Raw genomic sequence first — 230,686 nt, 5'->3', positions numbered from 1 at the left:
CGCCCAGCAACGCTCCGGCGATGCCGAAGCCGAGGCCGAGCAGGGCGAACATGCTGGTCGGAGAGTACTCGTCATTTTGCAGCGAGACGTCCGGGCCCAGGCCGACGACGAGCAGCGCAGCGACCACGCCGAGCAGCACACCTGCTCCGACGAATACCCCGTACTTGGGTGCGCGCCGGACGCGAACCTCGATGTTGTCTTTCATAGTCCTAAGCGTCTCTTTGCATTACAGCTTCATTACCACGGTCTTGGTCTGGGTGTAAGCGTCAAGCGCCTCGAATCCCTTCTCACGACCGTAACCCGACTTCCTGAAGCCGCCGAACGGAAGCTCGACACCACCGCCGGCGCCATAAGTGTTGACGTATACCTGTCCGGCCTGCAGCTGCTGCGCCATCCGGTGCCCACGGCTCAGATTCTGGGTCCAGGCAGCGGCGAGCAGGGCGTAGTCCGTGCCGTTCGCGATCGCGACCGCCTCGTCATCGTCGCTGAACTGGGTTGCGACCACGACCGGCCCGAAGACTTCCTGCTGAGCAATCTCGTCGGACGGGTCGACGCCATCGATCAGCGTCGGAGCGAAGAATGATCCATCGCCGAGTCCCTCAGGAATCGTTCCCCCGGTTACCACTGTGCCTCGGCTGATGCCAGCGACCAGGTCCCGCACCCGGCCCTGCTGCTTCTTCGAAATCAGTGGACCCAGGTCCGGATCGTCCACTCCGACGCCGATCGTGGTCTTCCGGAAAGCTGCCGCCATCTTCGAAATAACCTCGTCGTGCACATCCCGATGTACGATCAGCCGGGAACCGGCCGAGCAGGTCTGCCCGGCGTTCTGCAGAATCGACTTCACCAGGAACGGCACCGCTGCGTCGACGTCGGCATCCGCAAATACGACATTGGCCGACTTGCCGCCAAGCTCAAGCACGGTCGGCACAACCCGGTCGGCGGCGGCGTGCGCGATCAGCGAGCCGACCTCGGTCGATCCGACAAAACCGAGGTGGTCGACGCCCGGATGCGCGGTCAACGCCGCGCCCGCTTCGGCGCCGAGCCCCGTGACTACGTTGAACACCCCTGCCGGGAAACCAACCTCGACGATCAGTTCGGCCAGCCGGACGGCGGTCCGCGGGGTCTCATCCGCCGGCTTCACCACCGCCGCGTTGCCGGCGGCCAGCGAGGTTGCCGCGGCACGCGAAATGAGCTGTAGCGGGTAGTTCCACGCGACGATGTGCCCAGTGACGCCGAAGGGTTCGCGCCGGGTGTAGACGTGCATGTCATCGCGCATCGGAATCGTGATGCCGTAGTACGTCTCGATGCAGTGCCCGTAATAGCGGAAGTACCGCGCGCAAACGTCGACGTCGGCATAGGCCTGGGTCAGCGGCTTGCCGGTGTCCTCGCACTCCAGGCGGGCCAGCTCGTCGCGGTGAGCCGTGACGGCGTCCGCCATCTTCGTCAGCAGGATCGATCGCTGTTCGGGCGATGTCTTCGCCCATTCGGGCTGGATTGTGCGGGCCGCAGCCACGGCAAGATCGACCTCATCGGCGCCGGACCGCGCGACATCGCCGATGCTCTTGCCGGTGGCGGGATCAATGTTGGGAAAAGTCTCCGTCGAGGGGATCGAACGGCCGCCGATAAAGGACTGAGTGACTGGCATGGCTACAGTATCTCTCGTTGGTGCCGACGTTGCGAACGCGCGGCGGTTTGACAGGTTTCATGACGGTTTCAATGGCAGCTTCGTTGGCAGCGAGACGCGGTTGGGCGGATCCAGCCCGATACGGATCGACCGACGTCAGAACGTGATGATCTGCCGGACAGCGTGGCCGTCGGCGAGTTCATCCATCGCCGTGTTGATCTCGGCGAGCGGGACCCGGGACGACACCAGCTTTTCGACCGGCAGACGGCCGCTTCGCCACAGCTCGGCGAAGCGCGGGATATCCCGGGATGGGACAGCCGAGCCGAGATATGAACCAACGATCGTCCGAGCTTCTGCCACGATACCAAGCGGGGAGATCGTGGATGTTGCCTTCGGGGAGGGTAGGCCCACCGATACCGTGCGCCCGCCCGGCGCCGTTGCGGCAACAGCGGATTCGAAGGCCCGGGCATTGCCGGCAGCCTCGATCACGATCGGTGCCTTGACCGGGTCCCCGGCCTCGGCTCGCTCCGCCAACTGTTGTGGGCTGTAGACCTGGGTTGCGCCCAGGTCGCGAGCCTGCCGAAGTTTGTCGGCGACGCCGTCGACTGCGATCACCTCGCGGCGAGGCTCGGCGTCCTCCCCATCAAGCGAGAGCGCGGTCAGCAGCGCCGCCATGCCTACGCCACCCAGGCCGACAACCATGATGGCCTCGCCTGGCTCCGGCTTCGCCGCATTAATAATCGCCCCTCCCCCGGTGAGCACAGCGCAGCCGAGCACTGCGGCGACCTCTGGCGGCACGTCATTGTCGACCGGAACCACGGAGCGGCGGTCCACAACGGCGTGCGTCGCGAACCCTGAGACGCCGACATGGTGTTCGATCGGATCGCCGTCACGGGAGAGCCTGCGTTCGCCGTCGAGCAAGGTTCCGGCACCGTTGGTGGCCGAGCCCGGCGTGCACGGCATCCTGCCGTTGGTGGCGCAGGCGTCACACTCGCCGCAGCGCGGCAGGAACGTCATAACCACCCGTTGCCCGACCTCGATGTCCGAAACGTCGCTGCCAACCTGCTCCACGATCCCGGCTGCTTCGTGGCCGAGTAGCATCGGCAGCGGCCGTGGCCGGTTGCCATCCACGACGGACAAATCAGAGTGGCATACCCCTGCGGCTTCGATCCGGACCAGGATCTCGTGCGGGCCTGGTTCGGCGAGCTCAAGCTCGGAGATGCTGATCGGCTTCGACTCGGCGTACGGCCTCGGCCGGGACATTTCTTCTAGTACAGCGCCGGTAATCTTCATCGATTTCTCCTCCAGGCTTCAGCTGTTACCGCGACTACGCTCGGCAATGCGAGGCGGTCGGTCAGTCGGTTGTGATTTCAATATCTCAGGTCCGGTCTGGAATCGACAGCGGGGACCACATCACGGACGGCATCGGGGAGAGTTCCCAGGCCAGCGGGGCGCCGGACGGTAGCGGGGAGAGTTCCCAGACCAGCGGGGCGCCGGACGGTAGCGGGGAGAGTTCCCAGACCAAGCGGGGTGCCGGACGCACACGCCGCCTAGCGCGTGCCCGCATCTTCTGGCGGGTGCCCGCATCTTCTAGCGCGTGCCCGCAGCGAAGAGCGGCAGCCAGTCGCCGACATCCGCGCGCAGGCCGGACGCGATCAGCCGTGCCTCGGATTTCGCCTGGTCCCAGTCGAGCATCCCGGTCACCAGGGACAGCCAGGTCTCGGCGTCGGTCTCAATTACGTTCGGCGGGGTGCCGCGGGTGTGCCGCGGGCCTTCGACGCACTGCGTCACGCCGAACGGCGGCACCCGGACCTCGACGCTGTTCCCCGGCGCCCGCTCGGCTATTTCCTCCAGCGTGAACCGGACCGCCGTGGCAATGATTCTGCGATCCGGCACGGAGCCTGCATCGGCATCCGGCTCTCGATGCCTGCACCAGGCGTCGAGCGCGGCCCGGCCGGCGACTTCATCGATACGACGTCGAGCCATCGTCGCTACCGTCCTGCGAGCGCCAAGGCGCTGATTCCCTCGCCTACTCGCACGCGACCGACCTTCTCGCCGCCGCCGAGAACGGGGATCTCCAGCTTCTCCAGCACGGCCGCAGCTTTGTCCCGATCGATGCCGCCCGCCTCCGCAAGCAGGGTAAGTCCGGCGAGAGTCGTGGCCCGGTGGGCGCCATCCAGGCATTTCACCGCGACCGCAATGCCCGCGGGCGTGGCCAGTACGAGCATGCCTTCGGCGCCGAGTTTTGCCAGGATGCCGAGATCTTCGATCACGATGGTGTTGGGCTCACCATCGCCGGCTATCGCCCACGGGTAGTCGTCGATGGCCTGGGCAATGGTCGCCGCACGTGCATCGGCCGCCATGTTCTTGGTTTCCCGCGACCGCAGAAAAAGCGGGGCGGCGGCGATCTTCGAGATTCCGCGTGCCAAAGCGGTCAGCGACGTGGCGAACACTGGGGCGCCACAGCCATCGACACCGATCGCCGCCGGTGGTTCACCGGTGTACTCCTCGACCACTTCGGCGACCAGACGCTGCATAGGGTGCTCGGGCTCAAGGTAGGTCTCGATGTCCCAGCCGTTGAGGCGGCACGCCCACAGGAAGCCGGCATGCTTGCCCGAACAGTTGAAGTAGAGCTTGCGCGGACCGCCTCCGGCAGCGAGGACTTCGCGGCGGGCCGCCTTGTTTCCTGGCAGGTCCGCAGGGCAGCGCAGGTCGTCTTCGCTCAGCCCTGCTCCGTCCAGCATGCTGCGCACAACGTCGGTGTGCTGCTGCTGGCCGCTGTGTGAGGCCGAAGCCAGCACAACCTGCGCACCCGCGAGCGGCACTCCGGCCCGGAGTATTGCCAGCGCCTGGAGCGGCTTCAGGCAGGACCTGGTGAAAACGGGGGCAGCGGGGTCACCGACGCTCAGGAGTGGTTCGCCGTCCGAAGCCACGACGACAGCAGAGCCGAGGTGACGGGATTCGATGAAACCGGACCGCTCGACGACGGCTATTTCGACGGCGTCGCCTGCCAGAAATGTAGAACTCACCACACCAGCCTAAGCGCCGTGCGGATACCCCGGTGAGCGACTGGTCGCTGACGGGCCGCCCGGCTGCGGCCCGGCGGTGTGGGCAGGTATGCATACTGCGGGGTCGCCTCTTCGTCCGCGCTCCTCCCGGTTTCCAGCTTCGCTGGGGTCGATGCCCCACTCTGGACTAAGGTTTCCAGCTTCGCTGGGGTCGATGCCCCACTCTGGACTAGGCTGAGCAGTTGTGAAGGTATTGGTTCTAGGTTCCGGCGCACGTGAGCACGCCCTGGTCAAAGCACTCTCCGCTGACCCTGCCGTTTCGGCGGTGATCGCGGCGCCCGGCAACCCCGGGATCGAGCAGATCGCCGCGGTACGGTCGATCGACCCGAATGATGGGCCGGCCGTCGTCGCCCTGGCCGAGGAACTCGACATCGACCTCGTCGTTATCGGGCCCGAGGCGCCGCTCGTCACGGGGGAGGCGGACGACCTGCGCGAGGCAAGCTTCGCCGTCTTCGGACCCGGGGCGGATGCCGCCCAGCTCGAGGGCAGCAAGGCCTTCGCCAAGGAGGTCATGTCTGCCGCCGAAATCCCGACCGCGATGGCCCATGTCGCAACCACGATCGACGAGGCAGCCGACGCGCTCGATGCGTTCGGCGCGCCACACGTGGTCAAGGCCGACGGCCTGGCCGCCGGCAAGGGTGTCGTCGTCACCGACGACCGGGCCGCCGCGTTGGCGCATGCCAAGGCCTGCCTCGAGGTAAGCGATCGGGTGGTGATCGAGGATTACCTCGACGGCCCCGAGGTATCCCTGTTCGTGATTTGTGACGGCTCCACTGCCGTTCCGCTGGCACCCGCACAGGACTTCAAACGGATTTTCAATGACGACGAGGGTCCGAATACCGGGGGCATGGGAGCCTACTCGCCGCTGCCGTGGGCACCAGAAGGGCTCGTCGAGGAGATCGTCGAACGCGTTGCCCAGCCGGCACTGAATGAAATGCATCGCCGTGGCATCCCATTCGTCGGGGTGCTCTACTGCGGGTTGGCGCTGGCCTCACGCGGGCTCCGCGTTGTCGAGTTCAATGTTCGCTTCGGTGATCCGGAGACCCAGGCGGTCCTGGCCCGGCTCGAAACGCCGCTGGCCCAGCTGCTGCTCGCCGCCGCCGAGGGCAGGCTGGACCAGCAGGAGCCGCTGCGCTGGCACGACGACACCGCGGTGAGCGTCGTCCTGGCCGCCGAGAACTATCCGGACTCACCGCGCTCCGGCGACCCGATCAGCGGTCTGGAAGAGGCCGCCGACCTGCCCGACGCCTACGTGCTGCATGCTGGCACCCGCTTCGATGGGAACCGGGAAGTTGTGACCTCCGGCGGCCGGGTGCTCTCCGTTGTCGGCTGCGGAGCCGACCTGGCGGCCGCCCGGGACGCCGCGTACGGCGCTGCAGGACTGATCGACTGGCCAGGCGTTCAGCTCAGGACCGATATTGCGCTCAAGGCAGCCAACGATGAGATCGTGGTGCCGGAAGGAAGCCGGCTCTTCAGTGTCAACGCAGGCGCAGCATCCGCCTCGGACCGCTCCGCAGGCGGTAACGGCCGCGTCCTGGACGTTGACGCGGACCGCACCCCGGATGTCGATCCGGCGACGGAGGAAATTCTGTGAGCGGTTTGGAATCAGCCGCCTTCATCGAGGTACCCGGCTGGAAACATATCTATTCCGGCAAGGTGCGGGACCTGTACGTGCCGATCGATGCTGGGCAGGGTGGCCCGGCGTCGGCGTCCGGCGGTTCGGCTGCGGCGCCCGGCGGCTCGGCTGGCTCAGCGTCCGACCAGGTGCTGGTCGTCGCCAGCGACCGGATCTCCGCCTACGACTTCGTGCTCGAGTCCACGATTCCGGATAAGGGCGCTGTGCTGACCCGGCTGAGCCAGTGGTGGTTCGAGCAGCTGGCCGATGTGGTGCCGAATCACGTGGTCAGCGCCCGGGTGCCTGATGCCGTCGCCGGCAGGGCGATGATCTGCCGGAAGCTCGACATGTTTCCGGTGGAGTGCGTCGCCCGCGGTTACCTCACCGGGTCCGGGCTGGCCGACTACCAGAAGACCGGGGCAATTTGCGGCGTCGAGCTGCCGGAAGACCTCGGCGAGGCCGACCGGTTGCCGCAGCCGATCTTCACTCCGGCGACCAAGGCCGATGTCGGCGAGCACGATCAAAACGTTTCCTTCGATGCCGTCGCCGAGCAGATCGGGCCGGAGGACGCCGCCGAGCTTCGCCAGCTGACGCTAGCCGTCTATGCCCGGGCCGAGCAGATCGCCCGCGAACGCGGCATCATCCTGGCCGACACCAAATTCGAGTTCGGCCGCACGCCGGAAGGCCGCGACATCATCCTCGGCGACGAAGTCCTGACCCCGGACTCCTCACGGTTCTGGGACGCTGCGTCCTGGTCGCCCGGAACCGTGCAGCCGAGTTTCGACAAGCAGTTCGTCCGCGACTGGCTCACCGGCCAGGATTCCGGTTGGGACCGCGGATCAGATGCCCCACCGCCAGCGCTGCCTGAAGACGTCGTCGAGAAGACGCGTTCCCGTTACATTGAGGCCTATGAGCTCCTCACCGGCACGAAGTTCTAAGGAGTACGCGCCGAAATGAAGTACGCCAATTCGGTAGTCGACCTGATCGGCAATACCCCGTTGATCAAGCTCAACACGGTCGCCGCGGATGTCGCACCGACCATCTTCGTCAAGGTCGAGTACTTCAACCCGGGTGGGTCCGTGAAGGACCGCATCGCGGCCAGGATCGTCGATGCCGCCGAGCAGTCCGGGCAGTTGTTGCCCGGCGGCACCATCGTCGAGCCGACCTCCGGTAACACCGGCGTCGGCCTGGCGCTCGTCGCCCAGCAGCGCGGTTACAAGTGCATCTTCGTGGTGCCCGACAAGGTCGGCGTGGACAAGCGCAACGTGCTCGAGGCATACGGAGCCGAAGTGGTCGTCACGCCGACGGCCGTCGCACCGGACAGCCCGCAGTCCTACTACGGCGTCTCTGACCGGCTGACCAGGGAGATTCCCGGCGCGTTCAAGCCCGATCAGTTCTCAAATCCGAACGGGCCCTTGAGCCACTATGAAAGCACCGGACCCGAGATCTGGTCCGATACCGACCAGCGGGTAACGCATTTCGTGGCCGGCATCGGCACCGGCGGGACCATCAGCGGCACCGGCCGATACCTGAAGGATATTTCGGCAGGCCGCGCGTCCGGGCCGGTACGGGTTATCGGCGCAGATCCGGAAGGGTCGGTGTACTCCGGCGGCACGGGCCGGCCCTACTTCGTCGAAGGTGTCGGCGAAGACATGTGGCCGGAAGCCTACGACCCGACGGTCCCGGACGAGGTTATCGCCATAACGGATGCCGAATCCTTCGAATTGACCCGTAGGCTCGCCCGCGAAGAGGGACTGCTTGTCGGCGGTTCGTCCGGTATGGCGGTGGCCGCGGCGCTGAAGGCGGCCAAGTCGCTGGGCTCCGACGACATCATGGTGGTTCTGCTGCCGGACAGCGGCCGGGGCTACCTCGGCAAGATCTTCAACGACGAGTGGATGAAGTCCTATGGCTTCCTCAGCAGCGGCGATGAGACCACGGCGGGCGAGGTGCTGAAGTCGAAGACCGGGTCGTTGCCCGACCTGGTGCACACGCATCCGAACGAAACAGTCCGCGACGTCATCGGCATCATGAACGAATACGGCGTGTCACACCTTCCGGTGCTGTCGCAGGAGCCGCCGGTCGTAATGGGCGAGGTGCTTGGCGCTGTCGACGAACGGTCGCTGACCGGAAAGCTATTCCGCGGCGAGGCCAGTCTCACCGACAAGATCTCCGAGCATATGGGCGATTTGCTGCCCGTGATCGGATCGCTTGAGTCGCTCACAGATGTGCGGGCGAAGCTCACCGATAGCGACGCCGTGATGGTGACGTTCACCGGGGCGCCGGTCGGCATCCTTACCCGGCACGACCTGCTGTCGTATTTCAGCATCTGATCTTGGAACCAGCCAGCAATTCGCTCGACAATGCGGCTTATCTGCCGCGGCCATCCGTACCGAGGGGACACGATGATTGATCAGCAGAATTCCGGATTCAGCACCCGCGCCATCCACGCCGGGCAGGCGCCGGACCCAACGACGGGCGCCGTCGTCCCGCCGATGTATCTGACCTCGACTTTCGCCCAGGACGGCATCGGGCAGCTGCGTGGCGGTTATGAGTACGGACGCGGCGGCAATCCGACGCGCACTGCGTTGCAGCAGCAACTCGCCGCTCTCGAAGGCGGAAGCCACGCGCTGAGCTTTTCATCCGGGTTGGCAGCCGAGGACGCGTTGATCCGTGGCCTGCTGCAGCCCGGCGATCACATTGTGCTGGGCAATGACGTCTACGGCGGCACTTACCGGCTGATCAGCCGGGTGCTCGGCAGCTGGGGAATCGGACACTCGGTCGTGGACATGTCCGATGCCGAAGCCGTTGTCGCCGAGGTGGGGGCCAACAAGACCAGGTTTGTCTGGGTGGAAACGCCGTCGAACCCGATGATGAAGATCACCGATATCGCGGCCCTGGCGCAGGTCGCGCACGATGCCGGTGCGTTGTTGGTGGTGGACAATACCTTCGCCTCGCCGTACCTGCAGACTCCGCTCGGTCTCGGCGCCGATATCGTCGTGCACTCCACAACCAAGTACATCGGCGGCCACTCCGACGTGATCGGTGGAGCGGTTGTGCTCAATGATTCCGACTTGGCGGAGAAGGTCGAATTCGTCCAGTTCGCCGTCGGCGCGATCTCGGGGCCGATGGACGCTTTCCTGACCACGCGTGGGCTGAAAACGCTCGCCGTGCGGATGGATCGGCACAGTGTCAACGCCTCGGCAGTTGCGCTGTGGCTGCAGGAGCAGCCTGCGGTTGAGCGGGTCTTCTACCCTGGCCTCCCTGACCACCCCGGGCACGATCTGGCAGCCAGGCAGATGAAGAACTTCGGCGGCATGGTCTCGGTCTCGTTCAAGGGCGGAGCCGCGGCGGCGCGCAAGGTCGCGGAATCCACCCAGGTTTTCACCCTGGCAGAATCGCTTGGCGGCATCGAGTCGCTGATGAACTACCCGTCAGAGATGACCCACGCATCGGTTAAGGGCACCGAACTGGCCGTGCCGGATAATCTGTTGCGGCTTTCAGTCGGGATCGAGGACTCCGAGGACCAGATCGCCGACCTGGACCAGGCGCTGCGGCAGGTTTAGGCGTCTCGGCCCGGTCTCGGCCCGATTCACTCGTGGCTTTGTCATCGATTCGTGCGTTCTAACCGACTTCTTGGCGACAAACCCACGAGCGACGCTCAGCGAGGGCCTGCCGGAGCTAATCGAGCACGAAGCTCGCGGACTCGGTCTGGCCGAGTTTCCGCGCATCGATGCTGGCGCCATTCCGGCCCGGTCGGGTTGAAGCACGATCCCAGTACATTCCGTATGCGACATCGGCGATCGTCCGGTCATGGATCGGGATCAGCGAGCGAGGCGCAATCGCGGCCACGAAGTCCATAGTTTCGCCGACCTTTGCCCACGGCGCACCGAGCGGGCAGGCAAGGATGTCGACGCCCGCAGGACAGAACTCATAACTGTCTCCCGGATGGAAGAGCGTCGGTTCGCCATCCGCCGTGAGCAGCACGCCAACGTTGCCGACTCGCGGGATATCGGGGTGAATCACGGCGTGAGTGCCGCCGACCCCGGTCAGGGTCAGATTGTGCAGCGTGACGGCATCCCCCGGCTTCAGCACTTCCCAATCGCCCGCCGTCTCCAGCTCCCCCGAACCACGCAACTGCTCGGCTATCTGCGGTTCGGCGAGCAGGCGTGCCCGTGGATTTGCCTCGAGCAGGCGAGGCAGCCGCTCGGTATCGATATGGTCGGGATGCTGATGGGTGACCGCGATGGCGTCGAGCCGATCGAGATCGAAGGTTTCGTCCGCACTGAAGTTGCCCGGGTCGATCAGGACACGGACGCCGGCAGCTTCGACGAGCAATGCGGCATGCCCGAATCGCGTAAGTTCCATATTTTTACTATGCACCCAGATTTGTCGCACCGGCTAGGGCAGCGCGGGTTCCAGCGGCTTCACAATCGGTTCGACTGGCGGCCGTCGCTGGGTGTAGTTACCTCCGGATGACGATGGCAGCCTTGCCGCGCCCCGCTCCGGTCTGATGCCGACCGCGCAACACCCGCGCTGGCTACCTTTCGTCCGGGTTTGAGCGTTTCTCTGTGTCCGCTCGCGCCGATTCCAGTTCGTCGACCAGATCGGCTACCGGGCGCTGCAGAAAGCCCGAGATGGCCACCAGCGTGGTGTAGGTCGGATTCTCATATCGGTCACGGGCAACGCTGCCGCCGGAGCGCTCCAGGCGCTGCAGATGCGTGCGGGTAATTCCAATGATCTCGGCGGCCTGTTCCTGGGTGTAGCGCTTCCCGGATGGGCCACCCTGATCCCGAAAGCCCCGCAGTATCTCCGCCAGTCGTACGGCAACTGCTGCTTCACCTGCCGACACGTCGCTCACTGTTACAACTTCAAGCGGCAATCACGATAGAGTCAGCCACATATATGTGGCATTAACGAGACTTGACCTCCTCCCCTCGGATCGACGCGGCTTTTCCCATCGGATATCCAGCCGAGCGCTCCAACGATCTACCACGGGGCCGGACAGTTCAGCCATGCCACACGGGTGAACAGCTAGGAGCAATGGCGTGGCAAAAACTCTCATCGAAGAGCTTCCGGAGATTGTGGCGTGGTCGAGAACCCTGTTCCTCGAGATTGGCACTCCGGGTTCCCCGATCGATGCGACGAGTGCCATGCGGGCTAGCGCCGCACACAGTTCGGGGAAAAGCTAGATGCCCAACATCTTCGACAACATCGCCGACGACACCCGACTCCGCCCTGCCCTACGCGAATCCCTCAAAGACTTCGACACGGTCGACATCGCGACTGGCTACCTCGATCTGCGCGGTTGGTCCGCTCTGGCGGACATCATCGACACTAAACCAGCGCCGACCGCACTGTCCGGACGACCAATCGCACGAGTGCTCGTGGGGATGGTCGCACCATCCGACTCACAGCAGATTCTCGATTCTCTTCAACACGACGTCCAACCGGCCGCCTATGGTTCGGACATCCATGACCTCGAAAAGGCTCGTACCCGACGCGACCAGCTCGTCAAGCATCTACGCAATCAGCTGATGCGGGGTCTGGCCACAGCCGATGGACAAGCCACACTGCAAACGCTCAAACGCCAGCTCGAAGACGGCAGCGTGCAGATGAAGGTGTTCACGGAGAAGCCGCTGCATGGCAAGACCTACCTATTCCACGCCCCCGACAAGAAGCACGGGTCACGGTGGGCGTACGTGGGCTCATCCAACCTCACACGGGCTGGAATGACGTCCAACCTCGAGCTCAACATTGACGTGCAGGATTCCGACGCAAACGCGAAGGTTGCCGATTGGTTCGAGGCCCGCTGGACCGATCGTTTCTCCCTGACGATCACTGCCGAGATAATCGAGCTGATTGCCGAATCCTGGGCGTCCGGCGAGCAGCCGACGCCGTTCGAGGTTTACCTAAAGGTCTGTCACGCGCTGTCGCAGGACGCACGCGATGGCTTGGGCTATGTACTGCCGGCCTCCATGCACACCCTGCTGCTCGACTATCAGGAAAGCGCCGTGCGCACTCTCGCCAGGCGCATCGTTCGGCGAGGCGGCACGATGCTCGGCGATGTCGTCGGCCTCGGCAAGACGCTGACGGCCATCGCCACCGCCCTGATGCTCCAAGCCGCCGAGGACTACTCCACGCTGGTGTTGTGTCCGAAGAACCTTGAGCAGATGTGGACGAAGCACCTCGATGAATACGACATCAACGGCCGCGTTGTTCCGTACTCGATGGCCGACAAGGTGCTGCCGGAACTCAAGCGATTCAACCTGGTGATTTGCGATGAGTCCCACAATCTTCGCAATAACGGGACCGTTGCTTACCAAGCCATTCACGAATACATCCGCCGTAACAGCTCGAAGGTTCTGCTGCTGACCGCTACCCCGTACAACCTCGCTTTCCTGGATGTGGCCAACCAGATTGCGCTATACATCGACGAGGACGAGGACCTCGGCATCGTTCCGATCGCCGCGCTGACCAGCGACCCCGGCTTGCGCGACAAGGTCGACGGCAAGATCAACACCCTCGCAGCGTTCCGACGATCCGAACATACCGAGGACTGGCGACGCCTGATGAGCGATCATCTGGTCCGGCGCACCCGCAGCTTCGTCAAACGCACAGCCAGGACAGAGCAAGTCACGCTGCCTGACGGGACGACTGATGAGCGACAGTTCCTGCAATTTGCCAACGGGCAGAAATTCTTTTTCCCGACCCGGATCGCCCGCCCGCTCAGCCACGACTTTGCGGACGACGATCCGGCACGCCTGATGGAAGACGACACCACCCTCAACGCGGTGCATGCATTGATCTTGCCGAGGTACCGCCTCGCAGACTACGACGACCCCCGCGCTGCCCATACCAATGCGGACAGCAAGATCATCGACGACATTCGCTCGGGTCGTGGGAACGTCAGCGGATTCGTTCGAACCGGCCTATTCAAGCGTCTGTCGTCGTCGGGTCACTCGTTCATCCTGTCCCTGCAACGCCAGCGCGCCCGTAACGAGCTATTCCTCCATGCCATCGCCAATAGGCTCCCGATCCCTCTAGGGAGCTTCAGCGATAAGCAGATCAACATCAACGACGAGGACGTCGAAGACGGTGCCACAACCCATGGTTCACTGGCGAGCCGCTATGCCGAGCTACAGAAGACGCTGCCTGGCAAGACGAAATGGATCAACTCAACCGTATTTAAGACTGCCCTCCGCAAAGACCTGCAGAAAGACAACGAACAGCTGACAGCTTTACTTGAGCGGTTTGGGAGCTGGGACCCGACTCGCGACTCGAAGGTCAATGCTCTTGTCGACCTGCTACGAAATGAACATCCCGGCGAAAAGGTAATTGTCTTCACCGAGTACGTCGACACCGCCGAGTACGTCGCCCAAGCCCTCCAAGATGCTGGCATCGCAGGTGTCGGCCTGGTCTCCGGCAACACCGAAAACCCCGCCGAGGTCGCCCGGCGGTTTTCTCCTCACTCGAACACGATCCCTGGGCAAAACGAACCCGAGATCCACGTGGCCGATCCGATCAACGTGCTCATCGCAACGGATGTGCTCTCGGAAGGCCAGAACCTGCAGGACGCACACATCGTCGTTAACTACGACCTACCGTGGGCAATCATCCGTATCATTCAACGCGCCGGGCGCGTCGACAGAATCGGCCAAAAGTCTGACACTGTCTTTGTCTACTTGATCAGCCATGACAAGGTCGAAGAGCAGATCAACCTCCGCCAGCGAATCCGAGCCCGTCTGGGCACCTCGGCTGAAGCGTTCGGCTCTGACGAGCAGTTCTTTGGCGGTGATCAAGAGGTCAAGATTCTCGACGACTTCTACAAGGGCAGGGTCGGCGACGACGCCGAAGACGCCGACGGCGAGGCCGACGCGGTCAGCGAAGCTTGGCTCGTCTGGTCCAACGCGCAAACGAAATACCCGCAGATCGTCAATCGCGTGCTCGGGATGCAGGACATGATCCACAGCAGCCGCGAGCCATATGTTGCCGAAAGCCATGGTGGCGTCACTTGCTACGTCTCTACCGACTCGGGGGTCGACGCCTTCGCCACCTCGGCGGCCGCCGACGACGCCGATGGAATCGCCAAGGAAAAGTTGCTCACCCCACTCGAAGCCATGCGCGTCTTCGAAGCACAGGTCGACACTCCAACCGCCGAGCAGCGACATGATCACTTCGAACGACAACGTTCACTGATTCACGGTCCCCTGACGGTCGAGGCTCTCGCCGACGGCAACCTTAAGGGCGTACGCAAGTGGGCGTGGGAGCGGCTAGGCGGCGACACGCTTTTCTCGGACAAGGCACCGGACGCCATCAACGCTCTGCATGAGCGCCCGCTTACTGAGCACGCCACAATGCGTTTGAGCCAGGCCCGACGCAACCGCTACAGCCCCGATGATCTTGCCGTCTTACTTAACCAGCTTCACGAGGAAGACCGGCTTGTCATCAAATTTTCAGAATCCGACAACATCAAGATCGTTTGCTCGATTGGAGTCCGTGACGCATGACTGACAGTCAAATGTCCCTCGTCGAGCAGCACCTATACCAGCAGCTCTTCCTGCATGACTTGAACTGGAGTGCACCCGATCATCCTCCGATCACGTACACCGACGATGACGGGAGCACCTTCATCGCCACCAATGTCTCCTCCTACAAGGGCCTCCGGGTGTGGGTATGTGACGACAAGCCCGGCTCGAAGATCGAAGCGGCACTGGATCGGCTGATTTCCAAGACCTCCACCGACCGGCTGGTCATTTTCCACAACGGCGACGACCAGGTATGGCGCTGGCCAGCTCGCCACACCAGGAACAACTCAACGGCCACACGGCTGACCAGTCACCGCCATCGTCGTGGCACGACGAACCCGAAGTTCGCCGCGCGACTCGACGCAATCGCGCTGCCGACCGATGTAACGCTTGACGCTAACTCCGTTCTGACGAAAGTTCGGACTGCGTTCGATGTCGAAGCCCAAAACGAAACCCGGCATGCCTCGAAACTGATGGCACGCATGTATGCCGCCATTGAGAAGGCCTATCCGAAGAGTTTTGACCTTAAGATCCGTGATCACCAGATCTCGGTGACCCTCGCCCGGATCTTGTTCCTAATGTTTGGTGACGACACCGGGATGTGGGAGCGGGATACGTTCCGCGACTTCGTTGACGAGTACACAGCGCCCGATGGTTCTGACCTCGGCGAACACTTGTCCGATCTATTTGTCTATCTCGATACACCGCCGGACGAGCGTGAGGCGAAGCAGTCGGCGTTCAACGGCTTCCGCTACGTTAATGGCGGCATCTTTCGCGAGCGAATCTCCCTGCCGGCCATCAACGCTGAGTTTCGAACCGTCATCCTCGAAGCATGCGCGGGGGACTGGAGCACCATCAGCCCCGCCGTCTTCGGATCGATGTTTCAGTCTGTCCGTGATGCCAAGACCCGGCGCGAGCTAGGCGAGCACTACACATCCGAAGAAAATATCCTCAAGACTCTGAACCCGCTCTTCCTGGACGAGTTGCGGGCAGAGTTCGAACACATCAAGACCCTCGGCAAGCACGAGGCAGACCGGCTTCGCAAACTGCGAGACAAGCTAGGCGAGATTCGTTTTATGGATCCTGCCTGCGGCTGCGGCAACTTCATCATCGTGGCCTACCGAGAACTTCGTGATATCGAACTGGCAATCATGGAGCGTCTGCAGGAGATCACCCGGGACAGCCCAATGCTGTTGGCAAATGTCGGCCTCAAAGTTACTCTCGACCACTTCTACGGCATCGAAATCGACGAATGGCCTGCTCGTATCGCCGAGACCGCCATGTTCCTGATCGACCGGCAGTGCGATCTCAAGCTCACCGAGCGGCTCGGCTGGGCTCCAGACCGGTTACCGATCCAGCAGCAAGCAACCATTGTGGTAGGAAATGCAACCAGGTTGGATTGGAGTCGCATCGTTCCGGCGTCCGACGGCCTAGTGATCGCGGGCAACCCGCCGTTCATCGGCCAGTACACCAAGACGGACGAGCAGGCCGCCGACGCCAGGCAGGCGTGGGGAGCCGACTACGACGGTTACCTGGACTACGTGACCTCGTGGCACGCGAAGACGTTAGACCTCTTAAGGGACACGGACGCACGGTGGGCCTTCGTGACAACCAACTCGATCACGCAGGGACAAGCAGTACCGGCGCTCTTCCGGCCGATTTTTCGCGATGGCTGGCGTATCAAGTTTGCACATCGGACCTTTGCCTGGACCTCGGAGGCCTCAGGCAAGGCAGCTGTGCACTGCGTGATCGTGGGCTTTTCACGGGACACTGGTGGCAAACGGCGGCTGTTTAACTATGACTCGCCTGGGCTCCCACCTCGGGAAGAGCTCGTCACCAATATCAACGCCTACTTGCTCGACGGCTCGAACCAGCTCGTGGGGAAACGAATGAAGCCCCTTCCCGGGCTGCCTACTGTTGTCTACGGAAGTAAGCCGACCGACGGCGGCAACTTGCTGTTTGGGCGCAACGAGGCTCGGGATTTGAGTTCGGATGCGACAGTTGCACCGTATGTCAGGCCATACGTTGGGGCCACTGAACTCATCGAAGGGTCGGAGAGGTGGTGTCTTTGGCTCCCAGACGCCCCGGAAACCGTTCTAGATCAGTTCAAAGTGCGGGAACGAGTACTTCGCGTGCAAGCAATGCGGGAGGCAAGTTCAGATGTGGCCACGAACAAGGCAGCAAAATGGTCTCACCGTTTCCAGTATGATCGACAGCCACGCGTCGCTTACCTCGCGATCCCTCGGCATGTCTCGGAAAACCGTTTGTACTTCACCGCCAGCAGGTTTGCCGAATCGGTGATCTGTGGGGACGCCAATTTCACGGCTGAAGACCCCGACGGCTACCTATTCGCGATCATCTCCTCGACAATGTTCATCACCTGGCAACGAATGATCGGCGGTCGGATCAAGTCTGATCTACGGTTCTCCAACACAATCGTGTGGAACAACTTCCCGATGCCCGCAGTTGACGCTGCCCTTCGCGAGAAGATCATCGACGCGGGCCTCGGCGTGATCAATGCCCGGGAAATGCAGCCCGAAAAGTCGCTTGCGGAGCACTACCGGCCGGACGCGATGGCTCCTGAGCTCATAGAGGCGCACGACGCGCTTGATCAGCTAGTGGACCAGGCATTCGCCGGAGACCGGAGACTCTCCACAGAGCTAGATCGTCAGGAAGTCCTCTTCACCCGATATGAGGAGCTGACCAGTCCGCTGACAACGGCTATCGCAAAAGGACAGCGTCGTCGACGGGGGTGAAGATCCCGCCGGGTCCACCGCGTCGCAGACTCTCCTGCTCAATCGGCTGCGCTCCGCCCAGGAGGAAGAGGACGAACAGCAGTTCTGGTGAGCCCGTTTCAGTTTGGAAGGGACACAGGCAGTCAGGCATGCCGCTCGTTGGACAGCGGTGCGGCTCAACACGGCCGTCGCTGCTCACCTTCGGGATTCGATAGGCTTAGGGTAGGGCGGACTCCGCCACGCAGTTTCCAACACCACGTTTACTCACTCATCAGGGAGCGCCTCATATGGGACGTGTCGTCGTCGACGTCATGCCGAAGCCTGAAATCCTCGATCCGCAGGGCAAGGCAATCGCCGGCGCACTGCCTCGTCTTGGCTTCAAGAACTTCATCAACGTTCGACAGGGCAAGCGGTTCGAGCTCGAAGTCGATGGCGATGTCACCGAAGCAGTGATTGCCGAAGTGCGAGACGCCGCCATCAAGCTGCTCTCGAACCCGGTGATCGAGGACGTGGTCAGCGTTCGCAACGCCACCGTCGAAGAGGCCACTAATGTCTGACGCCCCCCGGGTCGGAGTCGTCACCTTTCCGGGCTCGCTTGACGATGTCGACGCACAGCGCGCCGTCCGGCTTTCAGACGCGACCCCGGTTCGGCTCTGGCACGCCGACGACGACCTGCAGAATGTCGACGCGGTTATCCTGCCCGGTGGCTTCTCGTACGGCGACTACCTGCGTTGCGGCGCAATCGCACGTTTCACCACGATCATGGACGCAGTCGTCGACGCGGCCAAGGGTGGGCTTCCGGTGCTCGGCATCTGCAACGGCTTCCAGGTGCTCTGCGAGGCCCATCTGCTGCCTGGCGCGCTCGTGCGCAATGACCACCAGCAGTTCATCTGCCGGGATCAGAAGCTTCGGATCGAGAATGCCGAAACCGCGTGGACCCGCCAGTTCAGCCAGGGCGAGGAAATCATCATCCCGTTGAAGAACGGCGAAGGCGGCTACATTGCCGACGAGGCGACGCTGGACCGACTCGAAGCCGAACAGCGCGTCGTGTTCCGCTACCTGGATGGCAACCCCAACGGCTCGCGACGCGACATCGCTGGCATCGCCAACGAAGCCGGAAATGTCGTCGGCCTGATGCCGCACCCGGAGCACGCGGTGGAAATGGGCTACGGACCAGACACTGCTGGCGGCACCCGGACCGGAATCGACGGCCAACGGATCTTCACCTCGGCGCTGCAAGCACTCGTCGGAGTTTAATGCCGATAGCAGTGTGTGGTTTGGCCGAAGCGGGCTGCGCGCCGCCGTACCCGTCTGCCCGCCACCACGCGAACCATTAGCGTGGGCCGCCGTACCACCGCCTGCCCGCCACCACGCCAACAGCCAGCGCGTCATTGCCGATTTTCGCGCGTAGCCTGAACGCCCGTAACCTTGATGCATGGCCGTGCCCAAAATCGTACTGTTCTACGCCTTCACACCGCTGCCCGATCCCGAGGCGATCAGGCTGTGGCAAAAGGCGCTGGCAGAGAGTAACAATCTCACCGGCCGCGTGCTGATTTCCGAACACGGCATCAACGCGACACTCGGCGGCGAAATCGACGATGTGAAGCGGTACGTCAAGGGCACTCGGAGCTACCCGGCCTTCAAACGAGCAGATATCAAGTGGTCCGACGGCCTGGGCAACGACTTCCCGAAGCTCAGCGTCAAGGTACGCAATGAGCTGGTCGCCTTCGGCGCACCCAATGAATTCAAAGTCGATGAGTCGGGCGTTGTCGGCGGCGGCGAGCACCTCAAACCGGAGCAACTGCACGATTTGGTGGACGAGCGCGGAGACGATGTCGTCTTCTTCGACGGCCGCAACCGGTTCGAAGCGGAAATCGGCCGGTTCAAGAACGCCGTCGTTCCGGATGTGGCGACCACGCGGGACTTCGTCGCCGAGCTCGACAGCGGTAAGTACGATCACCTCAAACAGAAACCTGTAGTCACCTACTGCACCGGCGGTATCCGGTGCGAAGTGCTCTCCTCGCTGATGAAATCTCGTGGCTTCGAAGAGGTGTACCAGCTGGATGGTGGCATCGTGCGCTACGGCGAGCAGTACGGCGATGACGGACTCTGGGAAGGCTCGCTGTACGTTTTCGACAAGCGCATGCACCTTGAGTTCACTGAGAACGCGGTTCCGCTGGGCAAGTGCTGCCAGTGTCAGGCGGCAACGGCGAAGTTCGAGAATTGTGCGGAGCCATCGTGTCGTAAGCTGCGCCTATTCTGCGCCGACTGTTCCGCCCTTGCCTCGACAATGATCTGCCCGGACTGTGCGTCCGCCACCTCATCTGACGCCGATTCAATGGAATCTGGCGCAGCTCCGCTGGCGTCGGCAGCCGCGAGTCGGACTGGCCTGACGCCTGCCGCCGCGAGTCCGGCGGCTCCGCTGGACACAGCCGTGAGTCCGGCGGCTCCGCTGGTCACAGCCGTGAGTCCGGCGTCTGCCAGCTCCGCAGCCGCGAATCGAGAAATCTCTGCTCTTTCCGGAGTCAGCGGTACTGGGCAATAACCGCGGCTGGTCGTAGCTCTTTCGCACGAGTGGACGGAGGGTGAGAGCGCAATGAACGCGAAGAAGCGCAACGGAGATCACCCCGTCCTGTTCCTCGTCATCTGCCTCGTTTTCGTCGTCACCGGTGCCGTCATCATGATTGTCGACCCCGCCAGCTGGCTACTCGGGCTCACCGCGGTGCTGTTCTTCGGCGTCGGGCTGGCAGTTGCCGTGCTGAACCTGATTGCGCAACGGCGGATGACGTCGGGCCCGCCTGGGTCGGCCATCGCTGGCAGCTCGCGAGGGTCAGGCATCGCTGGGAGCTCGCGAGGGTCAGGCACCGCGGGCGGCACCGGACGCCGCACGGCCGACTCTCGACGCCGCACGGCCGGAGGCGCACGGACCTCATTCCTCACCAGCGCAGAACCATCCGCGTGGTTCGTGGTGCCCTGCTGCTTTGGTCTGGCAGCCGCGTGCGGCGTGCTGCTGTACGCGATTGGCTCCGGCCAGATCGTCCCGGTTTCTCGCTACGCACTGGTCGCCGCACCCGCGGCCGCCGTCGGCGTTGTCTTCTTCGCCGGCGGCGGCATCGTCTTCCTGATCAAAAGAATCGGGAAACGGTCGCGCCGAAACCGGTAAAGGCAGCGCATCCCCGACCAAAGCGAAGACGAACCGACTGCCCACTTTCTACGACCACCGAGCGTCAGCGACGCCAAATCGCTAACTCGCAGGCTGCCTCCCCGACATTCGCTGTGGCTGACTCACCAGTAACCCTTGAGCTCTCACGATGTGAGCGGAAACGAGGGCTCTCAGGTAGCCAGCTCCTGCATTTGTCGGTCGGCGAGCGCGAGGTGCCCAGTCACCAGCCAAGGTTGTCACTGCGGCCGGAGAGCCCGAGAGCCCATCGACAACCGTCATCAGCTGACAGCCGACAGCCATCAGCTGAGGCAAAAGTGCAAGTACCCGCCGTCAGCCGAGGTCGACGAGCTGGCCCATCCCCCGCTCCTCGGCGACCTGGACAATGCGTTCCGCGGCCGCCGAGTCCTGAAAGCCCAACCCGACGCTGTTATAGAAGATGATCTGCTCGTCATTGCTGCGTCCCGGCGCCGTTCCATTGAGCACGTTGCCGAGCGCGTACAACGTCGGGACGCCGTCACCGGATGCCCCTGTCTGCGCGTGAGCGATGGCGGCGGCTATCGGCCCAGCTTGCTGGCTTGCGGTCTCGACGTCATCGACGACGACAAGATCGGCCAAATCCAGCAGTGCCTGGTCGACCTCACGGTGATCGGGCGCGAAGGATCCCACGCTGATCACAGTGGTTCCCGGCCGCACCCAGGCGCCTTCACACACAGGCTGTGCGCTGGTCGTCGCGGTGACGACCAGGCTCGATGTGGATACAACGTCCTGCGCGGACTCGCCTTCGAGGACGTCGAAATCGAAGGCCTGCGCCGCCTGCTTGCAGAACGCGGCCCGCCGCTCCGCCGACGGCGAGAACACCCTAACGCTTGCGACCAGGTCCAGCGCCGCAAGCGCTTCCAGGTGGGCATGCGCCTGCACGCCGGAACCGATTATGCCCAGTTCGTGCCTGCCGGGAGTCGCGAGCGCGGATGCCGCCACCGCGCTCGCCCCAGCCGTGCGCGCCGTGGTGATTGGTTCTCCATTGAGGATGGCGCGCAGATACCCGGTCTCGGCGTGCTGGACCAGCACCGTGGCAGAGATCGCCGGCAGCTGGCGCGTCGAGTTCGCGGGGTTCACGCTGCCGAACTTGCACACCGCGCCATCATTGACGGTGTTCCGCGCAGCGTAGGCGAACGCGACGCTTCCCTCCGGTCCGTTCAACAGACCGCGTGGCGCGAGCAACACATTGCCGCGGGCGTAATCCTCAAACACCGCCCGCTGGGTATCGATGATCGCGCGCATATCGATAAGCGATTCGACGTCGTGCGCGGACAGGATGCGGACCTGGTGAGCCAATGAGTTTCCCATTCTGAAATCCTCACACGAGGAGCGCGTCGTGCTGCCATGGCGTCCGGCATCCGTTCTCGAAGTGCGCCGATAGCCGCCCAGCGACAAGCCGGTCCAGTCGGTTGATGGCGGCCCGCGAGGTCTCAGTTTGTCGCAGATGGCCCACGAAGAACCCAGGCCGACTGCAACGAACCGAGACGTAACGCCGACGCGGCCGAAACCCAGGCGCGATCAGTTGTCCGTCATCTTGTTGACGTCCTCGATGTTTATCGAGCCGCCGGGCATCACTTTCCGGGTGTTCCGGTACCCATACACCGCGTAGACAATCATGCCGAGCACCATCCAGCCGAAGAACCGCAAGAAGGTCTCCGATGGCAGCAGGCTGATCAGGTACAGCGAGAAGAGCACGCCGAGCGCCGGGACGACCGGCATTCCCGGCACCTTGAAGCCGCGCTTCAGGTTCGGCTTGCGATAGCGCAGCACGATTACCGAGATACTGATCACCACGAACGCGGACAGCACGCCGATGTTGATCAGCTCGGCGACGTACTGGATCGGCAGCAGCCCGCCGAGCACTGCGGCCAGAATGCCGATCAGCCAGGTGGGCCGGTGTGGAATCCGGCTCTTGTGATGGATCGCGCCAAACCACTTCGGCATCAGACCGTCGCGGCTCAGTGAGTACCAGAGCCTGGCTCCGGCCATCATGAACGAGAAACAAACCGTGACGATGCCGACGATCGCGCCCAGCGCAATCACGTTAGCCAGCCAGCCCATGCCGTGCACTTCGAATGCCGAGGAGATACCGCTCTGCTCGTCGATCTCTGCGTAGGGAACCATGCCTGCGAGCACGAGCGAGACGCCGACATAGAGCACCATCGAAATGCCGAGCGACCACATCATCGCCTTCGGCAGCATCTTGCGCGCGTTCTTCGACTCTTCAGCCGCAGTGCTCAGTGCGTCGTACCCGAACACGGCGAAGAAGACGACGGCCGCGCCCGACATGATCCCCGCGACGCCGAACGGCGCGAACGGCGATAGGTTTCCGAGGTCGACAAAGAACACGCCGACAATAATGACGACCAGCACGATCGCGATCTTGATCATGGTCAGCACTGTCTCGAATCTGGCCGAGGTCTTGGTGCCGCGGGAGAGCATGAACGCCACCAGAAGGCAGACGATAATCGCGCCGACGTCGAGGACATGGCCTTCGCCGGATCCCGGTGCGCCGAGCGCCCAGGTCGGCAGGCTCAGGCCCATCGCATTCAGAAAGTAGCCAACGTAACCGGAAACGCTGATCGCCACGGCAGCCACAATTGCGGTGTACTCCAGCAGCAGGTCCCAACCGATCGCCCAGCCGACGACCTCGCCGAGCGTTGCCGCGCCATACGTATATGACGATCCCGCCCGCGGCACCATACTGGCGAATTCCGCATAGGCGAACGCCGCCGCGAGCGAAGCCAGCCCGGCCAGCACGAACGATATGACAACGGCCGGGCCGGCGGTGCCCTTCGCCACGACGCCCGCCAGGGTGAAGATTCCGGCCCCGATGATCGCACCGACACCGATCATCGTCAGATTGACCAGACTGAGAGACCTCAGCATCTTCTCTTCCCCGGTCTGCTCATTGGGGAGAGTTCTTCGGAATATCCCGCGCTCAGACGTGCTGAACAGTCCGCCGCCTTTTGCCGCACTCTTGTTGACGCTCATGGAATCCTCGATCTCTGGAGGCTAAAACTTCATCGTTGGAGTTTCTTCCTGACGCTGCGCTACACGAACTTTACTCCCTGGGCCAGCGGAAGCTCCCCGGAATAGTTCACCGTATTCGTCGCCGGCCGCATGTATGCCCGCCATGAGTCCGAGCCGGATTCACGCCCGCCGCCGGTCTCCTTTTCGCCGCCGAACCCGCCGCCGATTTCCGCGCCCGACGTGCCGATGTTGACGTTCGCGATCCCGCAATCGGAGCCGCCGGAAGACAGGAACCGTTCCGCCTCGGCCTGATCGTTGGTGAAAACAGCGGATGACAATCCCTGCGGGACTCCGTTGTGCAGCTCGATTGCCTCGTCGAAGTCCGAATACGTCATGACATAAAGGATTGGTGCGAACGTTTCAGCCCGGACCACCTCTGTTTGCGCCGGCATCCGCACCACGGCCGGCTCGACGTAGTACGCCTCTTCCGCGGCGTCCGCGAGCACCCGGCTTCCGCCGACAAGCACGTCCCCGCCATCCGCGCGCGCCTGCTCCAGCGCCTTCTGCATTCCCTCGAAGGACGCTTGATTGATCAGCGGTCCGACGAGCGTGCCATCGTCCAGCGGATTACCGATGCTCAGGGTCCGGTACGCCGCGACGATCCGGTCGACCAGCTGGTCGGCAATGCTCTCGTGCACTATCAACCGGCGCAGGGAGGTGCAGCGCTGCCCCGCCGTGCCGGCAGCGGCGAAGACGACGCCGCGAACCGTGAGGTCGAGATCGGCAGATGGCGCGACAATTGCCCCGTTGTTACCGCCCAGTTCCAGCAGCAGCCGCCCGAACCGCCCGGCTACGCGCGGCGCCACCTCCTTGCCCATCCGGACCGACCCGGTGGCCGAAAGCAGTGCGACACGCTCATCGTCGACAAGTTGTTCCCCGCCAGCCCGCTCCGCACAGACCACGTGATGCAGCCCGGCGGGCGCTCCGACATCCCGCACAGCGCGGGCCAGCAGGGCATCGGCGGCAAGCGCCGTCAGCTGGGCGTTCTCAGAAGGTTTCCACACCACGGTATTGCCGCAGACCAGCGCAAGCGCGGTGTTCCAGGACCAGACCGCCGCCGGGAAGTTGAATGCGGAGATAACACCGACGACTCCCAGCGGGTGCCAGGTCTCCATCAACCGATGACCGGGGCGTTCCGACGGCATCGTCTTACCGAACAGCTGCCGGGACTGGCCGACCGCCAGGTCACAGATGTCGATCATCTCCTGCACCTCGCCGAGCGCCTCCGAGGTGATTTTCCCGGCCTGCGCGGTGATCACGTTGGCGAGGTCAGCCTTGTGCTCGGTGAGCAGTTCGGCCCAACGCTTGACCAGAGCGCCGCGGGCAGGCGCCGGAACATCACGCCAGGTCAGAAAGGCCTGCTGCGCTTCGGAGATCATCGCGTCGATTTGGCTGTGGTCGTCGGATCGGACGGAGAGCAACGGCGAGCCGGTTAACGGGCTGCGCGTCGGATAGTCACCCCGGACTGCGTCGAGGTCGACGCCGCAGGCGAGCAGGCTCTTCTCCAGCAGCGAGTTGATGTCTTCGCCGGTCGGCAAGTTCTGTGCGGTCATGATTTTCCTCTTCGTTTCTGGCGGGTTATGGCTGGTGGGTGGCGGTGACGGCGGCTGACTTCGACAGACCTCTGCCGCGGGCAAGGGTTGAGTTCAAATGATGTGCGTCTCGTGGACCAGCTGTTGCAGCTGGAACCGGTCGGCGCGGAAAGCAGAAGCGTCCATAAATGACTCGCGGCCCAGGTAGAGGTCCCGGACCAGCTCGCCGACGCCCGGCGCCTGCAGGAAGCCGTGACCGGAAAAACCGGTGGCGTAGATAAAGCCCTCGACCGTGTCACTCCTGCCGATCAGCGCGTTGTGGTCCGGGGTGACTTCGTACAGCCCGGCCCAGCCCGAAACGACCTCAAGGTCCGCCAATTCCGGCGCGCATTTCGCTGCGACCGCACGGAAGGGCTCAAGCCATTCAGTGCTGTATTCGAGATCGAACCCCGCCGGCTGCCGATTGTCGGACATCCCGAACAGCATTCCGTTGCGGTTGTTGTGAAAGTACAGCGTGCTGGCCAGATCAAGGGTGAAGGGTACGCGTGGAAATGGGGTGGAGCGCTGCGGGGTGAAGCCGATCTGACGCTTAACCGGAGTGACCGGCAGGGCCACCCCGGCCATCGCGCCGATCTTTTCCGACCAGGCTCCCGCCGCGCACACCACGACCGGAGTCTTTATCTCACCGCCGGCGGTATGGACTGCGGTCACCTGACCTGCCGTGGTATCGATCGCCTCGACCGCGCAGTGCGGATGAATGCGTACTCCTAGCGCGCGTGCGGCGTCGGCGTAGGCATTGACCACGCGGCCGGGGACGGCGTAGCCATCCTCTGGCGAGTATGAGGCGGCGCAGATCGACGCCGGGTCAATGAAAGGGCAAATCTGGGCGGCTTCGGCAGTAGTCACCATTCGGCTGGCGGCGCCGAGATCATTCTGAAGTTTCACCCCGTTCTCGCAGGCCTGCAGGTCGCTTTCATTGCGCACCAGGAACAAATAGCCGACCTGATCCACCCCGACATCGACGCCGAAGTCCTGTTCGAATCGCAGATACTCGTCGAGGCTGTGCTTGCCCAGCTCGATATTCGCGCTGTCGGAGAAAGTAGCCCTGATGCCGCCAAGCGGCTTCGCCGAGGACCCTTGCCCCACGGCACCGCTGTCGACGACGACGATGTTCCGGATGCCGGCGCTAGCCAGGAAGTAGGCGGCGCTGGTACCCATGACGCCCGCGCCGATGATCACGACATCGGCATGTGTCGGCAGGGCGCCTGCGCTCCCTTGGGCGGCAGCACGCTCTGGGGCGGCCGCGCTCCCTTGGGCGCCTGCACTCCCTTGGGCGGCCGCACGCTCGTCATCGGATGGTGCGAGATCAGGAACCATGAACACCTCGATTGAGTAAGAGACCAGCGCCATTGCTTTCTCCCCGGCCGCCATGTGGCCGCGCCGTGACACTCATGCTGCTAGAGATTAGTATTCAGGTCAATCGAAATTACTTATACGACTTCGTTTAGGAATTCTAAAGTGAGCTGGACTCTGAACCAGATGAGGACCTTTCAGGCGTTGAGCCAGCGCGGCACGATGGCCGCCGCAGCCGAGGCGCTTGGCTACAGCATTGGCGCAGTTTCGCAGCAGATGGCGGCGCTGGAAGCCAGCGTTCCGCGGCAGCTGTTCCTGCGCGACGGAAGGAACTTGTTGCTCACGGACGCTGGGCACGTACTGGTCCGGCACGTAGAGGCCATTCTTAATGCCGAGGCCGAGGCACGCGCGGCCATGTCCGAGGACGAGCAACAGCAGTCCACGGAGCTTCGGCTCGGCGTGTTCGGATCGGCGGCCGTCACCTTAGTGCCCCGGGGGCTGTTACTGCTGCAGGAATCCGCACCGAACATCCGGGTGCACACCCAAGAGATCGGCGTCGATCAGATGACGATGGCCGTGGTGCGTGGCGCCGTCGACCTCGCGCTTGGCGTCGACTACCCGGATGCGCCCGAGACTCCGCAGCGCGGCACGACGATCATCCCGCTGGAGGAAGAGGAGATGCTGATGGCGCTCCCCTATGCCGCCGACACCTTCGAGGTTCCAAGCTCGCCAGCCCGGCGACGCAAACTTGCCAGGGAAAGTGATTGGATTCTGGCGCCGCCGGATTCATACCTGGGCCGGGCGATGCGGGTTGCCTGCGTCCGTTCCGGCTTTGAGCCGCGGGTTGTCCATCAGGTCACGGATAGCGCCGTGGCGATAGCCCTCGCCGAGGCCGGGGTCGGCATCACACCGGTAGCCCGGCGAATGCTGCAGCTCCGCAGCACGAAGTCCGCCCTGATGCCGTTCCCGAAGTCGACCAGGCGGCGAATAGTGTTGGTGGTCCGGACGGCAAGCCTGGAACGGCACAGCGTGACGGCCGTGGCCGAGGCGTTCAAACGGGCGGCGGTCGACGAGCCGTAGCGGTTAGCTCCCGTCGGTCGTCGGCCACAGTCGTGAAGTGGCTGAATCGTGGCTAAGTGGCCGAATCGTGGGAAATAACCGACGACTCAGCCACGAAGCCACGAGTCAGGGGCCCGGCCGGAATTCCCGTCAGGGCGCCGCTAGCCCAAAGCCGCGCGATCTAAAGCGTGTGGGCGAACCAGCGAAGGTAACCGCCGTGTGGTTCGGTCAGGCCGATCGGTTCGCCATTAACGGCTAACAGGAACCGGGAACGATCTTTGCCGGAGTCATACGCCGTCGGTCCGCCGGGCAACGGCATCACGGACTGTCCCTCCTGGCTGATCCACACCGCCTTCTGACTCATCCGCTCGTCGACGAATTTCTGTCGTTCCTCGTCCGGAACATACGCCAGAACTGCGGTATGAAACACAACCGGCAGGACGCCGTCCGGAACCTCGGCCAATAGCGCATTGAGATCGCGGGTGAGGTCCCCACGTCGAAGGTCCGGTGGTTCGGCGCGGGCGACCTCGATCGCTGCCTTCAGTCGTTCGGCCCGCTCTGTCTGCTCGGGCCACACCAGAGCCTGCAGCCAAGCGACATCGTCCGGATCGGTGACGTCGAGCGGATTCAGGTCGAGGCCCGCCCGCCAGACGACGTTCGGCATCCGTTTGGGCAAAGGCGGTCGTCCCTCAACGGTGCAGTCCAGCCGGACCGGCGACCCCTCCGGGCCGACGGACTGCAGCGCGGCACCCTCGACATCGCGGTACGTCATCCGGTACTTGTCCGGATTCAGGCACAGCCCTGCCGAGGCGCCTACTTCGATCAGCGCAATCGGACCGTCCAGCTCGCCGAGCACGGGCAGGATGGCCGCGGTGCGGGCGCACTCATTGGTCTGGGTCGCCCGACGCCTCATAATGTCGAGCACCTGATCAGTCCGGGAAAAGAAGCGCTGGCGGAAATCGTCGTACGACGCCGCCAGGCCTGTCACCGCACGAACGGCTGCGAACAGGAGATTCGGCTGTCGCTTCACGATCGGCAGCTGGTCGATCCTGGTGAGCAGGTCCTCGTCCCGAGCCACCCCCGCCGCAAACTCACCGTAGAGCTCCGAGCGGCCTGGGGCCTCATCGCGGGCAAATTGCTCATATCGGCGTGCGGTCTCAGTATCGGCGACTTCTGATTCCATAGTTCAGAGTAAACCTGTGGCTGCGTTCGCTGACTGGCTCGTGGCTGTGGCCTGGCTGACTCGTGCGTTTGTCGCTGACTCGTAGGTTTGATCCCACGATTCGGCGACAAACCTACGAGTCACGCCGGTCAGGACTGGCGCGATAGGATCTAGGGGACTTGTCCCGGCCACCAGAATTGCAGGCATGACCGCCGATAACGAAAAGCGCGTGCGCGAAACCGTCGAGTTCGCGACAGCCAATCCCGACGTTGAACAGCCCTACGCCGAGCTAGGCCTGAAGGCAGACGAGTACCAGGCAATCAAGAAGGTCCTCGGCCGCCGTCCGACTTCAGCCGAACTGGCAATGTACTCAGTCATGTGGTCCGAGCACTGCTCCTACAAGTCGTCCAAGGTGCACCTGAAACAGTTCGGCGACAAGGTCACCGACGAGATGAAGAAGCACCTGCTGGTCGGCATCGGCGAAAACGCGGGTGTAGTCGACATCGGCGGCGGCTGGGCCGTCACCTTCAAGGTCGAAAGCCACAACCATCCAAGCTTCGTCGAGCCGTATCAGGGTGCCGCGACCGGCGTTGGCGGCATCGTGCGTGACATCATCTCGATGGGCGCCCGGCCAGTGGCCGTTATGGATCAGCTCCGATTCGGCGCCATCGACCATCCCGATACCGCTCGCGTCGTTCATGGCGTGGTTGCAGGCGTCGGCGGTTATGGCAATTGCCTCGGCCTGCCGAACATCGGCGGCGAGGTCGTGTTCGATTCCGTCTACCAGGGCAACCCGCTGGTCAACGCGCTGGCCGTTGGCGTAATGCGCCACGAGGATATCCGGCTGGCCAACGCCACCGGCAAGGGCAACAAGGTCGTGCTCTTCGGCGCGCGCACCGGCGGCGACGGCATCGGTGGCGCTTCGATCCTTGCATCCGAGTCGTTCGATGACGCTAAGCCAAGCAAGCGCCCGGCCGTTCAGGTTGGCGATCCGTTCGCCGAGAAGGTACTTATCGAGTGCTGCCTCGAGCTCTTCCATGCCGAGGTCGTCGAAGGGATCCAGGATCTCGGCGCCGCCGGCATTTCCTGCGCGACATCCGAGCTGGCCAGCAACGGCGATGGCGGCATGCACGTGGCACTCGACGATGTGCTGTTGCGAGACCCGACGCTGACGCCCGAAGAGATTCTGATGTCGGAGTCGCAGGAGCGGATGATGGCCGTGGTGCGGCCGGACAAGCTCGACGAGTTCCTCGCCATCACTGACAAGTGGGATGTCGAATCCTCCGTCCTTGGCGAGGTCACGGACACCGGCCGGCTGGTGATCGAGTGGCACGGCGACGTGATCGTCGACGTCCCGCCGCGCTCGGTGGCCCACGACGGCCCGGTGTACGAGCGCCCCTACCACCGGCCCGAGTGGCTGGATGGCACCCAGGCCAACGGAGTGCGGGTTGCGGGCCTGGACCGGCATAGCGACGCGCGTCCGCTGCGCGACGTCGTGCTGCGGCTGGCGGCTTCGCCTAACCTTTCATCGCGCGACTGGGTCACCGATCAGTACGACCGCTACGTGCTTGGCAACACCGCGCTGGCCACCCCGGACGACGCCGGCGTGATCCGGATCGACGAGGAGTCCGGTCTGGGCGTGGCCATCTCGACGGACGCGAATGGCCGTTACTGCTACTTGGACCCATATGCTGGCGCACAGCTCGCGCTGGCCGAGTCCTATCGCAACGTCGCCACCTCCGGGGCGCGCCCATTGGCAGTCACCGATTGCCTGAACTTCGGCTCTCCCGAGGATCCCGAAGTGATGTGGCAGTTCTCCGAGGCGGTCCGCGGTCTGGCCGACGCCTGCCAGGAACTCGGCATCCCGGTCACCGGCGGAAATGTCTCGCTGTACAACCAGACCGGCGGCGTCGCCATCCATCCGACGCCAGTGGTCGGCGTACTCGGCGTGTTCGATGATGTTGCCCGTCGCACGCCGTCGGGCTGGCGCGAACCGGGTCAAAACCTGTATCTGCTGGGCAGCACCGAAGATGAGCTCGACGGTTCTGCCTGGGCCGATGTCGAACACCAGCACCTCGGCGGGAGGCCGCCCGCCGTGAAGCTGACCGCCGAACGCGAGCTTGGCGAAATCCTGATCAATGCCTCCCGCGATGGCATGATCGACGCAGCTCATGACCTCTCCGAGGGCGGCCTGGCGCAGGCCCTGGTCGAAGGCGCGCTGCGCTTCGGAGTGGGAGCGCGGGTCTGGCTCGACGAGCTCTGCGAGCGTGACGGCATCGACGCGTTCACGGTGCTGTTCTCCGAGACGACCGCACGTGCCATCGTCTCCGTGCCACGCAGCGAAGAAGTGCGGTTCAGCGATATGTGCACGGCGCGCGGATACCCGTTCCTGCGGATCGGAGTTGCAGACGACGGTGGCCTGCCGGACGCCGACGCCTCGTCGCTCGATGTGCAAGGACTTTTCAACATCCCGCTGTCGGAGCTACGAATCGCGCACGAAGGCACGCTGCCGAAGCACTTCGCCTAGGCGCGGCTGGCTGCGCAACAACGCAGCCAGCCGGGCAGCCAGCCAGCCAGCCAACGAAACGGCACCGGAGGGTCAGATGGTCCGCACGATGAACATAGAAGCCATTGAGGCCGGAATCGGTATGCCGTGGGCGGAGGTCGAGGAGTTCCTGGCCGGCATCAATGCCGGCAGGCTCAGCCACAAGGACATCGCCACCGCGCTGAACGACGAAGGTATAGCCAGGGGGTGGTGGGCGCAGTCGGTCACAGTGGCTTACGAGCAGCAGATCGGACGGCGTCAGCCCGGTCAGGACTGCGACGGCGAATTCCAGACCTCCGTGAGCAAGACGGTGAACGGAAGCATGGACGAGGCCAGAAACAGGTGGATTACGCTGCTGGGCGATGCTGAGGAATTCTCCGGAGTCTCGATCAGCCGTGGTCCCGATCTCAGCGAATCCGATAAATGGCGGTACTGGCGGTGCGGTCTGGCCGACGGCTCGCGCGTCAACGTGAACATCTACCAGAAGGCACCCGGAAAGGCCGCGCTGAGCCTGCAGCATGAGCGGTTGGAATCCGCGGAACAGCTCGACCACTGGCGTGACTTCTGGAAGGCAAAACTCGCCGAGTTCGAGTAGGGCTGATCCAGGCAGCGGACCAGCGGGAGGCATTCTGCCTCGGCCGGGAGGGTTGATTCCCAGCGGGAGGCTCAAAGCCGCACTAACGACTGCTCTGCCTCCCAGCGATCGAGCAATTAGGCCTCCGAGCAATCAGGCCTCCGGCAATCCGCGAAGACTGGAATCCGCTGCTTCGTGAACGGTCGGCGTATGGTCTCGTTAGTGGACAGTCGGCGTATGGTCGCGTTAAAGGGTTGCCCATCGAAAGCTGACTTCCATGACCAAGCCGCTGGAGAAGACCGTCGCGGCGCTGTTGCAGCGACACGGCAAAACTTACGCGGAAGAGGCGGAAATCGGCCTCAAAGACACGCCATCTCCGCTGTATCAATTGCTGGTACTGTCCACGTTGCTATCGGCGCGCATCTCCGCTGACATTGCGGTGGCTGCCGCGCGTGAGCTGTTCTCCGCCGGCTACAAGACACCGGAAAAGATGGCCGCCGCAAGCTGGCAGCAGCGAGTCAATGCGCTGGGCCGTGGCCACTACCGTCGCTATGACGAGCGCACCTCAACCATGCTCGGCGAGGGTGCCGAGCTGCTGCAGCAAAAGTTCGGTGGCGACCTGCGCCGACTGCGGCGGGAATCTGAAGGCACCGGACAGTTGATAAAGGGGCTGCAGCTGTTTCCCGGAATCGGCCCGACCGGGGCCGGCATCTTCTGCCGCGAGGCGCAGGGCGTCTGGCCGGAACTTGCGCCGTACCTGGACAAGAAGGTGCTCGACGGCGCAAAGAGACTTGGCCTGCCGGATTCGGCCAAGGCACTTTCCGGCCTGGTCGGCAAGGATGATCTGCCCAGATTCGCCGCTGCCTGCGTGCGCGCCGCGCTCGACAAGGACATCGTCGAAGAGGTTAAGCAGGTCGCCGGCTAGGCGGCTAGCCTGGCCAGCCTGCTAAAGCAGCCGCCTACGTCGAGGGCCGCGAACACTGTGCACGTCCACTCTCCAGCCCGCGAGCGTTGTGCAGGACCGCGCGCGTATTAGGGCGCGTTCCTGCCGGAAGCTCGCGACCCTCGGCCGGGCCGGGAGGCTCGCGACCCTCCGCCTGGCCCACCCGCGCCCCCGAAGACCCCGGAACTACGCCTCGACCCGCCGCAAACCGCTACTACGCCTCGAACGTGCCGTGAATAACGGCCCGCGCGATCGCGTGGCTGAACAGGTTGAAGCCGAGGAAGGCGGGCGTCGCATCCGCTGGCAGATCAAGCCGCTCGACGTCAAGTGCGTGCACCGCAACAAAATACCTGTGCGAACCGTGCCCCTCGGGCGGTGCGGCGCCGATGTAGCGTTTCGCACCGGCATCATTGGCCAGCTGAACAGCGCCGGCCGGCAGCCCTGAGCCGCCTTCGTCGCCTGCACCGGGGTCCAGCGAGGAAACGTTCGCCGGAATATCGGCGACCGCCCAGTGCCAGAAGCCCGAAGCGGTCGGGGCATCAGGATCGTAAACCGTCACGGCGAAGCTCTTGGTCTCGGCTGGAAATCCGCTCCAACTGAGTTGGGGTGAGACGTCATCGCCGCCGGCACCCATGATTCCGCTCGCCTGCTTGGTGTCCAACGGCTGGCCATCCGCGATGTCATCCGAAGTCAGGGTGAATTCCGGAAGCTCGGGGAGGTCTTCGTATGGGTTTCGGCTCATCTGAATGGTTATCCAATCGGTGAATTCTTCCGCGTCATCTAAGACCCTAGCCCGGAATCGTGTTTCACTACAGTAACGCTCTCACGCCCAGGGAGGCCCATGAGGATCTCGCCCGCCCGCCGTTGTGCGGCCGCCATCGCCTGTTGCCTGCTGATCGCCGGCCTTTCCGGCTGTCGCAGCGCCGAGTCTGCCAGCAACCCGAAGCAGCTGACCGTGTGGAATCTGGATAGCCAGCCAGATCGGATCGCCGCGGTCAAGAAAATCAATGAAAAGTTCACCGCGGAAACCGGAATCACCGTCGAGGAAGTCGCCGTTCAGGAGAATCAACTCCCGTCGCTGATCGTGTCCGCTGCGGTTTCCGGAACCGTCCCAGACCTGATTGCCGGACTTCCACTGGCCTACGTCCGGCAGCTGAACCAGCAGGAATTGCTGGATACCGGCGCAGCGCAGCAGGTTGTGGCCGATCTCGACCCGGATACCTTCGAACCGTCAGCGATCGAGCTCACGCGTAAGGGCTCGACCCAGCTCGCCGTGCCGTCGGATTTCTGGACCCAGATCCTGGTCTATCGCAAGGACCTCTTCGAGAAGCATGGGTTGGCGCCGCCGACCACATACGCCGCCATCCGGGAGGCCGCCAAGACCCTCACGTCCGGAGACCAGTACGGGATAACTCTGGCGACCGACCCTGCCGACCCGTTCACGCAACAGACATTTGAATCCCTGGCACTGGGCAACGACTGCCAGATGGTCGATCAGGCCGGTGCCGTCCGGCTGGACAGCCCGAACTGCAAAGAGGCATTCAGTCTCTACGCCCAGCTCGCGCAGCAGAACTCCCCGCAAGGAACCCAGACCGTCGACTCGACCCGCGCGACGTACTTCGCCGGCCAGGCCGGAATGATCATCTGGTCCACTTTCCTGCTGGACGAGCTCGGCGGCTTGCGGGACGATGCCAGGCCAACTTGCAAGGAGTGCCAGGAGGACCCCGAATGGCTGGCCAAGAATTCCGGCGTCGTCACGGCGGTGCAGGGCCCGGACGGCAGCGGGCCGGCCGGCTACGGCGACATCCCCTCGTGGGGAATCATGAAGGACGCCAGCCCCAGGACGATCGACTACGTCAACTACATGATGTCCGACGGATATGAGGCAGCCCTCGCGATTGCGCCGGAAGGGAAGTACCCGGCTCGCCAGGGAACTCCCGACGATCCGGAAAAGTTTCTGACCGCGTGGGCAGGCATGCCGGCCGGCGTGAACACCGAGAAGTCGCTTGCCGAAATCTACGGTCAGGACACGATGGATCAGATTACCCAGGCCACCAGCAGGCTGGACCGCTGGGCAATCCCACAGGGACAGGGCGATCTACTCGGCCCGGTAGTCGCGGAGCTGGCCATTCCCAGGGTGCTCTCCGCGCTGGCGATCGGTGAGGATCCGAATCAGGCCGCCGAAGACGCCACCACCGCCGTCAAGGACATCGAGGTGTCACTGAGATGAGCATTCAAACACCGCTGTCTCCCGCACCACCCACAAAGCGAGCCCCGACTGCCAAACGGCGAAACACCAGGGCTCGGCGGGATAACCGTGACGGTCTGGTCATGGTGCTGCCGACGACCGTGATCGTCATCGCGGTCGTGATTGTGCCGGTGCTGTGGAATGTCGTGCTGTCGTTCCAGGATCTTTCACTGCTCGATATCCGTGATGCCGGACCGTTCCAGAGCCTCACCATGGAGAACTTCGTCCGGGTTTTCACTGCGGCCGGTTTCTGGCAGTCGATCGCCAACACCGTCGTCTACTCGGTGGCCGCCACGGTGGGATCCATCGTGGTCGGCCTGGTTGCCGCTCTCGCGCTTCGCCAGCCGTTCCCAGGCCGTGGCCTGGTCCGCGCGGCCATGCTGCTGCCCTATGTGGCGCCCGTTGTCGCGGTGGCATTCGTCTGGCAGATCATGCTGAATCCGCAGTATGGCATCGTCAATGTCTGGGGCCAGCAGTTTCTCGGCTGGGACCGGCCGATCGACTTCCTCGGCCGCGCACCATACGCGCTCATCACCGTGATCGCGTTCGAAATCTGGCGCTACTTTCCCTTCGCCTTCATGTTCATCACCGCCCGGCTGGTGGCTGTCCCGAGGGACATCGAGGAAGCGGCGATCGTGGACGGCGCGAGCGCCCTTCAGAGATTCCGCTACGTCATCCTGCCGCAGCTGCTCCCCGTGGTCGCATTGCTCTCCGTTCTGCGCCTGATCATGACGTTCAACAAATTCGATGACGTTTACCTGCTCACCGGAGGCGGCGCCGGCACCGAGGTCGCCGCCGTTCGGGTGTACGACACGCTCACCGGGCGTTTCGACGTCGGCGGCGCCGCCGCGCAGTCGATCGTGCTGGCCGTGTTCCTCGCTGTGTGCCTTCTGGTCTACATCAGGTTCTTCGTTCGGAAGGAGGACCGAGCGTGAATCGTCTGACCGCGGAACAGAAGGTCCTGGCGGTCCTGCGCTGGCTGGTGATCGCGTTCCTCATCATCGCCACGGTCTTCCCGTTCTACTACATGGCCGTGCTCAGTTTCGTACCGATCGAGTCGCTTTTGCTGGCGCCGGGCAGAATCTGGGTCGGCGCCCAGGACCTGACAATAGACACTTACCGGACCGTGCTTGCCTCGGTCGACGACGGTGGTCAGGGCTTCTCCCGGTTCCTGCGCAATTCGGCGATAGTATCGCTCGTCGTCGTCGCGTTGACCCTGCTGATCTCGATCCCGGGCGCCTACGCCGTCGCGCGGCTTAAATTCGCCGGGCGGACGACGGTCAGCACGCTGTTCCTGGCGGTCTACCTGTTCCCCACCATTGTGCTGGCCGTGCCGTTGTTCATCGCCTTCGCTAAAATGGGTTTGCAGACATCGCTGCTCGGCCTGATGTTCGTTTACATCGCCCAGACCGTCCCGGTATCGATCTACATGCTGCGCACCTACTTCCAGGCGATTCCACAAAGTGTCGAGGAGGCGGCGTCCATCGACGGGGCCGGTCGCCTGGCGACCCTGAGCCGGGTAACGCTCCCACTCGCTATGCCGTCGATCATGTCCACCGGGCTCTACGTCTTCATGATCGCCTGGAACGAGTTCCTGTTCGCCCTGCTGTTTCTCGCCGCGGAGCCTGAACTGTGGACCGTTTCGCTTGGTTTGGCTCAGCTGTCAGGCGGCATCGAGGTGCCAAAGACAGTGTTGATGGCTGGTTCCGTCATCCTGACCGTGCCGATCATCGTGTTGTACGGCATCGCCGAGCGTGCCCTGACCGAAGGACTGACCACCGGGGCGGACAAGGGGTAGCTGCTATCCGCCGACCACGTGCACGGAAAATGCGGCGAGGAAACCGACTGTCGTGATGATGCCGGAGTACTGGCCGGCCTCGTCGAAGGCTTCCGGCACCATCGTGTCGGCGACCATGGTCAAAATCGCGCCGGCAGCCGTGGCTGTAATGAACGCGATAACTTCCCCTGGCGCGCTCTGCAGCGCCAGATAGCCGATCAGCGAGGCCAGCCCGCTGACCACGGCGATCGCCCCCCAGACGCCGAAGACGTATCCGGCCCGGCGTCCGGAGCGTTTCATTCCCGACGTCGACGACAAGCCTTCCGGAACGTTGGAGATGAACACCGCCACCAGCATCGCCGGGCTGACCGCTGCGCCGCCGACCAGGCCGAGACCCAGCACAATCGACTCCGGTACGCCATCCAGAAGCGCGCCCACCGCGATCGCGGTACCGGAGCCCTGTTGATCGGCTTCAGAGGGCTGCTGGCTGCCGGAACGCTTGCGATGCCGCGCGCCATGCCTGGCGAGCACCATATTTGCGCCGAGGTAGGCGAACGCGCCGAACAGGGCGCCGCCGAGGGTCGCGAGCAAGCCGCCCTGTTCCTCCGCCTTCTCCACCAGTTCGAAGGTCAAAGCCGAGATCAGAACTCCCGCGCCGAATGCCATCACCGCCGCGGTGACCTTGGTTGGCACCTTGAACCACCAGGCGATCGCCGATCCGATCAGCAGCGCGGCGCCGCCGACCAGGCCCCACAGGCCTGCCAGCAGTGCTTGCGACATGGTTACTGGCTGCCGGCGCCAGCAAGTCCAACCGTGTCGAGCGCCCAGGCAAACTCGTAACTGGTCTCTTTCCAGCTCTCGTACCGGCCGCTGACACCGCCATGTCCGGCGCTCATCTCGGTCTTCAGCAACACCGGGGCGTCGACCTCGCGCAGCCTCGCCACCCATTTGGCAGGCTCGACGTAGAGCACCCGGGTGTCGTTCAGGCTGGTCACCGCGAGAATCCTGGGATATTTCTGTTCCGTGACGTTCTCGTACGGGGTATAGGACTTCATGTACGCGTACACCTGCGAATCGTGCAACGGGTCGCCCCACTCGTCCCACTCGATAACTGTCAGTGGAAGGTCGGGGTCCAGAATCGACGTCAGGGCATCGACGAACGGCACGACCGCCAGGATGCCGGCAAATCGGTCCGGCGCCATATTCGCGACCGCTCCCATCAGGAGACCACCGGCGCTGCCACCGCTCGCCACCATCCGGTCAGCCGTCGTCCATCCGTTCGCGATCAGCTGGTCGGCACAGGCGATGTAGTCGGTGAACGTGTTGCGCTTGCTGAGCGTTTTGCCGTTGTCGTACCAGGCCCGGCCCATCTCGCCGCCGCCACGCACATGCGCGATGACGAAGACCATCCCGCGATCGAGCAGCGACAGCCTGGCCACCGAGAAATACGGGTCGATGCTGACTTCATAGGAGCCGTAGCCGTAGAGCAGCAACGGGGCCGGGGTCCCTGGCGATACCAGATCCTTGCGATACACGATCGACAGTGGAATCCGAGCGCCATCCGCCGCGCTCACCCACTCGCGGCGTTGTTCATACCGCTCCGGATCGAAGTCGCCGAGGACCGGCTGACGCTTCAGTTCGCGCAACTCGCCGCTCGATACGTCGTAGTCGCAGATCGTCATCGGGGTCACCATCGAGGTGTACCCGAGGCGCAACGTGCGCTGCCGCCATTCCGGGTTGCCGCCGATGCCGACGCTGCCGAGCGCTTCATCGAAGCTGATCGGGTTCAGCTCGCCGTACCCCTCGTCCCCGAGCGGCACAACGCCAAGCCTGGTGAGCCCATCCTGCCGGTAGCTGATCGCCAGATGACCGTCGAATGCATCGGCACCCTCCAATCGCATCCCCGTGCTATCGCGAAGAACCGGGCGGCGCGGCCCGGACGGGTCGGCGACGGGGACATCAATGAGGCTGAAGTCTGCTTGGTCGGCATTATGCAGGATGACGAAGCGATCCTCTCCCGCCACTTTCGCATGCTCGACGCTGTATTCGATGCCGTCGACCCGCGGCCAGACCACGCGGAAATCGCCGTTCGGGTTGGCGGCTTCCAGGACGTGGACTTCGGAGGTGATCTTCGATCCGGCTGTCAGGATCAGGTACTCGCGGCTGCGACTGCGCCCAATGCCAATCCAGTACCGATCGTCTGGTTCCTTGAAGACCTTCACGTCGTCATCGGCGGACGTGCCGATCCGGTGCCGCCAGATAGTGTCCGGTCGCCAGGCATCGTCCACGGTCGAATAGAACAGGTAGTCGCCTGCGGCGTCGAACGCCACACCGGGGAAGGTGTTAGGAATCTCGTCGGGCAGCAATGCCCCGGTCGTCAGGTCCTTGAAACGCAACCGGTAACGCTCATCGCCCTTTGTATCCACACCAAAGGCGAGCAGCGTGCCCTCGGCATTGAGCGTAAAGCTGCCGAGCGAGAAGAAGTCATGTCCCTCGGCCTCCTGATTTGAATCGAGCAGAACCTGTTCGCCTTCGACCGCCACTCCTGGCTCGAGCCGCGGCGGCGTCCAGTCGTCGTCATTCCGGATTGGCGCCCGGCAGTGCATTCCATACTGCTTGCCCTCGACGGTCCGCGAGTAGTACCACCAGGAGCCGCGGCGCACTGGCGTGGATAGATCAGTTTCCTGGGTGCGCGACTTGATCTCGCCGAAGATGTCCTCCCGGAGACCGGCGAGATGTTCAAGATTGGCGTCGGTGTAGGCGTTCTCGTTCTCCAGGTGTCGGATCACCTCGGGGTTCTCCTTGTCCCGGAGCCATTCGTAGTCGTCGACGAAAGTGTCGCCGTGGAAAGTGCGCTCGATGGGCTTCTTGGGTGCGACGGGAGCGAGATGATCAGCCATGAACTCACCCTAGTCGCGCCGACGATCCGGCTGCCACCCCGATGGCCGGGGCCCGGGACGGCGACAGGCCAACTTCGTACTGGCCCGGGACGGCGCGTCGGCAGGCCGACTTCGTGTCCTTCGTGTGGAACGGCACCGGCAGACAGGTAGTTTGTACTCAACTGACGTTAGAGAGAGGACGGTCATGCGGGACATCCTCGACCAGACCCTGCCCTGGTACGAACCCGGCCACGCACTTGCCCTGGCCCTGCCCCTCACGACAAAAGCCCGGAGTTCCGCACGCCAGAGTTCCTCAGGCCGCGAAGCCGGCACGCCGATTGTGATAGCCGACCGACGGCCGTTCGGCTCGGTGCCGCGATGACGACCGCCGGGATCATTCTCGCCGCCGGCGCGGGACGTCGGATGGGTAAGCCGAAAGCCTTGCTGCGCACCGAGGAGGGCATCAGCTGGGCGCGCCACAGCTACGACGTGCTCCGGGCCGCCGATGTCGCCCATATCGTTGTCGTACTCGGAGCCGAAGCCGATAGGGTCGGCGCGGAATTCCCCGGAGCAAAACACTCCGTCGATCGGGCGGCGTCGCCCGACCTGGTTGTCGCCGACAGCTGGCGGCTAGGGATCGGAGCCTCGCTCGGCGCAGGCCTCCGGCACCTGCTCGCCGACCGTGTCACGGATGCCGCGCTGGTCACCCTGGTGGACACTCCTGGCGTGAGTTCGGCGGTGGTCCACCGCCTGCTCGATGCCGCAAGCGGGCAGTCGGCGCTCGCACGCGCCAGCTACAACGGTGTGCCGCTGCATCCTGTATTGCTGGGCCGCGACCATTGGGGTGGAATCATCGAAACAGCACAGGGTGATACCGGCGCCCGAGACTACTTGCGCGACCGGGCCGATGACGTCCGGTTGATTGAGTGCGCCGATATCGGTTCCGGAATCGACATCGACACCCCGGAACAACTTACCGAATGGAACCAGTGAACTCTCGAAGTGTGCCGACCGCCGCGAGAATGACCGTCCGGCTCTTCGTCACCTCGTCTGCGGTCACCCTTGCCGCCTGTGCTCTGCTGGCGGCGCTGCTCGGGATGGTGGCCGGCTCGGCCACCCCGGCACCGGCCGCTCCCCCGCCCGAACAGGTGCAACCGGCCCCAGAACCGGAGCGGATTCCGTTGCGGGTGGCCATCGTGAATCATGATCGGCCGGTCGAGCTGGCCGCCGTGATGAGCGCCCGGCCAGAGTGGTTCGAGTTCGGAGCTGAAATCACCAAGGGCATCAAGACGGGAGTGCTTGAGGGTTACCAGGTGCTCGGCACTACCTACCCTGAGAGCACCGCTCGGGAGATGGTCGAGGCCGGCGACGCCGAGATGGCAGTGATTTTCGACCCGGACTTCTCCCGGAACGTTGCCGACTACATGCTCGACGTAGCGCATAACCGCGATGCTGCTCAGCCGGAGTTCACGGTGCTGGCCGGCCCAATGCTGAGCGCGAACAACGGAAAGTTGCTCGACGAGTTCAAGCGGCAGACGCTTGGCCCGACGCTCAATCTGATGGCGGAGAACATGCGCGTCGTCGCGGAGAAGATGGCTGGGCCTGGCAATACATACGGCCAGGTCAGTGACGCTCAGCTGGAGAAGCTCGTCGATTTCGTCGGTACGAAGGTCGAGAACATCAACGTCCCGGGGATAGGCGCCGCACCGGAACCAGGAGTGCAGCCAAAGTCCAGCCCGCCTACGGCGCTGTCCGATGACGCCGCCGGCGATCCGGGTTCGACGTCCGATCCCGCGGCAGGTTCGACGGCCGATCGCGCGGCAGGTTCGACCTTGGACGCAGGTGGTTCCGGGTCAGGCCAGGGCATCGTCCTCTACTCGGTGATGCTGGTCGGCGCGGGTCTGGTGACCGCGCTCGTGGTCGGCTGGCTGGTCAGTTTCCGGGCGGGCATGGCAGTCTTCGTTCTCGGTCCATGGCGGCGCCAGGTTTCGGTGCCCGACGTTCCCCGGCTACGGATGCTGATCCTGCAATGGCTGACTTCCAGCCTTGTCGCCATGGTGGTCTCCGCCTGCTTCATGGGCTTCGCCACCGCCACTGGTTCGACAATCGAGATGCCGTCACTTGTCTGGGCTTACGGTTGCGGCGTGATCGCCGGAATTGCGATCACCCTGCAGGCGATTCAGGCGGCGGTCGGCACCATTGGCTGGCTGATCGGCATCGTCTTCACCCTTGGCACGGCACTCCCCGCGGCTGGCTTCGCCCAGCTGCTCGGCGGCGGATCGGCGGCAGGTCAGGCGCTGCTCAACGGCTTGACTTCACTGTCCGCTCAGACCCGCGCCGGCCTGCCGGATCTGGTTGCGACAGTCAGTACTCTCGCCCTGGTCACCGTCCTGGCTGCTGGCAGTTCCGCATTACTGGTCCGGCGGTACGACAACGGGTCGGCACCACGGTCCCAAAGCTGAAGTTCTGCGCAACCAGCATCATCGACGCTGGCCAAACGCCCCCACGCCCGAAGTAACCTCCCGCCCTCCCCACGCCCGAAGTAGCGCCTGCCTTTCCCACGCCCGAAGTAACCTCCCGCCCTCCCCACGCCCGAAGTAGCGCCTGAAGTGGCGCCCGAAGTAACCACCCGGAGTCGCAAAATCTATTGACTGGGACGATCGTCCCACATAGAGTTGCCACAATCTTCTTACGTTCCCCGGAGCCGCACGACCACAAATCGTGCAAGTAAGAAGTCGTGCAACCACAACGAGGTGCGTGTGCCGTGACAGCTTTCAGCCCGCAGGACAAAACCGACCTTCCCGACTTCCCGGTGTTCCCAGCCGACTTCCGTTGGGGCGCGTCGACCTCCGCATTCCAGATTGAGGGTGCCCTCGACGAGGATGACCGCGGCGAATCCATCTGGGATGTCTTCTCGAACGCGGACGGAAAAATCATCGACGGATCGACCGCCGCCATCGCGGCAGATAGCTACCACCGCTACCCCGAAGACGTGGCACTTCTGGACGGTCTCGGCGTCTCGGACTACAGATTCTCGGTGGCCTGGCCTCGAGTACAGCCTGCGGGCTCCGGTGCTGTGAACCTAAAGGGCCTGGACTACTACGAGCGACTAGTCGACGAACTGCTCGCCCGAGACATTGCTCCCATCCCAACCCTCTTCCACTGGGATCTGCCGACGCCAGTCGAAGATGCCGGAGGCTGGCTCAGCCGGGACACCGCCTACCGGTTTGCCGACTACGCGGGCCTGGTCGCCGACCGGCTGGGCGACCGGGTAGCCCGGTGGATCACCCTGAACGAACCGGCGATGACCACTCTGCTCGGCTACGCCACCGGCCGTCACGCCCCGGGCCGGGCCCTGCTCTTCGAATCGCTTCCGACTGCCCATCACCAGCTGCTCGGCCATGGACTGGCGACATCCGCCCTCCGCGAGCGCGGCGTGCGGGAAGTCGGGATAGCCAACAACCACACCCTGGTCGTAGCCGCCTCGGATTCCGAGCCGGACCGGCTGGCGGCCGAAGGCTACGACATGATTTACAACCGGGTATTCGCCGATCCGCTGTTACTCGGTCGCTACCCGGACCTCACCGCGTTCGGCTTCCCCGAGTTTCCCGGCCTGCGACCGGGCGACGTCGACATCATTGCAACGCCGCTGGACTTCTACGGCGTCAACTCATACAACCCGACCCGGATTGGCGCACCGGCCGCCGGATCAGAAGCCGCGGCACTCGGCCTGCCTTTCGATGAGGTGCCGTTCGATGCCACCGAGGTGACCGGATTCGGCTGGCCGATCAAGCCCGCCGCACTTACCGAATTGCTGGTCAAGCTGACGGATCGCTACCCGGACGTACTGCCCCCGATCGTGATCACCGAGAATGGCTGCTCCTTCCCCGACCGGCCGGAGAACGGCCGAGTCGAAGACACCAGCCGGATCGGCTACCTGGACGGGCATATCCGCGCGGTGCACGAAGCATTGCGACGCGGTGCCGACGTGCGCGGTTACTATGTGTGGTCGCTGCTCGACAATTTCGAATGGGCCGAGGGATACACTCAGCGCTTCGGCCTCTACTACGTCGATTTCAGCACCGGCGAGCGCACGGCCAAGGCGTCCGCGGACTGGTTTCGCGAACTAATTGCGGCGAGTCGGCAATCATGACCCGGCTCAAGGTCGCAGACCGCCGAGAGCTGCTGATCGATGCGGCGCTGCGGCTGATCGAGCGCAAGGGCGTTGCCGCCGCGAGCACCCGGGCAATCGTCGCCGAGGCCGGGATGTCGCTGGCGAGCTTCCACTACGCCTTCGAATCGCACGACGAGCTGATGGCGCGAGTGGTCATCCGGGTGACGGCGTCGGAATCCAATGCGGCCAGGGCCTCTTTCACTCCCGGCACCTCACTCGAACAGACGCTCGAGGGCTGCCTCACCGCATTCCTTGACGCGGTGGTCGAATGTCCGGAACGGGAGCAGGCGATGATCGAGCTGACGCAGCATGCGCTGCGAACCGCCGGCCTGGGACAGCTGCCGGCGCGACAGTACGCGGAGTACTACTCCGCGGCCGAGCAGATGTTAACCGCCGTCGCCAGCCATATCGGCTGCACCTGGCGACTTCCGCTGCCTGAGCTCGCCCGCTTCGTTATCGCGTTGACCGACGGCATCACGCTGTGCTGGCTGGCGACCCGTAACCGGGATGCTGCCGAGACAATCGTAAGGCACGCCGCGTCCGCCATCGCCACGCACGCAACGCCTGATGCCGACCCCACCGCCACTGCCCGCGACTCCGCCACGCACACAGCCGCCGCCCACGACTCCGCCACGAACACAGCCGCCGTTGCCCGCGACTCCGCCACGCACCCAGCCGCCGTTGCCCGCGACTCCGCCACGAACACAGACCCGACCGCCGCCGCTGCCGGCGGCTCCGCGTACGCGGAGCCAACCCGGCAATCACCATCATGACCAGCACTCAACCTGGGACAAGTTCCGCACTGGCGGTGCCGATTACAAAGGTCGGCGCCCGCTGGATCGTGCTGTACTTTCTGGCCTGGTTCGCGATCTGGATCGCCCAGCTCACCCCCACCCAGTTACTGCTGCCGGAACAGGTCGATGCCCCGAACGGGCCGGCCCTGTGGACCGACGGCGTGATCTACTTCAGCCTGGTGTTTGCCGGCGGCGGGGTGGCCGCCATGATCACCGGCCCGATCACGGGTGCGCTGTCCGACCGAACGCTCTCCCGCTTCGGCCGGCGCCGGCCGTGGATGTTCAGCGGGCTGCTGATTGCGGCACTCGGCGTGGCGAGCCTCGGTTTCGAAACGTCCGTTCCCGCCATCGCGGTCTCGTGGGTTGTTGTCTCGGTCGGAATTTGCATGGCATCAGCTGCCTATATGGCATTGATAGCCGATCAGGTACCGCTGCACCAGCGCGGCTTCGCCTCCGGAATCATCGGCTCGACACAGGCGATCGGCGTCATCGTCGGCGTCGGACTTGTCGTTCTGCTCTCGCTGTCAATCCGCGATGGTTACCTGCTGATGGCCGGGCTGTTGCTCGCCGTCGGCCTGCCCACCGTGGTCCTGCTGCCTGACGCGCCATTGCCGGCGATCAGCCAACCCGCGTTCACGTTCCGCCGGATTGTCGCTGGAATGTGGGTCAGCCCCGTCAGGTTCCCGAACTTTGCCTGGGTCCTGCTCAGCCGCGCATTGGTCAACACGGGCAACGCACTCGGCACCGGCCTGCTGCTCTATTTTCTGATCTACGGGCTCGGCGACGCGGATGCCGACGACCACCTATTGCTGCTCATCTCGGTATATACGGTCTTCGTGGTGATCGCGTCGATCGGGGGCGGCAAGCTCTCGGACCGATTCGGCCGCCGACGTCTTTTCATTGTCGTGTCGGCCATTCTGCAGGCGTTGTCCTCCATCCTGTTGGCAGCGATGCCGAGCCTCGGCACGGCGCTGTTCTCCGCGGCGCTGCTCGGCCTGGGATATGGCTGCTTCTGTTCGGTGGACCTCGCTCTGGCCACCGAGGTACTTCCCGCCGCCGAGGACCGCGCCAAGGACCTCGGCATCATGAACATCGCGGCGATGGCGCCGCAGGCTTTCGCACCGATGCTCGGCGCCTGGCTGGTCGCCATCACCGGCGGATTTTCAATGCTGTTTCTTGCCGGCGCCGTGTTTTCACTGTTCGGCGCCGCGGCGCTGGCGCCAATCCGGAGGACTACATGATGCATATACCCGAGACCGCCCCGGCCAGCAGGCCATGGCTCGATGCCACCCGGTACTGGCCGACGCACAGCCGCGCGACGGCACAGCTGCCTGCTCCGCTCGCTGTGCTCGACCTCGACGCCTTGGCACACAACGCGCACGACATGCTCCGCCGGGCAAACGGGATGCCGATTCGGCTGGCGAGCAAGTCGGTGCGGGTCGATGCCGTGATCGACGCTGTGCTCCGGCTGCCTGGATTTGCCGGGATTCTGGCCTTCACCCTGCCGGAGGCATTGCGGTTGGCCCAGCGGCACGAGGATGTCGTCGTCGCCTACCCGACGGCCGACCGTGAGGCAATCGCCAGGCTGGGGGCATCCCCGCGACTCGCCTCCCGGGTGACTCTTATGGTCGACTCCCCGGACCACCTCGACTTGGTTGACGCAGTCATTCCTCCGAGGAACCGGCCCGACATCCGGGTGGCACTTGAACTCGACGCCTCCTACGTGGTGCCGATGCTGCCGCGGATCGGAGTCTGGCGGTCACCGATCCGCAGTGCAACGCAGGCCGAGCGGGCCGCGCGGGTAATCGCCTCCCGGCCAGGCTTCCGGTTGGTTGGCGTGATGTCCTATGAGGCGCAGATCGCCGGACTGGCCAACCACCCCAAGGGGCGTCCGGCTTACGGCGCCATCGTCACGGCGCTGCAGCGTGCATCGTGGTCGGAGCTGGTCGAGCGGCGGGGCGCGGCGATTGCCGCCATCCGGAACGTCAGTCCGCTCGAATTCGTGAATGCCGGCGGCACGGGCTCGCTTGAGCGCACGTCATCGGACCCCTCTGTCACGGATGTCGCCGCCGGCAGCGGCTTGTTCGGTCCGCACCTCTTCGACAATTACAGCCAGTTCAGCCCAGCGCCGGCATTCTCCTTCGCGCTCGATGTCGTCCGCAAACCAACCCGGGATATCGCCACGCTGCTCGGTGGTGGCTGGATCGCCTCCGGACCGCCCGCCAAAGACCGGTTGCCGCAGGTGGCCTGGCCCAGAGGGCTGAAGATGATCGCCACCGAGATGGCCGGAGAGGTGCAGACCCCGCTGACCGGAGCCGGCCGGCTCGCTGCGGGAGACCGGGTCTGGCTGCGGCATACCAAGGCCGGCGAACTGTGCGAGCACGTTAACGAGATAGTCGTGGTCAGCGAAGGCGACATCGTTGACCGGGTTCACACCTACCGCGGAGAGGGCTACGCATTCCTATGACCACGACAACCAACGCCGGTCCGCCGGCCTTGTGGCGTAACTGGGGCCGCAGCGTGGCCGTCACGCCCCGGCGGATCGAGCGGCCGGGCAGCACCGCCGATGTTCAGGACATTTTGAGCCGGTCCCCCGGCGATTCGGTCAAGGCGATTGGCACCGGACATAGTTTTTCCGCCATCGCCGAGGCGGCTGGCGTCCAACTGGTGATGTCCGGGATATCCGGTCTCGTCGACGTCGACCGTGGATCCAAACAGGCGACATTCCGGGCAGGCACTCCGCTGCACCAGGTCGGCAAACTGCTCCAGCCATACGGCCTGGCGTTGGAGAACATGGGCGATATCGATCGGCAGACGATTTCCGGCGCTTTTTCGACCGGCACCCACGGCACCGGAACGACATTTCGTGGGCTCGCCGGCCAGCTGCGCGCGGTTCTGCTGGTGACTGCGGACGGTCAGGCTCTGCCGGTCAGTGCCAGCGACAACCCGGAGCTGTGGCCCGCGGTTCGCCTAGGTCTCGGAGCGTTGGGGGTCGTCACCGAGCTGACCGTGCAGTGCGTTGACGCCTTTGTGCTTGAGGCCACCGAACGTCGGGAACCGCTGGACGAGGTGCTGGAAAGCTTCGCCGAACGCAGTGCGGATGTAGACCATTTCGAATATTACTGGTTCCCGCACACCGGCGCAGCGCTGACCAAGACCAACATCCGCCGTCCGGCCGATACGCCAACCCGACCGCTCAGCCTGGCCGGCAAGTGGCTGGACGAGGAACTGCTGGCCAACGGTCTCTTCTCGCTGACCTGCCGACTCGGGGTCCGGGCACCAGGGCTGACGCCACGAGTGAATCGCCTGGCCGCCCGGCTGACCGGGAGCCGATCCTTCAGCGGCCCGTCACACGACGTATTCGTGTCGAACCGCTCGGTCCGTTTCACCGAAATGGAATACGCCGTACCGCTGGGCAATGTCAGCGAGGTAGTACGCCGGATCCGCGAGCTGATCGAACGCAAGCGCTGGAATATCTCGTTCCCGATCGAGGTGCGATCCGCCGCGGCGGACGACATCTTGCTGTCCACTGCCTTCGGCCGGTCGACTGGGTACGTGGCTGTGCATCGCTACTTCCGTGAGCGTCCGGATGAGTACTTTCAGGCGGTCGAGAACATTTTCCGGGAGTACGGAGGCCGGCCGCATTGGGGGAAGCTGAACTATGCCAGCACCGACTATCTTGCCGGGGTCTACCCTCGCTTCGAGGACTTTCTGCGGGTCCGCGATCGGCTCGACCCTGCTCGGAGGTTCGGAAACCGATACCTTTCCAGGGTGCTGGGCGATTGAGGCGGGCCGCAGTCCGCAGTCCGGCTTGCGTCGACGTTACGGGTCGCGCGCCACGTCCGCAGTGCGCAGTCCGGCTTGCGTCGACGTTACGGGTCGCGCGCCAGCGCCGCAGTCCGCAGTCCGCAGTCCGCAGTCCGCAGTCCGCAGTCCGCAGTCCGCAACCATCATGAAACTCAGCGATAGGTTCACAGGTTATGAATCAGCCAATCCCGGTACCGGAACTTCGAAGGAACGCCATGCAGCATGAAAGGTCGCAGACCGCCGATCCGCAGGCAGTGGTCTCCGCGCTACGCGCGGGATTCGGGACCGGACTGAGCCGCCCGGTCGCCTGGCGAATAAGACAGCTCAAGGCCCTGCGCCGAATGTTGATCGAACGTCGGACCGACTTCGAGCGGGCGCTGCAGGACGACCTCGGCAAGAACGCGACGGAAGCCTGGCTGACCGAGGTTGGCTTCACGGTCAACGAGATCGACCACACGCTCCGGCATCTGCGCGGCTGGCTCAGGCCGCGGCGGCGACGGGTGCCTCTTGCGCTGCAACCCGCCAACGCTCGCACGGTGTTCGAGCCGCGCGGTGTTGTTCTGATCATCGCTCCATGGAACTATCCGCTGCAATTGCTGCTCACTCCGCTGGTCGGGGCGCTTGCCAGCGGTAACGTCGTGCTGGCGAAGCCGAGCGAGCTGGCCCCGGCTACGTCGAGCGCAATCGCCAGGTGGTTGCCGGAATACCTCGATCGGCGGGCGGTTCAGGTTGTTGAGGGCGGCGTCGCTGAAACCACGGCGATACTTGAGCAGCGGTTCGACCACGTGTTCTACACCGGCAACGCAGCAGTGGGGCAGATCGTGATGGAAGCTGCGGCGAAGCATCTGACTCCTGTCACCCTGGAACTCGGCGGAAAGTCCCCGGTCTACGTCGACGACTCCGCCGACATCACGGTCAGCGCCCGAAGGATCGCCTGGGGGAAGTTCATGAATGCCGGCCAGACCTGTGTTGCGCCGGACTACGTCCTGGCCAGCGCCGCGGTGCAGGCCAGGCTGGTACCCGCGCTCGATGCCGCCATCCGGGAGATGTTCGGCGACGATCCAACCACGAGCCCGGACTTCGGCCGGATCATCAACGAGCGAAATTACGATCGGCTGACCGCGCTACTGCCCGAACATTCGGCAATTGGCGGGCAGGCTAACCGGGAAGCACGCTACATTGCGCCAACGGTGCTTCCGGATGCCGACCCGTCATCGGCCGCAATGAGCGCGGAAATCTTCGGCCCCATCCTGCCGCTGGTTACCGTGGACGGCGCCGAAGAGGCTGTGCGATTCATCAATTCCAGGGACAAGCCACTTGCCCTCTACCTGTTCTCCAACCGGCGCGATGTCCGGAAGAAGTTCGTCCGGGAGACGTCGTCGGGCGGCATCGTGATCGGCGCGCCGACCATGCATCTCTCCGTGTCGCAACTGCCGTTCGGCGGGGTGGGACACAGCGGGATGGGCAGCTATCACGGCGTGCATTCGATCGAGGCCTTCTCGCACCAGAAGGCTGTGCTGACCAAACCGCTGAATCCCGACACCCTCCGACTGGTCTATCCGCCGTTCACGAAGTTCAGGGACACCGTCATTCGCCGGTTCATCGCGCCGGACCGCCGGAAGTAGCCGACCGAGCGGCACCCGGTCGCGCCGCCGACCCAATGCGCTGTCTCGGGCCGACATTTGCGGCAGCTAGCCGTCCCGAAGGCCCTGAAATCGCTCACATTGTGAGATGTCCAGGGTTACTGGCGAGTCAGCGGCCGCAATTGTCGAACCCCGCGGCTTAATTTCGGCTAGATGTTCTCCGCCAGGGCGTGAATAGCTTCGGTGAAGCATTGCATCGGCGGGTTGACCAGCCCGGCCCCGACCTGGCCGGTGCCGGCTACCCGGCCGGCGATTCCAGTGTTGATCTGCGGCAGGATCTGGCTGCGCACCACCTGCAGCACGTCGATCCCGAACGGAACGCCGCGAAAGCCCATCGAGGCGATCTGCAGCACCGGATGCTCGTCAGCCGTGATCTGATACATCCTGTTGGTCGCGTCAACCGCGGTATTCGAGTCGCCGCCGATGAAGGCAACGATCGCCGGCGCTGCGGCCATCGCGAAACCGCCGATTCCGGCCGTCTCGGTGATCGCGGAATCACCTATGTCTGGATTCGCGTCGTCCGGGCCAAAATTCCCCAGGAACAACCCCTCGGCAACCTGCGCCGGGCCGGTGAACCATCGGTCACCGGTGCCGGAGACCTGGATGCCGAAGTCAGTACCGTTGCGGGCCATCGCCACCACAATCGTCGAACCGGGCACATCGCGCCCGGCATCCATCGCCAATTTGCACTGCGGCATCACCAGGTTGAGGTAGAAGTGGTCGTTGACGTTGCAGAACCGGACGACGTCGGCAACGTCAGCCGGGTTCGCACCAAGATCGAGCAGCTCGGGAACCAGTTCACGGACCAGCATCATGGTTCCGGCGCGATTGCGATTGTGCCCCTCATCGCCCATCTGCAGCATCTGCGCGGTGATACCGCGGATGTCGATAGGTCCGGCCGGCGTTGAGTTCCGCTGCCGTACGGCCTGCTGCAGGAGGGGACCGACGATGTCTTTCATCCAGTTGAGCCGTTCGATCACTTCTCCGCCATAAGCGCCGTAGCGCAGCACCTTGCCCAACCCCTCGTTCAGCGAGCAGTACGCCTTACGACCTGAACCCGGGTCGACAAGTTCGAACATCCACATGCTCGGGCTGACTACCCCAGCCATCGGACCCACCGTGTTGTGGTGATGGCAGGCGTCGAGCACTATCGGCTTACCGGAATCCAGCTCTCCCGTCACAAGCTGTGCCTCGGCGTGTTCAGGCGAGCTGGCGAGCCCCTCGAAGAGCATCGCGCCGATCAGCGCACCCTTCATCGGCCCGGATGCGCGGTCGAAGGTCAGTGGTGGCCCCGCGTGCAGAAAGGTGCCTGGTTCGAGGCCGAGCACCTCACTCGCCGGCCGGACGTCGGCCAGCACGGCGCCTGCTGCCTTCATGGCGGCCAGTGCCTGCTCATTGGCTCGGGCACGGCGCGGATCGGCGGCCACCCCGGCGACGGCATCCGCCACTTTTTCGGCCGGCGGCCGCCAATCCACGGCGCGAACAGCCACTCCCTGCTGGGCAAGCGCCTCATCGAATACCTTAACGCCGGCGGTGACCACCGTTGCCGGTCCGGCCAGGAGGTCGGCGACGGATGGGACAAAAGTCGGCTGAGTCATCAGCGTTCTCCTTCGACTGACTGGGTGCCGGCGCCAGCTGAAACTTGCCGATGGCCTGCATCTTGCCGGGGGCCTGCATCTTGCCGGTGGTCTGCGACTTGCCGGTGAACTAGGAGCTGCACGGCGGCCCGGGCCGCCTGCGCGTTGGACAGGTACACGTGGGCACCGGCCGCGCTCAGTTGCTCAGCCTGCCGGGACAAGTTCTGCGGATCCGTGGCGGTGCCAATCAGCGCGATCACGACGCCAAGATCATCGCGCGCCGCCAGAGTTGCCTCGATGGCAGGCCGGTACTCGCCCGCCGGGTCGTCGGCTGCGCCGTAGCCGAGCACAACGTCAAACAACACTACGCCGACCCGGGTATCGGCGGCCGCGTCGTCCAACAGGTCCAGCCGAAGCGAGGCGTCGATCATCGGGTGCGCCCGGCCGGACGTCAGGGTGTCGTCACCGAGATCGACGATGCTGTGACCGTTCTGGTTGAACGCCGTCTTCAGGTCGCTTGCCCCGGCGAGCTCAAGGTGTGGCCAGGAACTGTCGAGCGTGACGTTTGAGGCGATCGGGCCGAGGGTGCGCCCCGCTATGGCGAGCGCCTCGTCGCACAGGGTGCCGCCCGCATACAGCCCGCGCAGCAGGGTACCGGAGGGAGTTTTGGATCCGGTTTCCGAGTCGTCGGTGCCCGGCGTGGCATCGACGAGTGCCGAGCCGTCGATCCTCGTCGCGCTCCCTGGCAGCTCTGGGTCCGAGTTCGACACCGGATTCCAGCTCGGCCATTCCGGCACCTCGGTGCCCAAAAATCTGCAGACGTCCTGCACTGCCTCGCTGAGGTCCGGTTGGTCCGGCCCGAGTACCGCCCATATCAGGGGCTGGCCGAGGTCTGCCGCCCTCACCCGAAGCGATTCGAGCACGGCAGGATCCGCGGGTTTCGACACCACGACGATGACCTCCGTCTCCTGATCGGCGGCCAACACATCGAGTGCCTGGAGAGCGCCCCGGCCGGCGACCCCTGCGCCGAGGTCACGCCCGCCGAGGCCGATACAGTGCCGGACGCCGATCGACGCGGCATCCAGCAAAGCGAGCAGCTGCTGGGCGCCGGTACCCGAGGCAGCGATCACCGAAACAGGTCCTGGTCGCACTGCGTTGGCAAAACCAAGCCCGACCCCGCCGACGATGGCCGTACCGCAATCCGGTCCCATCACGAGTAGCCCACGTTCGCGAGCTGCTTCCTTGAGCGAAATCTCGTCCGCGATGCTGACATTGTCGCTGAACAGCATCACGTTGACACCGTTGTCCAGTGCGTCCCAGGCCTCGGCGGCTGCGTTCGGCCCGGGCACGGATATCAGCGCAAGTGGGGCCGGCACGTCCCTCAGCGCGGCGGACACCGTGCGAGGTGGTTGACGGTCGGCCCGTACCGCGCCGCTGCCATTGCGCTTAGCGCCTAACCGGCGCTCGATTTCGGCAACGGCGGTAGTGAAGACATCAGCGGCATGCGTACCTTCCTCGGCCTCGAGCGCAATCAGCAACTGGTCCGGACCGACGACTGGCAGGGTGAAACCCATCGTCGAGAGCACATCAAGGTTCAGCGGCGTGGCCATCGCGACCTGCGCCGCACGGATACCGGGAACCGCGGCGACGTCTTTGCTTAGCCGCAACAGCGTCACTGAATCGTGGTAGGAGCCGCTTCGGGCTTCTACGAAGGTCTCGCCCATGATGTCCTTTCCTTCATGCGCAGGTAGCAGGGGTGGCGTATGGTCCGGGTTGGTTGGAGAGGGCTTTCTCGGCGATCGCGAGCAGCCCGAGGGCAGTGGCTAGTCCCGAGGTGTGTCCGATGCTGAGCAGCCGCTCGAATGCGGCGTCGGTGTCTCGCCGGGTGCTCTCGGCCGTCAAGGTCCGAGGCGTCAGTGTGCCAGCCGTCAATGTCTCGACGGCGCGAATCAACTCGGGCGCGCAGTACCCCTGACTTGCCTCGTGCAGCAACCCCGCACTGACGATTGTGGTCCGGTCTGCGGCGGCCTCGGCCACCTCGGCGCCCAGCGAATCGAATGGCGATATCACGCTCGGCTTTGTCGCGCCTGCTGCTCCGGACGTGGACGCGCGCATTACATGCGTTGCCGGGGTCGAGCCGAGCACGCTCGTCCCGCCTACCGGGCATACCGGGTGGGCATCGTAGGTTGGGTAGGTTGAGCTTGCCGGGTGGGCCTCGCAGGTTGGGCTTGCCGGGCTTGCCGGGCTTGCCGCGAACGCTCGCAGCCCGAGCAGGAAGCCGGCCACCGCATCATCGCCTGCCGGGGTCGACCCCGGGCCGAGTCCGAGCAGCGTTAACAAGGCCGACCGGCAACCGTCGACATGGCCCGATGCCCAATAGTCGGCGGCGATGCCGATCTGCCGCCGGACGATGTCCAGTGCGGCTGATTCGAATCCCGCCAGGCAGAACTCTGGCGCCCGCGCATCGACGAGCCGCCGGAGCCGGTCGGCTGCCCGCTGGTCGACGTCACCTCGCCGGATGGACTGCGGCTGCCACCAGGAGTCCACTCGCACCATCGAGCTGAACAAGCCGCTTCCGGGACGACCATTTGAGCCATTCACCCAGCCTGCGCCAGCGAACCCGCCGCCGACCATGCCTGCACCAGCCACGCCATCGGACTCCGCGGACGGGACAAATCGCACTCGGGTGCCAGCCGGATACAGCATCGAGACATCTGCCGAACCAGGCAGCACGATGGACTTCGACGGCGGATAAGCACGACCGTTCACTATGGCGAAAACCTCACGGCCCGCCGTCCGCGCGTATGCCGCATTTCGGGAGGTAACGACTACCCGGGCCGAGGCCTGCCGGTCCACGAGCTGGCGAAGCCGGCTCGAAAACGCGGCTGGCACACTGTCAGCGCAGTCGACGGGAAGCGTATCCACGTGGATTCTCCACTCCCTCCGCTGCCGCAATCTGAACGGGCGCAGGACCGGTGCCTGCCATTTCCATCCCTAAGTTAGGCGACTCTTCTCGGGGCTAGTATGTAGAAAGTTGCCAAATATCAAGGGGACGGGACTGGACACAAATGGATAGTTCGGCGGCATTTGATCAGGATTTTGCCCCCGGCGCTAAGGCCTTGCTTCCGGACGATATGTCGGTTGCCGGCCTGCTGGCGACCGAAGCTCTGAGCGGTAGCGAGATTCTTGCCGGCAAGTCCGGAGCCGGTCGCGAAGTCTCCCGGTTCAACGTGATGGAAGTGCCCGACATCGAGCGGTGGGTCCGACCCAACGAATTGTTGCTCACCGCCGGATACGCCATTCGAAAGAACCCCAAGCGCCTGACTTCCCTGATAGCCGCGCTGCACGAAAAGGACGCTGCGGCAATCGGGATCAAGCTCGGCCGCTACATCGAGGAAGTCCCCCAGGAATCGCTCGATATGGCCGATACACTCGGCTTCCCGATCATCGCGATCCCCGCCGACGTGTCCTTCGACGATGTGCTGACCAAAGGTTCCATCGACCTGGCAAACCGCCATGTCCGAGTGATGAATTACGCCGAGAAGCTGCAGCGGCGCCTCGTCGATATCGTGCTGGCCGGCGGCGAGTTGCAGGCGGTCAGCAATGCCATCGCCCACGCCATGAACACCGGCGTCATGATGACGACTCCCGATGGTCGGCAGATAACTATCGCGGGAACCGAGGAGCAGATCGCTGCGATCCGCGATTCCTCCGCTCTCGACGGCACCGGCCGGCTGCGAACCGATGCGCTGGAAGGCGCGCTCGGCGTCCACCCGCTGCCCGTGGTCCGCCCGGCTGCCCACGGAACGTCAAGGTCCACCACCGAGGTGAAGCGGCAAACCCGCAGGGACGCCGGGACGGTGTCTGCGGCCCGCGACTCGTCGGGCGCTATGTCGGCCAGTGCAGAATCGGGCAGTGCAGAATCGGCCGGTGCAACGTCGGCCGGCGCAGAATCCGCCGGTGCAGCGTCGGCCTGTGTCGACTCGGTCGCCGTGGCGCCGGTGCTGGCCGGTCACGTCGATCATGGCCGAGTGGCGGCATTCGCTTTCGACCGCACGCTCGGCCAGGAGGACCTGTACGCGCTCGACCGGGCATCATCGGTTTGCGCGCTGGTGATTACCCGTGACCGGGCGGTGGCCGCCGTCGAGGAGAAGTACCGCGCCGATTACGTTCGCGATCTGCTGCTTGGCCGAGCCGGACCAGGCCCGCAGGCGGTAACGCACGCACGGAGTTTCGGTTGGGACCTGGACCGGGAGCTGACCGTCGTCGTTATCGAGCCGGACCCGGTGGATCAGGTCGATGAGCAGACCACTGTGCGTCGCCCCCTGGTGGAAAGACAAGCTCAGGCATTCGCCGGAGCGCTGCGCCACCGCGATGAAGGCGCAGCGGTTGCAGCGCTCACCACTGAAACCGTCATCATCATGGGTGCGGCCCACCGGGAGCAGACCACTCAGAAGGTCGTGGACCTGGTGGGAGTTGTGCGGGGCGATGGCGGCGGCGGGCGTCGGCCGTTCAGCGTGGGCATCAGCCGAAGCTGCGAATCAACCGAATCGATCCCGATGGCGTACTCGCAGGCCCGCACGGCGCTGAGGGTAGGCAGGCAGATCTCCGGCGGAGCGGCGGTCACGCACTTCGACGAGCTCGGCGTCTATCGGCTGCTGAGCCTGGTCGAGGATGAAGCGGAGCTGGAGTCGTTTGCTCGAGAGACCCTCCGGGAGCTTGCCGAGGACACTCCCGAGGCAACAGACCTGCGCCGCACTCTGGAACTGCTGCTGGCGACCAACATCAATGTCGCCGAAACCGCTCGTACCCTGCATTTCCACTACAACACGCTGCGCTATCGAATCAGCAAGCTGGAGCGGATGCTCGGACCGTTCACCAGCCAGCCGACGCTGCGTCTTGACTTGTCCCTGGCATTGAAGATCCTTTCGATGCGCGGCATTAATCGCTAGCAGTCGGACAACCCGGCCGCGTGGCACCCGCCGCGGCAGCCGAGCAAACCGCCGCAGCACTGCAGGCCGAGCGCAGCCGAATACCCCTGCCGCACTGCAGACCGAGCAAGCTAGCCAGACGGCAGGCCGCGCGCACTAGCCGGACGGCGACATGCAGGGAGACTGGTCGAGCTCCAAGAGCTCCAAGAGCTCCAAAGCTGCAAGCTCAGATTCGGCCGCGCCCACTAATTCCGCGGCGGTATCGGAAATCTACAACGTATATAGTGTCATCTAGCCGCACTACGCACTAGATCAGTCGCCAGAGGCGAGTTTGGTACCGGATCGACTCAATGATGAGAAGGGCACAACGGAGTGGAAGCCATGCGCACCGAGAAACTGCTGTCTGCCACGGAACGCACAAATCACCGTCGACTCCGGGAACAGGGAAGCCTCGACCCTGAGGATCTGCACTCGATTTTGCGTGCCGGGTTCATCTGTCACCTCGGCGTCGTCGTCCGCGGCAGCGTCATGGTGGTTCCCACGGTGTACGGGGCGACCGCAACCACTCTCTATATCCATGGTTCGGTGGCAAGCCGCAGTCTCGTGGAGGCTCCCGATGCCTCGGCGTGTGTCACGGTGACACATGTCGACGGGCTCGTGCTTGCACGTTCCGTCTTCGAGCATGGGGTCAATTACCGCAGCGCAATGATCTACGGCGTTCCACGCCTGGTCGAAGAAACGGAAGAGAAGCTCGAGGGCTTGCGCATTCTTACCGAGCAGAGTGCACCCGGCCAATGGGAGCATGCCAGGCAGCCCAACCGGAAGGAGCTGGCAGCCACCTCCCTGCTCGCGCTTTCCCTCGATGAGGCCTCGGTCAAGCTGCGGTTCGGCCCGCCGGATGACGGCGACAGCCCGGACGCCGAGGCCGGGATCTGGGCCGGGGTTCTCCCGCTGACGACCGCTTGGGGAGCACCACAGAACGCGCCCGAGCTCGACCCTGCGCTCACCGCGCCGCGTCATATTGCCGAGCGAAACGGAAAGCCGCTCGGATCGCGCGGCTAATCACGTACTCCCGTCGCTTACTTGAGCGGGAGTACGTCCAGAGCATTCTGCCCGTTACCTCGGCCAGAGGCCGTTAGTCCGGGCGTCGTTAGCCCCGTACGTTAGGACCGGCTGAAGTAGTGCGGTCCAGGCCGAGTAGTTTCCGAAACGGAGCCAGTCCCTGCACAGTGAGTTCGTATTCCGGCCGGACAAAAGAGTCGGGCGTCAGAACCAGGCGCTGATTGATCGCCAGCTCGTCGTCCCTGCGCTCGACTCGATCGGTCCCGTTGTCGCGATAGCCAACTTTGCGCGACACCGCGAGGGAGGCCGGGTTGTCGGTGAACGCCGCCGACGTGACCTCGGCAGCGTCCATATGGTCGAACATGAAGGCGCATATCACCTGACGCATCAGCGTTCCAATGCCCTTGCCGTGATGTTCCAAGCCAAGCCACGAGCCGGTCTCACCGGTGCGGGTGACTCGGTAGTCTTTCGTCTTGATTGCCTGACAGCCCACGATCACGCCGTCGAACCGGACAGCGGTTTCAAGCGCCCACGACTCTGGCTTCATCGCCGCGCGCTGCGACCAGTGGTACTGCAGCAGCCGGAGACGGACGTCTTCCGCCTCGCCGTCAGTCCAGGGAACGAAGAACGGCATCCGGTTCGGATCGTGCACGCCGGACTGCACCAGCCGGTCGAGAGCGAGAAAGTCACCGTCCTGGACCGGGGACAGAGTGAGCGGGCCGCAACTGATCTTCAGTCCATAGGGCGGCCACAGCTCTTCAAGCAGATCAGGCATGAAGCCCACCATACAATTCGCGCGGCTACTGGTTCTCGAACTCAGCGCACTTCGCGGCTACTGGTTCGCGTACCCTGCACCGATTTGCCACATCCGCGACGGAACCGGCACGACGGATGTGCAATCCAGCACGTCAGCCCGGCCGGTTGCGACAAAGTGCGACAAGTACCAGGCGTAGTGGTTGGCAAGTTTGTACCACGCGGGCGTCGAAAGCAGTCGGCTACCGTTCGAACCAGCTGGCCCGGTGATCGCCAGGCTGACACTGCACCTTCGAAGTCTTTAGGGATTCAGGCCCGCACAACACGGGCTGAGGCCAAATCCTCACGGGAGAAAGGCAGCGACATGCCAATCTGGAAGCTCCATGGCGATGGCAAGACGATCCGGCCAGGTGATGTAGTCGCTCCGAACGAGCGCCTGAGCTGGGGACGGACGGTGGGACTCGGCGCCCAGCATGTCGTGTCGATGTTTGGCGCGACGTTCGTTTTTCCCATCATCATGGGCCTCAACCCGCAGCTGGCAGTGATGCTCTCGGGCTTCTGCACAATCATCTTCCTGCTCATCGTCAAGGGCCGCGTTCCCAGTTATCTCGGCACGTCGGCGGCGTTCGTCGGCGGGGTTGCAGCCATTCGAGCGCAGGGCGGCACCTCGGCGGAAGTCACCGGGGCCATCCTGATCAGTGGTCTGGTGCTTGCCGTCATCGGCCTGATCATTCACTTCATGGGCGGTCGGGTGGTGTACAAGGTGTTGCCGCCAGTAGTCACCGGAGCCGTGGTGATGCTGATCGGTTTTAATCTCGCTCCTGTCGTCGCCAACACCTACTGGCCCCAGGACCAATGGGTCGCGCTGATCGTGATGGCGGCGCTGATTCTGATGAGTATCGGGCTGCGCGGCTTCCTAGGCCGGATCGCCATCTTCCTTTCGTTGGTTTTCGGCTACGTCCTGTCCTGGATTCTGGACCTGACAACCGGCCAAATCACCGCCTTCGACGCCGCCGCCGGCGAAGTGACAACGCATTTCAGGGTGAACTGGGATGGCGTGATGAGCGCCTCGTGGTTCGGCTTGCCGCCATTCACGGATGAGGCAAACGGCGTCGTGGGTATCCATGCGCCGTCCTTCAGCCTGGCCATGGTTGTTCTCGTGCTACCGGGCGTCATCGCACTCGTTGCGGAGAACGCCGGCCATGTGAAGGCGGTGTCCGAGATGACCGGGGCAGACCTCGACCCGATGATGGGCCGGGCAATCGCCGCGGACGGTGTGGCCACGGCCCTTGCCAGTTCGGTCGGTGGCTCGCCGACGACGACCTACGCGGAGAACATCGGCGTGATGGCCGCCACCAAGGTGTATTCGACCGCCGCATATGCCGCTGCCGCCGTGGTCGCCATCCTGTTCGGCTTCTCGCCGAAGTTCGGAGCGCTCATCTCTGCAACTCCCGGCGGCGTCCTCGGCGGGATCACGGTCGTGCTTTACGGCATGATCGGCCTTCTGGGCGCAAAGATCTGGCGGGAGAACAAGGTAGATTTCGGCAACCCGCTGAACCTCGTGCCGGTCGCTGCCGGCCTGATCATCGCGATCGGTGACACATCGCTGCAGTTCAGCGATCAGTTCTCGCTCAGTGGCATCTCGCTGGGGACCATCGTCGTAATCGTGATGTACCACCTCAGCCGCGCGATCGCGCCGAAGCACCTGCAGCCGGAGGCGGTCGGGGTTACCCTGACCGAGAAGGGTATCTACAAGGTCGACGACGGCGACACGCGTCCGGGTGTCGAGCCCGAGACGGACGAAAGGTCGCGCTAGTCCGGGTGTCGAACCGGAGACGGACGAAAGGTCGCGCTAGTCCGGGTTCGCATATTCGGCTAACTGAAGGCACTAAACGCAAGCACGTAAGCACAACGGCAGAATTTGGACATGAAACCTTCCGCATTGACCTACCATCGGCCGGAAAGCATCGCGGCCGTCTGCGATGTTCTGGCGCGCCTCGGCCACGAGGCCAAGGTGTTAGCGGGTGGTCAGTCACTTATCCCGATGCTCTCGATGCGATTGGCCGCGCCGGCCAACCTGATCGACATCAACATGCTGCCCGAACAGGACGGGATATCGATCGATCGGCACGGCGTCACATTTCGTGCGCTGGTTCGGCACTCGGCGCTGCTCGCGGATGACGACGCACACCAGGCCCAGCCGCTGCTTCGCCGGGCGTTGCAACTGGTCGCGCACCCCACCATCCGCAACCGTGGAACCACTGTCGGTTCCATCGTGCACTCCGATCCGGCCGCCGAGATGCCCGCGGTGCTCGGCCTGCTCGGCGGCACCGTGCGCGCCCAGTCACAGCGTGGCATCCGCGAGATTGCGGCTACGGATTTCTTCCTCGGTCCGCTGGAATGCGGTCTGGCCGAGGACGAGATTGCCGTCGCCGTCACCGTTCCTCGCCGGGCGCCGAACGAAGGCTCGGCGATCGATGAGATCGCGCGCCGACATGGCGACTACGCGGTGGCGGGGGTTGCGGCGCAGGTCCGGATCGTGGACGGCGTGCTGAGCACCGCCACGGCTTGCTACGTTTCCGCCGGCGAGCTTGGCACCCCGATGGATTTCACTGAGGTGCTTCGAGGGGTTGATCCAGCAGATGCCGACGACTCACGCTGGAACGCCGCCGGCGACCTGGCCCGCGACACGATCGAAACCGAGACCGACATTCACGCCAGCAGCAGCTACCGATCGCAGTTGGTAGCCGCGTTGACCGCCCGCGTGCTGCATGAGGCGGCTCGGGACGCGTTGCGTAACGCCGCAGCTCGGACGCAGCGCCCGGACGGCGACGCAGAGCCACGCGCGGACAGCGGTGCAGAGCCACGTGAAGACAGCGACACAGAGCCACGTGAAGACAGCGACACAGAGCCACGCCCGGACAGCGGCGCAGTCTCGCAATCCGCAGACGATTCGGCGTCCGCGTCGAATGCGACAGGGCGCTCCGGCACAACCGGCGGAACGAGGTAGGGCACTATGGCGGGGAAAACCACCGAACAAACGCTTGCCGAACTGTACGAGGAGACCGGCGAGCAACACCTCGCCGTGACGTTAACGTTCAACAAGGTGCCGCAGACGATCCTCGTGCCGTCACGCACACTGGCCTCGGACGCGATCCGGCATTACCTACGGAAGACCGGTACCCATGTCGGCTGCGAGCATGGAGTCTGCGGCGCGTGCACGATTCTGTTGAACGGCGAGCCGGTCAGATCGTGCCTGCTGCTGGCGGCGTCATTGCACGGCCAGGATGTCACCACGGTGGAAGGTCTCGCCGATCCCGACGGCACGCTGCACCCCGTGCAGCAGGCCTTCGTGGAATGCCACGGTTTGCAGTGCGGCTTTTGCACGCCCGGGTTCGTCACCACCATTGCCGCGTACCTCGAGAAGAATGATTCGCCAACGCGTGCGGAAGCCACCGAGGCCATCTCGGGAAACCTGTGCCGCTGCACGGGTTATCAGAACATCAAGGCCGCGGTGCTTCGCGCGGCGGAGATCCGACGCGAACGTGCAGGGTTATCCCCGCTCGGCGGGGATGACGAATTGGCAGCGTTGTCGCTGGACGACAAGGTCCGAGGAAACACCGCGCCGGTCGGAGGAAAGGGCGATCGGACATGAGTACCTCGACAACAACCCGAACGGAAACCACGAAAGCCGGGCCGGCAGCGAAAACCGGCACGAACTTCGGCCAGCCGATAGCGCGTTCCGAAGATGCCCGGCTGTTGGTCGGCGATGGACGCTACCTCGACGATCTCGGCCAGGATGCGCTGATCGTCGCATTTGTCCGTTCGCCCCACGCACACGCGAAGATCACCGGGATCGACATCGAGGCAGCCCTTGAAGTCCCCGGCGTCGTCGCGGTGTACACGTACGAGGATTTGCTCGACGACTCACCGGCCATGGCCGAGAACATGCCGCTGCTGATCCCGCACCCCAGCCTGACGCATGCCCGGACCGGCTATCCCCTCGCGCGCGACGAGGTGAAACACGTCGGTGAACCCATCGTGATGGTGGTCGCCAGGAACAGGTACATCGCCGAAGACGCCTGCGAACAGATCGGGGTGAGCTACGACTTCCTCACCCCTGTGGTCGGCCTCGAAACCGCGCGCGCCGCGAAGGATCTCGTACACCAGGATGTGCCGGGCAATGTCGCTGCGAACCTGCAACATGGTTTCGGCGACATCGATGCCGAGCTGAAGAAGGCACCGCACACCCTGACGCTGGACCTAGAAATTGAACGGTCGGCGTCGATGCCGATGGAAGGCAAGGGTGTTTTCGCCCGCTGGGACACCGATGAGAACTCGCTGACCTTCTGGACCTCCACGCAGACTTCGACCTCGGTCCGGGCAGCGATCGCCGCCCGATTGGGAATGCCGCTGAATAAGGTCCAGTGCATAGCGCCCGACGTCGGCGGTGGATTCGGCATGAAGATTATGCACCCCTGGCCCGAGGAGGTGATGGTGACCTGGGCGGCCCGACGCCTGGCACTGGCCGGTATCGCCAAAGAGGTGAAGTGGACAGAGGACCGCCGCGAGCACTTCATTTCGAGCGCACACGAGCGCGGACAGATTCAGCAGGTGACGGTCGGGTTCGACGACGACGGCCGGCTGCTCGCCTTCGACTTCACGTTCTGGCACGATCACGGCGCGTACATCCCGTACGGGCTGATCGTGCTGATCAACACCGCCACCCAGGTGCTCGGGCCCTACAAGCCCGCGGCGTTCCGAGTCAACGCCTACTCGCTGTATACGAACACCGTGATCGTCACGCCATACCGAGGTGCCGGGCGACCGCAGGGAGTCTTTGCGATGGAGCGCGCAATGGACGCGATCGCGCAATTCCTGGGCCTGGACGCGATAAAAGTGCGCGAGCGCAACTTCATCCGGCCGGATGAAATGCCGTACGACTTCCACCTCACATTCCAGGACGGTCGGCCGCTGATTTACGATACCGGCGATTACCAGGCCGGGATGGACAAGCTGAAGGAGCTGGTCGGTTGGAACACATTCGGGAAGCTCCGGGAGGAGGCACGCGCTGAGGGACGCCGGATCGGCATCGGCACCGGCACCTACGTCGAGGGCACCGGTCCGGGACCGTACGAGGGAGCGCACGTCGTCATCGAAACGTCCGGCAAGGTCAAGGCGGCGACCGGGCTGACCACCCAGGGGCAGGGCCACCAGACCACATTCGCGCAGATAGTTGCGGACGATCTCGGCGTTGCCGTGTCGGATATCGAAATAGTCACCGGCGACACCCGCCGCTTCGGTTACGCGGTCGGCACCTTTGCTTCCCGCGGAGCTGTGATGTCGGGCTCGGCCTTCCACGTCGCAGCCCAAATGGTCGCAGACAAGGCAAAGCAGGTGGCAAGCCAGGCACTGAAGATCCCGGTCGAACAGCTTGAGCTGCGCGGCGGGCACGTTTGCAGGGTCGGCGCCGAGCCCGGCGGAGTGGACAGCATTCCACTCGGCGTTGCAGCAGTACTGTCGAACCCGCTCCGCTACGCCTTCGATGAGGCATCGAAGCAGGCGACGCAATTCAGCACCGGCAACATCGACATGTCTAAGCCCCCGATCGCCGAAGGTGAGACGCCAGGGCTGGAGGCCACCGGCTACTATTCGCCGCCGCGCTCCACTTTTGCCTCTGGCGCTCATGCGGTGATCGTCGAGACCGACCCGATCACCGCTGAAATCACGATCTTGAAGTACGCCGTGGTACACGACTGCGGCAATGTGATCAATCCTCGTATCGTCGAGGGTCAGATTCACGGCGGAGTGGCACAGGGCATCGGTGGCGCTTTGTACGAAAAGATCGTCTACGACGAGCATGGTCAGATGCTCAACGCCTCCTTCATGGACTTCCTGCTGCCCTACGCGACGGAAGTCCCGGATCACATCGACACCGACCACACCACAACGCCATCCGGGCTCAATCCGCTCGGCATGAAGGGGGCCGGCGAGGCGGGCGTCATCCCGGCATCGGCTGCGATTGCGGCGGCGATCGAGGATGCCGAGGGTTTCCCGATTCGGACCATGCCGATTTCGCCGTCGGACCTGTTTGATTTGCGGCAGGCTAGTGAACGTGGCGAGCTACCGGCGATCCGTGCCGGTCGAGACGTTGAGGCAGCCCAGGTGTCCCAGTCCGGGCAGCCGGCGAGCGCGCATCGTGAACCGCACACACCACAATCGCCTGAGCCGCAAGCATCCCAACCGCACGGACCGCAGGCACCCCAAACGCCTCAGCCGCGGGCAGCTCAACCGCACGGACCGCAGGCACCCCAAACGAAGGAGAGTTCATGAAAATCGCCGGCTCGGCAAACCTGTCTGCTCCCCCTGCAGAGGTGTTCGATGCGTTGCAGGACCCTAAAGTGCTGGCGGCATCGATACCGGGAGTGCAGACCCTGCAACGGGTCAGCGACGACCACTACAAGCTGAAGGTCACCGCGGGCGTAGCGTCGATCAAGGGCAGCTACGACGGTGAGGTGACCCTCTCGGAGCAGGAACGACCGGAGTCGTTCGTGCTGACGGCATCGGGCGCCGGAGCGCCTGGAACCATCAAGGCGATCGTCAATGTGCGCCTGGCCGAAGAGGATGGCGGCACCCTGCTGAGCTACGACGCGGATGCCGTCGTTGGCGGAATGGTGGGCGGGGTGGGGCAGCGGATGATTACTGCCGTTGCCAAGAAGATGGCGGCGGTGTTCTTTACTACGGTCGACCACGTGATGGCGGACGGGATCCCGGAACCCGTGGACCCGGAAACGACCGGCAGCGCAGGCGCTTCCAGCGCTCCGGCAGCATCTGGCACAAGCTCGGAGACGGCATCCGCGCGAGCAACCCGAACCAGCAACCCACGCACCGCCCTTTCCGGGCTGACTGCTGCATCCGCAGGAACTACTGGCTTTCTCGCCGGGGCCGTCACCGGAGCCACGATTGCCTTGGCGGGGGTGCTGGTCGGCGGGTTGCTCGGCAGGCGACGCAGATGAATTGCGGGACTGAACTCCGAGACCGAACTGCGCGACCGAACTGCGGAACCGAACTGCGGAACCAGCCTGCTGGAATAGCCGCGTGACGGCGCCGAACCGCCTCGCAGGCTGATATTTGCCCCGCTTGGGCTGATTTGCTCCTGCCTCAGCGGCTCGGCTCGCTTTCCTGGCTAAATCCACTCGCTGCTGCCTCAGTGTCTCGGCTCGTAGCCTGGCTGAATTAATGGGAATCGTGGACTTCCGTTCCGGTTCGTCGCACCATGAGAACACCAGCCATGACGTCGTCCGCGTCGGGCATCTACGGATACGGCGGCCTGTATGCGCACCTTCGGGGTCGAGGAAGAACTCCTGCTGGTTGATCAAGGCAGTGGAGCGATCGTGCCCGCGGCGAGTGCGTTACTCGCACACGCCGGTAAAGAATCGGGTGGCGAACCGGGCAACTCGTCCGCCGATTCCGACTGTAGCGACGTCGGCCTGGGCTATGGAGTTACTGGCTTCGCCTTGCCGTCCCATCGGCATGCGGGCACGATCACCGTGGAGTTTCAACAGGAACAAATCGAGATCGCCTCCCGAATACATACCAGCGTCGAAGAGCTTGGCGCCGACATTCGTGCGGGCAGGGCGCGGGCGGACGCTTATGCCCAGGCTGTGGGCGTTAGGGCGATCGCCTTGGCCACAGCTCCGCTGCCTGCCGCACCACACGGCACCGAGCAGCCCCGCTTCGACATGATGCACGCCCAGTTCGGCCTGACCGCAGACGAACAACTGACTTGCGGCTGCCATGTGCACGTCAGCATCGACTCGGTCGAAGAGGGCGTCGCGGTCCTGGACCGGATCCGTATCTGGTTGCCCGTACTAGCAGCCCTGAGCACCAATTCGCCGTTCTGGAACGGCAGGGACACAGGTTATGCAAGCTTCCGCACCCAGGTGTGGAACCGGTTGCCGGCGACCGGGCCGATGGAGATCCTCGGGTCGACGGACAACTATCGTCTGCTCATCGATCAACTGCTCAAAACCGAGGTGCTGTTCGATGAGGGAATGGTGTACTTCGACGCCCGCTTGTCCCGGGCATACCCAACCGTCGAAATCAGAGTGGGCGATGTCTGCCTATGCGCAGATGACACAGTTCTCCTGGCGGCTTTGAGCAGGGCTTTGGTAGAGACCGCCGCAGAGCAGTGGCGTACAGGCCATCCACCCGAAGACGTTCCGGTAGCCATCCTGCGAATGGCGGCCTGGCAGGCAAGCAGATGGGGACTCGAGGGCGATTTGCTCCATCCAGTCCGCGCCACGCCCTGTTCGGCAGCAGATGCAGTCAGCTCGCTTGTGGACTACGTCCGCCCTGCACTAATCGACTCCGGCGATGAAGCCTTCGTTGACGAAATGATTGAACGGATTATGTGCCGCGGAACCGGGGCGCGTCGACAGCGCGCAGCACTAGAACGAAACGGCAACCTCGCCGACGTCGTACGCGAAGCCATTCGGAGCAGCCACCTGCCCGAGGGGTCACTCTAGGCGGTGACGGTCAAGGCTCGCTTGCCTCTCGGGTCGTGCGCACCTAGAGGTCTGGGTGAGCTTTTGCCCACCTGTCTGTCACCGGGCTTTATTCCAGTGGTGGTGGGTGGTGGTAGTGGTTGCGGCGGGGTGTCCGGTTTGGGTCGATCCAGGCTGGTGGGATGACCCAGGGAACGCCATCGCGCATGGTGATGGTCCATTCGCCGTGGTGGATCACGCCGTGGTGGTGTTCGCAGAGCAATGCGCCGTTGCTGGTGGAGGTCGGTCCGCCGTGTGAGTGGTAGTGGACGTGGTGGGTGGCGCACCAGCTGGCCGGCGCGGTACAGCCGGGCATGATGCACCCATGGTCACGGGCGATGATCGCCCGGCGTTGGGCCGGGGTGAACAACCGCCGGGTAGCGCCGACGTCCAGAATCTGGCCGGTGCCGCCGAGGACGACCGGGATCAGGTTCGCATCACACGCCAGTTCACGCACGGTCGAGACCGGGACGGGTCCGGTATGGGCCAACACGCCGTGGCCGGAGGTTTTGGCGTAAAGGGTGTCGTAATCGATGGTGACCATGATGCTGGCGGCGGTACCCCCGGAATGCACGGCACCGGTTCTCAATGCCCGCGCACAGTGCCCGATCAACCCATCCAGCAACTTGCGCTGATACGACCGCGAATCGGCTCCCGCCGGATCCTCGGCCGGGGCGGCAGCTGACGAAGGTGAAGTCCCTGGTGTCGCGGTCATGGTGCCGCTGGCTGCGTCGTCGGCTGCATTCGCTGCAGTTGACGCATCTTCAGCCGGGTACCCGGCCGGACGCGGGCTCTTCTCCCCGGCGGTAGGCGCTCCATCCGGCGTCCCGACTGGAGTCGCGGTCGCAGCTCCGTCGCCGCCGCTCGCGCTCCGATCGTCGCTATCGCTGCCGCTATCTCTCGCGGTGTCGCCGCCGCTGCTGGTATCGCAGCTGGCGTCCGTCCCATTGGTGTGGCGCGAGCTGGTCGCTGGGCCGGCGGCGGTGAGCAGGGTTTCCTGCTGAGCCTGGGTCATCGCTCCTTTGAACGGCACCAACCCGTTACGCCGGGCCGTACCGAACCACAAACCGTGCTCCAACCGGGACTCAGTCTCACTCGGCCGGGCGCCATCCGGGTCAAGCAACGCCACCCACCGGGCACCGCACTGAGCCACAAACCCCGGATCAAAACCCGCAGCCTGACCCAACAGATACTCCTCAGCCTGCCCGGCCACCTGGTCCGGGGTGCGGGACCCCAACACGTCCGGCGGAGCAGTAGTCGCCTTGTCTCGGATCACCGACAACTTCTCCGCCAGCACGTGCGCGGCATCCACACCGATCAGCCCACCCGACAATGCCTCCGCCACCTGAGGGCACACCGGCGGGATCGGCTGCCCGGTCAACGACGACCCGGCCGTGACGGCCGCAGCGACATCCAGCCGGCGTTTCGCGTCCCCCGCGCTGATCCGCAGCCGGTCCCGCAACAGACACACCGTGGAACGTTCCCCAAGCCGCTCGGCGATCTGCCGGGCCTCGACCTCCCCGGCCAGCCGAACCTGCAACCCAGCCACCCGACGCGCCAGTCCCTCGACCAGATCCGCGACCGCGAGCACCTCCCGATCAGCAGCCAACCCCAACCCAGCCGGACCCCGCCCCACCGCAACAGCAGCCGAAACAGTCCCGGCAGCAGCGGCCGCGGCGTCCAACGCGCACCGCGCGGACTCCAGCTCACCGACCAGCGCCCCGACCGACCCAGACCGATCAGTGCCACCGGAACCACCCTCGGGCCCCTCACCATCTTCCATACCCCACACACTAACTGCCACCACTGACAGTCATTGCAACTAGCACGAGACTAGACACCTAATCCGTTCTATATTACTTCGCATTGCTCGTACGAGCCGCGGTACAGCAGCCCCAGCCCGCTACGCCGGCAAAACACTGCTGACCAGCACTAATGCCGACGAGATCCGCATGACGGCACGACTGCGGACTGCGGACTGCGGACTGCGGACTAAAGCCTGGCACTGCCATAGAACCCAAGCCACATTCGCCGTAGACGGAGGCGCACCAGCGGCCTACCATCGATCCAAAGTGTTCACCACTGATCAGGAGGAAGCCGTAATGAGTGGACGAGTAGTACATTTTGAGATTCCCTTCGATGACGGAAATCGCGCCCGCAGTTTTTACGCCGATGCATTCGGCTGGCGAATCCAGGAGATGCCTGAACTGAGCTACACGGCGGTGACCTCGGGCCCGACGTCAGATCAGGGGATGCCGGGCGAGCCAGGCTTCGTCAACGGCGGCATGGTGCAACGCGACGAGACACTCGCCGCTGGACCGGTGATCACCGTCGACGTCGAGAGTATCGATGCCGCACTGGAGAAGATCGAGCAGCTCGGCGGCTCGACCGTTGTCGCTAAGGAACCTGTCGGCGAGATGGGATTTGCCGCATACTTCAAGGACCCGGAAGGCAATGTGATGGGACTGTGGGAGAACGCCCCTCAGGGTTAGCCAATGGTCACAAGGCGACGCAACCGCAATGTCATCGCCATCCCCGCATGGTATCGTCCGTGACACCATGCGTTCGGTGTCTCGCGTTCAATCCGACTCCCCGAATGTCCATCGAGTCGGCGAGCCTGCGAAATCCGATTGCATCAGCCCAAAGGCGCTGACAGGTCGTACTCGCAGGCAAAGCGCGGTGATGCCGTCCAGGAAATCGAGCCCATAGTCGACGCCGTACTTTTCATTCACCGCTCGCAGGAAACGCTGCCGATCCTGCTCAGCGCCGCGGATTTCGGCAATGCCGTCCAACACCACCGGATCCACCGCATCATCAATCGCGGCGGTGCACTCGGGGCGCTCGGACAGATTTCGTACCTTGCGCGAGACGCTGCCACTGCTGAACCATAGCGTCTCATCGAGCCAGACACCCCATACCGGCATTAGGTGCGGCCGGCCCGACGGCCAGGACGTAGCGATCCAGTAGTCGTGGCTGTTTCGCAGCTTGTTCTCCGCCCACGACCATGGCAATAGTCCACTGCCTTCGTTGGCCGGCAGCAAGCCGTAGCCGGGCATATGGGGTCGTGATGCGCGTGGCATGGCCATTGCTGCCCTCGCTCGTGATCGAGGCCGGGTTACCGGTAGGGACTGAAATTTCCGAGGCTAGGTTTAAATAGTACGAGTGAGGGATCGGTCCCAGCACAACTCCTTCAAGCATCCGGAATGCCTCCATCAGCGTTCACTGCTCAACCGTAACGCCGACATCCGGCCGATGGAGTCGCTGTAATCACAGTGCCCCCGCACTTCCTGGAAAGCGGGCGAGAGGCCTACGGATTTCGGCTACGGAGCGGAGGCGGCCCCGTCACCGACGATCGCTCGATGAAGCGCGATTCGAGTGTGTGCATCAGTTGCGTCTGGTTCCCACCGTCGATCTCGTCGAGAAGAATCTCGGCTGCCCGGTTTCCGAGTTCAAGCATTGGCTGCTCGATCATTGTCAGCGGCGGGTCCATGACCGCTGCCCACGAGCTGTCGTCAAAGCCGATGATCGAGACGTCGTCGGGATACCGCAAGCCACTCGCCCGGACTGCCCTGAGCGCGCCCGTCGTCGCGTCGGTTTCACTGCAGAGTATTGCCGTGATTGGGGCGGGGAGGTCCAACATCCGGGCGACCGAATGGGTGGCGTTCTCTTCGGTTTTCTCTTCGGTCATCACCAGAGCAGGATCGAACGAAATTCCGGCATCATCGAGCGCGTCAAGATAGCCGCGCAGCCGCTCTCCGTCGCTCCACAGATTGTTCGAGGTAGCGGCGCTCAGTTCGCGCCGAGTGGTGACGGGCTCTGTTGTCGCAGGACCCCAGATGAAGCCGATCCGGCGGTGTCCGTTCTGGATGAACAACTCGGCAGCTCGTCTGGCTGCTTCACGATTGTCGGTCACCACCGACGCAAGATTCAGGTGCTCGATAGCGCGATCGAGCAGTACGACTGGCACACCACGATCGACTGTGCCGGTGATGTGGTCGACGGCGTCCCGGCCAAGCGCCGCCGAGGCGATAATGATGCCGTCCACGCGCTTGTCGACGAGCACGCCGATCGCAGCCTTCTCCTCGTCGAGCTCTTCATGAGTGCTGAGCACGATGGTGTCGAAGCCGCGTGCGCGCGACGTGTCGCTGATGCCACGCACGACACCCGCGAAGAAGGGGTTGCCGATGTCGGCGACGATCACGCCGAGGGTATGGCTGATCCCAGTGGACATGCTGCGCGCCAGGGCGTTAGTGCGATAGCCGAGCTTTTCGGCCGCGGCGAGCACCCGGTCACGCAGTTCGGGACTCGCATAGCCGTATCCCCCGAGCGTTCGGGCGGCCGATGCCCGGCCAACACCTGCTTCGGCCGCTACCTCGGAAATGGTCGGTGGACTCCAGCTCCGATCACGATCCGCGGCCATATCAGGTAGTCCATCTCATCGTAGGGGTGTATAGGAAGCTTGGCTTGTCACATCGTAGCTGGCACGAGAGAATCGTCGGTCCCGTGACCGAACGCACCCTCAACGAGGCACTGCGACGCGGCGAAACCAGCACCCCCGCGAAGCGCCGCCGAGATTGCGTCAGCCGATGGGGGCTTACGACGCGACCACCCGGTACGAAGCAACGTGACTGCGAAAGCGGTAAGGAAGGCATCACCGCAGCCCATGGTGTCGACAATCAGGGACGGGTCTTCGAGCGGCTGCGCGACACCCTCGACGAAGCACCGCCCGTCATAGGCTATAGCTCCCTTCGTTCCCCGGGTGCCAAGCGCCAGCCCTGCGCCCCGCGCAACTCCGTCCGTGAGCAGCGACCGGGTCTGCGCAGGACTGAGATCCGAACACGAGAACAGAACGAGGTCCGCGAACGGCACCACCCTGTCGAGATAATCGGCGCTTCTGAACTCATCCTCGCTCGACAGGTCGAAGCTCACCAGAGTCCTAGTTTTCCGGAGCTTCGGCAACTCAGGCTCGGATCGGGAGTAGACGCTGGAGTGGACGAGGTCGAAGTCGGCCACGTACGCCAGCAGCTCATCATCGAGCTGCAGGGGCTTGCTCACTGTCACTCCTCCTCCGTTCCAGCCACCGAAAGTTCGCTCCCCGTCGATAACGGTGAGCGTCGAGACTCCACTCTTCCCTGCGCGCACTGCCGAGTGACTAAGATCCACGCCCTCGCTCGAAATCGATTGCCGCAGAAAAGCTCCTCCTGCGTCTGACCCGAACACTCCCAGATAGGACGCTTCAACACCGAGCTGACGCGCGAAGACCGCGAAGTTCACGCTGTTGCCGCCCGGGTAAACGATCGAACGGTCGACAAACCAATCAATAATGTTGTCACCGAACCCAAGAACCTTCATGGCCTTTCCTTCCGAATAGTGAATTCCGGGCATCCGCCGGTGCGCGGATGCCCGGAAAGGCGTACACGAAATGACCGACCGAACATGGGCTACTGCAGAGCTAGTATTCGACCACGCGGTAGTACCGACGCAGGTCTAGGGAGTGCTCGCGTACGCGCTCGAGGTGCTTACTGACCCGCCCCGTCACCGTATCGAGAACGAGAGGCGCGATCACCCCGCGGAACTCCGGGCTGATTCCCTCCAGCGAGTAGTCCTTAGTGTCGAAGACCGTGACATCCTTACTGATCTTCCTGACGAACTTCTCAACCCGATCGGTAAGGGCCCGTGTTTCATCCTCGCCCTGGAACAGGATCACGCTCGTGCCTTCCTCGAGCAATTCCAGCGAACCGTGGAAGAACTCGGCACTGTGCACTCGCGTGGTGCGCAGCCACTGCATCTCCTCGAGGATGCACATGGAATACAGATAGGTGAAACCCCAGAGATTTCCGCCGCCGACGAGGAAATAGTAGTCCGTGTCTTTGTGCGCATCGGCGAAAGCGGACGCCACTGGCTCTGCCTGCCTGGCGACCTCCACGAGGATCTCGGGGATGTTCATGAATTCATCAGCGAACTTCTCGTAGCCGGCGAACTCGCCTCGAACGTGGAACAGGCGGGTCATGAATAGGAGCATCTGCAGGTCGAATGGCCATGTCTTCGGCTCCGAGACGAGGGCAATGTCTGCCGCCTCTGCAATGGGAGATTCCGGGTAGCCCGTGAAAGCAATCACGAAGACACCGCGCTCCCTGCAGTAATCGATAGCGCGCAGACTGTCATCCGTCGTACCGGAGACCGAGGTGAAGATCGCGACAGAGTTTCTGGTCATCGTCTGGTCACCAGTGACCAGGAGTTCTGCAGCGATCACGGATTTGACCGGCATGGTCGACAGGCGCTTGGCGAGGTGTTCATAGGGCCACATGGCGGCGTAGGTTCCCCCTGCGCCGATCAGGAATAAATTGTCGAAACCCTTCGCGGTGAGCTTGTCGACCAGGTCCTCGATTTGTGGGCGGAGGCCGACCGCGCTCGCGGTTTGCTTCAGGAATTCCGATTCGTCGAATCCGAGCATCATTGCGTCCTTTCAGGGGGATGGGCGATCACTGAACCGGAAAATTACTAGTTCTGGTACCGGTATCAGCTTTGATTGATGCTGACACATTGACTCCAGCCCCGTCAATATAGGCCTTGCTAGTTCTAGCAAATACTTTTCCGTAGATGCTGGTACCGGTCTCAGATTATCTGTATAGTCGGCGACACCAAGCACCACGTGCAACACCCAAGTCCAATGGCGGACGGAGGACGCGTCGACCGAGGCGCCGGCCAGGTTTCCGCTCTTTGTGAGAGATGAAGGAAAACCCATGCACACACGAACACGTTTGACCGCTGCAGCGTTCGTCGCGACATCCGCCCTTCTGCTCGCCGGTTGCACCGGCGGCGGATCCGGCGAGCCGGTCGATGTCACGGCTGAGCCGGAGTATTCAGGCACGCTGAGCATCCTGAGCAAGTTTGCAGGAGACCCGCTCGAGCCGTACTTCGAAGACCTCGCCGCCGAATACACCAAAAAGCACCCCGATGTGAAGTTCGACCTCATCCAGGAGACCGATCAGAGCATCAAGGACAAAACCAAGACGCTAACCGCATCTGGTGCCTTACCCGACATCTACTTCTCGTGGACAGGCGATTGGGCAGAGAACTTCGTCGGAGGCGGTCTCGCTGCCGATCTCAGCAAAGTCATCGGACCCGACACGGAGTGGGGCAAGACATTCGGCGAGGCATCGCTCGATGCATTCAAGTACGACGGCAAGTACTACGGGGTTCCGCTCTACAACAACGGCAAGTTTATGGGCTACAACAAGGCCATTTTCGACGAAGTGGGCATTCCGGTCCCGACAACATTTCAGGAGATGATCGACAGCTGTTCGCCAATCCGGAACGCCGGCTACGAACCGATCGCGTTCGGCAACAAGGACGGCTGGCCCGGTTTGCACTACCTCCAGCAGCTGTTCGCCTATAACGTTCCGGCCGACGTTCTCAAAGCTGATTTCGTGCCGGGAACAGCCACCCTTGACCACCCCGGCTACGAGAAATCCCTCAAAGAGTTCAAGACCCTTGTCGATCAGTGCACGAAATCCGGCGATGGGACCAACGGAGTGCTTTACACCACTGCACAAGAAGCGTTTTCTGCTGAGAAAGCGGCCATGTACTACCAGGAAGTCCTCGAATTCGACACGGTGACTGCCGAGGGCAATGCGATTACGGCCGATGAGTTCGGCGTGTTCAAGTTGCCAGTCCCTAGCGATCCGGCTGGCGACCCCGACGCAATTGAGGGTGCGCCGGAGGGATATTTGGTCAACGCCAAGTCTCCCCGCGCAGCCCTCGCCGTGGACTTCATGAAGTTCGTCACCTCTAAAGAAAATGCAGCGGTACTCGCTTCACCGCCGTACGGCCAGCCAAGCACCGTGATCGGTGCCGTCACGAACGAGAACTCCAGCGCGGCCGTGTACGAGGGCATCAGTCAGGTAAACGAGGCTTCGCAGATCGTCATCTGGTTGGACACCGTGACAGTCCCAGACGTAGCCGCAGCGTGGCTCGCCGGGGGCGAGGCGATCATCGGCGGCAGCTCAACACCCGAAAAAGTGCTCGAGAGCGTGCGAACTGCGTCTGATTCCGCTCGATAATCCTTTGGGCAAGGGCGGTCTGCGTTTGACCGCCCTGGCCCAAAGGACACGGGACAAACTGATGGAAAGAGGACACGATGCAGACAGCCAGGAACAAGGCATGGAGCTTCACCTGGGCAATCCCGGCCCTGGCGCTTCTCGGAGCGTTCGTCTATCTCCCTCTCGTGCAGAATTTCGGTTTCAGCATGGTCGAGTGGGACATCTACAGCGGCTCCCAGGAATTCATCGGCCTCGAAAACTACAGGAAGCTTGTCGACGACCCGATCTTCTGGTCGGCATTGGGCAACAATCTGCTCTACTCGGTAATTTCCGTCGTCTTCCAGGTGTTCGGGGCACTCGTGCTTGCGGCCCTCATCGAGAGCATCCGCAGCGACCGTTGGCGAAGGGCCCTACGGGCGATCTACTTCGTCCCGTCAGCAATTTCCCTTACTGTCGCCGGCTTGTTGTTCTACTTCATCTACGAGCCGAATCTCGGCCTGATCAACTTCCTTCTCGATGTGATCGGACTGGAGGGGTGGGCACAACCGTGGCTCGGACAGGAAAGCACGGCGATGCTGGGAATCATCGCGATGAGCCAGTGGCAGGGGTTCGGCTACTCAACTCTGCTCTTCGCCGTCGCGATCCAGAGGATCCCATCCGAACTGCACGAAGCGGCATCCATCGACGGCGTGGGCCCAGGTCGGCGGTTCTTCATGGTGACTATGCCCCTGGTACGCGAAATGACGGGTCTGATGATGATCGTCACCATCTCGGGCGCATTCCAAGTCTTCAACGAGGTGATGGTGATGACAAGCGGCGGGCCGAACAACTCGACTCAGGTGCTGGTCACCTGGCTCTACCGCAGTGGTTTCGTAAGCAACGACTTCGGCTACGCAGCAGCAATCGCGATGGTCATTTTCCTCGTCACGCTCGTTATCGGCCTGGTCCAGCTATGGATCACGCACAAGAGAAAGGTCGAATGGTGACACGGCTCAATTTTCTCGGAGTCATCGGCAAGATTTTCATTTGGACCTTCCTGCTCGGTCTTGTCGTCATTGTCGTTTATCCGTTGCTATGGATGATCTTGAACGGTTTCAAGGAGAATGCTGAGCTCTTTGACAACCCCCTCGCCTTCCCTTTGGACTGGAGCTGGGCGAACTACGCCAAGGCCTGGAACCGCGGGGTGAGCAATTACCTCATGACAAGTGTTCTGGTCACCGTGACGTCGACAATCGCGACAGTCTTCATCAGCGCGTGGGCCGCCTACGGCCTCACGCGGGTGAACATCCCGTTCAACCGCACGGTAGTCACACTCATCCTTGGCGGCCTGATGCTCGCACCCGCGGTGGCGCTCGTACCACTCGTCAAGATGTTTCAAACCCTCGGCCTCTACAACACGTTCTGGGCGCTACTCATCCTCTACACAGCGTTCCGGATCCCGTTCACGACCTTTCTCATCCGCGCCTACATGATCGATCTACCGCGCGAGATCGATGAGGCCGCTGAAGTCGACGGCTCGAGCCGGTGGTCAACGTTCTGGCGAATAATACTGCCGATGTGCAAACCGATCATCGTCTCCACCGTCATCCTTCATATTCTCTTTTCGTGGAACGAGTATCTCTTCGCCATGGTGTTCACCAGCGGTACCGGAGTGCAGACTCTACCTGTGGGACTCACGAGTCTGATGAGCAAGCACGGAACAGATTATCCTGTCGTCTTTGCGGGAATGGTCATCGCCGCCATCCCTGTGGTGTTGCTGTTCTTCTTCGGACAGCGCTACTTCATCAAGGGACTCGCCGACGGTATCGGAAAATGAGCACCGTGATCGCGGGCGCAGGCACCGCCTGGATCTGCGCCCCGTCCCCGAGAGCTGCGGCCTGTCCCCGGCATCAGCAACCAGCTCGGCCTGACAGGAAGGCGCGACGTGACCCTCTCTACAGCCCAAATCGCCGGCTCGAACTTCGCTTATCAGCACCTGCCGTTGGAGACGTTCCTCGACGACATGGCCGACCTTGGCCGTGAGCAGCTCGAACTGTGGGGCATTGCGCCGCAATTACATATCCCGGAGCTTGCCGCCGACGATTTGCTTCACATCCGTAACTTGATGGCGGATAGGGGCTTGCATGCCTATTGCGTCACACCCGAGCAAGTAGCCTACCCAGTGAACGTCGCATCGCCCGTCGAATGGATGCGCCGCTCAAGCATCGGCATGTTCTTGCGTGCGGCAGAAGTTTGCGCAGAACTCGAAGCGCCATACCTGTTTCTTACACCCGGGCGGGGCTTCGAAAACGAGCGGACGGATGCCGCCTGGCAGCGGTCCGTCGATGCGCTGAGCGAGATCGCAAGCCGAGCCCAGGAACTTGGCGTCGGATGCATCCTGGAACCACTTCAGCGGGTCGAATCGAACCTCGTGAACGACTCCAAAACCCTCCGCCGGATGATTGCGGATATCGGCGCCCCGAACGTCGGTGGCGCGCTTGATACGGTCGCCATGGCGACCGCAGGTGAGACGGTTGCCGATTACCACGAGAACCTTGGGTCACTGATTCGTCATGTACATCTCATCGACGGACGACCCACCGGCCACCTCGCTTGGGACGAAGGCCAACTGCCATTGCGCGAGTACCTCGCAGGCCTTGAGACGATCGGGTACGACGGATATCTTACGTTCGAGCTCTTCGGCGACGGGCAGTACGCGTTCGATCCGCGTCGAGCACTGGACTCATGTTTCGCGGCGGTCGAACGGGAACTGGGCGCCCTGCATGCTGCTGGCTAGGCGGTTTCCTTCGCTCTTGATAGACCCAATGTCAATGTCCCGCTGAGGCCTGGAGCTCCGATCCGCCGGGGCGAGGCACGAAACGACTGTCACACCCCGTTGCTAGGGTTCTGCCATGACTTCAACACCTGCTTCGACATTCAACGGTTGCGTGTTCCTCGGCCTCAGCGTCGACGGATTCATCGCTCGGCTCGATGGGGACCTGGCCTGGCTGATCGAACGCGGCACGGTCGCAGGGGATGCCGGGTTCACCCCGTTCATGGAAAGCGTCGACGCGCTAGTGATGGGGCGGGGCACCTACGATGCCATCGCCGATGAGGAGTCCTGGCCGTACCTGGATCGCCCTGTGCACGTGATCAGTGCCACGCTGTCGGCTGATGCCGATCCCAGAGTTATCGTGCATGCCGGGTTCGATAAAGCGGTAGCCGCACTCAATGCTGCCGGGTATCGACGGGTCTATGTGGATGGCGGCCGCACGGTCCGCAGTTTTCTCAACGCCGGGCTGATTAACGAGCTGACCCTATCGAGGGTCCCCGTACTGATAGGTGAAGGTATCACCCTGTTCGGGCCATTGCCGGACGACGTCGAACTCGAACACGAGCGCACAGAGGTGCTCGCCGGCGGAATGGTCCAGACGATGTACCGGGTCGTCACCCAGGAGAAGGGGTCGAATGAACACCCGGCCTGACCGCTGCCGGCCGAAGACCCGGCCTGATCGCTCCCGGCCGAAGCGCGCTCGTGAAGCACCCGAGCGCAGTGACCGCGTCGCCCGCAAACAGATCTATGTCGAGATTCTGATCAGGTCGAGCAAGGACCGAATCTTCGAACTCAGCCAGAACACAGAGCTCCATCCTCGCTGGGACTTGCGTTTCTCGTCGATAACTCCGATCGAGCAGGCCAGCACACCAGCTGGCGATGACGACAGTAGCAACGCTGGCGTCGATGACGTTAGTAGCAACGGCGGCAGCGGCAACCCTGGCAATAACGGCACCGGCGGTCTCTTGCGATTTCGTTATGCATTCAGGCTGCCCTTTCACACCATTTCGGGCACCGGAACATCCATCGGCAACAACCAGCGGGCCGACGGGCAGGCAACCTCGGTGCTGAAGTTCACTACCGATGACTGGCTCTCCCCGATCGGCCCTGGTGCCGGTTATTGGCGATACATTCCCACCGCAGACGGGGTCAGATTCCTCACCGGCTATAACTACGAGCCAGGGATGGGCCGCATCGGGAAGCTGCTCGACAGCCGTGTCATCCGGCCGGCACTTGGCTGGGCCACTGCGCTGAGCTTTGATCGATTGCGACTTTGGGCCGAATCCGGCATCGACCCCGCCAAGGCCCGTTCCGCCTGGCTCGTCGATGCGACTTCCCGCGCCGCTCTCCTGGCCAGCGGCATCGGCCTGATCTCAACGGCGCTCCGAAGTCGGCGAAGGGTGTTTCCAATAGCGGCCGGGGTAACGGCGATGACCGCAGCCTTCACCTTGCCGACACCGCCTGCAGTCCCCCGTGCCGGTCGCTGTCTTCGACGTCCACCGGACACCAGATCAGGCCGCGCTCCCGACGGCTTGGCCACACTCGCCGACCCGGGGATTTCGATCCCGTCATATTCCGAGCCTAGGAAGGCACACGTCGAACGATGAGCTCGATCTTCGAAAAAGCACTTGGCCCGGAGTTCCAGCGACTACACCCGATGTTGCAGCGCCGGTTCGGAGTCGATGTCGACGCGGGATATGCCTGTATCGGCCGAGGTAGGTTCTCCCAGGTCCGCCGTGGAGCCTGGTGGACGGTGCCGTTCCTCCGGTTGGGCGCATTTCGCAATCTGCTGTTCCCGGACCAGGGCGACGACATCCCGTTCATCATCGAGAACTATCCCTACATTGACAGTTTCGGCCGCAAGACGGTTTCTTTCGTCCGAACCCTGGAGGTCCGTCCCGGCAAGTTCCGCCGGTTTGACGCGACGATGATCTACGGCGAGCGAACGGGCAAGGTGATTGACTACCTGGGCACCCATCAGCATCTTGCTACGGACCTAGATCTCGAGGTCCTCGCAGATGGGTCATTGCACCTAACTTCGGATGCGCAGCGATTCTACGAAGGGAGAGCCGGCTTCACCTTCCCGCCGGCCTTCACCGGCAAGGCCGACCTGTATGAGAATTACGATTCGGAACGTGAAGTCTTCACCATCCGTCTCGAAGTCAGGAACCCGCGCTACGGCTTCCTCTTCGGCTACCGGGGCGAGTTCAACTGTGAGTTTCCGAAGCTGACCGCAGCAGGCGTGCCGGCAAGTGTGAAACCCCTCCGTGAGGAAGTCCGGGAATAATGACTTGCATAGATGCGCTGTGCAACGTGGCGCAAATACTACCGGTCTTTACCGGCGCGCCGACTTGCGTTCACTTGCCCGCCGCTTCGTAATGGTTTGATAGCGTTGAAACATGCCAGGGCAACGTCGCAAGGCACCGAAAGTCATCACGATTCGAAAAGAGAACCGATGATATCCCGGACGGCCGAACACCCCCGCCCGAACCATTTCATCTTGCACCTCAGCGACACTCACCTGCTCGGCGGACCGCAACCGCTGTATGGAGCGGTCGACAGCGAACGACGACTCCAGCAAATCTTCGACCAGCTGGAAGCCTCCAACGCCCGCCCCGAAGCTATGGTCTTCACCGGCGACATCGCCGACCGCGGCGAAGCGGATGCTTACGCAAAGGTCCGTGCAATCGTCGAACCGGTCGCCGAACGCCTCGGCTCCCAGGTCATCTGGGCGATGGGAAATCACGACGATCGGAGCAACTTCCGCACCGAGTTGCTCGGTCAGACTGCTTCCCCAATGCCGGTGGACAATACCTACTGGTTGAACGGCCTCAGGATCATCACGATCGATTCCACCGTGCCGGGTTACCACCATGGCGAGATCAGCGAAACCCAGTTGCAGTGGCTGGCGGAAGAACTTCTGACCCCGGCGCCCGACGGCACGATTCTCGCTCTGCATCACCCGCCGGTGCCCAGCGTGCTCGACCTTGCAGCCCTCGTGGAGTTGCGCGAGCAGAAGCGTCTCGCCGACGTCATCCGGGGCAGCGACATCCGCGCCATACTGGCCGGTCACCTGCACTATTCGACTACAGCGACCGTGGCCAATATCCCGGTATCGGTTGCCTCGGCAACGTGCTACACCCAGGACCTCGCAATTCCGGCCGGAGGCCAGCGCGGCCAGGACGGCGCTCAGGGCTTCAACCTGGTCCACGTCTACGAGGACACGATCGTGCACTCGGTGGTTCCGCTGGGTAGCTATGCGACCGTCGGCGAGCAGCTCTCGCCGGAGGCGACTGCAGCCCGGTTGGAGCTGGCAGGCGTAACGATTGAGGATGCCGCGCCGGTTCCTGCGCTGCAAAACGCCTAACCTGCCGGATGTCCGCCCGCCAGCGCCGACGCTGCAAAACGCCTAGTCTGCCGGATGTCCGCTCGCCAGCCCCGAGGCTGCAAAACGCCTAGTCTGCGTCGACTTCCCAGGGGGCTTTGATCGGGAAGTATCGCTCCAGGAAATCTGTCACGAGCTCGGCGCGCTCCGCCGCATCGATCTCGGGAAAACTGCCGTCGTTGAGGCAGAAGAAATCTACCGAGCGCTTCGCCAGCAACGAGTCCATCTTCCGGATCCCGGACCGCAGCGTCGTGTCGACATACCGCACCTTGGCCAGCTGTTGCACCACCGCTCGCCCAGTCATCAAGGCGTAGTAGTGGTAGAGCGAATTGGTCACCGAAATATTCGACGCCGCCCGGAACGTGCTGGCCGAAGTCTCCTTGAACTCCTTCGCGAACTCCTGTTCCATTTCCAGCAGAACACTCTTCCGCAGTGGCGCGGCAGCGTGTTCCAGGTGCCGAGTCGTCGTCCGCCCGAAGCGATCCTGAAGCAGCCGGCGGTTAACCCGCGCAGCGTTCTCATAGCCACTGCGTCCCAACTCCGTGTCGCCGAGGCCGATCCGAACCGACGCCTCAATGAACTTGGTCACGCCTCCGGGCGAGAAGAAGGTGTCGGGGCCAACCGGCCGGCCGAAGAACATGTCGTCGTTCGAGTACAGGAAGTGCTCGGCCAGCCCCGGGATATGTTGCAGCTGACTCTCGACCGCCTGAGAATTATGCGTCGGCAGCACGGACGGATCAGCAAAAAAGTCTTCGCTACGCACGAAAGTCACGGATGGGTGATCGGCCAGCCACGACGGACGAGGCGAATCCGCCGCAATGAAGATCCGTCGGATCCAGGGCGCGAACATGTAGACCGAACGCAGCGCGTACTTCAGCTCGTCGATCTGGCGATAACGCGCCTCCGATTCGTCTCCTTCGCCAACCACGGTGCCGGCCATCCGCGCTGCGCGAGCCTTCTGCCATTCGATCGACGACCCGTCGACCCAGGAAAAAACCATGTCGATGTCGAAGTTGATGTCGGTAGCGTGATCGGCAAACATGTTCTCGATTGCCGGCCAGGTCAGCCCGAACCGTTCAACACTCCCGCGCACGATGTCTTCGCGGCGAATCGTCCGGCGAGTGATCGAGTTCTCGATCGGGAGGACGATCTCTTCACTGTCATGCATTGACCACAGCTCGATCTGCACACCGGTCGACGGGCCGTACAACAAGCCGCTTTCCGGCACGACGCGCGGCCTGAACAGCCTGAAGATCCGGGCTTTTGAGTTCGACGACAGGGACCCGTCGGCCAGAAGTTCGGTCTTCCCCTTCTTCACGTCGACCGGTTTGGCGTAGAACGGCTCCTCCGCGCACGCGGCAACAAGCGCTTCCCGCAAAGTCTGGCGATCGGAAACATCGACCGCAATGACGGGCCGCTCGTCGTTGCCCCGCACGAACAGATAATCAAGTTCGGCGGCCTCAAGAACACGCCGCACGAACAGCAGGTCCTCGACCATGGCCTGATGCGGAGTCAGTCCATGGTTCACCAGCGCAAGGCGACCCTTGAACTTCACGACATCCGGGCGCTGCAAAAGCCGGGCAGCGCTGGCCGCCGTCGCATTTTTGACGGAAGCGGCGGTATCGGCGTCCTCGGGAGGCAGATAGTAAACATCGTGGTTCGTGGAAAGGTCAGTAATAGTAAACCCCGATTCGGTCGCAGTATGCTCTGGCGTCCTAATCGTACGACGATGTCGATTGTCAGCGCGTATTCATGCTACCCAGCCGGACGTTCTGCCCCAGCCAGGTATGCCACCCCCGCAGACGCCCTGGCCCGGCCGGAGGTTCTGCCCAGGCCGCGCGTTATCGCCGAGCGGTGTCCGCGGCGCTCCGGGAAAGATCAGTCGCCGGCACCCGGAGCAGCTGTAATGCCCCCGAAGCCCGCGAGTTCGGTTCAGCCGAATGCGCGATGATGCGCTGGCCGTTCGCGTCGGGCAGGTGCAGCACTTCGAAGTTCAGCTCGAAATCGCCGACCTCCGGATGGCGGAACTCCTTGACTCCGCTCACACAGCGCTGCACGGGATGCTTTGCCCACAGCGCCGCGAACTCGGGACTGTTGAGCGTCAGCTCGCCGATCAACTCGGCCAGCCCGCGATCATCCTTGAACTGGGCAGCCACGAAGCGAAGTGACGCCACGGCAAGCGTGGCCTCCTCGCGCCAGTTCCGGTACAGATCACGTGTATGCGGGTCGAGAAACAGCATCCGGGTCAGGTTGGGCCGGTCTGTCGGCCGTTCCGGGGCGTCCACGTCGAGGTGCCCGGCGAGCAAGAGATGCCCGAGCGCATTCCAGCCGAGAACCTCATTTCGCCTGCCTACCGCGACCGCAGGAATATCACTCATCGCATTCAGCAGGCCGATCGTGCCAGCCCGCACCCGCTCCGGACGCGCCTGACGCTTGCGCCTTGCGCGAACCGGCCGGGCGAGGTCGTGCAGATGCGCGCGTTCATCGGCATTCAGGCCGAGCGCCCGGGCGAGTGAGTCAATTACGGCCTCAGAGGCGTTTGTCGATTGGCCCTGCTCGAGTCGGGTGTAGTAGGTGGCAGATACCCCTGCCAACTGGGCCAGTTCTTCCCTTCTGAGGCCGGGAACCCGACGGGAGCCATAAGAACTGATGCCGACGTCCTCGGGGGTCAGTTTCGCTCGGCGAGTGCGAAGAAACGTCCCGAGGTCGGCCGTGGCGGCAATGTCGTCCATATCCTCATTGTCCGATAGCGGGCAGACATCTGCCTATCCCTGTCAGTGCTAGGCACGGCGAAGGTAGGAAGCCTGGAGGTCTGGCTGCTTGAACCGAATAGCTCGACAGTTGAGTTGAAGCCCGTCACCTTCGGGCAGTACCCCCATCGAATTGGATGTCATGTCGACTCTTGACCAGAACACCGGCCGGATACTTCCGGCCGGCAGCCAGCCGCGGATGACGAACAGACAGCGTCTGATGGTCGCCGTTCTCCTGACCGCCGGGTTCACCCTCGCGGTCGATTTCTCGATTCTGAACGTCGCACTTCCTGCGATTGGCGCCGACGTGGGCTTTTCGCTTGACCACCTGCAATGGATTGCTACCTCGTTTGCTTTGTTCGCTGCCGGCTTCACCCTGCTCTTCGGCCGGATCGCGGATCTCTACGGCCGGCGAAGGTTGTTCCTTTCCGGAATAGCGCTGCTGGGCGGATCGTCGCTCCTCGGTGGACTGGCTCAGGAACCGATCCTGCTGATCACCGCCAGGGTTGCCCAGGGAGTTGCCACGGCAATCGTCATTCCCGCCGCGCTGTCGCTGCTTACCACCTCCTTCCCGGAGGGCCCGGTACGGGAAAAAGTGCTTGGCCTGAACGGTGCTCTGATGGCTGCCGGCTTCACCACCGGCGCCATCCTCGGCGGCGTTCTCACCGATCTGCTGAGCTGGCGGTGGGCGTTCTACATCAACGTCATAGTCGCCGTCGCCGTGCTTCTGATCGCGCCATTCGTAATCAGGGAATCCACAACTAATACCCGGGCCCGGCTTGATGTTCCCGGCGCGGTGACCGTGACACTCGGACTTGTCGCGATCGTCTACGGTTTGACGAGCGCCGGTGAATCCTCATGGGCCGCTCCCCAGGCCTGGGGCCCGCTACTCGCCGGCGTGCTGCTCCTCGTTGCATTTTGGAAGATCGAAAGCAGGGTACCGAAGCCCTTGGTGCCGGTCACGATCCTGGCGCGACGCAGCATCGCCTGGGGCAACCTTGCCGGGATGCTCGCGTTCGCCACGGAAACATCACTGGTGTTCCTGCTGACGCTCTACCTGCAGACCGTCCTTGGCTACACCCCATTTGCGGCCGGTCTCGCTTTCGCTGTCCTCGGCATCGGCACTGTAGTGGGCGGCATGGTGGGTCCACGAGTCGTGGGCAAAATCGGATCCAAGCGCACGATCGTGCTAGGACTATTGGTCCAGGCTGCCGCGACGACTCCACTGATCTTTCTCGACACGAATCCGGAGTGGATCGCTGTCCTGCTCGCGGGAACCTTCATCGGCGGGATTGGCAATCTGATGGCCATCGTCGGATTCATGGTTACCACCACCTCCGGCCTTCCGGACGAGGAACAGGGACTTGCCACCGGGCTGGCCACAATGAGCCAGCAGGTAGGAATCACGCTCGGAATCCCCATCATGTCCGCCATCGTGACGGCCCGGATTCACACCCTCGGCGACGAAACGACCACCGGGGTGCTGTCGGGCATCACCATTGCCATCACCTCGAACGTGGCCCTGTGTGTCATCACCGCGCTGGCGATCGCGCTATTCCTCGGCCCGAAACGGTCCACTCCTTCGAAGCTGGCGTCACTTTAGGACGCCGAGAAGGCGGGCACCTTTCGCTCGGCGCGGGCACCTTTCGCTCGCACCGGGACCGGGCCGCTTCGCTCGGCACCGGGCAAGGCCTAGCTGATGTGCGGGTACTCGGCGGAACGATGCTGAAAGGACAGGATGTTGGGGTTCTGGATGACACCCTGCCGAATCTCGATCGCCTTGCGAATCGTCTCGCTGGCGTCCCAGTCCGCCGGCCCGGCGAGCACCGTCTCGAGATAGGGCAGCAGCGCCTCACTGTTCTCCCAGGTGGCGGAATTCCACAGATAGGACGGACTGTGGTCCACCCCGTAGTAGTGCACCTTGTCGCCGACATCGAACATGGGCGCGTCGAACGAGGTGGGCTTGGCCCAGCTGAAACCCATCCCCTCGTCGCACGAGACGTCGACGATCAATGTGCCTGGCGAAATCGCGGCGAGGTCGTGATCGACCAGGAAGGTTAGCGGTGCGTTGGTGTCCTGCAGAACGCAGTTGACGATGATGTCGTGATCGGCGAGGAATTCCGCCAACGGCACCTCACCGTCTTCCAGGTGCACCTCGCTGCGCCGCGGGTCGGAGTCGTCATGATCGAAGTGCAGCATCCGGGCGGAATGGATCGGGGAGCCGACTGCCGTGACGTCCCGGTTCGTGAGCACATCGACATCGTGCACGCCGTGCGCCTTCAGTGCGGTAACCGCACCCCGGGCCGTGGCGCCGAAACCGATCACCGCCGCACGCAGCCGACGGCCGTAATCTCCGGTCGATCCGGTCAACTGCATGGCGTGAAGCACCGAGCAGTAGCCGGCGAGCTCATTGTTCTTGTGGAAGACATGCAGGCTGAACCAGCCGCCGGCGGTCCAGTGATTCATTGCCTCGAAGGCGATGAGCGTCAGCCGGCGATCGATGGCGTGCTGGGTGAGTTCGGTGTCCTGGACGCAGTGCGGCCAACCCCACAGCACCTGGCCCTCACGAAGTTGCGCGACATCGGCCGCGAGCGGCTTCCCCAGCAGGATGACGTCGCATTCCGCGATCAGGCCTGCGCGGGAACGGAATCCGCCGACGTACGGCGCGAGCTGTTCGTCAGAGAATCCGTACTCTTCTCCGTACCCGGTTTCAAGGAAGATGCGGCTCCGGAGGCGGGGATCGATTCGCTCGAAATGTGCCGGATGAATCGGCAATCGGCGTTCGTTTTTCTTACTTGACCGCGACACGACGCCGAGAGTGAGCGCATTCACTAAAACCCCTTTGGTTACCTCTTGTCTAGCATGGATTCCAGTACGAACCGCATTCGACGTCGAGGCCTCGGACGCATTGGCCGGCGGACGAGGCGAAACGGTCCACTACCTCGGCAAGGTCGTCACAATAAGGCGCACCAACGCCAAGAAAGCGGACCGCTCAGCTGTGCAGCGGACCGCCTCGCGCGCTCAACGCAGCCGCCCCGCGCGCTCAACGCAGCTTGATCGGCCCCAGCTCGTCGATGAACTCGCCCGGGCCGGGATTGCCCTCGGCGCTGCTGCCGCCAAGATAATCTATGACGCCCCACACAGCGTTGAGTCCGGTCGTGACGGCGCCCTCGGCCCAGCCCGCGGTGAACGAGACATCGTCGCCGGCCAGGAAAATACCCTTCCGCTGCTCGTCGATCCCCTGCTGAGCGAAGTGCGTGAACAACCGCTGCTGATACCGGTACTGACCGGGAAGGTTCGCCTTGAAGGCACCCATGAAGTTGGGGTCATCTTCCCACGAGACAGTGATCGGGTCGCCGATGATATGGCTGCGGATGTCGAGCGTGGGATAGATCTGCTTCAGCGAGTGCAGCATCAGGTCGACGCGCTCGTCCGCGCTGAGCGGCAACCATTTCAGCGCATCATCATTCCAGGTGTAGGACAACAGGATTACCGCCGGCCGGTCGTCGCCGTCATCCAGCAGATAGGTCGCCCGGTTCAGCCGGTCGGTCAGCGTCATACTCATCACCGGCCGGCCCGTGGCCGGATCGATGTCCTTCCAGAACGGCCGGTCGACCATGACGAAAGTCTTCGACGACTGCATGTAGTGCGACCGCTCGATCGCTGTCCACATTTCCGGGGCGAACAGCGATTCCTCGGTGTCGATTCTGGTGGACAGCAACCAGGACTGGCAGGTGACGACTGCGGTCGGAAAGCTCTCGGTCCGACCCCACTTTTCGGTGATCTCCAGCTGGCCGTTCTCGTCCCGCCGGATCTTTGCCACAGCTGCGCGCGGCGACTTCCCGTGCAGCGAGGCGAGCGAGGTTCCCTTCGGCCAGTGCACGAGGTCATCCGGTTCGTGATTCCACAAAGCCTCCGGGAGCCGCTGCGCGCCGCCGACGATCCGGCGGTGGCTGTCGTCGGCGTCCGTGTATACCACCCGGAGGATCTCCAGAATGGAGTTGGGGAAATCGGTGTCCCAGCCTCCGGTCCCGAACCCGACCTGGCCGAAGGCCTCGCGATGCGCGAAGCCGGCATCGCGGAACGCCTTGCTCTGGGCGATGAAGCCATAGAACGTCTGCTCATCGAAGTCCTCGAGCAGCGAATTCCAGATCCGCTTGATCTCGGCCGTGTCCCGCGTGCGGATAGCCGCCTGCATTTCGGAGAACTTGGCCTCATCATTGATCGCGGACTTCCATGCCGCGGACACCTCCCGGTAGAACTCCGGCAGGTCTGCCGGCGTCCGGGCGAAATGCGACTGACCTGCCAGCTCGATCACGGTGCTCGGCGTGGCTGCGTCCAGTGGGTTCGGGAATGCAGCAGTCTCCAGGCCGAGCAGGTCGACGTAGTGATAGAAGGCCTTGCCCGACACCGGAAACCGCATCCCGCCCAGATCGGCGACGACATCCGGCGCCGCAGCGAACGACGCGGTTCGCAGTCGCCCGCCGATCTGGTCGGCCTCATAGATCACCGGGCGCAGCCCGAGCTTCATCAGCTCATAGGCAGTCACCAGCCCGGATAGTCCCGCGCCGACCACCGCAACCGGAGTTCCGAGCGCCGACTCCGGCACGCTGCCCAGCCCAGCTGAATCCGCCAGGTAGCTGTCGTAGCTGAACGGGAAGTCCGGGTTCAACATAGTGATCGGCGGCTCGCCGGCATGCGGCTCGGAGAACTCGGTGGCCGAAGTCATGATCGTCCTTAGGTGTCGCTGGTGGATCTGTACAAATTATGGTGCGCCTGGCTGCCCGGCAATGGAACGCCGAACCGCCCGGCGGTTGTTGCTACAGCCGCTGGTCAGCGGTCGATCGGGCAGGCGTTTGGAGAGGTACCGCCGTGAGGGCACGGTACTCCTCATCGCTGAGCGCAGCCACCCGGGAGTGTCGGCGTCCGTAGGCGTAATACAGCCCAACGCCAACGAGCATCCAGAGGCCGAACACGATCCAGGTGGAGGCACCCAGATTCAACATCAGGTAGACGCACATCGCCGCGCCGAGCAGCGGCGTTACCGGGAAGAAGGGCACCCGGTATTGACGCTTGATCTCCGGCTGCTTCCGGCGCAGGTAGATCACGGCGATGTTCACCAGCGCGAAAGCAAACAGGGTGCCGATGCTGGTGGCATCGGCAAGCTCACCGAGCGGGATGACGGCGGCGGTCACGGCGATGGCGATACCGAGGATCAATGTCCCCTGGACGGGCGCGCCGGTCTTGGCGGAGAGCTTCCCGAAAACCTTTGGTACCAGACCGTCACGCGACATGGTGAGCAGAATCCGGGTCTGCCCGTACAACACGGTCAGGACGACGCTCGCGATCGCGATGATGGCGCCGATTGAGAATACGACGGCGACCCACGGCTGCTGGATGCTCTCCCTGACGATCTCGACCAGGGCAGCCTCTGACCCCTGGAACCAGGTCCATTCCCTTGCGCCTACTGCCGCAATAGCCACCAGCACGTAGAGCGAGGTCACGATGACCATCGACAGCAGGATGGCGCGCGGCAGGTCGCGTTGCGGGTTCTTGGCCTCCTCGCCGGCGGTCGACGCCGCGTCGAAGCCGATGTAGGAGAAGAAGACTCGGGATGCCGCGGCGGACATTCCGGCAGCTCCCATCGGGAACAGCGGCTGGAAGTTCCCGGCGCTGAAGGCGGAGAACGCGACGACACAGAAAAAGATCAGAATGACGATCTTGATTACGACCATCACCGTGTTGACCAGGGCGCTTTCCTTAACGCCGCGAACCAGCAGCAGCATCGCGAGCACAACGAGCAGCATCGCCGGGAGGTCGACGATGCCGCCGTCTGCGCCCGGCGCCGCGGTGATCGCGTGTGGCAGCTCGAGGCCAAAGGTCGAGATCGCCTCGTTGATGTACTCGCCGGCGCCGGACGAGACGGCCGCAACGGAAACGCCGTACTCGAGCACGAGGCACCAGCCGCACACCCACGCCATTCCCTCGCCGAGGGTGGCATAGGTATAGGAATAGCTGGAGCCGGAAACCGGAACCAGGCTGGCGAGTTCGGCGTACGAAACCGCGGAAAGCAGCGCGGCGATTCCGGCGATGATAAATGAAATCCAGACAGCCGGACCCGCGTCCGGGATTGCCGTGCCCAGGATGACGAAGATCCCGGTGCCAAGTGTTGCTCCGACGCTGATCATGGTCAGGTGCCACAGTCCGAGGCTTCGGACCAGCTTCCCGCCGTCGGATCCGCCTCCGGCTTCCTCGCTGATCTGCGCTATCGGCTTCCTGCGCAGCAAAGGATGCGTTCCCGGCCGGTCAGTTTTCGTTACTGTCGTCATTGACTTTCCATTCTTCCGGCAAGACTTTTGCTCCGCAGACCACGGTATGGCTCGGCTCGACTTGGCGAGAGTGTGCATTTGGGCCCAAAGCACTATCCTGCAGGTTGAACTGCACTACCGCGGAGGACGTAATGGCCAGCGAACAGCACACCGAAGCCCTCGCCGGAGCCGACCCTGCCACCCCGCTTGGCCTGGTCTCGCTAAAGGCGTTCCTGGCCGAGTTTGCCGATCGGATCTCCGTCGTGCACGAGGTCGGCGACCCGCGTTTTGTGCGCTGGGTCGAGCCCAGCGAACTTGCGGATCCGGCGCCCTATCTGGTTGACGACGAGGTGGTGCTGACCGCCGGGATGCCATTCCTTGAAGGAGGAGCCGGTCCAGCGACGGTGGACCGCTACGTCCGGCGGCTGGTCGGCGCGAATGTCAGCGCGCTCGGCTTTGGGGTCACGCCGTATCACGATGAGCTGCCGGAGCAGCTGATCAGCGCCTGCAAAGAGCACGGCTTGACGCTTTTCCGGATCCCGGCTGATCTGCCCTTCGTAGCTCTTGGCGTCACGTTCTCCCGGCTGCTGGAGTCGGAGAATGCCAGGGCAATTCGGGCGCTCGCCGAGGCGAACCGGCGGATGATGCGTGCGGTTCTCACCGCACGCCCCGAACATGGCTTGCTAAGCGTGCTGACAACTGAAATTCCCTGCTGGGCACGGGTCTACGATGCCAGCGGGCGTCGGCGCGCGGCATCCGGCGAAGGTTTTCTGACCAAAGCACAGCTCCAGCCGATCCTCGACTCGATTCTGGGCGGCGGCGGCCCGAGGATCGAGCTGAAGTTCTTCGATACGCCCGGCGCGCGGACTGTGTACGGCTATCCCCTGCGCAGCCTGCACGACTCCACATTGGGTGTTCTCATCATTGGCGCGGACACGAATCTGTCCCCAGCGCAGAACAACCTGGTCTCGGCCGCGATCGGCCTTCTCGAGCTGCGGGCCCGGCAGCGGATCAGCGGGTCCCTCGCGCCAGGGCAGCTGGCGGCGGCGCTCACACTCGAGCCCGATTGCCTGATCCGCGGCGCGGATTCCGGACAGCCGCTTCGAACGCTCACGCAACGAACCGTGACGCAGAAACCGCTGCTGCGCGACAGTGCTGAGCGGCTGTTCGCCAAGAGCATTTCAGCAGCCTTCGCCTCGAAGGCGAGGGTGGTGCACGGTGAGTGGCGACATCCCCGGCTGCAGAATCCATGCGGCGGCGCGGAAACCACGGCGAGTGAACTGCTGGAGTTACGGCGGCTTTTCGATTCGAAGCTTGTCACAATGACCGACGAGAGGTTCGTCGCCGTGACCCGGCTGGATGTCGACCGAGCCGTTATCTCGGAAGCCGAGGCCCGGGGCTGGCGGCTTATCATCAGCGAGCCTGTCCCGGCGGCCGAGCTGCCTGAGGCGCATCAACGGGCGGCGGCGATCAGCGCGAGCCGCCGCAGCGACACATCGTCCGTGAGCCTGGATGGACTTGCCTGGTCGGTTAGCGGGCTGCTGGGAGATCAGGCCGGTGACATGCTCGCGCGTCGGCTGTTCGCGCCGTTGCAGGATGTCGACCCGGATCGCCGTCGCCTGTTGCTTGACGTGCTGAGAACCTGGCTGGAAGCCAATGGCAATTGGGATGCAACGGCTAAGGCAAGCGGGCTGCACCGGAATAGCGTGCGACGGCATATCGGTTCGATCGGCGAGCTCCTTGAGCTCGACATGAACGACGCGCATGTCAGGATGAATTTGCTGGCCGCGCTCGGGTTCGTCGGAGACTAGGAAAATCTCGCAGTGTCGCGTCCCGGATGTCGATCCGAGGGGAAGCCGTTCGTATAAGGGGTGAAACGTCGGCAAGGAGCCGGGGTTGTCTCAAGGAGGAGAATCCGATGACACAGTATCTGCTGAGCATCTACCAGCCCGATGGAGAGGCGCCGTCCGCGGAGTTCCTGGATCCGATCATGCAGGATGTCGAGGCCGTGAACGCCGAGATCAGAGCCGCTGGCGCCTGGGTTTTCGCCGGAGGATTGCATCCTCCAGCAACGGCAACAGTTGTGCAGCTGAAGGATAAGGAGTTGCTCACCACAGACGGCCCGTACATCGAAGGGAAGGAGCACATCGGCGGGTTCACGGTGATCGAGGCATCCGATCTTGACGCTGCGCTCGAGTGGGGCCGCAAACTTGCCCGGGCGATCACGCTGCCGATCGAGGTCAGGCCGCTGCAGTACGGGTCGTGCGGGTGATCTCAGGCAAACCTGGCGTTCCAAACGGGCAGATCGAACGGGTCTTCCGTGAGGAGTACGGGCGCGCGGTGGCTGTTCTGATCCGCAGCTTCGGCAACATAGATATCGCCGAAGAAGCTGTGCAGGACGCATTCGCCATGGCGGTGCAACGGTGGCCGTCCACGGGCCTGCCGCCAAGCCCGGCCGGGTGGATCATCACCACGGCACGCAATCGGGCGATCGACCGATTGCGCCGGGAGGCATCCCGCGAGGATCGGCAAGCGCAGGCGGCCCTGTTGCATGCTCGCGATGAACCGGCCAAGGAGGGCGCCGTGCACGACGACCGGCTACGGCTGATCTTCACCTGCGCCCACCCGGCATTGTCCACCGGGAGCCAGGTCGCGCTGACGCTCCGGCTTCTTGGTGGTCTCACCACAGCGGAGATCGCCAGCGCCTTCCTGGTTCCCGAGCCGACAATGGCGCAACGACTCGTCCGGGCCAAGGGGAAGATCCGCGACGCGAACATCCCGTACCGGATTCCGAATGAGGCCGAACTTCCGGACCGGCTTCGGGCGGTAACCGCCGTCGTCTACCTCATTTTCAATGAGGGTTACGTCAGGAGTTCGGGCGACGGTCTCGCCAGGGCAGATCTCTGCGTCGAGGCCATCCGGCTCGGGCGACTCCTGGTCGAGCTGATGCCCGACGAACCGGAGACGGCAGGCCTGCTCGGTCTCATGTTGCTCAGTGAGTCCCGCCGGGCGGCTCGCACCTCAAGGGACGGGCAGCTCGTGCTGCTGGCAGACCAGGATCGCACGCGATGGGACCACTCGCTGATCGCGGAAGGCCAGGCACTGGTCCGGCAGTGCCTACGGCGAAACCAGCCCGGCCCCTACCAGATCCAGGCGGCGATCAACGCCGTGCACAGCGACGCGCCGACGGCAGCTGCCACGGACTGGGGCCAGGTTCTTCGGCTGTACGACCAGCTGCTCGCACTCACCCCGAGCCCTGTCGTGGCACTCAACCGCGCGGTCGCCGTCGCAGAGGTCGAAGGTGCAGACGTCGCGCTGAATCTAGTTGACCGCATCGATCTCGGCGATTATCACCTGTTCCACGCCATCCGGGCCGATCTGCTCCGCCGTCTGGGTCGCGACGCCGAAGCACTGTCGGCATATGACTTTGCGATCGACCGATGCCGGAATGCCGTCGAGCGCGAGTTCCTCACCGGCAGCCGGCAGTCGGTCATCGACGCAGGCTGACCCGGTCCTGCCAGTTCCGGTACGTGTCCGGGCGGCTGTTTTCAAGGTAAGGCACGTCACGGCGCTGCGCCTCGATACCGGGCCGGTCGATCTCGCCGAAGACCAACTCACTTTCACCCTGGCTTGCCTCGCCGAGCGCGACGCCGTCCGGCCCCACGACGATGCTGGTTCCGCAAAACTCGTTGTCCGCCTCGATGCCACTGTGGTTGGCATAGACGATGCCGATATGGTTCTCCAGCGCCCGGGACCTGACGAGCAGCCGTGGCACGTCGGTGTACCCCGCGAGCACCGCGGTCGGAACCAGGATCACGTCGGCTCCGCTCCGGGTAGCGGCGCGCGCCACTTCCGGGTGCTCGATGTCGTAGCAAATCGCCAGCGACACCTTCATCCCGTCGATGTCGGCTATCTCTGGCGGCGCATCGGCTGGCGCGAAGTTCGCCTTCTCCTCGTCGCCGAACAGATGAACTTTCGCGTAACGCAGTCGAGGAACACCGTCCCGGTCGACAAGCCGGGCTCCGATCAGCCAGCTCCCGTCATCGCTGACCACGGGGAGACTGTAAACGAGCCCGATTCCGTGCCGGGCGGCGATGGCGTCAATCCGGTCGGACAGGTCGGACAGGTCTGCCGGGCGCAACGCAGCCCGGACTCGGCGCGGCGAATATCCGGTAACGAACAGCTCGGGAGTTACCAGGATCGAGGCGCCGGCATCCGCGGCCCGGCGGGTGGCCGCATCGATCGCGGCGATATTAGCCTCGAGATCGAGCAGCTTTGCATTTGCCTGCATTGCGGCGAACAGCATTGGCCTGCCTTTCGGTCTTCATCGCGCCGGACGCTTCCAACGCTAGAACTTCTGCCTACGTTCTGCCTGGTGCGTTTCGTCGGATCCGAGGGACCAGGAGGGCAAATGGTCCCGGAAATCGCGTCGTTGCGGGCAGGAGGCGAGCGTGCACGTTCGCGTCCTGGCGGTGACATCGCGGTCTGTGCTGATCCAGCTGCCGGCCCCAGCTATTTTGCCGAAGCCCATTCCCAAGCGTTGGCAGATGATGCCAACGCCTGGGCAGCATCCCAGAGAGTCCAATGGCTATGGCGAACGAACCGGCAAGGCGTGAGCCAAACGAATCAGCACAGTAGCGAAGGAGACTTCCGTGGGTTCCAGACGGATCCGGGTGGGTATCGACACCGGCGGGACGTTCACGGATGTCGTGGCCGTCGATGAGGACACCGGCGAACTGGTCACCACCAAAACGCCTTCGACCCCGGCCTACCCGGCGGTCGGCTTCCTGAACGGCGTCGACAAGGTGCTCCAGGCTCTTGGCGAGCGCGGTGACTCGCTCACCGCGGTCAGCCACGGAACCACGGTGGCAACGAACAAACTCCTCGAAGGCAAGGTTGAAGATCTCGGCTTCATCACCACGGAGGGCTATCCCCATGTCCTTGAGATCGCACGGCAATCAGTTCCGGACGGCTACGGAAACTCCTACTTCTGGGTCAAGCCGGACCGGATCGTGCCGGCCGACCGGGTCAAAACCGTACGCGGGCGGCTGAACTTCGAGGGCACCGAGCTTCGGCCGCTGCGCGAAGACGATGTGCGGCATGCCGCCCGGTTCTTCAGATCCGCCGGCATCTCCACGCTCGGAATCTGCCTTATGCATGCCTACGCCAATCCGGACCATGAGCTGCGAGTCCGGCAGATCGTGCTCGAGGAACACCCTGAGGCGACGATCAGCATCTCCAGCGAGGTGCTGCGCGAGTACCGCGAGTACGAGCGCTCGATCACGACCCTGGTCGATGCGTCGGTCAAGCCCAACATCCGCAGCTACGTCAATAACATCGCCGAGCGACTCAGGGACTTCACCTCCGATGGCGGCACTCGTGACGATGGCGGCTCCCACAACGCCGGCGGCTTCCCCCGCGATGCCGGCGGCTCCCACAACGCCGGTGCCACCACCCGCGATGTTCCGTTTTACGTGATGAAGTCGAACGGTGGAGTGCTCTCGGCGCGGGAGGTCGTAAACCAGCCGATCACAACTGTGCTCTCCGGCCCGGCGGCCGGGGCGCTCGGCGCGGGCATGGTGGCAAACGCCGCGGGGATCAGCCACGTGCTGACCTGCGATGGCGGAGGCACATCCACCGACGTCACGGTCGTCGTCAATGGCGAACCCGCGCTGACCACGGAAGGCACGGTCGGCGCATACCCTTCGAAGATCCCGATGATCGATGTCGTCACCGTCGGCGCCGGCGGCGGCTCGATTGCCTGGACCACGCCAGAAGGAACCCTACGGGTCGGCCCGCAGTCCGCCGGCGCCGACCCTGGCCCGATCTGTTACGCCACCGGCGGCATCGAACCGACGATTACCGACGCGATCGTGCTGCTTGGCCGCATCCCGCCGCACCTGCTCGGCGGCGAGATTCCGCTCGACGTGCCTGCCGCCATCCACGGCATTGACAAACTCGCGGAGACGCTCGGCCTTGGCCGCGAAGACTGTGCCACCGGAATCCTTGAGATCTCCGCGTGGAACCAGGCCAACGCCTTGCGCCAAATCACCGTGAAACGCGGCCGTGATGTCCGTGACTTCACCCTGGTGACGTTCGGCGGATCGGGTTCGCTGCTGGCCTGCCGGCTGATCGACATCCTCGGACTGGCCGGCGTGCTCGTGCCGGCCAACCCCGGCAACCTTTCGGCGTTCGGGCTGTTGACCGTCGACGTTCGCAACGATTACGTGCAGACCCACGTCAGCCGACACGATCGCCTGATACCTTCCACGCTGCAGACGATCATCGACTCGCTGACCGCCGAAGCCTCGGTCGCATTGACGGAGGAGGGCTTCGGCAGGGAACTGCATCAATATCAGCGGTCGGCGGATTTGCGCTATCTCGGCCAGGCCTACGAGGTGCGGGTTGCCCTCGGCGATGGGCCGATGGACGCGGCACTGATGAACCAGGCTGCCGATGACTTTCACCGCGCGCACCGGGAACTCTACGGCTACGACTTCCGGGGTGACGACAGCCAGCACGTCGAGTGGGTCAACCTGCGGGTCACCGGCATCGGACCGATTACCCGCCCAAGTCTGACGGCAATCGGTAAGGGCTCAGGTTCCGCGTCGGCAAAATCCGGAACCCGGCAGGCCTACTTCGACGGCTGGGAGGAAGTGCCGCTCTACCAGCGGGAAAAACTCGGGGAAGGTGACGTGGTTGATGGCCCTGCGGTGATTGAGGAGTTCAGCTCAACCGTTCCGATCCATCCCGGCTTCAGCGCGAGAGTGGACAACTACGGAAACCTTCGCATCGTCAGAGGAGCTACGCCATGACCAGCGCTACCGCCGACAATACGACGGTGAACGGCAAGCCGTATCGGCTCTCTCCCATCGATGCCGCCGCGCCTGACCCGGTGCTGGTCGAGATCGTCGCCGGCTTCCTCGCCTCCGTGGAAATGGAGGTGGAGACCGCGATCTCGCGCACCTCCAGGTCGCCGATGATCAGGGACGCCCATGACTTCCGCGCCGGTATCCACGATCGCAATCTGCGCAAACTCACCGGCCGCTCGTATTCCGCTCTGGTGCACCCGATCGCCCGGGACTTCCCACTTGAAACCATGAAACCGGGGGACGTGTTCTTCCATAACGATGTCTACCTCTCCGAGGGAGGCATCGGTCACCTGCCCGACCTGTGCGTCACGGTGCCCGTTTTCGCTACCCGGCCAGGCGAATCGTCGCCGAGCGTCGTGGCATTCGTTCAGGCGTTCGGCCACCACGACGACATCGGCGGCGCGACACCAGGGTCGATGCCGTCCCACGCGACCTCGGTGTTCGAAGAGGGGCTGATGGTCCCGCCGATCAAGTTGTGGGATCAGGGTGTGCCGAACCAGGCGGCGCTGCGGATCATGACCAGGAATTCCCGGATGCCGGATTCACTGGCCGCCGACCTGGATGCCGAATGTTCCGCCTGCCTGATGGGCGCCCGCCGGCTCTCGGAGCTCTTCGAGCGCTACGGCGTGCAAACCGTCGAGACCTGCTTCGACGCCATGATGGACGCCACCACCGCCATCTACCGGCGCGAGATCCTGTCGAAGATCCCGGCGGGCTCCTATGTCTGGGAGGACTACGCCGAACACGATGGGGTGGACGAACCGCGGCTGCACACGCAGCGGATCACGCTGACCAAAACCGGACCCGACGATGCCGGAGGCGAACGGCTCATCCTCGACTTCACCGGCACCGGCCCACAGGCGAAGGGACCGATCAACCACTGCGGCGACTATGCCGACGGCAACTTTCTGGCCAAGTGGCTGGCCCCGATCCTGCGGAACCTCGCTGATACCCCGGAACGGATGGCGGAACTCGACGTCAACGAGGGCATCATCCCGCTGATCGAGATGAGGTTTCCCGAAAAGGGAACCCTGCTGACGCCGGTCTTTCCGGCGCCAACGAACGCACGGACCTTCGTCATCCTGCGTCTGCTCGGCGTACTGGCCGGTGCGGTGGCAAAAGCGGTGGACGGGCGGATGCCGGCGGACCAGGAGACCATCCGCTACACCGGGGTCTACGGAGATGACGTCGACGGCAATCCCTACCTGATGCGCGAGGTGCTTGGCGGCGGTTCCGGCGGCCGGCACTATGCCGACGGCGAAGACACCATCCATGTAGTCCCCGATTCGCGAAACCTGCCGAGCGAATTCACCGAGAGCCGCTTCCCCTTCCTGGTCGAGGCGCTCGACCTGGCCTGCGATTCCGGCGGCGCCGGGCGGTACCGCGGCGGACTCGGCTATGAAAAGCAGATCCGGATGCTGAAGGACGGCCACTTCATGTCGATAGCCGACCGTTCGATCCTGGCCTGCTGGGGGGTGAAGGGCGGTAAGGCTGGCCAGCCCTTCCAGGTCGTGATCGATCCGGGCGGGCCGAACGCACGCGAGGTCGAAGCGCTTTCGGATGACGAGCCGGTCCGGGCTGGAGAAATCATCCGGATCAGGACTACCGGCGGTGGTGGCTGGGGTGATCCGCTGACCAGGCCTTATCCCGAGGTCGCCCGGGACGTTCGCTGGGGGAAGGTCTCGGTGGACGGCGCACGGGATTCCTACGGCGTCATCGTCGGCGGAGACCGGGACGACCCCGTCGTGGACGAAGCGGCGTCCGACCGGCTGCGCACCTCGATGCGGGCTTCGCGCGACGACAACGAACCTTTCTTCGATCGCGGCCCGGGATATCGTCGGCTCTCCGGCGGACGCACCTTCGCCGACTTGGATTTCGTCTAGGAGGCACGCCCTGTCCAATCCTGCAGCCAAGTCCGTCCCCGCTGCGTCCACCGCTTCCTGGTCCCGGCCGCCGCGCATCGCCGTCACGGGTGCCCGGGGGAAGACCGGGCGGGCAGTCATGGCTGCAGTGCGGATGGTTCTGGATCGGATGGAGTTCGGTCAGGCGGACGGCGCAGGCACTCCCGCCACAGATACTCCCCGGACAGCTGCTCCAGGGGCGGCCGAGCCGGTCGCCGAGGTCCGAGGCGTCTCCCGCCCTTACGATTTCGCCGACATCGACAGCGTGTACTTCATTGCACCAAATCTCTGTCCGGACGAGCCCGGCCTGGTCGCGCAGGCACTCACCGCAGCGCGGGACGCAGGCGTACACCGATTCGTCTACCACTCGGTAGCGTGGCCACACTGCCCATCGATGCCGCATCACATGGACAAGGCCGCGAGCGAGGACCTGGTTCGGCGGTCCGGCCTCGATTGGACGATCCTGCAGCCCTGCGCTTACCTGCAGAACTTCTCCAGCGTGCTGAATGGCGAGGCCACATGCATCACGTTGCCATACTCCCCTGCCTCCCGGTTCTCGTTCATTGATCTCGCGGATGTGGCCGAAATCGCTGCCACCGTTCTGCTGGACGATTCGGGGCGGCATCGGTGCGCGAGCTACGAGCTCGGCGGCCCGGAACAGCTCTCCGTCGACGATCTTGCCCGTGCCTGCACTATGACGCACCGGCGACCGGTGGACATCCGGACCAGTACGGTGCAGGAGTGGAATCTGGACCAGGGAACTGGACTCAGTGACGCCGAGAAGGCGAGGCTTGGCCAGATGTTCCGCCACTATGACGTGCACGGGTTCTGTGTCGGCTCCCAGATAACCCAGCATCTACTCGGCCGGGCGCCGGCCACCCTCGCGGACCTGCTTGAGCGGTAGGCGGCGAGAAACTAACACCGAAAAATTGTGGACGCTGTTCACTATTCCTGTAAGCATGGGGGCAGCCCGTATCACCGTCACTTGATTCGAACAGGGGATGTCGTCATGCTCGACCTCGAACCAGCCAGCCGGTCGGTGGCCGCGCTGTTGCCGCAGATCACCCAGGACCAGCTGGACGCCAGGACACCGTGTGAGCGTTATGCCGTGCGCGACCTGCTGGGCCATCTGATCGGGCTGACCACTGCCTTCCGGCTGGCTGCTCGGAAGGAGCAGATGCCTGATGGCGGAGTCGCGCCCGATGAACCCGTTCCGGTCTCGGATGCCGAGGAATGGCAACCGCAGCTGTCGGCCCAACTTTCAGCAGTTGCCGCCGCCTGGCAGGTTCCTGACGCCTGGGACGGGATGGCGGAGGCCGGCGGCGTCACATTGCCCGCCGACATCATGGGCGCGGTCGCGCTCAACGAGCTGGTTGTGCACGGCTGGGATCTTGCCCGTGCCACCGGCCAGCACTTCAACCCCGGTGAGGACCAGGTTCAGGCCTCATTCGATCTACTCTCGCAATCGACAGATCCAGCAGATCGCGAGCCGATCTACGGCCCGGTCATCACGGTCGATGAGTCGGCGCCCCTGCTTGACCGAGTGATCGGCCTGGCCGGGCGCAACCCCAGTTGGGCGCCCTGAACGAAGCTGTCACGAGAGGACCGGGAAATGCTGCAGGGAATCAGTAAGGTCCGGGTCGGGGTCGCAGATCAGGAGCGCGCCAAGCAGTTTTGGCTCGACACAATGCGCTGCGAGCTGGCCCAGGACGCGTCATACGGCGAGGAACGCTGGCTCGAGGTCCGACTGCCGGACGGCGCCGTGCTGATACTCGAACAACGGGACGGCGCTATCCTGCAGGCTCCAGACGGGCAGCCCAATACACCCGTGTTTTTCTACTGCGATGATCTCGATGCGACCTGGCGGCAGTTGACGCAACGTGGCGTCCGCTTCGTGCAGGAGCCGATCGACATGCCATTCGGCCGTTGGTCGCTGTTCGAGGACACCGAAGGTAATCGCTTCCCGCTCACTGCCAGGGCCTGACCCGGGCCTTCTCCCGGTGGCCGTCGACCTCGGTCACCGACGCCCGGCATGGGCACCCGGCTTACAGTGAACGCATGACCGATACGAGCAGCTCACTTCCGGAACGTGCCATCGACTACCTGAATATCGACGCCCAACTCTCCGCTACCGAGCTGGAGCTACGCGACAAGGTGCGCGCCTTCGTCGACGCCCGGATCAAGCCGAACATCAAAGACTGGTACGAACGAGCGGTGTTCCCACGCGACATAGTGCGTGAGCTTGGCGATCTCGGCGTCCTGGGCATGCACCTTTCCGGTTACGGTTGCGCCGGAAGAAGCGCCGTCGAATACGGGCTGGCCTGCCTTGAACTCGAGGCCGGAGACTCCGGCATCCGCACCTTCGTCAGCGTGCAGGGGTCACTTGCGATGAGTGCGCTGCACAAGTTCGGCTCCGAGGAACAAAAACAGCGCTGGCTGCCGCCGATGGCACGCGGTGAGGCGATCGGTTGCTTCGGGCTCACCGAACCGGAAGCCGGCAGCGATCCAGGATCGATGCAGACAAGGGCCCGGCGGGACGGCGAAGGCTGGGTTATCGACGGCGCCAAGCGTTGGATCGGACTTGCGTCGATCGCCGATGTCGCGATCATCTGGGCACGCACGGACGACGGGGTTCGCGGTTTCGTGGTGCCGACCGACACTCCTGGATTCGCGGCAACAAATATCGAAGCAAAGATCTCCATGCGGGCCTCAATTCAGTGCGACGTCACGCTGCAGGACGTCCGGCTTCCTGCCGAGGCAATGCTTCCGGATGCCGCCGGGCTCAGCGGACCGTTCTCCTGTCTGAACGAGGCCAGGTACGGCATCATCTGGGGTGCCATCGGCGCCGCTCGGGACAGCTATGAATCCGCGCTGAGCTACGCACTTGACCGTCACCAATTCGGCAAGCCCATCGCCTCATTCCAGCTGACCCAGCAGAAGCTGGTCACGATGGCGCTCGAAATCCAGAAAAGCATCCTGGTGGCGCTGCACACCGGGCGGATGAAGGATGCCGGCAATCTGCAGCCGGCACAGATCTCCTTCGGCAAGCTGAACAACGTTCGTGAGGCGATCAAGATCGCCCGCGAAGCACGGAGCATTTTCGGCGGGAACGGGGTAACCCTTGACTACTCCCCGCTGCGGCATGCCAGCAATCTGGAAAGTGTGATGACCTACGAAGGCACCAGCGAGGTGCACGAACTCATCATGGGCCAGGCAATCACGGGCATCCCGGCCTTTCGCTGAGCCGGATGGCGGTGCGCTGAGCCAGGTGGCGGCGCGGGATGCGGTGGCGTCGTGCCGGATGGCGGGGCGCATATGGCTCGACCAGAGCGTCGCGCATGCCGTGCGGAGTATACTCAGGAGTACTGGCGTGCCGCCCCTGCTCGGCAGCGTGCGATCTGGACCTCGTCGTTCGTCCCGGTTCCATCCGAACGACCCTGAGGCTCCGATATGCCAAACAGCCACGCGGATCCACATCCGCTGCCAAGGGTCTCGGCCGCGCCCTCCGACCCGTACATTCCGCGCCGGACGTCACCATGAACCGGCAGGCGTACAACCTGGCGCATAAGCGCATTACGGCTCCCGAGGGCGGGCTGCAACGGCTCTGCGCGCCATTTGTGACAGCGCTGCCTATCACGGGTGCCGCAGTTTCTGCCTCCGGGAGCGCAGCACAGCAGTCCACCTTGTGCGCCAGCGATTCATTGGCCGCGCGCCTCGATGAACTGCAGTTCGACCTCGGCGAGGGCCCGAGCCGGGTCGCAATGGCATCGGGACACCCGGTACTTATCCCAGATACTTCGGTGGGGTCGATCGACTGGCCGATGTTCGGGACCGCCGTCCAGGAAACGCCTGCAGCAGCTGTCTTCGCCTTTCCACTCGCTCTCGGCGGCATCAGAATTGGTGTGGTAAGCCTCTACCGCTCGACACCCGGGACACTTGCGGCAAGTCAGATAGCGGATGCCGGCAGCCTGGCCACCGCGGTCGCCTGGCAAGTTCTGCCGGGGCTACTCCTCGCTGAAAGCGGCGAATCGTCGGAGTTCGACGACGTCACGCACTCTCGGCGCGAAGTACATCAGGCTACCGGCATGATCCTGGTTCAACTGGACACCACAGTGGTCAACGCTTTCCTGCTGCTGCAGGCGCACGCGTTTTCCAACGGCCGAACCGTCGACGCGGTTGCTCGCGACGTCGTTCTCCGCCGGATCGATTTCGCCGCCCTGCCGGACTGAGCGCCCTACCGGACTGAGCCCCCCGCGAGACTGACCGCCTTGGCTAACTGACCGCCTTGGCTAACTGACCGCCTTGGCTAACTGAGCGCCTTGGCTGGGTGTGCGCCCGACGACGCCACGTTAAAGTGATGGCATGACCGCGACCACCCGTGAGAGCCGACTCAACGAGACATTCGTCAAGCTTGCAGACACACTGGTGGCCGATTATGACGTCGTGGAGTTGCTGCACACCCTCGTCGAACAGTCCACCGAGCTGCTCGACGCCACCGCCGCCGGGCTGGTGCTGGCCAACAGCAGTGGCGATCTTGAGGTAGTCGCCTCCACCAGCGAACGCAGCAGGTTGGTGGAAGTTCTGCAGCTCGACGCCGGCGAAGGCCCCTGCGTGGAGTGCTTCGTTTCGGGGAAAGTCGTCACCGTGACGAATGTGGGCGATCCTGACTCCCGCTGGCCCCAGTTCCGAGCCGTAGCCCTTGAACAGGGCTACCGCTCAGTGCACGCCGTCCCGCTGCGATTGCGCAACACCGTCATCGGTGCGCTGAATCTCTTTCGCGTCACCGAAGGAAGCCTGGACGCCCGGGACTCCGAGGTTGCACAGGCGTTAGCGGACGTGGCCACGATCGGCATCCTGCAGGAGAGGGCAATCAGCGAAACCTCGATCGTCAACGAACAATTGCAGCGAGCCCTGACCAGCCGGATCCTGATTGAACAGGCAAAGGGCGTCGTCTCGCAGACGGACGGCGTCGATATGGACGAAGCGTTCGCCCGGCTGCGCACACATGCCCGCAGGAACAACCTCCGGCTCCGGGATGTGGCCGAAGGAGTAGTGCAGCGCTCGATCACGGTCTGACAGCCACGCTCTCCGGCCAAACACCCAGCGAAGTCCCAGCCTCGGCAGCGAATCATTCCGGTTCCACGGATATACTCGAGCTAGTTGCCCCAGCCCCCGGTAGCGAATCAATCCGCTTCCAGGGGGACATCATGGTCAGCACATCCCAAACTGAATTGGCCGGAGCGCGGCGACCTTCCGCTCAGGGCCAGAACCAGCAAGTCAGCGACTTCGCAGAACTTACCCATCAGTTGGAATCCGCGGGACTCCTGAGACGCCGTTACGGTTACTACTGGACCAAGCTGTCCGTTATAGTGCTGACCTTTGCGGCTTGCGGACTGCTTTTCGTCTGGATTGGCGACACCTGGTGGCAGATGTTCACCGCCGTGATTTTTGCCGTGGTGCTGACGCAGACGGCGTTCCTAGCTCACGACGCCGCCCACCGGCAGATCTTCAAGTCGAGCAAGTGGAACGACTGGATCAGCCTGATTCTGGGTAACCTCTTCGTCGGACTTAGCTATGCCTGGTGGGAGCACAAGCACGGCAAGCACCACGGCAATCCGAACAAGGCCGGGACTGATCCCGACATCGGCTTCAAGGTACTGGCCTTCACTCCTGAGCAGGAGCAATCCCGTCGCACACCGCTGACCCGGTGGTTGGTCGCGCGCCAGGGCTGGTTCTTCTTCCCGCTTCTTCTGCTGGAGGGCATCTCGCTGCACACCATCGGTATCCGCAGGGTGTTCGGCCGGGGAAAACTGAACCGCCGATGGGTCGAGATCGTGTTTCTCGCCATCCGGCTCGGCGGCTATCTCGCGTTGGTACTCCTGGTGCTTTCACCGGGCAAGGCCGCGGTGTTCCTGGCGATCCAGCTCGGACTGTTCGGACTGTACATGGGAGCGTCCTTCGCCCCGAATCACAAGGGGATGCCGATCGTGCCGAAGAATCTGAAGCTTGACTTCATCCAAAGGCAGGTGCTGATGAGCCGAAATATCCGCGGCAACCGATTCATCGATACCGCGATGGGCGGGCTCAACTACCAGATCGAGCACCATCTGTTCCCGTCGATGCCACGACCCAACCTGCGCAGGGCGCAACCGATCATAGCGGCCTACTGTGCCAAACACGAGGTGCGGTATACCGAGACAACGCTCTGGCACTCCTACGGGATCGTGGTCCGCTATCTCAATCAGGTAGGCCTGCGCGCCCGCGATCCGTTCGACTGTCCGCTCATCGCACAGCGCCGGTCCTTCTAAGTCGCGGCGGTGTAGGCGACTGGAACCGCGGCGGTGTCGGCGACTGGCCACGGTTGGCTCCGGCAGATATTGCCAGTTCATCGGTCATTGTTGGGCACTGTTCACTGTGACAGCGCCTGCGTTCCGGCTCGTAGCTTGGACTTGTGCGAGTCTTAGTGGCCCTGGGCGGCAACGCCATGACATCACCCGACGGGCAGGCGCGTCCGGACGACCAGATCGCGGCCGTCGCCGAGGCTGCGGAAGCAATCGTCAGGCTGATCCAGGCCGGACATCAGGTAGTGATAACCCACGGCAATGGCCCCCAGGTGGGCAATCTGCTGGTGAAGAACGAGATGTGCGCGGATGTCGTTCCGCCGGTTCCGCTCGACTGGTGCGTCGGCTCGACCCAGGCCACGATCGGCCTCATCCTCTCGAACGCGCTCGACACCGTTCTTCATCGCGAGGGGCTGGCCACCCGCCCGGTCACCTTGGTGACCCGTACGCTCGTCGACGAAAACGACCCGGCAATGCTCAAACCGTCAAAACCGATCGGGCGTTACCTGCCGCAAGCCGAAGCCGAGTCGCTTATCGAGCACGGCCAGAACTGGGAAGATCGCGGCGAGCGCGGCTGGCGACGTGTCGTGCCGAGCCCGCAACCGGTGGGGATCCTTGAGGCTGAGTCGATCTCAACGCTTTTGGATGCCGGTCAGTTGGTGATCGCGGCCGGAGGCGGCGGCATCCCGGTCGCCCGCGGCACCGACGGCAGGCTGCACGGCGTGCAGGCTGTTATCGACAAGGACACGGCTGCCGTTGTTCTCGCGCACGGCGTTGACGCCGATGCGCTGATCATCGCGACCGATGTGGAGAACGCAGCCATCGGCTGGGGCACCGAACATGCTCGAAGCGTAGGGCCAACCACGCCGTCAGAACTCGACACATTGGCGGCGGAAGGACATTTTGCTGACGGCTCGATGGGTCCGAAAGTTGCGGCCGTCTCCCAGTTCGTCAAGGACGGCGGAAGGCTTGCCGTGATAACAGAACTGCATCTGATCGATCGCGCCGTTGACGGCGATATCGGCACGGCGGTCCGGCCAGACCCCAACCGGAACTGACCTGAACCACGAAAAGCGATACGGAGGATCATCATGGTGGAACCAATCGAAGTACGGAAGGTTGCCCTCGGCGGCGTGGCCGACGCGTCCGGACTGAGCGAGCTGATCGATGACGGGGTGCTGGAGGCCGACCGGGTCGTCGCCGTGATCGGCAAGACCGAAGGCAATGGCGGAGTCAACGACTACACCCGGATCATCGCCGACCGCGCGTTCCGCGAGGTGCTGCAGGCCAAGGGCAGCCGCAGCGCGGAACAGGTCGGGCAGATCCCCATCGTCTGGTCCGGCGGAACCGACGGCGTGATCAGTCCGCATGCGACGATCTTTGCGACCGTGGATCGGGCTAAGGCACCGCAAACCGACGAGCCGCGGCTGACTGTCGGCTTCGCAATGTCCGAGCAGCTTCTGCCGGAGGAGATCGGCTACGTGCCGATGGTCGAGAAGGTTGCCGCCGCGGTGAAGGCAGCGATGGCGGAGGCCGGAATCACCGACCCTGCGGACGTGCACTACGTGCAGACCAAGACTCCGCTACTGACTATCCACACCATCCGCGATGCCAAATCCCGCGGACACAAGGTATGGACCGAGCACACCCTGGAGTCGATGGATCTTTCCAATGGCACGACGGCTCTCGGCATCGCCTACGCACTTGGGGAGATCGACAAACCCGAAGACGAGGACATCATGGACAGCCGTGAGCTGTTCTCGGCGGTCGCCTCGTGCTCCTCGGGCGTCGAACTCGATCAGGCCCAGATAGTCGTGGTCGGAAATGCCCGCGGTATCGGCGGCCGATACCGGATCGGGCATTCCGTGATGAAAGATGCCCTGGACGCGGACGGGATCTGGAATGCGATCAAGGACGCGGGCCTGGATCTACCCGACCGTCCAGCGACCGGCGACCTCGACGGGCGGCTGGTCAATGTATTCCTCAAGTGTGAAACCAGTCAGGATGGCGCGGTGCGCGGACGGCGCAACGCAATGCTCGACGACTCCGATGTGCACTGGCATCGGCAGATCAAGGCGGCGGTCGGAGGAGTTGCCGCCGCTGTCACGGGCGACCCGGCTGTATTCGTTTCGGTCTCCGCCGCGCATCAGGGCCCGGAGGGTGGCGGCCCGGTCGCGGCAATCGTCGACCTCGGCGAGGAACCGACGGGGTACAACTACCAGGGCTGAGACCTTCCGGGCCGGGTACTCACGCTTGACCTACCGGCGCATCACGACTGAGCGGCCGGCCGCATCACAGCTGAGATACCCAGTCCAAGACACGCAAGAGGCCCGGTGATCGACGGATTGTCGTCGGCCACCGGGCCTTCTGGGCGGGGCTTTCAGTGAGTCGCAGACCGAGCGCCTACCGCTGTCTGCAGGCTCAGCGGTTTGCCGACTCTCTGCTTGCCGACTCTCTGGCCGGGTCGCCGTTCAGGCTGGCAATCGAGTTGGATGGCGTGGCGCCATCCTTCCAGCGCAGCAAGCCACCAATACCTTCCGGCAGCCGGACCTGCCCGGGCTGAATGGTCCGGATGTCGGCGTCGGTGAGTATGGCGGTGCGCAGCAGCTCCTCGATTGAGTCCGGCTCCTCGCCCTCGACCAATACGAGGGTTTCGACTTGTCCGCGCTTCAGCGCCTCCTGCGTCTCCTGCGCTCCGCTCACCACGTCGCCGTCCCGGGCCTGTTCCTCTTTGAGTTTCCCGACCAGTTCCTGCCCCTTGCGCTCGACGAACTGGTCGACCGCCGTCGCGACCGCGGCCGCAAACGACGGCTTGTCCCCGTTGTCACCCCGACTTCCGCCGGGAACACAGACGATCCGCGTCTTCGTATCCTGGTTGACCGCCTCTTTCAGCAGGTTCTCCGCCCGGATGTCTCCGCTCAGTAGCACCATATCGGGGCGGTATCGGGAGACGAGCTTGTCCAGGCGCGCGGCGACGGCGTCCGCGTTCCGCTCCCAGGAATCCTCCACCCGCGCCTCGAACTTGTGGCCCCTCCAGCCGCTACGCGGTTTGTGCACCTCGTCGTGGCCGCCCTCAACGACCGAGTCGTCACCCAGTCCGTCCTTGCTGCCGATCAGATGCGGGTCCTCAGGTGCGCGGAGCTTGAAATCGGCGCCATAACGATCGACTTCAACAATGATGTACGACACTGCCTTGGCCGCGATCCGCATGATTGGCAGCAGCTGCGGGTGATCCGACCACGCTGCCACATCCTGGCGCGGCGGCAGCGGGATTACCCGTTCGATCTGCAACCGGTCCTTGGTAGCTATGAATGCCTGCCCGTGCCGGCCGCCCATCCCGGACGGCTGCCTGACCAGATCCTCAATGTCGTCCAGCATCCCCTTCGGCGCGCCGGCGCGGGTCGCCTCGGCCTTCAGATGTGCCCAGCGCGCATCAATCTCGGCGGCAAGCGCGGGGTCGGTGCGAGTGGTGTCTAAGTAGATCGAAAGGAACGGACCATTGGTGGTAAGAACATCTTTAAGCCAAGGAAATTTCATCGGCACACCTCACTTCTTCGTGACGGCGTCCGAAGGCCGAACGCCGTCCGGTCTGTAGTCCAACTCACTCTTGCACGTAAGTTATGCCTGCACAATAGCGACAGCGATAGCTGCCGCTCCCCCGTCCGCCGCATCACTGGCAGCGAGCCGATCTCAAGCTTGTGCGCTACCCGAAACCGGTGACGGAACGCGCTCGTAGACACTCGCGTCCCGCCCGGAAGTAAGCGACATGCCGGCTGCCCAACCCCCGGCATGAATCGCAATTTAAACTGACAGTCAGTCATATTTTCTTGCCTGAATCGCAAGTTTTGGCTAAGGTCACAACCATGACCACCCCAGGACCCGAAACAGACTCCCCGCGCTCCAGGGTCCGCGCCTGCATAGAGGGTTCCGGACTTCCGCAGCGGGAATTCGCCAAGCGGATCGGACTGGACGAAACAAAACTGTCGAAGGCGCTCAAAGGCACTCGCCGGTTCAGCCCCGAGGAGCTGATCCGGGTCGCCCAGGTCGCCGGGGTCACGGTCAATTGGCTGCTGTCCGGGGCCGACGACACCAGCGGACCGGCGGCGACTCCGACCGCGAAGTCACTGCCGACCCGGCATCGTGAAGGCCAAGAACAGGCCAAGAAGCGCCGCGAGATCATCGAGGCCTCCTGGTGGCTGATCGCCGAGAAGGGATACAACTCGGTTCGAATCGCCGATATCGCTGCGGCATGTGGCACCAGCAGCGCCAGCATTCACTACTACTTCGCGACCAAGCGTGAGATCTTCGAGGAGACCTTACGGTACTCGGTGAAGCTGGCCTTCGACCGCCAGGTTGCCTCACTGCACACCATTGCCCATCCCCTCGCACGACTCAAGCACCTCGTGGCCCTGCAGTTCCCCACCGGAAACACCGGCCGTGCGGAATGGTCCATCTGGTTGCAGACCTGGAGCGAGGTTGCGACCGGTGGCGCATCGAAAGAAAACCACACTCAGGGCTACCGGCGGTGGTATCAGACAGTTTTCGATCTGATCGTCGTCGGTCAGCAAGAGGGCGTCTTCGTCGATGTCCCTGCCGACTATCTGGCCACCGAGCTAACCAGCCTTGTCGATGGTTTCGGCATCAAAGTTCTTACCGGCATGGCCAGCACTGCAACCATGCGACACCACATCGAGCGGTTCATCGACCGATCAATCGCCGTTGATTCACAGTCAAGCGAATCGCAAGCAGCAATACCCGAGGAGGCACCCCATGAACCGTAAGGTCATTCTCACCTGTGCGCTGACCGGCGCCGGGGACACCACCGGCAAAAGTGACTTCGTTCCGGTCACCCCGGAACAGATTGCGTCCGACGCGATCGCCGCCGCGCGGGCCGGCGCGTCCGTCGTGCACATTCACGTCCGTAACATCACGACAGGCCAGGGATCGCGCGACGTCGGCCTGTACCGCGAGGTGGTCCGGCTCGTCGCGGAGAGCGACGTCGACCCGGTGATCAACCTGACCGCCGGAATGGGCGGTGACTTGGTGCTCGATCCGAACGAGCCGACAACTCAGCTGCCGGGGACCGACCTGGTCAGCGGCATCGACCGGCTGCCGCATGTCGAGGAGTTGCGACCGGAAATCTGCACCATCGATTGCGGCTCGCTCAACTTCGGTGAGGGCAGCCAGGTCTACGTCAGCACCCCGGACATGCTCCGCGAGGGCGCCGCACGGATCCAACAGCTCGGCGTCAAGCCTGAGATGGAGATCTTCGACACCGGCCATCTGTGGTTCGCAAACATCATGGTGGCCGAGGGCCTGATCGATCCGCCGCCGCTGTACCAGCTGTGCATGGGCATCCCCTATGGCGCACCAGCCGATGCCGGGCTACTGCAGGCGATGGTGAACATGCTGCCGGATGGCGCGCAGTGGACCTCGTTCGCAATCGGCCGCAACCAGATGCCGTGGGTCGCTCAATCGGTGCTGCTCGGTGGCCACGTCCGGGTCGGTCTCGAGGACAATCTCTACCTCAGCAAGGGCGTGAAGGCAACGAACGCCCAACTCACCGAGCGCGCGGTCGGCATCATCGAGGACCTCGGCTCCAGCGTCGCCACCCCGGACGAGGCGCGCGACATCCTCGCCATCGAGCGGAAGGTCAGCGCAGAATGACAATCGAGCACACTGATTTTCCCGAGCCTGCCAAGGTCACGACCGTCGCCTGCATCGGCATCGGCACGATCGGTGCCGGCTGGGCTGCCTATTTCCTGGCCAAGGGTTACCGGGTCCGGGCATGGGACCCTTCACCGGAGGCGGAGCCGCGCCTGCGCCGGCTGATCGCCGCGGCCTGGCCGGCCCTGAGCAGCCTTGGCCTTGCTCCCGGCGCCTCGCAACAGAACATCACCGTGCACACCGACCTCGCCGAGGCAGTCGATGGTGTGGGTTTCGTGCAGGAAAGCGCTCCGGAGGTCCTCGACCTGAAGCGCTCACTGCTGGCAGAGATCGACGCGGTCACCGCGCCGGATGTCGTGATCGCCTCCTCCACGTCCGGCTACTCGATGACCGAGATGGCCACCCAGGCCGCCACGCCTGAGCGTCTGGTCGTGGGGCATCCTTTCAACCCGCCATACCTGATTCCGCTTGTCGAGGTCGTTGGCGGAGAGTCCACGTCGACTGCTGCCGTCAAATGGACATCGGCCTGGTACGAGCACATCGGCAAGTCGGTCATCACGATGGACCGCGAGGTGCCGGGGTTTATCGCCAACCGATTGCAGGAAGCGCTTTGGCGCGAGGCCTTGCACATGATCGACCAGGGCGAGGCAACCGTCGAACAGCTCGACCGGGCCATCACCGACGGCCCCGGCCTGCGCTGGCCGATCCAGGGCCCGATGCTGACCTTCCATCTTGCCGGCGGCGAAGGCGGCATGGCGCACATGCTCGACCATTTCGGGCCGTCGCTGAAGTCGCCGTGGACCCGCCTCGACGCCCCCGAACTGACTGACGAGCTGCGCGCCGCCGTGGTCGAAGGCTGCGACGACGAGGCGAACGGACGGACGGTTGGTGAACTGATTGCCGAGCGCGATGCGGCGATAATCGCGATCAGGAAAGTGATCGGTGAGCTGAAGGCGGGTCCGCGATGAGTACGCTGCCCAGCTACCGGACCACGGTTATCGAGGACTGGATCGACTACAACGGCCATATGTCCGAGGCGTACTACGTCCTGGCCTTCGGCTTCGCCACCGATCAGGTGATGGAACAGCTCGGCCTGGATGCCGAATACCGCGCATCGACCGGCTGTTCGCTTTACACGGTCGAGGCACACATCCGGTACTTGAAAGAGGCGTCGCTCGGAGCCGCGCTGACCATCACCACGACGATTGTGGATGCCGGGCCGAAAAAGCTCCATCTGGCGCACGAAATGCTCCTCGGTGGCGAGCTGATCGCCACCGAGGAACTCCTCGCCCTGCACGTCGGCCAGGCGCCGGCCGGGGCGGTGCCGTTCCCGGAAGCGATCAGCGCCCGGATCGACGAGCACAGCCTCGATCGGCGGTCCGACCCTCCGGACTGGATTGGCCGTCAGGTCAATCCAGCAGCACGGTTCAACCAGCTGCTTGAGGCAAAGCCCGCCCAGCCGGCAGAACTGCCAGAGCAGCCGCCGACGATTTCGAAGAACGTGAGGTTGTGAATACAGTGTCGAACCACCCCGATCCTGCCGCTCCGCCCGGTTCCGGCGGCACCTCCGCGTCATCGCAGACCCGCCTGGATCATGCCCGGGCCGACCGTGTCCGGCTCGCCCAGCTGACCGGCGCCCTGAGCCGCCGCCGGGTGCTGGGCACCGGCTTTGCCCTGGGTGTCGGTTCCCTGCTCGCAGCCTGCGGCGGCAGTCAGGCCGGTGTTTCGGCCGACCCGACCGGACCGGCGCAACGCGGCGGCAACCTGCGGGTTGGCCTCACCGGCGGCGGAGCTTCTGACTCCCTGGATGCGCACGTCCCGGTGAACACGACGGATATCGCCCGCGTGGTGAATCTGTACGAGCCACTGCTGTACCGGGACGAAAACTTCGAGCTGCAGCCGTTGCTGGCCACAAAGATCGAGCCGTCCACAGACGCAAAGGTCTGGACGGCGACGCTGCGCGAAGGTGTCAAGTTCCATGACGGCCGGCCGCTGACCGGCGACGACGTCGCCGCCACCTTCAAGCGGATCACCGATCCTGACGATCCGAAGAGCGGCGCCGCCAGCCTCGGCATCCTCGACGAGGTCGTCGTCGTGGACGAGCACTCGGTCGAATTCCGGCTGAAGTCTCCGTCGGCGGCCTTCGACGACACCCTCGGCCAATACAGCCTCGGCGTCGTCCCCGCCGACTACGACCCCGCGAATCCGGTCGGAACCGGCCCATTCAGGTTCAAGTCGTTCACCGGCGGCCAGCAGAGCGTTTTCGCGCGAAACGAGCACTACTGGCGTGAGAACGAGCCCTACCTCGACGAACTGACCATTCTGAACTTCGATGACAACGACGCGCTGATCAATGCCCTGCTGTCCACCCAGGTCGATGCGATCGGCCAGATCCCGCTGGCGTTGATCGAGGTGATCGATGCCGATCCCCGGATCAGTATCCTGAACGCGGAGACCGGGAGCTGGATCCCATTCACGATGCGGGTCGACAAGGCGCCCTTCGACGACAACCGGGTCCGGCAGGCATTTCGGCTTGCCGTCGACCGCGAGCAAATGATCCAGCAGGTGTTCAGCGGTCAGGGCACCGTCGCCAACGACCTCTACGCCCGCTACGATCCCGGCTACGCTGCCGACCTGCCGCAGCGGGTGCAGGACATACCCAAGGCAAAACAACTGCTCGCCGACGCCGGCTACCCGGACGGCATCGACGTCGAGCTGGTCACCGCTCCGATTCAGTCAGGCGCGGTGGAGGCTGCCCAGGTGTTCGCTCAGCAGGCGGCCGATGCCGGCATCCGGGTCAGGATCCGCCGGGTCGACGCCACCGAGTTCTTCGGCGAGAACTACCTGCAATGGGACTTCGCCCAGGATTTCTACTACACCCGGAACTTCCTGCCCCAGGTTTCCTCCAGCACGCTGAAGGACTCACCATTCAACGAGACCCATTGGGATCACCCGGAGTTCAACAAGCTGATCGAGAAGGCCGTCGCGACCATTGACGACGACGAGCGCAACGATTTGATAGCTCAAGCCCAGACGATCGAATACGAGGAAGGTGGTTACATCGTGTGGGGCTTCTCCAATCAGGCTGACGCCTACCAGCGCTATGTCGCCGGCCTGGTGCCGAACCGGACCGGCCTCGCACTTTCCGGATTCGAGTTTCGCCGGGTATGGCTGGGAGGCGAAAAGTAATGCTGCTTCGACTCATCACCCGACGCCTGCTGATCAGCATCGTCATCCTCTTACTTGTCTCGATTCTGGTGTTCGTCGCCACTCTGCTGCTGCCGGGCGATCCGGCCCAGGCCATTCTGGGTCAGCAGGCCACCCCAGAGCGACTGGCGGCACTGCGCGAGCAGATGAACCTCAACGACCCGGTCTGGCAGCGTTACCTGAGTTGGCTTGGCGGCCTGTTCGTCGGCGACTTTGGCACCTCGACTGCGAACGGATCCTCGGTTGCCGCGTTGCTGTCCAGCCGGATCGGAGCCTCGCTGGTGTTGATGGTGCTCGCCGCCGTCATCGCCATCCCGGTCGGCGTCCTCGTAGGTTCCTACAGCGCGTTGCGCCGCGGCAGGACCGGCGACCATGTTGTCACCGGCCTCAGCCTCGTTCTGGCAGCACTGCCCGAGTTCGTCGTCGGCATCGCCCTGATCACACTGTTTTCCACCACTGTGTTCACCGTCCTGCCCTCGGTCACGATGGCGCCGCCTGGCGAGGCTGTGTGGGCCTACCCCAGCCAGCTGATCCTGCCGACCGTCACGCTCGTGCTCGTCGTCTCGCCGTACATCGTCCGGATGATGCGAGCGACCATGATCGAGGTGCTCGACAGCGGCTATGTCGAGATGGCGCGGCTGAAGGGTGTGCCCGAACGTCAGGTGATCCTGCGCCATGCCGTGCCGCACGCCCTGGCTCCGGTCGCGCAGGTGGTCGCCATCCAGCTTGCCTGGCTGGCCGGCGGGATCGTCGTTGTCGAGTTCCTGTTCCGCTACCCCGGCGTCGGCCAGGCGCTGGTGGATGCCGTCGCCAACCGTGACATTCAGGTAGTGCAGACGCTATCCATGCTGGTTGCCGCGGTCTACGTCGTAGTGAATCTGCTGGCTGACATCGTCGGCATCCTGACCAATCCGAAACTACGCACGGAGGTGTCCCGATGAGCGCCCTCGACTCGCCACAGAACGCCTCCCAGGAAGTCGGCGCCGCGCCCGGCCTGCTCGGACGCCTGGTTCGACAGCGACAGGCCAAGATCGGGATAGCGCTCACCGGTGTCGTCGTCCTGGTCGCCCTGCTCGGGCCTCTACTGCTCCCGTGGCTGACCGGCTACTCAAGCACCGAATTCGCCGGCCGGCCGTTCCAAGCCGATGGCGCCTTCGGCACCGACAATCTCGGCCGCGACATCCTCAGCCGGTTCCTGGACGGCGGCCTGCGCCTCCTGGTCTATGCGGCCCTGGCGACCCTGCTCGGCATGGTGCTGGGCGTCATCGCGGGCATGCTCGCCGCCTATCAGGGCGGCTGGCTGGATAGCGTCATCATGCGCGGCAATGACGTTCTGCTGTCGCTGCCGCAGCTGGTGTTCGCACTGCTGGCCATAACCGTTCTCGGCCCGCAGGGTTGGGTTCTGGTGACAGTGATCGGGGTGACCCATGCGCCGCGGATCGCGCGCGTCGCCCGGGCAGCAACCGTCTCGGTGATCACCGAGGACTACATCAAGGCGGCGCAAATGTACGCCGTGCCACGGTGGAAAATCCTCACTCTCGAGGTGTTGCCGAACATCACCGGCCCGCTCATGGTCGAGCTGGGCTTGCGGATGACGTACTCGATCGGCGCGGTCGCCTCGCTGTCATTCCTAGGCCTTGGCATGCAGCCGCCCACCGCCGATTGGGGGCTGATGATCAATGAGAACCGCATTGCCCTGGTGCTCCAACCGTGGGGCGTCATCCTGCCCGTGTTGGCGATTGCCATTCTCACGGTCGGTGCGAACCTGATCACCGATTCACTGGCTCGGGCATCCGCCCATCTGAATGTGGAGGACGCGAAATGAGCAACGAGACCACCCCGGGCACAACGGCCGTCGATGCCGCACCGACCTCCGTGGCACTGCGTGCCGACGGGCTGAGGGTTGCCACCAGCACAAGCGGCAAAGAGGTGCTGCACGGCGTCTCATTCGATCTGGTTCCCGGCCGCATTCTGGCGCTCGTCGGCGAGTCCGGCTCCGGAAAGACGACGGCCGGGCTCGCCTGCCTCGGGCACTTCCGGCAGGGCCTGAGCCATACCGGCGGCAGCGTGCGACTGAATCGGGACGGCGAGGACTTCGACGTGCTCGCGCTGCCGGAATCCCGGCGGCGGGCCCTGCGGGGTGGGTCGATTTCTTACGTGCCGCAGGACCCCGCACTGTCGCTGAACCCGGCAATTCGGGTGGGCGACCAGATCCTCGAGGTGCTGCAGGTGCACGGCTTCGGCGAGTCCGACACCGCGCGTCGTCAACGGATCAGTGAGGTGCTCGACGAGGTCGGCCTGCCGAGCGACTCGGCCTACCAGCGCCGCTATCCGCATCAGCTCTCCGGTGGCCAGCAGCAGCGGATCGGGATCGCGATGGCGTTCGCCTGCCGGCCGTCTGTTATGGTCCTCGACGAGCCGACCACCGGTCTGGACGTCACCACTCAGGCCCTGGTGTTGCGGACGATTGACGAGATGACCCGCAGACACAGCGTTGCCGGCCTGTACATAACCCACGACCTGGCCGTCGTTGCCGAGGTGGCGGATCAGGTGGCGGTGATGCTCTCCGGAAACGTCGTCGAGCTCGGCGACTGCCAACAGGTGCTGTACTCACCGCAGCATCGATACACCCGCCGGCTGTTGCGGGCCGTGCCCGACCTGGCCGGCAAACGGAGCATCGGCGAGGTCGACGCGATCACCGGCGAACAGGCGATCGTCTCCGAGGAGATGATCAGCGATGGCGTCATTTCGGCAGAGTCAACGCCCGCCGTCGGCAGGCATCAGGCGGGCCCGGGCGCCGGTTTGGGGTCGGCGGCTGGGGCTGATGCCTCGGGCCGGGCTGCTGTACCCCGCGAAGCTGCTGCTCCAGCCGAGACTGCCCCGATAGTCACGCCGGGCACCGATAGTTCCGTCATCCGGGTGCGGGACCTACAGCTCTCCTACGGTGAGTTGAAAGTCCTGGACGGCATCAGTTTCCAGCTGAATCCAGGCGAGTCGATGATGCTGCTCGGGGAATCAGGTTCCGGGAAGACCACGCTATCGAGGTGCGTTGCCGGGCTGAACGACAACTACTCCGGCGAGGTCGCGCTTGACGGTACTACCCTGGCTCGCGGAACCCGGCAACGGACCACCGACCACCGACGCCGCATCCAGTACGTTTTTCAGAGCCCGTTCTCCTCGCTGAACCCGCGACGAACTATTGCGGAGTCGGTCGAGGTCCCGCTGCGGATGAACTACGGATCGACCAGGAAACAGCGGCGTCTCTGGGTGCTCGAGGCACTCGATCAGGTGAAGCTGGGAGCGTCGTTCGCCGACCGCCGGCCCGGCGAGCTGAGCGGCGGGGAGCGGCAGCGTGCAGCCATTGCCCGCGCGCTGGTCAATGCGCCATCCGTGCTGGTGTGCGATGAGGTGACATCGGCCCTCGACGTGTCCGTGCAGGCGTCCATCATCGACCTGCTGCGCACCTTGCAGCTGGAAACCGGGATGGCCATGCTCTTCGTCACGCACAACATCGCGCTGGCACGGCACATCTCGCAAAGCCTCGCGGTGTTGCAGAAGGGCAAGATCGTCGACGTCGGAGCCACCGGCGATGTGCTGGACAATCCGCAGCACGAATACACCCAGCAGCTCATCGCGAACGTCCCCTCGCTGTAACTCGATGGGACGCCCGTGTCGCCGGAGCGGTGCTTTCGTTCCGGCACCGGGGCCGCCAGCCCGAGATTTGCAGCAGCTGAGGTACCGAAACCGGGTTGGTTCTCAGCATCTGAGCGGTTCTACCCCGGTAGAACCAGTTAGCGGCTGCACATGTTGCTCATATCTCCGGCAGTGCAACGAAACAGCACAGTGCAAAGAAGGAGTGCCATGAGCAAGCAGGAACCAGCGGCGTCCTCGACTAGCGTGTCGAGTCCGTCCGCCGCGTCGTCATCCGCGCAGGTGACCGCGATGAACGACGCCGGGCTGGCCGAGGCGGATTTCGCCCGGTTGAGCGATGTGTTCGCCCGCCACCTTTCAACCGCCAGTGGTGGCATGGCGTTCGCCGTCTATCGCGGCGGCGAACCGGTCGTTCGGCTTTATGGCGGCACCACGTCCCGGTGTCAGGCTGGGCAGCAGCCGTCCGCTGCGTGGACGCCGGAAACCCTGGCGGTGTTGTTCTCCGGAACGAAGGGACTGGTGGCAACCGTCGCCGCAATCCTGGTCGATCAGGGCCGGCTCGATGTGCGCGCGCCGGTCACCGAGTATTGGCCGGAGTTCAGCGCTGGCGGCAAGGAAAATGTTCGGGTCTTTCACCTGCTGTCGCATTCCGTTGGTCTGCCGTACGTGGATCCCGAGCCCGAAGGCGAGTGGGGTTTCCTCGACAACGCCGCGAATGCAACGGCGCTGGCGGCGCAGGTTCCCCTGTGGATCCCGGGCGAGAAGGTTGCCTATCACGCATCGACTTACGGAAACCTGATGAACGAGGTGTTCCTACGGGTGACCGGCAAATCCGCCGGAATGCTGATCTCTGAACTGCTCGCGACGCCCCTGGGGCTGGATGTCTGGCTAGGCCTGCCCGAAGAGCAAGACGATCGAGTGGCAGCCACGTTCAAGGCCGACGACTACGCGATCAGCACCTTTCTCAAAGACCCGGAACGCCGGAAGATCGTGGACCGGATGTACCGGGCCATGCTGCTGACCGAGAAGGACGTCTTCAACTCGGTCGAGATGCGCCGAGCCGAGATGGCCGGCGGCGGAGCGATCGGTTCGGCCGATGCGATGGCGTCGCTGTACTCGCGAATCGTCGATCCCGGATCTGGACTCGTTTCAGCTTCGACGCTGCGCGACGCCACCCAGACCTGGTCGGAGGGTCTGGACACAATCAACGACCGTCCGTTGCGGTTCGGCCTGGGTTACGAGCTCGACGACCCGATCGGCACCTACGGACCGGTGCGACCGGCGTTTGGCCACTCGGGCGCGGGTGGAGGCCTGCATGGCGCATGGCCGGAACGCGGTTTCGGCTTCTCCTTCCTGACGAACGAGATGCTCGCCGAAAACAAGGACAGCCGAGTCAAGGACTTACTGGCTGTCCTCGCCGACATCGACCTGTAGCCCGGGTTCGCCAGAGGTCAGCCAGTACCCCACGGGTTGAACAGCCGGATACCTGTGTCGATGAAGTCTTTTGTGTTTCTGGTTGCCAACGCGGCGCCGTGCTGCCCACAGACCGCAGCAATTTGCGCATCAAACGCGCTGATCGACCGACCCGTCCGTTTGCGGTCGGCCAGGATCTTCGCGTAATAGGAAGATGATTCGATGTCGAAGGCAAGCACAGATCCGTAGAATGTCTCGGTGAGTAGCGCCTCCATCTTTAACTCGATCGCCCGCTTCCTGCGGCCATCTGGCAGCAGGGCTACGCCAGCTCGGATCTCGGCCGCAGTGAGGGCGGTAATGACCAGATCAGCGGAGTCGCGTGCATCAACCCAGTCAAGTACCTCCCGGCTCGGAGTTGCTCTGGCTAGTTCTGACACGACATTCGTGTCAAGTACGATCACGCTCCAAGGTCCGCTGCCCGCGCCGGTTCATCCCGCCGGGCGGTCTCCAGCTCCACTCCGTCTATCTCGGCGAACTGATCATGGATGTAAGAGCCGAGACCCCGGGACGGTCGCCGTCCGCTCAACGCAGCCGCCAAGAGCACCCTGGCCTCGGCTTCCATCGAGCGCCCGTGCTCTGCGGCCTGTACGCGCAGGCGGCCCTTAACATTTTCGTCCAAGTCTCGAATAGTCAGTGTCGCCATTACCCTCTCCTGCCTATCGCTGATGACAGCAATAGTAGCATTGCTGTCATCAGCCGCATTTTGGGAGCCGGAAACAGATTCGTGGACTCCCTGTGCTCGCGCGATTCCCTCTTCCACCAGGGTGGCGAAGTGGTACGGCGCCTCCGGGTGCCATCCCCCGGGTTCTGGTTGTGCGACACGACGACGACTTGGTCGTTGGCGCGAGGGTATTCGCCATCGACTGCATGATGGGTAGGGCGGCCACGTATCGCTCAGACGTGCAGGGTTGGTCGGTAGACGAGCTCTTGGATGTTGCCGTCGAGCGTCCGGCTCTCGAGCAGCTCGAGGTCGAAGTCGGGCGCGCCCTGGAATAGCGGGTCCAGTCCGGTCTGACCGGTGATCACAGGGAAGAGCGTCACTTGGACGCGGTCGACCAGACCGGCGGCCATCAGCGCCCGGTTCATCGACAGGCTGCCGTGCGAACGCAACGGCACCTCGGATTCCTCCTTTAGCCGGGCCACGGCATCGACGGCGTCACCCTTCACCACGGTCGCGTCCGGCCAGTCGAGGGGTCCTTCCAGGGTGGTCGACACCACCGTTGCCGGCAGGTTCCTCATCCGGGTCACCCACGGGTCACGCACCTCCGACTCCTCGGTGCTCGAGGCCAGCATCTGTGCGAATGCCCGGTACGTGTTTGCCCCGAAGACCATCCGCTGCTCGTCGCCGTACAAGGCGAGGCGATGGTCGAGTAGCTCGGGGCCTTGCTTGCCCCAGTATCCGGTCCAATTGCCGCTGGCGGCACCGAAGCCGTCGAGGCTGGAAAAGACGTCGAAAGTGTAGGTAGCGGTCACGATGCTCTCCTCTGAGTGCAAAGCTCCGTTGGCTCTGCCAGCACAACGAGCTCCCCTGCCACTATCAAGATATAGCGCCCCGGAGGCCTTGCGGCAAGACCCCGGCCGTGACGCAGAATCAAACTGAACCATCAAGGATTGAAGCGAAATGTGTGCTCTTGGCGTCGCTTCGGCCATGCAGAGTCGCCGAACCGCCGGTGGGCCGCGCCATCCGATTACGAACATCTGGGTCAGGAGCACAGTTGTCCGTAGCGCCCCGAGGCGCGGCGTCACGAACCGCAATGCAAGCTTTGTTGAAGGGGGGACTTTTATGATTGACGTGGTTGTGGCCGGTGGTGGACCGACCGGGATGATGCTGGCCGGTGAGTTGCGACTGCACGGCATGAGCGTGCTGGTGCTGGCCCATGCCACCAATGTCACCGTCCGATGATCCGGCAGCGGCGGACGGAAGGGTAGCGATTAGACTGGGCTGGCAGGCATCCGCACTCTGCCGGAGCCATAACCGTCGCTTGGAGTCTTGCCTTGGGGAGTCCGAGTGGCCAGGAAAATCTGGTGTTGATCGACTGGGCCGAAAACGGCCAGCAGCGATCGTCGCCTTTGCTGACGAGTGGAACCACGAAGCCGCCGACCCGGATCGAGATCGTTAATGATCGGCTGCGGGCCGACGTCGCTCTGAGGCTGGCCTCCGAAGGCACCGGGATGCTGTGGCGAGGCGACTTCGTCAACGCCCGTCAACTCCTTGACGCACTCAAGCGGCGGCTCGACCGCATCGATGTGAAGCCGGCCGAGACTCCGGCAGTTACGTTTCATCGCCTTCGCCAGGCAAAGGCGCATAGAACCCGAATCCTCAGCATGCTGCTGATCGAAGTCGGCCCCGCCTACCAGATCGACCTGACTCGCGCGCCAGACGTGCAGGCTGCCTGTCAGGAGGTCTTCGGCGATTCGTCGGGCCCAGTGCTCGTCTCACTTCAGGAACTGCTTGGCATGATCGGGGCCAGCGAGTGGCGACGGCGAGGCGTAGTGATTCCGGCGCTCGATGCCCGCATTCACCCGCACTACGGTGTTTTCGCTCCTACCCGAAACGAGTACGTCGACCTGGTCGCGAACGCCGAGTGGCCACAGGCTGAGGTCGACCGAGCCCCAGCAACAGCGGCCGAGGTTGACCGAGCCCCTGTATCAGTGTCCGCGGCGACCACAGTCGACACGGCTTTCGAGCCGACCACAGTCGACACAGCTTTCGAGCCGACCACAGTCGACACAGCTTTCGACATCGGCACCGGCACCGGCGTGCTCGCGGCACTGCTGGTCCGGCGCGGCGTGCGACACGTCGTCGCTACCGACATCGAACCACGCGCCGTTGAGTGTGCAAGGGACAACATGCGGCGGCTTGAAATGGCCAACCAGGTAGAAGTCCTGCAGGCCGACCTCTACCCGCCAGGCCGGGCCGATCTGGTGGTTTGCAACCCGCCATGGGTGCCGGCAACTCCGACATCGACGCTGGAAAAGGGAGTCTTCGATCGGCGCAGCCAGATGCTGTCCCGGCTGATCAGCGATTTGCCCAACCATCTCACCGAGCATGGAGAATGCTGGCTCGTGCTCTCCGACCTGGCCGAACGGCTCGGCCTGCGCAGCCGCGAGCAATTCATCGACATGTTGGATCAGGCCGGTCTGAGTGTGGCCGGTCGCCTCCACACCAGTCCTCGACATCCGCGAGCGCTCGACGGCCAAGACCCACTGGCGTCGATCCGAGCCGCGGAAGTCGTAACCTTGTGGCGCCTACGCGCCAAGCCCTGAGCGAGTTAGACCTAACCGCCAAACGGTCCGCTCTCTCGACGAGGTGGTCACACAAAGTGCGTACTTCATCGAAAAAGCGGACCGTTTTGTATGGGACCCACGCCGGTCTAGTGCACGCCGGCCCAGTGCCCGGACTGGCCCAGTGCCCGAACTGGCCCAGTGCGCGGACCGTTTCGTATGGGACCCTGCGCCCAGCACCCCGGCTCGCGTTACCGGGAGCTGATTGACTCGAACTTCCGCACGCACAGCGGCACGAAGATCACCAGCATCACGACCACGCCGATCAGCACAGTCAGCACCGCGTTCTGCATTGGCCAGGTGTCCGGGACGGGCGCCGTGCCAAGGTTGCCGAACAGCTCGCGCGCCGCCTGCACCAAGGCCGAGACCGGATTCCAGTTTGCGAATGCCTCAAGCGCGGCAGGCATGTTCTGCGGCTGCACGAAGGCGTTCGAGATGAACGTGAGCGGGAACAGGATCATGAAAGACGCGTTGTTGATCGTCTCGGGCGATTTCACGCTCATGCCCAGCAATGCCATCACCCAGCTGAAGGCGTAGGAGAACAGCAGCAGCAGTGCGACGCCGCCGATGAATTCCGCCGGCGAGTTGTTTACCCGCCAACCGACCAGCAGGCCGGTGCCCATCATGATCAGCATCGAGATGCCGTTCAGCGCCAAGTCGCTGTTCGTGCGCCCGACGAGTACCGCCGACGGGCTCATTGGCAGGGTACGGAATCGATCGATGATGCCGTCCTTGAGGTCCTGCGCCATCGCCGCTCCGGAGAACGTCGATCCGAACACGACGGTCTGTCCGAAGATGCCCGCCATCAGGTACTGGGTGTAATCGGTGCCCTCGACCGCAATCGAACCCGCGTATACCTGGCTGAACAACAGCACGAACATAATTGGCTGCAGCACCGCGAAGATGATCATGTCCGGCGAGCGCTTGATCTTGGTCAGATTTCGTTTTGTGACGGTCCAGCCATCCGAGAACCAGCGGCCAATCGCGGTTGAATCCGGCCCTACTAAGGTTGCGGCGCTCATTTTGCTTTCTCCAATTCGGCCTCGTCCTCGGCCAGTTCCTCTTCGGCCCTGTGGCCGGTGAGCCGCAGGAAAACATCATCAAGGGTCGGCCGGCGCATTCCTGCGTCATGCAGCTGGATCCCAGCCTGACCGAGGTCGCCAAGCACGTACTGCAGGGCTCGTGGCCCGTCGATGACGGAAACCTCGACCGTGCGTCCGTCCCCACCCACCGTGGCTTCGCCATCGCCGTGCCGGCCAAGCACCTCACGAGCGGTGGCGGCGTCTGCGGAATCCACCAACGCTACGACGATCCGATGACCGCCCACCTCTGCCTTGAGCTGATCAGATGTACCTTCGGCGATTACCTTGCCGTCATCGATCACGGCAATATCGTTGGCCAGCTGATCGGCCTCTTCCAGGTACTGCGTCGTCAGCAGCAGGGTGGTGCCGCCGCTGACCAGATTTTTGATGATGTCCCACAAGGCCAGCCGGCTTCGTGGATCGAGACCGGTTGTCGGTTCGTCAAGGAAGAGGATCTTCGGATTGATCACCAGGGCACCGGCGAGGTCGATCCGGCGTCGCATGCCTCCGGAGAATCCCTTGACCGGGCGATTACCCGCGGCAGTCAGCTCGAACTGCTCAATCAGTTCCTGCGCTCGACGCCGCGATTCACGTGCCCCGAGGTGGTACAGCCGGCCAACCATTTCGAGATTCTCGAAACCGGTCAGGTTCTCGTCGACAGCTGCGTACTGCCCGGACACTCCGAAAATCCGGCGGACCGCCTTGGGGTTGGCGACCACATCGATCCCGTCGATTGTCGCCCTGCCCTGATCCGGCTTGATCAGAGTGGTCAGTACCTTGACCGCGGTGGTTTTCCCGGCACCGTTCGGACCAAGCAGCGCCTTGACCGTTCCCTCCGGCACCGAAAGGTTCAAGCCGTCCAGGGCATGTACCGGACCGCTCTTGGATTTATAGGTCTTTGTGAGACCCCATGCCTCTATGATTGACATTTTCGATAGTCCTTTAGTTCGTAGTTGCTCTTAAACAGCTGTCGGCGAGGCAAGTTTGTTCCCGGGTCCCGGAGCTTTTTCCCTCGACTCCCGGTCGGCCCGGGTTGGGATAAGCGGCTGCACCAGTTCTGCGCCCTGAACGTACTCCATGGCCTGGACGAATTCTGGTTGCCCGGCTCGTTCCCATGCCTCTTCTTCCGTCAGCTCCGCGACCCTGCACTGGATCCACCACAGGTTGCCGAAGGGGTCCCGCACCCGACCGACTCGGTCGCCCCAGAACATTTCCGTCATTTCGGTGACCGCCGTTGCACCCGCCGCCACTGCCCTGGCGAACGTTGCGTCGCCATCCTCGACATATAGCCGCAGGAAAGCAGGTGTATCCGGCCAGTCGGGTCGCGCATCGAACGCCATCACAACGGAGTCACCGATGATCGCCTCCGCGTGCCCGATGGTCCCATCGGCATTCGGAACGCGTCCCGTCTCCTTCGCGTCGAACGCCGCCGTGATGAAGTCGAGCAGTCCCGCCGTGTCTCTGGAGATAATCCAGGGAGCCACCGTGCTGTAGCCCTCGGGTACCGGGCTACTTTTGTTCGCTGATGCAGTCATCTGTGTATTCCTCAACTCGGGCGAAGGTGCTGATGAAGAAACACTACGAGTCCTTTAGGTCAGCCCGGGACCTATATCGATGTCAGCCCAGGACCTATATCGGCACCGAGGCATCACCCGGCTGCCGGGGCACGACATTAGGCAAAGACTTTTGCACATACCTTGTAGGTTGCACGATTTGAACCCGCCCGGCAACGTTTTTTCCTGGCTGCGTGAGGTGGTCTCCGGTCCGCACGGTGCCGCTATCCGCTGATCGCGGCGAGACCCCGCCCCGAGCCCAGCGCCGCCATCCGCACGGGTCCGGACGAGGCCCCGCCCTGAGCCCTCCGGCTACTTCATCGCGCCGGCGGTCATCCCCGCCTGGACCCTGCGCTGGAAGATCACGTACACCACCAGGATCGGCAGGATGGCGATGGTCAGGCCCGCGAACAGTCCACTGATATCGCTCTTGTACCCCTGGTTGACCGCCAGGTTCGCGAGGCCTTGGGCCAGCACATACTTCGACTCGTCCGGTACCAATACCAGCGGAAGCAGGTACTGGTTCCATTGACCGATGAAATTGAAGATGCCGATGCTGATCAGGCCGGGCTTGGCCATCGGCAACATCACCGAGAAGAACACCCTGTAGTGCGAGGCTCCGTCCATGATCGCGGCCTCGGCCACCGCCACCGGCAACGTTTTGAAGAACGACGTTAGGAAGAACACCGAAAACGGCAGTGAGTAGGCGACATACACCAGGATCAGGCCGTGGTACGTCGAAATCATCCCCAGATTCTTCACCACGAAGAATAGCGGAACGACAGCCATGAACACCGGAAACGTCATACCAGCGATGAACCCGTAATACAGCAGGCGCTTACCAGGGAACTCATATCTGGCAAAGACGTAAGCCGCCATCGCCGAAAAGACCATGGTCAGCACGACTCCCCCGCCAACCACCACGACGGTGTTCAGGAAGTACTGCCCGATGTGCGCCTCATTCCAGGCCCGAACGAAATTGTCCCAGTTCAGCCGGGATGGAAGACTCCACGGGCTGGCGACGATTTCCTTATTGGACTTGAACGAGCTGACCATCGCCCAGAGCAACGGGATCGTCGAGATCAGCGCCCAGATGATCAACGCGAACTGGGCAACCCAAAGCATTCCGTCGGGTCCGCCGGATGCCGCGCCACGCGACTTCTGTGCTCGTCCCGATCCTCCGGTGCCGCTTGGCCGCGACCCCTGCCCCGCACCGGTTGTGGCCGCGGCTCCGGCGGAGTTCTGCTTTCGTTCAGATTTTGTCGTGGTCATGACTCTCCTAGAACTCCACGGTGTCGCGCCGAGTTACCCGCAGGGTAATGGCGGCAAGGATCAGGGTGAAGAGGAACAGCACGACACCCATGGCCGAGGCGTAGCCGAACTGGCCGTAGTTGAAGGCGGTTTGGTAGAGGTAGGTGGCAATCACCTGGGTCGAATTGTTCGGGCCACCGTTGGTCATGATCTGGATGATCGCGAAACCATCGAGGGCCAGGATTCCCATGTAGACCAGCGAGGTCTGCACATTTCCCCACAGCAACGGGAGCGTCACCGAAAAGAAGGTCTGCGCACGCCCGGCGCCATCGAGCAGCGCCGCCTCGTAGATCTCGTTCGGGATCGACTGCATGCCTGCGGTGAACAGCACAACGTAGAACCCGACGAAGTTCCACACCATGGCGGCCATCACTGCCCATATCGCCAGATTCGGGTCGCCAAGCCACGTCGGCTGGACGTGACCGAGGCCGATGATCTTCAGGAAGCCGTTGAGCAGCCCGTTGATCGGGTTGTAGATATTCACCCACAGGATGCCGACGATGGCGACCGAGAGCACGTAGGGGAAGAAGTAAACCACGCGATATATCCCGGAACCTGGCACTCCCGCGATCGCACCCTTCTTCCGGCCGGCCGCATTAAGCATGAACGCGAAGAAGAGGCTCATCACGATCACGGCCACCGGAAGCACGACCAGCAGGATTCCGTTGTGTAGCAGGGCCTGCCAGAACACGTCGTCCTTGAACAGCGCCGTGTAGTTGCCGAATCCGATGAAGGGCGGGTTCGTCGAGTATCCGCGCCAATTTGTCAGCGAAATGTAGAACGTCTGCAAATAGGGAGAGACGACGAAAACGCCATAAATCAGAACCGGCAGCACAAGGAAGCTGATGATCACCCGATATTTCCCGTGGTTCACTTGCTTGCCGCCTTACCTAGTCGTACTTGGTGATGTTGGGATCGTTGCGGGTGTCGTCGGTCTTCTTCTGCATCTGCTCGCAGAACTCGTCGGCCTTGATCTTCCCCGTCATGAACTGGCCCAATGCGTTGCCCAGGTCATCCCACAGCTTTGGGTATCGCACGTCATAGAACAGGCTGGTTGTGTTGTCGCCCGCCGCCTTCACAACCGACTGCACAGACTTCAGCCCGGCTCCGGCACTGCTTGGCAGCGGCGCATCCTTCAACGCGGTCAGCGAGTTGGTCGCCTCGGCGAACTTCTGCGCACCTTCCTTCGACAGCATGGCGCGCAGGTACTCCTTGCCACCGGCCGGGTTCTTGCCCTTGGCCGCCACGATGAACGGCTCGCCCGCGTTTGCGTAGAGCGAACCGTAGGGCGACTTGTCGTCGGCGCCGACGCTCGGCATGGGCGCGACCGCCATCTCGAAGCCCTCAGGGATGGAGTCCTTCATTTCGTTCTCGATCCAGGACCCGCACGGAATGAAGGCTGCCTTGCCGTCCAGCCACTGCTGTTGCGACTGGACGTGGTCGAGCCCGGCCGTTCCGGAGAGCACCCAACCGTTGTCGACGACCTGCTGGAAGGCCTTGGCCGACTTGACCACGGGGTCAGCCGTCCAGGCGTCTTCGGCGAGCGTCTGCAGTTTCTCGACCGTTTCGGCGCCTCCGGCGTTGAAGATCAGGCCGACAAGCGGCCAGGCCATGTAGTACGGGTATTTTCCGGCGTAGGTCCACGGCGCCATCCCGCTGGACTTGATCTTGTCGCCGACCGACATGAAGTCGTCCCAGGTCTTAGGCACCGTCCAGCCCTTGTCGTCGAACAGCTTCTGGTTGTACCACATGCCGTAGACGGTATAGACGTAATTGAGCGCCATCAGCTTGCCGTTGTACGTTCCGGCAACCTCGACGCCGGGAACCAAGGCGTCCCGGACCTTCACCGCCGGGTCGTCCATCGACGGCGCATCCAGCAGATCGCTCAGGTCGGCAATCACGCCGTCTGTGATCAGCGCATTGATGTCCATCTGGTCGGCACCGGAGTTGTCCACGACGTCTGGGGGATTTCCGCCGACGAACCTGGGCTGCAGGGTCTGCTGAATTTTCTGGGTGGATGTCAGCTTGACCTCGGCGTCAGGGAACGACGTGTTGTACAGCTTCGCGTGCGCCTTGGCGTACTCATCGCCGAAGCCGCCGTCGAAGATGACCACCTCGAGCGGGGTATCCGCGCCGACACCGAACGGGTTCTTGTCCGACTTTTCCCCGCCGCCTTCGCCAGCGGAGTTTTCATCGCCGCCACCACCCATCGCGCAGGAGGCGAGCGAGCTGCTAAGCGGAACGAAAACGGCTGCGGCAAGGGCGCCTCGGAGGAATCCGCGACGCTGCACAAGATGGGGCGAACGACTGTCAGTCATTGTGTTACCTTTCAATCTTTTCCGGCGTCGTTGCCGGATATGGATGCCGACTCGCTGTGCGAGCCCTACGGGTGGCGCGAGAGTGGGACGTCAGGCATCCCGCCGAATGCGGCCGAGGTACTGCCGTTCAAGGTGCGTATTGTGTTCGTCTCCTCCCGGGATATTCGCGGAGATATAGGTTGGGGGCATCACCCCTGAATCGATCAGAAGCTTCGTCACCTCGATGGTCAGGAACTGCGCCACCAGAGCGGCGGTGATCGACGACACGGCACCAATGCCGCCGCCGTCCGGCAGGTCGAGCGTGACATCGCCATACGGCGCTTTGTTGTCGATCGTGACGTCGGCGAACTCGTAGAGCCGCTTGCCGCTGGGATGTTTCGGCTCAACCTTGCGGGTGTGGTCCATCGACGTGACGACGATCAGCTTGTGCCCCTTGTCCTTCACCAGCTCCGCCATGCCGACGACCGAGCCGTTCACGCCGGAGTTCGACGCGATCAAGAAAAGATCGGCCGGATGCACGGGGGTGAGCTCGTAAAGGTCACGAGCAATGTTTGACTGCCGTTCCAGGTCCGAGCCGCCTAGGCTCTCCGGGGTGTAGTCACCGTAAATTACCAGGTCCCGCAGCGAGATCCGATTGGTCGGAATCAGCCCGCCGGCACGACCGGCGATTTCCATCGCCATCGCCTCCGAATGGCCGGTGCCGAAGGCGCTGATCACTCCGCCGTTCCTCAGGGTTTCGACGATCAGCTTCGCGGCCGCGGGGATGCTGGTGGTTCCTTCATCCTGTGCGACTGAATCCATCCGGCGATGCAGCTCGTTGAGGTAGGCGTCGGTGCTTACGCTGACGGTCATTCAGGAACCACCTGATTCGTAGCGGCGTGGTTGCCGATGGCGGGAGACGGCCCGAGCGGTGGTGGCCAGTAAGGTGCTGGTGCGCGGGAAGTCGATCTGGGCGATAAAGAGATAGAGCAGGTCGATCAGGAACATCTGCGCGTGTTTGCAGGACAAATCATCCGGTGGAAGGTACCGCTCGCTGACCGCCGTGGTGATGGCGTAGTCGGCCTCGATCGCCAGCGGGGACGACGGATGGTTCGTAAGCACCACGGTGGTCGCGCCGGCCGACTTGGCCTCCTGCAGCATCTCGATCGTTTGTTTTGTCCGGCCGGTGTTGGAGATCGCGAAGGCGAGGCAGCCCTCGTCGAGCATGGCCGCGCTGGTCAGGCCGCCGTGCACCTCGTCCCAATGGAAGGCATTGATGCCGATCCGGTAGAGCCGGGCCTGCAGTTCCGAGCCGACGAGGGAGCTGCCGCCGATGCCGTAGATGTCGATATGCCTAGCGGATGCCGCTGCCTTTGCGACTTCGGTCATCGCCGCCAGGTCGAGCTGGGCGGCAGTGTCCTGGAGCGTTTTCAGATGCGAGTTCAGCAGGTTGCGCAGCACTTCCGGTGCGGCGTCGTCCGGGCCGAAGTCTGCGCCGATGTCCTGCGCCCACGATTCCCGAGCAGCACTTCGTCCGGCGTCAGCCGCGATGGCGACCCGGAAATCCGAGTAACCCTCGTAGCCGACCTGACGGCAGAATCGGGTGACGGTGGCCGGTGACGAGCCGGAGGCCACGGCCAGCTCCATGATCGTCATCCGCAGCACAGCCTCGGGTTGGGTAAGCAGAAACTCACCGATCCGGGCCATAGCCTTGGTCATATCGGGCAGCTGGGCCTGGATTTTGTTGACGATACCCATAGGGGACCCCGCCAAGGGGGCAGTCTCGGACTGAATCGCCATTTTGAAATTCCCTTTCGAACGCCTTTGTTGAGATGAAACGTATTCTTATAGACTGCCGCTGTCAATAGTGACGGAGATCATGTTGTGAAAATTTGTTTCGGTCTCGACCTCGGCGAATCCTCGACTCGAGCCGTGCTGGGCGACGGGTAAGAGCCGTGCTGGGCTGCGGGCGCGGCAGGCGCCTGGGCTGCGGGCGCGGCCGATAGCGAAGCCTCGCGCGGCCGTGCGTCAGGTCGTGACGCGGCTAGGCAGGTCGTGACGCGGCTAGGCAGGCCGTGACGCGGCTAGTCAGGTCGTGACGCGGCTAGGCGGCGATCCGCTCGCCGATAGACAGGCCTGTCACCGATTGCCGTCGCCGTGGAGCGGCCGCAGGGCAGGGACCACGCCGAATCGCGGTGCCCTGGCGCGAAGCCCGCGGCAGCTCAGAGCAGCCGGTTATCCATCAGATACCGGGCGTACCTTCCCAGCCGGTCCTGGTAGGCAAGTCGAAAGTTGGGCCGGTTCGAATGGGCGGTGCCAGCGGTACCGCCTGCCATATCGGCCAGGGTCGCCAGGAGGAGGTAGGGCAGTGCCTCGACGGGAAGGCCATGGACGGCCATCTCTTTCCTGAACGTGGACCGGGTTACTCGAGCGAGCCAACCTTCACCGAGGAAAGCCCGTTCAAATGCCTCTTCGTGGAGTAGCAGTTTTCGGCCGGCCACCGGCATTGCGCGTGCGTAATAGTTGAGGAAGAGGGTCAGGTCACCCAGCGGGTTGCCGAGCGCCGGCCCACCTTCCCAGTCGATAACACCAATATTCTGGCCTCTGCTCAGACAATTGCTGGGGCCGAGGTCGCCGTGGCACCACACCTGGGGAATAGGAGTTCCGGCAAAATCGTGGCCCGCGCCCTCGACGCGGGACAAGAGCCCGGTCCACTGCTCTGGTCCGTCGGGCAACGTCCGGACAAGCCGTTCATGAATCACATCTGGGTTCAGGAGGTTGGGTGCCGTCGGGGTCGATACGGCGTGAAACCGTCGCAGCCAGTTCACTATGAGGCTATGGTCGCGCTCGGTGCCTCGCGCGCTCTGTAGCAGTCGACGACGAAGGACGGCGTTCAGCGGGATGCCCCCGATGCCGGTCTGCGCCAGTACTAGTTTGTCGCCAACCTGGGCGAGCGCAAGCGGGGCCGGAACCGTACCGTGCAGGGACTCTTTACTGCTCACAGTTGTCAGGTTCGCAAATTCTGCCCGCAGTCGTACCTTGTGTCGTTCAAGGTCGTCGACCTTAAGCACAACGGTCGGAACCCGTTGCCCGGGGGCAAAGAGCAGGTAGATCGCCCGGCCCGGCCAAATGGTGCCGAGGTGGACGACCGACCCGGCTCCTTCGAGGACCCGAGCCACCTGCTCTCCCGGGTCTGGCACATTGGTCGCTACTTCACGAAGCAGGTGGCTCAGCATGACTCTCCCTCGGTCCCGGGTCCGCGTCGGGCTACGAATGCTAGTGCCGGGAAAAGTATGGGGCCAAGCCATGATGGCCGGAGTCGGGCAAGAAGCCGGATCATGACGACGCTCTGGATCGAGTTCGGCAGATAGGCAGAGGTGAAGTACCAGCCGAGCGCCCCTGGGTGATCCAGCGGAACCAGATGTCGCGGCACCCTGAGTTTGTTTCGGATGCCATAGACCTCGATGCCGGAAAACCCTTGTTCCGCGAGTACCTGCTCGCCCTGCGTCCGCGTCAACCCTCCGCGGCCCCGCCTCGAGAAGTGCCGTGCGTTGTGTGCCGCCAGCAGGACTGTACCGCCTGGGCGGACCCAACGGGCAAGGCGCCGGCAGAGCTCGGCTGGCGATTCTTCAGGCATGCCGGGCACTATGGCGTGGTCCACCCGTCCCGCGGCATCGGGGTCGTCGTCAAACTCCGCGGTCACGATGTCGACCTCCCCGTCCTTCAACGAGGTGAGGAGAACTGGCGACACTTTCCCGAACACCGCAACACGTTCGCCGGATTGAATCGGAAGCGCGAAATGCAAAACCCGGGGGGCCCACGTATTCACTGGAGGGTGCCTTTCTCGGGTTAACAAGGTAGATCTCAAGTTACCGTGCCGGCGGTAGCAATGTCGTTCGAAAAATGCATTTTGGTCCTCGAACGACCGGATTCTTTGTGTGACATGTTGAGCTCTTCGGAAGTAGCGCCAGTCCGGCTGTGGTTTCCGACATTTGGTAGGGCCTCCCGGCTATCGGGCAACGCGGGCTTCATTGGCGCGGACCTAGGATGAGAGCGTCGAGATTCCGGCGAGCACTACGGAGGCCCAGGTTGACCACGGTTCTTGCGATCGATGTCGGTGGAACGTCGACCAGAGTCGTCGTGGTCGACTGGCTCGGTGGCTGTCTCGGCCGCGGCAGCGCGCCAGGTGCCAACCCGACCTCGCGCGGAGGCGATGTGGCCGCGAGAAACATCGTCGCCGCAGTCGGGCAGGCCATGTCAGAAACCGCTAATCGCACGGAGATCAGCACAGCGGTTCTGGCAATGGCTGGCTCCCCTGCGCTGCTCGATCTGCCGGCCCTGAGCGCGTCGTTGAAGTCACTGGGGGTCAATTGTGCGCTGCGAATCAGACCCGACAGCGTGGCAGCTTTCGCCTCGGGAGCGTGGGAGGCTGACGGATACGTGCTCAGCGTTGGCACCGGTTCGGTCGCCGCCCGGGTCAAGTCAGGTGAACTCGCCAGGTGTGTGGATGGAATGGGCTGGCTGCTCGGCGACGCCGGGTCCGGATTCTGGATCGGGGCAATGGCCTTGCGCGCGGCGGTCGCGGCGCTCGAGGGCCGATCCGACCCCACCAGCCTGACCAGCCTGGTACTGCAGGATCTGGAAGTCACCGGCAAGCCATTGATCAGCCGACCAGGCCGCGCTCCGGTTCTCGACGAGCTGATCGACACGGTTTATCGAATGCGTCCGGTGGAGGTTGCCAGGCTTGCCCCGCATGCGCTGCAAGCCGCGGCCGATGGCGACCGGGTGGCGCGCGGCATCATCGACAGTGCCGTGCACGAACTACTGACAACCCTGCAGGCGACCTGGGAGCCCGCAACGTCGGCCCCGGCCCACGCAGCTGCGCCGGTTACGCCGGTTGCGCCCGTCCCGGCTTCGCCAAGTCCGCCGGTTACGCCCGTTCGGGATTCGCTAGGTACCGCGGAGATTGACGACGCCGTCCCGGAGAACGCTGCGGCAGGACTCGATGGCCCGGTGGTGCTGTCCGGCAGCATCCTGCACCCGGATCGTTATATCGGCCAGGCCGTGCGGACCGGAATCATCGAGATCGGAATTCCCCCGGCCCAGTTGCGCACAGCCCATGACGGCGTGGTCGGGGCGGCAGTCCTGGCACTACGCGAGGACGGCGTCACCGTCGACGAACGGCTGCACGCCCGGCTGACCGAGTCCATCGCCGCAGCGGTGGCCGACGGCGGTTAAACCGCCGTCGGCGAGCCGCCTCCCTCGGGCTTGCCGCGGCATTTGCAGGAGCCAACTCGCCAGTAATGACCGGGATCTCACTATCTGAGCAGATCTGGGCCGCCACCGGGAGCTAGCACCTGCAAAAGTCCGCCGGGATCAGAGCCTGGCCTCCGCGTACGCCTGCATCGCGTCGCGCACGAAGGCGGCGAACTCTCGGCCATCCCTGCTGTATGTCTTGCCGAAGCGTGGATCGTCGACGTACATCTGACCGAGATTCTTGAAAGCCTCGGCCGAAGGCGGCTTCCCACCCCAGCCGGCCTTGATCCAGTCGTACTGGCGCTGCGCGAGGGTCTGCACCTCATCGCCCGTTACGTCGAGTCCCCGGGCAGAAGCGTCGGCGAAGCCGGCAATCAAGTCGTCCGCCGTCCGCTGATGCTGTCTCCGCTCATCGTCACTCAGTGAGCGCCACCAGCCATCGGCGTCCGCGCAGGCGGCCTTGCCCCAACGCTGTTCAACTTCCTCCTTGTACTGCGTGTGATCAAAACCGTCGAAAGCCTCGCTGGCCATCAGGTCCTCACCCCTTTCCGTCTTGTTGATAGTTGTTGTCACCGACGCAATCTGCCGATCGATCCGCTCCCGTTCCTGATTCAGCAGGCTCAGGTGCTTATGCAGTGCGGCCGCCGGGTCACGTTCTCCGGCGATAACCTCGGCGATGGTGGGCAGTCCCAAGCCGAGCTCACGGAGCAGCAGGATGCGCTGCAACCGGATGAGTGCGGCCTGATCGTAGAAGCGGTAGCCATTGAGCCCGACCCGGGACGGCTTCAACAGCCCGATGCTGTCGTAGTGCCGCAGGGTCCGGCTCGTGGTGCCGGCCGTTCGCACGATGTCGTGCATCGCCCACTCCATGAGCTCTTCCTTCCGTCGGTACTCTTCGACTATTCCGCTTGACGCTACGTCAAAGTCAATACCCGGCGCGCACCTGAAATTCCGGATACCGCAGCGGGTTGAGGGCTGGAAACAGCGACAACATCAGTGCCAGATTCGGTCTGCGGCATCACGCCCGGAATGTTCCCTTTTCTGGCGATCAGCGGCTCGACTCGAGCAGTCGGGTCCGGCGACCAAGAGCTCAGCTGCACTAATCGCCGGGTGGTCGCTGGCGCTGCTGCTTAACCGCGGAGCGCTGTTTCTTGGCGGCCAGTCGACGTTCCCGGGATCCACGGGTGGGCTTGCTTGGACGGCGTTTCGCTGGCTCGGGAGCCAGCGCCGCTCGCACGATGTCGGCGAGCTTCTCGCTGGCAATTTCTCGGTTTCGAAGCTGGGAGCGTCGTTCTGCAGCGCTGACCGTAATGGCGCCGTCGACCAGCCGAGCGGCCAGTCGGTCCATCAGCCGAGTTCGCTGGGCATCGCTAAGCGCAGCCGACGCTGGGATGTTCCAGAACAGTTCGACCCGGCTGTCCGAGGTATTGACATGCTGGCCTCCCGGTCCCGAGGATCGAGAAAATCTCCAGCCGAGCTCCGAGTCCGGGATCGACAGCGAACGGGAGATCTGCAGTGGCATATTGCAAGCGTGGCACAGAAGAGCAGGCAGTCACACCGGATTAGCCGAGTACGACTGGTCACCGTGGTCAACGGAGACCATGCCCCCGAGCGTGGCACGAGACCGGGCAGCGCGCCGGAGTCAGCGCGCCGGAGTCAGCGCGCCGGAGTCAGCGCGCCGGAGTCAGCGCGCCGGAGTCAGACTAGTTGATCAGGTCGTTACGGACGATTGTTTGTTCCCGATCGGGGCCGACACCGATGGCGGAGATCCGCGTTCCGGACATCTTTTCCAGGGCCAGCACGTAGTTTTGCGCGTTGATCGGCAGGTCCTCGAACGTCCGGGCGGCGGTAATGTCTTCCGTCCAGCCGTCGAACTCTTCGTAGATCGGGGTGGCATGGTGGAAGTCCGACTGCGACATCGGCATTTCGTCGTGCCGGACGCCGTCGACGTCGTAGGCAACACACACCGGGATTTTTTCAATGCTGGTCAGGACGTCGAGCTTGGTCAGAAAGTAGTCAGTAAAGCCGTTGACCCGGGAGGCATAACGCGCCAGGACAGCGTCGTACCAACCACAGCGGCGTACCCGGCCGGTGTTGACGCCAACTTCGCCTCCCGTGGTCTGCAGGTAGACGCCCCATTCGTCGAACAGCTCGGTGGGGAACGGGCCGGCGCCAACCCGGGTGGTGTACGCCTTGACTATTCCGAGCACCCGGTCGATCCGGGTCGGGCCGACACCGGATCCTACGCATGAGCCACCGGCCGATGGGTTCGATGACGTCACGAACGGGTAGGTCCCGTGGTCGACGTCGAGCATGGTGGCCTGCCCGCCCTCCATCAGCACGAGCTTGCCCTCGTCCAGGGCGTTGTTCAGCACGAGGGCGCTGTCAACGACCATCGGACGAAGCCGCTCGGCGAACGCCAAGAAGTAGTCGACGATCTCGTCGACCTCGATACCGCGCCGGTTGTAGACCTTGAGCAGCAGCTCGTTCTTCTGCCGCAGGGCACCCTCGACCTTCTGCCGAAGGATCGATTCGTCGAAGATGTCCTGCACCCGAATGCCGAGCCTGGCAACCTTGTCGGCGTAGGACGGCCCGATGCCGCGGCCGGTCGTGCCGATGGCGCGTTTGCCAAGAAAGCGTTCGGTAACCTTGTCCAGCACCTGATGGTACGGAGCAACCAGATGAGCATTGGCCGAAACCAACAGCCGGGACGTGTCAGCACCGCGAGCCTGCAGTCCATCAATTTCCTCGAACAAGGCCTCGAGGTTGACGACCACGCCGTTACCGATGATTGGAACACTATTGGGGCTGAGGATGCCGGCCGGGAGCAGTTTGAGTTCGTACTTGTCACCGCCGACGACCACTGTGTGCCCGGCGTTGTTTCCGCCGTTGGGCTTGACCACGTAATCGACCTGGCTGCCAAGAAGGTCCGTGGCTTTGCCCTTGCCTTCGTCGCCCCACTGAGCACCGACGAGCACGATCGCTGGCATCGAAGTTCACCTCATCTTTGTTGAGTCCGCGCGCAGGGATATCCGCCTGGCTTCCGTTCGGACTTCACAACACAGCCCCTGGCCGGTCAGTTCAAGTTACTGGTCAGCAGGGGCTCTTGCCTAGCTAGTCTACCGAACTCTGCTGGCTAAGCCCCGAACCCGGCTCAGCCGCTGAGTGCCGTGATTGCCTCCGGATCGGAATCACGCAGGAACTTCTCCACTCGCACGGCTTCATCCTGCTCGCCTATTCCGGCTGCGGCCCGGCCGAGAGCGAACAATGCTCGCAGGAACCCACGATTGATTTCGTGGCTCCATGGGACGGGGCCGATGCCGCGCCATCCCGCCTTGCGCAACGCGTCCAGGCCGCGATGGTAACCAACCCGGGCGTAGGCGTAGGAATCGACGAGCCGGCCCTCAGCGTAGGCTTCGTCCGCGAGAACCGCCCAGGCCAGGCAGGATGCCGGTAGCGACGCCGCAATATCGAGCGCCTCTTCGCCGGCGTTCAGCCGTACGGCAACCTCGACATCCGGGTGATCGTCCGGAAGGTAGGTAGGCTGCGGGCCAAGCGACGAAGCATCGAGGTTACCGAGCATGCTCGGATTATTTACTGGCTGTTGACTCATGCGGCCAGTCTATATGCGACGCTTATACAGGACCCTGCAGTTTGTGTATCCGGTAAGGAGGCGGCGTGACCGGGACAGCCGACGAGACTGCCACACCGCTCGGGCTCGAAGAGGACGCGCTTGTCGCGCGTGCCCAGGACGGCGATCTTGACGCCTTCGAGCGGCTCGTCGACGCCTACCAGGGCCGAATTTTCCGGCTTGGCTACCGGATGCTGGCGAACCGCGAGGAAGCGGAGGATGTCGTGCAGGACACGCTCATCGCGGCCTGGCGGAAACTCCCAACCCTGGCTAGCCCGGGAGCATTCAGCGGCTGGGTCTACCAGGTCGCCACCAACCGATGCTTTGACCTGCTGCGGCAGCGATCCACCCGCCCGTCCGACGCCACCGATCCAAGCGACCTGGTGGAGGCTGCCAATTCAGACCTCCCGACTCGGTCCGCGGGTTCTTCGGACCCGGCGCACGAGGCGGAGATCACGGCACAAATGACTGATCTGGCCAGGCTCTTGAAGAAGATCCCTCCGGAACAAAGGGCGTGCTGGCTACTGCGCGAGGTCCATGGCAGGTCCTACGCTGAGATAGCTCATATTTTGTCGATCGAGCAGTCGACCGTACGCGGCCGGATCGCGCGCGCACGAATCCAACTAGCTGAAGGGATGACCCCATGGCGCTAGATGATGTACCCCGCTTGGGGTGCGGCACCGCGATCGACGAGCTGTGGAGAAATATCGATGCCCCACCCACAGCCCACGGGCTGGACTGCCAGCAGTGCCAGGCTGCACGGGCCAGTCTGCAGCGGCTCGCAGACGCCACCCACGAGTTCCGGACCGGGGACGCCGCGTCCGATTCACTCGTCCCGCACCGGAGCGTCAAGGACGCCATAATGAGTGTCGCCCGGGCGGAGGTTCGCCGGGGACGGAGGATCCCGCTGCGCCGCACGCCCTCCGGGGAGATCCAGATCAGCGAGCAGACCATCGCGTCGGTGATCCGGTTCGCGGCCGACACAGTTCCCGGCGTTCACGCCCGCAGATGCTCGATCGAGTCGCCGGGCACCGAAGCAGATCAGGATCACCTGCCGCAGGGGAAGATCGACATATCGCTTCGAGTGTCGGTGTCGTCGGGACAGTCAATCCCGACGATCGTTTCCACGCTGCGGGATCGAATAGTGACCGTGGTCAGCGCGCAAATCGGAATCACCGCCCGCACCATCGATGTAGTAGTTGAGGATATTTACGATGTCTGACACTCCGGTCAGCGGCGAAACCGACAGCCGCGAACGGCTCGCCGCCGTAATAGCCCAGACCGTCCTGGACACGGCCGGCGTGATCCGCCTGGAACCTACGCTGAAGAACGCGATTTCCCGGCTCAACGCGCGCGCCGCGAGGGAAGCCGCCGCCCGGCTGAACAGTGTGCCGTCGGTGGATCGGGGCGGGCAGGACGGCATTCTGCTCAGTCTTCATCAGGATGGCGCCGATGTCGTCATCGACATCGCGACCGATGCTCGCTACACCGCCCTGGAGATCGCAGAACAGGTGCAGGGCCGGATCGCTCACGTGCTAAGTGAAAGCGGCGTCGGCAGAACGCAGGTCAAGGTGTCGATCCTGGCGATAGAAAAGGCAGCGAACGCCCTGCACTGAGCGTGGGTCAGAGCGCGATTGCGATGCAAACGACGTACGATCGCGCTCACGCTTTGCTCGGTCAGGCCTCGTCTGACTGAACCGGAAGTTCAAAGTCCGATGACAACTTGAGAACGCCGCCGCCATCTTGCGATGGCGACGGCGTCCTGCAGCGTGTTCGGCTGACCGCCTAAAAGTGCGTGTTGGCGCGATCCAGGTCTTCTGCGAAATCGACCTCGACGGCGTAGTACTTGCTGATGTCGACAGGCGCGAATTTGGCGCCGTCGTGCTGAATGATCAGCTCGATACCACCCTCGAAGTACTCCTGCTCGTCGACTTCTTCCAGCCGCTTGATCAGTGGCTTCTTGTCCTTGGCAGACACGTAGTTGATGCCGACAGCTTCGCCCAAGCCGCCGACGACCTTCTTCGAGAGCTCTTTGATGTAGCCCTCGTCGTCGACCGTGTACTTGACCTCTTCTTCGGAGACCTTCTCGGTGTTCACCGAGATGAATGACTCGTCCTTGTCGATGTATGGCTTAAGCGCCCCGAGGATCTGCGGGTCGTAAACGACATCGCCATTCATCCAGAGCACGCCGCCATCACCGGAGTTCTTCAGCGCCTTCAGCAGGCTCTTGGACGTGTTGGTCTGATCGTAGTTCTCGTTGTAAACGAACGATGCCTGCGGGAACCGTTCGATGATCATCTCGAGCTTGAAGCCCACGACGATCGTCAGTCGGTAGTCTTCGCCGAATCCTGAATCCAGGTTCTCGATCTGCTGCTGCATGATGCTGCGGCCATCGTTGAGCTCCGTGAGCGGCTTGGGGTTTGGACGGGCCAGGCGGGTGCCCATACCTGCGGCGAGGATTACAGCTTGAAGTGGCATGGCTCCAAGGTTAACGCAGAGTGTCGGGATTATCAGGTTTCCCGCCGCAAAGCCGTCACCAAGACCGCCAGGTGCACGAAGCCGCCTCAGGTACACCGAGCCGCCAGGTACACCGAGCCGCCTCAGGTCAAACTGCCCGGACCCGCAGACTGAGATTGCCGTTCACCGTGCGATAGGCCTCCCGCCCCGCAGCCGGGCCCGGACAATGCACCTCCGCCGGAATGCCGACCCGGGAGCGGATGTCGTGGCCTTCCACCGGGATCGAGAAATGCAGGTCGTAAGTTCCGTTCTCGTTCAGCTCCGAGACCGGGATGCCGGCCCGGAAGCTCCGCCGCGGCCCCGCGGTGGCCGGCGTCTCCGCGGTGGGCGGCGATGGCGGCAGCGTACGTCCGGATTCGCGGTGCGTGACCAGCAGGACGCCGTCGCCCAGCGCGGCCTGCTGCGGGAGGACATCCAGCTCGATGACCAAGGCAAACTCCTCGTGATCACGGCTGATCGTGCGGATCCGCGCGGAGGTCTGTGGCGTCACTGGTCCGCCGTCACGGCGCAGGATTCCCTCCAGGTCGCCTTGCCGAATCAGCGCGGTGAGCGCGGCGGATGGCGGATGCATCCGGGCTTCCAGCTCGGGCGGAATCCATCGCTCGGCGAATTCCCGGTGTGCCTCGAGCCACTCGCGCTTAAGCTGCAAGCTGTAGCCGCGGAACCGCTCCGGCCGGTAGATCTTCAGGCACTTCATTGCGAAGAGGGTCAGGATCAGCTCCTCCCGCTCCCGTTTGTCCGCGACGCCATCGGCGATGATCTGAGCGATTCGATTCACCGAACTCACGTAGACCGCGCCGCCAAGCCCGCCGGAACTGATGTTGCTCCCCTCGGTGCGTCGCCGCAGGTAGTAGTAGTTGTATCCGGCAAGGATGGAGACCCGGTGCGCCTTCAGATACACCTGTGACAGGAAGATCCCGTCCTCAAGCCGCACCTTGCCCTCCGGAAACCGCAGCGCGTTGGATTCCACCAGGTCACGGCGGATGAGCTTATGTGGTGTGAAGGTCTTGAATGCCAATGACAGCGGCGCATCCACCCGGGTCCGCAGGTAGATCCGAGACGGTATGCCGCGCCCGGCAAGCCCGATCATCTCCGGCAGTACAACGTCTGAGTGATGGATGTTGGCGAAATCGACAAGGCGTCTCAAGGATTTTTTGCCGAGGATGTCGTCCGCATCGGCAAAAAAGAGGTAGCGGCCGGTCGCCCGCTCCATGCCGCGATTACGCGGTGTGCCAGGCCAGCCGCTGTTCGCCTGATGAATAACGCTGAAGTTGGTGTTTCGGTCCGCGAAGCTATCGGCGACGGCAACGGTGCCATCGGTTGATCCGTCGTCGACGACTATCACCTCGAACCGGGACGAGTCCAGATCCTGAGCCTCCAGGCTTGCCAGAAGTGCTTCGAAGTACGGCATGCCGTTGTACACCGGAACGATGAGGGAAACCTCGACTCCGTCAGCCGGAGGCAGCGGATCCAGGTGTGGATCCGGCTTTACCGAAAGATTCGACGACAGCGCAATCGCACGTCGCACCGCCGGATAGAGCACCTTCTTGATCTGCATAGGTGCCTGCCAACTCCTCGAATCGGGCTCACATTTCAGCCCACGCTAGCAGCGTTGACGCGGCCTGGGAGTGCCTGACACAGCGAGCCACCAGGCTCCCCGCGTAACCGAGGCGGCTTCGGTAGGATTAGGCACTACCCAATGTGCTCGATTTGGAATCCTCGAAAAAGAAGTGGCGGTCAGTTGCCGACGTCTGCACAGCATTCAACTACCTTTCCTCCCGGAAAACAGTTCGCACTGACCTGGTCTGTGCAGACCACTTTTGGCGGAATGACGAACGTCCTCTTGCACAGAAGCCGGGCATTCAAGCGCCTTGCCGGGTCGAATGTCGACATCCTCACCTTCGACGGCGACACCGACTATGGCGTGGTCCGGCGGACGCTGGAAGCTCGCGGGGACCTCGACCCAGGTATCCAGATCCGCAACATGTGGGAAGAACTCCGCGCGGCCAGCGATAGCGCGCTGGGCAAGAAGCTCTTCCAGGTGCGGCATCGCAACAAGCATTTCGCTCCACTCGGCAAAGGCACCGGAGACAATTCCCTGAAGCGCACCAGGCTCGCCGATGACGGTGAGACCGTGCGCCAGGTCGATTACTTTCGGGCAGACGGCTCTTTGCTGGTGTCAGACCGGCGGGATGTGCCCGGAAAACACAAACGCAATGTGACGCTGTGCGACCATGCGGGCAAGCCCCTGCATAGCTGGACCCGGGTGAGCGACCTCTACTACTTTTGGCTCGATAAAGTCATTGGTGACGACGTCGCCTACCTGACGATCGATTCGAAAACTGTCGCCAACTTCATGTATCAGTATCGACGCGACAATGCAGCGACCATCTACTTGCTGCACAACAGCCACCTGACGGCAGGCGAACCCGCTCCGTATGGACGACTAACCGCCTCGCGGCTTGCCGGACTTCAGCACCTCGACGAATTCGATGCTGTCGCCACACTCACCTCGGCGCAGCATCGCGATCTCACGGGGTTGCTTGGCGACGGCGGCAACCTTCATGTGATCCCGAATTCCCGATCACTCCCCGACGTGGAGGAAAGCGACGGAGGCCGGGAGCGTACCAAGGGCGTTGTGGTAGCGAGACTTTCTTCGACCAAGCGACTCAACCACGCGATTCAGGTGATCGCCAACCTGGAGCAGGATCTCCGGCTGGATATCTACGGTTCCGGCAGCCGGCACGCTTCCCTGCAATCCCTGATCAACAAGCTCGGCGTGCAGGATTCCGTGAAGCTCTGGGGCCACCGCGACGGCGCGGCGGAAGCATTTCAATCCGCGTCATTCACGATGCTGACCAGCAAGTTCGAAGGTTTCGGCTTGACACTGGTCGAGGCGATGGCCGTCGGATGTATCCCGTTTGCATACGATGTCAAATACGGGCCAAGCGACATCATCGAAGACGGCGTGAGTGGATTCGTCATCGACTTCGGTGACGCTGCGGCAATGACTGAGGCGCTCAAGTCGTTCCTGGCTAAACCGGAACATGAGGTGGCGGCGATGCGAGAGGCCGCCCGTAGGCGAGCACGGCTGTTCGCGGACGATGAGGTCGTCCGGCGCTGGGGCGGGATGTTTACCCAGCTCGAAGGTCAAAAACAACCGGTGCGCGGCTTCGATGTCCGGATCAAGTCGGCAGACATTCGGAGCACCGCCAACGGCGAGCTCGTGGTCGAAGTCGAGGCAGCGTCGAGCCGGTCGCTTGAGGCACCGATCGCCCACATCTGTTTCCTCGGCCGCGCAAGCGATGTGGCGATCCGCGAACTAACCGAGGCTGAGCCGGTTTCATCGGGTCGAACCGCCGCGACGTACAAAGCCGTGATCGCTGCCGAAAAGTATCAGTGGCCGGAAACCGGGATACTGGATTTGTTCCTCGATATCCGGGATTCTTCCGGGTTCGCTCGGACCAGAATCACAGCCTCCAAGTCAAACACTGGAAAGCAGCTTGCCGAGAACGTCAGCAGCTATGCGACGAAGTATGGCAATCTGAGCCTTCGCTTCCGTGCAGATGCGGACTGACGCATCCGTCATCTGCGCGAAAACCAATGAACCCGGAGTTGAGATTGTCCGAACACCAACCGTCCGAAACGTCGTTCCCCGACTGCCAGCACTTCGCCCTGACCTGGAGCATCCCGGAGTCTTATGCCGGGATGACCTCTGCCCTACTGCGGCGCAGCAGGAGCTTCGTGCAGGAGTACGGCGCGGCCACGGACGTTCTGACCTTCGATTCCGACACCGACTACGCAGTGACCAGGAAAGTTGTTGCCGATCGCGGCGACGTGATTCAGGGCGTCCGGATTCGGAACATGTGGGAAGAGCTCCGACAGTTCTCGAACCACCAGCTCGGCCGGAAGCTGTTCGAGCGCGTCGAAGCGCCATTCTTCTCTCCACTGGCGCCAGGCGAGGGTGTTGTCGCCGGAAAGCTGAAGCGGACTCGCAGTAATGATGCTGGCGCGATCGTGCAGGCGGATCATTTCCGCGATGACGGAACACTGCTCGTTTCGGACCGGCGCGATGTTTCGGACAAGAGCTGGCCGTCCCAGCGTGTGGTGACGCTCTGCGACCGGCAGGGACGCCCGGTTCATACCTGGGATTCGCCGCGGCCACTCTATTTCTTCTGGCTGGACTCGGTCGTCCGAAAAGATCCATCGGTGATGATCGTCGACTCGAAAACAGTTGGAAATTTCCTGCACGAGTACAAGCGCCATAACGTCGTGACGCTGTATCTTCTGCACAATACGCACTTCAAGAAGGGCGGAAGCTCGTCCGTGGATGTGATCAGCGCGCTTCGGGGACCGGCGCTCAGAGCCATGGATCACTACGACGGTGTGATCGCGCTGACGGCGAGCCAAAAGGGCGACCTCGGGTATCTGCTCGGCGACGGCGGAAATCTGCATGTGGTCGGTAATGCGACGGAAGGCCCACGGCTGGCTTCCACAGATCGGGTGGCTAACTCGGGCGTAATGCTCGCGCGGCTCACCCCTAACAAGCGAGTAGAGCACGGAATCAAGGCAGTCGCGGCCCTAAGGAGCCGGCATCCGCGGGCGACGACCCTCGACATTTTCGGTCACGGGGAGATCGAAGCCGAGATCGCATCACTCATCGACGGGCTGGGGCCGGACAGCGGCATCCAGCTCCGGGGCTACCAGCCGAACGCGAAAGACGCCTTCGCGACTGCCGATTACTCCCTGCTGACCAGCCGATTCGAAGGCTTCGGTCTCGTCCTGGTGGAAAGCATGGCTGCCGGCTGCATACCCATCGCCTATGACATCCGCTATGGGCCTGCCGACATCATTACGCACGGGGTGGATGGCTACTTGGTCGAACCGGGAAACATCGACGAGTTGGCAGCAACCATCCGGGAGTTCCTTTCGCTAACCGAGACCCGAAAAGCGGAAATGCGCGAAGCCGCCAGAAAGCGGGTGCTCGATTTCTCCGATCAGCGGATAGCCGCCCGCTGGTCAGAGGTGATGTTTACCGCGATCGAACAAAAGCGCCCGCCAGAACCGCTGGAGCTGACCGCGTCGCCGGCCATCCTCGAGTTCGCCGCGGACGACACAGTCAGGGTAAGGGTCCGGGTCACGTTCGACCGTCCCACTGTCGGCACGCCCATCTTCCATCTGGTGCTGCGTGGGCGGGAAACGGGCGCATTCATCCGGCATACCGCTCGATCCGTCCGGGTCGCGGGAGCGCCAAACTCATTCGACGTCCGAGCGGACGTTCCGCCGGCCAAGTATCAATGGGTTGCGCGGGACGTGCTGGACCTGTCCGTGGACGTCAGGGACTCAGCCGGAGCCGCTCGGCTCCGGCTGCACGCGCCGCATGACGTCGGCGCAAGCGACCACTATGGCGAGAGCCATGGGGGTGCGCTCGCCTACATCACCAACCTGGGAAACATCAGCCTGCGGATGCACTGAGCGATCTACGGCAGGTCGTCTTCCATTCGTAGTTCGTCCTCATCCGATCCCCGCTCATTGACGAACTCGCCCTCACCGTCCGGGTGCTCGGCGTGACCGGAGGCATCCAGTTCGAGGTGTAGCTTCTCGCGCTGCCGGATCACGGTTTCAGAGGCGTCGAGGAACCTGCGGAGGCTAGCGCCCGGCGACATGTCGCCGAAGTAGTAATCGGTGAGGGCACCGTAATCGATCCCGGTGCCGGTGAGCAGCCCGTCGAGGATCTCAACGATATTGGGAACATCCTCGCTGGTGAGCAGGTCCACTTTGGTGACAAGCCCGTTTTCATCCAAGGTTGCGCCCTCGGCCACTGGTTGCGTGATCAGGAACGGCTTTCCGGTCGTCAGCCAGTCGAATGCGATCGCCGAAACGTCGCAGATGCAGACGTCGGCTTCTTTCAGCTGCCAGCCGAACTCATAATCAAGATCGACAACATGGCCAGCCGCTGGATCGGCGGCATTGGCGGCTTCGAGCGTTTCCTTGATCCGTTCGTCCGCCTGCTTGGCCTCGCGTAAGACGGCACCGGTTCGGGGGTGCGGCCGGTAGATGATCCGGTAGGCGTTCGTCGCCAGCAATCGCTCAACGACTTCCACGCCGTGCGAGCGACCCGAGCTGTAAGACATTGCCGGGCGGTCACCCTCCCAGGTCGGCGCGTAGAACAATACCCTCCGATCGTCTTTGGGCAGTGTCCGACCGGCGGGAAGGACATCCATCTGCGGCCGGCCGACCGGAATAAGCTGCCCTTCGAGTTTGGGACTCAGCAAATTGGAAGAGATGCGATCATAGGCTGCCTGACCGGCGGTGAAAACATGATCATAGGCCTTGAGCTGATTCGAGGCCATCGAGATCTTGTCGCTCTCGCCATGGCTGATGTGCACATGGGCGGGCCGGGGGAAACGGAGCATCTGGAAGTTCCGGGCGTTCTGATTCACGTAGAACACCAGCCGAAGCGGCTGTGGGGTGATGAACTCCTCGACCTGAGCCATCGTGCGTGCGTACATCACCGGCAATGGGCACTCATCCAGCAGCGCATCCGTCATCCGGACGGTGCGGGAGATCACGACCACTGGATGTGTTTTGTTCAGTTCCGCCAGCGGGCCGTACCACTGGCGAATCTGATACAGATTGACCGGGTTGTCGGCGAAGTAGATCGCGACTTCGAACCGGTCATCAGCCAGCGGAGGCAACGCGGATAGTTTCGCCTGGACGCTGCGTCCTACCGCACGCCGGCGCAGGTTTCTCTTGATCGTCCGCTGAACTGCCTTGGCGTCCGCTAGTACTGACAACGGGTACCCTCCTAGAGCTGCTTGTGTTACCGACCCGAAGAGAAAGTCTATGCTGAGCGGCGGACCTGAAACGAATAGCTGACTGCGGATACTGAGTCCCGGGCGCCGTCACCCTATATCCTTGAGCCAGCACATCCCCTGCCACAAGAAGGAACATCTCCTTGAGCACTTCCCCTGACGTTTCTGTGATTGTCCCGGTCTACAACGCCGCGGACTACCTGAAGTCGACCATCGGATCGATTCTGAAGCAGGAACTCGGCTCACTGACCATTGAGATCATCGTCATCGACGACGGCTCAACCGACGACAGCCTCGCCATAGTTCGAGAGATTGCCGACCACAACCCTGAGCTGCAGGTCGCGACCCAGAAGAACTCCGGCTGGGCCGGCGCGCCTCGTAACCGCGGGATCGAAAAAGCGCGAGGCCGCTACCTGTTCTTCTGCGACGCCGACGACTTCATGCCTCCCCAGGCCCTGCGCCAGCTCGTCAGCTTCGCCGACGAGCATCACAGCGACGTGGTGATTCCCAAGATGGTTGGCGCGGGCGGACGAGGAGTGCGCAGATCCATTTTCGAGAAGACCGAGGTCGATGCGGACTGGGTCAAGGTCTTTCGGGCAAACACGCCTCAGAAGCTGTTCCGGCGGGAGCTGGTTGAACGGCATCACCTGCGTTTCCCGGAGGAGCGAATCAGGCTTGAGGATGCGCTGTTCACGTTCCGCGCCTACACGCTTGCTTCTCGGGTCTCCATCTATGCCGACGACGTCTGCTACGAACTCCACCAGCAGGAAAACGGCGGAAACATCAGCAGCACGGGGATCGACCCGATCGAGCACTCGCATACCGTCTACCGGCTGGTCGAGATTGTCACCTCCGGGTTACCGGCCTCACCGACTCGGGATGACGTCAGTGCCGACGTGATTCGTCGCCTCGCACTGGGGCATTGGAAGAACCCACGGATGAAGGGCCGGCCGCTGGCGCTGCGCCGTGCCTGGATGCACGGCCACCGTCGGATCCTCGATCGCTTTCTGACCCCGGACATCCTTGAGTACTTCGACCCGGTGGAGAAAGCGCGCATCGTCGCAATCCAGAACGCGCGACTAGCCGATCTGATCAAGCTGATCTCGGTGACGAACAGCAAGTCAGCCCTGGTGGCGTGCGACGATGTCCGCCTGACCGACGAAACGCTCACCCTTGGCGGGGTAGTGCAGACAATCGACAGCACCGTGGGGCTTGCCACCGGTGAAGTAACTGTTACCCGGCGGGGCACAGAAAGGTCGATCTCAGTAGTGGCTGCACTTGAGGCATTGCCGCCGGACGAACAACCGCTATACCTTCCGGGCGCCAGGCGCTTCACCGCCCGGATATCGAAAGCTGCGCTCTATTCGCTCGGGAATGGAAAGCTGGACTTACATCTCGTCGTCTCGTCGCCAGATGCGCAGTTGCGAACCCGGATATCCGTGGCTGCGGCTCTGAACGGCAAGCTGACGGCGATAGCGGACGGGCGAATCCGACTCTTCGCCACAGACCTGGGGAACCTCAGTGTGCTGTTGGGGAAGCCAGCGAGTCGCAGGATCGTGGCGAAAGCCGCCAGCTACGTCCCCACTCAGCTACGAAAGCCGGTAGGCCGCGGTTTGCGCCGGCTCTCACGCAGCCTGAAGGCGGCGCGTCGGTAGCTACAGGGCCTGAGCGGCCCACGCGGACTCCACGATTTCCGGCAGTCCGTACTGCGCCTTCCAGCCCAGCTCCGCCTCGATCCGCGACACATCCGCAACAAGTTGCGCCGGGTCACCGGGACGCGCTGCCGAAATGTCCGGAATCACGTTCAGCCCCGACACCTGCCCGATCGAGTCAATCACTTCCAGAACCGATGCGCCCGTTCCGGTGCCGACATTGAACACCGAAGGCGCACACGCATCCGAATCCAGGAAGTCGAGCGCCTTGATGTGCGCCTCGGCCAGGTCGACTACGTGCACGTAGTCGCGGACGCACGTGCCATCAGGTGTGTCATATGTGTCGCCGAAAACGACGGGGTTCTTTCCTTCGGTCAGCCTATTGATCACGATCGGAATGAGGTTGAGGGCTGCTTTGTCGGCCAGGTCCGGCCAGCCGGCGCCGGCGACGTTGAAGTAGCGAAGACTGACAGTTCGCAGGCCGGTCGCGCGGGCGGCGTTGCGCAACATCCATTCGCCGATCAGCTTGGTTTCACCATACGGATTGATCGGCCGGCACGGCACGTCCTCCCCCACCACCGGAATGTCCGGCATCCCGTACGCCGCGGCGGACGAGGAGAACACCACCTTGGCGACGCCGCACTGTCCGACGGCCTGCAGAAGATTGCCAAGTCCGGTGACATTCTGCCTGTAGTACCAGAGCGGCCTCTCCACCGATTCGCCGACCTGCTTCTTCGCGGCGAAATGGATCACAGAGTCAACGCCGTACCGCTGAATCACGTCGGCGATCTGGTTCTGCGCCTCAGCAGAGCAGAGGTCAATATCAACCAGTGGCAGCCTCCCTGCCCGCGAGGAAAAACCATTGGACAGATCGTCGAGGATCACGACATCGTCGCCGCACCGCTCGAGAAGACGCACCACGTGCGAACCGATATAGCCGGCACCGCCGGTAACCATGACTGTCAAAGCTCTGGGGTCCTTTCACGAGACGCCTTCGACTCGCCTACACTATCGGCGGTCTACCGTGGCGGCTCATCCGGAGCACGCCCCGACCGGAGAGTTTCTTTTTGTCTTCGTCCGGTCCCCACGGATCTTCAGCCCATCCGGCCCGCCAGCCGGTGAACCACGCCTTCAGACGATCCGGGTGCCGGAACCAGGCAAGTACCTGCAGAACCGTCCAGCTTCCGACGTACATCCAGCTGACCGGCCAGCGCAGATTTCGCCTGGCCAGCCAGACCCTGTTCCGGGCATTCATGAAGAAGTATTCGCTGTGCCGGCGCTGGTCGATAACCGGGTGTGCCGCGCGCAGGTCGCCCGCGTACCAGACCCGGTAACCCTGATCCCAGACCCGCCACGCCAGTTCTATCCCCTCGTGCGCATACCAATACGGCGCTGGCCAGCCGCCCGTCGAGTCGAAAACGCTGCGCCGAAGTGCGACCGCTCCTTCCCAGACCGAGAAGACATTCGACGAGTGCTGTGCGGTGCGCTTGAGCAGGCGTGGAATCCAGCGCCGTGGGCTGATCTTCCCGCTCGGGTCATCAACCCTGGGCTGCACCAGGCCGATCTGTGGATTCTTTCGTAACAGCTCGGCGATGTCGGACAGGAAGTTGTTCTCCGGTAGCCAGGCGTCGTCATCAAGGAAGAAAAGGAACTCCCCTCGTACGTGGCTGACGCCGGCGTTACGTCCCGCCGGAATGCCGAGATTCTCCGGCAGTCCCAGCGTCTTGACGCCCGCTGGCAGGCCGGTAGGTTCCCAGCCGTTCCCGACGCAGACGATGTCGAGTTCGACGTCCTGCTGGTTGAGCAGTGATTCAAGCCCTCGATTGAGGTCGTCCGGTCGCTTGCCCTGGGTGAGCACGACCACACCGTATCCCGGAACATCCCGTCCCGTTGCAGCTGAAGATTGTTCCATTACCTCAACCTCTTCGATGCCATGATCGCCACGAAATGGCCGGCCGTTGCCAGAATGGACAGCGGAACGAGAATCATGACCAATCCTCGTTCGCCGACGAGTTCTGTGTCGAACATCCCGCCGAAGAACAAGGTGAACAGGGCGGCGGCGAGGCTCAGCAAGGCGAGTTCAACGGAGTGGTAAATCCGGTGGAAAGGCACGAACTTCGCCGCATTTCGGAGCGTGCCGACCATTCCCGAGTTCACCGCCATGGCTTCTTTGCTGTCTGGCAGCTTGTCGAGCTTGGTAAACGCCCGGGAAACGTGCACCATGTCGTTCAAGGCCTTGTTCAACAGGACGAAGACCGCCAGAAGCGCGCCGGCGAAAGCGTACTTGAAGGCGATACCGGGCTCTGTGCCGAAGCGGTTCAGGTCGCCGATGGCACGCAGGCCAATTGCTATCGCAACGAACGATTCCGTTGTGTAATGGCCGACCTTGTCCAGGAAGATCCCCTTGGCCCCCATGGTGTTGCGCCACCGGGCAACCTCGCCGTCGCAGCAATCGATCAGCATCTGCAACTGGCTGAACACCACAGCCAGGACCGGGCCCCAGATTCCCGGGATCAGCAGCGAGGCCGCAATCGCCCAGCCCGACAGGATCATCAGGCCGGTCACGCCATTGGCGCTGATTCGGGTCCGGACCAGAAGCACCGTGATGTAGATCGAAATGTGCCGCAGGTATAGCTGGGCACTCCAGTGCTCCGCGTTCTTGCGATTGCGCACTTCCGGTGGCTGGGCGACCGCGCGCAGCTCAGCGAGGGTCGGCCGCTGCGGCCGCGGCGAAGTGTCAGTCATCAACAGGTTCCAGTGCTAGAGATAAGTCGAAGCCCACGCGCAGGCGTTCGGGCAGTGCCACCAAGCTTAACGGCTGGTTAACAATTTCCCCGACTCTTGAAGGTCCTCGATCTGGCAGCGAGTCAGCTGCCGAGCTTCTGCGAACGGTCACGAATCACGTGCTCGGTTGCGGCCACGAACCGGTTAAGACTCTCACCGGGAGCGGTGTCGCCGAAGTGGTAGGCGCACAATTCCGTGTACTCCGCGGCCTTGCCGGTGATTAGCAGGTCATCGATCAGTTCCACAATCCGATCGGCATCGACTTGCGCAATCAGCGGGAGTTTTCCCACCACGCCGGAACCGTCGACGGCCGCACCCGGGGCAACGGGTTCCGTGAGGAGAAGCGGCTTGGCTGTCGTCATCCAGTCGAAGGTGACCGCAGAGATATCGCACACGCAGACATCGGCAGCGGCGAGCCCCCAGCCGAAGTCCTTGCCGGTATCGATCAGGTGATTGGCGCCCGGGTCGCGGCCATTTGCCTTGACGATGAGGTCCTGGATTTCCGCGTTGGCGGACCTTGCCGCCGCGGAAATCACACCGGTGCGGGGGTGCGGTCGGTAGATGACGCGATGGCGTCCGGTGGAAAGCAGCCGGCCGACGACGGCTCGACCGTGCGACGCAACCGAGCTGTACGACATGGCCGGCGCGTCACCTTCCCAAGTGGGTGCGTACAGCACGACTGTGCGGTCATCCTCCGGCAGGTCGGGACCGTGAGCCGGTATGTCGATCTGGGGTCGGCCCACATCGATCAGCCGGGCCGGCTCGAAATCGATCAGGCGGCTGAGAATTCGATCCCGGGCGGCCTGGCCGGCGGTGAAGGCGAAGTCATAGGCCTTGAGCTGGTTGGACGACATCGAGATTTTTTCACTCTCGCCGTGGCTAAGGTGCACATGCGCAGGTTCGGGGAACTTGAGCCCCTGAAAGTTCTGCGTGTTCTGGTTGACGTAGAACACCACCCGAAGGGGATTCTCGGCGAAGAACTTATCGAGACCGCTGGACAGCCGCGAATAGCGGACCGGCAGGGTCGTCTCTGCTTGCAGTTCCCTGGCGGTCAGCGCGTTTCGGCACAGGATGCCCAGCGAATGGGATTTCGCCAGCACCTCAAAGGGGCCGAGCCATTGCCGGATCTGGTAAATATTGACCGGCGAATCGGCGAAGTAGACGCCGACCTCGAACCGGTCGTCCGTGGACTTCGTGCCCACGCCAAGATCAGCGAAGACTCGGCGTGCTGCCCAGCGCTCTGCCGCCAGTGAGCCAATGTGGCCTGCGATAGACCTGGCCTGAGAGAAAAGCGACAAATGAGTTCCTTACGTCGATTGGTCACTGGAACTCTCTCACGGGGATCTGAGTTCGCGCTGTGTGCGAGGGCCTTCGTGCCACCGGCCGGCCACGAACGACATTTGACCCGGTTCGCCGCTCAAGTAAACTATGCCCTGCCCCATCCCCCCGCGCTCGCCTGACGTCACCAACTGCCTCTGACCGATGGCGGATCGCAATAAAGTGCGAAACGAGATTCCCCGCTGATGGCTAGTGACACGACACCTCCGCCTGCTTCACTGCCGGATGATGCCGCTGCCTCGCCGAAGCCAGGACAGTTCTCAGTTGTCGTCGCTGTTTACAACGTTGCTCGTTACCTCGATGACTTCATCGACTCGTTTGAGGCGCAAAGCTACCCGATCGACGACCTGGACATCGTACTCGTCGACGACGGGTCAACCGATGACTCGTTTGAGCGGCTGCAAAAGTGGCAGACGCAGCATCCGCAGGCTATCCGGGTGCTCACCAAGGAGAATGGCGGCCAGGCCTCGGCACGCAACCTGGGTATCCACCACGCACGGAATGACTGGCTCACATTCGCCGACCCCGATGACATGTTGGACCCGGCCTACTTCTCCTCGATCTCCAGCTACATGGCTGACTCCGCCGCTTCGGACACCGAGTTGTTCGCAGCGCACCTTGTTTACTGGGAGGAGGCGCTTGGCCACGAACGGGACGGCCATCCACTTCGCAAGCGATTCAATAGCGGAAACCGGATTGCTGACCTGGATGGCTTTCCAAACGTCATCCACCTGCACGCGTCGTCGGCGTTCTTCCGCCGCGAGGTCATCCAACGTTCCGGGCTGACATTCGATGCGCGAATTCGCCCCACGTTCGAAGATGGGCACTTCGTGGGGAAGTACATGCTGCAGTGCAAAAAGCCGCAGATCGGCCTCGTCGCAGAGGCTAGGTACCTGTACAGGCGCAGGGCAGATAACTCTTCGACCATGCAAACCAGTCATGCCGATCCCCGAAAGTACACCGACGTACCGAAATACGGCCACCTGGATCTACTTCGCGGTGGCCTGGAAACGTACGGGCATGTGCCGTACTGGCTACAGAACACAGTGCTTTACGACATCTTCTGGTACCTGAAGGTCGATGCCGGACTCTACACAAAGACGTCCACACTCGATCGGGAGACCTGCGACGTTTTCCACCGGCTTCTGCTGGAGATCAGAAGTTTCCTGACGGACGAGGCAATCAAGACCTTCGACGTCATGCCCGTACCGGCGGATATCCGAAAATCACTTCTACTTTTAGATCAGGAGTCGCACATACCCAGCAACGCCCGGATCGAAAAGTACGATGCCGAGGCCCAGCTGGCCCTGATCAGTTACACGTACAAGGGAAATCTGCCCGCCGAGGAGATTTTCATTCGGGGGCGTGCCGTAGAGCCACTACATGCCAAAATCACTGACATCGTCTACTATCAGAAACCCCTGTTGCACAGGCGGTTCCTCTGGATATCGGCTAGCGGAACGGTTCGCATCAATCTCAACGGTCAACCGGTGGAGTTCCGGGGAGACTGGGCATCACGCCCGAACTTCTCCCTACATCGCAAGGACTACGACAATATTCTGGTCCGCAAGCAGCGAATGGTACCGAAGAAGTTTCGGGTTCAGCACATGCGAATCACGACCAGGCTGAAAGAGTCGCTTCGACGATCGGTCACGAACGTCACGGCCGCGTTTGGCAAAGCTTCTCTTGAAGATCGCGCACTGGCACTCGCTCTGCACGTTCTCCCAGTCGGCCGAAAGTTCGAAGGCGCATGGGCTTTCATGGACCGGAGCGCGCGGGCGAATGATAATGCCGAACATCTGTATCGCTATGTTGCAGCCGAACGCCCAGAGATAAATTCCTGGTTCGTACTTCAGCGCGACTCGCCGGATTGGAACCGGCTAGAGGCTGAGGGATTCCGGCTCGTCGCTTACAACACGACTGCTTGGCGAATTCTAATGCTGCGGGCAAAGCACCTCGCCTCCTCACACATCGATGACTACGTCGTCAACCCTCTGCCCCGGGAACGCTACGGACCCAGACTCAGTAAGTACACCTTCCTCCAGCACGGCGTCACGAATAATGACCTCGCCACCTGGTTCAACGCAAAAGACGTCGACCTGTTCATCACGGCAACTGACCCGGAACGCGACTCGATTGCTGGCGACCACACGCGCTACAAGTTCACTCGCAAAGAGGTGCGGCTCACGGGATTTCCGCGGCACGATCGGCTACTGCTCCGTGACCGCGCAATCCCCTTGAAAGAAAAGTCATCTCTGCTCGTCATGCCCACCTGGCGGAAGTCGGTGGCCGGAGAGCTGATACCCGGGACCAATCGGCGCCTGATCAATCCTGAGTTCAGGGATTCAGAGTTCGCATCCCAATGGTCGTCCCTACTGAATAGCCCTCGCCTTGCCGAGATCGCGAAGTCGGCAGGTCTGGATGTGGTCTTCATGCCGCACCCGGATATGGAACCGTATTTGAATCAATTCGAGCTTCCGAGCCATGTGCGGGTCAAGAGCTATTCAGACAGCAACGTGCAGGACGAGATCGCGAAATCACGGCTCATGGTGACGGACTTCTCGTCAATCGCGTTCGAAATTGCCTATCTGTACCGTCCGGTCGTCTACTTTCAGTTCGACGCCGATGACTTCTATGGCGGGACTCAGTCCTACCGTCGCGGTTACTTTGATTTTCAGCGAGACGGATTCGGCCCGGTTGCCGAAACAGTGGATCAGGCATTGTCCGGGATCGAGTCGCTGGCGTCGCCAGACTGGAGCACCGACACGCCCTACCTGGAGCGAATGGAACGCACATTCCCAGTCCGTGATGGCCAGAACTCGCAACGCGTCATCAGTTCGATGCTTGAACTGAATCGTCCGGTGAGCTACCGGAACGCCACCAAGACGCGGCGCACATTCAAGCATGAGCTCCCGGTTGACGAAAACCGGAATGTCGACGCTCGATCAGAACCAGCTACCGCTCGAACTCCCGCGTCTTAGGAAAGTAGCTCTGTAGAAAAGTCAGCACCGGCGCGGCCGGCGCGGCCGAGTGCACCGAATTCAGGCAGATTGTGTCGAATGCCCGTGTCTCGATCAGATGGGCCAGCTCCCGCCGCCATGATCCGCGGTCCAGGTCGACGTACTTGTAGGTGACCCGGCTCCGTTCCGCCCGACCGGTCGCGAGCGCGTAGGCGTGGTGCAGGGCGCCGGACAGCGTAACATCCGTGCTGCGTCGAAATGTGCTCGCCCGAGTAGCCGCGATCACATCGGGCGCCGCGTCCTCAAGCTCCTGCATCACCGGTTTCTGTAGCGCATACGGAGCGTGCAGGTACTTATGCGAAATGGTCTGGCCGGTCAACTTCCGCACCAGGTCCCGGCCGTTCTTGCCGGCACTGTCGGGTGCCAGCTCGTCCGGGCTGCTCTCACCCTCGCCCAGCCCGCGGTTCGACAAGAACACCCGCGAAGCGCCGCTGGGGGTGAAGAACTGCTCAGGAGAAACCGGACGACCCAGGAAGCAGTCATCATTCAGGTAGAGAAAGTGGTCGGCCAGGCCCGGGATGCGATGCAGGCACGCCTCTATCGCCTGAGAATTGAACGTCGGCAGGACACCGGGATCGGGAAAGATCTCCTTATGGTCAACCACCGTCAAACGTTCCGAGTTGCGCAGCCATTCCGGACGCTGCCCGGCGGTCACAACCCAGATATGCCGAACCCAATCCGCGTACTCGGCGACCGATCGCAGACTGTAGCGAAGTTCGTCGAGGTTTCTGAATCGCGCCTCGGATGTGGCCGCCTCGGTTAGTGCCTCGGTATCGATCGTGGCGTTCTCCAGGGACATTCGCCAGTCGGGGTCGGCGTCATCCACCCAGGTGTAAACGATGTCGACGTCGAAATCCACCAGTTCCTCAGTGCGAGCGGAATGGCTCAGCACCGGCACAAGACGCCCGAGCTTGTCGCCTCGGTCGAACTCGGCATCGTGCGTCGTCCGGAACTCGATATCGACGCCAGCTTCAGGACCTACGTGTGCCTGGTCCGATGCGTCACTCGCATAAATTGCGAACCGCAGACGTTCGCCTTCCGGCGGGTCATGCGCGATCAGGCTTGGCGGACCGAGCACCTCACCGGTCGCCATCTGAGCTCGGGAGCCAAAGACTCTGAGACTCAGCCGACTAAACGTGTTAGGCGAAACCAATGACTGAGCGACCAGCTGCGGCGGGACAGCCGATTCCGCCTGCAGCAACCGCCATAATCGCGCCGGCGATCCGACGACCGCAATCCGAGGCGGAAGGTTCACCCGATCCGGCACTATGCACCAGCTGAGCTCTGACCTTTCCAGGCAGCCCACCAGGAAATCGAAGACCTTCTGTCGCTGACCCCGGAACGTCGGTTCGAAAACGCGTTCATGCGGAATCCGGTGCTGATGGTACTGACGGCTGTGCCGCAGCAGCTCCGGCCGACGGGCCGCAGCGGCAAACGCGACCAGTTGCTCGCCGGTCTTGTAGGAGGTGCGAATGGCTGACTTGATTACCCGCTTAGCCACAATGGCCGCCGGGGTTCGGCAGATGGTTCATGTTGCATCGGCCTCCCACGGCGCGGGAACCGGAATGAATCGAGCCAGGAAGGCTCGGATCGCGGCATCGACTTCTTCGTCGGTCATGGTCGAATCGCCCACCAGCGCATCGTTGACGCAGACGCAGTCGAAGTCTCGGTTCCGCAGGTAATGGGAGAGGTTTCGGTCTGCCTTCGAATCGCGGGGATCGACATACAGGTATCGGATCCTGGCGGGAACCGCCCGCGCAGTGCCGTACGCATAGTTGTAATAGAGCGATCCGGCGACGGTGACGTCGTGCAAGCCCCTGAACTGATGCGCCCTGGTCAGTGCGAACTCTTCGGGGAACTTGTTTTCCATCTCCTCGATGACGGACTTCTTCAGCGGGTAGGGAGTGTGGAAGAACTTCTGCGTCATCGTGCGGCCGAACTGCCGCTCTATGACTTTCCGGTTGTTCTTTCCGGCGATCGTGGACGCAATCTCGCCGGGCTGCGGTTCGCCGAAGTCGACCTGCGCGCGCGAGTAGAAGAACTTCGATATTCCATTGCCGTGGAAGAACTCATCCGGCCGCACCGGACGGCCGAACATCATGTCGTCGTTGAGGTACAGGAAGTGTTCGGCCAGGCCTTCGATCCGGTGCAGATTCGCCTCGATCGCCTGGGAATTGAAGGTGGGCAGCGCGGCACCCGGCGGCGCAATTGCCTGATGATCCACGATGCGCACCCGCTCGTCATCACCGAGCCAGTCAGGAATCTGCCGGTCGGTAACGATCCAGATTCTGCGAATCCACGGCGCGTACTGCTCGATCGACCGCAGGCTGTAGCGCAGTTCGTCGTGGTCGGCGAAACGTGACGCACCGGCCGCTTCCTCGGCAAAGGCCCTCTGATCCGTTATGCCGAGGGCGTCTGCCTTCCGCTGCTGCCATTCCACGTCTGAACCATTGACCCAGGTGTACACCGCGTCAACCGGAAATGTGACTGTATCCACCCGAGGTGTCAGGAAAACCCGGAACGTTTGATGCCCATCCACGAGTTCGCCGCCGTCAACCAATTCCTGCAGCTGCGATGGGACCGCGCCGGCGTAGGGGTTCCATCTGGGCGCGACGAGCGCGGTTCCGTCGTTCTGCCAGAATTCCAGATCAACACCGTCTTCGTGACGGCTGGCAAAGTTGGTGTTCCTGAATTGCGCGAACGCGACGAGAGTGACTACATCGGGGACATCCGCAGGAAGCTCGGTTTCGCACAGCCGGGTACTGATCACATCACGGAATTCGACGCCGCCATATCCGATCCGGTACACCGGCCTGCCCTGCACATAATCGGCCAGGGCAGAACAGGCTGCGCGCTTGAACCTCTGATCTATGCCGATTCGGCTGGGTTGCCGCGGCGAGGTAGGGATGACGAAGTAGGGCACGTCATGAGCCCTCAGCAGTGCTGTCACCTGCCGAAGCTGTTCGGTACGGTGCTCAGGGAGAACCAAATGATCGACGCGCTCGGCGAGGCAGACCAGTCGCCCGGAACGGATTCTCCCGATCGGCAGGGCTCCGTAGGCATCCGGAGACACGCGTTGCGCATCCCAGTACGTGTTGACCGCCAACGTTGCTTTTTTCCGGCCGGTAATGACTTCGCGGCGGATTCGTTTCAAGGTGTTCGGCGAGCGGTCCTTCAGAATCTGCGCGGAGTCTTTCAGGTACCTCCGTGCCCGTCCTGCAACCGCCCCAGCTCCCGACAAAGTTTCCCTCTCGACTTTGCGCGGCATGCTCCGGCCAGACGTAATCCGTCGTGCGGCCAGCGCATCCTCGCGCCCTTACTCACAACATAGCGTGTAAATGTAAGATATCAGTCTAGTTTGGGCGCGCGAAACAGCCCGGTCAGGCTCGCCGGAAGCCCCCGGGTTTCGAAAGTCGCGGACGGCCGCCCCCACCAGGTCGGCTGTGCCGGGCGGGGCCCTAGTTACTCGGGCGGGATGCCAGCGGGGCTGCCGACCTGCCGGTTATGCCGGGCGGGGCCCTCCAAGCCAGTTGTGCCGGGCGGGCACCGCATAGATCGCTATGCCAGCGGTCGGCCTCCCGTTACGCCAATCGTCTCGCCGGTGATGAACGAGGATTCCTGGCTGGCAAGGAACACGTAGCTCGGCGCAACCTCGGCAGGCTGCCCGGCACGCCCCAGTGGGGTATCCGCACCAAAGTTGTCGACTTTATCTTCCGGCTGGGTGGCGGGCTGCAGCGGCGTCCAGATCGGCCCGGGAGCGACCGCGTTGACCCGAATCCCCTCCTCGGCCACATCCTGGGCCAGGCCCTTTGTGAAGTTGAGGATTGCGCCCTTCGTCGACGCGTAGGCGAGCAGCGACGGCGTCGGCTGGTACGCCTGAATCGAGTGGGTGTTGATGATGGACGACCCTGGCTTGAGGTGCGGCAGCGCCGCCTTGCACAGCCAGAACATCGAGTAGACGTTCGTCTTGAAAGTGTGATCGAACTCCTCGGTGGATATCTCGGCGATGCCGCCGGGGCGGGCCATCTGGAAACCGGCAACATTCACCAGCAGATCGAGACCGCCGAGCTCCGCGACTGCTTCATCGATGAGGCGCAGGCATTCCGACTCCTCGGCAAGGTTTCCGGGAATCTTGACGGCGGTGCGCCCTGCCTCGCGGACCAACCGCGCCGCTTCCTCCGCGTCCTCTTCTTCCTCGCGAAGGTAGGAGAGTACGACGTCCGCGCCTTCACGAGCGAAGGCAATGGCGACTGCCCGGCCGATGCCGGAGTCGGCGCCGGTGATCACTGCCTTGCGGCCCTTGAGCTTCTCCGAACCCACATAGGTCTTTTCGCCGTGGTCGGGCCGCGGCGACATCGATTCGGTATACCCGGGATGTGGCTGCTGCTGTTCGCCATATGGCGGCTGCGGATACTGATCCGTCGGATCCTGGGGGGTGTGCTGGTCTGTCATCAGACTCCTTTCGAACCGGAAATTATCTCGATGCGATTCCATCGCTCAGGGTCGGGAGTACCCGCAGCCTTGGGGGTTTAAACAGGATCGCCGAAGGAACAGAGGACCGGCTGAATTCGGCGTTGATCGGGAGTAGGCTGGCCACATCGCCTCGCAGCGCGAAGGCGGAAACGTCAGCTCAGGACGATGAGCTGCAGTGATCGTAAGGAGTTGGATTATGGGCTTGGACGACAAGATCAAGAACGCTTCAGAGAATGCCGGCGGCAAGACCAAAGCTGCGGCAGGAGACGCGACCGATAACGATCGACTCAAGGCCGAAGGCGAGGCCGATCAAACGAAGGCCAATATGAAGCAGGCTGGCGAGAAGGTCAAGGACGCTTTTAAGCGCGACTGATCAGGTTCGCCACCAACCGTTAGTGCCCCGTTCTTCCTACTGGAAGAGCGGGGCACTAGTTGTTGGCGGGCGGGAGAACCCATACTTATCTGCCGACGGCTCCTGCTTGCGGAAGTGATCTTGGCGATGGCTTCGGCAGTAGATGGGCTGTGGCGACCGATCAACGCCGTACGAACGCTTGTGCCGGAAACGTAGTGCATGGGACTTCGGGTTCACTAGCGTTACACTTTTCGGGCATCGGGCGATTTCGGGTACTGAGATCTTGCTTTATTGATTATGTAACCAATAAAGCTAAAATTATAGTTGCAGTCATGACCCCGTCGAGACCAACCAACTCCCGCACTCGAATGACACCCGAAGACAGGCGACGGACGATCATGGACGCCGCCCGTGAAGTTGCGGTCGACAGCGGACTTGTGGCCCTGACCCTCAAGTCGGTCGGAGCACAGGCCGACGTGGCTTCATCGCTCGTGGCACACTACTTCCCAACCATGAACGACCTGGTAATTGAAACATTCAAGTCCCTCGTCGAAGAAGAGCTCTCGACGCTCCAGCAACTCCAAAGTAACGAGCAATCTGAACTCGAACGGATGAAGACACTCGTCGGTTGGCTCCTTGGCGACGCGCGAATCGAAGTCACAGCCGTATGGCTTGATGCACTTATTCTGGGTCGCCGCAACAATGACCTCGCCGCTGAGGTCCGATCGCAATTGGACAACTGGCAGATGGCGGTAAGCGGCTCAATCCGGCGGGGAATTGAGTCCGGGGAATTCGAATGCAAAAATCCCGACGTTGTTGCCGCACATATTCTCTGCCTGATCGACGGACTCAATGCTCATTCCCTTGTTGAATACGAAGATTCGCCGGGGCTCGGAAACTTCTTGCGCCAGCTAGTGGAGATTGAGCTTCTCCTGCCAACAGGTTCGCTATCCACTACATGAGTTAGTCCGCGGCGGCAGCTGGCTTAGGCACATACGGCGCCGGAGGCATCCATGCTCCGGCCGCCAACAACGGCAGGGGCAGCGACGCCACTGCCTCGGATCGGCGCCCCACACCCGGCACCGATCTTGAAAGCATGCCTCCCGCACACCCATTTGGCCCCGCACGGCGACCCGGGAGAGTCATATTGCGCGACCAAGCACCGGACTCCAGCCCAAGTGCCAGCAGTGTCAGCGCAGATTCGGCCGCCCGCATGGAGCGGCGATGTGCTTTCACCAGGTGTGACCAGCGACTTAAGCAGTACCCGGCGACGACTTGATGTTGACATCATTGCTCGTCGTACATATCGTTGCACCGGTATTGATCGTGCAATCAATAAGCCGGGTCTCTCAGCGAAGAGGTACAACATGAACGGTGAATCAACGACGCCCGCAAATTCCTCCGCCCCGGGTGAAGTCGTCGAGGAAACCAACAGGGCGGGCCACATCGAGACCCGGGGAATTGATTTCATCCCGGGACCAGAACGCCATGGCCGTCCGTTCGAGCTGTTCTGGGTTTGGATGGGCGCAAACGTCAACTACCTTTCCTTTGCATTTGGTGGCCTGCTCATAATCATTGGCCTTTCAGTGTGGGAAGCCGTCGTTGTAACGATCATCGGAAACCTCTGGTGGGTTGCCGTCGGCTGGCTTTCAGTCAGCGGCCCGGCATCTGGCACCCCGAGCGTCACAGTCATGCGGGCGCTGTTCGGCATCCATGGAAACCGGGTGTTCGGCGCAGGCCAGGGACTCGTCATCGGGTTGTTTTACGAGGTCATCAACATCGTGGTTGCAACATTTGCGTCCCTGGCGCTACTCGATGCGCTGGGCCTGCACGTGCCGGCCGGGGTCGAATGGACCGTGCTGGTCATCGTCGCAATCCTCAGCTTCGTATTGAGCATCTACGGTCACGCCACGATCGTGAAAGCCTCGCCCTACTTCTCGGCCGCGCTAGCTGCGGCATTCATAGCCCTCGCGGTTTTTGTTATGCAGGCGGCCGATTTCTCATATACAACGACCGAGCTATCCAGCGCCGAGCAGTGGCCGACCATACTCCTGGGCTACGCCATAGTTGCCTCGGGGCCACTTTCGTGGGGCACGGGTGCCGACTACTCGCGCTATCTTCCAGAAGACACTTCCAAACGGGGTGTGATCTGGTGGACTGCACTCGGCGGCTTCATCCCTACCGTATTCATCAGCCTTGTCGGAATTTTCGCAGCAACGGCAATAGACATGACGGATCCCCAACTGACCATCGGTCAGATCGTGCCAGGTTGGTTCACCCCTGTCTTCCTCGGCATCGTCGTGGTTGGAAGCATCACCAACAATGCCGTGGTTGCATACTCTGCCGGGCTCTCCGCGCAAGGACTGGGAATTCGTGTGCATCGCGTGACAACGGTAATCGTTACAGGTGTGATCGCAACATTCGCATCCCTGTGGCTGGCATTCTTCTCACCCGGCTTCTTGGACACGATGGAGTACGCACTCGAATTGACCGTCACCATTCTTGGCCCCCTCATCGCGATCTATTCGATTGACATCTGGCTCCGGCGCAACTACAACGGCATCGCACTGAACGACGAACGGCGCGGGAGCCCATTCTGGTATTCGAACGGCGTGTTCTGGCCCGGCGTCGTGTCCCAGGTCATCGGCACGGCAGTTTCACTCATGATGTCGAACACCACCCTGTACATGGGTCCCATCTCGGCTGCCATGGAGGGCGCCGACCTCTCAGCAATCGTTGCGCCCGTCATCGGCGGCGGCCTATACGCCTTGCTTTGGCTCACAACGAACCCATTCAAGAATCGACAGCTGCGCCCCGGTGCAGCGCTTGATATCCAGACAGTGGATACGCTCGCGTCCACTGACAACACCCCGGAGATAACCAAATGAATTGGCACATGCCCAGCGAAACAGACCCACACGAACGAACGTGGATGGCTTTCCCCTGCGAGGGCCCAGCGCTCGGCAGCGATGCCGCTAGCCGTGAACTCACCTATGCCTCGTGGGCGGCGGTCGCGCACGCCACAGCGGAATTCGAGCCTGTATCGATGCTCGTCGACCCTACAGAAATTGACAGGGCTCGCCGCATGCTCGATTCCGAGATTGAGCTGTTTGAAACCCCGATAGACGAGTGCTGGATGCGCGACCATGGCCCGACCTTCGTTGTAGACGACCATCGCCCCGGTACTCTCGGCGCAGTCGACTGGGTTTTCAACGGCTGGGGAGCACACAGCTGGGCACAGTGGGAGAAATCCGGCAAGAACGCCAGATTCATAGCCGAGGTAACCGGTGCCGAGCTCGTGAGTTCGATGATGGTCAACGAGGGCGGGGGCATCCATGTCGACGGTGAAGGCACGGTGCTTTTGACCGAGACAGTGCAACTTGATCCACGGCGCAACCCATACGCCGACAGGGAGCGCATAGAGGCCGAAATTGCACGTACCCTCGGGGCGACCAAGGCGATCTGGGTCCCGCGTGGACTGACACGCGACTACGAAGACTACGGCACCAACGGCCACGTGGACATCGTTGCAACCATCACCGCGCCCGGGAAGCTCCTGCTGCATAGCCAACGCAATCCCGAGCATCCCGACCATCAGGTGAGCCGAGATCTTCACACATTGTTCTCCAACGCAACGGATGCAGCCGGACGCCATTTCGAGATTACCGAACTACCGGCCCCCGATACTTTGCGGGACAGTGAAGGTTTCGTGGACTATAGCTACATCAACCACCTCGTCGTCAACGACGGCATAATCGCGTGCGGTTTCGGAGAAAAGGAATCCGATGCCCGTGCACGCGAAATCCTCGAAGCGGCCTACCCTGGCCGCCGGGCAGTGACCATTGACGCACGGGCCATCTTCGATGACGGTGGCGGGATCCATTGCATCACCCAGCAGCAACCGAAGGTCAAGCGATGAGCCGCTTCGACGTCGTGGAGGCGTCCATAGCCGAGCTCTGCGCCGCTCTCGAGTCGGGCGCGACCACTGCGGTCGAACTTGTCGAGGCGTATCTCGGACGCATCGAAACCTACGACCGCCCGGGCACTAGAACAGCGTTGAACTCGCTCGTGGTGATGAACCCGAAGGCCGTTGCGGAAGCAGAAGCCTCGGATTCGCGCAGGGCGCGCAACAAGACGCTCAGTCCGCTCGACGGAATCCCCTATACGGCCAAGAACAGTTACCTCGCGGAGGGGCTTACGGCGGCCGCGGGATCACCTGCGTTCGAACATCTCGTCGCGCAACGTGATGCCTTCACAATCGAACGATTACGTTTGGGCGGGGCGATCCTCATCGGACTGACAAACATGCCTCCGATGGCCAACGGCGGTATGCAGCGAGGCGTCTATGGCCGCGCTGAGAGCCCGTACAACCCGGAGTGGCTGACGTCGGCATTCGGCTCGGGATCATCCAACGGCTCGGGCACCGCGACCGCTGCGTCTTTCGCCGCATTCGGCCTTGGTGAAGAGACATGGTCAAGCGGGCGTGCCCCGGCCTCAAACAATGCATTGTGCGCTTACACACCTAGCCGTGGGGTGATTTCAACCCGCGGAAACTGGCCCCTCGTTCCGACGATGGACGTAGTGGTTCCCCATACACGAACCATGGCAGACCTGCTCGAACTACTAGAGCAGATTGTCGTCGATGATACCGAGACCCGGGGTGACTTCTGGCGTGTTCAACCGTGGATCAAGTTGCCAAGTGCTTCGGAGCACCGTCCGGAATCGTATCGGGCACTTGCGCCAGGTAAGGCCGCGAGCATCCCGCTCGAGGGAAAACGGTTTGGCGTTCCCCGGATGTACATCAACACCGATGCCGAGGCAGGTACGCGCAGGGATGGCGGCATTGGCGGCCCAACCGGGAAGCGAATTGAAACCCGCGCATCGATTATCGAGCTTTGGGAGGCCGCACGCCGCGACCTGGAGTCGGCTGGTGCCCAAGTGATCGAGGTCGATTTTCCGATCGTGTCGAACTACGAGTCGGATCGCCCAGGAGCTCCGACCATAAGTACCCGCGGACTTGTTAGCCTGGATTTTCTGCACAAGGAGTTAATTGACCTTGCAGCGTGGGCATGGGACGACTTCTTACGGGCAAACAACGATCCTGCGCTCAACACCCTCACGGATGTCGACGGCGAACAGATCTTCCCGGATCCGGAAGGCGCGCTGCCCGATCGCTACGAAGGCTTCGACGACAACATAAGTAGCTTTCCGGAACGGGTGCGTACGAATCCGTCTTCGTCGCTTACCGAGATTACGCATCTCGAGTCAGGCCTGCACGGGCTTGATGAGACCCGCAGGATCGACTTCGATCAGTGGATGATCGAGCTCGGCCTGGACGCCGTGCTGTTTCCGGCGGTTGCAGACGTTGGTGCCGCAAACATGGATGTCGACGAGAAATCTGCGGAACTCGGGTGGCGCAATGGGGTGTGGGTGGCGAATGGCAACCTCGCAATCCGGCACTTCGGTATTCCGACAGTGACTGTGCCCATGGGCACGATGGCCGACATCAACATGCCGGTCGGGCTCACTTTCGCGGGAAAGCCTTACGATGACCCAACGTTGCTCGCGTTGGCAGCAGCTTTCGAAGCGACAGGTTCCCGCCGCACCGCTCCTCCCCTGACCAGCTAGCAGCCTTCCTGCCGAGCTGCAAAGAAATCCATGTAGCCAGCAGAGCCCATTCACTACCCGAGGAGCGGCAGTTTCATTATCATCCGACGACTTCAATCTGACTTCGGACGCCTGGTACTTGGGAAAGCCGCCTGTCTCCGGTAACAAGCACCACTTCCAGCAACTCCGCGAGAGCGACGTATGCCGCGTCGTACGGTGTGAGGGTGTCCCGCAGGGCCCAGGAGCGGTTGAGCAGCCGTCGATGAGCGACACGCTGCAGCGGCATCACAAGCAGGTCCGCCAATGCCAGGTCAGCGCGGCGTAGCTCAAGCTGCCCGGCCCTTACTTGCCGACGCCAGACGGAGGTGACCTCGAGATCAATCAGCTCCGGCGCCGCGAGAGTGTTGCCGCGCAAACCGACTTGACCCTGACGCTACGTCAGGCTTTAGCGTGAGTGGCATGACTATAACTGTCCTCGATACCGCTACAGGAATGTCCTCCGTTCTTTCCGCGGATGACGCTCGCCGCCGTGAAGCACTGTCTGACGTTCTGGCCCCGATGGAAGGAATGTTCCGGTACTTCCCGGGGGAGGTCGATCTGGTTGCGATGCACGCGATGAGTTTCGGATTCCCGCTCGATAGACAGTTGGATGAGACGAGGGACGCCCTCGCACGTCTGGTCGAGGCCGATGCGTGGGGGCGGATCGAACGTTCGCTGATTGCTGCGGTGGATGCTCAGGCACGTGCGGTCTCTGATCTCCATGTCCCGGACATCACCTGCCTTCTCGTCCTCGGAGACCCGACCGATGAGTACTTCATGGGTCCGGTCCGCGGATTCAGCGGGAACGGCAGCGCGACTGGCTACATCTCGCTAACTCTCTGGCCGACGGAAGAAAACCTGGCTCGGTTGGAAGCCGCCGCCGTTCACGAACTGAACCACAACCTCCGCTACGCACCAGGCGGTGTCGTTTGGGACCCGGCGGCCGTCGTAGTCGGCGAGCAGGTGGTGTCAGAAGGGCTCGCCGATGCGTTCGCCCGGCAGCTCTACGGAGAGAGTGGCTATACGCCCATTGGCGTTCCGCACCTTGGCGACGACGAAGTGTTCGACAAGGTGGTCTCCGGCCTTGACATCGGTGGGATGCAGAACTTCACCGCCTGGGTACATGGCGACCCCGCCGCTCAGCGCTTCGGCGTCGAGCCGGTCGGCCTTCCAGCCGGGGCCGGTTATGCAGTGGGGAACAGACTATTGGACGGTTATCTGACTGCATCGGGCACGACCGCGGCCGAAGCGCTGCACGCATCCAGCCGTGACATCATCGACGTCGCACTCCGAACGCTTCGGTGATACCGGCTACTCCCACACCGCCGTCTCCGGGTCGATCCCCTTCGCCAGTGCGTTGGCATCAATGATTTGCTTCGTCCACGCAGCCAGACCGGATTCGGCCCGATCGTAGGACTCGATGAATCCCGGCTCTGTGACGTACCTCCGCGCCACGAGGACGTGCATCGAGTGAGTGCAATGGAAGTATTCACTCATCGCCGTTCGGTGACGCTCCGCGAGAGCATTCGCAACATCGCTTCCCGGCGACGTTCCGTCCCGCATGGCTTGAGCCAACGTCGCTGTGATTTCCTGCTCCGACTCGACAATTCCGCGCCAATCGTCCGCTTTGCGCTTACTCGAGCGTTCCGCATACTCCGCCCATTGCGCGGAATCACCCCACCGTCGCCGTGCGGCCACACTCCACGACGGGTCCCACCCGGCACCGAACACGTCGAGCTGCTCCGCCTCGGCGAGCAGCACGCCGGACGAATCCGCGGCAAGTATCTTGTCCACATCCTCCGCGAGTTTCCGCAGATGACAGATCTTCTCAATGAGTTCCGCCCGTCGCCGCTCCAGCTCCTCCCGCCGCTCGACAGCACCCGCGTTCAGCAGTACGGGGATTTCCCCAAGCGGGATGCCAAGCTCTCGAAAAAGCAGCACTCGGCGCAAACGGGCGACATCGGCAGGAAGATACACGCGATATTTTCCGCTCGTCCGACCCGAGGGAGACGCCAACCCCAGCGTGTCCCAGTGATGCAACGTGCGAACACTCACGCCCAGCGACCGGGCGACGGCCCCGACGAGTTCAGCCTCATCAGCACTAGAACTATTCACATGACCAGCCTTTCAGATCCTGCGAACCTCAGAGTGGGCTGAATGCCCGGAAACGCATCCCTTCCGGCACGACCGTGTCAGTGTCCGACGTGACCGGGCTTCAGGTCGCCCTCCTGGGTTTGCAGCCCGTCCAGGAGCTTGCGGAGTAGTCGGGCCAACTGGTCGCGCTCCTCGTGGTCCAGGTGGTGAAGTAGTTGAAGTTCACGGCCCAGCACCAGGTCGACAAGGCGCTCCACAACGTCATGACCTGCCTGGGTGAGTTCGACATCGACCTGTCGCGAACCCGGTCCGCGCGGTGCGCGGATGACCAGCCCCTGCTTTTCTGCACGGGCCACTCGCTGAGTAATCGCGCCGGCCGTGATCAGCGCTGCACCGGCAAGCTCCCGGGTCGTCATGCGGTAGGGCGAGCCTGCGCGTCGAAGCGTCGACAGCAGGTCCAGTGTTGCGGCATCGGCGTCCGCTCCACGAAGGAGTCGGGTCCGATCGTCGCCGAAGAACTTCCCGGCCTGCCACAGGCGCGTAACAACACCGATCGAATCCACTGGAGTGCCTGGACGCTCACGCAGCCAGCCAAGAGCGATGGCGTCGACGGCATCGTTTGGGTCGAGCGACATGAATGCGCATCTTCCTGATCGTCGTGTACGTTTAGACCTAAACTTAGCAGATCGTGGAGGCATCGGATGAGCAAAACCGTAGTTGTGACCGGCGGAGGATCAGGCATCGGAAAGGCGATCGCACGGCAGTTTGCAGATGAGGGCGCAAAGGTAATCATCACCGGGCGGCGCGGAGACGTCCTTGAGCAGGCCGCCGCGGAGATCGGTGAAGGCGTGACGGCGAGGCCTTTCGACGCCTCCGATCCGCTACAGGTGGCGGAGTTCGCGGCCAGCATCAGCGACATTTCTGTGCTGGTCAACAACGCCGGAGGTAACACCGACTTCGATCGAACCGCCACAGGCGAACTGGGCGATCTGGCGGAGGCTTGGCGCGCCAATTTCGAATCGAATGTCGTCACCGCTGTACTGATGACGACGGCACTGAGGCCCGCATTGCGCAAGGGCGGAGCGATCATCACTATCGGCTCGATCGCCGCGGACAAGGGCGCCGGCTCGTACGGCGCGGCCAAGGCTGCGGTCGCATCCTGGAATGTGGACCTGGCAGGAGAAGTCGGGCCTGAGGGAATCACCGCGAATGTCGTGTCGCCCGGGTACATCGCAGAGACCGAGTTCTTCCGCGATGCTCTCACCGATGAGCGCAAAGAAGACCTGGTGGCGGCGACCATGACCGGACGAGCAGGTGCTCCCGGCGATATCGCGGCAATGGTCGGATTCCTTGCTTCTGAAAACGCGCGCCAGATCACGGGGCAGGTGCTCGCCGTCAACGGTGGAGAATGGACCACCCGCTGACCCGATAGCTGGCGCCGTAGTCGCGGCACAAAACGTCACCGGCTGCTTCCCGCAAGCGGACCATCAGGCAGCCGGCTTGTTCCAGACCAGCGAGTAGCGCCACATCGCCAACCGGGACCACTTGGCACCAGGCAGCACCCTGGCCGCACTGCGCCGCACGTCCGCGTATGTGTGGGGCGGCGGCCACACGATCGGCGCGGAATGAGCCCAAATGCCGTGACGGCGTTTAAAACCGTGTTGCTGGACGAGCCCGGCGACGTCATAGACCACGTCGATCGGGCGCGACGATCTCGCAAGGCCCACAGCAGCAACTACTCCGCCCGGTGCGGTCAGCTCGGCAAGGCGAGTGAGTGTCTGATCGAGGTCGGGTAGGTGGTGAATGGTCGCTACCGAGGCGACCACATCGAACGAGGCAAGCGGGAAGGGACAGGTCAGTATGTCCCCCTGGACCCAGCTCACGTCCGCATCCTCCTGACGGGCCAATTTCAGCACGTCGGCGTCAGGATCGATCCCGGTCACGTCGTCAACGAGCTTATGCAGCTCGGCTGCCAGCAGCCCGTTGCCCGTCCCGACGTCCAGAGCCGTCCGAGCTCCGGTTGGCACCGCATCGAGGATGAGGCGATGGTAGTGAATGTTGTTGTTCCACCGCGTGGGCCGCGCATCCGTCATGCGTCTACCGTGCAGTGCTTCCCTCGATGACCGCAAGCGATCGCCCTGAACGCGTACAGGACGCCCGACTCTACCGATGCGCGGGGTATCTGGGGTCAGCGGTCGGCCGGCACGTCGACGCCGCCGAATCCCTGCGGAGCGGTCGAGGACTTGGCCGTCGTCAGCTCCCCGGTGCGATACACCAGCCCGACCGGGTCGAGGCCACTCCACCTCAGAGCGGCCAGTCCGGCGCCGGCCAGGACCACGATCCCGACCGTGATCCATGCGACGCCGAGCGCGCACAACACGAGCGCCAGCCCGACAGCGATAGCAAGCAGGACCCCCATGTACACGACGCCGGCGATCCGGTCCCAGCGATGCCACCAGGGTTGCTGCCGGTCGAATGCGATGGCCTTGGTGTGGTCCCAGGTCTCACGGGCGTCGGTCATAGTGTCGGTCAGGGCCTTGACGTAGCCGCTGTGCAGGAACATGTCGTAGACGACCTCCGGCACGACGGTTCCGGCCAGGAGGACGGCGCGCCATCCACCGCGTTTGACCGACCACACCCTCTCGGCGACAACGAAACCGGTGACGTAGAACCAGAACCAGGACCACGGCACCGCGCCCCGGACGAGGAAGGTGAAAAGAAGCGTGGTGAGAAAGAACGGCACGAAGGCGACGCCGACATAGGTCATGATCTGTCTGACGATGTAGGGCGCGGTGTGACGGGTGAGGCCGTACTCGCGAAGGTTCTCCAGTGCGCCGCGCTGCCACCGCAACCGCTGGTGGAACAGGCGTGGTGCGGTGGGCATCACCTCGGTCCCCACGATGCACTCCTTCGGCGAGACGCATCGGTAGCCCAGGTGCTTGAGTGCCAGCGTTAGCTCGTTGTCTTCGGTGAGTGCGTGGACCGAGTAGACGCCGGTGCCTGACGGGAGACGGTCCTCTGCCCGCGCCCGCACGACGTCGCGAAGTGCCCGGACGGAGAAGAGGGTGGCCGTGCCGGTGAGCACGTCCGCGCGCCCTTTGCGGCGGCCGACGTCGCGCGCGTAGCGGATGTACTCGTTGTCCTGGAGGTGCCCGACGATCCCGGCCACCGGGTACCCGAGGAATACCCCGCCGACACCTCCGACCCTGGGACCGTCACCCTCCGGTTCTCTCAGACGACGGGCGGCCTCGGCGACGAAGGCAGGCGAGAGCGAGCCATCGGCATCCATGACCAGGACCGCGTCGTTGTCGGTGAGCCGCGGCAACAGGTCATCCAGGACCTGGTTGAGCGCGCCAGCCTTCTTCTCCAGATTGGCCACGGTAACCACGACCTTGACATCGTGGGCGAGGGCGATCTCGCGGGTCAGATCCATGCATCGGTCGGCGATCACGATGACCTCGTCGGGCACCCGCGTCTGGGCGGCGAGCGACTCCAGTGCCTCGCCGATGAGCGCAGCCTCATCATGCGCCGGGATCAGGACAACGATCCTTCCCGGCCCGACGTCTACCTGAGCACGCTCATAGCCGGGCTGCGTCAGACCCCGCGACGTGAGATTACGGGGCTGGCGCCGGAACGCACGACCGAGCCCTCGGTCCAACCGGCCACGAACCTCGCCCGTCTCCGCGTGCCCCTCCGTCGTTGCCGACTCCGTGCTCGCTGCATTCTCCATGGAGCCCACCTACCGATCCTGACCCGCGGCACCGGTCGGTCTGCGCCGTTGAGAAGACTCGACGGCGTATCGGGGGCGTGACCTACATTACAGGCAGGTCATGCGGAAGATTACACCGCGAGTCAGTCCCGGCGAGCGGTCTCCTGAAAGCTGTTGTCTTAAATGACAGTCATCACGACGCTTGAAGGGCCGGTCAACGGCGCGAGAACGGTCACAACCGGTCGCCGCTCTCGAGCGCCGCCATCATCTCGTCCGCGAACAGTTTGCTGGCCAGCGAATGAACGTGCCGCTCGCGGCGCACCAGCGAGAGCACATTCTCGCTGAATGTGCTTGCACTGATGGGGCGGAATGCGAGCCGCCCACTCCGCTGCTCGTCGGCGATGTCGTACTGACTGAGGAATGCCACGGCGGTGCCTGCCGATGCGAGTCGCTTCATCGTCTCGATCGATGTGGTGTGGAACGCAGGCTCGACGTCGAGTCCGGCGTTTACGAAGGCATCCGCGATGATCCCGTGCATCACCATGGACCGGTCCGCGAAAACCAGGGGGTAATTCGCGCACAGCTCCATCGGGATGCTCTTCAACCGGGCGAGTGGATGCTGCGCGGCGACGACCGCGCCCAAGCGTGCGTCGCGCTGCCAGCATACGGAGAGCTGTCCCGATTCTGGGATATTGAAACCCAACCCGAGGTCGGCCTCGCTGGTGGCAACTGCCTGCAGCATCTCACGTGCTGACATCGTGCGGATCGAGATCCGCACCTCGGGGTGGCGCGCATGGAAACGCACAGCCGCCACGGCGACGATGCTGCTTACAAGGCCTGTCATCGCCGCGATCACCACTTCACCCTGAGGCAGTGACTTCAGCGAATTCATCTCGGTGACCGTCTCGCGGTACTGCTGCATTGTCTGCCGAATATGCGTGACGAGAACCTCGCCGGCGGGCGTGAGCCGCATCCCGCGCGGGAGGCGATCGAATATTGGCTCTCCCAGTTCGCCCTCGAGCATCAATATCTGACGGTTGATCGCCGACGGCGCGACGTGCAGCCGCGCGCCCGCGGCTCGGATCGATCCGAGCCGGGCAACCTGATCGACATAGTTCATCAGCCGGGAATGGAGCATCCTGGCACCCCCTTTTGGGAAGAGTGTACGCAAAAAGCGTACGGTCCGTGCGAAAACGAGTGCTTGTCAGCAACGCGACTGTTGAGTTGCATTAGATGAGCACGGGCGAACGCCGGACAAGCGGACACGCTTCGACCGACTCGGTCCCGCGTGACAGATTCACCAAGCCGAACAATGGAGTGAGGATCAAGATGTTCCAGCAGGCGACCAAGACAGGTCAGATGGGGCTCTACGTGGATGCCGAGGAAGTGGGAGTGCAGGACGACTATGTCCGGTCCATCTTCGAAATCTTGCAGGGCGAGAGGGAGGCTGATCTCCTCCTGCATAACCTGAACATCCTCGACGTGCACAGTGAGGAGGTCTATCCCGGGTCGCTTCTCGTGCACGGTGGGCGGATCATCGCACTGCAGCCCGATGAGGAGATTCTCAAGGTGCGGGAGCGCTTCGACGGCGAAGGGCTGTACGCTATCCCCGGTCTGATCGACGCGCACCTTCACTTCGAATCGCAACTGGCACACCCCGCCGCCTTCGGCGAGGCGATCGTGCCTAGCGGCACGACCACGATCTTCGCAGAAACCCTCGACTTCGCCAGCGCCGCAGGCGACGAGGGCGTGGAAGCTGCCGGGGAACTGTTCCGGAACTACGAGAAGCTCCCCTACCGCATTTTCGCGTTCGCGCCTGGGAAGAAGGCATCTGTCGCCGTCACCGAGGCGATGCTGCAGATGGAGCCGGTGATCGGTCTGGGTGAGCTTGCGCACCTGTCTTATATGACGGGCAACGACGATGACTTTCGCCGATCCGCCTTGGGGCGAGCCACCGGTGGCTATGTCAACAATCACTGGGGCGTGACCGCTCTGCCCGATATGCTGCTGAACTACATGCCGGCCATCGGTGCGCACAACAACCATGACGTGTGGAACGAAGACGACATCGCCAAGAGCATCCGGTACGGGCAGAACACGCAGATCAAGTTCGGGGTGGGAAGTCCTGAGGTCATCAAGACGTTGTTCCGTGCCATCGTCAAGCGCCACTGGCCGGCCGAGAACTTCCAATTGTGCGCCGACAACATCTCTGTAGATCGGGTGCTGAAACGCGGCCACATTGATTGGGTGATCTCGCTGGCTATCGAGATGGGTGTCGACCCGATCAAGGCGATCAAGATGGGCACGTTGTACGCAGCGCGATCATTCGACAAGGATGACGACTTCGGCTCTCTCGCACCCGGGCGGTACGCCGACATCGTGCTCACCGACAGCCTGGCCAAAATCAATCCGCGGTATGTGTTCAAAGGCGGCGAGTTGGTCGCGAAGGATCGCAAGCTGATCGCTTCGTTGGACGGCCTCGACTACTCGGGCATGGTGAAGCAGCCCAAGCCTGGTCTTAGCGACCTCGGCCCCGGCCAGCTCGATATCACTCCGATCGAAATCTCCGCAGACGGCACGCTGGCTAAAGTGCTCGTGTTCGACGTGTATGGGCGAGGGCACCTGAAGTTCGCCGAGGAGGCCTGGATTCCCTATCGCGACGGCGCCATCGTGCCCGAACTGAACGGGGAGCGGTTGAACCGGATCTCTGTCGTACAGCGCTATTCCGATGGCGATCGCCACATCGTCAACGGGCTGTTCAAGGGCGTGAAGGTCAACCGCGGCGCTGTCTCGGTGTTCTGGCCGGCGCCGTTCCCCTATTTCGTTTCTGTTGGCACGGATGCAGCTGAGATGTGTGACAACCTTCTACGTCTGGACCAGAAGGTGGGCGGATGCCTCGTCACTGATGGTCTCGATGAGGTGGCCTCGCTCTCGCTCGACATCTACGGGGTCATGGCGGACACAGATCTCGCGGGCCTGCTGGAGGCGACTCGTTCCATCGACGCGGCGCTCGAGGATCTGGGCAACCGCAACGAGGGCGAGCCGGTCGTCAATAAGCTACTCACCCTGTTCATCTCGCTCGACCGCTTCGGATTCATGATCTGAGCTCATCAGCCACTCGTTCCCGGCAGCACTTGCCGGGCCCGAGTGGCCCGCATCGGCGGCAACGAGGCAGTCGATGCGAGCCAACGCACGCAGAGCCAATGGAGGCACTGGCATGAAACAGAAAAACGTTCAAGACGCCGGGATCATCGACAACGGCAGTCTCGTCCGACGCTGGGCGACATACATCCTCGGGATCTACATCCTCACCGTGGGCGTGAGTCTGGCGATCCGCGCCGGGATCGGGATCTCACCGCAAAGCAGTCTCACCCGAACTATGACCCTGGTGATGCCCGGGGTCAGTCAGGGAACGTTCAACTTCGCACTTGAAATCCTCATGCTCATCCTCGCGTTCGCGGTGATGCCGAAGGCGTTCGGATGGCGCAATCTCCTCTCGCTGATTCCCTCGGCGATTCTGGCCGTGCTCCTGGACTTCAACCTGGCCATCACGGAGTGGGTTGTAATAGAGCCGTACATCGGCAACCTCGGTCTACTGGTCTTCGCTGATGCCTTGTTGGCGTTCGGGTTGTTCCTTATGATCCGCGCCAATCTCGTGCTGATGCCCATCGATCTATTCGTGAACACCCTGCACAACAAGACCGGCCGCAAATGGGGGAACATCAAGACCATCTTCGATTGCTCACTGTTAGTGGTTTCGGCAGGTATCGGCCTGCTTTTCCTCGGTGCACCGCAGTTCATTCGCGAGGGCACGGTTCTGAACGCGGTGTTAGTCGGCCAGTATGTGAAGCTCTATACGTTCATCTACTCCAAGACCTTCGGCAAGCGAAACTCCGGCAAGGTGGGCGGTCCTCAGGAGCCCAGGGCGGCGGAACTCTGAGGGTGTTGCGGGTCAGGCAGTCCGTCTGGCCAGGACTTGCTCCCGCAGGATGTCGGCGTGGCCGCAGTGCTGCGCGAGTTCGCGCACCATATGCAGGTAAACCCGCCACAGCGGTCGCGGGCCACGGCCCTCGACAGTCTCCTCTAACTCCAGCGCGTCCACCGCTCGGCGGGACGCCTCACACGCATCTCGGTAGGCCGCCTGAAGTGATGCGATCGTGTCGTGCTTCTTAAGGATGAATGAGCCGTCCGGGGTGGACGCTAGTCCGATCTCCTTGCGTGATCGGCCGGTGATCGCCTCATCGAACCAGACGCCCTCCACGAAGATGGCGTGCTTGACCAGACCGAGCAGCGTGGTCCGCGACGGCACGAGGGACAACCGAGCCTCTTCCTCGGTCAGTCCGTTCAGGCTGTCGTGCAGTGCAGACCGGTATTCGTCGAGGTAAGAGTCGAACTGTGCGCGAAGCTCCCGGTTCACCGGCAATGAGTCCTTAACTAAATCCTGGTAAGAGGAACAGGTTTGGGGCGTCAGGGCCAAACTGGCTGGGACACCCCAAACCTGTTGGGGTCAAACCCCGTACTTCAAGAGGTTACAGATCTCCGAGCGGTTCGTGACTGGTGTCGGCGTCCTCATTGGAGCCGTCAGTCCCGCCTTCACCCACTCCTTGATCCTGTTCTGAAGGCTCATTGCTGAGGCCGTCATCCCGCACCCCGCCGGTGCCATCGGGCTGGTCCGGAGAACCCTCAACGCCGTCCGGTGTCGCATTTCCACTGGTTTCCGGGTCTAGTTCGCTTTCATACTCGCTCATGTCTCGCTCCACACTTTCCTCAACCGTGACGTAACGAAGCCGTGTGCTCGACCTGCGGGGCAACGATTAGCTGCCTCACGTCCTTGCTACCAGAAAGCGTCTCTACTGGCTAGGGCAGACTGGCAGCGGTCACGCTGGCTCGGGGCAAACTGGCTAGGGCCGGCCGGTTGTGGACACGCTGATTCGGGACAAACTGGCTAGGGCAGGCCGGCGCCTGCCGCGATCCGGGCGGTCTGGACGTACTGCCACAGCCCGTCCATCACAAGGTCAAGCCCGAAACCGAAGGCCTCCCGAGCGCGTTTCTCCGTACTGGGTGGCGGTGTTTCCAGCGCTGCCGCGAGGGCGGGGCTTGCCTGACTGCCCGGATTCCACACCACCTCCGGAGCAGCAACGTCGAGCGCCGAGCCCAGCACGAAGCTATCGAGCGTGGTGATCACCTTCAGCACATCGGCCGGCGTGAGGCCGAGGCCAGCCAATACATCGGCGAGGCGGTTGTACATCCGGGTCGTGCTTGGATGAGACACGGGATACGCGGTCAGCAGCGGTATCAGCCGTGGATGGCGCGCGTAGCTGTTCCGGTACTGCCAGCAGATCTCAACAACTGCGGCGCGCCAGTCGGATGTGTCCTCCGGCATGTGGATTCCTTCTGATGCAACGCCCCGCATCAGCTCGACGATCTCGTCCCGGCCGGAGACGTGATTGTAAAGCGACGACGGGCTCACGCCGAGCTCAGCCGCGAGGCCGGGGATAGTGAACTCGCCGCTACGGTCGACAATCTTCAGAGCCGCGCCGGCGATTCTCTCCACCGAGAGGATCGGCTGTCGTGGACGTGCCATGGTTCTCCTTGCGTCTTCGGTGGGCCTGATTGCGAATCTACCAATCTCACCAAGGGACTTGCGCCTGCCCGAGGTTGAATCCATAATAAACGAATTAGATTCGTTTTACCGATTTACAAGGGAGTTCTTCGCATGATCGAGCTAACCGCCCTGGATTCACCGGTCTCGCTTGCCCGGGTGAGGGAACCCAAGCGCCGTCCGTTGCGGATCGGGCTCGTGCAGCACAGCTGGAATGAGGATCCTGCTGCCCTGCGCGCCGAACTCAATGAGGGCATCGCCAGGGCAGCGGCTCTTGGCGCGAAGGCCGTCTTCCTTCCAGAACTCACACTTTCCCGGTATCCCGCCTCCGCGTACCCGACAACCGCACCCGGAGATACCGCAGAAGACCTGCTGACCGGGCCCACCTTCACCTTCGCCGCCGAGGCCGCCAGCGCACACGGAGTCTTCGTCCACGCCTCACTTTACGAGCGGGCGGAAGCCGCCGACGGCCTCGGACTCAACACCGCGATCCTCGTGTCGCCGTCCGGTGAACTGGTCGGGCGCACCCGCAAGCTGCACATTCCGATCACCGAGGGTTACTACGAGGACAAGTACTTCCGGGGTGGCAGCGACGCTGAGCCGTACCCCGTCTACGACGTTGACGGACTGGATGGCGCCCGACTCGGCATGCCGACCTGCTGGGACGAGTGGTTCCCGGAAGTCGCACGACTGTATTCGCTCGGCGGGGCGGAGCTCCTGGTGTACCCGACTGCGATCGGCTCTGAGCCCGGCCATCCCGACTTCGACACCCAGCCGCTGTGGCAACAGGTCATCGTCGGAAATGGCGTCGCCAACGGTTTGTTCATGGTCGTCCCGAACCGGTGGGGCAACGAAGGTGAGGTCAGCTTCTACGGCTCCTCGTTCATCTCCGATCCTTACGGCCGCATCCTGGTGCAGGCACCACGCGACGAATCTGCCGTACTTGTCGCCGACCTGGACTTGGAACAGCGCAATGATTGGCTGGACCTGTTCCCATTCCTGGCCACCCGCCGGCCGGACACCTATGCCCGCCTGACCGAGCCGGTCGCAACTTCCGAACCGGTCGCAGCTCCCGAGCCGGTCGCAGCTCCCGAGCCAGCCGCAGCTCCCGAGCCGGTCGCCGTATCGAGCGCGAATCGCGACGATGTGGAAGCAGGGGTCAGCCGATGACATGGCGGATGCCGGCAGAAACCGAGCCGCAGGAACGACTCTGGATGGCGTTCCCGGTAGAGGGATACAGCCTCGGCGACAGTGCCGAAGATGCCCACGAGGCCCGGTCAACCTGGGCGGCCGTGGCGAACGCTGCGGCCGAGTTCGAGCCGGTGACCGTGGTGGTTGATCCGCGCTCCACGTCATTCGCGAAGAAGTATCTTTCGACGGACATCGACCTGGTGGAAGCACCGCTGAACGATGCCTGGATGCGCGACATCGGCCCGACGTTCGTCGTCGACGATAACGGCCGGCTGGGCGGTGTGGACTGGATCTTCAACGGCTGGGGCCAGCAGGACTGGGCGGAATGGGATAAGGACGCCAAGATCGGCAGCCAGGTGATCGACCTCGCCGAAGCCCGGCCGGTGGCAACGAGCCTGGTCAACGAAGGTGGCGGCATAAATGTCGATGGCCAGGGCACGGTGCTGGTCACCGAGTCGGTACAACTGGATCCATATCGGAATCCTGACCTGACCCGGGCCGATATCGAAGCCGAACTGCACCGCACCATCGGGGCCAGCAAGGTGATCTGGCTGCCGCGCGGCCTGACCCGCGATGCCATGACTTACGGCACGAAGGGACACGTCGACATAGTGGCAACGATTCCTTCGCCGGGGGTCTTGTTGGTCCACAGCCAGCAGAATCCCAAGCATCCGGACTTCTCGGTGACCCGGGACCTGACCGCACTTCTGGCCGACTCAACCGACGCCAATGGAAACCGATGGCAGATCAGGGAGATCCCTGCTCCGGAAACGCTGTTCGACGCGGAAGGTCCGGTGGATTACAGCTACATCAACCATGTGGTGGTGAACAGCGGCGTTATCGCGTGTGCTTTTAATGATCCGGCCGACGACGCCGCGAAGGAGATCCTTGCCGAAAGCTACCCCGGCCGCAGCATCGTCACGATCGATGCCCGTCCACTGTTCGCCCGAGGCGGCGGAATCCACTGCATAACGCAGCAGCAGCCGGTGGCACGGACCCCCTGAGGCCCGACACACTGGCCAGCAACAAGCGAAACGGTCCGCTTTCTGCTTGTGCCGGGCAGTTATAAACACGCGGCTCAGCAACATAGTGGACCGTTTCGCCGTCGGCCTAGGCGCCGTCGCGGCTCATCACATCGATCGTGACGTCGTCGTCGGTGTACTCCGCTAGCTGTCGCCAACCCGAGGTTGAGCGAACTGCATCGCGTACGTCGTCGCCGGTCAGGTCGCCGTCGTCGAGCGGATGCCGCCAATGCACACTGATGAAGGTTCCGCCAGGTTCGAGGGACGCGGCGGCGCTGGCGAGCGCCGTCGTCAGTCCCTTGCATCCCAGGTAATAGCCGAGTTCGCTGAACACAACCAGGTCGAACGTTTCGGCCGGCCAGTCCTGCGCGGGGCGCCGTTCGAACCGGACATGGTTCTGCCCGGCATCCTGAAGTCGGCTTCCGGCGGTCTGCAACGCGCTCGCAACCACGTCAGTTGCCAACACCTCATCGCACCGGTCGGCCAGCAATCGGGTAAGCACACCGATGGAGCAGCCGGGCTCGAACGCCTTCCGATAGCGTGCTTGCGGCAGCATCGCCAGGGAGAGCGCGTACTTGCGTTGCTCGTACCAGCTTGTTTCGAAGCCCCAAGGATCGGGATCGGCCTCGTACATCTGCCGGAAATATTCGGCGTCCACCGCGTCCCCGCCAGCGCGGCTCATTCGGCACCGCTACTGAAAACGACTTCCGGCAGGTGCAGAAAGCGCTCGATAACGTGCGGTCCCAGCACGGCTCCCGCTTGCGGAATCGTCGGATCCGGAGAAAGCTGCGAACGGAACTGCGCAACGGCTTCCGCTTTGCGACGGTGGACGTCGGCGCTCAAGGTTGCCTGCTCGGCCCGTTCCCAGGGCACAGCAGGATGCTCCGGCCCGGCCCAGTGCCACATCCACACCGGGTACTCCATGCACCGGACCCCGGCAAGGGCAGCCGCCCGAACAGACGCTCGTCCGGTCGCTTCGTGATCGGGGTGCCCATCGTGCCGCCAGGACGTCAGGCAGAGCGCATTGGGCGGGGCGTTCCTCAGCACATCGGCTATCAGCCCGACAAGCCGGTCCTCCTCTGCCGCCACCTGCCCATCCCTCAGGCCGAGTCGGGCCGCGGCGCGGACGCCGAGCAGCCCAAGGGCGTGTTCTGACTCCCGCGCCCGCACGCGGGCCAGCTCGCCGGCACCGTAAAGTCGCGAGCCCGGGTGCGACCCATCTCCGTCGGTGACCGCTACCACCGTCACCTCGATCCCCCGATCGCGGGCCTGCGCCATTATTCCGCCGGCACCTAGTACTTCGTCGTCCGGGTGCGGCGCGACGACGACGAGACCGTCGCATTCACCCAGTGAGAATTCGGAGAATGTCCGCTGCCAGCCCTGCCATTCGGCCAGCGGTGTTCCTGGCTGTTGTGCGTCGAACGCTGGCGCGAGGCTCGTCACCATGGCGAGCCCCCTTCCACGAGCAGCGAGCCCAGTTCGGCCAGGTCCCGTTCAGCATGGCTTTGCCGGATGTATACCCCGAGGTCCGCTACCCTGCCGGCGTGCGCCGGGTCGGAGCAGAGCGGTCCAGCACCCAGCGCTCGGCCAACGTGGTCTATCACCGTCGCAGCACTGGATTCGGCAGTCGCGCGTGCTGTGAACGCCCGGATCTTCCCGGTGCCACGTTCGTCTTTCGGATCTTCGTCAATCGCGGTCGCTGCTTGTTCGAGCACTGCCCAGGCAGCGCCGAGGCTGACCTGGACGGCGCCGAGATGCGCCCGGGTGAGGTCGTCGTCGCGCCTACCGGCCTGGTCGAAGAGCGTGTCAGCCACGCCGGTGGCACCGCCGTACCAGCATGCCGCGACTCCGATTCCGCCCTGCCAGAAGCCTGGACGGTTGACGTAGCCGCCCGGAACGCCGACCGGCTCAGCAACGGCGTCGCTGAACTCTACAGCGCCCGAATCACTCGCCGCCATGCCTACCGCGTGCCAAGAGTCCGGTACTGCGCGGATGCCGGGCTGACGCAGATCGACGGCAAAAAGTCGTTTCCCGCTAGCGCCCGGATCGGCGTCCACCGATGCAGTTACCAGCGCGTGCGTGCAGTGGTGCGCTCCGGAACACCAGAGCTTGGTCCCGTCCAGCCGCCACAATTCACCGGATTCGGCCCGGCTCGCGCTCAACCGGGGCCGCGGCGGTTCAGCTGCCCATACTCCCCAAAGCTGGTCCCGGCCAGCCGCGGTCCAGGTGCGGCTGCCACCCAGTTCGTGCAGGATCGCGTCAGCATCCGCGTGCCCCTCAGCCAGCCGGCCGAGGACGACATTGCTCCGGGTCAACTCGGCGAGCGCCCGCCATCGCTGCAGGGTGCTGCCCTCCCCCGGCCGCGGCAGCTCGAGCTCCCCAGCTGAAATGCGCTGGCGCAGGTCGCCCACGACCTCAGCGCCCCTCATCTGTTTGCCTCCTGGAGAGCGAGGCGCTGCAGGTGGTCTGCGAACCCTGCTGGCGCCCGGCCCCTGACTCGACCCGAGGTAAGGACAGGCAGATCATCGGCCCACGCGACGCTGGCATCGGCAGACAGGAAGCGATGGACCAGATCGACGTCCTCGTCATGTACGAGCGGGCGGAATCCACCCACCCGGGAATACAGCGTGGAGCTGAAGCCGATATTCGCGCCGTGGATGTGTCGGGCGTGCTCGACGTAGGACTGTTCGTACCCGTCCCGCACATTGCTCGAGTAGCCTGACCAGTCGTCGACGCGCACAGTGCCGGCCACCGCGTCGTAACCTGAGTCCGCGTAGCTCAGCTGGCGGCGCAACCAGTCGGGCGGAACACGTGAATCAGCGTCGGTGGTCGCCAGCCAGGTCGCGTCGTTGATCCCGGGATTGCCGCCGTCAGGAGCCCGTGCATGCTCGAACCCAGCCGCGCGAGCCGTCCCGACGTTGAGAGCGTCGACTACCACCCTGGTTACGTCGAACCGTTCCGCGATGCCCGGCGAATCGTCGGTGCAGGAATCGAGCACGACAACGACCGACACCGGGACGGCCACGTTGGCGACCGCAGCACTGAGGCCGTCGAGGCAACGAGCCAGCAGGCTACTTTCGTTGTGCACTGGCACCACAACAACGAGATTACGCAAGCGATTCTTCATCCATCCATCCCTGGCCGGCCATGGTTGCGAGAGTCAAATTTCGTCCCTCCCCGGACGCTAGGGGCCGCGGGCGGCGAAAGGGTCCACTTTCTCGTTGCGCCGGCACTCACAAGCACCAGTTTCAGCGACATAGCGGACCGTTTCGCCGGCCGGGCTCGTCGTCCTCGCGGCTCATCACTTCGGCCGGCGCGACTTGGTCAGCGGTTTTCCGAGCGAACCATCCAGCTGTACTGCTCAATCTTGCTCAGCACCTCGTGGAGCAGGTCGGCAGAGGTCGGATCCTCTTCGTCGACGGCATCGTGCACATCCCGTACGGCCGCTGCTGTCGCGTCCAGGCGCTCGGTAATCAGGTCGACGGTCTTGGATGTATCGACTTCGCCGGCCGGAAACTCCGGTAGGTCAGACGATTCCGCGACCGTGGCCGCGCGTCCGTCCGGCACCGCGTGCAACGCCCGCATCCGCTCGGCAATCGTGTCCGAAAGGAGCCTGGCGTCATCAATGATTTCGTCGAGCTGCAGATGCAGGTCACGGAAGTTGTGACCGATGACGTTCCAGTGCGCCTGCTTGCCTTGAACGTGCAGGTCAATAAGGTCGACCAGGACCCGCTGGAGGTTGGCGCTGAGAGTGTCTGAGGCTTTCATGCTGTGTCCTTTCCTCTTCTCTGATGTCGTTCCGCCGCCGCGGCAGCCGGATCGATGGACGCACTGCGGCGGCAATCGACTCTAAACCTACCCGTCGGTTGAACTGCTAAACGCCCTGCCGGTGAAGATCACCGCCTGAGTGACGCAACACACAATTCTCCCGGGGTATGGCTGGCTAAACCCACCGGAAGCTGGGTATGAACTGAGTCAAGAGACGTTTGTTTGCGGTCCGGCTCCCGGAATGCGTACAGTCGTCCGAGGTAATTCACATCAAATAGAAAGGAAATCTCATGGGTTTTCTAGGGTTTATCGTGTTGGGCCTAATCGTGGGCGTCATTGTCAAGGCAGTTCTTCCGGGCCGGGTCGGTGGCGGCTGGATCACCAGCATCATCCTCGGCATCGTCGGCGCGATCGTCGGTGGCTGGCTCGGTTCGCTGATCTTCGGATCTGACCTCGGCACATTCTTCGACATCAAGACCTGGATTCTTGCAATCATCGGCGGACTCGTCGTTGCCGGCATCTGGGGCTTCATCAAGGGCCGCAACAAGAAGGCCAACGCCTGATCGCTTTTCTGCGACCACGACGCCCCACCGATCCCGAGCGATCGGTGGGGCGTCGTGCTGTGCGGGAGAGTTTCCGGGTCAGCATCTGCGTTTGGCGGGGGGCTAGTTTCCGGCGGGAGGGTTAATTCCCCAGTGGTAGGCCTTCTGCCCCAATTTCGACTGCTAAACCTCCCAGTGGCCCGGCATCCGGCATCCGGCCGGCGGGCCCGGACAATCCGGCCAGCGGCCCGGCATCCGGCCGGCGGCCCGGACAATCCGGCCAGCTGAACCCAGCTTGGCTGGAGACGTTCGTCAGCGACTGGTGTCGGCGGTCTTTCCGGCGCCGCGGATAACCCCTACGACAAAGCCAAGCCCCCAGCTGAGGTGCATCGTCGGCAGCACGGCGACGAATGCCAGCCGTTCCCGCAACGACACCTTCTTGGCGGTCACCCCGACCGCCAGCAGTCCGAGGACGTACGTCACCGAAGGAACATGCACCAGCGCTGCGACTGTGCGCAGCGGCTTCGGCCATGATCCCCTGGACCCGGAAAGCTGCAGCAGCAGCTCAAGCAGGCTGACGGCCGAGGCGATCACCAGCGCCGGGGGTGCGAAGTATCGCACGCCATTCTTTGCTCCGTGCCTCCGAATCAGCTCACCCCGCCAGATGCCGGTTGCGTAGAACTGACGAGCAACCTTCGACCAGGTCGCCCGCGGCCAGTACGTCACCTCAAGCGCCGGGTTGAACCACACCAGTCCGCCAGAATCGCGAATCCGCAGGTTCAATTCCCAATCCTGGCCGCGCCGCAGGGTTTCGTCGAACATTCCGACGTTCACCAGGGCTTCCCGCCGAAAGATACCAAGGTACGCCGATTCGGCCGGGCCTTCCTCTGAGCCAGTATGGTAAGCGACCCCACCCAAGCCGACCTTGCTGGTGTACGCCCGGGCGACCGCCCTCTGAAACGGGGTCTCGCCCCGGGCCAGCATCAGGCCACCGACATTTGCCGCTCCGGTGCGGCGCAGCGTCTCGACTCCAACCTCCGCGTAGTCCGGGCTGAGCTCGGAATGCGCGTCGACCCTGATCACCACCGGATACTGCGAGGCGGCGATCGCCAGGTTCAGGCCGATCGGGGTCGCACCCTGGGGGTTGTCCACAGTGTGCAGCCGGCCATCCTCGGCCTGCAGGCGCGCGACCACGTCATTCGTGTTGTCGGTCGAGGGACCGAGCGCAAGGATGACTTCCTTTGGCCCCTGGTACTCCTGGGCGAGGATAGTGCGGACGGCGGCCTCGATGTACGGCCCCTCGTTCAGCACGGGCATGATGAACGTGACACCCGGATGCTCGCCGAGCGGAGTCAGATCGGCCATGGCTACTTCGACTGTTCGTAGGCTTCGATGACGTCTTTCGCGTCGCCATCCATCTTAAGTTCGCCCTTGTTGATCCAGATCACCCGGTTACAGGTGTCGCGGATCGAGCGCATCGAGTGGCTCACCAGGAAGACAGTTCCGGCCTTCTCCCGGATACCGCGAATCCGCTCCTCGCTTCGCTTCTGGAAGTCCTTGTCTCCTACCGACAATGCCTCGTCAACGATCAGGATCTCGTGTTCCTTCGAGGTTGCGATCGCGAACTTCAGCCTGGCCGACATGCCCGAGGAGTAGGTGCGCATCGGCAGCTCCATAAACTCGCCGAGCCCGGAAAAGCTCACAATCTCGTCGTACTTCTCCTCGACCTCTTTTTTGCTGAACCCCAGGGCGAGTCCGCCGAGCGTTACATTCTTCTCCCCGGACAGTTCCTTCAGCAGAGCGGCGCCGACGCCGAGCAGGTTTGGCCGCGACGATGCGTACACGGCACCTTTGGTCGCAGGTGTGAGGCCGACGATCGCCCGCATCAGCGTGGACTTGCCGGAACCGTTCGATCCGATAATCCCGATGCTCTCGTTCTCATAGGCGGTGAACGACACTCCCTTGAGGGCGCTCACGGTGCGCACCCCCCGCGCCCTGCGATCGAAGAGCTTGTACGCGCCGGCAAAGGTCTTGCGGCCGGTCGCCATCACCTTGTAGTCCACGTGGAGATTGTCGACGACGACGACCGGACGCCGACCGTCCTCGTGGTTAGTCGTCTCGGCCATAGCGTTCCTCAGCCTCCCAGAAGAAAATCGAGCCGAACGCCAGCAGGATCAGCGACCAGCACGCCGCGTAGATCCAGAACATCGGCGGCACGTCGTACCCCGGCACGAGCAGTCCCCGAACAATGGTCATGAATTCGTGCAGCGGCTGGAAGTCGTACACCTTCAGCGCGGTTGGGTAGTCGACGAGTATCTTCTGCGGATCGAAGAAAACGCCGCTCGTGTAGAAAAAGATCCTTGAGATGAACGGCAGCAGCTGGTCCAGATCGCGGAAGTGCACGGTGAGCCGGGCCGCGATCAGCGTTACACCGGTGTTGAAGCAGATGTAGAGCGCGAATGCCGGTATCAGCAGGAGCCAGTCGAACTGGATCGGCGAGCCCATCACGATATTGATCAGCAGCATCACCAGCACCATTGGTCCGAAGCTCAGTGCCTGCTGCGCGGCGGTGGCCAACGGCAACACCATCCGCGGGAAGGCGAGGCTCTGCACCAACGCCGTATTCTTGGTGATCGATTTCGACCCTTGACCCATCGAATGATTGAAGAACTCGAACATCATCACGCCGACAACCAGGTACTGGACGAAGTTCTCCGGCCGGTTACCCGCCTGCAGCAGCCCGAAGACCACGCCGTAGACCACGGCGCTGAGCAGTGGTTTCAGCACAACCCAGGCCATACCGAGCCGGTTGCGTTCGTTGTCGCCCTGAATCCTGAATCGAGCCAGCGAATAGATGAATGCTCGCCGGGCCCAGACCTGACGGATGTAGGCAGGGAATGTCGGGCGCGCACCCACTCGCCGTAGCTGGTGCTGCGCCGCGTAATCGGCCAAGCTCATATGTGTAAGGACCCCTACCCGTTCGGACATGGGCTCTTCGTGGGAGCCCTCTCAAACCTACCCGATTGTAATGGAGAAACATGTCCGTTCAGAATCAATCCGGTTGGCTGCCGGTGGCCGGAACATGAATCGAGTCGGTCGCTGCTACCCGAATCGAGTCGGTGGCCGAGCCGGTGCCAGGCATCACGCCTTGCCCTTGGAGAACGCTTTGAAGTCGAATCCCGGATCGGCGACCTGCCCGGGAGTGACCCCGCGTCCTGCGCCAAGGGTGCGCCTGGCCGCTACATGATCGCTCGGCTGGCTCACCGACTCCACCGCGGACAGTATGCCCGATCGAAAGCTGAACACCGAGAATCTTCCGGCCTCCAGATCCCCGCGGATGAGAGTTTCGTCACCGGGTAGCGTGACACCCGCGATATAGAGCTTCAGGTCACCCTGATGCGTCCAGAACCACGGCAGGTCTGAGTACTCCTCGTCCGTGCGCCCGAGCAACCGTTTACCGAGGTACCTGCCCTGGTCGGTGGCATTCTGCTCGGACTCGAGCCGCAGAATCGTACCGGTGTGCCTGCTCGGAAAGCTAACGCAATCCCCGATCGCCCAGATGTGCGGATCCGAGGTCTGCAGCGTAGCGTCCACCGAGATTCCATTGGCAGTGGCCAGTCCCGCCTCGACCGCAAGTTCCTCGTTCGGCACGACGCCCGCGGCAATCAGGACCAGATCGGCCGGATACACCTGACCGCTGCTGCCCCGCACACCCTTGACTCGTCGTCGGTCGGTGGTACCGGCGATTGTGGTTGGACTGGCGCTTGGGTCTTCGGCGAGAATCTCTGCCGCAGCCTCGCCCAGCTGCAACCGGACGCCGCGCCTTGCATGCTCCCCGGCAAAGTATTCAGACATCGCCGGGCTGAGCACCCTCGCCATCGGCCGCTCGGCAAACTCCAGAACCGTGGCGTGAGCGCCCCAGAGCGCGGCTGCGCTGGCGAACTCCAGACCGATAAAGCCGCCGCCGACGACCACGACGTTGCCCGCATCCTTCAAACTGCGGCGCAGGTCTTGGGCATGGCCCAACTCCCGCAGTTCCAGAACGCCATCCAGCTCGCCGCCCTTGATCGGCAGCGGCCGGTTGCGCGCGCCGGTAGCCAGAACCAGATCGGTGTAGCTCAGCTCAGACGGGACGTCTCCGGCGTCAACATCTGTCCGGCCGGCATCCTCGTGCGTGGCGGTCGGGACGGCATCCTCGTGTGTGGCGGCCGGGACGGCATCCCCCTGCGCTACCGCCTCCAGGCGCACCTTCTGTCGCTCGCGATCGATGCCGACCACGCGGACGCCAAGTAGCAGCTCGACCTCGTTTTCCGGATAGAACGCGGCGGGACGCAGTGGTACCACGTGTGCGACATCGTTTGCCGGGTCGAGGAAACCCTTCGACAGCGGAGGGCGCTCGTAGGGCTGCACACTTTCGGCGGACACCAACGTGATCCGGCCCGGGAAACCTTCGGCCCGGAGCGTGTCCGCCACCTGCACGCCGGCCAGGCCGGCGCCCGCAATCACCACATGCCTGTTGCTCATCACCCCATTGTTCCGCAGGCAGCAAGCGCCGAGATCGCCGGCTCGCTCAGCGCAAAGTCTTCGGCGACGGCGACGGCGACGGCGACGGCGACGGCGACGGCGACGGCGACGGCCGACTGCGACGGCGACGCTAGCTGACTGTGCCGAGCAACGCCCGATGCGCCTCACGCCGTTCGGCTTGCGCCTGCGGGTCGGGCACCGGCAGCGAGGCGATCAGCCGGCGGGTGTAATCGTTGCGCGGGTCGTTCAGCACCTGGGACCCAGGTCCCTGCTCGACAAGCTCGCCATGGAACAGCACGCCGATCCGGTGCGCCAGCATGTCGACCACGGCCAGGTCGTGACTGATGAACAAGCATGCGAAGCCAAATTCGGTCTGCAGCTCCTTGAACAGCTCAAGCACCCGGGCCTGCACCGACACGTCCAGCGCGCTGGTCGGCTCGTCGGCGACCAGCAGTTTGGGGTCCAGCGCCAGGGCCCGCGCCAGCGAGGCCCGCTGCCGCTGCCCGCCGGAGAGCTCGTGCGGGAAGCGGTCGGCATAGCTGCGGGGCAGCTGCACCGCCTCCAACAGTTGCTCCACCCGGGCGCGGTTCGCCTTGTTGCCCTGGTCGGCACGGTGCACGGCCAGGGGTTCGGCAACGCACTCCGCGATCGTCAGGTGTGGGTTGAACGATGCCGCCGGGTCCTGGAAAACGAAACCGATCTGCTCGCGCTTCGGCTTAAAGGTGCGTTCCTTGAAGCCAAGCATCTCCTGACCAAATACCTTGAGGCTTCCCTCGCTGATCTTGTTCAGACCGGCAATGGCACGACCGATCGTTGTCTTGCCGGAACCTGATTCACCGACCAGCCCAAGCACCTCACCCTCGTGGATGGCGAAGTCGACGCCCTTGACTGCCCGAAACGCCTTCTTGCCGAGCCGTCCCGGGAATTCGATCACCAGGCCCTTCGCCTCGACCACTACGGGCTTCGTGGTCTGCGCCTGCAAGGCGTCGGCGGACATGGTGCCCGACGCCGAATTACGACCGAGGTGCGGAACTGCCGAGAGCAGATTCTTGGTGTACTGCTCTCTGGGATTGGCGAAGAGCTCGACGGCCGTGGCCTCCTCGACCAGCTTGCCCTGATACATCACGGCTACCCGGTCGGCGAGGTCGGCCACGACGCCCATATTGTGGGTAATCAGCACGATCGAGGTGCCGAAATTGTCGCGGCAGTCCCGCAGCAGCGCAAGGATCTCCGCCTGAACGGTGACGTCCAGCGCCGTTGTCGGCTCGTCCGCAACGATCAACCCGGCGTCGAGCGCCAGCGCCATCGCGATCACGACGCGCTGCTTCTGTCCGCCGGAGAGTTGATGCGGATAGTAGTTGACCCGCTCATCGGCATCCGGAATGCCAACCTTCTTCAGCGCCTCGACGGCGCGCGCCTTGGCCGCCTTCTTGCTCAGCTTCGGATCGTGCGCTCTCAGGCCTTCGGCGATCTGCCAACCGACCGTGAAGACCGGATTCAGCGCCGTCGACGGCTCCTGGAAGACCATCGCAACATCCCGGCCCCGCAGCTCACGCAGGCGCTTCGCCGAAACCGAGATGACGTCGTTCTTGCCGATCACAACCGCTCCCCGGCTGGTCGCCGTCTCCGGCAACAGCCCGAGGATGGTTTTCGCGGTGACCGTCTTCCCGGAGCCCGACTCCCCCACGATCGCCAGCACCTCGCCGGCATCGACCGAAAGCGTGACGTCATCCACGGCCTTGACCGCTCCGGCATCGGTCGCAAAGGTGACTTCGAGGTTATCGATCGCCAGCACCCGACCGGTCGGGCGTTTCTTGTCGCTCATTACTTGTCCTTCCGATCGATGTTGTCCGCGCCGTCGTCCCGATATCCAGCGTTCAGGCCATCCGTAGTGCCGGGACCACCGAGGCCGCGATCCTCGCCGTCCAGGCCGTCCTGCATCGACGTTTGCACCGCCGCGCCGGTTCCAGCCGCGGCGCGTCGTCGGCCACGAAGGCGTGGATCGTTCAGGTCATTCATACTCTCGCCCACCAGGGTGATGCCGAGAACGGCAAGCACGATGGCCAATCCCGGGAACAGACCGGTCCACCAGATGCCGCTGGTGGTGTCCGAAAGTGCCTTGTTCAGGTCGTATCCCCATTCGGCGGCCGACGTCGGCTCGATGCCGAAACCGAGGAAGCCGAGGCCTGCCAGCGTGAGGATCGCCTCCGAGGAGTTGAGCGTGAAGATCAGCGGCAGCGTGCGGGTCGAGTTGCGGAAAATGTGCCGGAACATCACCCGGATATTGGACGAGCCGACCACCTTGGCCGCTTCGACAAACGCTTCGCCCTTCAGTCGCAGTGTCTCCGCGCGAATGACCCGGAAGTACTGCGGGATGAAGACGACGGTGATCGAAATGGCAGCGGCCATGATGCCACCCCAGGCGCTCGAGCGCCCTCCGCTGATCACAATCGACATCACGATGGCGAGCAGCAGCGACGGAAATGCGTAAATGGCGTCAGCGACGACCACCAGAATCCGGTCCAGCCAGCCGCCGATGTAGCCGGAGATCAGGCCGAGGATGACGCCGATGAAGATCGACATCAGCACGGCCGCGATAATCACCGCGACCGCGGTCTGCGTTCCCCAGATCACCCTGGACAACACGTCGAAACCGCCAGAGGTCGTGCCGAGCAGATGCTGCGCCGAAGGCGCCTGCTGTGCGCCGAAGGAACCTTCGTCATTGGCGAGCTGCGAGAAGCCGTAGGGCGCGAGTAATGGGGCGAAAATCGCGGTGAGCAGCAGGATCCCGGTGAGCACGAGTCCGGCGACCAGCATCCCGCGCTGCAGGCCGACGCTCTTGTTCAGGTGCGAGATGACCGGAAGCCGTGATGTCCAGCTTTGTTTCGTTGGCCGCATGATGACTTCTGTAGACATGATTAGTACCTCACCCTAGGGTCGATGAGCGCGGCAACGATATCCACGATGAAGTTCGTCACCGCGACAATTATTGCCATCAGCACCACGATCCCCTGCACGGCAACGAAGTCCCTCGCCTGCAGGTATTGCGACAGCTGAAAGCCCAGGCCTTTCCATTCGAATGTGGTCTCGGTGAGGATGGCGCCGCCAAGCATCATCGCGATCTGCATGCCCATCACGGTGATGATCGGGATCAGCGCGGGACGATAGGCGTGCTTTGTGACCAGGCGGAACTCCCGGACGCCGCGCGAACGCCCGGCCTCCACGTAGTCCTGGCCGAGCGTGCCGATCAGGTTGGTGCGCACCAGACGCAGGAACACTCCGGCGGTCAGCAAACCGAGCGCGACAGCAGGCAGTACGGCATGGGACAGCACGTCACCGAGCAGTGAAAAATTGCCCAGCCGCAGGGCGTCCAGCAGGAATATCCTGGTGGGCGACTCAACCCCTTGCAGGATGATCTCATTACTGGTGGTGGCGCGGCCGGCGACCGGGAACCAGCCGAAAGCGATCGAGAAAACAAGTTTGAGTACCAGCCCGGCGAAGAACACCGGCGTGGCGTAGCAAAGGATCGCGAATAGGCGAAGCGCGGCATCCGGTGCCTTGTCGCGGTAATAGGCGGCAACCATGCCAAGCGGAATACCTACCAGAAAGGCAACGATCAGCGAGTAGAAGACCAACTCAGCGGTCGCAGCGCCGTAGACCTTCAGGATCTCGGAGACGGGCTGGTTGTCGGAGATTGTGGTGCCGAAGTCTCCAGTGAAGATTTTGCCCATGTACTCGAAGTACTGGGTGAGCAACGGCCGGTCATAACCCGCGGCGTGGATGCGTTCCTGCAGCTGGGTCGGCGTAAGGCGGCCACCTTGGGACGCCGTGATCGGATCGCCGGTGATCCGCATCAGGAAGAAAACCATTGTGACCAGGATCAACACGGTCGGAATGATCAGCAGGAATCTGGTCAGGATGTACTGGCCGAGCCCGAAGCCGGATTTCGACTTGGCGCCCTTGACTATTTCAACAGCCGGGTCGACTGGGTCTAACAGGGGTGTAGACATATGTCCTAATCCTTACGAACTTGGTCGGCCCGGAAGCCGCCCACACGATTGAGGCGGCCAGGTGACTGATCTCCAGTCGCCTGACCGCCCTACCGTTGTTCAGTTCACGTTGCTTACTTTGCGATGACGCCGAGACGGAGTTTGAACGACGCGTCGAGCGTGTCTTCAACGCCCTTGACGTCCTTGCTTGCTACCGCCACCTGCGCACCCTGCAGATACGGAATCGTTGAAAGGTCATCCGCGACCTTGTCCTGGATCTCGCCCAGCATCTTCTGGCGCTCCGCCTTGTCCGTGATGCCGACCTGCTTGGCGATCAGGTCCTGGACTTCCTTGTTGTCATAGTGGTTGGCCAGGAAATTCTCTTTGGTGAAGAACGGCGTCAGGTAATTGTCCGCGTCCGAGTAGTCCGGGAACCAGCCCAGCTGGTAGGCGGGGTAGGCATCGGCTGTGCGGTCTTCGGAGTACTGGACCCACTCGGTGGACTGCAGGTCGACCTTGAACATGCCGGTCTTCTCCAGCTGATCCTTGATCAACGCGTATTCGTCGCCGGAGGATGGGCCATAGTGGTCAGGGCTGTACTGCAGCTTCAGCTCGACAGGCTCGTTGATACCGGCATCCTCGAGGCGCTTCTTGGCCCGATCTGCGTCGGCCTTACCATTTCCGTCGCCGTACTTTTCCTTCAGCGGCGTGGTTGCACCTGGCAACCCCTCCGGGACGAATGAGTACAGCGGCGTGTAGGTGCCCTTGTACACCTGCTTGGCGATGGCGTCCCTGTCAATCGAGTCGGCGACGGCCTGCCGAACCGCCTGAGCCTTCTTCTCGTCCGGGTCCTCGGACTTGGCACCAAATGGCTGAGTGTCGAAGTTGAAGACCATGTAGCGAGATTCTCCGCCGGGTCCCTTCTTCACGCTGACGGCGTCGTTCTTGCCGAGGTCCTCGACATCAGTCGGTGAAAGGCTGCGGTAGGCGACATCGATATTGCTCTTCTCGATGTCGAGCTTCATGTTGTTTGAATCCGTGTAGTACTTCATATTCACGGTGTCGGTCTTCGGAGCCCCCAGCAGACCCTTGTAGTTCGGGTTCGCCTTGTAGCCGACCAGGTCGTTGGCCTTGTAGCTGGTGATGTCGTACGGTCCGGCGAACGCCTTACCGTCGATGATCTCCTGGTCAGGGGTGACCGCATCGGGCGAGAAGACATCCTCGTCAACGATGGGCCCTGCCGGGCTGGTCAGCACCTGCGGGAATGTCTGGTCATTGGCCTGCTTGAGGTTGAAGACCACGGTTGTGTCGTCCGGGGTCTCAATGTTGTCGATGCTGCCGAGCAGGCTGGACGGGCCGTTCTCGTCGGCAATCTTCAGCTGACGATCAAAGGTGAACTTCACGTCCGATGAGGTGAGCTCGTTGCCATTGGACCACTTGAGGCCGGACTTGAGCTTCACTTCGTACTTTGTCGGCTCGGTGAAGTCGGCTGATTCCGCGATGTCCGGCTTCGGCTCGGCACTTCCCGGCGTCGAGTTCATCAGGAATGGGTAGATCTGGTTCATCACCACGAACGAGCCGTTGTCGTAGGAGCCTGCCGGGTCGAGCGATGTGACCTTGTCGGTTGTGCCCACGGTAAGAGCACCGCCGCCCCCGCCGCTATCACCGCCGCCGCCGCTGGATGTAGTGCATCCGCTTAGGGTCAGAACTGCCACTCCGGCGACCGCGGTAGCAGTAAGCCACCCCGATTTACGTGTCAACATCAGTGTTGTACCTCTTTCGAAAAAAAGATCCTGCGCGGCCGAAAAGGCCAGTCGCAATGATTAACAGGTAGAACCTTACCCGAATTATTAGTGACTCGTCTCACATGGCGAACAAGACGTGGAGTTTGGCGGCTCACGCTGGTATTGGCCGGGATCGGTGGGGTGCATACGTTCTGCGTACGTTGCCCGACAGAGAACGCGGACGGCATGCGAGGCCGCGCGCGCATTCAGACCTGTTCTGACACCCAGCTCGCGATCCTGCCGCAATCTGCCGGAAAGGCTCGTCCACAAGCTGCGGCTTCCGAGCGCGTTATCCACATTTCCTTCCCGACCGAGCGAAACGGCCAGGACGAGGGTGACGATGCTTCGATGAGCGTTCTCGATTTCCAGTCGCCCCGGGAGACGGACGACGCCAGGCAGCTGAATGGCCGGCAGCCTGGTCAGGGAGTCCGACGGGCGAGTTCGCGGCAGCCGAGCGGGGTCGCACTGCCCGAGGTGGCTCTCGCCCTTGCCGACCGCCGGAGCGGGATGCTACTCAGGCATGAATTGGTGGACTTCGGGCTGAGCCGGGGCGACATCGAGAGGTTGGTTCGGCACGAGCAGCTGATCCGGATGTCTGGTGGCGTGTTCGCCGTGGCGGACCTCGCCAAATACGCCGATCAGCGATATGCCTGCCGGGTCGCGGGCCACGTCTACTCAAGCCTGAGCCGCGATTCCTCCCGACTGTCTCCGCTGGCTGGACCGTCGAGCCTGGTAGTCGACCGCCTCCCGCTCTGGCGTCCGCCGCGACAGGTTTTCGTCAGCCGCGGACACGAGCATGGCCGGAATGAACGGCACACCACCCACAGCGTCGGTCCTGTTCCGCAGGCGAATCTGCTGGTGGGCGTCCTCAGCGGCGATGCAGACGAGCGAACTTTCGCTCGGACGAATACAGTGCGCAGCCTTCTCGACGCGGCTCGGTTGACTGACTTTGCCAGCGCCGTCGGTGCCGCCGATCGCGCCCTGCGCAGGGGACTCTGCGATCGAGAGGAACTCATGGAGGGTGCGGCAGCGATGACCAACCTAAAGGGTGTTGCCCGGGCGCGGCGTCTCGCCGAGATCGCCGACGGAAATGCCGCATCGCCCGGCGAGTCGAAGAGTCGCGTCCTGATGCACGAGCTGCGAGTGCCGATTCCCGTCCTACAGTTCGAGGTGGGGCTGCGCAACGGAGCTTTGGCGATCGGCGACTTCTGCTGGCGCTCGCACCGGCTGATCGGCGAATACGACGGCCGGTTCAAGTACGGCCGTCTCAATCCCTCGGGAAAACCACCGGAAGACGTTGTCTGGGACGAGAAGCGCCGGGAGGACGAGCTTCGTGCGCGTGGATACAGCGTCGTCCGCTGGACCACGGAAGACCTTCGCGATCCGAAGCGCTTCGCCGTCATCCTGACCGAGGCGCTGGAGCGGGAGCGGCGGATCGCCTGGCGTGGCCGGTGATCCGCAACATCGAACAGCCGCGCCCGGACAGAACGCGAGCTGCAAGTAAAACCGCTCACGCATGCGGACCCGTTCCTGCACACAGCTCGCGATCTGCTCGCGATCTGCGAAGCGGGGCTGCTAAACGGAACTGCGAATCCGCCGGAGCACGTCCGATGTCGAGTGGTCAGCAACATAGTCCAGGATCGCGATTTCGCCGCCATACGCTTCGACCGCCGCGGTTTCTTGCAGCATTTCCGGCGTGTAGTCCCCGCCTTTGGCATAAACATCCGGATGGAGCTGCTCGATAAGTGGGATCGGCGTGTCGGTGCCGAAAACGGTGACATAGTCGATGCAGTCGAGTGCGGCCAGCACGCCGGCCCGGTCAGCAGCGGTATTGATCGGCCGGCCGGGTCCCTTGAGTCGGCGCGCCGACTCGTCGGAGTTGAGCGCCACGACCAGAATGTCGCCACGTTCCTTGGCTTGACGCAGGTAGTTGGTGTGCCCCCGATGCAGGACGTCGAAGCAGCCATTGGTCAGCACAATCCGCTTCCCGGCCGCCCTGGCTGAGGCAATGCGGGCGAGGAGCTCGGCCTCCGGAACCAGCGGATCCGTACCGCCGTCCAGATAGCCGGCGAGGTCTTCGGCCGAACACACCGATGTGCCGAGGCGATGCACCACGATGTTCGCCGCGGCCTGGGCGAAGTCAAGGCTTGCGTGTACCGGTTCACCGCTGGCGAGGGCAAGGGTGAGGCCTGCGACAAATGTGTCCCCGGCGCCCGAGGCTTGCTTTTCAGTCGCCGGCCGGGCATAGGTCCGGTACCCGTTTTCTCCCGAGGAAACCAGGACACTGCCGAGTCGATCTAGCGTGACCGCAGCCGCTTTCGCACCGGAAAGCGCCAGCAAGTCCTCGCCCCGGGCGACAACCTGTTCGACCCGATCCTGACCGTCCAACGAGATGCCGAGAACGGCTGCAGCCTCCTGGGCGTTCGGCGTCACGAAGTCCGGCCGGAGCTGCTTCCAAATCCGAAGATCGTGCGCATCGACGACGGAAATCTCCGGACGCGCGGATCGGGCGGCAAGTGCATCCCGGACAGCGGACTGAAGTGCGCCTGATCCGTAATCACAGATCACCTCGGCGCTGGCGTCGCTACTTGCCAAGATGGCTGCGCCGGCGAGCCGGTCAAGGAGCTCAGCCGGCAGCCGCCGATCATCGGACTCGTCGATACGGGCGATCACCTGGTCGCCCGCTACGAGGCGGCATTTCGTCGTCGTTCGCACGGCCTCGCTGACCAGCAGGCCCGTGGTGTCAATGCCTGCCCCATCGACTAGCTCACGCAGCCGTTCCCCTGCCGGATCGGCGCCGACCAGACCGACCAAGCGCACCCTGGCGCCGAGCGCGGCCAGATTCATCGCGGTATTCGCAGCGCCGCCGGGCGATTGCTCGCGCCGGCTGATATCGACCACCGGGGCGGGAGCCTCGCGGCACATCCGCTCGATACTGCCGGTCCACCACTCGTCCAGCATCACGTCGCCAATGACAACGATCACGGGGGCTTGTTTCGCAATCCGGCCGGGAAGCTCTGCTGTGATTCCGGTAATCTCCGGGCGGGATGTCGTCATTGCCTTAAGCCTCACTCGCCGTTTGTGCGGCCGAGACGCGCACCACTTCGGTGCGGGTCATCTCATCCAGCAATTCAGGGCCGTACCCATGGCCGTGTCCACTCGTGCCGCGAGATTGCGCGGAACCACCCGGCGCGCCGCCGAAGACATTGTTGATCTTCATCGTTCCCACCGACAGTGCTGCTATCGCCTGCTGGGCGCCGACTAGGGACCCATCCCGAGTGTCAGTTATCGCGAGCTCCTCCGGCAGGTCAACGTTCATCTGCCGGGCGATACCCTCTGTTGAGGTTGTCATCTGCCTCCTCAGGACAAGTTCAAGCAGGGCGGCCAGGTCAGGCTGGTGCGCGATGGCGGATCTCAGTTGGCGAAGTCGCCCGGATCCGATGCAGCGGCCGTCCCCATACACCGGAGAGCTACCCGTTCTGCTGCTACTTACACATCGCCCCGGCACACTGGTTTGATCATTCAGCAGCCGGGGTATGCACCGTCGAGGCCGGTATTGCCGCAACTGTGAGGATTAGCTGTATGCAGGAACTGCGTTGTTTCGGTGCGGAACACGAAAAGTTCGACGACGTCGAGCTGATCGCGGTGCTGCGCGGCGGCGGATTGGGCGACCTGCTGTTCGCGATGCCGGCCATCGAGTCGCTGGCCGCTGCCTATCCCAGCGCCGAGATCACGCTGCTCGGCACCTCCCTGCACGAAGCCCTGCTTGCCAATCGTCCGGGGCCGGTCGACGACGTCGCCGTCCTGCCGCATATCGCCGGACTTAACGAACCCGCAGGCGCCGCTTCTGATCACGCCGACGCCGGTGAGTTCGTCGAGCAGCTTCGGCGGCGCCGGTTCGACCTTGCCGTGCAGGTGCATGGCGGCGGGCGGAACTCCAATCCCTTCATCCGCCGGCTAGGCGCCCGGCATACTGTCGGAACCACGACGCCGGATGCCGTGCCACTCGAACGCAACCTGCCGTACGCGTACTACCAGCACGAGGTACTGCGCGCTCTGGAGGTGGTCGGGCTCGCCGGCGCTGGCCCGGTGACGCTTGAGCCACGAATCACCCCGACCCAGGCTGACCGGTCCGAAGCTGCCGGACTGGTGATGCCGGGCACCCGCGGGCTGATTGCCCTGCATACGGGCGCCACGGACCCACGACGACAATGGCCGCCAGGCCACTTCGCCATCCTCGCCGCGAAACTCGCCGCCGAAGGCTTCCAGGTAATCCTGGTCGGTACCGGCGAGGATCGAGCCGTCGCCGACAGTATCGTGGAACGCGCCCTTCAGATCCTCGCCCCAGGCTCAGGACCCGGCGGCTCAGGACCCGGCCGCTCAGCACCCCGCGACTCAGCACCCGGCCCAGAGTCATCACGAGATCAGCTGATCTCATCGGCGGCCGGACAACTGTCGCTTGGCGGGCTCACCGGATTGCTGTCCTGCAGCAGCGCGATGGCTGGAAATGACAGCGGTCCACGCCATCTGGCGCAGGCTGTGGGCACGCCGACCGTTGGAATCTACTGGATCGGCAATGCCTTCAATGCGGGACCGTTGAGCCGCACGCTGAACCGGATCCAGATCTCCTGGCTGACGAAATGTCCGGTGTGCGGGGCCGACGTCACCCAGGTAGGTTGGACGTCGGCACGCTGTGAGCACAACGAATCCATCGTGGCCGAGATCGAGCCGGAGAGTGTATTCGCGGACCTTCTGGCAGTTATGGCCACGAATCCGGCCGCTGTGGCCACGAATCAGGCCGGTGTGGCCACGAATCAGGCCGGTGTGGCCACGAATCCGGCAGTTATGGCCACGAATCCTCTTCCTCGTGGCAAATAACCAGCTCACGCACCTCACAGAACTTTGGCTGCGCAAGCGCGAAGAGCACCGCATCGGCGACATTGCCGGGATCATTCAGCTTCGAATCGTCCCCCGGCTTGAACTGTTCGTCCCGATCATCGAAGAAGCGCGTCCGCATGCCGGAAGGAATGAGCGTTGTCACGCCGATCTGGCCCCGGGTTTCGGCAGCCAGCGCACGGCTGAATCCCACCACGCCAAATTTTGAAGCGCAGTAAGCCGTTGCGGCGGGCAGCGCTCGGAGGCCCAGAGATGAGGCAACTGTAATTGCCCGCCCGCGCGATTCCTTCAGGTACGGGAGAGCGGCACGGATCACCGCGGCCGTGCCGATCAGGTTGACCGCGATGACGAATTCCCACTCCTGCGCCGCGACCTCGTCGAGGTTGCCGCAGCGGTCGATTCCGGCCGCGGTGACCACGGCGTCGAGCCCACCAAGATCCTGCGCAACCCGGTCGACGGCGTCGGCTACGGCACCGGTATCCGCTACATCTACTTCGACCGCCGCAACACCCTGACGCACGTTATCGATATTTCGGTCGAGGATGATCGGCGTGCCGCCGGCGGTCCGAAGACCCTCCACGACTGCCGCTCCCAGTCCTGATGCTCCCCCGGTGACCAGAACCCTGCCTGGCAGGCTTGCGGATGGATTGATGATGCTCACTATCTAGTCCCTTCACTGATACTGATTTGCTGGCTTCGACGCTGGTCTGGCTCCGACGGCTGGTCCGGCTTCGACGGCTGGTCCGGCTCCGGGCTGGTCTCAGCCGAACACCGGCGTGATCAGCCCACCTCGGCAAGAGCCGCGGCAAGTCGACTGGTCGAGCGCGCCGGATAGAACGGAACCGTGACGGTGCGTCCGCCCCACGAGGCCAGCAGTCGCGATTCGGGCAGCTGGTCTGCGCTGTAGTCCCCGCCCTTGACCCACAGATCGGGGCGCAGGCTTTCCAGCGTCTTTTCCGGCGTGTCCTCGTCGAAGACAACGACAGCGTCGACGCATTCCAGCGCATTCAGCAGTTCGACCCGGTCGTGCTCGCCGATGATCGGCCGCTCGGCGCCCTTCAGGCGTTTTATCGAGGCGTCCGAGTTCAGGCAGACGATGAGGCAGTCGCCCAGCTGACGCGCGGCCGCCAGCGTTCGGGCGTGCCCCGCGTGCATAAGGTCGAAGCACCCACCGGTTGCGACCACGGTTCCGCCTGCGTCCCGGGTACTGGTTGCTATCCGCTGGGCATCCACGTACTGACCGGCCAGCTGGCCTGGATCGGCGATGCGGTTGAGTGTGCTGATCCCACCGGCCGCGAGGTACGCAGACGATTCGCGCACCGCCCGAGCCACCGCCTCCGGGTGCCCAGCTCCCGATGCGAGATCGGCAGTCAGCGAGGCCACGAACCTGTCGCCGGCACCGCAGGCATCGCCCTGCGAGTCGAGCGGCGCCGAAATAACCTGCGGAACGCCTACATCCCGACGTCCGTGCGCGATCAACGCACCTCTCGAACCGAGCGTCACCACCAGCGATTCACACTTCCACTCGGCGCGCAGGATGTCGGCCGCTTCGGCCACCGCCGGGATGTCGTCACCAGCGACGCCGCTCGCCCGCTGCGCCTCGGAAAGGTTAGGCGTTGCGACAGCGACTCCTGGTACTGGCGGCGCGCCCGAAGGATGCGGATCCCAGACGACAGGCGAGCGGGCCGCCTTGCGCTCCAGCACCTGGCGCAGCCGAGGATTCTCGGTCAGTCGCCGGCCGTAGTCGGAGACGATCACGGCGTCCGCGCTCTCCACCGCGGCGAGCATCTCGTCGGTGACCTCCGGCAACGGAGGGCGGGAGCAGCCCACATCGAAACGCGCCACGGACTGACCGGCCGACTGCAGCCGAGTCTTAACCGGAGTCGCCGCTCCGGACGGACCAGCGATCAGATCGATGTCGCGAAGATGTTCCCGCAATTCAGTGGCAGACTCGTCGTCGGACAACACCGTGACGAGAGACACCTCACGACCGTCCCGTCGTAGCATTCGGGCTACCAGTCCGGCACCGCCCGCCCGACGTTCGGTGGCATCGATATCGACCACGGGCGCGGGCGAATCGGGGCACAGACGGTTGGAACTGCCGCTCAGGTCGACATCGAGCAGCACATCGCCAACAACCGCAATCCGGGTGGTGCCACGTTGCGCGCTCATAGCACCGCCCGCGTTCCTGTCCCGGCTGACTGACCAGCTGTCCCTGTCCCAGCTGACAGACCAGTTGCCGCGTGTGTTCCGGCTGCGCTGGCCGGCCGCGCAGGCACCTCGGCCGGGCCGGCGGCTGCCGCGTCTGATCTGGCGACTTCGGCATCGAACGCCCGGCACATTGCGTGCAGCGCAATCAGGTGCGCCTCCTGCACGTTCGCCGCCTTACCGGAGATTGCCACCACCTCGTCGCAGGCCTGGGCGAGTGGATTCGGGGCGGGGCCGGTCAAGGCCCAGGTCGTGATGCCTCCGGCTCGGGCGGCCGCAACGGCGGCGAGGAGGTTACGGCTGCGACCGCTGGTGGACATCAGAACCAGCACGTCACCAGGACGGCCATGACCTTCCACTTGCCGTGCGTAAAGCCGCTCGAAACCATAGTCGTTGCCGATGGCCGTGACGGCGGAGGTGTCGCAGTGCAGCGGTATCGCCGAGAAGGCCCGCCGCTCGCCATCGAAACGTCCAACCAGCTCCGCGCTGAGGTGCTGCGCCTCGGCTGCCGAGCCGCCGTTCCCCGCGGTTAACAGCCGCTGGCCGGCCATCAGCCGATCCGCCAGTTCGACTCCCCACGCCGATAGCCGTCGCGATTGGCTGCGCAGACTCTCGACAGCCGGACCGATGTTCGCCAGATGCTCGAGCACTGAGGCGTAGGAGTCCGTCGGTGCCGGAGCCACAGCCGTCATCGCTGTCTTTCCAAGATCCTGGGCAGTCACAGCGCACTCCCCCCGACCTGCTGGAGCCGATCGGCACCCACTGTCCGGGCGGTGGCCAACCCGTAGGCCTGCTCGGTCGCCGCAGCAATTCGCTCCCAGGAGTATCGGGAATGCACTCGTTTCTCGCCTGCCTTTCCCAACCGCTTGATCAGCTTCGGGTTGCCCAGCAGGTCGCGCAGAGTGGCCGCGAGCGCAACCGGGTCACGAGGCGGCACATGGATGCCGGTCACGCCGTCCGTCACCGTGTCGATCAGTCCGCCGACCGTGGCGGCAACCACGGGAACACCGCAAGCCATCGCCTCCAGCGGAACGATGCCGAACGGTTCGTACCAGGGCGTGCACACCACGGCATCAACGGAGCGAAGCAGCGCGGGTAGTTTCTCGCGCGGAACCTGCCCACGCCAATCGATCTGGTCCGATACACCGAGCCGCGCGGCGAGCGCCATCAGGCGTTGCGCCTCGGCGTCGCCGGCCAGCCCGGCAGTGTCGGTGGCCCCGCCGGCAATCACAAGTTCGATGTCCGCAATGCCATCCCGCCGGAGGTGGGACAGTGCGGCGATGACGTTGTCGATGCCCTTTCGCGGGACCAGCCGGCCAACGGCTGCGATTCGTCGCTTGCCGTTACCGGGCTCGCAGGGGCCCTCGCCGCCGAACAGTTGCAGGTCGACGCCGCATGGCACGATCGACACGTTTTTCTGGTCCACGCCCATTGCCTTGAGCTCGAAAACCTCGTCTGAGCAGGTGGCGATGATCCGGTCCACCTGCCGACCGACCTTCGGCTCCAGCCATTCCCGTTCTCTCGGGCTGGTGTCCTGCCGGCCCTGATGCCGGCGCTTGACTGTTCCAAGTGCATGAAATGTCTGGACCACCGGAATGGCAGGTCCGTTTGTTTCCTTGCCCCGCCTGGCCGCATCCAGCGCGGCCAGGCCGGACATCCAGAAATGTCCGTGCACAAGATCCGGCGGGGAATCCAGCCAGTCGCGGGCGATGCCGTCGGCCAGCTTGCCGATATACGGAAGCAGCTCATCTTTGGATATCTGTTCTGCCGGGCCGGCGTCGATGTGGGCAACCTGAACGCCCGGATATGCCTCGACCCGCGTTGGCAGGTCCGGGTCGTCCCGCCGGGTGTAAACAGTAATGTCGTGTCCCCGGCGGGCAAGGGCGGCCGAAAGTGCTGCCACATGTACGTTCTGTCCGCCGGCATCGACACCACCAAGGGCGGCCAACGGGCTCGCGTGTTCGGAAACCATTGAGATCCTCATCAGGGTCTCCCTTCTCCAGGGGCTCTGCCAGTGACAGATGTCGGTCGAATGTCGGTCAGCACTTCATCCCAGCGTCGGAGGAAGTCGGCAAGGTTGTAACGGGTCAGCGCGACCTCGCGGGCCACCCGGCCGCGGGCACGCGCTTCGGCCGGGTCGGCAATCAGTTTCTCGGCCGCCTCACACAGTTCGTCGATATTTGTCGAGATGGCTCCGGCTTCCGGCGGAACGGCGCGGATGGCCTCGGTGGCCGCGAGCGCCACGACCGGCATCCCGAGATGCATCGCCTCAAGTAGCGCGAGGCCGAGCGATGTCCAGCGAAAGGGATGCAGGTAGACCCGGCGTTTAGCCAGTTCGTTGTAGAGCGACCCGCCCGGCAGGTCGCCGTGCACGTGCATGGCGGCATCGTCGAGGCCGAGTTGCTCCGGAAGACCGGCGCCGCCCATTCCGAAGACGTCGATCCGGCCGGCGTCGGCGAAACGAGGCAGCAGATCGGTTCCGGTGATTCGCCAGCGCCGCACCGGATCGTTGATCACGACGCCCAGGTTCGGCAAAACGCCTGAGTACAAGTCGCCGGGGTCCTTGATCCCGTGTTCGATCACCGTCGTGGCCGCCCTCCCGCTGTCCCAATAGACATCGTTGAAGTGCGTGACGTGGACGATGGGAATGTCGCTCTGGTCGCTCAGCGGATGCAGACATTTCGCGATGTCACCGCGCGGCGTATTGTGCTCCACAAAGACCGCCGGCATGTCCTTGCCGGCCCTGCGCCCAAGCAGCCTTTCGACTTCGGCCACTTCCTCGGGTCGCTGTAAGACGACCGCATCGACATCGAGATTCCGAAGCTGCTCCGGGTCCACCTCCCGCGCACTATTCGGCCAGTCCCGTCCGCCGCGACCCAGCCCCCACTGCCCGCCCTCCGGCGTCCAAGGCAGCAGGTACTGATGTCGGCCCTGAACGAATGCCTCGGTCCATGCGCCGTGCACATGCCACAGCAGAATCCTCAAACCGTCCTCACTTCCTTACGGTCCTCGGCTCGACCGGCGGCATGCTGCCTGTGCTGGGCGGCAGGCTCGGCTCGACCGGCGGCATGCTGCTCCTGCCGGGCGGCGCCGGGAGCGAGCTGCCGCACCGCCTCAAGGACGCGGACTGGACGGACCGACGACAGGCATGGATGGCCTGGCACGGGGCATTGCCGCGCTCGGGTGTTTCGGCACGCGGCCTGCTGATCTCCCAGCAGCACGGTCGGCACGCCATACGGTGCCCAGCGGATCGCCGGTACCACCGGCGCAAACAGGCTCACGACCGGCGTGCCGACCGCCGCCGCCAGATGGGCCGGTCCGGTGTTGCCAACGACAATGGCCGATGCTCCTGCGAGCACCGCGGCCAGCGTCCGCAGGTCCGTTTGCCCGCCCAGGTCTGTGGCGTAGGAACCTGCGACCTGAGCGGTGATCGCGGTTTCGCCGGGGCCGCCTGTGACCAGGACCCGATATCCGGCTTGAGAGAGCAGCGTGACCGCGGCGGCATGGTGCTCGGGGGGCCAGGCGCGGGCAGGTACAGCTGCACCGGGGTGCACCACAATGTACGGGTCCGTCCCGGTCAGCGCGGTCGCAGCAGGATCCGCGCGCACGGCGAGTTTCCCTGGGTCGCCAGCCGGAAGCCGGAAGCCAGCAGCCGCAGCGATGCACAGTGCGCGTTCGGCCTCCGGTTGGTCTTCCGGGAAGTCCTCGCCCGGCTTCAGCCGAACATCCAGCAGTGAGCCGGCGAAGTCGGTGGACGCGCCGGTGATCCGATCGACCCCGGAAAGCCGGAGCAGCAGGGCTAGCGGGAGCGGCGACTGGTGAAAAGAGGTCAGGATCACCGCCTCGTCGATCCGTGCGTCGACCATCTGCCGGTGCAAGTCTTCGATCGATGGCGCATCAACGGGCGGCGCTGGGTCAACAATCCAGGGCGACGCCCAGCTGATGACGTTTTCCACCCCGGGGAGCAGAGCTGCCGCACCGCTACCTTGCGGTCCGGCGAGCATCACCACCTCGGCTTCGGCTGCAATGGCCCGCACGGCAGGTCCGGCAAGCAGGACATCACCAACGCTGTCGAGCCGGGCAACGAGCACTCGCCGGTTCATCCCCGAACCTCGAGCTGAGAGGCGTCATCCGAGCTGAACAATCCGTCAATCGCCTCGTAAAGGCTCGCCGCCACGACCGGTGCACTGTCGATCTCGGTCGCCCGGGTGACCGGCGTGGGCACCAGAACCGTTCTGATGCCGGCTGCCGTTCCGGCCGCGACGTCGGACCCGATATCTCCAACGAAGGCCAGATCTGCCGGTGCCAGACCAAGCAGCTCGGCGGCCCGCAGCAGCATGCCGGGCTTCGGTTTGCGGCACTCACAGCCGTCGCTTTCCGCGTGCTGGCAAACACACCATACGTCGAAGGTGCCGAACAACTCGTCGACTCGTCGATTAACCGTCGCGACGTCTTCAGAGGTGAGCAAACCGCGGGCGACCCCGGCCTGGTTCGTGATCACGCCGACTCGTGCTCCCGCGGAACGTGCCAGCGACACCGCGTCCTGCGCCGTCGGCATCGCGCTGACCTGAGCCGGATCGCGGTTGTCTGGTACATCCGCGATAAGCGTGCCGTCGCGATCAAAGAGCACCGCACGCGGCAAATCCTGGGAGGTATTGCTCATACTGAGAAGCAGTTCCCCTGCTTCTTCGCGGTTAAACACGTCCCGCGCTACTTCTTCTCCCACAAGAAATACCCGGCTGACACTCAATTTCATCCGCCTGACTCCCAAATTTTGGGTTGGGAGAAAGGCTCTCGAGCATGACCGAGGAACTGCCCACCTTGGGAACCGCTGGTTCTCGCGCCAGCGCGTCACCTGAAAGACCCGGCACAGGATGACGTTTAGATTCTCGAGCTTTGGGCACAAGCCTGGTAACGCCGCTTAGCCGGTGGTGACGGCAGGGACGTCAAGCAGCTGTGCGTTTCCCTCCTGTTACGCCCGCGATCTGACATTGAAGAGGTCCCGGAGCAATATCTCTTAAGCGAGAAGGGGAGAACCATGACGCAGTATCCGCACAATGATCGGGACCCTGAGGTGGTCCCACCGCCTTCGGTCCCTGCTCAACCAACCGAAGTGTCCAGCGACGCCGGTCTGCATCGGGCAACCGGGCCTGATCGGAGCACAGGAACCGGATCCACAGTCGGTGGCAGTTCCACCGACACGGCGAAAGACAAGGCCAAAGAGGTCGGTCAGACGGCCGGCGATGCCGGGAAGAACGTGGCGGAGACGGTAAAAGGCGAAGCCTCAAGCGTGCTCGATGAAGTCAAGGAACAGGCCAGGAGCGTTACGCAACAAGCCGGTGAGCAGCTGAGTCAGCAGGCCTCGACACAGCAGGAACGTGCGCTGGACACCATCCGCTCGCTTCGCGACGAGTTCGGTTCCATGGCCGAGCACTCAGAGGATTCCGGCCTGGCAACTCAGCTGGTCCGCCAGGCATCCGAGCGACTTGACTCCGCGGCCTCGTGGATCGGCGACAAGGAACCCCGCGACCTGCTCGACGACGTGAAGAGTTTTGCCCGGCGTAAGCCCGCGCTCTTCATCGGCATCGCACTAGGCGCCGGAATTCTGGCTGGCCGACTCACCCGAGGAGTTGTGGACGACAAGAAAGAGCACTCGACGAGTGACGGTTCGCCGAAGCATGCTGATCCACTGGCGGCTCAAACCGGAACAGGCCCCACCGGCGACTATCTGGCTGGCAACCAGGCGGGCTACCCAGCCGGGAGCGAACCCGGCTATCCAAGCGGCGCGCAGCCCGGAAACCCGGCTCAACCTGGCTATACAGGTCAGCCCGCTGCTCCGGTAACTGGCGGCCAGCAGGGTTACCCAAGAGGCGGAAGCGAGGCCGGCTACACGTCCGGCAGCGGTGTCCGCGGCGCCACTCCCGGGGAGGGAATAAACCCATGACCAGCCATTCCGCGGGAGGTCACTCGGCGGCAGGCAACGCCGACAACGCGTCGGCTGCGTCGCTCGGTGACCTCGTAGGCCGGTTGACTCAGGATCTCTCCACGCTGCTGCGTCAGGAGATCGCGCTCGCGAAGGCGGAAGCACGGCAAACAGCACAAAAGGCTGGCGCTGGCATCGGACTACTCGTCGGTGCGTTGATTGCAGCCCAATTCGTGCTGCTGTTTCTCTCCGCGGCGCTATGGTACGGGCTGGGCACCCAGATCGGCTTCGGCTGGTCCGCAATTATCGTCGCCGTCATCTGGGCAGTCGTAGCGCTTGTCCTGGCCATGGTCGGCCGAGGAAAACTCAAGCAAGCTCAGGGCCTCCCGGAGACCGCGAGCACCGTCAAGGAAATCCCCGAGGCACTTAAAGGAAACGAGGGTCGGCAATGAGCGATAACCCAGACGAAATCCGGGCTGATATCGAGCGCACGCAAAGCAATCTCAGCAACGATGTCGATGCGATCGAGGACAAGGTCAACCCACGCAGCATTGCGCATCGGCAAACGGAGAAAGTGCGCGACGCCGCGGGAAACGTCAAGGACAAATTGTTCGGTGCCGACTCCGGGCCGGGCAAGGGTGGGGCGGCTTTGAAGCGCGCTGCTTCCGATGCTCCTGACAAGATCCGCGGCAAAGCCGAGGGCAACCCGCTCGCCATGGGGGCGATTGCGTTCGGTGCGGGCATGCTGCTCGCCGCATTGATTCCGGCCAGCCGCCAGGAAGAGGAACTTGCTGTCCAAATCAAGTCGAAGGCAAGCGAAGGGCTTGGCGACGCCGCCAAGGAGGCCGCCGATAACCTGCGGGAGCCGGCGCAAGAGGCGGCCACCGCGGTCAAGGATCAGGTGACCGATTCGGCGCAGACTGTGAAGGACCAGGGTGCCAGCGAAGCCGAGCGAGTAGGTGGCCACGCGCAGGAAGCCGCGCGGGACGTGAAGCCAAACAACTGACTTCGCCCCTGGCAAGGAACGCCGATCGCTTGCAAGCGGTCGGCGTTCCTTGCGTTCGCCACCCATCGCGCCGTGCGCGATTCGGGTCACGCCTACCGCGCCGCACATGTTCGCAGCCCATGCTTAGCCGCGCCAGGCTCCTTCGTCATGAACTGACTCGAGCTTGCGCTTCTACTGGACGATCGTTACCGTCTTATACAGGTCAAGAGGTCGGCTTCAGTCTTTTTTGGATGGTTCGTCCATCAGAAGGAATGAGCACACTATGGCTTTTGGTGATACTTCGAGCCCGTCGGCGGCCTCCAGCGTTCCGACTTCCGGGAACCTAGTGGGGACGTTCACGTACGACACCGCGGCCAAGACGTGGACCTGGTCGGACGAAATGTATGAGATCCACGGTTTTGAACCCGGGGATATCGTCCCGACAACCGGCTTTCTGCTGGCACACAAGCACCCAGACGACCGCTCCGATGTTCGCCGGGTCTTCATCCAGGCAACCTCGACGGGCGAGGCGTTCAGCCATTACTACCGGCTCCTCGATTCCCACAATACGGTCCGGCACGTTGTCGCCGTCGGACATGGAATTCAGGATGACGACAACAAAGTGACAAGGGTAAACGGCTTCCTGATTGACCTCACCCGTAGCCGCAAGGCGGAAATTCATCGCGAAACGCACGAAGCGGTGACCCGTTCGGCCGAGCACAGGGCCAGCATCGAGCAGGCCAAAGGAGCGCTTATGGCCTTCTATGGCATCGACGATGCGGCGGCATTCAGCATTTTGAGCCGGCACTCCCAGCTGGCCAACGTCAAGCTGTGGCAGCTGGCCAACGATCTCGTGCAACGCCTCGACCGGCCGAACATTGCGAAGAACTTCGCCGATTCACTGTTCGAGACCATTGGGGAGTCTGCGGCAGAAGAAGTCGCCACCAGCGACGCCCAGCCTTCCGGGCGGCGCTAGAAGGCTGGGCCAGGAACGCGAACCCTGCGCAGGCTGCCGGCAAGGAACGCGAACCCTGTGCAGGACCGCGATCGTCGATCGGCCGCGGTCCTGCCTGAAGTTCGCGGTCCTAACTCGGGACCCCAGGACTACTTGAGCCGCTTGCCCGCCGAGCCGAGGTGTTGCGCGGCTTCGACGACACGGGCCGCCAGCCCTGCCTCGGCCGCCTTGCCCCAGGCACGCGGGTCGTACATCTTCTTGTTGCCGACCTCGCCGTCAATTTTCAGCACGCCATCGTAGTTGCGCAGCATATGGTCGGCGACCGGTCGGGTGAAGGCGTACTGGGTGTCGGTGTCGATGTTCATCTTGATCACGCCATAGCTGACCGCGTCCGCGATCTCCTGTTCGGACGAGCCGGAGCCGCCATGGAACACGAGGTCGAACGGGCGATCCTTGCCGACCTTCGCGCCTACTTCATCCTGAATCGACTTGAGAATCTCCGGGCGCAGCTTCACGTTGCCTGGCTTGTACACGCCATGCACGTTTCCGAAGGTGAGCGCGGTCAGATACCGGCCCTTTTCGCCGGTACCCAGCGCCTCGGCAGTAGCCAGTCCATCAGCAATCGTGGTGTAAAGCTTGTCGTTGATCTCGTTGTCGACGCCGTCTTCCTCGCCACCCACGACGCCGACCTCAATCTCAAGGATCGTCCTGGCGGCGGCCGAAAGTTCCAGCAGCTGCTCGGCGAGCACGAGGTTCTCATCAAGCGGCACGGCCGAACCGTCCCACATATGCGACTGGAACAGCGGATTCTGGCCGTTCTTCACCCGCTCAGTCGATGCCGCGATCAGGGGCTTGACCCACTCTTCGACGGCATCCCTTGGTGCGTGGTCGGTGTGCAGCGCGATGTTGACGTCGTAGCTTTTCGCGACTTCCTCAGCAAAGATTGCGAATGCGGTGGCGCCGCGGACCCTGTCCTTGACCGTCGGTCCGGAGATGTACTCGGCCCCACCGGTGGACACCTGGATTATGCCGTCCGACTCAGCCTCTGCGAAGCCGCGGATCGCCGCATTGATGGTCTGGGAAGACGTAACGTTGACCGCCGGGTAGGCAAAGCCGTCGCTCTTCGCACGATCGAGCAACTCGGCATAGACCTCGGGGGTAGCGATCGGCATTTGCTGGCTCCTTCTTTGAGAACGTCAAGAGTCGTACAGGAGCCGCATCGACTCCGATACTGACGATCTTTCCATGCCTGCCGCAGGGTCGCCACCCACAGGGGGTGCTGGCAATACCTGCCGCACGGTCCACTTCTTCGATATGGTCGTCACTAAATTGCCACTACCAGAACCTACAGAGCGGACCGTTTCGCCTTGACTGTGCACAATGGAAGGCCCACGGAGACCGCCGGGGTGACCTCGAAGCAGGCGGTTGTCAGCTGGGCACTGTGGGACTGGGGGTCTGCAGCATTCAACGCCGTCATCATCACCTTCGTCTTCGCGCCGTACCTGACCAAGGGCGTGGCTGCGAATGAGACCGATGGCAGCGCACAGCTCGGCTACGCGCTCTCCATCGCCGGCCTGATCATTGCCGTAATAGCGCCAGCCGCGGGCACCCGTGCCGATGTCGCCGGACGGCACCGTTTCTGGCTCGGCCTGCACACATTCATCGTCGTCGCATCGATGGCCGGCATGTTTTTCGTCCGCGACTCTCCCGAGTACCTGTTACTCGGCCTGATCCTGGTGGCGACCGGCAGTGTCTTCTTCGAGTTCGCCGAAGTGAGCTACAACGGGATGCTGCTGCGGATCGCCAGCGAGAAGAACATCGGCAAACTCTCCGGGTTCGGCTGGGGCATGGGCTACTTCGGTGGCCTCGTCCTGCTCGTGTTGATGCTCTTCGCGTTCATTCAGCCCGATGTCGGCCTGCTCGGTGCCTCCGACGCCGACGGCTTACGCTACCGGCTTGTTGCCGCCGCCGCCGCTGCCTGGTTCGCCATCTTCGCAATTCCGATCCTGATCACCGGACCGAAAAATCCGCCGCGCGATGACGCAGTCGAAGCCAGCGGTCCCCTCGCCGCGGTCAAGGCATTCCTGGGCGATTACAAACGCCTGATACGCCGACTGGGTGAGCTATGGCGCGAGGACCGGCGCACCCTGCACTTCTTCCTGGCCAGCGCGATCTTCCGCGACGGACTGGCCGCGATCTTCTCGTTTGCCGGTGTTCTGGCCGCAGGCAGCTATGGATTCAGCGCCAGCGAGATTATAGTCCTCGGCATCGCGGCCAACGTGGTGGCCGGCACCGGCGCACTGATCGGCGGCCCGCTCGACGACCGGCTCGGTTCGAAGACGGTGATCGTGGCGGGGCTGCTATGCCTTATCGCCGGGACCGTGCCGATCATGATCAGCGAGAACCAGACGGTGTTCTGGGTGTGCGCGATGGTGCTGTCGTTTTTCGTCGGCCCGGTCCAGTCGTCATCCCGCACGCTGCTCGCCCGGATCACACCAGCCGGACGTGAGGGCGAGAATTTCGGCCTTTACGCAACGACCGGCAGGTCCGTCAGCTTCCTCGGACCTCTGGCCTTCTCCACCGCGATCAGTATCTTCGGGTTCCAGCGAGCCGGCGTCCTCGGCATCGCGGTCGTGCTGCTGCTCGGCCTGCTGATCGTGATCCCGCTCCGGGTCCGCCATGTCAGAGTCCACTAGCAACGGCTGTCCGGTACGGATCCTGCCCGCCGCGGCACGCAAGCAGCGCACGGACATCGGGGTCGTGCCGACCGAGCTGCTGCCGGAGCTCAATGGCGGACAACGCGACGACAGGCGAGCTGCGCGGAAGTACGCGTCAGCGCGGAGACAGCGGCGGCGATTGACTGAGGCCGTCGCCGGAGCCCAGTCCGCGAATCACGTCGGCGGCAGCCTCCATCGCGCTCATCTTTGCCCGCCAACCGAGCACCGTCCGAGCCCGCTCGGTCGACATCAACGGGGCTTGCGCCGCCATGTCGACCCAACCGGGATCTGAGCGCTGAACCCGAAGGCGCCAGCTGAGCGCGGCCGCGGAGCGCAGCACTGAAACTGGCAGGTCGATGGTGCGGCCGGCGCCCAAAAGGGATGGCAGGTTGTCCGGCCCCAACACCGGCTCGGCGGCTATGTTGAATGCGCCTGCTGCCTGTTGCGCGGCTACCTGACAATAGGCTTCTGCGACATCATCGGAGTGCACAGCCTGAAACTGCAATCTGGCCGGAAACGGCAGCAAACCGAGCGGCAGTCGGCCCAGCCATCCCTTTGGCACAAAGGGTCCGAGAAAGTACCGGCCGATCTCGCTTCCGGCCGCGCCCTGGAAGATCAGCCCGGGCCGAAGCCGGCTGACGGTGATCTGCGGATGGCGGGCCTCGAATCCATCGAGCAGTCGTTCCTGTGCGGCCTTGTGCCGACTGTAATGAGAGGTATGGATTCCGCCGGTGGGCCAGGTCTCGTCAACCCGGGTGTCCTTGGACGCCGGGCTGTAGGCACCGACTGACGACGCGCAGATCACATGAGGCACGCCGGCCAGCTCGGCGGCGGCCAGCAGGTTCGCCGTTCCGGTGACGTTTGTCCGGTAAAGAACGCTTTCCTGGTGGTTCGGCTGCAGCAGCCAGGCCAGGTGGATGACCGCGTCTACGCCACGCAGCACCGGGGAAAGTTCGTCGATCGCGGTTCTGTCGCCGACATCGATCTGGTGCCAGGTGACATTGTGGTACGGCGCGGCGGCCCCATCCGGCCGGCGCCTGCTCACCCCGACTATGCCGTCGACATCCGGACTCTCGTGCAACCGGCGAAGTATCGCCGTCCCCACGTTCCCGGTTGCGCCTATTACCGCGATTTTCATGGCTACCCCGTTTCGTCGGACGTTCGCTACCGCCGCCATTCTTCCGAGACTGCGGTTTTCACATACTTGCCGCCCGGTGGTGGTGCGTCAATGCCGCCGGGCGGCCGAGGCCAAAGCCGCCCGCCCACTGTCACACCCGTTGCAGACAACAGTTGAGATGTTCAGGCGTCGGCAATCACGACTTCGACCCCGGCCGCGCGGATTTCACTCAGCGCTTCGGGGTCGGCGCTTTTGTCGGTTATCAGCATTGAGATCTTATCGATGTCGGCAATCTGGGCTAGTGCGACTCGGCCAATCTTCGATCCGTCCGCCACCACTACGGCGCGTTGTGCTTTCGCTACCATCGCATGATTGGTCCGTGCCTCCGTCTCATCGTGAGTCGTCACGCCGGCCGAGGCACTCACACCGTCGGCGCCCACGATTGCGGTGCCGACGTTGACCGAATTGAATGTGTTCTCCGCCAGCGCGCCAACGAGTTCGAGTGATTGGGGACGCAGAAATCCACCGGTCATCACAACGCGCACATCCGGGTAGCCAGAGAGCAGTCCGGCGATGGTGAGGGAATTGGTGACGACGGCTATGTCTCGGTGCGTTGCCAGTTCGCGCGCAACGCTGGCGGTGGTGGTTCCACCACTGAGGGCTATCACGTGTCGCTCGGCGGGCAGTCGTTTGACCATCGCTTTCGCAATTGTCCGTTTCGCATCCTGGAATCTGGTGTCGCGAAGGGCGACCGGTATCTCCCGGCCGCGATCGACAGCGGATGCTCCGCCGTGGGTGCGCAGGATGAGATTTTGTTCAGCCAGCTCGGCGAGGTCGCGCCGAGCAGTCGCCGCCGAGATCGACAGTGTCTCCAGGAGATCCGCGAGGCTGATCGTCCCGCGCTCCGCCACCAGGTCGAGGATGGCCACCATGCGTTTCGCCCGGCGACCCGATGTCACGCGCGCAATAAGAGTCTCGGTAGATGTCGCGATCAATGTCCATCCTTCTTCTCGGTGCCGCCAGCCAATCAGTTCATCTGATCACTTTATACACGAATCACTCATTTTGTTGCGCGGATTACACAGACTGTCGGATGATCGCTGCATGACTCAGATTGTTTTCCTCGGAGCGGGAAGCGTTGTCTTCACCCGCCAGCTGCTCGCCGATTTGTTTCGCTTCGACGACCTTCCGTCGCTGCGTATCGTCCTCCACGACATCGAACCCGACCGGCTCGACGTCGCGCGTGGTACAGCGGAACAGATAGCTCAACACTTCGATCGTGCCGTGCAGATCGTCGCGACACTGGATCGCCGGCAGGCGCTGAAAGGTGCGGATTTCGTAGTCAACATGATCCAGGTGGGCGGGATCGAATCGACCCGTCTCGACCTCGAGATCCCGGCCGCAGCCGGACTTCGGCAGACAATAGGCGACACGACTGGCGTTGGCGGCGTTTTCCGGGCGCTGCGCACGTTCCCGGTGCTATCGGGAATCGCCTCCGACATGCTTGAGCTCTGCCCTGAGGCCTGGTTCCTCAACTACACCAACCCGATGGCGATGAACGTCTGGTGGATGTCATTGGTCGCACCGCAGTTGAAGACGGTTGGCCTCTGCCACAGCGTGTACTGGACGGTCAGCGACCTCTGCGGGCTTATCGGCGTCCCGCTGGAAGGAACTCACTACCGTGCGGCGGGTGTGAACCATCAGGCATGGCTCGTCGAGTGGTCCCGCGACGGCGAAGACCTCTACCCCAAGCTGCGTGAGGCGATTGCCGCCGACCCCGAACTCCGGCGACGGGTGCGGGTCGAGATCTTCGAGCGAATCGGCTTCTACCCGACTGAGACGAGTGAGCACTCTGCTGAGTACTTGTCGTGGTTTCTACGATCAGACGCCCAAATCGAGAAGTTCCGGCTTCGCCCCCTCGAGTACATCGGAATCTCCGAGGAAAACGTCGCCGAGTTCAATCAAGCCAAAGCCGCCCTTGCGGACGGCCGGTCCCTCGAACTTGAGGAGAGCGCAGCCGAGTACGCGCCTCAGATCATCCACTCGATCCTGACCGGTTCGCAACGCACGATCCACGCGAACGTCGTCAACCGCGGTCTGATCAGCAACCTGCCCGCGGGTGCGGTCGTCGAGGTCCCAAGCCTCGTCGACAGCTCTGGCGTTCATCCGATGCCCTTCGGCGATGTGCCGCCGCAGGGGGCCGCCCTGAATCGGACTTATCTCTCCGTGGCCGCCTTGACGATCGAAGCCGCCCGAACAGGCAACCCGGACCTTGTGCGTCAGGCAGTGCTCGTCGATCCCAATGCCAGCTCATCGTTGACCCCCGCGGAGATCTGGGCGCTCTGCGACGACCTCACGGCAGCACACGCGGACCTCCTCCCGGTCTCGCTGGGCGGACGACTCGAGACCGGACAATGACACTCACCCCAACGGCGGAGCTAATCGCGAGAGTCGTCGCCGAGGGCACAGCCCTACCGTCCTTCAACGTGATCGGACTCGAACACGCCGAGGCGATCGCAGCTGGCGCCACCGCCGCGAACAGTCCGGCGCTGCTTCAGATTAGCGAGAACGCTATCGCCTTCCGCGGGTCGCCTGAGCCCCTGCTTGCTGCCTGCCGGGAGATCGCCCGATCGGGCAGCACCCCGCTGGGTATCCACCTCGACCACATCGAAAACGAAGAACTCGTCGAGGACATCCTCGACCGCGCGGGCGAGTTCGGGGTCGGCTCGGTCATGTTCGACGCATCCAAGCGTGATTACGCCGACAATGTCGCCGCAACCCGGAGGGTGGTCGAGCGCGCCCATGCGCTGGGCGTATGGGTGGAGGCAGAACTCGGCCAGATCGGCGGCAAGGACGGCGCGCATGCTCCGGGCGTGCGCACCGATCCGAGCGAAGCGGCGAGGTTCGTCGAGCAGACCGGGGTGGACGGCCTCGCCGTTGCGGTCGGCAGCTCGCATGCGATGCGCAGCCGCAGCGCCGAACTCGACATCGATTTGATCCGGCAGCTCGCGGCGGCGGTGCCCGTGCCGCTCGTGCTGCACGGATCATCCGGCGTTTCGGACCCGGTCATCGCCACCGCCGTCGCTGCGGGCATCCGCAAAGTCAACGTGGGCACCGCCCTCAATATCGCCGCGACCGGCGTGCTCCGCGGATCGCTGAACGAGCATCCGGATGCCGTCGATCCACGCATCTACACCAGGGACGCACGAGCGGCGATGATGGAGCTCGTCCGCGCCTTCTGCGGCCTGGTAACTGAGCCCGGCCCCGCCTGACATTCCGGGCGGGCGACGCGCCGGTCGTCGGCCCCGAGCAACCCGGTGGTCAGAGTCCGAGGATGCGCCGTGCGTTTAGATGATAGACGCTCTCCAGCAGGTCCGGCGGAAGGTCCAGTGCCGAGACGTCCCAGCGTCCCTGCCCGGGGATCTCACTGCCGGGATCGTATGAGAACCCCTCATCGGCGGTCTCGAAGAACCGGAAGTGCAGCCGATACTGGTCCTTACTCGCCGGATAGATGTCCGTGCCGAACAATATCTGCCCGGGATAGGCGGCGACCAGTTGGCCGAAGCGCCGCGGCTGCCTGCCGAGCTCCGCCATCCTGCCCGCCGTGTCGACGGTGTAGTTCGGGGCCGCGCTCAGCAGTCGCTCGACCCGATCGAGGTCTTCCGCCGCGCAACCGACGTGGGCGCCGATGAACGCCGTCTCGGGGCACGCCAGCACCAGCGCCGCATGCGCGTCCAGCAGCGCGTCGAATGTCGGGTACTTGTCCCGATCGCCGAACCACCAGTCCGGCGCGCCGGTGAGCTCTTCGATCCGCTCGTTGTGCCGATCGACAGGGTCGAAGAATGCGATCGGATCGGCCGTATGGATCAACACGGGTAAGCCAAGTTCACCGGCATGCGCGATGACCTGGATCACCCGCTCGTCATCGGGAATAATCAACTCCCCGCCGGCGTCGCGCGCCATCAGGCCCAGGGTCTTCCACACTTTCAGGCCGCGCGCCCCGCGCCGTGTACTGTCCTCAAGCGACTTGCGCAATCGATCGACGCCGTCAGCTGCCCCGAGTTCGGCCCACTCCAGCTGACAGAAGGTCAGGAAACGGCCCGGGTAGGCGCGGTCGTAGCGCTCCACGTTGGCCGTCACCTCCTCCCCCCACAGACCGTCGAGGTTCACGGTGGTCTCGATCCCGCATTCGTCCATTGTCGCCACGAGCGCTGGAACGTCGTCGATCATCCAACGCCCGTCACTCAGCCATCTGCCGAGATGGTTGTGCACGTCGATGACCGGGAATGCTGGCGAGTCGACCGAGGTGACCTTCGTACGCAGCTTCCTGCGTGGCAGCCAATCAGCCAGCCTCAAATCTGCAATCCTGTCCCAGTCTGGCTGCTGCGGCATTTCGACACCTCTCTGCAACAAATGAACAGTTCAAATGAGCGATATGGTCAATTTCATTGTCAAACGCTCACCACGCATCCAATGATAAGTCCAAACGCTATGACCAACGCGTTCGAGTCCTCGATCTACTGGAGCCCCCGTGACAACAACCGCTCGCGAAATCGCCAGCCAGCCGAAGATTTGGCGCTGTGCCCTCGCCGATCACTCAGCCCAAGCGACCGACCTACTCTCCTTACCGGGTTCCCGAGTCCTGGTACTCGGCTGCGGCACCTCGGCATTCGTCGCTGAATCGTTCGCGGTTCTCCGCGAGGCCGCAGGCCTCGGTCAGACAGACGCGGCGTACGCATCTGAGCCGTGGCCATGGCGCGACTATGATGCCGTGATCGTGCTGAGCCGATCGGGAACTACCACCGAGGTGATCGCGGCCCTCGACGCATTGCCCGACGGGGTGCGGACCATCGCCGTAACCGGTGTTGCCGACTCGCCCATCGCCCAGCGGGCCGACGACGTTCTCCTTCTCGACTTCGCGGACGAAGAGTCGGTCGTACAGACGCGGTTCCCCACCACCATCTTGCTGCTCGCCCGCAATGCGTTCGGTGAAGATGTCGGCGGCCTTCCCGGCCAGGCCGAGATCGCGCTTGCCCAGCCCTCCGGCATTGACGTGTCACGCTACACACACTTTGTTTATCTCGGTAGCGGTTGGACATACGGCCTCGCGCAGGAAGCAGCGCTCAAGATCCGCGAAGCCGCGCAGGCATGGGCGGAGTCATACCCGGCCCTGGACTACCGACACGGCCCCCTTGCCGTCGCCGACGACCGCTCGCTGGTGTGGATCATCGGCCCGGTCGAAGCGAGTCTGATCCGGGATATCGAACACACCGGAGCCACCGTAATCACCGGAACTCAGGATCCGTTGGTCGAATTGGCACTGACCCAGCAACTCGCCGTGGCGATCGCCGAGTATCGGGGCCTCAACCCCGACACCCCCCGGCACCTCACCCGGTCCATCGTCCTCAGCTGATCCGAGAAGGCAGCCCGCACCCAGAATGGAATCAATGATGATATCTTTCCTCCGCAAGCAGGCCCTCCGAGCGTCCGGTGTTGTCGCTGCGGTCGCATTGGTTGGCGCAATGAGCGGCTGCGGCGACTCGCAAGGCGCGACGACCCTTGATAAAGAGGCGAAGGTCGAGCTGGAGATCTGGTCCGGGCAGACCGACGAGGCAGAGAAGCTGATCGAGCAACTCGCCGGCGAGTTCGAGAAGGACAACCCAAATGTCTCGATCAAGGTCTCGCCCGGCGCCTCATCGACCGAAGACCTTCTTCAGAAGCTATCCGCGGGATTCGCCGGAAACCAGTACCCGGACATCTCCTATGCGTTCGGCTCGTGGGCCAGCGAGCTCGAGTCATCCAACCGCACGCTGGACATCACCGACGAGGTGAAGAATCCAGAAGTGAAATGGGATGAGTTCCCGGAATCGGCGAGGTTGACGGCCCAGCCAACCGGTAACAAGACCATCGGTTTCCCGGCCATCGTCGATAATCTGTCGCTGATCTACAACAAGACTGTCTTCGACAAGGCGGGGGTCTCCTACCCGACCGGCGACTGGACCTGGGATGACTTCGCCGCGACGGCCAAGCAGCTGACAGACGACGCGACCAAGACCTATGGTTACGCGTATTCGGTCTCAGGCTCGGAGGAGACAACCTGGCAATTCTGGCCCCATCTCTGGCAAAGCGGCGGCTCGATCCTCGGCAACGGCGAGAAAGAGACGGCATTCGCATCCGAAGCCGGGGTCAGCGCCCTTACATTCCTGCGTGGGATGGCGGTCGACGACAAGAGCGTCTACCTCGACCAGACCGATACGAAGTTCGGTGAGCTATTCGCCAGCGATCGGATCGGCATGATCACGTCGGGGCCGTGGCAGCTCTACGATCTCAAGACCGCAGGCACGAAGTACGGCGTAGTCCAGCTACCGGGCACCGACGGCGACCACACAACTGTATCCGGCGCCGATCTCTGGGCTCTATTCGACCACAAGGACAAGAATCGCGCGTACTGGGCGACGGAGTTCACCAAGTGGCTGACCTCCGCCGAGCAGGACGAGCGATGGAACGTCGAGATCGGCAACCTGCCACTCAGGTCATCCGAGCTGAACTCCGAAGTATTCAAGAAGCAGGTGAAGGAATACCCCGGGCTGGACGTGATGGCCGCAAACCTGGAGAACGCGAAGGCACGGCCGACCGTTCCCGGCTATGCGGGTCTTTCGGAGGAAATCGGCAAGGCGATCTCGGAGGTGCTGCAGGGCGCAGGTGACCCGAAGCCGGCTCTTGAGCAGGCGGCCAAGGACGCTGACGAATCCCTCGGTGAGTGACACGATGAGCACCGGAACCGCTCCCGGTGCTACATCGGTCTCCACCGGTGCGGCACAAAGGCGGTCGCGTCGTCGCCGGGGCCGGCGGGCAACACTGACCGGCTGGGGATTCGTCGGCCCGGCGGCGATCATCATCCTGGGGCTGTCATTCTTTCCTGCGGGCTGGGCTTTTCTCCTCTCGCTGCAGGAGTGGGACGGCTTCAGTGACGCGGAATTCGTCGGTACGGGCAACTACACGGATCTGATCTCCGACTCCGACTTCTGGAATGCGGTCTGGAACACCTTCGGATATACCCTGCTGTTCGTTCCGGCCTCAGTTCTCCTCGGCCTGTTTCTCGCAGTTGCCCTGAACCGCAAAATCCGGTTCATCGGCTTTTACCGAACAGCGATTTTCGTGCCGTTCGTCGCCTCGACTGCCGCCACCGGAATCCTGTCAACCTATCTCTTCAGTCCGCAGTACGGCGTCGTGAACAATGTGCTGCGCGTGCTCGGCCTGCCCCAGCAGGGCTGGCTCGCAGATCCACATCAGGCGATGCTCGTGATCGCGATCATGTCTCTCTGGGGGCAGGCAGCATTCACCACCGTCATCTACCTGGCAGCGCTGCAAGACGTTCCGTCCGAACTCATCGAGGCGGCGCGGATCGATGGGGCCAACCGGTGGCAAACTTTTTGGCGGATCGTCTGGCCACACCTTTCGCCGGTGACGGTTTTCGTGGCAATCTGGCAGACCATCACGGCGATCCAACTGTTCGACCTCGTCTACACAACGACACGCGGCGGGCCTCTCGGCGCGACCAAGACAATCGTCTACTTCCTTTACGAGAAAGCGTTCCACTCACTGCAGTTCGGGTACGGATCAGCCGCTGCATATGCACTATTCGCGCTTACTCTGATCATCACAATCGGCGTCGTCATCTACTCACGGCGCCGAAATCTGGAGGCGTTCTGATGTCAACCAACGTGTTCGAGAAAGTAGTGACGTCATCCGAGCGGGTTGCGACCCGGCCAGAAGGAGGTCGACGGCAGAAGCGGCGCCGCGGATTCAGTGGCTGGCACTTCTTCCTGCTGCCCGTCGCCGTACTCTTTCTCATCCCCTTCATCCAGATGCTGTTGGCCTCACTCTCGCCTGCTCGGGAACTGGTCACCTTCCCGCCACCGTTCATCCCCTCGCATCTGACGCTTGATGGCTACATCAAGCTGTTTACAGACACGGATGTACTGCTGTGGTTCGTGAACACAGTGATCGTGTCGGCGATATCAATACTGTCGAACATCGTGCTCTGCTCGCTCGCCGGCTATGGGTTCGCACGCCTGAAGTTCGCCGGCCGCACATTCGGCTTCTTCGCGATCGTTGCGACCATCATGATCCCGACCCAGCTGCTGATGATCCCCACCTACATTCTGTTCTCGAAACTCGGACTGCTTAATGGACTAGGCGCAGCCATCGTCCCGTGGCTCGCCACCGCGTTTGGCATCTTCCTGATGCGGCAGTTCTTCCTCTCGCTTCCCGCCGAAATAGAAGAGGCAGGGGCAATCGATGGCTGCAACAAGTTGCAGATCTTCTTCCGCATCGTGCTTCCGCTGGCCAAGCCGGCGCTGGCCACTCTCGCTATTTTCACCCTCCTCAGCTCATGGAACGATCTGGTCTGGCCGCTGATCGCGATCAACAACGACCAGGCGTTCACCCTCCAGCTGGGCATCGCGAACTTCCAAAGCACCCGCCACACGGAGTGGAGCCTGCTCATGGCCGGCAACCTCGTCGCGACACTCCCGCTTATCCTGTTCTTCGTGTTCGCACAACGCCAGTTCATTGCCACGATGACCTTCTCCGGGATCAAGGGATGAGCGGTGTCGAAGTCCTAGTCGTCGGCGACGCTAACCCGGACCTGCTGCTCACCGGCGACACGATCCCTCGCTTCGGCCAGGCCGAACAACTACTCGAAGGCGCCGACCTACTGCTCGGCGGAAGCGCGGCGATCGTGGCCTGCGGACTCGCCCGCCTCGGCGTGCCCAGTGCCCTCGCGTCGGTGGTCGGCTCGGACCAGTTCGGGACTTTCGTGCTCAACTACCTTCGAGAGCGAGGCGTTGACACATCGGCGGTCACGATCTCCGAGGCCCTGCCAACTGGTGTGTCGGTCGTGCTTTCCAAGCCGCACGACCGGGCGATTCTGACGTTTCCCGGCACCATTCCGGCGCTTGACGCCGCCGGTGTGCGTAACGCGGTTGAGCGTCTCGAACCGAGACATGTCCACGTGGCGTCCTACTTCCTTCAGCCGATATTGGCCACCCAGCTGCCTGAGCTGTTCGGGTGGTTGCAGGAGCGCGGTGTGACCATCAGTCTCGACACCAATTGGGACCCCACCGAACGCTGGGACGGACTCGAGGACATCCTCCCCCTTACCTCCGTCTTCCTGCCCAATCGTGCGGAGGCGCTCTCAATCGCCAGCGCGATTACCGGTGATCGGGTCACGGACCTCGATCAGGCAGGGAAAGCGCTATCTGCACTGGGCTGCCGGGTCGTGGTCAAGGCTGGTACCGACGGCGGAATCAGCTTCGAACACGGATCGCTCACTGCCCAGGCACCTGGGCTCGTCCTCGAGGTGGTCGACACCACCGGTGCGGGTGACAGCTTCAATGCCGGCTATCTCGCGGCTCTGTCCCGCGGCATAGAAGCCGAACAACAACGCCTCAGTCTGGCTGCGACGGCCGGATCGCTTTCGGTTCGAGCCCTAGGCGGAACCGCCGCTCAGGCAACCGAGAATGAGCTGACAGAGGCTTTGCCGTGACGATTCACACGCTTGGGCTGACGCCGGCACTTGACGTCGTATACGTCCTCGATCGCATCGAGCTAGGTGCGATTCACCGGCCTGACACAGTCATCCGCTCGGCCGGTGGAAAGTCACTGAACGTCGCGCGGGCTCTGGCGAAGTTTGAGCGACCCGTGCGTGCAATCGTTCCACTCGGCGGCCACATCGGCGACCTGGTGGAATCGTTGCTGCACGCCACCAGCGTCGAGGTTGAACGAATTCCCTCGGCTGTCGAAACCCGGATGTGCATGACTTCGGTCGATCGCTCAAGTGGCGCCCTCACCGAATTCTATGAGCCGGTAACCTGCTTTGACGTGCCGCTGGACGTGATCGCCGAACGCCTTGCGACGATCCAACCCGGCGAGTGGCTCACAGTGTCCGGCGGGATGCCTGCCGGGATAGCTGTGTCGGACATCGCCGACCTGCTGGCACACGAGCGGATGCGCGGCGTGCGGCTCGCCATCGACGTGCACGGTCCGGCTCTGCCTGCGATCCTGACGGTGTCCCGGCCTGATCTGATCAAGATCAATCGTGCCGAAGCGAAAGAGGCGACCGGACTGGACGACGCCGACACCGCAGCCTCCGCGCTACTCGAATTCGGTTGCGGAGTCGCCGTCATCACCGATGGTGAGGCGGGGTCGATTGCCAAGCGTAGCGGCGAGGTGGCTGCGGTTGCACCAGCCGCCGATCCCGGCTTATACCCGGTCGGTAGTGGTGACTGCTACCTTGCCGGTCTTGTCACGGCGCTCGCCGACGGCAGAGACCTCGGCTCGGCCGTGGCCTTCGCATCGGCGGCCGGAGCCGCGAACGCCCGCGTTCCCGGAGCCGCGGAGCTCGACCTGAAGTCGCTGGGTGCACTACACGACGCTGCGGCCGCCACCACGACAATCCATGCCGCGCCATAAGAAACATGGATTGTCGTGGCTGCCGGCAAGGCCAAATGACTGGCGCCGTTAGTCTCGCGCAGAGCTGCAGCGTGCTCTTGGTTGCCAGGGGTGGACGCCTTCAACGTCCACCCCTGGACTCATGCCGATCGATCAGCAGTGCTCGTAGTGATAAGCGCTGTTACCCGGAGTCACAACGTCCCGATCCCGCAAAATTACCGAGATGTTCTTACCCTGCGCCGAGCAAGCGTTGCTATAGGCCGATCGGGGATTGTCGGTGTACTCGATCTCGATCACGTTCTTGCCGTAAACGCTTGTGTAAGCGGAGCATTCGCCGTAGTACTGGCACTCCTCTGCAATGGCGAAGTCGAAACCGACCGAGGTCTTTCCCGTCGATCCCAGTTCGGTCGTGTTCTTCTGCGCGATGGCGAGGCCCTTCTCGTGTGCGTGAGCGGCGAGAGAGGTGGCCAGCGCGACATTGTTCGCCTTGGTCAGCAGACGCTTCGAGCGAGTAAAACTGTCGAGGTTGTCGGGCTCGACGGCGTTGAAACCTTTGCTTGCGCACTCGTCGATCCAGCCATTGACGATCGCTGCGATCCTGGTGCGTTTGGCGTTGGATGAGGTGTCAAGAAGGTACTCATTCCACTCCGGGTCTCCGACTTTCTTCCCGCTAGCGTCTCGAAGGATCAAGTCGTCGTTGCGTCCGGACCAGGTCGTTTCGTCGTCTGGTTGAGTCTGGAACGCATTGACGTAGCAGATGTTGTACTTCCCGGGCACCGGCGACGCCGTACGATCACGGCTGACTACCCCGACGGAGGCGGATGGCGTGTAGGCGCCCCCGATCTGGTAGTCGAACTGGGCGTTGACGGGTGGCAGGACCGATACCGCTTGGGCGGTTCCGATTCCACCGATGACTGAGCCGACGAGGACGATCATCACAACGGCTATCTGCCCCGTCTTTCGGATGAAAGCACGCATTAGGGCTCCGATCTGTGGATGCCCCGCCTCGAGCTCTTCTCTGGCGTAATGCCCGTTCGATCACCTTCGATCGACGGTTGAACCCTCCACGACGCCCTTCAGCTTAGGAGGCAATGCCTCGGCGGAACAAGAGCATCGAGAAATGCGCGCACCCCTAGTGAGCGTTACAACCGGAGCCGCCTCTGTGGCACCATCGTCCCCATGACGACTCAGCTCCTGCTACTCGCCGACACCCACCTGCCGAAGCGGGCAAAGGTCCTGCCCGAGGCCCTCTGGCAGGCGGTCGATGCCGCCGACATCGTCATCCACGCAGGCGACTGGGTGAGCGAGGAACTCCTGGACCTGCTGGAGAAGCGGTCGAATCGGCTGCTCGGATGCTACGGAAACAATGATGGGCCGGGGCTTCGCCGCCGGCTGCCGCTGATCACCCAAGCCGCGATCGAAGATGTGAGGCTGGCGGTGATCCACGAAACCGGCCCGGCTACAGGCCGCGAACGGCGGATGGACGAGCAGTTTCCAGACGCCGACGCGGTCGTCTTCGGCCACAGTCACATACCGTGGGACACAACCACCGAGCGCGGTTTGCGGCTGCTGAACCCTGGCTCACCCACCGACCGTCGCCGGCAGCCCTACTGCACCTATATGACCGCCGAAATCGACGGCGATCGGCTCACAGTCCAGCTGCACGAGATCAGCCGGAACGCCACTCGTCACTGACGATATGAGATCGACCCAGCTGCAGCATGTCGCCATCGGCTCAGGCAGGGCTCTCTAGATTGATCCGGCCAGTCCGCGAAGCTCTGTTTCCGGCGCTTTCACTACTGACGTCAGAACTGCGCCTGTCGTCAGATCTGCGCCGAAAATCGCCCGGCGCAGTTCTGGCGCCAGTATTGTTCCGTTTGGGCCGGCGGCGAAATAGTCATGGTCCGCCCGGCCGACCGCAATATCGATGGAGCACATCAATTCGAGCGTCAGCAGCGCGTATTCGCCGTTCCTCCTGATCGCGTCCAGCTCATCGGGATGCAATTTCGCAATAGCGGCCGATATTTCATCGTGAGTACTCAAAACAGACTCCCTTATTCAACAGATGAGCCTCACGAAAAAGGCGTGCCGAATCCTGCACCGGGCAGAACCCTGGTGCCAGCATTGAGAACGCAGTTTCAGTTTGGAACAGAGCAACGTCGATCGGGACGCCGGGGAATTCCCTCAGGCCGGCCCGTGCATTTGCAGGTTCGCATTCAACGTTGAAGCAAACCAGATCGTGCAAAGCGTGCTCCATGATGCTCTCTCACCGAGATATCTCAGAAGGCTACTGCTTAACCTGTGTTCCGAGGGTACGGTGTGGCAAACGTCGAGGTCAAGAACGTGAATGGACGCCGACGACCCGAGCCGGCTATTCCTCGAAGACTGTTTCGGGCGTGGAGCGACCGATCGAGGCAACGAGCTCATCGGCGAGAATTCGCAGCTTGATGTTCCGGTTCGATGATGCTCGGCGCAGGATCTCGAACGCCTCACTCTGGGTGCATCGGTTCTGCCCCATCACAATTCCGATCGCGATGTCTATCGCCGTCCGGGATTCCATCGCCGCCTCGCGGTCCTCCGCGACCTCGGTCAGTTTTGCCAGCCGGATTGCCAGCCGCAGCGCCTTCGACATCTCGGCCGCGTACGCCTTCGCGTCGTCCACCGCTCGGTCGTCGAAACCATTGGTATCGCGGGCGTAAAGGTTCAGCGCCGCACCGGCGATGTCGTCCAGTTCCAGCGGAATGGCAAGGATGCTGTGCAGTCCGTGCTCGAGAACAGCTGTGGCGTACTCAGGCCAGCGTTGCTCGTACCTGAGATCGGGCGCGGAGACCACCGAATGGGTTCGCAGCGCCTGCAGGCACGGCCCGTCATCAAAGCCCAGCTGAATCTCGTCCATCCGCCGGGCTTCCTCATCGCTACTCGCGACGGTCGCCGTCCGCTTCCTGCGCTCCAGAGTGATACCGCAGTAGAGCTTGGTAGAGCCGGCAACGTACCTGGCCGAAAACGCGGTCAGTCCATCGAGGAACGCCGTGATGTCGCCGCTGTTAAGTAGGAGGTCCTGGAGCTTCTCCCCTACCGACTGTTCCACTTGTGCCTGAACCATGCTCTTGCTCTTCCCACTCGGAATTCTCATGACCGAGCGCTGCTCAGGTCAGGGACTAACTATCTTACGCTGTCGCGGATGGGACGGCGGATCGGAGCGACGGCGGATTCGGGCCTAGGGCGACAGGACGACCTTGATGCAGCCATCCTGCTTCTTCTGGAACATTTCATACATCGCAGGCGCCTCTTCCAAGGGCACCCGATGGGTCACAAGGTCGGCGATGCCGAGAGGGTCCGAAGCATCCTCGACAAGCGGGATCAGCTGGTCTGTCCAACGCTTCACATTGCACTGCCCCATTCGCAAACTGATCTGCCGGTCGAACATCGACATCATCGGCATCGGGTCAGCTTGTCCGGCGTAGACGCCGCTCAGTGACACCGTGCCGCCGCGGCGTACCAGGTCAAGCGCGGCATGCAGGGCGGTAAGCCGGTCGATGCCAGCCGTCTTCATCGCCTTCTTCGCTATCGGGTCAGGAAGCAGCCCGACTGCAGATTGGGCGAAAGCCGCCAGCGGAGCGCCGTGGGCTTCAAGACCGACCGCGTCGACCACAGAGTCCGGCCCCCTGCCCGCGGTGTTCCTGCGCAACTCGTCGAGCAGGCCATGACCGAGGTCGTACGCGGTCACGCCGTGACGTTCAGCCATTGCACGTCGTTCCCGCACCGGATCGACCGCCATCACCTGATAGCCGAGGTGCCTCCCGATCCGGCTGGCTAATTGGCCTACCGGTCCCAGCCCGAGGACGGCGAGACTGCCGCCATCGGGAACATCTGCGTAATCCACTGCCTGCCAGGCTGTGGGCAGGATATCGCTGAGGAAAAGATAGGTTTCGTCAGGCGGGCCGCTACTGACCTTGATCGCGTTGTAATCAGCGAGCCGAACCCTTAGATATTCGGCCTGACCGCCGGGAACCTGGCCGTAAAGTTTGGTGTAACCGTACAGCGCAGCACCGCAGCCGTGTTCACGAACCTGGGTTGTTTCACACTGGGTCTGCAACCCACGTTTGCACATGAAGCATTCGCCGCAGGAAATTGTGAATGGGACGACGACCCTGTCGCCCGGCTTGAGGTTGCTCACCGCGCTGCCTACTTCTTCCACGATGCCCATCGTCTCGTGGCCGAGTACGTCGCCTGCATCGATGAAAGGGCCAAGAACCTCGTACAAATGCAGGTCCGAACCGCAGATAGCCGTAGAGGTTACCCGGATAATCGCATCGCTTGCCGATTCGAGCCGGGGATCCGGAACATCCTCAACCCTGACTGTCCGCTTGCCTTGCCACGTTAGTGCCCGCACAGAGCCTCCTGACTGGAACTCCTCTTACGATTCGCCGGGCCCATCGATGATGAGCGCCGCGGCAATGCCATGCAGCCGAACATCCTTTGCCAGGGGCAGCTGGCTTGCCTTCAGCGGAATGACCACGAGCAACCCCTTCAGCAGATAGCCGGTGACCCCGATACTAGACCGCAAGTCGAGCAATCGTACAGGCCTCTTGATCTCCGCGGATGTTTAGATTTCCTGCCTGCGGGAACGTGACCATTGCTGGCAGGCGAGCGCCATTCGGGAAGGCAATCGCCCCGCCGCGCAATCGCCATTCGAACAACAGACTTAGTGAGGGCACCGCGATGACTACTGCACGAGACATCATGACATCGGGAACCGAATGCGTAGGCGAAAACGAGACTCTTCAGCAGGCGGCACAGAAGATGCGCGAACTCAACGTCGGTTCACTGCCGATCTGTGGCGAGGACAACCGACTCAAGGGGATGCTCACCGACCGCGACATCGTAGTGAAATGCCTTGCGGACGGCGGCGACCCGCAATCCGTGACCGCCGGTGAATTAGGTCAGGGTAAGCCGGTGACTGTTGGAGCAGACGATGACATCAATGTCGCCCTGGAAGCCATGAAGCAACGTCAGGTACGACGTATTCCGGTTATCGACGGGCATGACCTGGTCGGCATCATCAGCCAGGCCGATGTCGCCCGGGCGCTGCCGGAAGCACAGGTGGGAGAACTGGTAGAGCTGATCTCCAATTAGGCGCGACACTGTGGACGCTGACCACGTCGAGGTTCGAAGGTGATCGATCGGAAGCCCCGGTTGCTCGCGCTGCGCGCACTGAACCTTGGCGACTTGCTGGTCGCCGTGCCGGCACTTCGCGCCTTGCGGACCGGTTTCCCCGGACACCACATCATCCTCGCCGCACCACAGTGGCTCGGCGAGGTCGTCGACCTCATCGGGAGCGTTGACGAGTTGCTGCCGACCTCCGGTTTGGACACCGCGATAGCGGTAGGCCGCCAGGATATCGACGTCGCGGTGAATCTACATGGCAACGGAGCGCAAAGTCGGAGTCTGCTGGACGCCGTCGGTGCGCGGGTTAAGATCGGCCACCGCGCCCCCGGCTGGGATGGGCCCGAATGGATCGACGACATCCATGAACGGCACAGATGGACCCGGCTACTCACAGAGCACCGGGTCGCTGCCGACCCGGAAGATTTCCGGCTCCAGCGACCGAAAGTGCCCGGCATCGACCCGGGTGCGGTGGTGGTTCATGTCGGCGCGGCCTACAACAGCCGCAAGTGGCCCACCGAACGTTTTGCCGCAGTAGCTCGAGTCCTTCGTAGATCTGGCCGGCGAATCATCCTGACCGGCAGCGCGGCAGAAAGACCACGCGCCCTTGAGGTGGCCGAATTGTCCGGGCTCGCCGAGGACTCGGTCGTGACGGGCAAAACCAGCCTGGGCGGCCTCGCCGCCTGGATCGCCAACGCTGCACTGCTCATCTCGGCCGATACCGGTGCCGCGCATCTGGCGTCTGCATTCGCGACGCCGTCCGTGGTGCTGTTCGGGCCGGCCCCGCCGGCCCGCTGGGGGCCTCCCCGGGGCCCGCACATCGTGCTCACCGATGAGGCTGTGCGTCGCGGCGATGTCTTTGCGTCGACGCCGGACCCCGCGTTGCTGGCGGTCACCGCCCAGGACGTGCTCGACGCCGTGGCGACCCTACCCGTCGATAGGCTCTGATTCGGTGTCACGGTCCACAATGTCGGCTATGACGTACGTATCTGGGCCGTCAAACGCGAAATACTGGACCGCTTCGCCTTGGGTGCGCGGCTGCTACACCAACAGGCGAATGACTGCGGTCTCGGCGGCTTCGGATGTTGCCACGTCCAGAACCCCGGCCAGCGGGTCGCCATCGTCCGTTAGCCGCACGCCTCGACGCCCCGCATCGCCAATCGTGGTTCCTTCCCAGAACAAGTCCACAATCCGGGGATCCACATAGCTGCCGCGGGCGACGGCCGGCGTATTGCCCAGTTCGTCGGCGACAAACCGCATCACCTGGCTGACCGCCTTCTTCCGGGCCGTCTGCGACCAGGGTTCGGCTCCGAGGCGCCTCGATTCGGCCGCAAGGGCTGCCGCAGCAAGCACGGTTGCGTGCCAGGTCCGGAAGTCCTTGGCAGTGGTTTCGGCGCCAACCACGTCGCGTAGATAGTCGTTGACGTCAGCGGAATCCAGCGCGATCCAACGCCCGT

General features: G+C 63.2%; 208 protein-coding genes and 1 pseudogene (2 of these 209 only partly in view). 109 read left to right on the top strand and 100 right to left on the bottom strand.

All coding sequences use genetic code 11. From position 1 onward, the window contains the following. The 6 genes from LWF01_RS01315 to LWF01_RS01290 form a co-directional block, all read right to left on the bottom strand. Positions 1-205, bottom strand: partial view of a hypothetical protein gene (locus LWF01_RS01315; RefSeq protein WP_349639238.1) — the 5' portion only. Its footprint begins 194 nt before the window's first position; 205 of the gene's 399 nt are visible here — the first part of the coding sequence; it begins with the start codon at positions 203-205; its stop codon lies off the left edge, out of view. A gap of 21 nt (positions 206-226) precedes the next feature. Beyond that, positions 227-1,645: an aldehyde dehydrogenase family protein gene (locus LWF01_RS01310; protein ID WP_349639237.1), complete on the bottom strand. Its 1,419-nt coding sequence runs from the start codon at positions 1,643-1,645 to the stop codon at positions 227-229. 135 nt (positions 1,646-1,780) lie between these two features. Continuing rightward, positions 1,781-2,917 carry an alcohol dehydrogenase catalytic domain-containing protein gene (locus tag LWF01_RS01305; RefSeq protein WP_349639236.1) on the bottom strand — a complete coding sequence of 379 codons (1,137 nt, stop codon included), beginning with the start codon at positions 2,915-2,917 and terminating at the stop codon, positions 1,781-1,783. A gap of 85 nt (positions 2,918-3,002) precedes the next feature. After that, on the bottom strand, positions 3,003-3,167 hold the full coding sequence (locus LWF01_RS01300; protein WP_349639235.1) for a hypothetical protein: 165 nt from the start codon (positions 3,165-3,167) through the stop codon (positions 3,003-3,005). A gap of 47 nt (positions 3,168-3,214) precedes the next feature. Further along, on the bottom strand, positions 3,215-3,610 hold the full coding sequence (locus LWF01_RS01295) for a sterol carrier family protein (RefSeq protein ID WP_349639234.1): 396 nt from the start codon (positions 3,608-3,610) through the stop codon (positions 3,215-3,217). Positions 3,611-3,615: 5 nt separating this feature from the next. Further along, positions 3,616-4,653: an asparaginase gene (locus tag LWF01_RS01290; RefSeq protein WP_349639233.1), complete on the bottom strand. Its 1,038-nt coding sequence runs from the start codon at positions 4,651-4,653 to the stop codon at positions 3,616-3,618. Positions 4,654-4,876: 223 nt separating this feature from the next. Here LWF01_RS01290 and purD point away from each other — a divergent pair, with 223 nt between their 5' ends. The 4 genes from purD to LWF01_RS01270 all read left to right on the top strand — a co-directional run bounded on the left by purD (position 4,877) and on the right by LWF01_RS01270 (position 9,870). Beyond that, positions 4,877-6,286, top strand: coding sequence for a phosphoribosylamine--glycine ligase (gene purD, locus LWF01_RS01285; RefSeq protein ID WP_349639232.1), 1,410 nt, complete (start codon positions 4,877-4,879; stop codon positions 6,284-6,286). Beyond that, positions 6,283-7,245 carry a phosphoribosylaminoimidazolesuccinocarboxamide synthase gene (locus tag LWF01_RS01280; protein WP_349639231.1) on the top strand — a complete coding sequence of 321 codons (963 nt, stop codon included), beginning with the start codon at positions 6,283-6,285 and terminating at the stop codon, positions 7,243-7,245. The genes purD and LWF01_RS01280 overlap by 4 nt, the downstream gene beginning before the upstream one ends. A gap of 15 nt (positions 7,246-7,260) precedes the next feature. Beyond that, positions 7,261-8,637 carry a cystathionine beta-synthase gene (locus LWF01_RS01275; protein WP_349639230.1) on the top strand — a complete coding sequence of 459 codons (1,377 nt, stop codon included), beginning with the start codon at positions 7,261-7,263 and terminating at the stop codon, positions 8,635-8,637. A 72-nt stretch (positions 8,638-8,709) separates the two neighbouring features. Further along, positions 8,710-9,870, top strand: coding sequence for a cystathionine gamma-synthase (locus tag LWF01_RS01270; protein WP_349639229.1), 1,161 nt, complete (start codon positions 8,710-8,712; stop codon positions 9,868-9,870). 115 nt (positions 9,871-9,985) lie between these two features. On the opposite strand, the gene LWF01_RS01265 is transcribed toward LWF01_RS01270, so the two are convergent. Both LWF01_RS01265 and LWF01_RS01260 read right to left on the bottom strand, forming a co-directional pair. Further along, positions 9,986-10,672 (bottom strand): MBL fold metallo-hydrolase, encoded by a 687-nt coding sequence (locus tag LWF01_RS01265; protein WP_349639228.1) that lies wholly within the window; start codon positions 10,670-10,672, stop codon positions 9,986-9,988. Positions 10,673-10,844: 172 nt separating this feature from the next. Next, the gene (locus tag LWF01_RS01260) at positions 10,845-11,165 is read right to left on the bottom strand and encodes a helix-turn-helix domain-containing protein (protein ID WP_349639227.1); all 321 of its coding nucleotides are present in this window, start codon (positions 11,163-11,165) and stop codon (positions 10,845-10,847) included. A 187-nt stretch (positions 11,166-11,352) separates the two neighbouring features. On the opposite strand from LWF01_RS01260, the gene LWF01_RS01255 reads away from it, so the two are divergent. The 7 genes and pseudogenes from LWF01_RS01255 to LWF01_RS01225 all read left to right on the top strand — a co-directional run bounded on the left by LWF01_RS01255 (position 11,353) and on the right by LWF01_RS01225 (position 20,730). Next, positions 11,353-11,496, top strand: coding sequence for a hypothetical protein (locus LWF01_RS01255; protein ID WP_349639226.1), 144 nt, complete (start codon positions 11,353-11,355; stop codon positions 11,494-11,496). Next, positions 11,497-14,814: a helicase-related protein gene (locus LWF01_RS01250; protein ID WP_349639225.1), complete on the top strand. Its 3,318-nt coding sequence runs from the start codon at positions 11,497-11,499 to the stop codon at positions 14,812-14,814. It abuts the gene before it with no gap. After that, a complete protein-coding gene (locus LWF01_RS01245) occupies positions 14,811-17,588 on the top strand; it encodes a class I SAM-dependent DNA methyltransferase (protein WP_349639224.1) in 2,778 nt (925 codons plus the stop codon). The genes LWF01_RS01250 and LWF01_RS01245 overlap by 4 nt, the downstream gene beginning before the upstream one ends. 266 nt (positions 17,589-17,854) lie before the next feature. Then, a complete protein-coding gene (gene purS, locus LWF01_RS01240; RefSeq protein WP_349639223.1) occupies positions 17,855-18,124 on the top strand; it encodes a phosphoribosylformylglycinamidine synthase subunit PurS in 270 nt (89 codons plus the stop codon). Continuing rightward, positions 18,117-18,824 (top strand): phosphoribosylformylglycinamidine synthase subunit PurQ, encoded by a 708-nt coding sequence (purQ, locus tag LWF01_RS01235; protein ID WP_349639222.1) that lies wholly within the window; start codon positions 18,117-18,119, stop codon positions 18,822-18,824. Before purS ends, purQ begins: the two co-directional genes overlap by 8 nt. 178 nt (positions 18,825-19,002) lie before the next feature. Further along, positions 19,003-19,881, top strand: a pseudogene (gene trhO / locus LWF01_RS01230) (oxygen-dependent tRNA uridine(34) hydroxylase TrhO); the annotation flags it as partial. A gap of 282 nt (positions 19,882-20,163) precedes the next feature. Continuing rightward, positions 20,164-20,730, top strand: coding sequence for a hypothetical protein (locus LWF01_RS01225; protein ID WP_349639221.1), 567 nt, complete (start codon positions 20,164-20,166; stop codon positions 20,728-20,730). A 330-nt stretch (positions 20,731-21,060) separates the two neighbouring features. Here LWF01_RS01225 and LWF01_RS01220 read toward each other — a convergent pair whose 3' ends face one another. From LWF01_RS01220 to LWF01_RS01205, 4 genes are all read right to left on the bottom strand, one after another. Next, a complete protein-coding gene (locus LWF01_RS01220) occupies positions 21,061-22,077 on the bottom strand; it encodes an ornithine cyclodeaminase family protein (RefSeq protein ID WP_349639220.1) in 1,017 nt (338 codons plus the stop codon). A gap of 210 nt (positions 22,078-22,287) precedes the next feature. Continuing rightward, a complete protein-coding gene (locus LWF01_RS01215) occupies positions 22,288-23,763 on the bottom strand; it encodes an amino acid permease (protein ID WP_349639219.1) in 1,476 nt (491 codons plus the stop codon). Positions 23,764-23,822: 59 nt separating this feature from the next. Then, positions 23,823-25,355, bottom strand: coding sequence for an L-piperidine-6-carboxylate dehydrogenase (gene amaB / locus LWF01_RS01210; protein WP_349639218.1), 1,533 nt, complete (start codon positions 25,353-25,355; stop codon positions 23,823-23,825). A gap of 93 nt (positions 25,356-25,448) precedes the next feature. Further along, the gene (locus LWF01_RS01205; protein ID WP_349639217.1) at positions 25,449-26,744 is read right to left on the bottom strand and encodes an NAD(P)/FAD-dependent oxidoreductase; all 1,296 of its coding nucleotides are present in this window, start codon (positions 26,742-26,744) and stop codon (positions 25,449-25,451) included. Positions 26,745-26,852: 108 nt separating this feature from the next. On the opposite strand from LWF01_RS01205, the gene LWF01_RS01200 reads away from it, so the two are divergent. Further along, on the top strand, positions 26,853-27,767 hold the full coding sequence (locus LWF01_RS01200) for a LysR family transcriptional regulator (protein WP_349639216.1): 915 nt from the start codon (positions 26,853-26,855) through the stop codon (positions 27,765-27,767). Between the two features lie 160 nt (positions 27,768-27,927). On the opposite strand, the gene LWF01_RS01195 is transcribed toward LWF01_RS01200, so the two are convergent. After that, a complete protein-coding gene (locus LWF01_RS01195; protein ID WP_349639215.1) occupies positions 27,928-28,929 on the bottom strand; it encodes a DUF2332 domain-containing protein in 1,002 nt (333 codons plus the stop codon). A gap of 184 nt (positions 28,930-29,113) precedes the next feature. On the opposite strand from LWF01_RS01195, the gene purL reads away from it, so the two are divergent. From purL to LWF01_RS01180, 3 genes are all read left to right on the top strand, one after another. Continuing rightward, on the top strand, positions 29,114-31,435 hold the full coding sequence (gene purL / locus LWF01_RS01190) for a phosphoribosylformylglycinamidine synthase subunit PurL (protein WP_349639214.1): 2,322 nt from the start codon (positions 29,114-29,116) through the stop codon (positions 31,433-31,435). 88 nt (positions 31,436-31,523) lie between these two features. Further along, entirely contained in the window at positions 31,524-32,048 is a 525-nt protein-coding gene (locus LWF01_RS01185; RefSeq protein WP_349639213.1) for a hypothetical protein, read from the top strand. 256 nt (positions 32,049-32,304) lie between these two features. Beyond that, positions 32,305-32,952: an HhH-GDP family DNA glycosylase gene (locus LWF01_RS01180; protein ID WP_349639212.1), complete on the top strand. Its 648-nt coding sequence runs from the start codon at positions 32,305-32,307 to the stop codon at positions 32,950-32,952. A gap of 232 nt (positions 32,953-33,184) precedes the next feature. On the opposite strand, the gene LWF01_RS01175 is transcribed toward LWF01_RS01180, so the two are convergent. Beyond that, on the bottom strand, positions 33,185-33,712 hold the full coding sequence (locus tag LWF01_RS01175) for a YbhB/YbcL family Raf kinase inhibitor-like protein (RefSeq protein ID WP_349639211.1): 528 nt from the start codon (positions 33,710-33,712) through the stop codon (positions 33,185-33,187). A 99-nt stretch (positions 33,713-33,811) separates the two neighbouring features. Between LWF01_RS01175 and LWF01_RS01170 the strand changes: the two genes are divergently transcribed. From LWF01_RS01170 to LWF01_RS01160, 3 genes are read left to right on the top strand one after another with little or no spacing between them, the layout of a single operon-like run. Continuing rightward, positions 33,812-35,200 (top strand): ABC transporter substrate-binding protein, encoded by a 1,389-nt coding sequence (locus LWF01_RS01170; RefSeq protein ID WP_349639210.1) that lies wholly within the window; start codon positions 33,812-33,814, stop codon positions 35,198-35,200. Beyond that, entirely contained in the window at positions 35,197-36,153 is a 957-nt protein-coding gene (locus tag LWF01_RS01165) for a carbohydrate ABC transporter permease (RefSeq protein ID WP_349639209.1), read from the top strand. Before LWF01_RS01170 ends, LWF01_RS01165 begins: the two co-directional genes overlap by 4 nt. Then, positions 36,150-37,016 (top strand): carbohydrate ABC transporter permease, encoded by an 867-nt coding sequence (locus LWF01_RS01160; protein WP_349639208.1) that lies wholly within the window; start codon positions 36,150-36,152, stop codon positions 37,014-37,016. Before LWF01_RS01165 ends, LWF01_RS01160 begins: the two co-directional genes overlap by 4 nt. Before the next feature lie 3 nt (positions 37,017-37,019). On the opposite strand, the gene LWF01_RS01155 is transcribed toward LWF01_RS01160, so the two are convergent. Together LWF01_RS01155 and LWF01_RS01150 are read right to left on the bottom strand one after the other, a co-directional pair. After that, positions 37,020-37,775 carry a ZIP family metal transporter gene (locus LWF01_RS01155; RefSeq protein WP_349639207.1) on the bottom strand — a complete coding sequence of 252 codons (756 nt, stop codon included), beginning with the start codon at positions 37,773-37,775 and terminating at the stop codon, positions 37,020-37,022. Positions 37,776-37,777: 2 nt separating this feature from the next. Continuing rightward, positions 37,778-39,895, bottom strand: coding sequence for a S9 family peptidase (locus LWF01_RS01150; RefSeq protein WP_349639206.1), 2,118 nt, complete (start codon positions 39,893-39,895; stop codon positions 37,778-37,780). A 184-nt stretch (positions 39,896-40,079) separates the two neighbouring features. On the opposite strand from LWF01_RS01150, the gene LWF01_RS01145 reads away from it, so the two are divergent. From LWF01_RS01145 to LWF01_RS01105, 9 genes are all read left to right on the top strand, one after another. Beyond that, a complete protein-coding gene (locus tag LWF01_RS01145) occupies positions 40,080-40,256 on the top strand; it encodes a hypothetical protein (protein WP_349639205.1) in 177 nt (58 codons plus the stop codon). After that, positions 40,253-40,867 carry a nucleotidyltransferase family protein gene (locus LWF01_RS01140; RefSeq protein WP_349639204.1) on the top strand — a complete coding sequence of 205 codons (615 nt, stop codon included), beginning with the start codon at positions 40,253-40,255 and terminating at the stop codon, positions 40,865-40,867. Before LWF01_RS01145 ends, LWF01_RS01140 begins: the two co-directional genes overlap by 4 nt. Then, entirely contained in the window at positions 40,864-42,336 is a 1,473-nt protein-coding gene (locus LWF01_RS01135) for a YhgE/Pip domain-containing protein (RefSeq protein WP_349639203.1), read from the top strand. Before LWF01_RS01140 ends, LWF01_RS01135 begins: the two co-directional genes overlap by 4 nt. Before the next feature lie 302 nt (positions 42,337-42,638). Beyond that, positions 42,639-44,027, top strand: a complete 1,389-nt coding sequence (locus LWF01_RS01130; RefSeq protein ID WP_349639202.1) for a GH1 family beta-glucosidase — start codon at positions 42,639-42,641, stop codon at positions 44,025-44,027. Next, on the top strand, positions 44,024-44,821 hold the full coding sequence (locus LWF01_RS01125) for a TetR/AcrR family transcriptional regulator (protein WP_349639201.1): 798 nt from the start codon (positions 44,024-44,026) through the stop codon (positions 44,819-44,821). The genes LWF01_RS01130 and LWF01_RS01125 overlap by 4 nt, the downstream gene beginning before the upstream one ends. After that, on the top strand, positions 44,818-46,083 hold the full coding sequence (locus LWF01_RS01120; RefSeq protein WP_349639200.1) for an MFS transporter: 1,266 nt from the start codon (positions 44,818-44,820) through the stop codon (positions 46,081-46,083). The genes LWF01_RS01125 and LWF01_RS01120 overlap by 4 nt, the downstream gene beginning before the upstream one ends. Further along, a complete protein-coding gene (locus LWF01_RS01115; RefSeq protein ID WP_349639199.1) occupies positions 46,080-47,309 on the top strand; it encodes an alanine racemase in 1,230 nt (409 codons plus the stop codon). The genes LWF01_RS01120 and LWF01_RS01115 overlap by 4 nt, the downstream gene beginning before the upstream one ends. Further along, positions 47,306-48,628, top strand: a complete 1,323-nt coding sequence (locus LWF01_RS01110; RefSeq protein ID WP_349639198.1) for a D-arabinono-1,4-lactone oxidase — start codon at positions 47,306-47,308, stop codon at positions 48,626-48,628. The genes LWF01_RS01115 and LWF01_RS01110 overlap by 4 nt, the downstream gene beginning before the upstream one ends. Positions 48,629-48,864: 236 nt before the next feature. Further along, positions 48,865-50,274 (top strand): aldehyde dehydrogenase family protein, encoded by a 1,410-nt coding sequence (locus LWF01_RS01105; protein WP_432762035.1) that lies wholly within the window; start codon positions 48,865-48,867, stop codon positions 50,272-50,274. A gap of 167 nt (positions 50,275-50,441) precedes the next feature. On the opposite strand, the gene LWF01_RS01100 is transcribed toward LWF01_RS01105, so the two are convergent. Genes LWF01_RS01100 through LWF01_RS01090 form a run of 3 tightly spaced genes read right to left on the bottom strand, consistent with a single transcriptional unit; the run spans position 50,442 to position 54,794 of the window. Beyond that, positions 50,442-51,890 (bottom strand): YlbE family protein, encoded by a 1,449-nt coding sequence (locus tag LWF01_RS01100; protein WP_349639196.1) that lies wholly within the window; start codon positions 51,888-51,890, stop codon positions 50,442-50,444. Continuing rightward, positions 51,890-53,593: an AllF/FdrA family protein gene (locus LWF01_RS01095; RefSeq protein WP_349639195.1), complete on the bottom strand. Its 1,704-nt coding sequence runs from the start codon at positions 53,591-53,593 to the stop codon at positions 51,890-51,892. The genes LWF01_RS01100 and LWF01_RS01095 overlap by 1 nt, the downstream gene beginning before the upstream one ends. Positions 53,594-53,606: 13 nt before the next feature. Further along, the gene (locus tag LWF01_RS01090; RefSeq protein ID WP_349639194.1) at positions 53,607-54,794 is read right to left on the bottom strand and encodes an oxamate carbamoyltransferase subunit AllH family protein; all 1,188 of its coding nucleotides are present in this window, start codon (positions 54,792-54,794) and stop codon (positions 53,607-53,609) included. Between the two features lie 143 nt (positions 54,795-54,937). Between LWF01_RS01090 and LWF01_RS01085 the strand changes: the two genes are divergently transcribed. Next, positions 54,938-56,821 carry a PucR family transcriptional regulator gene (locus LWF01_RS01085; RefSeq protein ID WP_349639193.1) on the top strand — a complete coding sequence of 628 codons (1,884 nt, stop codon included), beginning with the start codon at positions 54,938-54,940 and terminating at the stop codon, positions 56,819-56,821. A 360-nt stretch (positions 56,822-57,181) separates the two neighbouring features. Then, positions 57,182-57,862 carry a pyridoxamine 5'-phosphate oxidase family protein gene (locus LWF01_RS01080; RefSeq protein ID WP_349639192.1) on the top strand — a complete coding sequence of 227 codons (681 nt, stop codon included), beginning with the start codon at positions 57,182-57,184 and terminating at the stop codon, positions 57,860-57,862. Between the two features lie 88 nt (positions 57,863-57,950). Here the strand turns inward: LWF01_RS01080 and LWF01_RS01075 are convergent, their stop codons facing one another. After that, positions 57,951-58,637, bottom strand: coding sequence for a GNAT family N-acetyltransferase (locus tag LWF01_RS01075; protein ID WP_349639191.1), 687 nt, complete (start codon positions 58,635-58,637; stop codon positions 57,951-57,953). Here LWF01_RS01075 and LWF01_RS01070 point away from each other — a divergent pair. The 7 genes from LWF01_RS01070 (at position 58,636) to LWF01_RS01040 (ending at position 67,143) form a co-directional block, all read left to right on the top strand. Then, positions 58,636-58,815, top strand: coding sequence for a hypothetical protein (locus LWF01_RS01070; protein ID WP_349639190.1), 180 nt, complete (start codon positions 58,636-58,638; stop codon positions 58,813-58,815). The two genes, LWF01_RS01075 and LWF01_RS01070, sit on opposite strands and share 2 nt — an antisense overlap. Positions 58,816-58,979: 164 nt before the next feature. Then, positions 58,980-60,431, top strand: coding sequence for a uracil-xanthine permease family protein (locus LWF01_RS01065; RefSeq protein WP_349639189.1), 1,452 nt, complete (start codon positions 58,980-58,982; stop codon positions 60,429-60,431). 111 nt (positions 60,432-60,542) lie between these two features. Continuing rightward, the gene (locus LWF01_RS01060) at positions 60,543-61,625 is read left to right on the top strand and encodes an FAD binding domain-containing protein (protein WP_349639188.1); all 1,083 of its coding nucleotides are present in this window, start codon (positions 60,543-60,545) and stop codon (positions 61,623-61,625) included. 6 nt (positions 61,626-61,631) lie between these two features. Next, positions 61,632-62,270 carry a (2Fe-2S)-binding protein gene (locus LWF01_RS01055; RefSeq protein ID WP_349639187.1) on the top strand — a complete coding sequence of 213 codons (639 nt, stop codon included), beginning with the start codon at positions 61,632-61,634 and terminating at the stop codon, positions 62,268-62,270. Continuing rightward, positions 62,267-64,948, top strand: coding sequence for an aerobic carbon-monoxide dehydrogenase large subunit (gene cutA, locus LWF01_RS01050; protein WP_349639186.1), 2,682 nt, complete (start codon positions 62,267-62,269; stop codon positions 64,946-64,948). Before LWF01_RS01055 ends, cutA begins: the two co-directional genes overlap by 4 nt. Beyond that, on the top strand, positions 64,945-65,631 hold the full coding sequence (locus LWF01_RS01045; protein WP_349639185.1) for an SRPBCC family protein: 687 nt from the start codon (positions 64,945-64,947) through the stop codon (positions 65,629-65,631). The genes cutA and LWF01_RS01045 overlap by 4 nt, the downstream gene beginning before the upstream one ends. Before the next feature lie 318 nt (positions 65,632-65,949). Further along, a complete protein-coding gene (locus LWF01_RS01040) occupies positions 65,950-67,143 on the top strand; it encodes a carboxylate-amine ligase (protein ID WP_349639184.1) in 1,194 nt (397 codons plus the stop codon). Between the two features lie 88 nt (positions 67,144-67,231). Here the strand turns inward: LWF01_RS01040 and LWF01_RS01035 are convergent, their stop codons facing one another. Beyond that, a complete protein-coding gene (locus tag LWF01_RS01035; protein WP_349639183.1) occupies positions 67,232-68,944 on the bottom strand; it encodes an HNH endonuclease signature motif containing protein in 1,713 nt (570 codons plus the stop codon). 319 nt (positions 68,945-69,263) lie between these two features. On the opposite strand from LWF01_RS01035, the gene LWF01_RS01030 reads away from it, so the two are divergent. Beyond that, positions 69,264-69,653: a VOC family protein gene (locus LWF01_RS01030; RefSeq protein WP_349639182.1), complete on the top strand. Its 390-nt coding sequence runs from the start codon at positions 69,264-69,266 to the stop codon at positions 69,651-69,653. Between the two features lie 87 nt (positions 69,654-69,740). Here LWF01_RS01030 and LWF01_RS01025 read toward each other — a convergent pair whose 3' ends face one another. The 4 genes from LWF01_RS01025 to LWF01_RS01010 form a co-directional block, all read right to left on the bottom strand. Further along, positions 69,741-70,241, bottom strand: a complete 501-nt coding sequence (locus LWF01_RS01025) for a pyridoxamine 5'-phosphate oxidase family protein (RefSeq protein WP_349639181.1) — start codon at positions 70,239-70,241, stop codon at positions 69,741-69,743. A gap of 227 nt (positions 70,242-70,468) precedes the next feature. Next, a complete protein-coding gene (locus LWF01_RS01020) occupies positions 70,469-71,581 on the bottom strand; it encodes a LacI family DNA-binding transcriptional regulator (RefSeq protein WP_349639180.1) in 1,113 nt (370 codons plus the stop codon). A gap of 47 nt (positions 71,582-71,628) precedes the next feature. Next, positions 71,629-72,513 carry a PfkB family carbohydrate kinase gene (locus LWF01_RS01015; RefSeq protein ID WP_349639179.1) on the bottom strand — a complete coding sequence of 295 codons (885 nt, stop codon included), beginning with the start codon at positions 72,511-72,513 and terminating at the stop codon, positions 71,629-71,631. Positions 72,514-72,613: 100 nt separating this feature from the next. After that, positions 72,614-73,618, bottom strand: a complete 1,005-nt coding sequence (locus LWF01_RS01010) for an SIS domain-containing protein (protein WP_349639178.1) — start codon at positions 73,616-73,618, stop codon at positions 72,614-72,616. Positions 73,619-73,904: 286 nt separating this feature from the next. On the opposite strand from LWF01_RS01010, the gene LWF01_RS01005 reads away from it, so the two are divergent. From LWF01_RS01005 to LWF01_RS00970, 8 genes are all read left to right on the top strand, one after another. Next, the gene (locus tag LWF01_RS01005; protein ID WP_349639177.1) at positions 73,905-75,224 is read left to right on the top strand and encodes an ABC transporter substrate-binding protein; all 1,320 of its coding nucleotides are present in this window, start codon (positions 73,905-73,907) and stop codon (positions 75,222-75,224) included. A gap of 77 nt (positions 75,225-75,301) precedes the next feature. Further along, positions 75,302-76,189: a carbohydrate ABC transporter permease gene (locus LWF01_RS01000; protein ID WP_349639176.1), complete on the top strand. Its 888-nt coding sequence runs from the start codon at positions 75,302-75,304 to the stop codon at positions 76,187-76,189. Beyond that, positions 76,183-77,019 carry a carbohydrate ABC transporter permease gene (locus tag LWF01_RS00995; RefSeq protein WP_349639175.1) on the top strand — a complete coding sequence of 279 codons (837 nt, stop codon included), beginning with the start codon at positions 76,183-76,185 and terminating at the stop codon, positions 77,017-77,019. The genes LWF01_RS01000 and LWF01_RS00995 overlap by 7 nt, the downstream gene beginning before the upstream one ends. Positions 77,020-77,127: 108 nt before the next feature. After that, positions 77,128-77,979, top strand: coding sequence for a sugar phosphate isomerase/epimerase family protein (locus tag LWF01_RS00990; protein ID WP_349639174.1), 852 nt, complete (start codon positions 77,128-77,130; stop codon positions 77,977-77,979). A gap of 115 nt (positions 77,980-78,094) precedes the next feature. Continuing rightward, a complete protein-coding gene (locus LWF01_RS00985) occupies positions 78,095-78,667 on the top strand; it encodes a dihydrofolate reductase family protein (RefSeq protein WP_349639173.1) in 573 nt (190 codons plus the stop codon). Next, positions 78,651-79,622, top strand: a complete 972-nt coding sequence (locus LWF01_RS00980; protein ID WP_349639172.1) for a hypothetical protein — start codon at positions 78,651-78,653, stop codon at positions 79,620-79,622. The genes LWF01_RS00985 and LWF01_RS00980 overlap by 17 nt, the downstream gene beginning before the upstream one ends. Beyond that, entirely contained in the window at positions 79,619-80,302 is a 684-nt protein-coding gene (locus tag LWF01_RS00975; RefSeq protein WP_349639171.1) for a DUF4166 domain-containing protein, read from the top strand. The genes LWF01_RS00980 and LWF01_RS00975 overlap by 4 nt, the downstream gene beginning before the upstream one ends. A 168-nt stretch (positions 80,303-80,470) precedes the next feature. Continuing rightward, entirely contained in the window at positions 80,471-81,382 is a 912-nt protein-coding gene (locus LWF01_RS00970; RefSeq protein WP_349639170.1) for a phosphodiesterase, read from the top strand. An 88-nt stretch (positions 81,383-81,470) separates the two neighbouring features. On the opposite strand, the gene LWF01_RS00965 is transcribed toward LWF01_RS00970, so the two are convergent. Both LWF01_RS00965 and LWF01_RS00960 read right to left on the bottom strand, forming a co-directional pair. Continuing rightward, entirely contained in the window at positions 81,471-82,898 is a 1,428-nt protein-coding gene (locus LWF01_RS00965; RefSeq protein WP_432762034.1) for a stealth family protein, read from the bottom strand. 343 nt (positions 82,899-83,241) lie between these two features. After that, on the bottom strand, positions 83,242-84,132 hold the full coding sequence (locus tag LWF01_RS00960) for a helix-turn-helix transcriptional regulator (protein WP_349639168.1): 891 nt from the start codon (positions 84,130-84,132) through the stop codon (positions 83,242-83,244). Positions 84,133-84,292: 160 nt separating this feature from the next. Here LWF01_RS00960 and LWF01_RS00955 point away from each other — a divergent pair, with 160 nt between their 5' ends. Then, positions 84,293-85,753 carry an MFS transporter gene (locus tag LWF01_RS00955; protein ID WP_349639167.1) on the top strand — a complete coding sequence of 487 codons (1,461 nt, stop codon included), beginning with the start codon at positions 84,293-84,295 and terminating at the stop codon, positions 85,751-85,753. 89 nt (positions 85,754-85,842) lie between these two features. On the opposite strand, the gene LWF01_RS00950 is transcribed toward LWF01_RS00955, so the two are convergent. The 3 genes from LWF01_RS00950 to LWF01_RS00940 all read right to left on the bottom strand — a co-directional run bounded on the left by LWF01_RS00950 (position 85,843) and on the right by LWF01_RS00940 (position 90,479). Continuing rightward, the gene (locus LWF01_RS00950) at positions 85,843-86,982 is read right to left on the bottom strand and encodes a N(5)-(carboxyethyl)ornithine synthase (protein WP_349639166.1); all 1,140 of its coding nucleotides are present in this window, start codon (positions 86,980-86,982) and stop codon (positions 85,843-85,845) included. A 211-nt stretch (positions 86,983-87,193) separates the two neighbouring features. Beyond that, positions 87,194-88,879, bottom strand: coding sequence for a flavin monoamine oxidase family protein (locus LWF01_RS00945; RefSeq protein WP_349639165.1), 1,686 nt, complete (start codon positions 88,877-88,879; stop codon positions 87,194-87,196). A gap of 91 nt (positions 88,880-88,970) precedes the next feature. Then, positions 88,971-90,479 carry an amino acid permease gene (locus LWF01_RS00940; protein ID WP_349639164.1) on the bottom strand — a complete coding sequence of 503 codons (1,509 nt, stop codon included), beginning with the start codon at positions 90,477-90,479 and terminating at the stop codon, positions 88,971-88,973. Between the two features lie 131 nt (positions 90,480-90,610). On the opposite strand from LWF01_RS00940, the gene LWF01_RS00935 reads away from it, so the two are divergent. The 3 genes from LWF01_RS00935 to LWF01_RS00925 all read left to right on the top strand — a co-directional run bounded on the left by LWF01_RS00935 (position 90,611) and on the right by LWF01_RS00925 (position 93,965). Continuing rightward, positions 90,611-92,269 carry a PucR family transcriptional regulator gene (locus tag LWF01_RS00935; protein WP_349639163.1) on the top strand — a complete coding sequence of 553 codons (1,659 nt, stop codon included), beginning with the start codon at positions 90,611-90,613 and terminating at the stop codon, positions 92,267-92,269. Positions 92,270-92,376: 107 nt separating this feature from the next. After that, positions 92,377-92,730, top strand: a complete 354-nt coding sequence (locus tag LWF01_RS00930; protein WP_349639162.1) for a YciI family protein — start codon at positions 92,377-92,379, stop codon at positions 92,728-92,730. Beyond that, positions 92,721-93,965 (top strand): RNA polymerase sigma factor, encoded by a 1,245-nt coding sequence (locus LWF01_RS00925; protein WP_349639161.1) that lies wholly within the window; start codon positions 92,721-92,723, stop codon positions 93,963-93,965. Before LWF01_RS00930 ends, LWF01_RS00925 begins: the two co-directional genes overlap by 10 nt. On the opposite strand, the gene LWF01_RS00920 is transcribed toward LWF01_RS00925, so the two are convergent. After that, positions 93,949-94,764, bottom strand: a complete 816-nt coding sequence (locus LWF01_RS00920; RefSeq protein WP_349639160.1) for a nitrilase-related carbon-nitrogen hydrolase — start codon at positions 94,762-94,764, stop codon at positions 93,949-93,951. The two genes, LWF01_RS00925 and LWF01_RS00920, sit on opposite strands and share 17 nt — an antisense overlap. A 346-nt stretch (positions 94,765-95,110) precedes the next feature. Here LWF01_RS00920 and LWF01_RS00915 point away from each other — a divergent pair, with 346 nt between their 5' ends. The 11 genes from LWF01_RS00915 (at position 95,111) to bar (ending at position 107,800) form a co-directional block, all read left to right on the top strand. After that, positions 95,111-97,273, top strand: a complete 2,163-nt coding sequence (locus tag LWF01_RS00915; RefSeq protein WP_349639159.1) for a hydantoinase/oxoprolinase family protein — start codon at positions 95,111-95,113, stop codon at positions 97,271-97,273. Further along, the gene (locus LWF01_RS00910; RefSeq protein ID WP_349639158.1) at positions 97,270-99,213 is read left to right on the top strand and encodes a hydantoinase B/oxoprolinase family protein; all 1,944 of its coding nucleotides are present in this window, start codon (positions 97,270-97,272) and stop codon (positions 99,211-99,213) included. The genes LWF01_RS00915 and LWF01_RS00910 overlap by 4 nt, the downstream gene beginning before the upstream one ends. 118 nt (positions 99,214-99,331) lie before the next feature. After that, positions 99,332-100,135 carry an SDR family oxidoreductase gene (locus LWF01_RS00905; RefSeq protein ID WP_349639157.1) on the top strand — a complete coding sequence of 268 codons (804 nt, stop codon included), beginning with the start codon at positions 99,332-99,334 and terminating at the stop codon, positions 100,133-100,135. Positions 100,136-100,216: 81 nt separating this feature from the next. Next, positions 100,217-100,816: a TIGR03086 family metal-binding protein gene (locus tag LWF01_RS00900; protein WP_349639156.1), complete on the top strand. Its 600-nt coding sequence runs from the start codon at positions 100,217-100,219 to the stop codon at positions 100,814-100,816. A gap of 27 nt (positions 100,817-100,843) precedes the next feature. Continuing rightward, on the top strand, positions 100,844-101,215 hold the full coding sequence (locus tag LWF01_RS00895) for a VOC family protein (protein ID WP_349639155.1): 372 nt from the start codon (positions 100,844-100,846) through the stop codon (positions 101,213-101,215). A gap of 74 nt (positions 101,216-101,289) precedes the next feature. Beyond that, positions 101,290-102,474 carry an acyl-CoA dehydrogenase family protein gene (locus LWF01_RS00890; RefSeq protein ID WP_349639154.1) on the top strand — a complete coding sequence of 395 codons (1,185 nt, stop codon included), beginning with the start codon at positions 101,290-101,292 and terminating at the stop codon, positions 102,472-102,474. A 293-nt stretch (positions 102,475-102,767) separates the two neighbouring features. After that, positions 102,768-103,460 (top strand): GAF and ANTAR domain-containing protein, encoded by a 693-nt coding sequence (locus LWF01_RS00885; protein ID WP_349639153.1) that lies wholly within the window; start codon positions 102,768-102,770, stop codon positions 103,458-103,460. 133 nt (positions 103,461-103,593) lie between these two features. Then, entirely contained in the window at positions 103,594-104,307 is a 714-nt protein-coding gene (locus tag LWF01_RS00880) for a GAF and ANTAR domain-containing protein (protein ID WP_349639152.1), read from the top strand. A gap of 131 nt (positions 104,308-104,438) precedes the next feature. Continuing rightward, positions 104,439-105,539, top strand: a complete 1,101-nt coding sequence (locus LWF01_RS00875) for a fatty acid desaturase family protein (protein WP_349639151.1) — start codon at positions 104,439-104,441, stop codon at positions 105,537-105,539. 143 nt (positions 105,540-105,682) lie between these two features. Then, the gene (locus tag LWF01_RS00870) at positions 105,683-106,630 is read left to right on the top strand and encodes a carbamate kinase (protein WP_349639150.1); all 948 of its coding nucleotides are present in this window, start codon (positions 105,683-105,685) and stop codon (positions 106,628-106,630) included. Between the two features lie 33 nt (positions 106,631-106,663). Then, positions 106,664-107,800, top strand: a complete 1,137-nt coding sequence (gene bar / locus LWF01_RS00865) for a barbiturase (RefSeq protein WP_349639149.1) — start codon at positions 106,664-106,666, stop codon at positions 107,798-107,800. Between the two features lie 193 nt (positions 107,801-107,993). On the opposite strand, the gene LWF01_RS00860 is transcribed toward bar, so the two are convergent. Further along, complete coding sequence (locus LWF01_RS00860; RefSeq protein WP_349639148.1) at positions 107,994-109,109, bottom strand: baeRF2 domain-containing protein; 1,116 nt, start codon at positions 109,107-109,109, stop codon at positions 107,994-107,996. Between the two features lie 326 nt (positions 109,110-109,435). On the opposite strand from LWF01_RS00860, the gene LWF01_RS00855 reads away from it, so the two are divergent. The 9 genes from LWF01_RS00855 (at position 109,436) to LWF01_RS00815 (ending at position 119,531) form a co-directional block, all read left to right on the top strand. Beyond that, positions 109,436-110,353 (top strand): TetR/AcrR family transcriptional regulator, encoded by a 918-nt coding sequence (locus tag LWF01_RS00855; protein WP_349639147.1) that lies wholly within the window; start codon positions 109,436-109,438, stop codon positions 110,351-110,353. Beyond that, positions 110,343-111,239, top strand: a complete 897-nt coding sequence (locus LWF01_RS00850; protein WP_349639146.1) for a beta-keto acid cleavage family enzyme — start codon at positions 110,343-110,345, stop codon at positions 111,237-111,239. The genes LWF01_RS00855 and LWF01_RS00850 overlap by 11 nt, the downstream gene beginning before the upstream one ends. Beyond that, positions 111,236-112,207 carry a 3-hydroxyacyl-CoA dehydrogenase NAD-binding domain-containing protein gene (locus tag LWF01_RS00845; RefSeq protein ID WP_349639145.1) on the top strand — a complete coding sequence of 324 codons (972 nt, stop codon included), beginning with the start codon at positions 111,236-111,238 and terminating at the stop codon, positions 112,205-112,207. Before LWF01_RS00850 ends, LWF01_RS00845 begins: the two co-directional genes overlap by 4 nt. Beyond that, positions 112,204-112,752 (top strand): thioesterase family protein, encoded by a 549-nt coding sequence (locus LWF01_RS00840; protein ID WP_349639144.1) that lies wholly within the window; start codon positions 112,204-112,206, stop codon positions 112,750-112,752. The genes LWF01_RS00845 and LWF01_RS00840 overlap by 4 nt, the downstream gene beginning before the upstream one ends. Continuing rightward, positions 112,749-114,428: an ABC transporter substrate-binding protein gene (locus tag LWF01_RS00835; protein ID WP_432761978.1), complete on the top strand. Its 1,680-nt coding sequence runs from the start codon at positions 112,749-112,751 to the stop codon at positions 114,426-114,428. Before LWF01_RS00840 ends, LWF01_RS00835 begins: the two co-directional genes overlap by 4 nt. Continuing rightward, on the top strand, positions 114,428-115,387 hold the full coding sequence (locus LWF01_RS00830; RefSeq protein ID WP_349639143.1) for an ABC transporter permease: 960 nt from the start codon (positions 114,428-114,430) through the stop codon (positions 115,385-115,387). The genes LWF01_RS00835 and LWF01_RS00830 overlap by 1 nt, the downstream gene beginning before the upstream one ends. Then, complete coding sequence (locus LWF01_RS00825; protein WP_349639142.1) at positions 115,384-116,271, top strand: ABC transporter permease; 888 nt, start codon at positions 115,384-115,386, stop codon at positions 116,269-116,271. Before LWF01_RS00830 ends, LWF01_RS00825 begins: the two co-directional genes overlap by 4 nt. Then, the gene (locus LWF01_RS00820; RefSeq protein WP_349639141.1) at positions 116,268-118,100 is read left to right on the top strand and encodes an ATP-binding cassette domain-containing protein; all 1,833 of its coding nucleotides are present in this window, start codon (positions 116,268-116,270) and stop codon (positions 118,098-118,100) included. Before LWF01_RS00825 ends, LWF01_RS00820 begins: the two co-directional genes overlap by 4 nt. Positions 118,101-118,307: 207 nt before the next feature. Further along, the gene (locus tag LWF01_RS00815; RefSeq protein WP_349639140.1) at positions 118,308-119,531 is read left to right on the top strand and encodes a serine hydrolase domain-containing protein; all 1,224 of its coding nucleotides are present in this window, start codon (positions 118,308-118,310) and stop codon (positions 119,529-119,531) included. 17 nt (positions 119,532-119,548) lie between these two features. On the opposite strand, the gene LWF01_RS00810 is transcribed toward LWF01_RS00815, so the two are convergent. From LWF01_RS00810 to LWF01_RS00800, 3 genes are all read right to left on the bottom strand, one after another. Continuing rightward, positions 119,549-119,971 carry a type II toxin-antitoxin system VapC family toxin gene (locus LWF01_RS00810; RefSeq protein WP_349639139.1) on the bottom strand — a complete coding sequence of 141 codons (423 nt, stop codon included), beginning with the start codon at positions 119,969-119,971 and terminating at the stop codon, positions 119,549-119,551. Beyond that, positions 119,968-120,213 (bottom strand): FitA-like ribbon-helix-helix domain-containing protein, encoded by a 246-nt coding sequence (locus tag LWF01_RS00805; protein ID WP_349639138.1) that lies wholly within the window; start codon positions 120,211-120,213, stop codon positions 119,968-119,970. The genes LWF01_RS00810 and LWF01_RS00805 overlap by 4 nt, the downstream gene beginning before the upstream one ends. 251 nt (positions 120,214-120,464) lie before the next feature. After that, on the bottom strand, positions 120,465-121,043 hold the full coding sequence (locus LWF01_RS00800; RefSeq protein ID WP_349639137.1) for a dihydrofolate reductase family protein: 579 nt from the start codon (positions 121,041-121,043) through the stop codon (positions 120,465-120,467). A 310-nt stretch (positions 121,044-121,353) separates the two neighbouring features. Between LWF01_RS00800 and LWF01_RS00795 the strand changes: the two genes are divergently transcribed. Together LWF01_RS00795 and LWF01_RS00790 are read left to right on the top strand one after the other, a co-directional pair. After that, complete coding sequence (locus LWF01_RS00795) at positions 121,354-121,473, top strand: FAD-dependent monooxygenase (protein ID WP_490384574.1); 120 nt, start codon at positions 121,354-121,356, stop codon at positions 121,471-121,473. Between the two features lie 122 nt (positions 121,474-121,595). Further along, positions 121,596-122,837: a methyltransferase gene (locus LWF01_RS00790; RefSeq protein WP_349639136.1), complete on the top strand. Its 1,242-nt coding sequence runs from the start codon at positions 121,596-121,598 to the stop codon at positions 122,835-122,837. Between the two features lie 209 nt (positions 122,838-123,046). Here LWF01_RS00790 and LWF01_RS00785 read toward each other — a convergent pair whose 3' ends face one another. From LWF01_RS00785 to LWF01_RS00740, 10 genes are all read right to left on the bottom strand, one after another. After that, positions 123,047-123,877, bottom strand: a complete 831-nt coding sequence (locus tag LWF01_RS00785) for an ABC transporter permease (protein ID WP_349639135.1) — start codon at positions 123,875-123,877, stop codon at positions 123,047-123,049. Beyond that, positions 123,874-124,866: an ATP-binding cassette domain-containing protein gene (locus tag LWF01_RS00780; RefSeq protein WP_349639134.1), complete on the bottom strand. Its 993-nt coding sequence runs from the start codon at positions 124,864-124,866 to the stop codon at positions 123,874-123,876. Before LWF01_RS00780 ends, LWF01_RS00785 begins: the two co-directional genes overlap by 4 nt. Positions 124,867-124,896: 30 nt before the next feature. Continuing rightward, positions 124,897-125,472 (bottom strand): VOC family protein, encoded by a 576-nt coding sequence (locus LWF01_RS00775; RefSeq protein WP_349639133.1) that lies wholly within the window; start codon positions 125,470-125,472, stop codon positions 124,897-124,899. A 330-nt stretch (positions 125,473-125,802) separates the two neighbouring features. Further along, positions 125,803-126,762 (bottom strand): carbohydrate ABC transporter permease, encoded by a 960-nt coding sequence (locus LWF01_RS00770; RefSeq protein ID WP_349639132.1) that lies wholly within the window; start codon positions 126,760-126,762, stop codon positions 125,803-125,805. A 7-nt stretch (positions 126,763-126,769) separates the two neighbouring features. Further along, positions 126,770-127,675: a carbohydrate ABC transporter permease gene (locus LWF01_RS00765; RefSeq protein ID WP_349639131.1), complete on the bottom strand. Its 906-nt coding sequence runs from the start codon at positions 127,673-127,675 to the stop codon at positions 126,770-126,772. Between the two features lie 16 nt (positions 127,676-127,691). Continuing rightward, positions 127,692-129,119 carry an N-acetylglucosamine/diacetylchitobiose ABC transporter substrate-binding protein gene (ngcE, locus tag LWF01_RS00760; protein WP_349639130.1) on the bottom strand — a complete coding sequence of 476 codons (1,428 nt, stop codon included), beginning with the start codon at positions 129,117-129,119 and terminating at the stop codon, positions 127,692-127,694. Between the two features lie 90 nt (positions 129,120-129,209). Next, positions 129,210-129,971, bottom strand: a complete 762-nt coding sequence (locus tag LWF01_RS00755) for a sugar isomerase domain-containing protein (protein WP_349639129.1) — start codon at positions 129,969-129,971, stop codon at positions 129,210-129,212. Further along, positions 129,972-130,871, bottom strand: a complete 900-nt coding sequence (locus tag LWF01_RS00750; RefSeq protein WP_349639128.1) for a MurR/RpiR family transcriptional regulator — start codon at positions 130,869-130,871, stop codon at positions 129,972-129,974. 449 nt (positions 130,872-131,320) lie between these two features. After that, entirely contained in the window at positions 131,321-132,334 is a 1,014-nt protein-coding gene (locus LWF01_RS00745) for a phosphotransferase family protein (protein ID WP_349639127.1), read from the bottom strand. Further along, positions 132,328-132,927 (bottom strand): class I SAM-dependent methyltransferase, encoded by a 600-nt coding sequence (locus LWF01_RS00740; RefSeq protein WP_349639126.1) that lies wholly within the window; start codon positions 132,925-132,927, stop codon positions 132,328-132,330. Before LWF01_RS00740 ends, LWF01_RS00745 begins: the two co-directional genes overlap by 7 nt. A 260-nt stretch (positions 132,928-133,187) precedes the next feature. Here LWF01_RS00740 and LWF01_RS00735 point away from each other — a divergent pair, with 260 nt between their 5' ends. Then, complete coding sequence (locus LWF01_RS00735) at positions 133,188-134,336, top strand: N-acetylglucosamine kinase (protein ID WP_349639125.1); 1,149 nt, start codon at positions 133,188-133,190, stop codon at positions 134,334-134,336. 138 nt (positions 134,337-134,474) lie between these two features. Here LWF01_RS00735 and LWF01_RS00730 read toward each other — a convergent pair whose 3' ends face one another. From LWF01_RS00730 to LWF01_RS00715, 4 genes are all read right to left on the bottom strand, one after another. Next, positions 134,475-135,224, bottom strand: a complete 750-nt coding sequence (locus LWF01_RS00730; RefSeq protein ID WP_349639124.1) for a MerR family transcriptional regulator — start codon at positions 135,222-135,224, stop codon at positions 134,475-134,477. A 229-nt stretch (positions 135,225-135,453) separates the two neighbouring features. Continuing rightward, positions 135,454-135,876, bottom strand: coding sequence for an alternative ribosome rescue aminoacyl-tRNA hydrolase ArfB (gene arfB / locus LWF01_RS00725; RefSeq protein ID WP_349639123.1), 423 nt, complete (start codon positions 135,874-135,876; stop codon positions 135,454-135,456). 181 nt (positions 135,877-136,057) lie between these two features. Beyond that, the gene (locus tag LWF01_RS00720; RefSeq protein ID WP_349639122.1) at positions 136,058-137,344 is read right to left on the bottom strand and encodes an adenylosuccinate synthase; all 1,287 of its coding nucleotides are present in this window, start codon (positions 137,342-137,344) and stop codon (positions 136,058-136,060) included. A 164-nt stretch (positions 137,345-137,508) separates the two neighbouring features. Continuing rightward, a complete protein-coding gene (locus LWF01_RS00715; RefSeq protein ID WP_349639121.1) occupies positions 137,509-137,967 on the bottom strand; it encodes a DUF3151 domain-containing protein in 459 nt (152 codons plus the stop codon). 65 nt (positions 137,968-138,032) lie between these two features. Between LWF01_RS00715 and LWF01_RS00710 the strand changes: the two genes are divergently transcribed. From LWF01_RS00710 to LWF01_RS00700, 3 genes are read left to right on the top strand one after another with little or no spacing between them, the layout of a single operon-like run. Then, complete coding sequence (locus LWF01_RS00710; protein ID WP_349639120.1) at positions 138,033-138,638, top strand: RNA polymerase sigma factor; 606 nt, start codon at positions 138,033-138,035, stop codon at positions 138,636-138,638. Next, entirely contained in the window at positions 138,629-139,207 is a 579-nt protein-coding gene (locus LWF01_RS00705) for an Asp23/Gls24 family envelope stress response protein (RefSeq protein ID WP_349639119.1), read from the top strand. The genes LWF01_RS00710 and LWF01_RS00705 overlap by 10 nt, the downstream gene beginning before the upstream one ends. Continuing rightward, complete coding sequence (locus LWF01_RS00700; protein WP_349639118.1) at positions 139,200-139,601, top strand: hypothetical protein; 402 nt, start codon at positions 139,200-139,202, stop codon at positions 139,599-139,601. Before LWF01_RS00705 ends, LWF01_RS00700 begins: the two co-directional genes overlap by 8 nt. Before the next feature lie 169 nt (positions 139,602-139,770). Here LWF01_RS00700 and LWF01_RS00695 read toward each other — a convergent pair whose 3' ends face one another. Further along, positions 139,771-140,463 (bottom strand): phosphocholine cytidylyltransferase family protein, encoded by a 693-nt coding sequence (locus LWF01_RS00695; RefSeq protein ID WP_349639117.1) that lies wholly within the window; start codon positions 140,461-140,463, stop codon positions 139,771-139,773. Between the two features lie 127 nt (positions 140,464-140,590). Beyond that, positions 140,591-142,060, bottom strand: coding sequence for a glycosyltransferase (locus tag LWF01_RS00690; RefSeq protein WP_349639116.1), 1,470 nt, complete (start codon positions 142,058-142,060; stop codon positions 140,591-140,593). Positions 142,061-142,330: 270 nt separating this feature from the next. On the opposite strand from LWF01_RS00690, the gene LWF01_RS00685 reads away from it, so the two are divergent. Both LWF01_RS00685 and LWF01_RS00680 read left to right on the top strand, forming a co-directional pair. Further along, positions 142,331-144,079 carry a glycosyltransferase gene (locus LWF01_RS00685; RefSeq protein ID WP_349639115.1) on the top strand — a complete coding sequence of 583 codons (1,749 nt, stop codon included), beginning with the start codon at positions 142,331-142,333 and terminating at the stop codon, positions 144,077-144,079. Positions 144,080-144,123: 44 nt separating this feature from the next. After that, on the top strand, positions 144,124-145,977 hold the full coding sequence (locus LWF01_RS00680) for a glycosyltransferase (protein ID WP_349639114.1): 1,854 nt from the start codon (positions 144,124-144,126) through the stop codon (positions 145,975-145,977). 5 nt (positions 145,978-145,982) lie between these two features. Here LWF01_RS00680 and LWF01_RS00675 read toward each other — a convergent pair whose 3' ends face one another. After that, positions 145,983-147,299, bottom strand: a complete 1,317-nt coding sequence (locus LWF01_RS00675; RefSeq protein ID WP_349639113.1) for a CDP-glycerol glycerophosphotransferase family protein — start codon at positions 147,297-147,299, stop codon at positions 145,983-145,985. 161 nt (positions 147,300-147,460) lie between these two features. Between LWF01_RS00675 and LWF01_RS00670 the strand changes: the two genes are divergently transcribed. Continuing rightward, complete coding sequence (locus LWF01_RS00670; protein ID WP_349639112.1) at positions 147,461-148,972, top strand: glycosyltransferase family 2 protein; 1,512 nt, start codon at positions 147,461-147,463, stop codon at positions 148,970-148,972. Here LWF01_RS00670 and galE read toward each other — a convergent pair whose 3' ends face one another. The 4 genes from galE to LWF01_RS00650 all read right to left on the bottom strand — a co-directional run bounded on the left by galE (position 148,973) and on the right by LWF01_RS00650 (position 153,051). After that, on the bottom strand, positions 148,973-149,935 hold the full coding sequence (gene galE, locus LWF01_RS00665) for a UDP-glucose 4-epimerase GalE (protein WP_349639111.1): 963 nt from the start codon (positions 149,933-149,935) through the stop codon (positions 148,973-148,975). 37 nt (positions 149,936-149,972) lie between these two features. Next, positions 149,973-150,881: a glycosyltransferase family 2 protein gene (locus LWF01_RS00660; protein WP_349639110.1), complete on the bottom strand. Its 909-nt coding sequence runs from the start codon at positions 150,879-150,881 to the stop codon at positions 149,973-149,975. Beyond that, positions 150,881-151,714 carry a CDP-alcohol phosphatidyltransferase family protein gene (locus LWF01_RS00655; RefSeq protein ID WP_349639109.1) on the bottom strand — a complete coding sequence of 278 codons (834 nt, stop codon included), beginning with the start codon at positions 151,712-151,714 and terminating at the stop codon, positions 150,881-150,883. Before LWF01_RS00655 ends, LWF01_RS00660 begins: the two co-directional genes overlap by 1 nt. Positions 151,715-151,836: 122 nt before the next feature. Beyond that, complete coding sequence (locus LWF01_RS00650; protein ID WP_349639108.1) at positions 151,837-153,051, bottom strand: CDP-glycerol glycerophosphotransferase family protein; 1,215 nt, start codon at positions 153,049-153,051, stop codon at positions 151,837-151,839. 225 nt (positions 153,052-153,276) lie between these two features. On the opposite strand from LWF01_RS00650, the gene LWF01_RS00645 reads away from it, so the two are divergent. Then, on the top strand, positions 153,277-156,072 hold the full coding sequence (locus LWF01_RS00645; protein ID WP_349639107.1) for a bifunctional glycosyltransferase/CDP-glycerol:glycerophosphate glycerophosphotransferase: 2,796 nt from the start codon (positions 153,277-153,279) through the stop codon (positions 156,070-156,072). Here LWF01_RS00645 and LWF01_RS00640 read toward each other — a convergent pair. The 3 genes from LWF01_RS00640 to LWF01_RS00630 all read right to left on the bottom strand — a co-directional run bounded on the left by LWF01_RS00640 (position 156,047) and on the right by LWF01_RS00630 (position 160,563). After that, complete coding sequence (locus tag LWF01_RS00640; protein WP_349639106.1) at positions 156,047-157,612, bottom strand: stealth conserved region 3 domain-containing protein; 1,566 nt, start codon at positions 157,610-157,612, stop codon at positions 156,047-156,049. The two genes, LWF01_RS00645 and LWF01_RS00640, sit on opposite strands and share 26 nt — an antisense overlap. A gap of 27 nt (positions 157,613-157,639) precedes the next feature. Continuing rightward, the gene (locus LWF01_RS00635) at positions 157,640-159,217 is read right to left on the bottom strand and encodes a stealth family protein (protein WP_349639105.1); all 1,578 of its coding nucleotides are present in this window, start codon (positions 159,215-159,217) and stop codon (positions 157,640-157,642) included. A 452-nt stretch (positions 159,218-159,669) separates the two neighbouring features. Then, the gene (locus tag LWF01_RS00630; protein ID WP_349639104.1) at positions 159,670-160,563 is read right to left on the bottom strand and encodes an SDR family oxidoreductase; all 894 of its coding nucleotides are present in this window, start codon (positions 160,561-160,563) and stop codon (positions 159,670-159,672) included. A gap of 217 nt (positions 160,564-160,780) precedes the next feature. Between LWF01_RS00630 and LWF01_RS00625 the strand changes: the two genes are divergently transcribed. The 5 genes from LWF01_RS00625 (at position 160,781) to LWF01_RS00605 (ending at position 166,564) form a co-directional block, all read left to right on the top strand. Then, positions 160,781-160,957 carry a CsbD family protein gene (locus tag LWF01_RS00625; RefSeq protein WP_349639103.1) on the top strand — a complete coding sequence of 59 codons (177 nt, stop codon included), beginning with the start codon at positions 160,781-160,783 and terminating at the stop codon, positions 160,955-160,957. A 377-nt stretch (positions 160,958-161,334) separates the two neighbouring features. After that, a complete protein-coding gene (locus tag LWF01_RS00620) occupies positions 161,335-161,898 on the top strand; it encodes a TetR/AcrR family transcriptional regulator (RefSeq protein WP_349639102.1) in 564 nt (187 codons plus the stop codon). Between the two features lie 405 nt (positions 161,899-162,303). Further along, entirely contained in the window at positions 162,304-163,824 is a 1,521-nt protein-coding gene (locus tag LWF01_RS00615; protein ID WP_349639101.1) for a purine-cytosine permease family protein, read from the top strand. Beyond that, entirely contained in the window at positions 163,821-164,855 is a 1,035-nt protein-coding gene (locus LWF01_RS00610) for an agmatine deiminase family protein (protein ID WP_349639100.1), read from the top strand. The genes LWF01_RS00615 and LWF01_RS00610 overlap by 4 nt, the downstream gene beginning before the upstream one ends. Continuing rightward, positions 164,852-166,564 carry an amidase gene (locus LWF01_RS00605; protein ID WP_349639099.1) on the top strand — a complete coding sequence of 571 codons (1,713 nt, stop codon included), beginning with the start codon at positions 164,852-164,854 and terminating at the stop codon, positions 166,562-166,564. The genes LWF01_RS00610 and LWF01_RS00605 overlap by 4 nt, the downstream gene beginning before the upstream one ends. 79 nt (positions 166,565-166,643) lie before the next feature. Here the strand turns inward: LWF01_RS00605 and LWF01_RS00600 are convergent, their stop codons facing one another. Beyond that, positions 166,644-166,958, bottom strand: coding sequence for a type II toxin-antitoxin system VapC family toxin (locus LWF01_RS00600; RefSeq protein ID WP_349639098.1), 315 nt, complete (start codon positions 166,956-166,958; stop codon positions 166,644-166,646). Between the two features lie 44 nt (positions 166,959-167,002). On the opposite strand from LWF01_RS00600, the gene LWF01_RS00595 reads away from it, so the two are divergent. After that, positions 167,003-167,887, top strand: coding sequence for a DUF2268 domain-containing putative Zn-dependent protease (locus tag LWF01_RS00595; protein WP_349639097.1), 885 nt, complete (start codon positions 167,003-167,005; stop codon positions 167,885-167,887). A gap of 6 nt (positions 167,888-167,893) precedes the next feature. On the opposite strand, the gene LWF01_RS00590 is transcribed toward LWF01_RS00595, so the two are convergent. Together LWF01_RS00590 and LWF01_RS00585 are read right to left on the bottom strand one after the other, a co-directional pair. Further along, positions 167,894-168,697, bottom strand: coding sequence for a MerR family transcriptional regulator (locus LWF01_RS00590; protein ID WP_349639096.1), 804 nt, complete (start codon positions 168,695-168,697; stop codon positions 167,894-167,896). Positions 168,698-168,774: 77 nt separating this feature from the next. Next, positions 168,775-169,311 (bottom strand): MarR family winged helix-turn-helix transcriptional regulator, encoded by a 537-nt coding sequence (locus tag LWF01_RS00585; protein ID WP_349639095.1) that lies wholly within the window; start codon positions 169,309-169,311, stop codon positions 168,775-168,777. Positions 169,312-169,377: 66 nt separating this feature from the next. Here LWF01_RS00585 and LWF01_RS00580 point away from each other — a divergent pair, with 66 nt between their 5' ends. Next, entirely contained in the window at positions 169,378-170,100 is a 723-nt protein-coding gene (locus tag LWF01_RS00580; RefSeq protein ID WP_349639094.1) for an SDR family NAD(P)-dependent oxidoreductase, read from the top strand. Between the two features lie 63 nt (positions 170,101-170,163). Here LWF01_RS00580 and LWF01_RS00575 read toward each other — a convergent pair whose 3' ends face one another. From LWF01_RS00575 to LWF01_RS00565, 3 genes are all read right to left on the bottom strand, one after another. Continuing rightward, on the bottom strand, positions 170,164-170,769 hold the full coding sequence (locus tag LWF01_RS00575) for a class I SAM-dependent methyltransferase (protein WP_349639093.1): 606 nt from the start codon (positions 170,767-170,769) through the stop codon (positions 170,164-170,166). Between the two features lie 95 nt (positions 170,770-170,864). Then, a complete protein-coding gene (locus LWF01_RS00570) occupies positions 170,865-172,406 on the bottom strand; it encodes a glycosyltransferase family 2 protein (protein ID WP_349639092.1) in 1,542 nt (513 codons plus the stop codon). 211 nt (positions 172,407-172,617) lie between these two features. Further along, complete coding sequence (locus tag LWF01_RS00565) at positions 172,618-173,523, bottom strand: LysR family transcriptional regulator (protein ID WP_349639091.1); 906 nt, start codon at positions 173,521-173,523, stop codon at positions 172,618-172,620. A 95-nt stretch (positions 173,524-173,618) separates the two neighbouring features. On the opposite strand from LWF01_RS00565, the gene LWF01_RS00560 reads away from it, so the two are divergent. Then, positions 173,619-175,490: an amidohydrolase family protein gene (locus LWF01_RS00560; protein WP_349639090.1), complete on the top strand. Its 1,872-nt coding sequence runs from the start codon at positions 173,619-173,621 to the stop codon at positions 175,488-175,490. Positions 175,491-175,602: 112 nt separating this feature from the next. After that, positions 175,603-176,325 carry a YczE/YyaS/YitT family protein gene (locus LWF01_RS00555; RefSeq protein WP_349639089.1) on the top strand — a complete coding sequence of 241 codons (723 nt, stop codon included), beginning with the start codon at positions 175,603-175,605 and terminating at the stop codon, positions 176,323-176,325. A gap of 12 nt (positions 176,326-176,337) precedes the next feature. On the opposite strand, the gene LWF01_RS00550 is transcribed toward LWF01_RS00555, so the two are convergent. From LWF01_RS00550 to LWF01_RS00540, 3 genes are all read right to left on the bottom strand, one after another. After that, on the bottom strand, positions 176,338-176,802 hold the full coding sequence (locus LWF01_RS00550) for a DinB family protein (protein WP_349639088.1): 465 nt from the start codon (positions 176,800-176,802) through the stop codon (positions 176,338-176,340). Positions 176,803-176,914: 112 nt separating this feature from the next. After that, positions 176,915-177,133, bottom strand: a complete 219-nt coding sequence (locus LWF01_RS00545) for a hypothetical protein (protein WP_349639087.1) — start codon at positions 177,131-177,133, stop codon at positions 176,915-176,917. Between the two features lie 197 nt (positions 177,134-177,330). Next, positions 177,331-177,969: a TetR/AcrR family transcriptional regulator gene (locus LWF01_RS00540; protein ID WP_349639086.1), complete on the bottom strand. Its 639-nt coding sequence runs from the start codon at positions 177,967-177,969 to the stop codon at positions 177,331-177,333. A gap of 132 nt (positions 177,970-178,101) precedes the next feature. On the opposite strand from LWF01_RS00540, the gene LWF01_RS00535 reads away from it, so the two are divergent. Together LWF01_RS00535 and LWF01_RS00530 are read left to right on the top strand one after the other, a co-directional pair. Next, positions 178,102-179,157: a nitrilase-related carbon-nitrogen hydrolase gene (locus LWF01_RS00535; RefSeq protein ID WP_349639085.1), complete on the top strand. Its 1,056-nt coding sequence runs from the start codon at positions 178,102-178,104 to the stop codon at positions 179,155-179,157. A gap of 8 nt (positions 179,158-179,165) precedes the next feature. Continuing rightward, complete coding sequence (locus tag LWF01_RS00530; protein WP_349639084.1) at positions 179,166-180,182, top strand: agmatine deiminase family protein; 1,017 nt, start codon at positions 179,166-179,168, stop codon at positions 180,180-180,182. 106 nt (positions 180,183-180,288) lie between these two features. Here the strand turns inward: LWF01_RS00530 and LWF01_RS00525 are convergent, their stop codons facing one another. The 5 genes from LWF01_RS00525 to LWF01_RS00505 all read right to left on the bottom strand — a co-directional run bounded on the left by LWF01_RS00525 (position 180,289) and on the right by LWF01_RS00505 (position 183,968). Next, positions 180,289-180,882, bottom strand: coding sequence for an SAM-dependent methyltransferase (locus LWF01_RS00525; RefSeq protein ID WP_349639083.1), 594 nt, complete (start codon positions 180,880-180,882; stop codon positions 180,289-180,291). Beyond that, positions 180,879-181,646 carry a PIG-L deacetylase family protein gene (locus LWF01_RS00520; RefSeq protein ID WP_349639082.1) on the bottom strand — a complete coding sequence of 256 codons (768 nt, stop codon included), beginning with the start codon at positions 181,644-181,646 and terminating at the stop codon, positions 180,879-180,881. The genes LWF01_RS00525 and LWF01_RS00520 overlap by 4 nt, the downstream gene beginning before the upstream one ends. Further along, on the bottom strand, positions 181,640-182,629 hold the full coding sequence (locus tag LWF01_RS00515; protein WP_349639081.1) for an acyl-CoA dehydrogenase family protein: 990 nt from the start codon (positions 182,627-182,629) through the stop codon (positions 181,640-181,642). The genes LWF01_RS00520 and LWF01_RS00515 overlap by 7 nt, the downstream gene beginning before the upstream one ends. Then, positions 182,626-183,327: a glycosyltransferase family 2 protein gene (locus tag LWF01_RS00510; protein WP_349639080.1), complete on the bottom strand. Its 702-nt coding sequence runs from the start codon at positions 183,325-183,327 to the stop codon at positions 182,626-182,628. The genes LWF01_RS00515 and LWF01_RS00510 overlap by 4 nt, the downstream gene beginning before the upstream one ends. A 197-nt stretch (positions 183,328-183,524) precedes the next feature. After that, entirely contained in the window at positions 183,525-183,968 is a 444-nt protein-coding gene (locus tag LWF01_RS00505) for a Dps family protein (RefSeq protein WP_349639079.1), read from the bottom strand. 290 nt (positions 183,969-184,258) lie between these two features. Here LWF01_RS00505 and LWF01_RS00500 point away from each other — a divergent pair, with 290 nt between their 5' ends. After that, the gene (locus LWF01_RS00500; RefSeq protein WP_349639078.1) at positions 184,259-184,531 is read left to right on the top strand and encodes a GlsB/YeaQ/YmgE family stress response membrane protein; all 273 of its coding nucleotides are present in this window, start codon (positions 184,259-184,261) and stop codon (positions 184,529-184,531) included. Positions 184,532-184,822: 291 nt separating this feature from the next. Here the strand turns inward: LWF01_RS00500 and LWF01_RS00495 are convergent, their stop codons facing one another. The 8 genes from LWF01_RS00495 to LWF01_RS00460 form a co-directional block, all read right to left on the bottom strand. Further along, complete coding sequence (locus tag LWF01_RS00495; RefSeq protein WP_349639077.1) at positions 184,823-185,875, bottom strand: glycosyltransferase family 2 protein; 1,053 nt, start codon at positions 185,873-185,875, stop codon at positions 184,823-184,825. Between the two features lie 2 nt (positions 185,876-185,877). Continuing rightward, positions 185,878-186,636, bottom strand: a complete 759-nt coding sequence (locus LWF01_RS00490; protein WP_349639076.1) for an ABC transporter ATP-binding protein — start codon at positions 186,634-186,636, stop codon at positions 185,878-185,880. Further along, a complete protein-coding gene (locus LWF01_RS00485) occupies positions 186,620-187,468 on the bottom strand; it encodes an ABC transporter permease (protein ID WP_349639075.1) in 849 nt (282 codons plus the stop codon). The genes LWF01_RS00490 and LWF01_RS00485 overlap by 17 nt, the downstream gene beginning before the upstream one ends. Positions 187,469-187,651: 183 nt before the next feature. Next, complete coding sequence (locus tag LWF01_RS00480) at positions 187,652-189,034, bottom strand: NAD(P)/FAD-dependent oxidoreductase (protein ID WP_349639074.1); 1,383 nt, start codon at positions 189,032-189,034, stop codon at positions 187,652-187,654. Between the two features lie 130 nt (positions 189,035-189,164). Next, the gene (locus LWF01_RS00475; RefSeq protein ID WP_349639073.1) at positions 189,165-190,859 is read right to left on the bottom strand and encodes a dipeptide ABC transporter ATP-binding protein; all 1,695 of its coding nucleotides are present in this window, start codon (positions 190,857-190,859) and stop codon (positions 189,165-189,167) included. Continuing rightward, positions 190,859-191,950, bottom strand: coding sequence for an ABC transporter permease (locus LWF01_RS00470; RefSeq protein WP_349639072.1), 1,092 nt, complete (start codon positions 191,948-191,950; stop codon positions 190,859-190,861). Before LWF01_RS00470 ends, LWF01_RS00475 begins: the two co-directional genes overlap by 1 nt. Before the next feature lie 2 nt (positions 191,951-191,952). Then, on the bottom strand, positions 191,953-193,044 hold the full coding sequence (locus LWF01_RS00465; RefSeq protein ID WP_349639071.1) for an ABC transporter permease: 1,092 nt from the start codon (positions 193,042-193,044) through the stop codon (positions 191,953-191,955). A gap of 113 nt (positions 193,045-193,157) precedes the next feature. Then, a complete protein-coding gene (locus tag LWF01_RS00460) occupies positions 193,158-194,786 on the bottom strand; it encodes an ABC transporter substrate-binding protein (protein WP_349639070.1) in 1,629 nt (542 codons plus the stop codon). Between the two features lie 369 nt (positions 194,787-195,155). On the opposite strand from LWF01_RS00460, the gene LWF01_RS00455 reads away from it, so the two are divergent. Next, complete coding sequence (locus tag LWF01_RS00455) at positions 195,156-196,262, top strand: hypothetical protein (RefSeq protein ID WP_349639069.1); 1,107 nt, start codon at positions 195,156-195,158, stop codon at positions 196,260-196,262. Between the two features lie 120 nt (positions 196,263-196,382). On the opposite strand, the gene rfaE2 is transcribed toward LWF01_RS00455, so the two are convergent. Further along, complete coding sequence (gene rfaE2 / locus LWF01_RS00450; protein ID WP_349639068.1) at positions 196,383-197,864, bottom strand: D-glycero-beta-D-manno-heptose 1-phosphate adenylyltransferase; 1,482 nt, start codon at positions 197,862-197,864, stop codon at positions 196,383-196,385. 4 nt (positions 197,865-197,868) lie between these two features. Then, positions 197,869-198,159 (bottom strand): hypothetical protein, encoded by a 291-nt coding sequence (locus tag LWF01_RS00445; protein ID WP_432761977.1) that lies wholly within the window; start codon positions 198,157-198,159, stop codon positions 197,869-197,871. Between the two features lie 230 nt (positions 198,160-198,389). Between LWF01_RS00445 and LWF01_RS00440 the strand changes: the two genes are divergently transcribed. After that, positions 198,390-199,685, top strand: a complete 1,296-nt coding sequence (locus LWF01_RS00440) for a glycosyltransferase family 9 protein (RefSeq protein WP_349639067.1) — start codon at positions 198,390-198,392, stop codon at positions 199,683-199,685. Here the strand turns inward: LWF01_RS00440 and LWF01_RS00435 are convergent. The 7 genes from LWF01_RS00435 to LWF01_RS00405 form a co-directional block, all read right to left on the bottom strand. After that, positions 199,651-200,355, bottom strand: coding sequence for an SDR family oxidoreductase (locus LWF01_RS00435; RefSeq protein ID WP_432762033.1), 705 nt, complete (start codon positions 200,353-200,355; stop codon positions 199,651-199,653). The two genes, LWF01_RS00440 and LWF01_RS00435, sit on opposite strands and share 35 nt — an antisense overlap. A gap of 128 nt (positions 200,356-200,483) precedes the next feature. Continuing rightward, positions 200,484-201,875 (bottom strand): PfkB family carbohydrate kinase, encoded by a 1,392-nt coding sequence (locus LWF01_RS00430; RefSeq protein ID WP_349639066.1) that lies wholly within the window; start codon positions 201,873-201,875, stop codon positions 200,484-200,486. Then, entirely contained in the window at positions 201,872-202,633 is a 762-nt protein-coding gene (locus tag LWF01_RS00425; protein WP_432761976.1) for a D-sedoheptulose-7-phosphate isomerase, read from the bottom strand. The genes LWF01_RS00430 and LWF01_RS00425 overlap by 4 nt, the downstream gene beginning before the upstream one ends. Beyond that, positions 202,630-203,895: a glycosyltransferase gene (locus LWF01_RS00420; RefSeq protein WP_349639065.1), complete on the bottom strand. Its 1,266-nt coding sequence runs from the start codon at positions 203,893-203,895 to the stop codon at positions 202,630-202,632. Before LWF01_RS00420 ends, LWF01_RS00425 begins: the two co-directional genes overlap by 4 nt. Next, positions 203,895-204,896 carry a glycosyltransferase gene (locus LWF01_RS00415; RefSeq protein ID WP_349639064.1) on the bottom strand — a complete coding sequence of 334 codons (1,002 nt, stop codon included), beginning with the start codon at positions 204,894-204,896 and terminating at the stop codon, positions 203,895-203,897. Before LWF01_RS00415 ends, LWF01_RS00420 begins: the two co-directional genes overlap by 1 nt. Continuing rightward, positions 204,893-206,014 carry a glycosyltransferase family 9 protein gene (locus LWF01_RS00410; protein ID WP_349639063.1) on the bottom strand — a complete coding sequence of 374 codons (1,122 nt, stop codon included), beginning with the start codon at positions 206,012-206,014 and terminating at the stop codon, positions 204,893-204,895. Before LWF01_RS00410 ends, LWF01_RS00415 begins: the two co-directional genes overlap by 4 nt. Continuing rightward, positions 206,011-206,667 carry a D-glycero-alpha-D-manno-heptose-1,7-bisphosphate 7-phosphatase gene (locus LWF01_RS00405; RefSeq protein WP_349639062.1) on the bottom strand — a complete coding sequence of 219 codons (657 nt, stop codon included), beginning with the start codon at positions 206,665-206,667 and terminating at the stop codon, positions 206,011-206,013. The genes LWF01_RS00410 and LWF01_RS00405 overlap by 4 nt, the downstream gene beginning before the upstream one ends. A gap of 282 nt (positions 206,668-206,949) precedes the next feature. Between LWF01_RS00405 and LWF01_RS00400 the strand changes: the two genes are divergently transcribed. The 4 genes from LWF01_RS00400 (at position 206,950) to LWF01_RS00385 (ending at position 209,795) form a co-directional block, all read left to right on the top strand. Further along, on the top strand, positions 206,950-207,855 hold the full coding sequence (locus LWF01_RS00400; protein ID WP_349639061.1) for a hypothetical protein: 906 nt from the start codon (positions 206,950-206,952) through the stop codon (positions 207,853-207,855). Beyond that, positions 207,852-208,286 (top strand): phage holin family protein, encoded by a 435-nt coding sequence (locus LWF01_RS00395; protein WP_349639060.1) that lies wholly within the window; start codon positions 207,852-207,854, stop codon positions 208,284-208,286. The genes LWF01_RS00400 and LWF01_RS00395 overlap by 4 nt, the downstream gene beginning before the upstream one ends. Continuing rightward, entirely contained in the window at positions 208,283-208,840 is a 558-nt protein-coding gene (locus LWF01_RS00390) for a DUF3618 domain-containing protein (protein WP_349639059.1), read from the top strand. Before LWF01_RS00395 ends, LWF01_RS00390 begins: the two co-directional genes overlap by 4 nt. Positions 208,841-209,165: 325 nt before the next feature. Then, positions 209,166-209,795: a PAS and ANTAR domain-containing protein gene (locus LWF01_RS00385; RefSeq protein WP_349639058.1), complete on the top strand. Its 630-nt coding sequence runs from the start codon at positions 209,166-209,168 to the stop codon at positions 209,793-209,795. A 128-nt stretch (positions 209,796-209,923) separates the two neighbouring features. Here the strand turns inward: LWF01_RS00385 and fbaA are convergent, their stop codons facing one another. Beyond that, positions 209,924-210,946 (bottom strand): class II fructose-bisphosphate aldolase, encoded by a 1,023-nt coding sequence (fbaA, locus tag LWF01_RS00380; RefSeq protein WP_349639057.1) that lies wholly within the window; start codon positions 210,944-210,946, stop codon positions 209,924-209,926. A gap of 234 nt (positions 210,947-211,180) precedes the next feature. Between fbaA and LWF01_RS00375 the strand changes: the two genes are divergently transcribed. Beyond that, complete coding sequence (locus LWF01_RS00375) at positions 211,181-212,470, top strand: MFS transporter (RefSeq protein WP_349639056.1); 1,290 nt, start codon at positions 211,181-211,183, stop codon at positions 212,468-212,470. Positions 212,471-212,606: 136 nt separating this feature from the next. On the opposite strand, the gene LWF01_RS00370 is transcribed toward LWF01_RS00375, so the two are convergent. Then, positions 212,607-213,629, bottom strand: coding sequence for an NAD-dependent epimerase/dehydratase family protein (locus LWF01_RS00370; protein ID WP_349639055.1), 1,023 nt, complete (start codon positions 213,627-213,629; stop codon positions 212,607-212,609). Between the two features lie 161 nt (positions 213,630-213,790). Beyond that, positions 213,791-214,603: a DeoR/GlpR family DNA-binding transcription regulator gene (locus tag LWF01_RS00365; RefSeq protein ID WP_349639054.1), complete on the bottom strand. Its 813-nt coding sequence runs from the start codon at positions 214,601-214,603 to the stop codon at positions 213,791-213,793. A 109-nt stretch (positions 214,604-214,712) separates the two neighbouring features. Between LWF01_RS00365 and LWF01_RS00360 the strand changes: the two genes are divergently transcribed. Next, positions 214,713-216,026 carry an alpha-glucosidase/alpha-galactosidase gene (locus LWF01_RS00360; RefSeq protein ID WP_349639053.1) on the top strand — a complete coding sequence of 438 codons (1,314 nt, stop codon included), beginning with the start codon at positions 214,713-214,715 and terminating at the stop codon, positions 216,024-216,026. After that, positions 216,023-216,880 carry a class II fructose-bisphosphate aldolase gene (locus tag LWF01_RS00355; protein ID WP_349639052.1) on the top strand — a complete coding sequence of 286 codons (858 nt, stop codon included), beginning with the start codon at positions 216,023-216,025 and terminating at the stop codon, positions 216,878-216,880. Before LWF01_RS00360 ends, LWF01_RS00355 begins: the two co-directional genes overlap by 4 nt. A gap of 49 nt (positions 216,881-216,929) precedes the next feature. Here the strand turns inward: LWF01_RS00355 and LWF01_RS00350 are convergent, their stop codons facing one another. Beyond that, positions 216,930-218,000, bottom strand: coding sequence for an amidohydrolase family protein (locus LWF01_RS00350; protein ID WP_349639051.1), 1,071 nt, complete (start codon positions 217,998-218,000; stop codon positions 216,930-216,932). Between the two features lie 139 nt (positions 218,001-218,139). On the opposite strand from LWF01_RS00350, the gene LWF01_RS00345 reads away from it, so the two are divergent. Genes LWF01_RS00345 through LWF01_RS00320 form a run of 6 tightly spaced genes read left to right on the top strand, consistent with a single transcriptional unit; the run spans position 218,140 to position 224,084 of the window. Next, positions 218,140-219,021: an SIS domain-containing protein gene (locus tag LWF01_RS00345; RefSeq protein WP_349639050.1), complete on the top strand. Its 882-nt coding sequence runs from the start codon at positions 218,140-218,142 to the stop codon at positions 219,019-219,021. Between the two features lie 34 nt (positions 219,022-219,055). Beyond that, positions 219,056-220,372, top strand: a complete 1,317-nt coding sequence (locus tag LWF01_RS00340) for an ABC transporter substrate-binding protein (protein WP_349639049.1) — start codon at positions 219,056-219,058, stop codon at positions 220,370-220,372. Further along, complete coding sequence (locus tag LWF01_RS00335; protein ID WP_349639048.1) at positions 220,365-221,321, top strand: carbohydrate ABC transporter permease; 957 nt, start codon at positions 220,365-220,367, stop codon at positions 221,319-221,321. The genes LWF01_RS00340 and LWF01_RS00335 overlap by 8 nt, the downstream gene beginning before the upstream one ends. Continuing rightward, the gene (locus tag LWF01_RS00330) at positions 221,321-222,217 is read left to right on the top strand and encodes a carbohydrate ABC transporter permease (protein ID WP_349639047.1); all 897 of its coding nucleotides are present in this window, start codon (positions 221,321-221,323) and stop codon (positions 222,215-222,217) included. The genes LWF01_RS00335 and LWF01_RS00330 overlap by 1 nt, the downstream gene beginning before the upstream one ends. Then, a complete protein-coding gene (locus tag LWF01_RS00325) occupies positions 222,214-223,158 on the top strand; it encodes a carbohydrate kinase family protein (protein WP_349639046.1) in 945 nt (314 codons plus the stop codon). Before LWF01_RS00330 ends, LWF01_RS00325 begins: the two co-directional genes overlap by 4 nt. Continuing rightward, positions 223,155-224,084 (top strand): 1-phosphofructokinase family hexose kinase, encoded by a 930-nt coding sequence (locus tag LWF01_RS00320; protein WP_349639045.1) that lies wholly within the window; start codon positions 223,155-223,157, stop codon positions 224,082-224,084. Before LWF01_RS00325 ends, LWF01_RS00320 begins: the two co-directional genes overlap by 4 nt. 132 nt (positions 224,085-224,216) lie before the next feature. Here LWF01_RS00320 and LWF01_RS00315 read toward each other — a convergent pair whose 3' ends face one another. Next, positions 224,217-225,041, bottom strand: coding sequence for an endo alpha-1,4 polygalactosaminidase (locus LWF01_RS00315; protein WP_349639044.1), 825 nt, complete (start codon positions 225,039-225,041; stop codon positions 224,217-224,219). A 201-nt stretch (positions 225,042-225,242) separates the two neighbouring features. On the opposite strand from LWF01_RS00315, the gene LWF01_RS00310 reads away from it, so the two are divergent. Further along, the gene (locus LWF01_RS00310) at positions 225,243-225,758 is read left to right on the top strand and encodes a metallophosphoesterase family protein (protein WP_349639043.1); all 516 of its coding nucleotides are present in this window, start codon (positions 225,243-225,245) and stop codon (positions 225,756-225,758) included. Between the two features lie 54 nt (positions 225,759-225,812). Here the strand turns inward: LWF01_RS00310 and LWF01_RS00305 are convergent, their stop codons facing one another. The 4 genes from LWF01_RS00305 to LWF01_RS00290 form a co-directional block, all read right to left on the bottom strand. Then, on the bottom strand, positions 225,813-226,106 hold the full coding sequence (locus tag LWF01_RS00305) for a hypothetical protein (RefSeq protein WP_349639042.1): 294 nt from the start codon (positions 226,104-226,106) through the stop codon (positions 225,813-225,815). A 328-nt stretch (positions 226,107-226,434) separates the two neighbouring features. After that, positions 226,435-227,166 carry a GAF and ANTAR domain-containing protein gene (locus LWF01_RS00300; RefSeq protein WP_349639041.1) on the bottom strand — a complete coding sequence of 244 codons (732 nt, stop codon included), beginning with the start codon at positions 227,164-227,166 and terminating at the stop codon, positions 226,435-226,437. A 114-nt stretch (positions 227,167-227,280) separates the two neighbouring features. Further along, positions 227,281-228,456, bottom strand: coding sequence for a zinc-dependent alcohol dehydrogenase (locus LWF01_RS00295; protein ID WP_349639040.1), 1,176 nt, complete (start codon positions 228,454-228,456; stop codon positions 227,281-227,283). A gap of 24 nt (positions 228,457-228,480) precedes the next feature. After that, the gene (locus tag LWF01_RS00290; protein ID WP_349639039.1) at positions 228,481-228,630 is read right to left on the bottom strand and encodes a hypothetical protein; all 150 of its coding nucleotides are present in this window, start codon (positions 228,628-228,630) and stop codon (positions 228,481-228,483) included. A gap of 155 nt (positions 228,631-228,785) precedes the next feature. Between LWF01_RS00290 and LWF01_RS00285 the strand changes: the two genes are divergently transcribed. Together LWF01_RS00285 and LWF01_RS00280 are read left to right on the top strand one after the other, a co-directional pair. After that, complete coding sequence (locus LWF01_RS00285) at positions 228,786-229,199, top strand: CBS domain-containing protein (protein WP_349639038.1); 414 nt, start codon at positions 228,786-228,788, stop codon at positions 229,197-229,199. A 39-nt stretch (positions 229,200-229,238) separates the two neighbouring features. After that, positions 229,239-230,177, top strand: a complete 939-nt coding sequence (locus tag LWF01_RS00280; protein ID WP_349639037.1) for a glycosyltransferase family 9 protein — start codon at positions 229,239-229,241, stop codon at positions 230,175-230,177. A 93-nt stretch (positions 230,178-230,270) separates the two neighbouring features. On the opposite strand, the gene LWF01_RS00275 is transcribed toward LWF01_RS00280, so the two are convergent. Next, positions 230,271-230,686, bottom strand: the final stretch of a protein-coding gene (locus tag LWF01_RS00275; protein ID WP_349639036.1) for a DNA topoisomerase IB. The gene runs 625 nt beyond the window's last position; 416 of the gene's 1,041 nt are visible here — the last part of the coding sequence; its start codon lies beyond the right edge, outside the window; its stop codon occupies positions 230,271-230,273.

The sequence above is a fragment of the Saxibacter everestensis genome, from assembly GCF_025787225.1.
GTDB classification, from domain to species: Bacteria; Actinomycetota; Actinomycetes; order Actinomycetales; family Brevibacteriaceae; genus Saxibacter; species Saxibacter everestensis.
The sequence above is the reverse complement of the archived record's forward strand: the minus strand, read 5'-3'. Positions and strand labels throughout refer to the sequence as shown.

Bases quoted from the DNA above. Each gene is read 5' to 3' on its own strand.
- LWF01_RS00630 (WP_349639104.1), bottom strand. From the start codon at position 160,563: ATGACAGACCAGCACACCCCCCAGGATCCGACGGATCAGTATCCGCAG.
- LWF01_RS01105 (WP_432762035.1), top strand. From the start codon at position 48,865: ATGCAGCATGAAAGGTCGCAGACCGCCGATCCGCAGGCAGTGGTCTCC.
- LWF01_RS00775 (WP_349639133.1), bottom strand. From the start codon at position 125,472: ATGACTGCATCAGCGAACAAAAGTAGCCCGGTACCCGAGGGCTACAGC.
- LWF01_RS00795 (WP_490384574.1), top strand. From the start codon at position 121,354: ATGATTGACGTGGTTGTGGCCGGTGGTGGACCGACCGGGATGATGCTG.
- LWF01_RS01305 (WP_349639236.1), bottom strand. From the start codon at position 2,917: ATGAAGATTACCGGCGCTGTACTAGAAGAAATGTCCCGGCCGAGGCCG.
- LWF01_RS00555 (WP_349639089.1), top strand. From the start codon at position 175,603: ATGAAACAGAAAAACGTTCAAGACGCCGGGATCATCGACAACGGCAGT.
- LWF01_RS00880 (WP_349639152.1), top strand. From the start codon at position 103,594: ATGACCGCGACCACCCGTGAGAGCCGACTCAACGAGACATTCGTCAAG.
- LWF01_RS00470 (WP_349639072.1), bottom strand. From the start codon at position 191,950: ATGTCTACAGAAGTCATCATGCGGCCAACGAAACAAAGCTGGACATCA.
- LWF01_RS00840 (WP_349639144.1), top strand. From the start codon at position 112,204: ATGAGTACGCTGCCCAGCTACCGGACCACGGTTATCGAGGACTGGATC.
- LWF01_RS01155 (WP_349639207.1), bottom strand. From the start codon at position 37,775: ATGTCGCAAGCACTGCTGGCAGGCCTGTGGGGCCTGGTCGGCGGCGCC.
- LWF01_RS01035 (WP_349639183.1), bottom strand. From the start codon at position 68,944: ATGGAAGATGGTGAGGGGCCCGAGGGTGGTTCCGGTGGCACTGATCGG.
- LWF01_RS01065 (WP_349639189.1), top strand. From the start codon at position 58,980: ATGCCAATCTGGAAGCTCCATGGCGATGGCAAGACGATCCGGCCAGGT.
- LWF01_RS00530 (WP_349639084.1), top strand. From the start codon at position 179,166: ATGCCGGCAGAAACCGAGCCGCAGGAACGACTCTGGATGGCGTTCCCG.
- LWF01_RS00655 (WP_349639109.1), bottom strand. From the start codon at position 151,714: ATGACTGACACTTCGCCGCGGCCGCAGCGGCCGACCCTCGCTGAGCTG.
- LWF01_RS00605 (WP_349639099.1), top strand. From the start codon at position 164,852: ATGAGCCGCTTCGACGTCGTGGAGGCGTCCATAGCCGAGCTCTGCGCC.
- LWF01_RS01060 (WP_349639188.1), top strand. From the start codon at position 60,543: ATGAAACCTTCCGCATTGACCTACCATCGGCCGGAAAGCATCGCGGCC.
- ngcE (WP_349639130.1), bottom strand. From the start codon at position 129,119: ATGACTGACAGTCGTTCGCCCCATCTTGTGCAGCGTCGCGGATTCCTC.
- LWF01_RS00540 (WP_349639086.1), bottom strand. From the start codon at position 177,969: ATGGCACGTCCACGACAGCCGATCCTCTCGGTGGAGAGAATCGCCGGC.
- LWF01_RS01045 (WP_349639185.1), top strand. From the start codon at position 64,945: ATGAAAATCGCCGGCTCGGCAAACCTGTCTGCTCCCCCTGCAGAGGTG.
- LWF01_RS00720 (WP_349639122.1), bottom strand. From the start codon at position 137,344: ATGCCAGCGATCGTGCTCGTCGGTGCTCAGTGGGGCGACGAAGGCAAG.
- LWF01_RS01220 (WP_349639220.1), bottom strand. From the start codon at position 22,077: ATGGGAAACTCATTGGCTCACCAGGTCCGCATCCTGTCCGCGCACGAC.
- LWF01_RS00615 (WP_349639101.1), top strand. From the start codon at position 162,304: ATGAACGGTGAATCAACGACGCCCGCAAATTCCTCCGCCCCGGGTGAA.
- LWF01_RS00610 (WP_349639100.1), top strand. From the start codon at position 163,821: ATGAATTGGCACATGCCCAGCGAAACAGACCCACACGAACGAACGTGG.
- LWF01_RS00935 (WP_349639163.1), top strand. From the start codon at position 90,611: ATGGCCAGCGAACAGCACACCGAAGCCCTCGCCGGAGCCGACCCTGCC.
- LWF01_RS01055 (WP_349639187.1), top strand. From the start codon at position 61,632: ATGGCGGGGAAAACCACCGAACAAACGCTTGCCGAACTGTACGAGGAG.
- LWF01_RS00885 (WP_349639153.1), top strand. From the start codon at position 102,768: ATGAACCGGCAGGCGTACAACCTGGCGCATAAGCGCATTACGGCTCCC.
- LWF01_RS00310 (WP_349639043.1), top strand. From the start codon at position 225,243: ATGACGACTCAGCTCCTGCTACTCGCCGACACCCACCTGCCGAAGCGG.
- LWF01_RS00645 (WP_349639107.1), top strand. From the start codon at position 153,277: ATGGCTAGTGACACGACACCTCCGCCTGCTTCACTGCCGGATGATGCC.
- LWF01_RS00400 (WP_349639061.1), top strand. From the start codon at position 206,950: ATGACGCAGTATCCGCACAATGATCGGGACCCTGAGGTGGTCCCACCG.
- LWF01_RS01245 (WP_349639224.1), top strand. From the start codon at position 14,811: ATGACTGACAGTCAAATGTCCCTCGTCGAGCAGCACCTATACCAGCAG.
- LWF01_RS00895 (WP_349639155.1), top strand. From the start codon at position 100,844: ATGCTGCAGGGAATCAGTAAGGTCCGGGTCGGGGTCGCAGATCAGGAG.
- LWF01_RS00475 (WP_349639073.1), bottom strand. From the start codon at position 190,859: ATGAGCGACAAGAAACGCCCGACCGGTCGGGTGCTGGCGATCGATAAC.
- LWF01_RS00300 (WP_349639041.1), bottom strand. From the start codon at position 227,166: ATGGTTCAGGCACAAGTGGAACAGTCGGTAGGGGAGAAGCTCCAGGAC.
- LWF01_RS00340 (WP_349639049.1), top strand. From the start codon at position 219,056: ATGATGATATCTTTCCTCCGCAAGCAGGCCCTCCGAGCGTCCGGTGTT.
- LWF01_RS01000 (WP_349639176.1), top strand. From the start codon at position 75,302: ATGCAGACAGCCAGGAACAAGGCATGGAGCTTCACCTGGGCAATCCCG.
- LWF01_RS00545 (WP_349639087.1), bottom strand. From the start codon at position 177,133: ATGAGCGAGTATGAAAGCGAACTAGACCCGGAAACCAGTGGAAATGCG.
- LWF01_RS00985 (WP_349639173.1), top strand. From the start codon at position 78,095: ATGACTTCAACACCTGCTTCGACATTCAACGGTTGCGTGTTCCTCGGC.
- LWF01_RS00690 (WP_349639116.1), bottom strand. From the start codon at position 142,060: ATGCAGATCAAGAAGGTGCTCTATCCGGCGGTGCGACGTGCGATTGCG.
- LWF01_RS01005 (WP_349639177.1), top strand. From the start codon at position 73,905: ATGCACACACGAACACGTTTGACCGCTGCAGCGTTCGTCGCGACATCC.
- LWF01_RS01275 (WP_349639230.1), top strand. From the start codon at position 7,261: ATGAAGTACGCCAATTCGGTAGTCGACCTGATCGGCAATACCCCGTTG.
- LWF01_RS00395 (WP_349639060.1), top strand. From the start codon at position 207,852: ATGACCAGCCATTCCGCGGGAGGTCACTCGGCGGCAGGCAACGCCGAC.
- LWF01_RS00620 (WP_349639102.1), top strand. From the start codon at position 161,335: ATGGACGCCGCCCGTGAAGTTGCGGTCGACAGCGGACTTGTGGCCCTG.
- LWF01_RS00565 (WP_349639091.1), bottom strand. From the start codon at position 173,523: ATGCTCCATTCCCGGCTGATGAACTATGTCGATCAGGTTGCCCGGCTC.
- LWF01_RS00500 (WP_349639078.1), top strand. From the start codon at position 184,259: ATGGGTTTTCTAGGGTTTATCGTGTTGGGCCTAATCGTGGGCGTCATT.
- LWF01_RS00860 (WP_349639148.1), bottom strand. From the start codon at position 109,109: ATGAAATTTCCTTGGCTTAAAGATGTTCTTACCACCAATGGTCCGTTC.
- LWF01_RS01120 (WP_349639200.1), top strand. From the start codon at position 44,818: ATGACCAGCACTCAACCTGGGACAAGTTCCGCACTGGCGGTGCCGATT.
- LWF01_RS00855 (WP_349639147.1), top strand. From the start codon at position 109,436: ATGACCACCCCAGGACCCGAAACAGACTCCCCGCGCTCCAGGGTCCGC.
- LWF01_RS01125 (WP_349639201.1), top strand. From the start codon at position 44,024: ATGACCCGGCTCAAGGTCGCAGACCGCCGAGAGCTGCTGATCGATGCG.
- LWF01_RS00705 (WP_349639119.1), top strand. From the start codon at position 138,629: ATGGCGCTAGATGATGTACCCCGCTTGGGGTGCGGCACCGCGATCGAC.
- LWF01_RS01020 (WP_349639180.1), bottom strand. From the start codon at position 71,581: ATGGCCGCGGATCGTGATCGGAGCTGGAGTCCACCGACCATTTCCGAG.
- LWF01_RS00405 (WP_349639062.1), bottom strand. From the start codon at position 206,667: ATGAAATTGAGTGTCAGCCGGGTATTTCTTGTGGGAGAAGAAGTAGCG.
- LWF01_RS01310 (WP_349639237.1), bottom strand. From the start codon at position 1,645: ATGCCAGTCACTCAGTCCTTTATCGGCGGCCGTTCGATCCCCTCGACG.
- LWF01_RS00580 (WP_349639094.1), top strand. From the start codon at position 169,378: ATGAGCAAAACCGTAGTTGTGACCGGCGGAGGATCAGGCATCGGAAAG.
- LWF01_RS00625 (WP_349639103.1), top strand. From the start codon at position 160,781: ATGGGCTTGGACGACAAGATCAAGAACGCTTCAGAGAATGCCGGCGGC.
- LWF01_RS01295 (WP_349639234.1), bottom strand. From the start codon at position 3,610: ATGGCTCGACGTCGTATCGATGAAGTCGCCGGCCGGGCCGCGCTCGAC.
- LWF01_RS00410 (WP_349639063.1), bottom strand. From the start codon at position 206,014: ATGAACCGGCGAGTGCTCGTTGCCCGGCTCGACAGCGTTGGTGATGTC.
- LWF01_RS01110 (WP_349639198.1), top strand. From the start codon at position 47,306: ATGACCACGACAACCAACGCCGGTCCGCCGGCCTTGTGGCGTAACTGG.
- LWF01_RS00700 (WP_349639118.1), top strand. From the start codon at position 139,200: ATGTCTGACACTCCGGTCAGCGGCGAAACCGACAGCCGCGAACGGCTC.
- LWF01_RS00370 (WP_349639055.1), bottom strand. From the start codon at position 213,629: ATGAAAATCGCGGTAATAGGCGCAACCGGGAACGTGGGGACGGCGATA.
- LWF01_RS00525 (WP_349639083.1), bottom strand. From the start codon at position 180,882: ATGAGCCGCGCTGGCGGGGACGCGGTGGACGCCGAATATTTCCGGCAG.
- LWF01_RS01265 (WP_349639228.1), bottom strand. From the start codon at position 10,672: ATGGAACTTACGCGATTCGGGCATGCCGCATTGCTCGTCGAAGCTGCC.
- LWF01_RS01030 (WP_349639182.1), top strand. From the start codon at position 69,264: ATGAGTGGACGAGTAGTACATTTTGAGATTCCCTTCGATGACGGAAAT.
- bar (WP_349639149.1), top strand. From the start codon at position 106,664: ATGGTGGAACCAATCGAAGTACGGAAGGTTGCCCTCGGCGGCGTGGCC.
- LWF01_RS01180 (WP_349639212.1), top strand. From the start codon at position 32,305: ATGACCAAGCCGCTGGAGAAGACCGTCGCGGCGCTGTTGCAGCGACAC.
- LWF01_RS00490 (WP_349639076.1), bottom strand. From the start codon at position 186,636: ATGGCCGAGACGACTAACCACGAGGACGGTCGGCGTCCGGTCGTCGTC.
- LWF01_RS00420 (WP_349639065.1), bottom strand. From the start codon at position 203,895: ATGAGGATCTCAATGGTTTCCGAACACGCGAGCCCGTTGGCCGCCCTT.
- LWF01_RS01165 (WP_349639209.1), top strand. From the start codon at position 35,197: ATGAGCATTCAAACACCGCTGTCTCCCGCACCACCCACAAAGCGAGCC.
- LWF01_RS00515 (WP_349639081.1), bottom strand. From the start codon at position 182,629: ATGAGGGGCGCTGAGGTCGTGGGCGACCTGCGCCAGCGCATTTCAGCT.
- LWF01_RS00390 (WP_349639059.1), top strand. From the start codon at position 208,283: ATGAGCGATAACCCAGACGAAATCCGGGCTGATATCGAGCGCACGCAA.
- LWF01_RS00770 (WP_349639132.1), bottom strand. From the start codon at position 126,762: ATGACCACGACAAAATCTGAACGAAAGCAGAACTCCGCCGGAGCCGCG.
- LWF01_RS00350 (WP_349639051.1), bottom strand. From the start codon at position 218,000: ATGCCGCAGCAGCCAGACTGGGACAGGATTGCAGATTTGAGGCTGGCT.
- LWF01_RS00325 (WP_349639046.1), top strand. From the start codon at position 222,214: ATGAGCGGTGTCGAAGTCCTAGTCGTCGGCGACGCTAACCCGGACCTG.
- LWF01_RS00905 (WP_349639157.1), top strand. From the start codon at position 99,332: ATGGCTGCAGTGCGGATGGTTCTGGATCGGATGGAGTTCGGTCAGGCG.
- LWF01_RS00595 (WP_349639097.1), top strand. From the start codon at position 167,003: ATGACTATAACTGTCCTCGATACCGCTACAGGAATGTCCTCCGTTCTT.
- LWF01_RS00505 (WP_349639079.1), bottom strand. From the start codon at position 183,968: ATGAAAGCCTCAGACACTCTCAGCGCCAACCTCCAGCGGGTCCTGGTC.
- LWF01_RS01080 (WP_349639192.1), top strand. From the start codon at position 57,182: ATGCGCACCGAGAAACTGCTGTCTGCCACGGAACGCACAAATCACCGT.
- LWF01_RS01225 (WP_349639221.1), top strand. From the start codon at position 20,164: ATGAACGCGAAGAAGCGCAACGGAGATCACCCCGTCCTGTTCCTCGTC.
- LWF01_RS01215 (WP_349639219.1), bottom strand. From the start codon at position 23,763: ATGAGCGTCAACAAGAGTGCGGCAAAAGGCGGCGGACTGTTCAGCACG.
- purQ (WP_349639222.1), top strand. From the start codon at position 18,117: ATGTCTGACGCCCCCCGGGTCGGAGTCGTCACCTTTCCGGGCTCGCTT.
- LWF01_RS00815 (WP_349639140.1), top strand. From the start codon at position 118,308: ATGAGCAAGCAGGAACCAGCGGCGTCCTCGACTAGCGTGTCGAGTCCG.
- LWF01_RS00930 (WP_349639162.1), top strand. From the start codon at position 92,377: ATGACACAGTATCTGCTGAGCATCTACCAGCCCGATGGAGAGGCGCCG.
- LWF01_RS00820 (WP_349639141.1), top strand. From the start codon at position 116,268: ATGAGCAACGAGACCACCCCGGGCACAACGGCCGTCGATGCCGCACCG.
- LWF01_RS00315 (WP_349639044.1), bottom strand. From the start codon at position 225,041: ATGCGTGCTTTCATCCGAAAGACGGGGCAGATAGCCGTTGTGATGATC.
- LWF01_RS01140 (WP_349639204.1), top strand. From the start codon at position 40,253: ATGACGACCGCCGGGATCATTCTCGCCGCCGGCGCGGGACGTCGGATG.
- LWF01_RS00965 (WP_432762034.1), bottom strand. From the start codon at position 82,898: ATGGTCGAGGACCTGCTGTTCGTGCGGCGTGTTCTTGAGGCCGCCGAA.
- LWF01_RS01095 (WP_349639195.1), bottom strand. From the start codon at position 53,593: ATGGGCGAGACCTTCGTAGAAGCCCGAAGCGGCTCCTACCACGATTCA.
- LWF01_RS00585 (WP_349639095.1), bottom strand. From the start codon at position 169,311: ATGTCGCTCGACCCAAACGATGCCGTCGACGCCATCGCTCTTGGCTGG.
- LWF01_RS01115 (WP_349639199.1), top strand. From the start codon at position 46,080: ATGATGCATATACCCGAGACCGCCCCGGCCAGCAGGCCATGGCTCGAT.
- LWF01_RS00485 (WP_349639075.1), bottom strand. From the start codon at position 187,468: ATGAGCTTGGCCGATTACGCGGCGCAGCACCAGCTACGGCGAGTGGGT.
- LWF01_RS00455 (WP_349639069.1), top strand. From the start codon at position 195,156: ATGAGCGTTCTCGATTTCCAGTCGCCCCGGGAGACGGACGACGCCAGG.
- LWF01_RS00360 (WP_349639053.1), top strand. From the start codon at position 214,713: ATGACTCAGATTGTTTTCCTCGGAGCGGGAAGCGTTGTCTTCACCCGC.
- LWF01_RS00875 (WP_349639151.1), top strand. From the start codon at position 104,439: ATGGTCAGCACATCCCAAACTGAATTGGCCGGAGCGCGGCGACCTTCC.
- LWF01_RS00780 (WP_349639134.1), bottom strand. From the start codon at position 124,866: ATGTCAATCATAGAGGCATGGGGTCTCACAAAGACCTATAAATCCAAG.
- LWF01_RS00535 (WP_349639085.1), top strand. From the start codon at position 178,102: ATGATCGAGCTAACCGCCCTGGATTCACCGGTCTCGCTTGCCCGGGTG.
- LWF01_RS00920 (WP_349639160.1), bottom strand. From the start codon at position 94,764: ATGCTGTTCGCCGCAATGCAGGCAAATGCAAAGCTGCTCGATCTCGAG.
- LWF01_RS00845 (WP_349639145.1), top strand. From the start codon at position 111,236: ATGACAATCGAGCACACTGATTTTCCCGAGCCTGCCAAGGTCACGACC.
- LWF01_RS00695 (WP_349639117.1), bottom strand. From the start codon at position 140,463: ATGCCACTTCAAGCTGTAATCCTCGCCGCAGGTATGGGCACCCGCCTG.
- LWF01_RS01195 (WP_349639215.1), bottom strand. From the start codon at position 28,929: ATGGAATCAGAAGTCGCCGATACTGAGACCGCACGCCGATATGAGCAA.
- cutA (WP_349639186.1), top strand. From the start codon at position 62,267: ATGAGTACCTCGACAACAACCCGAACGGAAACCACGAAAGCCGGGCCG.
- LWF01_RS00430 (WP_349639066.1), bottom strand. From the start codon at position 201,875: ATGAGCGCGCAACGTGGCACCACCCGGATTGCGGTTGTTGGCGATGTG.
- LWF01_RS01010 (WP_349639178.1), bottom strand. From the start codon at position 73,618: ATGATGCTCGGATTCGACGAATCGGAATTCCTGAAGCAAACCGCGAGC.
- LWF01_RS01075 (WP_349639191.1), bottom strand. From the start codon at position 58,637: ATGCCTGATCTGCTTGAAGAGCTGTGGCCGCCCTATGGACTGAAGATC.
- LWF01_RS00285 (WP_349639038.1), top strand. From the start codon at position 228,786: ATGACTACTGCACGAGACATCATGACATCGGGAACCGAATGCGTAGGC.
- purL (WP_349639214.1), top strand. From the start codon at position 29,114: ATGACCGCCGATAACGAAAAGCGCGTGCGCGAAACCGTCGAGTTCGCG.
- LWF01_RS00890 (WP_349639154.1), top strand. From the start codon at position 101,290: ATGACCGATACGAGCAGCTCACTTCCGGAACGTGCCATCGACTACCTG.
- LWF01_RS01070 (WP_349639190.1), top strand. From the start codon at position 58,636: ATGAAGCCCACCATACAATTCGCGCGGCTACTGGTTCTCGAACTCAGC.
- LWF01_RS00330 (WP_349639047.1), top strand. From the start codon at position 221,321: ATGTCAACCAACGTGTTCGAGAAAGTAGTGACGTCATCCGAGCGGGTT.
- LWF01_RS00445 (WP_432761977.1), bottom strand. From the start codon at position 198,159: ATGACAACCTCAACAGAGGGTATCGCCCGGCAGATGAACGTTGACCTG.
- LWF01_RS01170 (WP_349639210.1), top strand. From the start codon at position 33,812: ATGAGGATCTCGCCCGCCCGCCGTTGTGCGGCCGCCATCGCCTGTTGC.
- LWF01_RS00355 (WP_349639052.1), top strand. From the start codon at position 216,023: ATGACACTCACCCCAACGGCGGAGCTAATCGCGAGAGTCGTCGCCGAG.
- LWF01_RS00910 (WP_349639158.1), top strand. From the start codon at position 97,270: ATGACCAGCGCTACCGCCGACAATACGACGGTGAACGGCAAGCCGTAT.
- LWF01_RS01150 (WP_349639206.1), bottom strand. From the start codon at position 39,895: ATGGCTGATCATCTCGCTCCCGTCGCACCCAAGAAGCCCATCGAGCGC.
- LWF01_RS00830 (WP_349639143.1), top strand. From the start codon at position 114,428: ATGCTGCTTCGACTCATCACCCGACGCCTGCTGATCAGCATCGTCATC.
- LWF01_RS01040 (WP_349639184.1), top strand. From the start codon at position 65,950: ATGCGCACCTTCGGGGTCGAGGAAGAACTCCTGCTGGTTGATCAAGGC.
- LWF01_RS00955 (WP_349639167.1), top strand. From the start codon at position 84,293: ATGTCGACTCTTGACCAGAACACCGGCCGGATACTTCCGGCCGGCAGC.
- LWF01_RS00440 (WP_349639067.1), top strand. From the start codon at position 198,390: ATGCAGGAACTGCGTTGTTTCGGTGCGGAACACGAAAAGTTCGACGAC.
- LWF01_RS00730 (WP_349639124.1), bottom strand. From the start codon at position 135,224: ATGGAGTGGGCGATGCACGACATCGTGCGAACGGCCGGCACCACGAGC.
- purS (WP_349639223.1), top strand. From the start codon at position 17,855: ATGGGACGTGTCGTCGTCGACGTCATGCCGAAGCCTGAAATCCTCGAT.
- LWF01_RS00685 (WP_349639115.1), top strand. From the start codon at position 142,331: ATGACGAACGTCCTCTTGCACAGAAGCCGGGCATTCAAGCGCCTTGCC.
- LWF01_RS00975 (WP_349639171.1), top strand. From the start codon at position 79,619: ATGAGCTCGATCTTCGAAAAAGCACTTGGCCCGGAGTTCCAGCGACTA.
- LWF01_RS00745 (WP_349639127.1), bottom strand. From the start codon at position 132,334: ATGCTGAGCCACCTGCTTCGTGAAGTAGCGACCAATGTGCCAGACCCG.
- LWF01_RS00495 (WP_349639077.1), bottom strand. From the start codon at position 185,875: ATGGCCGATCTGACTCCGCTCGGCGAGCATCCGGGTGTCACGTTCATC.
- LWF01_RS00995 (WP_349639175.1), top strand. From the start codon at position 76,183: ATGGTGACACGGCTCAATTTTCTCGGAGTCATCGGCAAGATTTTCATT.
- fbaA (WP_349639057.1), bottom strand. From the start codon at position 210,946: ATGCCGATCGCTACCCCCGAGGTCTATGCCGAGTTGCTCGATCGTGCG.
- LWF01_RS00945 (WP_349639165.1), bottom strand. From the start codon at position 88,879: ATGACTTCGGCCACCGAGTTCTCCGAGCCGCATGCCGGCGAGCCGCCG.
- LWF01_RS01205 (WP_349639217.1), bottom strand. From the start codon at position 26,744: ATGGCGCTGGTCTCTTACTCAATCGAGGTGTTCATGGTTCCTGATCTC.
- LWF01_RS00805 (WP_349639138.1), bottom strand. From the start codon at position 120,213: ATGGCGACACTGACTATTCGAGACTTGGACGAAAATGTTAAGGGCCGC.
- amaB (WP_349639218.1), bottom strand. From the start codon at position 25,355: ATGACCGCACAGAACTTGCCGACCGGCGAAGACATCAACTCGCTGCTG.
- LWF01_RS01185 (WP_349639213.1), top strand. From the start codon at position 31,524: ATGAACATAGAAGCCATTGAGGCCGGAATCGGTATGCCGTGGGCGGAG.
- rfaE2 (WP_349639068.1), bottom strand. From the start codon at position 197,864: ATGACGACATCCCGCCCGGAGATTACCGGAATCACAGCAGAGCTTCCC.
- LWF01_RS00465 (WP_349639071.1), bottom strand. From the start codon at position 193,044: ATGTCTACACCCCTGTTAGACCCAGTCGACCCGGCTGTTGAAATAGTC.
- LWF01_RS01025 (WP_349639181.1), bottom strand. From the start codon at position 70,241: ATGCCACGCGCATCACGACCCCATATGCCCGGCTACGGCTTGCTGCCG.
- LWF01_RS00785 (WP_349639135.1), bottom strand. From the start codon at position 123,877: ATGAGCGCCGCAACCTTAGTAGGGCCGGATTCAACCGCGATTGGCCGC.
- arfB (WP_349639123.1), bottom strand. From the start codon at position 135,876: ATGCCACTGCAGATCTCCCGTTCGCTGTCGATCCCGGACTCGGAGCTC.
- LWF01_RS00480 (WP_349639074.1), bottom strand. From the start codon at position 189,034: ATGAGCAACAGGCATGTGGTGATTGCGGGCGCCGGCCTGGCCGGCGTG.
- LWF01_RS00575 (WP_349639093.1), bottom strand. From the start codon at position 170,769: ATGACGGATGCGCGGCCCACGCGGTGGAACAACAACATTCACTACCAT.
- LWF01_RS01175 (WP_349639211.1), bottom strand. From the start codon at position 33,712: ATGAGCCGAAACCCATACGAAGACCTCCCCGAGCTTCCGGAATTCACC.
- LWF01_RS00510 (WP_349639080.1), bottom strand. From the start codon at position 183,327: ATGAAGAATCGCTTGCGTAATCTCGTTGTTGTGGTGCCAGTGCACAAC.
- LWF01_RS01100 (WP_349639196.1), bottom strand. From the start codon at position 51,890: ATGACTCAGCCGACTTTTGTCCCATCCGTCGCCGACCTCCTGGCCGGA.
- LWF01_RS01085 (WP_349639193.1), top strand. From the start codon at position 54,938: ATGGATAGTTCGGCGGCATTTGATCAGGATTTTGCCCCCGGCGCTAAG.
- LWF01_RS00520 (WP_349639082.1), bottom strand. From the start codon at position 181,646: ATGGTGACGAGCCTCGCGCCAGCGTTCGACGCACAACAGCCAGGAACA.
- LWF01_RS00660 (WP_349639110.1), bottom strand. From the start codon at position 150,881: ATGGAACAATCTTCAGCTGCAACGGGACGGGATGTTCCGGGATACGGT.
- LWF01_RS01015 (WP_349639179.1), bottom strand. From the start codon at position 72,513: ATGAAGGTTCTTGGGTTCGGTGACAACATTATTGATTGGTTTGTCGAC.
- LWF01_RS00940 (WP_349639164.1), bottom strand. From the start codon at position 90,479: ATGACGACAGTAACGAAAACTGACCGGCCGGGAACGCATCCTTTGCTG.
- LWF01_RS00825 (WP_349639142.1), top strand. From the start codon at position 115,384: ATGAGCGCCCTCGACTCGCCACAGAACGCCTCCCAGGAAGTCGGCGCC.
- LWF01_RS00960 (WP_349639168.1), bottom strand. From the start codon at position 84,132: ATGGACGACATTGCCGCCACGGCCGACCTCGGGACGTTTCTTCGCACT.
- LWF01_RS01145 (WP_349639205.1), top strand. From the start codon at position 40,080: ATGCGGGACATCCTCGACCAGACCCTGCCCTGGTACGAACCCGGCCAC.
- LWF01_RS00980 (WP_349639172.1), top strand. From the start codon at position 78,651: ATGAACACCCGGCCTGACCGCTGCCGGCCGAAGACCCGGCCTGATCGC.
- LWF01_RS00850 (WP_349639146.1), top strand. From the start codon at position 110,343: ATGAACCGTAAGGTCATTCTCACCTGTGCGCTGACCGGCGCCGGGGAC.
- LWF01_RS00755 (WP_349639129.1), bottom strand. From the start codon at position 129,971: ATGACCGTCAGCGTAAGCACCGACGCCTACCTCAACGAGCTGCATCGC.
- LWF01_RS00560 (WP_349639090.1), top strand. From the start codon at position 173,619: ATGAGCACGGGCGAACGCCGGACAAGCGGACACGCTTCGACCGACTCG.
- LWF01_RS01270 (WP_349639229.1), top strand. From the start codon at position 8,710: ATGATTGATCAGCAGAATTCCGGATTCAGCACCCGCGCCATCCACGCC.
- LWF01_RS00460 (WP_349639070.1), bottom strand. From the start codon at position 194,786: ATGTTGACACGTAAATCGGGGTGGCTTACTGCTACCGCGGTCGCCGGA.
- LWF01_RS00715 (WP_349639121.1), bottom strand. From the start codon at position 137,967: ATGAGTCAACAGCCAGTAAATAATCCGAGCATGCTCGGTAACCTCGAT.
- LWF01_RS00970 (WP_349639170.1), top strand. From the start codon at position 80,471: ATGATATCCCGGACGGCCGAACACCCCCGCCCGAACCATTTCATCTTG.
- LWF01_RS00570 (WP_349639092.1), bottom strand. From the start codon at position 172,406: ATGGAGAATGCAGCGAGCACGGAGTCGGCAACGACGGAGGGGCACGCG.
- LWF01_RS01250 (WP_349639225.1), top strand. From the start codon at position 11,497: ATGCCCAACATCTTCGACAACATCGCCGACGACACCCGACTCCGCCCT.